General features: G+C 51.6%; 175 protein-coding genes, 1 pseudogene and 3 riboswitches (1 of these 179 only partly in view). Of the genes and pseudogenes, 52 read left to right on the top strand and 124 right to left on the bottom strand.

Annotated features, from left to right (window positions below; genetic code table 11):
* From AV656_RS08610 to AV656_RS08675, 14 genes are all read right to left on the bottom strand, one after another.
* Positions 1–1,097, bottom strand: partial view of a polysialyltransferase family glycosyltransferase gene (locus tag AV656_RS08610; protein ID WP_063180868.1) — the 5' portion only. Its footprint begins 61 nt before the window's first position; 1,097 of the gene's 1,158 nt are visible here — the first part of the coding sequence; it begins with the start codon at positions 1,095–1,097; its stop codon lies beyond the left edge, outside the window.
* A 64-nt stretch (positions 1,098–1,161) separates the two neighbouring features.
* On the bottom strand, positions 1,162–2,214 hold the full coding sequence (locus tag AV656_RS08615; protein WP_063180870.1) for a glycosyltransferase: 1,053 nt from the start codon (positions 2,212–2,214) through the stop codon (positions 1,162–1,164).
* A 27-nt stretch (positions 2,215–2,241) separates the two neighbouring features.
* Positions 2,242–3,288, bottom strand: a complete 1,047-nt coding sequence (locus AV656_RS08620) for a polysialyltransferase family glycosyltransferase (protein ID WP_063180872.1) — start codon at positions 3,286–3,288, stop codon at positions 2,242–2,244.
* Between the two features lie 3 nt (positions 3,289–3,291).
* Positions 3,292–4,527, bottom strand: coding sequence for a glycosyltransferase family 4 protein (locus AV656_RS08625; RefSeq protein ID WP_063180874.1), 1,236 nt, complete (start codon positions 4,525–4,527; stop codon positions 3,292–3,294).
* Between the two features lie 29 nt (positions 4,528–4,556).
* Entirely contained in the window at positions 4,557–5,279 is a 723-nt protein-coding gene (locus AV656_RS08630) for a GNAT family N-acetyltransferase (protein WP_063180876.1), read from the bottom strand.
* Positions 5,272–5,898: a sugar transferase gene (locus tag AV656_RS08635; protein WP_063180878.1), complete on the bottom strand. Its 627-nt coding sequence runs from the start codon at positions 5,896–5,898 to the stop codon at positions 5,272–5,274. Before AV656_RS08635 ends, AV656_RS08630 begins: the two co-directional genes overlap by 8 nt.
* Positions 5,891–7,129, bottom strand: a complete 1,239-nt coding sequence (locus AV656_RS08640) for a DegT/DnrJ/EryC1/StrS family aminotransferase (protein WP_063180880.1) — start codon at positions 7,127–7,129, stop codon at positions 5,891–5,893. Before AV656_RS08640 ends, AV656_RS08635 begins: the two co-directional genes overlap by 8 nt.
* 571 nt (positions 7,130–7,700) lie before the next feature.
* Positions 7,701–8,582: a UTP--glucose-1-phosphate uridylyltransferase GalU gene (galU, locus tag AV656_RS08645; RefSeq protein WP_063180882.1), complete on the bottom strand. Its 882-nt coding sequence runs from the start codon at positions 8,580–8,582 to the stop codon at positions 7,701–7,703.
* A gap of 12 nt (positions 8,583–8,594) precedes the next feature.
* On the bottom strand, positions 8,595–10,316 hold the full coding sequence (locus AV656_RS08650) for a phospho-sugar mutase (RefSeq protein ID WP_063180884.1): 1,722 nt from the start codon (positions 10,314–10,316) through the stop codon (positions 8,595–8,597).
* Between the two features lie 39 nt (positions 10,317–10,355).
* Positions 10,356–11,702, bottom strand: a complete 1,347-nt coding sequence (locus AV656_RS08655; protein WP_063180886.1) for a glucose-6-phosphate isomerase — start codon at positions 11,700–11,702, stop codon at positions 10,356–10,358.
* A 28-nt stretch (positions 11,703–11,730) separates the two neighbouring features.
* Positions 11,731–13,563, bottom strand: coding sequence for a polysaccharide biosynthesis protein (locus AV656_RS08660; protein WP_063180888.1), 1,833 nt, complete (start codon positions 13,561–13,563; stop codon positions 11,731–11,733).
* A gap of 103 nt (positions 13,564–13,666) precedes the next feature.
* Positions 13,667–14,434 carry a tyrosine-protein phosphatase gene (locus tag AV656_RS08665; RefSeq protein ID WP_063180890.1) on the bottom strand — a complete coding sequence of 256 codons (768 nt, stop codon included), beginning with the start codon at positions 14,432–14,434 and terminating at the stop codon, positions 13,667–13,669.
* A gap of 50 nt (positions 14,435–14,484) precedes the next feature.
* Positions 14,485–15,201, bottom strand: coding sequence for a CpsD/CapB family tyrosine-protein kinase (locus AV656_RS08670; RefSeq protein ID WP_063180892.1), 717 nt, complete (start codon positions 15,199–15,201; stop codon positions 14,485–14,487).
* Positions 15,202–15,204: 3 nt separating this feature from the next.
* The gene (locus AV656_RS08675; protein WP_063180894.1) at positions 15,205–15,930 is read right to left on the bottom strand and encodes a YveK family protein; all 726 of its coding nucleotides are present in this window, start codon (positions 15,928–15,930) and stop codon (positions 15,205–15,207) included.
* Between the two features lie 174 nt (positions 15,931–16,104).
* On the opposite strand from AV656_RS08675, the gene AV656_RS08680 reads away from it, so the two are divergent.
* Positions 16,105–16,920: a hypothetical protein gene (locus AV656_RS08680; RefSeq protein ID WP_063180896.1), complete on the top strand. Its 816-nt coding sequence runs from the start codon at positions 16,105–16,107 to the stop codon at positions 16,918–16,920.
* A 43-nt stretch (positions 16,921–16,963) separates the two neighbouring features.
* Here the strand turns inward: AV656_RS08680 and AV656_RS08685 are convergent, their stop codons facing one another.
* From AV656_RS08685 to AV656_RS08695, 3 genes are all read right to left on the bottom strand, one after another.
* On the bottom strand, positions 16,964–18,358 hold the full coding sequence (locus AV656_RS08685; protein ID WP_063180898.1) for an O-antigen ligase family protein: 1,395 nt from the start codon (positions 18,356–18,358) through the stop codon (positions 16,964–16,966).
* Positions 18,359–18,396: 38 nt separating this feature from the next.
* Positions 18,397–19,338 (bottom strand): LCP family protein, encoded by a 942-nt coding sequence (locus AV656_RS08690; RefSeq protein ID WP_063180900.1) that lies wholly within the window; start codon positions 19,336–19,338, stop codon positions 18,397–18,399.
* A 197-nt stretch (positions 19,339–19,535) separates the two neighbouring features.
* Complete coding sequence (locus AV656_RS08695; protein WP_063180902.1) at positions 19,536–19,766, bottom strand: hypothetical protein; 231 nt, start codon at positions 19,764–19,766, stop codon at positions 19,536–19,538.
* Between the two features lie 143 nt (positions 19,767–19,909).
* On the opposite strand from AV656_RS08695, the gene AV656_RS08700 reads away from it, so the two are divergent.
* Entirely contained in the window at positions 19,910–20,137 is a 228-nt protein-coding gene (locus AV656_RS08700) for a hypothetical protein (RefSeq protein WP_063180904.1), read from the top strand.
* Positions 20,138–20,175: 38 nt separating this feature from the next.
* Here AV656_RS08700 and AV656_RS08705 read toward each other — a convergent pair whose 3' ends face one another.
* The 4 genes and pseudogenes from AV656_RS08705 to AV656_RS08720 form a co-directional block, all read right to left on the bottom strand.
* Positions 20,176–20,397 (bottom strand): DUF2188 domain-containing protein, encoded by a 222-nt coding sequence (locus AV656_RS08705; protein ID WP_063180907.1) that lies wholly within the window; start codon positions 20,395–20,397, stop codon positions 20,176–20,178.
* A 210-nt stretch (positions 20,398–20,607) separates the two neighbouring features.
* Positions 20,608–20,796, bottom strand: a pseudogene (locus tag AV656_RS16125) (sortase); the annotation flags it as partial.
* A 426-nt stretch (positions 20,797–21,222) separates the two neighbouring features.
* Entirely contained in the window at positions 21,223–21,627 is a 405-nt protein-coding gene (locus tag AV656_RS08715; RefSeq protein WP_063180911.1) for a hypothetical protein, read from the bottom strand.
* 2 nt (positions 21,628–21,629) lie between these two features.
* Positions 21,630–21,899, bottom strand: coding sequence for an NERD domain-containing protein (locus AV656_RS08720; RefSeq protein WP_063180913.1), 270 nt, complete (start codon positions 21,897–21,899; stop codon positions 21,630–21,632).
* A 435-nt stretch (positions 21,900–22,334) separates the two neighbouring features.
* Between AV656_RS08720 and AV656_RS08725 the strand changes: the two genes are divergently transcribed.
* The gene (locus AV656_RS08725; protein ID WP_063180915.1) at positions 22,335–22,961 is read left to right on the top strand and encodes a DUF3990 domain-containing protein; all 627 of its coding nucleotides are present in this window, start codon (positions 22,335–22,337) and stop codon (positions 22,959–22,961) included.
* Complete coding sequence (locus AV656_RS08730; protein WP_063180917.1) at positions 22,958–23,323, top strand: hypothetical protein; 366 nt, start codon at positions 22,958–22,960, stop codon at positions 23,321–23,323. Before AV656_RS08725 ends, AV656_RS08730 begins: the two co-directional genes overlap by 4 nt.
* A 352-nt stretch (positions 23,324–23,675) precedes the next feature.
* On the opposite strand, the gene AV656_RS08735 is transcribed toward AV656_RS08730, so the two are convergent.
* The 14 genes from AV656_RS08735 to AV656_RS08805 form a co-directional block, all read right to left on the bottom strand.
* The gene (locus tag AV656_RS08735) at positions 23,676–24,032 is read right to left on the bottom strand and encodes an aldolase/citrate lyase family protein (protein WP_331711553.1); all 357 of its coding nucleotides are present in this window, start codon (positions 24,030–24,032) and stop codon (positions 23,676–23,678) included.
* A gap of 543 nt (positions 24,033–24,575) precedes the next feature.
* Positions 24,576–25,259, bottom strand: a complete 684-nt coding sequence (locus AV656_RS08745) for a class C sortase (RefSeq protein ID WP_063180923.1) — start codon at positions 25,257–25,259, stop codon at positions 24,576–24,578.
* A complete protein-coding gene (locus AV656_RS08750) occupies positions 25,246–26,082 on the bottom strand; it encodes a class C sortase (RefSeq protein ID WP_063180925.1) in 837 nt (278 codons plus the stop codon). Before AV656_RS08750 ends, AV656_RS08745 begins: the two co-directional genes overlap by 14 nt.
* A 116-nt stretch (positions 26,083–26,198) precedes the next feature.
* Complete coding sequence (locus AV656_RS08755; RefSeq protein ID WP_063180927.1) at positions 26,199–27,959, bottom strand: SpaH/EbpB family LPXTG-anchored major pilin; 1,761 nt, start codon at positions 27,957–27,959, stop codon at positions 26,199–26,201.
* A gap of 13 nt (positions 27,960–27,972) precedes the next feature.
* Complete coding sequence (locus tag AV656_RS08760) at positions 27,973–30,735, bottom strand: Cna B-type domain-containing protein (RefSeq protein WP_063180929.1); 2,763 nt, start codon at positions 30,733–30,735, stop codon at positions 27,973–27,975.
* A gap of 295 nt (positions 30,736–31,030) precedes the next feature.
* Entirely contained in the window at positions 31,031–31,252 is a 222-nt protein-coding gene (locus tag AV656_RS08765; protein ID WP_063180931.1) for a DUF2188 domain-containing protein, read from the bottom strand.
* 87 nt (positions 31,253–31,339) lie between these two features.
* Positions 31,340–31,744, bottom strand: coding sequence for a hypothetical protein (locus AV656_RS08770; RefSeq protein ID WP_063180933.1), 405 nt, complete (start codon positions 31,742–31,744; stop codon positions 31,340–31,342).
* On the bottom strand, positions 31,741–33,480 hold the full coding sequence (locus tag AV656_RS08775) for a DUF2357 domain-containing protein (RefSeq protein ID WP_063180935.1): 1,740 nt from the start codon (positions 33,478–33,480) through the stop codon (positions 31,741–31,743). Before AV656_RS08775 ends, AV656_RS08770 begins: the two co-directional genes overlap by 4 nt.
* Positions 33,464–35,482 carry an McrB family protein gene (locus tag AV656_RS08780; RefSeq protein ID WP_063180936.1) on the bottom strand — a complete coding sequence of 673 codons (2,019 nt, stop codon included), beginning with the start codon at positions 35,480–35,482 and terminating at the stop codon, positions 33,464–33,466. The genes AV656_RS08775 and AV656_RS08780 overlap by 17 nt, the downstream gene beginning before the upstream one ends.
* Positions 35,479–36,531 carry a hypothetical protein gene (locus tag AV656_RS08785; RefSeq protein WP_063180938.1) on the bottom strand — a complete coding sequence of 351 codons (1,053 nt, stop codon included), beginning with the start codon at positions 36,529–36,531 and terminating at the stop codon, positions 35,479–35,481. The genes AV656_RS08780 and AV656_RS08785 overlap by 4 nt, the downstream gene beginning before the upstream one ends.
* A gap of 234 nt (positions 36,532–36,765) precedes the next feature.
* Positions 36,766–37,800 carry a nuclease-related domain-containing protein gene (locus AV656_RS08790; RefSeq protein ID WP_063180940.1) on the bottom strand — a complete coding sequence of 345 codons (1,035 nt, stop codon included), beginning with the start codon at positions 37,798–37,800 and terminating at the stop codon, positions 36,766–36,768.
* Positions 37,801–38,393: 593 nt separating this feature from the next.
* The gene (locus AV656_RS08795; protein ID WP_063180942.1) at positions 38,394–39,644 is read right to left on the bottom strand and encodes an Nramp family divalent metal transporter; all 1,251 of its coding nucleotides are present in this window, start codon (positions 39,642–39,644) and stop codon (positions 38,394–38,396) included.
* A gap of 74 nt (positions 39,645–39,718) precedes the next feature.
* Positions 39,719–40,369, bottom strand: a complete 651-nt coding sequence (locus tag AV656_RS08800; RefSeq protein WP_063180944.1) for a helix-turn-helix transcriptional regulator — start codon at positions 40,367–40,369, stop codon at positions 39,719–39,721.
* Positions 40,370–40,403: 34 nt separating this feature from the next.
* Entirely contained in the window at positions 40,404–41,378 is a 975-nt protein-coding gene (locus AV656_RS08805) for an agmatinase family protein (RefSeq protein ID WP_063180946.1), read from the bottom strand.
* A 249-nt stretch (positions 41,379–41,627) separates the two neighbouring features.
* Here AV656_RS08805 and AV656_RS08810 point away from each other — a divergent pair, with 249 nt between their 5' ends.
* Complete coding sequence (locus AV656_RS08810) at positions 41,628–42,350, top strand: CPBP family intramembrane glutamic endopeptidase (protein ID WP_063180948.1); 723 nt, start codon at positions 41,628–41,630, stop codon at positions 42,348–42,350.
* A gap of 39 nt (positions 42,351–42,389) precedes the next feature.
* Here the strand turns inward: AV656_RS08810 and AV656_RS08815 are convergent, their stop codons facing one another.
* Entirely contained in the window at positions 42,390–43,025 is a 636-nt protein-coding gene (locus AV656_RS08815) for a DapH/DapD/GlmU-related protein (protein ID WP_063180950.1), read from the bottom strand.
* A 231-nt stretch (positions 43,026–43,256) separates the two neighbouring features.
* Here AV656_RS08815 and AV656_RS08820 point away from each other — a divergent pair, with 231 nt between their 5' ends.
* The 15 genes from AV656_RS08820 (at position 43,257) to AV656_RS08890 (ending at position 56,024) form a co-directional block, all read left to right on the top strand.
* Positions 43,257–43,634 (top strand): hypothetical protein, encoded by a 378-nt coding sequence (locus AV656_RS08820; RefSeq protein WP_063180952.1) that lies wholly within the window; start codon positions 43,257–43,259, stop codon positions 43,632–43,634.
* On the top strand, positions 43,625–44,332 hold the full coding sequence (locus AV656_RS08825) for a PoNi-like cognate immunity protein (protein WP_231877252.1): 708 nt from the start codon (positions 43,625–43,627) through the stop codon (positions 44,330–44,332). The genes AV656_RS08820 and AV656_RS08825 overlap by 10 nt, the downstream gene beginning before the upstream one ends.
* Positions 44,329–45,087: a PoNe immunity protein domain-containing protein gene (locus AV656_RS08830; RefSeq protein WP_063180953.1), complete on the top strand. Its 759-nt coding sequence runs from the start codon at positions 44,329–44,331 to the stop codon at positions 45,085–45,087. The genes AV656_RS08825 and AV656_RS08830 overlap by 4 nt, the downstream gene beginning before the upstream one ends.
* Positions 45,088–45,165: 78 nt before the next feature.
* The gene (locus AV656_RS08835; protein ID WP_231877253.1) at positions 45,166–45,915 is read left to right on the top strand and encodes a PoNi-like cognate immunity protein; all 750 of its coding nucleotides are present in this window, start codon (positions 45,166–45,168) and stop codon (positions 45,913–45,915) included.
* A 66-nt stretch (positions 45,916–45,981) separates the two neighbouring features.
* Positions 45,982–46,695 (top strand): PoNe immunity protein domain-containing protein, encoded by a 714-nt coding sequence (locus AV656_RS08840; RefSeq protein ID WP_063180955.1) that lies wholly within the window; start codon positions 45,982–45,984, stop codon positions 46,693–46,695.
* Between the two features lie 200 nt (positions 46,696–46,895).
* A complete protein-coding gene (locus AV656_RS08845) occupies positions 46,896–48,458 on the top strand; it encodes a T7SS effector LXG polymorphic toxin (protein WP_231877272.1) in 1,563 nt (520 codons plus the stop codon).
* A gap of 16 nt (positions 48,459–48,474) precedes the next feature.
* Positions 48,475–49,209 carry a PoNe immunity protein domain-containing protein gene (locus AV656_RS08850; RefSeq protein WP_063180959.1) on the top strand — a complete coding sequence of 245 codons (735 nt, stop codon included), beginning with the start codon at positions 48,475–48,477 and terminating at the stop codon, positions 49,207–49,209.
* Between the two features lie 152 nt (positions 49,210–49,361).
* Entirely contained in the window at positions 49,362–50,090 is a 729-nt protein-coding gene (locus tag AV656_RS08855) for a PoNe immunity protein domain-containing protein (RefSeq protein ID WP_063180961.1), read from the top strand.
* Between the two features lie 119 nt (positions 50,091–50,209).
* Complete coding sequence (locus AV656_RS08860; RefSeq protein WP_063180963.1) at positions 50,210–50,938, top strand: PoNe immunity protein domain-containing protein; 729 nt, start codon at positions 50,210–50,212, stop codon at positions 50,936–50,938.
* Between the two features lie 172 nt (positions 50,939–51,110).
* Entirely contained in the window at positions 51,111–51,827 is a 717-nt protein-coding gene (locus AV656_RS08865; RefSeq protein ID WP_063180965.1) for a PoNe immunity protein domain-containing protein, read from the top strand.
* A 14-nt stretch (positions 51,828–51,841) separates the two neighbouring features.
* Positions 51,842–52,555 carry a PoNi-like cognate immunity protein gene (locus AV656_RS08870; protein WP_063180967.1) on the top strand — a complete coding sequence of 238 codons (714 nt, stop codon included), beginning with the start codon at positions 51,842–51,844 and terminating at the stop codon, positions 52,553–52,555.
* A gap of 15 nt (positions 52,556–52,570) precedes the next feature.
* Positions 52,571–53,281 (top strand): PoNi-like cognate immunity protein, encoded by a 711-nt coding sequence (locus AV656_RS08875; RefSeq protein ID WP_063180969.1) that lies wholly within the window; start codon positions 52,571–52,573, stop codon positions 53,279–53,281.
* A 5-nt stretch (positions 53,282–53,286) separates the two neighbouring features.
* Positions 53,287–53,976 (top strand): PoNe immunity protein domain-containing protein, encoded by a 690-nt coding sequence (locus AV656_RS08880; RefSeq protein WP_063180971.1) that lies wholly within the window; start codon positions 53,287–53,289, stop codon positions 53,974–53,976.
* A 253-nt stretch (positions 53,977–54,229) separates the two neighbouring features.
* Positions 54,230–54,829 carry a hypothetical protein gene (locus tag AV656_RS08885; protein ID WP_063180973.1) on the top strand — a complete coding sequence of 200 codons (600 nt, stop codon included), beginning with the start codon at positions 54,230–54,232 and terminating at the stop codon, positions 54,827–54,829.
* A 301-nt stretch (positions 54,830–55,130) separates the two neighbouring features.
* On the top strand, positions 55,131–56,024 hold the full coding sequence (locus AV656_RS08890) for a sulfurtransferase (protein ID WP_063180975.1): 894 nt from the start codon (positions 55,131–55,133) through the stop codon (positions 56,022–56,024).
* A gap of 35 nt (positions 56,025–56,059) precedes the next feature.
* Here the strand turns inward: AV656_RS08890 and AV656_RS08895 are convergent, their stop codons facing one another.
* Both AV656_RS08895 and AV656_RS08900 read right to left on the bottom strand, forming a co-directional pair.
* Entirely contained in the window at positions 56,060–56,872 is an 813-nt protein-coding gene (locus AV656_RS08895; RefSeq protein WP_063180977.1) for an endonuclease I family protein, read from the bottom strand.
* Entirely contained in the window at positions 56,869–57,834 is a 966-nt protein-coding gene (locus AV656_RS08900) for a S8 family peptidase (RefSeq protein ID WP_063180978.1), read from the bottom strand. Before AV656_RS08900 ends, AV656_RS08895 begins: the two co-directional genes overlap by 4 nt.
* Positions 57,835–58,340: 506 nt before the next feature.
* Between AV656_RS08900 and nhaC the strand changes: the two genes are divergently transcribed.
* Both nhaC and AV656_RS08910 read left to right on the top strand, forming a co-directional pair.
* Positions 58,341–59,714, top strand: coding sequence for a Na+/H+ antiporter NhaC (gene nhaC / locus AV656_RS08905; protein WP_063180980.1), 1,374 nt, complete (start codon positions 58,341–58,343; stop codon positions 59,712–59,714).
* A 774-nt stretch (positions 59,715–60,488) separates the two neighbouring features.
* Entirely contained in the window at positions 60,489–60,929 is a 441-nt protein-coding gene (locus AV656_RS08910; protein ID WP_063180982.1) for an SMI1/KNR4 family protein, read from the top strand.
* 90 nt (positions 60,930–61,019) lie between these two features.
* Here AV656_RS08910 and AV656_RS08915 read toward each other — a convergent pair whose 3' ends face one another.
* Positions 61,020–62,147: a 2-methylaconitate cis-trans isomerase PrpF family protein gene (locus AV656_RS08915; RefSeq protein ID WP_063180984.1), complete on the bottom strand. Its 1,128-nt coding sequence runs from the start codon at positions 62,145–62,147 to the stop codon at positions 61,020–61,022.
* A gap of 150 nt (positions 62,148–62,297) precedes the next feature.
* On the opposite strand from AV656_RS08915, the gene AV656_RS08920 reads away from it, so the two are divergent.
* Positions 62,298–63,161 (top strand): LysR family transcriptional regulator, encoded by an 864-nt coding sequence (locus tag AV656_RS08920; RefSeq protein ID WP_063180986.1) that lies wholly within the window; start codon positions 62,298–62,300, stop codon positions 63,159–63,161.
* Positions 63,162–63,332: 171 nt separating this feature from the next.
* Positions 63,333–64,646 carry a CitMHS family transporter gene (locus AV656_RS08925; protein ID WP_063180988.1) on the top strand — a complete coding sequence of 438 codons (1,314 nt, stop codon included), beginning with the start codon at positions 63,333–63,335 and terminating at the stop codon, positions 64,644–64,646.
* 59 nt (positions 64,647–64,705) lie between these two features.
* Here the strand turns inward: AV656_RS08925 and yyaC (AV656_RS08930) are convergent, their stop codons facing one another.
* Positions 64,706–65,305 carry a spore protease YyaC gene (gene yyaC / locus AV656_RS08930; protein ID WP_231877255.1) on the bottom strand — a complete coding sequence of 200 codons (600 nt, stop codon included), beginning with the start codon at positions 65,303–65,305 and terminating at the stop codon, positions 64,706–64,708.
* Between the two features lie 112 nt (positions 65,306–65,417).
* On the opposite strand from yyaC (AV656_RS08930), the gene AV656_RS08935 reads away from it, so the two are divergent.
* Positions 65,418–66,296, top strand: a complete 879-nt coding sequence (locus AV656_RS08935; protein ID WP_063180990.1) for a LysR family transcriptional regulator — start codon at positions 65,418–65,420, stop codon at positions 66,294–66,296.
* Between the two features lie 57 nt (positions 66,297–66,353).
* On the opposite strand, the gene tcuA is transcribed toward AV656_RS08935, so the two are convergent.
* Positions 66,354–67,844, bottom strand: a complete 1,491-nt coding sequence (gene tcuA / locus AV656_RS08940; protein ID WP_063180992.1) for an FAD-dependent tricarballylate dehydrogenase TcuA — start codon at positions 67,842–67,844, stop codon at positions 66,354–66,356.
* A gap of 159 nt (positions 67,845–68,003) precedes the next feature.
* Entirely contained in the window at positions 68,004–69,140 is a 1,137-nt protein-coding gene (locus AV656_RS08945; RefSeq protein ID WP_063180994.1) for a glycerate kinase, read from the bottom strand.
* Between the two features lie 243 nt (positions 69,141–69,383).
* Here AV656_RS08945 and AV656_RS08950 point away from each other — a divergent pair, with 243 nt between their 5' ends.
* The 5 genes from AV656_RS08950 (at position 69,384) to AV656_RS08965 (ending at position 73,146) form a co-directional block, all read left to right on the top strand.
* The gene (locus AV656_RS08950; protein ID WP_063180996.1) at positions 69,384–69,914 is read left to right on the top strand and encodes a Panacea domain-containing protein; all 531 of its coding nucleotides are present in this window, start codon (positions 69,384–69,386) and stop codon (positions 69,912–69,914) included.
* A 68-nt stretch (positions 69,915–69,982) separates the two neighbouring features.
* Positions 69,983–70,876 carry a hypothetical protein gene (locus tag AV656_RS08955; RefSeq protein ID WP_197462225.1) on the top strand — a complete coding sequence of 298 codons (894 nt, stop codon included), beginning with the start codon at positions 69,983–69,985 and terminating at the stop codon, positions 70,874–70,876.
* Positions 70,877–71,246: 370 nt separating this feature from the next.
* Positions 71,247–71,939 (top strand): GDSL-type esterase/lipase family protein, encoded by a 693-nt coding sequence (locus AV656_RS08960; protein WP_063181000.1) that lies wholly within the window; start codon positions 71,247–71,249, stop codon positions 71,937–71,939.
* A 404-nt stretch (positions 71,940–72,343) separates the two neighbouring features.
* Entirely contained in the window at positions 72,344–72,598 is a 255-nt protein-coding gene (locus AV656_RS16355) for a hypothetical protein (RefSeq protein ID WP_156484829.1), read from the top strand.
* A 152-nt stretch (positions 72,599–72,750) separates the two neighbouring features.
* Positions 72,751–73,146: a GDSL-type esterase/lipase family protein gene (locus AV656_RS08965; protein WP_269447385.1), complete on the top strand. Its 396-nt coding sequence runs from the start codon at positions 72,751–72,753 to the stop codon at positions 73,144–73,146.
* A gap of 125 nt (positions 73,147–73,271) precedes the next feature.
* Here AV656_RS08965 and AV656_RS16360 read toward each other — a convergent pair whose 3' ends face one another.
* Both AV656_RS16360 and AV656_RS16365 read right to left on the bottom strand, forming a co-directional pair.
* A complete protein-coding gene (locus AV656_RS16360; RefSeq protein WP_156484830.1) occupies positions 73,272–73,586 on the bottom strand; it encodes a hypothetical protein in 315 nt (104 codons plus the stop codon).
* A gap of 219 nt (positions 73,587–73,805) precedes the next feature.
* Positions 73,806–73,964, bottom strand: a complete 159-nt coding sequence (locus AV656_RS16365) for a hypothetical protein (protein WP_156484831.1) — start codon at positions 73,962–73,964, stop codon at positions 73,806–73,808.
* A 207-nt stretch (positions 73,965–74,171) separates the two neighbouring features.
* On the opposite strand from AV656_RS16365, the gene AV656_RS08975 reads away from it, so the two are divergent.
* A complete protein-coding gene (locus AV656_RS08975; RefSeq protein ID WP_063181003.1) occupies positions 74,172–74,435 on the top strand; it encodes a hypothetical protein in 264 nt (87 codons plus the stop codon).
* A gap of 57 nt (positions 74,436–74,492) precedes the next feature.
* On the opposite strand, the gene AV656_RS08980 is transcribed toward AV656_RS08975, so the two are convergent.
* The 4 genes from AV656_RS08980 to AV656_RS08995 all read right to left on the bottom strand — a co-directional run bounded on the left by AV656_RS08980 (position 74,493) and on the right by AV656_RS08995 (position 76,670).
* The gene (locus tag AV656_RS08980; RefSeq protein WP_063181004.1) at positions 74,493–75,011 is read right to left on the bottom strand and encodes a YfiT family bacillithiol transferase; all 519 of its coding nucleotides are present in this window, start codon (positions 75,009–75,011) and stop codon (positions 74,493–74,495) included.
* A gap of 114 nt (positions 75,012–75,125) precedes the next feature.
* Positions 75,126–75,332, bottom strand: coding sequence for a hypothetical protein (locus AV656_RS08985; RefSeq protein WP_063181006.1), 207 nt, complete (start codon positions 75,330–75,332; stop codon positions 75,126–75,128).
* On the bottom strand, positions 75,329–76,231 hold the full coding sequence (locus tag AV656_RS08990; protein WP_063181008.1) for a hypothetical protein: 903 nt from the start codon (positions 76,229–76,231) through the stop codon (positions 75,329–75,331). Before AV656_RS08990 ends, AV656_RS08985 begins: the two co-directional genes overlap by 4 nt.
* A gap of 169 nt (positions 76,232–76,400) precedes the next feature.
* Complete coding sequence (locus AV656_RS08995; RefSeq protein WP_197462234.1) at positions 76,401–76,670, bottom strand: hypothetical protein; 270 nt, start codon at positions 76,668–76,670, stop codon at positions 76,401–76,403.
* A gap of 638 nt (positions 76,671–77,308) precedes the next feature.
* Between AV656_RS08995 and AV656_RS09000 the strand changes: the two genes are divergently transcribed.
* Positions 77,309–78,169: a glycerophosphodiester phosphodiesterase gene (locus tag AV656_RS09000; protein ID WP_063181012.1), complete on the top strand. Its 861-nt coding sequence runs from the start codon at positions 77,309–77,311 to the stop codon at positions 78,167–78,169.
* Between the two features lie 320 nt (positions 78,170–78,489).
* On the opposite strand, the gene AV656_RS09005 is transcribed toward AV656_RS09000, so the two are convergent.
* The 20 genes from AV656_RS09005 to AV656_RS09100 form a co-directional block, all read right to left on the bottom strand.
* Positions 78,490–79,242 (bottom strand): SDR family NAD(P)-dependent oxidoreductase, encoded by a 753-nt coding sequence (locus AV656_RS09005; protein ID WP_063181014.1) that lies wholly within the window; start codon positions 79,240–79,242, stop codon positions 78,490–78,492.
* An 18-nt stretch (positions 79,243–79,260) separates the two neighbouring features.
* Positions 79,261–80,133, bottom strand: coding sequence for a 3-hydroxyacyl-CoA dehydrogenase family protein (locus AV656_RS09010; protein ID WP_063181016.1), 873 nt, complete (start codon positions 80,131–80,133; stop codon positions 79,261–79,263).
* A 4-nt stretch (positions 80,134–80,137) separates the two neighbouring features.
* The gene (locus AV656_RS09015) at positions 80,138–80,905 is read right to left on the bottom strand and encodes an enoyl-CoA hydratase/isomerase family protein (RefSeq protein WP_063181018.1); all 768 of its coding nucleotides are present in this window, start codon (positions 80,903–80,905) and stop codon (positions 80,138–80,140) included.
* Positions 80,902–81,732, bottom strand: a complete 831-nt coding sequence (locus AV656_RS09020) for an enoyl-CoA hydratase-related protein (RefSeq protein ID WP_063181020.1) — start codon at positions 81,730–81,732, stop codon at positions 80,902–80,904. Before AV656_RS09020 ends, AV656_RS09015 begins: the two co-directional genes overlap by 4 nt.
* Positions 81,725–82,624: an NAD(P)H-dependent flavin oxidoreductase gene (locus AV656_RS09025; RefSeq protein ID WP_063181022.1), complete on the bottom strand. Its 900-nt coding sequence runs from the start codon at positions 82,622–82,624 to the stop codon at positions 81,725–81,727. The genes AV656_RS09020 and AV656_RS09025 overlap by 8 nt, the downstream gene beginning before the upstream one ends.
* A complete protein-coding gene (locus AV656_RS09030; RefSeq protein ID WP_063181024.1) occupies positions 82,621–82,986 on the bottom strand; it encodes a MaoC family dehydratase in 366 nt (121 codons plus the stop codon). Before AV656_RS09030 ends, AV656_RS09025 begins: the two co-directional genes overlap by 4 nt.
* Positions 82,983–83,375, bottom strand: a complete 393-nt coding sequence (locus tag AV656_RS09035; protein WP_063181026.1) for an FAS1-like dehydratase domain-containing protein — start codon at positions 83,373–83,375, stop codon at positions 82,983–82,985. The genes AV656_RS09030 and AV656_RS09035 overlap by 4 nt, the downstream gene beginning before the upstream one ends.
* Positions 83,372–84,403: a phosphotransferase family protein gene (locus tag AV656_RS09040; RefSeq protein ID WP_063181028.1), complete on the bottom strand. Its 1,032-nt coding sequence runs from the start codon at positions 84,401–84,403 to the stop codon at positions 83,372–83,374. The genes AV656_RS09035 and AV656_RS09040 overlap by 4 nt, the downstream gene beginning before the upstream one ends.
* A complete protein-coding gene (locus AV656_RS09045; protein WP_197462226.1) occupies positions 84,400–85,143 on the bottom strand; it encodes a 2-phosphosulfolactate phosphatase in 744 nt (247 codons plus the stop codon). Before AV656_RS09045 ends, AV656_RS09040 begins: the two co-directional genes overlap by 4 nt.
* 8 nt (positions 85,144–85,151) lie before the next feature.
* On the bottom strand, positions 85,152–85,715 hold the full coding sequence (locus AV656_RS09050) for a TRAP transporter small permease (RefSeq protein ID WP_063181032.1): 564 nt from the start codon (positions 85,713–85,715) through the stop codon (positions 85,152–85,154).
* Positions 85,716–85,720: 5 nt separating this feature from the next.
* Positions 85,721–87,073 (bottom strand): TRAP transporter large permease, encoded by a 1,353-nt coding sequence (locus AV656_RS09055; RefSeq protein ID WP_063181034.1) that lies wholly within the window; start codon positions 87,071–87,073, stop codon positions 85,721–85,723.
* 68 nt (positions 87,074–87,141) lie between these two features.
* Positions 87,142–88,263 (bottom strand): TRAP transporter substrate-binding protein DctP, encoded by a 1,122-nt coding sequence (gene dctP / locus AV656_RS09060; RefSeq protein WP_063181036.1) that lies wholly within the window; start codon positions 88,261–88,263, stop codon positions 87,142–87,144.
* Positions 88,264–88,284: 21 nt separating this feature from the next.
* A complete protein-coding gene (locus AV656_RS09065) occupies positions 88,285–89,277 on the bottom strand; it encodes an NADPH:quinone oxidoreductase family protein (RefSeq protein WP_063181039.1) in 993 nt (330 codons plus the stop codon).
* Entirely contained in the window at positions 89,274–90,515 is a 1,242-nt protein-coding gene (locus tag AV656_RS09070; protein ID WP_063181041.1) for an acyl-CoA dehydrogenase family protein, read from the bottom strand. The genes AV656_RS09065 and AV656_RS09070 overlap by 4 nt, the downstream gene beginning before the upstream one ends.
* The gene (locus AV656_RS09075) at positions 90,509–92,077 is read right to left on the bottom strand and encodes a class I adenylate-forming enzyme family protein (RefSeq protein ID WP_063181043.1); all 1,569 of its coding nucleotides are present in this window, start codon (positions 92,075–92,077) and stop codon (positions 90,509–90,511) included. Before AV656_RS09075 ends, AV656_RS09070 begins: the two co-directional genes overlap by 7 nt.
* Before the next feature lie 18 nt (positions 92,078–92,095).
* Positions 92,096–93,277, bottom strand: a complete 1,182-nt coding sequence (locus AV656_RS09080) for an acetyl-CoA C-acetyltransferase (RefSeq protein ID WP_063181045.1) — start codon at positions 93,275–93,277, stop codon at positions 92,096–92,098.
* Between the two features lie 41 nt (positions 93,278–93,318).
* Positions 93,319–93,903, bottom strand: coding sequence for a TetR/AcrR family transcriptional regulator (locus AV656_RS09085; RefSeq protein ID WP_063181047.1), 585 nt, complete (start codon positions 93,901–93,903; stop codon positions 93,319–93,321).
* A 463-nt stretch (positions 93,904–94,366) separates the two neighbouring features.
* Positions 94,367–95,071 (bottom strand): response regulator transcription factor, encoded by a 705-nt coding sequence (locus AV656_RS09090; RefSeq protein WP_063181050.1) that lies wholly within the window; start codon positions 95,069–95,071, stop codon positions 94,367–94,369.
* A gap of 195 nt (positions 95,072–95,266) precedes the next feature.
* Complete coding sequence (locus AV656_RS09095; RefSeq protein WP_197462227.1) at positions 95,267–96,232, bottom strand: alpha/beta hydrolase; 966 nt, start codon at positions 96,230–96,232, stop codon at positions 95,267–95,269.
* A 41-nt stretch (positions 96,233–96,273) separates the two neighbouring features.
* Positions 96,274–97,902, bottom strand: coding sequence for a flavin-containing monooxygenase (locus AV656_RS09100; RefSeq protein ID WP_063181331.1), 1,629 nt, complete (start codon positions 97,900–97,902; stop codon positions 96,274–96,276).
* A gap of 377 nt (positions 97,903–98,279) precedes the next feature.
* On the opposite strand from AV656_RS09100, the gene AV656_RS09105 reads away from it, so the two are divergent.
* From AV656_RS09105 to AV656_RS09140, 8 genes are all read left to right on the top strand, one after another.
* Positions 98,280–99,143, top strand: coding sequence for a glycerophosphodiester phosphodiesterase (locus AV656_RS09105; RefSeq protein WP_063181054.1), 864 nt, complete (start codon positions 98,280–98,282; stop codon positions 99,141–99,143).
* Between the two features lie 210 nt (positions 99,144–99,353).
* Positions 99,354–100,418 carry a LytTR family transcriptional regulator DNA-binding domain-containing protein gene (locus tag AV656_RS09110; protein WP_063181056.1) on the top strand — a complete coding sequence of 355 codons (1,065 nt, stop codon included), beginning with the start codon at positions 99,354–99,356 and terminating at the stop codon, positions 100,416–100,418.
* Between the two features lie 155 nt (positions 100,419–100,573).
* Positions 100,574–101,419, top strand: a complete 846-nt coding sequence (locus AV656_RS09115) for an ABC transporter ATP-binding protein (RefSeq protein WP_063181058.1) — start codon at positions 100,574–100,576, stop codon at positions 101,417–101,419.
* Positions 101,419–102,120 carry an ABC transporter permease gene (locus tag AV656_RS09120; protein WP_331711551.1) on the top strand — a complete coding sequence of 234 codons (702 nt, stop codon included), beginning with the start codon at positions 101,419–101,421 and terminating at the stop codon, positions 102,118–102,120. The genes AV656_RS09115 and AV656_RS09120 overlap by 1 nt, the downstream gene beginning before the upstream one ends.
* Positions 102,121–102,394: 274 nt before the next feature.
* Positions 102,395–102,507, top strand: a riboswitch (SAM riboswitch).
* Positions 102,508–102,588: 81 nt separating this feature from the next.
* Entirely contained in the window at positions 102,589–103,614 is a 1,026-nt protein-coding gene (locus AV656_RS09125) for a methionine ABC transporter ATP-binding protein (protein WP_063181062.1), read from the top strand.
* On the top strand, positions 103,604–104,266 hold the full coding sequence (locus AV656_RS09130; RefSeq protein WP_063181064.1) for a methionine ABC transporter permease: 663 nt from the start codon (positions 103,604–103,606) through the stop codon (positions 104,264–104,266). The genes AV656_RS09125 and AV656_RS09130 overlap by 11 nt, the downstream gene beginning before the upstream one ends.
* 48 nt (positions 104,267–104,314) lie before the next feature.
* A complete protein-coding gene (locus tag AV656_RS09135) occupies positions 104,315–105,181 on the top strand; it encodes a MetQ/NlpA family ABC transporter substrate-binding protein (protein WP_063181066.1) in 867 nt (288 codons plus the stop codon).
* A 22-nt stretch (positions 105,182–105,203) separates the two neighbouring features.
* Positions 105,204–106,406: a M20 family metallopeptidase gene (locus tag AV656_RS09140; RefSeq protein WP_063181068.1), complete on the top strand. Its 1,203-nt coding sequence runs from the start codon at positions 105,204–105,206 to the stop codon at positions 106,404–106,406.
* Positions 106,407–106,636: 230 nt separating this feature from the next.
* Here AV656_RS09140 and AV656_RS09145 read toward each other — a convergent pair whose 3' ends face one another.
* The 23 genes from AV656_RS09145 to AV656_RS09255 form a co-directional block, all read right to left on the bottom strand.
* A complete protein-coding gene (locus tag AV656_RS09145; RefSeq protein ID WP_063181070.1) occupies positions 106,637–107,617 on the bottom strand; it encodes a nuclease-related domain-containing protein in 981 nt (326 codons plus the stop codon).
* Positions 107,618–107,977: 360 nt separating this feature from the next.
* Positions 107,978–109,285: an MFS transporter gene (locus AV656_RS09150; protein ID WP_063181072.1), complete on the bottom strand. Its 1,308-nt coding sequence runs from the start codon at positions 109,283–109,285 to the stop codon at positions 107,978–107,980.
* A gap of 73 nt (positions 109,286–109,358) precedes the next feature.
* The gene (locus tag AV656_RS09155) at positions 109,359–110,150 is read right to left on the bottom strand and encodes a 2-keto-4-pentenoate hydratase (protein WP_063181074.1); all 792 of its coding nucleotides are present in this window, start codon (positions 110,148–110,150) and stop codon (positions 109,359–109,361) included.
* An 85-nt stretch (positions 110,151–110,235) separates the two neighbouring features.
* Positions 110,236–111,093 (bottom strand): alpha/beta fold hydrolase, encoded by an 858-nt coding sequence (locus AV656_RS09160; RefSeq protein WP_063181076.1) that lies wholly within the window; start codon positions 111,091–111,093, stop codon positions 110,236–110,238.
* Positions 111,094–111,144: 51 nt separating this feature from the next.
* Positions 111,145–112,107 carry a 3,4-dihydroxyphenylacetate 2,3-dioxygenase gene (hpaD, locus tag AV656_RS09165; protein ID WP_063181078.1) on the bottom strand — a complete coding sequence of 321 codons (963 nt, stop codon included), beginning with the start codon at positions 112,105–112,107 and terminating at the stop codon, positions 111,145–111,147.
* 36 nt (positions 112,108–112,143) lie between these two features.
* Complete coding sequence (locus AV656_RS09170; RefSeq protein ID WP_063181080.1) at positions 112,144–112,980, bottom strand: FAD synthetase family protein; 837 nt, start codon at positions 112,978–112,980, stop codon at positions 112,144–112,146.
* Positions 112,981–112,999: 19 nt separating this feature from the next.
* Complete coding sequence (locus AV656_RS09175) at positions 113,000–113,476, bottom strand: flavin reductase family protein (protein WP_063181082.1); 477 nt, start codon at positions 113,474–113,476, stop codon at positions 113,000–113,002.
* A gap of 52 nt (positions 113,477–113,528) precedes the next feature.
* On the bottom strand, positions 113,529–114,707 hold the full coding sequence (locus tag AV656_RS09180; RefSeq protein WP_063181084.1) for an acyl-CoA dehydrogenase family protein: 1,179 nt from the start codon (positions 114,705–114,707) through the stop codon (positions 113,529–113,531).
* A 241-nt stretch (positions 114,708–114,948) separates the two neighbouring features.
* The gene (locus tag AV656_RS09185) at positions 114,949–116,829 is read right to left on the bottom strand and encodes a V4R domain-containing protein (RefSeq protein WP_063181086.1); all 1,881 of its coding nucleotides are present in this window, start codon (positions 116,827–116,829) and stop codon (positions 114,949–114,951) included.
* Between the two features lie 154 nt (positions 116,830–116,983).
* Positions 116,984–118,009, bottom strand: coding sequence for a 4-hydroxy-2-oxovalerate aldolase (dmpG, locus tag AV656_RS09190; RefSeq protein ID WP_063181088.1), 1,026 nt, complete (start codon positions 118,007–118,009; stop codon positions 116,984–116,986).
* Positions 118,010–118,022: 13 nt separating this feature from the next.
* Positions 118,023–118,907, bottom strand: a complete 885-nt coding sequence (locus tag AV656_RS09195) for an acetaldehyde dehydrogenase (acetylating) (RefSeq protein WP_063181090.1) — start codon at positions 118,905–118,907, stop codon at positions 118,023–118,025.
* Positions 118,908–118,935: 28 nt separating this feature from the next.
* Positions 118,936–119,718 carry an IclR family transcriptional regulator gene (locus tag AV656_RS09200; RefSeq protein WP_063181091.1) on the bottom strand — a complete coding sequence of 261 codons (783 nt, stop codon included), beginning with the start codon at positions 119,716–119,718 and terminating at the stop codon, positions 118,936–118,938.
* A 173-nt stretch (positions 119,719–119,891) separates the two neighbouring features.
* Positions 119,892–120,158 (bottom strand): iron-sulfur cluster biosynthesis family protein, encoded by a 267-nt coding sequence (locus AV656_RS09205; RefSeq protein WP_063181092.1) that lies wholly within the window; start codon positions 120,156–120,158, stop codon positions 119,892–119,894.
* The gene (locus AV656_RS09210) at positions 120,158–120,586 is read right to left on the bottom strand and encodes a VOC family protein (protein ID WP_063181093.1); all 429 of its coding nucleotides are present in this window, start codon (positions 120,584–120,586) and stop codon (positions 120,158–120,160) included. Before AV656_RS09210 ends, AV656_RS09205 begins: the two co-directional genes overlap by 1 nt.
* 144 nt (positions 120,587–120,730) lie before the next feature.
* Positions 120,731–120,931, bottom strand: coding sequence for a hypothetical protein (locus tag AV656_RS09215; RefSeq protein ID WP_063181094.1), 201 nt, complete (start codon positions 120,929–120,931; stop codon positions 120,731–120,733).
* Positions 120,932–121,081: 150 nt separating this feature from the next.
* A complete protein-coding gene (locus AV656_RS09220; protein ID WP_063181095.1) occupies positions 121,082–122,041 on the bottom strand; it encodes a 2-hydroxyacid dehydrogenase in 960 nt (319 codons plus the stop codon).
* A gap of 70 nt (positions 122,042–122,111) precedes the next feature.
* Positions 122,112–122,786, bottom strand: coding sequence for a transposase (locus tag AV656_RS09225; RefSeq protein ID WP_063181097.1), 675 nt, complete (start codon positions 122,784–122,786; stop codon positions 122,112–122,114).
* A gap of 160 nt (positions 122,787–122,946) precedes the next feature.
* Entirely contained in the window at positions 122,947–124,224 is a 1,278-nt protein-coding gene (locus tag AV656_RS09230; RefSeq protein WP_063181099.1) for a TRAP transporter large permease, read from the bottom strand.
* Positions 124,221–124,739 carry a TRAP transporter small permease gene (locus AV656_RS09235; protein ID WP_063181101.1) on the bottom strand — a complete coding sequence of 173 codons (519 nt, stop codon included), beginning with the start codon at positions 124,737–124,739 and terminating at the stop codon, positions 124,221–124,223. Before AV656_RS09235 ends, AV656_RS09230 begins: the two co-directional genes overlap by 4 nt.
* Positions 124,740–124,752: 13 nt before the next feature.
* Positions 124,753–125,772: a TRAP transporter substrate-binding protein gene (locus AV656_RS09240; protein ID WP_063181103.1), complete on the bottom strand. Its 1,020-nt coding sequence runs from the start codon at positions 125,770–125,772 to the stop codon at positions 124,753–124,755.
* A 73-nt stretch (positions 125,773–125,845) separates the two neighbouring features.
* Positions 125,846–126,607 carry an SDR family NAD(P)-dependent oxidoreductase gene (locus AV656_RS09245; RefSeq protein WP_082818675.1) on the bottom strand — a complete coding sequence of 254 codons (762 nt, stop codon included), beginning with the start codon at positions 126,605–126,607 and terminating at the stop codon, positions 125,846–125,848.
* A 77-nt stretch (positions 126,608–126,684) separates the two neighbouring features.
* A complete protein-coding gene (locus AV656_RS09250; protein ID WP_063181105.1) occupies positions 126,685–127,671 on the bottom strand; it encodes a transketolase family protein in 987 nt (328 codons plus the stop codon).
* A 1-nt stretch (position 127,672) separates the two neighbouring features.
* A complete protein-coding gene (locus tag AV656_RS09255) occupies positions 127,673–128,518 on the bottom strand; it encodes a transketolase (RefSeq protein ID WP_063181107.1) in 846 nt (281 codons plus the stop codon).
* Positions 128,519–128,726: 208 nt separating this feature from the next.
* On the opposite strand from AV656_RS09255, the gene AV656_RS09260 reads away from it, so the two are divergent.
* Entirely contained in the window at positions 128,727–129,725 is a 999-nt protein-coding gene (locus tag AV656_RS09260; RefSeq protein WP_063181109.1) for a LacI family DNA-binding transcriptional regulator, read from the top strand.
* A gap of 52 nt (positions 129,726–129,777) precedes the next feature.
* Here AV656_RS09260 and AV656_RS09265 read toward each other — a convergent pair whose 3' ends face one another.
* From AV656_RS09265 to AV656_RS09280, 4 genes are all read right to left on the bottom strand, one after another.
* A complete protein-coding gene (locus AV656_RS09265) occupies positions 129,778–130,830 on the bottom strand; it encodes a ribonucleotide-diphosphate reductase subunit beta (protein WP_063181111.1) in 1,053 nt (350 codons plus the stop codon).
* Between the two features lie 67 nt (positions 130,831–130,897).
* Positions 130,898–131,350 carry a flavodoxin gene (locus AV656_RS09270; RefSeq protein ID WP_063181113.1) on the bottom strand — a complete coding sequence of 151 codons (453 nt, stop codon included), beginning with the start codon at positions 131,348–131,350 and terminating at the stop codon, positions 130,898–130,900.
* A 96-nt stretch (positions 131,351–131,446) separates the two neighbouring features.
* Positions 131,447–133,648 carry a ribonucleoside-diphosphate reductase subunit alpha gene (locus AV656_RS09275; protein WP_063181115.1) on the bottom strand — a complete coding sequence of 734 codons (2,202 nt, stop codon included), beginning with the start codon at positions 133,646–133,648 and terminating at the stop codon, positions 131,447–131,449.
* 474 nt (positions 133,649–134,122) lie between these two features.
* Positions 134,123–134,302: riboswitch (cobalamin riboswitch) on the bottom strand.
* Between the two features lie 212 nt (positions 134,303–134,514).
* On the bottom strand, positions 134,515–135,138 hold the full coding sequence (locus AV656_RS09280) for a GntR family transcriptional regulator (protein WP_063181335.1): 624 nt from the start codon (positions 135,136–135,138) through the stop codon (positions 134,515–134,517).
* A 166-nt stretch (positions 135,139–135,304) separates the two neighbouring features.
* On the opposite strand from AV656_RS09280, the gene garR reads away from it, so the two are divergent.
* The 4 genes from garR to AV656_RS09300 all read left to right on the top strand — a co-directional run bounded on the left by garR (position 135,305) and on the right by AV656_RS09300 (position 139,616).
* A complete protein-coding gene (gene garR / locus AV656_RS09285; protein ID WP_063181117.1) occupies positions 135,305–136,198 on the top strand; it encodes a 2-hydroxy-3-oxopropionate reductase in 894 nt (297 codons plus the stop codon).
* A gap of 2 nt (positions 136,199–136,200) precedes the next feature.
* Complete coding sequence (locus tag AV656_RS09290) at positions 136,201–137,622, top strand: four-carbon acid sugar kinase family protein (RefSeq protein WP_063181119.1); 1,422 nt, start codon at positions 136,201–136,203, stop codon at positions 137,620–137,622.
* A gap of 18 nt (positions 137,623–137,640) precedes the next feature.
* The gene (locus AV656_RS09295) at positions 137,641–138,990 is read left to right on the top strand and encodes a GntP family permease (protein WP_063181121.1); all 1,350 of its coding nucleotides are present in this window, start codon (positions 137,641–137,643) and stop codon (positions 138,988–138,990) included.
* Between the two features lie 104 nt (positions 138,991–139,094).
* On the top strand, positions 139,095–139,616 hold the full coding sequence (locus AV656_RS09300) for a hypothetical protein (protein ID WP_063181123.1): 522 nt from the start codon (positions 139,095–139,097) through the stop codon (positions 139,614–139,616).
* Between the two features lie 87 nt (positions 139,617–139,703).
* Here the strand turns inward: AV656_RS09300 and AV656_RS09305 are convergent, their stop codons facing one another.
* The 5 genes from AV656_RS09305 to AV656_RS09325 form a co-directional block, all read right to left on the bottom strand.
* Positions 139,704–140,018, bottom strand: coding sequence for a DMT family transporter (locus tag AV656_RS09305; RefSeq protein ID WP_063181125.1), 315 nt, complete (start codon positions 140,016–140,018; stop codon positions 139,704–139,706).
* Complete coding sequence (locus AV656_RS09310) at positions 140,000–140,344, bottom strand: DMT family transporter (protein ID WP_063181127.1); 345 nt, start codon at positions 140,342–140,344, stop codon at positions 140,000–140,002. Before AV656_RS09310 ends, AV656_RS09305 begins: the two co-directional genes overlap by 19 nt.
* A gap of 88 nt (positions 140,345–140,432) precedes the next feature.
* Positions 140,433–140,536, bottom strand: a riboswitch (guanidine-I (ykkC/yxkD leader).
* Positions 140,537–140,644: 108 nt separating this feature from the next.
* On the bottom strand, positions 140,645–141,976 hold the full coding sequence (locus tag AV656_RS09315; RefSeq protein ID WP_063181129.1) for an LLM class flavin-dependent oxidoreductase: 1,332 nt from the start codon (positions 141,974–141,976) through the stop codon (positions 140,645–140,647).
* 143 nt (positions 141,977–142,119) lie between these two features.
* Positions 142,120–144,081 (bottom strand): ABC transporter permease, encoded by a 1,962-nt coding sequence (locus tag AV656_RS09320; protein ID WP_231877257.1) that lies wholly within the window; start codon positions 144,079–144,081, stop codon positions 142,120–142,122.
* On the bottom strand, positions 144,059–144,853 hold the full coding sequence (locus tag AV656_RS09325) for an ABC transporter ATP-binding protein (protein ID WP_063181133.1): 795 nt from the start codon (positions 144,851–144,853) through the stop codon (positions 144,059–144,061). The genes AV656_RS09320 and AV656_RS09325 overlap by 23 nt, the downstream gene beginning before the upstream one ends.
* A 235-nt stretch (positions 144,854–145,088) precedes the next feature.
* On the opposite strand from AV656_RS09325, the gene AV656_RS09330 reads away from it, so the two are divergent.
* Both AV656_RS09330 and AV656_RS09335 read left to right on the top strand, forming a co-directional pair.
* Positions 145,089–145,709, top strand: a complete 621-nt coding sequence (locus AV656_RS09330) for a YczE/YyaS/YitT family protein (protein ID WP_063181135.1) — start codon at positions 145,089–145,091, stop codon at positions 145,707–145,709.
* A gap of 16 nt (positions 145,710–145,725) precedes the next feature.
* A complete protein-coding gene (locus AV656_RS09335) occupies positions 145,726–146,124 on the top strand; it encodes a VOC family protein (RefSeq protein ID WP_063181137.1) in 399 nt (132 codons plus the stop codon).
* A 176-nt stretch (positions 146,125–146,300) separates the two neighbouring features.
* Here the strand turns inward: AV656_RS09335 and yedF are convergent, their stop codons facing one another.
* The 9 genes from yedF to AV656_RS09380 all read right to left on the bottom strand — a co-directional run bounded on the left by yedF (position 146,301) and on the right by AV656_RS09380 (position 158,561).
* Positions 146,301–146,528 (bottom strand): sulfurtransferase-like selenium metabolism protein YedF, encoded by a 228-nt coding sequence (gene yedF, locus AV656_RS09340; protein WP_063181139.1) that lies wholly within the window; start codon positions 146,526–146,528, stop codon positions 146,301–146,303.
* Positions 146,518–147,729, bottom strand: coding sequence for a selenium metabolism membrane protein YedE/FdhT (yedE, locus tag AV656_RS09345; RefSeq protein ID WP_063181141.1), 1,212 nt, complete (start codon positions 147,727–147,729; stop codon positions 146,518–146,520). Before yedE ends, yedF begins: the two co-directional genes overlap by 11 nt.
* A 139-nt stretch (positions 147,730–147,868) precedes the next feature.
* On the bottom strand, positions 147,869–149,272 hold the full coding sequence (gene argH, locus AV656_RS09350) for an argininosuccinate lyase (protein WP_063181143.1): 1,404 nt from the start codon (positions 149,270–149,272) through the stop codon (positions 147,869–147,871).
* A 26-nt stretch (positions 149,273–149,298) separates the two neighbouring features.
* The gene (locus tag AV656_RS09355) at positions 149,299–150,987 is read right to left on the bottom strand and encodes an ABC transporter permease (protein WP_063181145.1); all 1,689 of its coding nucleotides are present in this window, start codon (positions 150,985–150,987) and stop codon (positions 149,299–149,301) included.
* A gap of 49 nt (positions 150,988–151,036) precedes the next feature.
* The gene (locus tag AV656_RS09360) at positions 151,037–152,134 is read right to left on the bottom strand and encodes an ABC transporter ATP-binding protein (RefSeq protein WP_063181147.1); all 1,098 of its coding nucleotides are present in this window, start codon (positions 152,132–152,134) and stop codon (positions 151,037–151,039) included.
* Positions 152,135–152,242: 108 nt separating this feature from the next.
* A complete protein-coding gene (locus tag AV656_RS09365; RefSeq protein WP_063181149.1) occupies positions 152,243–153,367 on the bottom strand; it encodes an extracellular solute-binding protein in 1,125 nt (374 codons plus the stop codon).
* A 21-nt stretch (positions 153,368–153,388) separates the two neighbouring features.
* Positions 153,389–154,552, bottom strand: a complete 1,164-nt coding sequence (locus tag AV656_RS09370; protein ID WP_063181151.1) for an ROK family transcriptional regulator — start codon at positions 154,550–154,552, stop codon at positions 153,389–153,391.
* 172 nt (positions 154,553–154,724) lie between these two features.
* Positions 154,725–157,223 carry an NEW3 domain-containing protein gene (locus AV656_RS09375; protein WP_063181153.1) on the bottom strand — a complete coding sequence of 833 codons (2,499 nt, stop codon included), beginning with the start codon at positions 157,221–157,223 and terminating at the stop codon, positions 154,725–154,727.
* Between the two features lie 231 nt (positions 157,224–157,454).
* A complete protein-coding gene (locus tag AV656_RS09380; RefSeq protein ID WP_063181155.1) occupies positions 157,455–158,561 on the bottom strand; it encodes an AbrB family transcriptional regulator in 1,107 nt (368 codons plus the stop codon).
* Positions 158,562–158,759: 198 nt separating this feature from the next.
* On the opposite strand from AV656_RS09380, the gene yyaC (AV656_RS09385) reads away from it, so the two are divergent.
* A complete protein-coding gene (gene yyaC, locus AV656_RS09385; RefSeq protein WP_231877258.1) occupies positions 158,760–159,371 on the top strand; it encodes a spore protease YyaC in 612 nt (203 codons plus the stop codon).
* 18 nt (positions 159,372–159,389) lie between these two features.
* Here the strand turns inward: yyaC (AV656_RS09385) and AV656_RS09390 are convergent, their stop codons facing one another.
* Positions 159,390–160,415 carry a sensor histidine kinase gene (locus AV656_RS09390; protein ID WP_063181157.1) on the bottom strand — a complete coding sequence of 342 codons (1,026 nt, stop codon included), beginning with the start codon at positions 160,413–160,415 and terminating at the stop codon, positions 159,390–159,392.
* A gap of 235 nt (positions 160,416–160,650) precedes the next feature.
* Positions 160,651–161,334 (bottom strand): response regulator transcription factor, encoded by a 684-nt coding sequence (locus AV656_RS09395; protein WP_063181339.1) that lies wholly within the window; start codon positions 161,332–161,334, stop codon positions 160,651–160,653.
* Positions 161,335–161,641: 307 nt separating this feature from the next.
* Here AV656_RS09395 and AV656_RS09400 point away from each other — a divergent pair, with 307 nt between their 5' ends.
* Entirely contained in the window at positions 161,642–162,040 is a 399-nt protein-coding gene (locus AV656_RS09400; protein WP_063181159.1) for a DoxX family protein, read from the top strand.
* Between the two features lie 363 nt (positions 162,041–162,403).
* On the opposite strand, the gene AV656_RS09405 is transcribed toward AV656_RS09400, so the two are convergent.
* From AV656_RS09405 to AV656_RS09440, 8 genes are all read right to left on the bottom strand, one after another.
* Positions 162,404–162,976 (bottom strand): class D sortase, encoded by a 573-nt coding sequence (locus AV656_RS09405; RefSeq protein ID WP_063181161.1) that lies wholly within the window; start codon positions 162,974–162,976, stop codon positions 162,404–162,406.
* A 44-nt stretch (positions 162,977–163,020) separates the two neighbouring features.
* Positions 163,021–165,366 carry an Ig-like domain-containing protein gene (locus AV656_RS09410; protein WP_063181163.1) on the bottom strand — a complete coding sequence of 782 codons (2,346 nt, stop codon included), beginning with the start codon at positions 165,364–165,366 and terminating at the stop codon, positions 163,021–163,023.
* A gap of 232 nt (positions 165,367–165,598) precedes the next feature.
* Positions 165,599–166,171: a PepSY domain-containing protein gene (locus AV656_RS09415; protein WP_063181165.1), complete on the bottom strand. Its 573-nt coding sequence runs from the start codon at positions 166,169–166,171 to the stop codon at positions 165,599–165,601.
* Positions 166,172–166,262: 91 nt separating this feature from the next.
* The gene (locus AV656_RS09420; RefSeq protein WP_063181167.1) at positions 166,263–166,607 is read right to left on the bottom strand and encodes a DUF6176 family protein; all 345 of its coding nucleotides are present in this window, start codon (positions 166,605–166,607) and stop codon (positions 166,263–166,265) included.
* A gap of 65 nt (positions 166,608–166,672) precedes the next feature.
* Entirely contained in the window at positions 166,673–167,371 is a 699-nt protein-coding gene (locus tag AV656_RS09425) for a PepSY domain-containing protein (RefSeq protein WP_063181169.1), read from the bottom strand.
* A gap of 66 nt (positions 167,372–167,437) precedes the next feature.
* Entirely contained in the window at positions 167,438–167,860 is a 423-nt protein-coding gene (locus tag AV656_RS09430) for a VOC family protein (protein WP_063181170.1), read from the bottom strand.
* A gap of 21 nt (positions 167,861–167,881) precedes the next feature.
* A complete protein-coding gene (locus AV656_RS09435) occupies positions 167,882–169,228 on the bottom strand; it encodes a sensor histidine kinase (RefSeq protein WP_063181172.1) in 1,347 nt (448 codons plus the stop codon).
* Positions 169,225–169,917, bottom strand: a complete 693-nt coding sequence (locus tag AV656_RS09440) for a response regulator transcription factor (protein ID WP_063181174.1) — start codon at positions 169,915–169,917, stop codon at positions 169,225–169,227. The genes AV656_RS09435 and AV656_RS09440 overlap by 4 nt, the downstream gene beginning before the upstream one ends.
* Before the next feature lie 187 nt (positions 169,918–170,104).
* On the opposite strand from AV656_RS09440, the gene AV656_RS09445 reads away from it, so the two are divergent.
* A complete protein-coding gene (locus AV656_RS09445) occupies positions 170,105–170,839 on the top strand; it encodes an MBL fold metallo-hydrolase (protein WP_063181176.1) in 735 nt (244 codons plus the stop codon).
* 223 nt (positions 170,840–171,062) lie between these two features.
* A complete protein-coding gene (locus AV656_RS09450; protein ID WP_063181178.1) occupies positions 171,063–171,398 on the top strand; it encodes a zinc ribbon domain-containing protein YjdM in 336 nt (111 codons plus the stop codon).
* A 157-nt stretch (positions 171,399–171,555) separates the two neighbouring features.
* Here the strand turns inward: AV656_RS09450 and AV656_RS09455 are convergent, their stop codons facing one another.
* From AV656_RS09455 to AV656_RS09475, 5 genes are all read right to left on the bottom strand, one after another.
* A complete protein-coding gene (locus AV656_RS09455; RefSeq protein WP_063181180.1) occupies positions 171,556–172,509 on the bottom strand; it encodes a nuclease-related domain-containing protein in 954 nt (317 codons plus the stop codon).
* Positions 172,510–172,783: 274 nt separating this feature from the next.
* The gene (locus AV656_RS09460; protein ID WP_063181182.1) at positions 172,784–174,199 is read right to left on the bottom strand and encodes an amino acid permease; all 1,416 of its coding nucleotides are present in this window, start codon (positions 174,197–174,199) and stop codon (positions 172,784–172,786) included.
* A 163-nt stretch (positions 174,200–174,362) separates the two neighbouring features.
* The gene (locus AV656_RS09465) at positions 174,363–175,130 is read right to left on the bottom strand and encodes a dimethylarginine dimethylaminohydrolase family protein (RefSeq protein ID WP_063181184.1); all 768 of its coding nucleotides are present in this window, start codon (positions 175,128–175,130) and stop codon (positions 174,363–174,365) included.
* Positions 175,131–175,143: 13 nt separating this feature from the next.
* On the bottom strand, positions 175,144–176,784 hold the full coding sequence (locus AV656_RS09470; protein WP_063181185.1) for a M20/M25/M40 family metallo-hydrolase: 1,641 nt from the start codon (positions 176,782–176,784) through the stop codon (positions 175,144–175,146).
* Between the two features lie 44 nt (positions 176,785–176,828).
* Positions 176,829–177,704, bottom strand: coding sequence for a dimethylarginine dimethylaminohydrolase family protein (locus tag AV656_RS09475; protein WP_063181187.1), 876 nt, complete (start codon positions 177,702–177,704; stop codon positions 176,829–176,831).
* A gap of 199 nt (positions 177,705–177,903) precedes the next feature.
* On the opposite strand from AV656_RS09475, the gene AV656_RS09480 reads away from it, so the two are divergent.
* Positions 177,904–178,635, top strand: coding sequence for an IclR family transcriptional regulator (locus tag AV656_RS09480; RefSeq protein WP_063181189.1), 732 nt, complete (start codon positions 177,904–177,906; stop codon positions 178,633–178,635).
* Positions 178,636–178,830: the final 195 nt, after the last annotated feature.

Consider the following 178,830-nt stretch of genomic DNA (forward strand, 5'->3'; position numbering starts at 1 on the left):
ATAAATTTCCCATATCTCTCCCTAAATGTGTCAGCAGTTTTTAAATATCCTCGATCTAATTTTTCACTGTTCATATAAACAACAGATATGGCAGGAACCTCATTTAGAGCATTCGCAGTTATGAGGGAAGTGCTTACCGCACCAATTACTACCTCAGGCTTCTTTTTAAGCGATTCCATATATATTTCAAGAGGAAGTTTAGTTTCTAACACTTTGAATCCTCTTTGTTTATATTCATCAATAACATCTTTGCCCTCTCTAGGGTGCGGTTTAACGATAATTTCATAACCAAGTTGTTTAAAGAGTTTTAAAAGATGATCAAAAATATCATTAATCTCATTCTTACTTGATACATCCTGTTCAATTTCAAAAGGTTGTGTGAGAAGTAACGCATATTTTGGGGTCTCTATATTTATACTTGAAACAACTGATTGTCGGATACATTTTTTGTATTCCTTGGCAATATTCAAGTTAATCTCTAACAATCCCTTATTGTCTTTAAATAGCGTATAATATTCTGGTACCAATCGATTTCTTAGCAACAGAAACTTATAAAAACTACTCATCAGGAAATGTATTGATCCAGTTGTAATGCTTCCTCGTATCTTTTCCTTCAAAATCTCATAATCGGTTTTGTATGTACCTACCCCTTCGTCTAAACATACTAGCTTGCATTCTCTTCGTGTATTTTGTTGATAATCAACTGCGAACCTAATGTCTGGCCTAAATGGACGGAGTATATGTAACAGCCTTTCATTATCACGTGGGGGTTGAACCTTCTGCATTGATTTGATTAGTTTAAAAAAGTACTGCGCTTTGTTTGCTCTGCGGGAATCTTTACACTTGAATATTTTAACATCCACATCTAAGTCAAATAAAAAAACATCACTATCTATTAAATAATCTGTGCCTGGGTTATGAGAAATTAAAATTACGCCACGAAGGGAATTATTACGCTTTAGCATAGAATTTATATAAGCTCGGACACCTATGGCATGCCATGGAGTAATGCAATATGCATAAAAATCTATTTCACCAAATTCATTACGAATTATTGCATCTTCTATTTCATGCCGAGTAACATAGTCGTTATCCATATTTATGCATCTTCCTTAAATAACAGTTTAATGAAATAATTTGGTTAGTGAAACAATCTCGTTATTATGATGGTGAATTATATGAGCTCTTGATATACATATTATACGTATCAAGGAAATATTTTTCATAGTCATTAATTACATTATCCCAGCTATATTTAGCTGCAAGTTTATACGCCTCAGTTCGCATATTTTTAAACTGATCTTCGTTGGATAATAATTCATTTATTCTATTCATCATTTCATTTAAGTTTTGCACAGCAAACCCGTTTATGCCATCTTCAATATAATCAACTTTGTAATTTTTGCTGATATATATAGTTGGCATACCAACAGAAGCAGCTTCTAACACGACTTTTGGCAAGCCTTCTTTATCAGAAACAATTAGTAATAAATCACATGTCGTCAACTCTTTATATACTTCTGAGTTTTGTAGCCTTCCTAGTGTTTTAACATTCTTTAAATTATGTGATTTAATATACTGGTCAACTTCTCCGCTCAATGAACCTGAACCAATCATGATAAATTCAATATCAGGGAAGCTTTTTGCAACTTTTAAATAATCTAAGGGTTTCTTTCTCTCTTCGAAACTTCCCACAAAAGCAATTTTTTTTAGATTTCCATTGTTAATGAAATTCACGTCGTCTTTGGAATTATTGCTACCTAAGTATAGGACTTGACACTCTTTGTTCCAATGTTTCACATTTAACTTATTTAAAAAATTGCTAATACAGAAATAATCGAAAATATACTTATTAAAAAAATCATCATATTTTTTATTTTCATATACGTTTTGTATTTCCACCGAAGATACAATACACCTTTTCTTGCCAAATATCTTGGCAAATATAATATCTATTTTCTCTATTCTAGGTAAATAATAGATATCTGCATTTAATGTTGCCATTTTAAATAACTTGCTTAAATTCTTAATCAATCTATTATTACTAATTCTATGGAAATGTACATTATTCCCAAGATCAACTTTATTTTTCTGATGTAATACATGCACTTCAAATATATCACTATTAAGTCTCTTCGCTATTTCGTAACAATTAATATCTTGAGCGTTAACAGAACCTACATAACTACCCAATAATATTTTTACCTTACCCATTCATTTGTCTCTCCTTAAAAATGTTCATCAGTTTTCTTTTTTAATTGGTAATTCACTAAGACTCTTAATTACGTTTACTTGGGACGATTTTAACATTGGTTCGGGTAGTTTAGGATCTATAGCAAACAAATCATACAACAAGAAATTATCTAATTTCAGGTATTTTGCTATATTGTAAAAAGCCGATGAATAAACAGTATAAACAAATGAACTATCTTGATTTGATAAAAATATTTCAATAGGTATGTCTTTATCTTCAACTATTTTCACACCATACTTTTTCTCAAAGTAAGTATATTTATTTTTACTCTCTCTCGGATGCGGTTTAATATAAAAGTTATGGTTTTTTCTTATTACCTTCTTAAAAATAGAATCTAATTTTTTTATATATAAATTCTCTGGTAAAACTCCATCTTCAACTAAAGGTTGACTAATAAAAATATCAAATTTCTCTTTAGGAATCGTTTTATTCAAACTACTTAAAAAGTTTTTATCTATTGAGCAAAACTCATTTATTAAGAATATTTCTTTTTCTAACTGAATATCACTTAGACATTCAGGTAAATTACATACTATTATTGAAGTATTTTTATGCCCTCCTATTCTTCTAGTGTTTTGAAAACTTAGACCGAATATACTTTTACCTATTACATCATACAAGAAATGATGCCTTTTTTTTACGTCTCTATATAAACCTATTCCCTCTTCGATTAAAATCACATCTCTACTATTTCTTAAGTTGGAAATAAATATTTGATTGAACGGATTACCATCATTAAACAAAAATAAATTGCCATCAAAATTTGCATTTATATTCTTTGCTCTTTTTTTTATTTCTCTTATATATCTAAATAGGTTAAGTGGTTTGCCTCTAAAGCTTCTTAATCCCTTTATGATTATTATTTTGTTCTCTTTCATTTTCTTTTCAATCAAATCACTACAAAAAGTACTTTTTTCAACATTAAAATCATCGATTATAATCACTAAATCATTCTTTGTATGTAATGTTGTTGTGATTAGAAGATGATAAGGAGTATTTACTATAAATATATTCAAAAGAGCACCCCTTAGCATTAGTTAAACTTCTAATACTTTATTAATTACTTCTAATAGTTTTCTATTCTGCTTATTTTCATCAAATTCTATTGCCATCTGATATGAATTCTTCTTCAATAAAGCTAACTTTTCTTTTTCTGACACATGCTGTATTGAATTATAAAAACTTTCTATATTTCCTGCTGCATAATTAATGCCTGCATTTTTTCTCTCAATGTGTTCTCTTACTTCTCCTTGAAGAGAGTTAACTACAGCAAGCCCCGCAGCTGTATAATCGTAAAATTTATCTGGCATATCTACATTAGAATTAGCACTATATGTAGACAATCCAATATCGCATTTACCATATACGGGGATTAAATCTTCTGGTAATAATTTTCCGATATAACAGAAGTTATCCAGTTTCTTGCTTGCTTCTTTAACCTTTCCCTCTAAAGGTCCGCTACCCGCGACTATAAATCTGATATTATTATTTTCATTCTGATTGAAGATCTTTGCACACTCGATAATTGTCTCCACGTCATAAGATGGACCAAGTGTTCCTGCAAAAACACACCAAACTTCATTTTCTTCCTTATGTAGGGGTAAGTTTTTTATATCAATTTGATTATTCAACTTTTCTCGGAATTTATTTACATCAATCCCGTTATATATTAATGCTTGAGGTTTTTTAATTAATGTCGGTTCTATTTCTATAGCTTTTTTTAGATAATTACTTCCTAAAGCTACGACACCAGCTAACTGTTGATAATTCTTTTTACGTTGTCTATAGACAGGTCTAAATAAGATTTTCAATACCTTTCGTGTATTTTTTCCAGCAACTTTTTCAATGAATTCGGGCCATAAATCCATTTGGTCATATACGACAGGAATATTATGATCTGCAGCATACTTAAATGTAGGATAATTCATAGTTAGAGGGTTATCGGCACTTACTATAATGTCAGGACGTTCACTCTCTTTAAATTTTTTGTATGAATTTTTCGCGAAAACAATATCCTTTTTGAATCTTCCTATACTAATGTTTTTTTTATATGAGGAAGTTGGTACTAGTCTAATTATAAAATTTTCATTTACTTGAATGTCCTTCCATCCATTAGACCTGTAATTTTTAAAATGGTGTGCAAAATTCGCAGTCCACCAGATAACTTTAAAGTTCCGATTAGACAAATATCTGCCGAACTGATTAAAACTATATGTTCTCCAATCCTCGCCTTCAATCGGACCATATGGGTTAACTAACCAAACTGTTTTCATACTACTTCCTCCAATTAAGCTTCTAAAAATTATAACCAGTAATGAAAAACTTGGTGCGAACCCACCTGTTTACAACCAACTTTCTGATAAAAATTAATCGCATTAGAGTTTCGCACTTGTGTACCAACTATTATCTTGTCACAATCTTTTTGGTACGCTTCATATTCCACAGCTTTAAAGAGACTAGTACCAGTACCACCCTTTGTTGATTCTTTGGAAACTGCAATAAGTTCTATAACACAATCATTACCTTTGTAAGAAAATAATAAAAAACCATTTATTTTTCCTGTAGTATCCTTCGAGATGGCGAAATATTTATCTAATTTCCCAAATGAATTTTTTATCCACTCACGATAAATTTCACGACCACCTCGTATAGCTAGCTCTGGATCCTCTATAAATCTTGAGAACTGAAAATCTGCCAGCTCAATAATTTCATCATTTCTTTTTAGAGCCTGCTGGATAGATATGTGTTCAGGCATTGGTACCTGACTCACTATCTCTTTCATAAATTGAATATTCACATCTGCTAAAAATGCTGAGGTTTCTTTTCCAATCAATTTTGCATTAGTCGGTTCAGAGTTTTTGTTCATTATTGATATAAACTGATAGTCTATGAATTTCGTTTTTAGTTTTTTCCACTCACTTAATGTAAGTGGTCTATGCAGTGTGGCTTTAGCACAATTTACTCCAAAAAAGTCTGTGTCCCAATTTAGATTAATAAAAGTAAATGCATCTTTAAAATTATCCATGAGCAATGCTCCTACTAAGAACTAGTTTTTTTTCTGTAATAAAAATATCTTCACGCTTTAATACTGATTTTACTGTCTTAATAATTATCTTCAAATCTAACCACCAAGAGAGATGATCAATATAGTAAATATCATTTTTAATTCTTTCTTTCCAAGTTACAGTGTTTCTAAAGTATGCTTGATTATATCCAGTTACACCTGGTCTAATTTCAAGCTTTCTTTCCTCGTTACCCTCATATAATTTACGATGTTCTGGCAAATCAGGCCTAGGACCAATAATACTCATATCGCCTTTAATAATGTTTAAGAGTTGTGGTGTTTCATCAAGACTTGTTTTACGAATAAACTTTCCAATTTTTGTTAATCTTGGATCATCTTCTGCATTAAAAGTTGATCCATCAGCATTTCTTAGATCTGGAGCATTTACTTTCATTGAACGGAATTTATACATTTTGAATACTTCCCCATCCTTCCCCAGTCGAGGAGCATTATAAAAAATCGATCCTCTATCTTGAAAGTAAATGATTGGGCCTATAATTAAAAGAATAATTAACCAGAATGGGAGTACTACAAAAGCTATAATAAAATCAAAAATCCTTTTAAATAATCTTTTATACACCTACTAACCCACCTTGAATGTCTTTTAATATTTCTTTCAGATTGTTTGTAATATAATCCACATCTTCATCTCTTAATAAAGTATGAAGGGGGAGTGTAATTTCATTGGCATACTGCTTATAAGCATTTGAATAATTCTCAATATCAAACCCTAAGTTCTTATAAGCCGTAAACATAGGCAATGGCTTGTAGTGAACGTTACATGCAATACCCGCGTCAGCCATTTTAATAATAATTTCATTTCTTTGTTCTTTACTAATTCCAGGAACCCTTAATAAGTATAGATGGCCTGACGAGGAAAAACCTTCACCGTAATGTTCCAATCCTTGAAGACCTATGGGTAAAAGTGCTCTATCATACATCATAATAATTTCTTTACGTCTTTCTAACAAACCTTTATATCTATCTAACTGTACCAAACCAATGCTTGCCATAATATCTGTCATATTACATTTATAGGCAGGATAGACAATATCATATTCCCATGCCCCTTTTTGTGCCTTGGCAAGAGCATCTTTTGATTGACCATGAAGACTATAAAGCATGAATTGGTTATAGAGCCATTCTTGATCTAATCCTCTGTCATTACGCCATACAACAGCTCCACCTTCAGCAGTTGTAAAGTTCTTTACCGCATGAAAAGAGAAGCAAGTAAAATCAGCAACTTGCCCACATCTAAAACCTTTTCTCTCAGCACCAAAAGCATGTGCAGCATCAGTTAAAACAATTATTCTATTAAATAACGACTGTAATTCACTATTGGGCTTGAAAAGATCTCTTTTACTTTCAACTACCTCAAAAATCGTATCATAATCACACATCTTACCTGCTATATCCACAGGGATTATTGCCTTGGTCTTCTCAGTTATTGCCTCTGCTAATTTAGAGTAGTCCATTTCAAAGGAGTCAGGAGCTGTATCAATTAGTACTATTTTCGCCCCAACATGCTCTATAACTGATGCAGATGCAGTATAGGTATATGCTGAAGTAATTACTTCATCGCCCGGTCCAATACCTAAAATTCGAAGGGTGAGTTCCATAGCTGCAGTGGCTGAATTTAAGCAAGCTGCTTTATCTACGCCAATGTAATCAGAAATCCTCTTTTCTAACTCTTTTGTTCTCGGTCCTGTAGTAATCCAACCTGACTTCATTGCTTTTACTACTTCCTCAATCTCAGCATCACTAATATCTGGTGGAGAAAACGGTATGTTTCTTACTTCAGCATCATCCAATTAAAATAGCCTCGCTTTATTCAAGTTTTTATTTGGAACATCTATTATTATTTAGTTTGTTAGGACTTATTTAGAACTTGATTCCAACCAACTACTAACCTACCAAATAATTCACTTTACCAAATAACTCTTTGTTTCATATCTTGATTTTCTTTTCCTCTTTCTTATAAGAACAATATTTTACCGTCTTTATATAAAAAGATACCCCATCTTAGACATCCAATTGAGATAGTTGTGTAGGTTGTTTAAATCCATTTCGGCTTGTGTTCGATAGATGTTCAACATTTTATAATTCGTTTAGATTGAGTCCATATCTTGGTTCAAATCTCTCAACTCTCCTTAATTAATAGGAAAGGCGATTACAAATGGAACTAAAAGGGTTATTAGTACTGCTAGCACTAATGTAAATCCTCTTTCGTTCCATTCTATTTAAACCGCCTACTTGATTATTGGCTTTATTAAGGCAATAACCCCCTCCTCACACCATTCCGCTGATAAATTAGCGTCTAAGGTGACACGGCTCCCAACAGTATGGTCGAAGTTTCCGTTGGTTAGGGTTATATTCATTGCCTTACCTTCCGGCCTTACCTTCCACTACTTTACTCGTCATATAGTCTAACAGTTGTTGCCGAACCTCTTCATTTTGCAATGCGAACTCAATAGTGGTCGTAATAAATCCCAGCTTTTCTCCAACGTCATACCGCTTGCCTTCAAAATCATAAGCAAACACTTGCTGAATATGATTCAGTTGTTGAATAGCATCAGTTAATTGGATTTCTCCACCTGCTCCAGTTTCTTGTTTATCAAGGAAGTGGAAGATTTCTGGTGTCAGTATATATCTGCCCATGATTGCAAGGTTGGATGGTGCGGTCCCTGGCAAAGGCTTTTCCACAAAGTTCTCTACTGCATAGCGCCGTCCTGCTTGGTAAGATGGTTCTATGATTCCGTAACGGGACGTCTCTTCGTCAGGTACTGTTTGCACACCTATTACAGACGCATGCGTTTCATTGTATTGATCAATCAGTTGCTTAAGACCCGGTGTTTCACTTTGGACGATGTCGTCCCCAAGAAGTACGGCAAATGGTTCATCGCCGACGAACTTTCGTGCGCACCATACAGCATGACCAAGGCCTTTAGCTTCCTTTTGACGGATATAGTGAATGTCAACATTTGAAGATTGTTGCACTTTTTCTAAGAGCTCCAGCTTCCCTTTTTCTCTTAGGTTAGTTTCCAGTTCAAGGTTATTGTCAAAGTGATCTTCAATTGAGCGCTTGCCTTTTCCGGTAACAATAATAATATCTTCAATGCCAGAAGCGACAGCCTCTTCTACAATATACTGAATAGTCGGTTTATCAACAATTGGGAGCATTTCTTTCGGCATTGCCTTTGTTGCCGGCAGGAAGCGCGTTCCAAGTCCTGCAGCTGGAATAATAGCTTTTTTGACCTTCGCCATAATAATCTCTCCTTAGATGGTGACCCGGTTCAGAAGGTCTTCCTCCAGACGGGTAAGCTTTTCTTCAGTTCCTTTTATTGTTTCAGCCTTTACGCCGATATAAAACTTGATCTTTGGTTCCGTGCCTGATGGACGTATACAGATCCAAGATTCATCTTCAAGTATGTATTTCAATACATTGGATTTTGGTAGGGTAAGAGAACATATTTCACTAGTGAAAAAATCAAACATGTCTCCGCTTTGATAGTCTTCTGACCGCCTGATCTTTAGTGACCCGAGTGCTGAAGGTGTATTTTGTCGGAATTCATCCATAATACGGCTGATCTTTTCAGCACCATCTTTTCCTTCCAGTTTGATCGACCTGGTAACTTCCTTATGGTAACCGTGTTGATTGAACAGACTATTGAGTATATCTAATAGGGACCGTCGTTGTTGGCGGTAATAAGTAGCTGCTTCAGCCACCAGTACCGCAGCCTGGATCGCATCTTTGTCTCTTACAAAATCACTCACTAGGAAGCCATAGCTCTCTTCATAACCAAACAAGAATTGCCTTTCGTTTGTCGTATTAATAGCCTCTATATTTTCTGCAATAAACTTAAATCCTGTTAAGGTATCTACGGTTTCTATGCCGTATTTCTCTGCGATAGCTTTCGCGAGCTCTGTGGTAACAATAGTCTTTAGAATAACGCCATTTCCTGGTAGTTTACCTGACTTCTGTCTCCGTTCTAAAATGTATTGGATCAGGATGGCACCAATCTGGTTGCCTGTGAGCAATTGATACTTCCCATCCTTTTTTTTCACAGCAATACCAAGCCGATCCGCATCCGGATCAGTTGCCAATAACAACTCCGCACCATTTCTATAGCCATACTGAATAGCAAGGTTAAATGCTTCTGTTTCTTCAGGGTTTGGCGTTGGAGCTGTAGTAAACTGTGGATCGGGAACCGCCTGTTCCTCTACATAAATCACATTTTGGTAGCACAGTGCATCAAATGCTTTTTTAGCAATTGGTGTGCCAGTGCCGTGGAGACCAGTAAAAATAATCGAGAGATTGCTTTTTTCCTCTACTGAACTTAACTGAATTTCTTTTAATTGATTAAGATAAGCCTTGTCAACTTCGTCCCCGATCCAAACAAGAAGCTCTTTAGCCTCCAGCTCTTCTAATGATCGGGATTCAATATTTATTTCATTATCCACTTGATCCATGTAACTAACAATCACATCCGCTGCATTCGGAGTAAGCTGAGCACCGTCTTCGCCATACACTTTCAAACCATTGTACTCTGGTGGATTGTGGCTTGCAGTAATCATGATACCTGCAAACGCGCCTAGATGACGGACAGCAAAGGATAGGAGTGGTGTTGGATGTAGCGAATCAAACACGTAACTTTTTACGTTTCGGAACCCTATAGTCTTGGCCACTTCCTCAGCAAATTCTCTTGAGAATTTGCGAGAGTCGTAGGAAATCACTACACCACGCTTCTTCGCATCTTCGCCTTGAATTTCGATATAACTTGCTAGGCCGGCTGCCAGCTTACGAACCGTGTATAAATTCATTCGGTTCGTACCAGGTCCAATGATTCCACGCATGCCACCTGTTCCAAATTCAAGATATTTGTAGAAGCAATCTTCAAGTTGACGCTTGTCCCGTTGAACCTCAGACAGCTGTACTCTAAGAGGATCGTTTATAGGTAGTTGTTGAAGCCACTCTTCGTATCTCGCTTTCCATTGCATTGCAATCTGATCCTTTCCGGTCCATCCGTTGTTTCTTTATCATTTATGGATTGCTGTTCTTGCCTCTTCGCTCACGCCATAACCTGGCTTGCCAAGCAAGTTAAACATATTAGTCTTGTATTGCTCGACACCAGGCTGGTCGAATGGGTTTACACCAAATAAGTAGGCGCTCATCGCACATGCTTTCTCAAAGAAATAGACGAGATAGCCGAATGTATAAGCATCCAATCTCGGAATCCTGAATACCAGTCCAGGGACATCGCCTTCTGTATGGGCCTGTAAGGCCCCCTCGAATGCCTTATCATTTACGTGGTCAACTGTCTTACCCGCGAGATAGTTTAAGCCATCCATGTCGTCTACTTCGTAGTCGATACGGATATCTATTTCCGGCTCTTCCACTTTCAAAATCGTTTCGAACAAGTTCCGTTGGCCTTCCTGGATGTACTGACCAAATGAATGGAGGTCAGTCGAGAAATTGGCTGATGCCGGAAAGATTCCGCGGCGAGCCTTCCCTTCGCTTTCTCCGAACAGTTGCTTCCACCATTCTGCGAACGAGTGAAGGTTTGGCTCGTAGGTGACGAACATCTCAATCGCCATTCCCTTCTGGAAGAGAATGTTGCGTGTAACAGCATACTGGTAAGCCGCATTCTCTTCAACGTATGGATTGTCCAGTTCATTCATGGCTTTTTTGGCACCCTGTAGGATGGCTTCTATGTTAATACCACTAGACGCGATCGGTAGGAGACCGACAGCCGTGAGCACTGAGTAACGCCCTCCTATGTCGTTCGGAACTGTGAACGTTTCGTATCCTTCCTTGTCTGCAAGCTGCTTGAGTGCGCCTTTTTCTTTATCCGTTGTTGCATAGATTCGCTTCCGTGCTTCCGTCTTGCCGTATTTCTCCTCAAGTAACTTACGGAAAATACGAAATGCTATTGCCGGTTCGGTAGTTGTACCAGACTTTGAAATGACATTGATTGAGAAATCCTTGTCTTCCAGTAGATCCATCAGATGAGCCATGTATGTAGAACTCAGATTATGACCTACAAAGAGCACTTGTGGAGCTTTTCTCTTTTCATTTGGAAGCAGATTGTGGAAGTGATGGTTCAGCATCTCAATCGCTGCACGAGCACCAAGATAGGAGCCCCCAACCCCGATAACAAGCAGAACATCACTTGTCTCGCCAATTCTTTTGGCAGCTTGCTGGATCCGCTCGAACTCTTCTCCGTCGTATGTCTCAGGAAGGTCCAGCCACCCCAGATATTCGGCGTGATTGGCTTTGGCGTGCATCTCTTCATGAATGGATGCCACCGTCTGATGCAGGAATGAGATTTTATAGTTTCCGAAGAATGGACTGAGGTGAGAATAATCAAATTGAAGATGTGCCAACTCTTCGCCTCCGGTTTTATTTCATAGTTTAAGCGGTTGTGAGTGATTTTTCCGGTGATTCCGGAACTTTCCGGTTTGCCAGGGAAACCAATGTGTTTCTTAGTTCGTCCTCTTTCATATCGAGGAGCTTGTCCAGGATATATTGTTGTTCCGAACTGCCAATCGGAGTAGCGCATCCGATATGGATTTTCGGAAAGACCTGTTCTTGCTGTATTTCGGATGGATCGAGAAGTTCCTCATAGAGCTTCTCTCCCGGCCGCATACCCGAGTAGGTGATTCCGATTTCTTCGACCTCATAGCCCGAAAGCTTTATGAGGTTTTTCGCAAGATCGACAATCTTTACAGGGTCCCCCATATCAAGTACAAATACTTCTCCTCCGTTGGCAAGTGTACCCGCTTGAATGACGAGACGGGATGCTTCCGGAATTGTCATGAAGTACCGGGTCATGCGCTCATCAGTGACGGTCACAGGGCCGCCTGCAGCGATCTGCTTTTTGAAGAGTGGAACTACAGATCCTCTTGATCCAAGTACGTTTCCAAATCGGACTGCTGCGAATTTCGTCTCGCTTGTCTTTGCAAGATTCTGAACGACCATTTCCGCAAAGCGCTTGGTTGCACCCATGACGTTCGGTGGGTTGACTGCCTTATCAGTTGAGACAAGGACGAAGTGGCCCACTCCGAATGTATCTGCTGCTTCTGCCACATTCTTCGTTCCGAAGATGTTGTTCTTAACCGCTTCAAATGGGTTTGCTTCCATAAGTGGAACATGCTTGTGCGCAGCAGCGTGATAGATAACGTCCGGTGCGTGTTCAGCTACCGTGTCAAAGATTCTTTCCCGGTCTTGCACATCTGCGATAATCGGAACAATTTCCGTTTCGGATTGTTTTAATCCGCGCAGTTCACGGTCAATCAGATAGATCGAGTTCTCACCATGGCCAAGAAGCAGCAATTTTTTCGGCTTGAACTTCATCACCTGACGACAGATTTCTGAGCCGATGGATCCGCCCGCACCTGTTACAAGAATTGTTTTGTTCTCGAGCTTGTCCGCAATGGCTTTCATATCCAGAGCCACTTCTTCACGGCCGAGCAGGTCTTCAATTTTCACGTCACGGATATCGTTGACAGATACTTTACCAGTCATCACGTCTTCAATTCGCGGAATCGTTTGAGTGCGGGCTCCAGCGTCTACACAGGACTTGGTGAGTTCTGCCATTTCCGCTTTGGACATGGATGGGATGGCGATCACGATATTTTCGATGTTGTGGGCTTTGACAAGGTTCGGGATATCTTTCGACCCTCCGGCTACATTCACCCCATAGATATCTAGATGCTGCTTGGTCTTGTCGTCATCGACAAACAGAACAGGCATCAGGCCGTTCTGAGGATTCTGCTTCATCTGCCGGACCACCATCGTGCCGGCTTGCCCTGCTCCTATCACCATCGTACGTCTTCCGCCGAGCTTTAGCCGCTTGGTGACCGAGTCGCGGTACACTCTCCACATAAACCGGGAGCCGCCAATCAGCAGCATATGTAGCATCCAGGTGATGGCAAGAGCACGCACATATACCTGACCAAGTCCTACAAACTGGACAACCGCGATGGCGGCAATGGAGATGGTTACCGCTTTGAAGATCGCTTTCAGTTCACCGACAGAAGCATATGCCCATGCCTTCTTGTATAGGCCGTAAAAAGCGGCGGTCAGATGATGGGCGATGAAGATTGTCAGGGCACTGATTAGCAGCGTCTTGGACTGAATCACATTCATATCGGGATTCAGGATGAGGAAGCTGATATAAATTGAGAAAAAGACAATGCAGGAGTCGATGAATCCCAACAGCATCAGACGTTTTGGATGAGTCACACACCTAACTCCTTTCTGACTAGTTGCTGAACTATTCTACCAGTGACTATTATACTATCACTTACATATAATTGGAACCTTTAATCTGCCAAACATTGACACATCACCCGAAGATAAACCATTTTTTCTTGCCTTTTGGGTCTTCCGGCTCCAATAATACCGGGTCCCGCTTCTCCAAAATTCGCGCATTGTTCTCCAGCATGATGTCGACCATGTCGGCACGGCCCTTTTTCTCCAGGTAGGAAAGTCCCTCATCAAAATGGAAACCCCGCTTGTCGGTGTTATGTGCGTCCGAACCGTAGAAATGGACGAGGTGGGAATCGATCAGTGTCAGTGCGGCATCCTTGATGCGTGAGCCGAATGTGCCGCAAACCGCCCCGGCAGTGACCTGAGCAAGGGCTCCATGATTCACGAGCCGGTAAAGTCGCTGGGGCTTTTCGACGATGGCTTTGTTTCGCTCAGGATGTGCGATGATCGGAATCAGTCCACGGTTCATCAGTTGCTGGATGACGCCGACCGTATAATCCGGAACACCTTGGCTCGGAAGCTCCAGCATGACGTATTTCGAACCTGCAAGTGTCAGTATGTCACCTGCATCCAGGCGCTCGGGGAGGTTTCCGCACAGCCGGATTTCGTGGCCGGTATGGAGCTGGATGTTCAGGCCTTCTGCCCTGGCTGCTTCTCGCAGCTGATCAACACCGTCATAGACACTGTTGGCGTCAACATGGAACTGTGGATGGCAGGCATGGGAGGTTGCAATGATTTCGGTAATGCCTTCTTTTTCCGCCTGGCGCAGCATCTCCAGAGATCCGGACAGCTTATCCGGACCGTCGTCGACACCGAACAGGACATGGGTATGCATATCGATCATACGGCTGACTTCCTTTCCTGAACGACCAAAAGAGCAAGGGTGCAGGCCCCTCACTCTTCTGTTCCGTAATACTGATAATAGTAATGATCCTTATCCATCTCAAAGTTGTTCATCACCGCGCCGAGGATGCGGGCCTGTGCATTCCCGAGCTGCTCTTTTGCCTTTTCAATGTTTTCTTTTTCCGTTACACCCGTATTGACCACCAGTAGCGTTCCATCCACTTTGTTTGCAAGGAGCTGCGCATCTGTCACGGAGAGGACAGGGGGAGCATCAAAGACGATGAGGTCGTATTGCTGGGCCATCTCGTTCATAAGGACAGCCATCGATCTGGAACCGAGCAGTTCAGCCGGATTAGGAGGAATCGGTCCACTTGTCATGATATGAAGGTTTGGTGAGATCTCCGATTCCCTGATTACTTCACCCGCCAGCCTTTGCTGGGTAAGGACAGTGGAGAGTCCTGCGGCATTTGTAAGACTAAATGTATACTGTACAGTCGGCTTTCTCATGTCCGCATCAATAAAGAGGACCCGCTTGCCATCCTGTGCAAACAGGGTTGCGAGGTTGGCGGATATCGTCGACTTACCATCTCCAGGAAGTGCAGACGTTACAAGAATGGTTTTCATCTCTTTGTCCACTGCTGAGAACGTGATATTAGAACGGAGCGTGCGGAACTGTTCTGAAACGACTGACCGGGGGTTCGCCGCAACGACCAGTTTTCGCGCTCGTTGTTCCAGCTGCTTTTTGGATGATTTCTTTCTTCTCGCCATCGGTTAAACCCTCCTTCTCCTCGTTTGAACGACGTTCGATAAATTAACCTCGGAATCAGGAATCGGACTGATCATGCCAATCACCGGAAGACCTGTCAGGTCCTCAATGTCGTCCTCCGTCTTCACTGTCGTATCCAAGTACTCGAGAAGGAACGCAATACCGACACCAAGCATGAGTCCAATTACCGCTCCGATCGCTATGTTCAGCATTGGATCCGGCTTTACAGGAGACGGATTGGCAGGCATGACCGCAGGTGACAGGATATTGACATTATCCACGTTCATCAGCGTCGGGATTTCCTTCTCAAATACAGTTGCGATGGTGTTCGCGATGTCGACCGCCTGTTTCTGATTTGGGTCCTGTACGGATACAGTCACCACCTGGGAATTCTGCTCACTGTTCACGGTGACCTTCTGATTCAGTGAGCCGGCAGTTTCGTTGAGCTCAAGTTCCTCGATCACCTTGTTCAGGATCGCCGGGCTTTTGATGACGACATTGTATGTATTAATTAATTGGAGGTTGGTCTGGATATCCTGCGACGTGAACGCCTCGGACTGCCGCTCCGTCTGGTTGACCAGGATTTGCGTGGACGCCTGATAGATTGGAGTCATCACCAGGAAACTGATGACTCCGGCGATTGTGGCTGCAATGACCGTGCTCATAATAATCAGCCAAAGCCGCTTCCGCAGCGTCTTAAACAAGTCTTGTAGACTGATAGTTTCTTCCATTCTCACTTGTGCCCCTTTATCATTCTTTCGACTGTAAATTGTCTATAACTTCCTCAGTATATCATGCTATTCTCACAAATTGTGACAATAATTTCATCTATCTGCTAAAATGAGAGAGAAATCATGCTTTTTTACATTCAGTTAACAAATTGGTGAAAGGAGGATCCATTTTTTATGAAGAAAGGACTTGTAACGGTGCTGGTCCTGATTGCCTGTATCGGTGTATTACTCCTTAGCTACCTTTCTTGGAACGAGAAAGTCAAAGAAGCAGGCGCAGAGCCGGTGAATCGCCCCATTAAGCAGGAAGCACCCGCTGAGGGAGCGAATGATCAGGCTGAGGATCCTGAAGAAGAATTAGAAAAAGCAGCGGCCCCATCCGGTGAGGAACTCTCCAATCTGACAGCTAACCTTCCGGAAAGCACAGTCGAGATGCTGATGAGCCGTCTTGACTCTGAAGAGCCAGTCCAGCTGCTCGCCGTCGGAAGCAGTTCCTTCGAAGAACCGGCCAATCAACTGGCTGACGCATTGGATGATGCTTATGGAGGCTGGATTGAAACGGACGTCCAGACATTCAGCGGAACATCCGAATCGTTCATGCAGGATGGCATCGGGGAAATCGACTGGAAAAAAGGCTATGACCTTGTCGTCTACGAGCCATTCACCCTCAATAACAATGGACTGGTCGTCATTGAAGACGAACAGGAGGATGCCCTTGAGGTACGGGACCGTGTCCGGGAAGAAGTTGAAGATGCCGCGTTTTTCATCACACCACCCCAGCCGATCCATGAGCCGAACTATTACTTGACCCAGATTAACGCCCTACATAAGTTCGTCGATAACCGGGATATCCCATTCATCGATCACTGGAAACAATGGCCTGACGCAGACTCTGATGACATTCTGGATTATGTGAATGAGGAGTACCAGCCAACAGACAAAGGTGTCGAGGTCTGGGCCGAGAGCTTAAAAGAGTACTTTATTGCATCCTGATACTGAAAGAAGCTGCCGCCCGATTGCCGGGTGGCAGCTTCTTTTAGGTAATCTCTCGTACTGAACTGGTAACCACTCGTTCACCTGATTTTGCGTTGAATCCTCGAATGAGGAGTGCCGACAGGAACACAAACAGGTAGTGTAACGGGTGGACGCGGAACAGCTGATCCTCGACAATCTGATGCGTCAATAGGGCGACGAGGAACGCCGCAATAAACAGAACTACCAACGGGTCCTCCCGATTCTGGAGGCGCCACACGATCAGCACGGCAAGCATGCCGAGAAACAGGAAAAAGAGATGCAGGCCGACAAATCCGGTTTCCGCAAGCAGCTTCAGATAAAAGCTGTGTGGCCCGATTCCGATATCCGCTTCTCTCAGGACTGCGTTCGACATGCCAAAACCGGTCCCGATTACGGGATGCTCCTGCGCAATTTGCAGGATGTACGACCAAGCCGACTCCCGCCCATTGAGACCGCTCCCGATTCTCGCCGATACCCGCTCCGCCGCCGACCAGCCGACAAGCAGCAGGGCCCCAAGCGGGATGATGGAAATCAGCAGGCGTTTTTTAGATACCCTCGGTCGCTGGGCCGCACCTGTGGTGACAGCAAGATAAAATATGGCGGATGCTGCTAGCGCGACCATCGATCCCCTCGACTCCGTGAGGAGTAGCACACCGGTATTCAGAAACACAGCCGGAATGAACAGCCAGGTGTTGATGATCTTCTCCCGCTTCAGATAAAGGAGCGCCAGCAGAGCAAAAAACACCCAGATGCCGAGCGTATTCGGATTGTGCGTCAGACCACTGAGCCGCCGGCCCATATGAAGCTGATCCATTACATATGGCCCTATCTCTATAGCCAGCCACCTCCCCGCTTCAATCGCCCGGTCACCGAACACCCAACCAATCAGCGTGTACAGTGCATGCACCGTGCCGGAAACGGCAAGAATGGCCATGACCGCGTTCAGCAAGAGTTTCGGACGGCGGACGTAAAGAACTCCTAGCAGAAGTGCTACCGTAGGGAATAGAATTTTTAGATAGTAGTGCAACGAGTAAACAGGATCCTCGGTGATCAGCGTACTGATGTACCCCCAGGCAAAAAGCAGAATCAGCGGCACTTCCGCCCGAGCAACAAGCGGCCGTTCCGGTGCCGCCTCTGCCATCGGCTTCAGCAAAAACAGCAGCCCGCCAATCGTTACAGCACTGATCAGGAATGAGGCGCTGAACATGCCGAACGTCTGGAGCATGATCAGGGCGAACAGCAACATGATGAACGGATCAATGGCCAGTTTCCGTTTCGGCCGTTCCGGTGATGAACCGGTTATCGGCGTTTCATTTTGATTTTCTGGTGTCACGCTGTCTTCAATGTTTTCTTCGGGACTTTCGCCCGCAGTCGGGGTGTTGGACATGTTCGTTCCCTCCCTGATCGTTAACAACAACCGGACCGGCCTCCTGAAGCGGGGGCCGGTCCGTCGGTTTATTCGATTTCCAGGTGCTGCTTGAGTTCAGACGAGACGGCATTCAGTTCTTCTTCATTCATCATGTAGTACCAGATGCCGTCGATCCTCTGTCCCTGCCCTTTTTCAAAATAAAGCTGATCAACCTGCCCTATGGCCCCCCGGTAGTCCTGCAGCCCGAGCATCTCATCCAGCGTCATGTTCGTTCGGATGTTCTTGCCGATTGCCCCGAAAATGCTCTGGTAGTTCAGGATACTGTTGGCGGAAGCCCCTTCCCTGAGAACGCCCATGATGACGTCTTTCTGGCGATCCTGACGGCCAAAGTCTCCGTTCGGATCCTGCTTCCTCATCTGCACGTAGGCGAGCGCCTCTTCCCCGTTCAGTTCAACCGGCCCTTCCGGGAAGGTGTACTGGCCGGATTTGAAGGACATGTTGTTTTGCACGGTGACACCGCCGACCGCATCAACAATATCCTGGAAGCTTTCCATATTCACTTGGACCACATAATCGATCGGGATATCCAGCAGGTTTTCCGTACTGTCCATCGCCATCTCGATGCCGCCGAAGGCATACGCATGGTTCAGTTTGTCCTGGGTGCCCCTGCCGACGATCTCCGTATATGTATCCCGCGGGATGCTGACCATCTTCGTTGTTTGTTCTTTCGGATTGACAGTGAGCACAATCATCGTATCCGAGCGGCCGCGGTCCCCTTCCCGCTCATCGACCCCCAGAACCAGTGTGGAGAACGGCTCCTGGTCATTTAAGCTAACCGGCTTTTCACGCTTCTCGGAAGCCTCACGCTCGATCGGCTCGTGCACGGTATCGAGCGTATCCGTTAAATCTTTATATACCATCGCCACATACACACCGACCGCAACCAGAATCAGAACGATCGGCCCGACAATCCACGGCCAGATCCGGCGTTTCCGCTTTTTGCGGCGCCGCTTGCGATTCTCTTCCATTTCTCATTCCCCTGTCTTTCTTCTATTAGTAAAGTCTAAACATTGTAAACCATTATAAGCGATATCAAGGAAAAAGGCTCTATTAAATGTGAAAAAATTGGTAGAGTGGAGGCTATTATTGATTGGACGGCAAAGAGTGGTGTGAGGTTCCATGATGAATGGATGGCACAAAAAAGACTTCCGGGAAGGCCGGAAGCCTATTTGGAAAGTTGGATTTTTCTTTGACTGAGCTCTTCGCGGACGGCTGTCTTCACCAATTCAGGCCCTGCACTCGCATACAGATTGATTAAATCGGATGTGGTCATACTCTGCATACGCTCACGGATGGTCCCTTCCCGGTCATCCGGTTTGGACCGGTACGTCTCCATCCACTCCACCGCCAGAAAGTAAAACTGCGCCTCCGTGATCTCCAACAAATTCTGTCCCATCGTGACCCCTCCCCTATACTTGTATATAGAGAGCTTGGTCAATAGAGTGACATCCTATACCTGCAGAGAGATAGTCAGTGAGTGATTAGCCCGGAAAAATGGTGTTTAATAAACCTATACTTATCTGAAAGCAGGTGCGGCAGATGATCAAAGAAACATTCAGGGAAGCACTGATCGCAGCGGCAGCCATCATGGTCTTAAAAAGCATTGTGAAGGTGCTGAACAATCCTTCCTATTTCTCAGAGATGTTCGCTGACGGCATTGGCTATGGAATCGGTGTGCTCCTCGCCTCCTACGTCGCCATTTTCGTCTTCTTTTTCCTCCTCATGCTTGCAGTAAAAAAGTTTTCCCGGCCAAGGAAAGCTGCATGAACATCAAACAGGGCTGTCGCCTGACAGCCCTGTTTCTTTTATCCTTTCAGCAAAAGCGGATCCTTACCATAATCCACCCGCTTTTCGACCTCACCGTCTTCATCATGGATCAGCAGCTCCGCTTCCTCACGCATGGCGATATCCTGCGCGATTTTGACGGCTTCTTCCTGTGTCTGGACAAAACAGAAAGGTTCCGGCTCACCCGCCGCTTGAATCGCCCATTTGCCGTCCATCGGAATTACATGCTGGTCCTGACCCATCAGACTCACTCCTTTGATTGATCTTCCTAACTGTTTTCCCGCTAGTTAGCATCATAAATCTGTGTACTAATCGGCTTTCTTAGCTATGTGCATGATAGTTAGGATCCGCGATTATGTCAAACCTACTAATCTCTTATGGCCACCAATAACCTGAGGAGAATCAGAGGTAATTCTAGCCACAATAAAAGGCGCCCGCAAGTGGACGCCTTCTTATTGTTCCCGCTCTGCATGCACCAGCAGCCGCTGGTAGTTTTGCGGGTACGGATGGCAGGTGAGGAGGGTGGCGAGGTCTTTGCCTTCCTGGATTTCGAGCGAGTCCGTCTCGTCGGGATAGATGATTTGCTGGGAGGTGACCCGGTAGGTGAGCTTGCCGTCCATCGTATGAATGTAGAAGACGTCGCTGGGGCGGAGGAATCCTTATGAGCTACTACCTCGACCGACTCGAGCTGCCACCTTCATCCCCTTCTGTCGCGACCAATCATACGCGGGCTCCCACCTACGATTCTTTAACACCCGTTCCCTTCCGCCGGAGCCGGACCCCATCCAATCCACTCATTAAGTCCAATCGGTACACCCTCTTCACAGACTTACCGTCCTTCTTCAAATCAAACATCCGTAATATGCGGCTCGCCGCATGCTTATCCTTAATCCCCAGAAACTTTCTCAGCTGTAGATTACTGATCGTGGGGCGGATGAGAAGCAGCCAATCGAGGATCACCTCGCCGTAATCCGACTTCATCGCAGTCTTGCACGGCCCACAAGACACCTTCCGTTCTGAATCCCGCTTCATCTTCATTCCGCATCGGCCGCACACCCATCCCCGGATCAGCCATTCGGATTCACATCGAATTTCGTGCATAAGGGGAACCGGTCGAAGCGATAGCGCTCGAGCGCATGCATACCAGCAACGTGGTCGAACGTCTTTTCATCGATGTATAGCTCCGTTAATGCGCATTCACGCGCCAGATAAAACGGCACCTCCCTCGCCGGGAGAATGGGCGTGCCGTCCGGCAAGCCTTCCCATGTGTTCTGGTAAGTGAATGCAATCCGCCCGTCCACTGGAAGAGCGATTTCCCGTCGGCCCAGCCACTCCCTAACAGCTGCAACTTGCGACTCCAACTGTAGTATCGGGCACTTCATCGTCAGAATCGTCCCATCCTCATTTTGGCGCTCCAGGCGACGCGGATTCTCCCGGTAGATGAGCGTCCCCCAGATCCGCTTCGCCTTCAAGATCAGATTCCATGCGTCGTCAGTACAAGTGTATCGATTTGGATGATTTGTTCCTCATCCATCTGTACCTCTAGAGCCTTCAGCACCTTTACCTGTCCTTCCAGCTTCGTCCGGCGGAGAAGCCGGTCCACCTCCAGCTCACCCTGATACCCTGCTTTCGCAACAGCCAGCTCATCCGCGAACGACTGCCGCTTCGGGTGGTTTTCCGGTAGCCTAATCTGCATCCGCTCCAGTGCGTACAGGTAGATTGGATAGCCCCGTTTGACCTCCATGATGACCCTACCTTGGGGGCAGGATAGCAGTTGGGCCGCGCGCTGGCGAATGGGCATATTCTGAATTTGATCATGTATTTTTTAGGGAAATTGGATTTTGCCGGAGAGTGATACCAAGTGCAAAAGTGCATACTCCGTGTCTTGACTGCGTTTGAGGCAATAGTATTCACTTTCCAAATTTCAAAAATGAGACCTTTGAGGGAAGGTTTTCGGCTGCACCGAAAACCAAATGACGATTAGTGTCATCCTCGTCACCCCAAACTATTGTCCAATCCCCACCAAACGCTCCCTAATTACAACGAACCACCTCCCAACCCTGAATTATCACCATGCTCAGCCGAATTACAACTTCTCACTATTAATACAAGCCTTGCTCAATCTGCCAGAACAAAGTACGATTAACAGTAAGAATGTTTCGTGATTAGGAGGGGTAGAATGGGGGAAATTATAAATACACTCAATAAATTTCATGACCCTCAGCGATTGGAGTATTTGTACCACGGTACGAGCTCTCATTTCTTCCCATCACTGCTTAAAGGAATTGATAGCAGTAGGTCTCAAGCAACCAAAGACTTTGGGCAAGGCTTCTATGTAAGCAGCAGTTATTCAGTTGCAGCCAGCAATGCGCAGAAAGCAGCCAATCGGAATACTGGCTCATTGCCAATCGTATTTACTTACAAGCTTAATCCCGCATATATGAATAACCGATATTCTATATTGGTGTTTAAAGAACCTGATGAAGATTGGCTCGGCTTCATTCTCAGTAATAAGTGTCCTACAAAAGAGAAGTCCAGATTGCACTATCCAAATAGATTTCCCGGATATCATGATATTATTTATGGACCGTTGGCTGACGGTTTCCCAGCTTTCATGGCCACAGTTAAAAAATTCGAAAAGACCAATCCCATAACGGAAACGGATCAAGTCTTATTGCTTGAACGTGTGAGTGCTGGATTTGATTTCCCTTCTAACGATCAATTTGTCTTCAAAAATCAATATGATGTGAATTCCATGCTGACCAGAACCAAAATCACGGTCCTAAAAGGAGGGCATCTGAAATGAAACCTGACTTTACACCTGAGGAACTCTATCAAGCTTATGCCCCAGAGGTTTACTCATATATGGTCAAAACACTTGGTCGCAGTCCCGAGGAAGCACGCAGAATACTAAGAGTTACTCGCTTCCAACAGAAGTTCACCTCAAACACCAGCGACTACGATTTTGCTACCCCCGGGGAAGTCGCCGAAGAGCTGATCCGTTCACTCAAACCAAAAACTACGGGCAAACACAATTTCCGCTCAGTCACTGGCAATCATCAAAATCGGCGAGTCATTATCGGTCCCAAAGGCACTGCAATTAAGATTGCGCGTGCGAGTCATCCAAATGCTCACAGAGCAGAATCCTCTTCACACTACAGCAAGTAACCGCAGCTTCTCTTGTACTTAAAGAGAGCTGCTTTTTTTAGTTCCATCCCACTAACCACTCTCGAAAGAAACGAACCACCTCCTACCCCCTGAATGACCACCTTCCCCAAGCGAATGACTACCTCCCATCCTCCACCGTTCACTGAACCTCCAACAAAATAAGGTTTCCAGCTTAGCCGGAAACCTTATTCACATCCCTACACTCAACAGAATGGACAATGTAATAATACTCAATAACGTGGTTACCAGTTTATTGCTCGACACCAGTCCGGGCTCCGCGTCGTATACCACTGCCAGCAACGTTGTGGTTGCCGCACTCGGGTGGAAGCGATGACAATAAACAGCATGCTGATCATCGGGTCCAGCTCGAGCACCTGGATCCGTTTTCCGACTGCCCTGCACCAATATCAAGAGCAAAATCGATGGAGCCGAATGCCATGCGCTTGACTCTGCTGCTTGCCGCAGCGATTCTGCTGACATTTTGGATTCCTGCTGCTGTTTCCAGGAGAGGGATCACTTCAAAGTCTTTTCCGATCCCCTTTGAATCCAGCAAACGGTCGACGAGAATCAGGTCATGCTCGTCATTGGTTTTCGGAAGCATGATTTCTTTCAGGCAGGAAGACTGGTGATTCCAGACCAGGCTCAGCTTATCCAGAAAATAAAGCGTTTCACCCTCAAATAAGCGGACTTGCTTCCCATCTTCAGGAATTCAGATGCACATCGCGGGCCCCTTCTTTATCTTCCGGAGCCACAGCATATTCCAGGTCAATGATCAGAGCATCCGCGTCTACCCTGCCCGCCTCTTCTTCAGATGCTTTTCACTGTTTCCCGCTACGAACATCAACGATTTCAACTTCATCACTTCCCACCCGCCACTTTCTCTCGTCCGTACTGTGCAATCTCCAATTCTGAAAATCCGAGTTCGGCTAGAATTTTCTCGTTGTGTTCTCCCACATACGCGGGATCGGGTCCATCCTGGCTTCAAACGTTTCGAATGTCGCCGGCCGCAGCAGAGCCTGGATCTGGCCTACCGGGGTTTCTACATCCCGCCAGCGGTTTTCTCGCTTCCAAACCACGGAGGACGGCCAGGCAGGAAATATAAATGGGACTGCCAATCGGCAGTCCCTTCCCTTTTCACTTGGGCATTAGAGTGTTAGTTCCCACTAAGAGGTGGATGAGTTCTTACCTCATCCTCATGGATGCCCACGAAGTCGGTTTAAGTTCCCACCCATAAACAATCAGGTACGCCTTCTTATCGCTCCCGCTCCGCATGCACCAACAGCCTCTGGTAGTTTTGCGGGTACGGGTGGCAGGTGAGGAGGGTGGCGAGGTCTTTACCCTCCTGGATTTCGAGGGAGTCGGTCTCGTCGGGATAGATGATTTGCTGGGAGGTGACCCGGTAGGTGAGCATGCCGTCCATCGTATGGATATAAAAGACGTCGCCGGGCCGGAGTTTGTCTAAGTGGCGGAACATGGTTTTCGTCCACATGCCGCGGTGGCCGGCGAGTACCGTATGGGTACCGGTTCCGCCGAGCGGAAGCGAGGATCCTTCCACCTGGCCGACCCCTTTGTTGAGCACGGCGTCGGAAGAGCCCAGGTAGATCGGGGTATGAAGGTTAAGCTTCGGGATTTCAAGCGCACCGAAAGCATCCTCGTCGCCAAATCCCATCGTTTCACTATACGAGACCATGAGTGCCTGCTGGTCCCCCCACGGATCATGCAACCCATCAAGGTCGTTGTGAATCTCGTCATTGTACCGGCGGGCCCGCTCCATTAGTTCGGTGATATCTGAATCGGACATGCCGTCCAGTGCCGTCCTGAAATCCTCCGCCTGCCGCTCTTGCAGTTCGCGGTTGACCAGCTGGGCAATGTGAGGATAAGCCATGATCAGAAGCCCGGCGGCGAACAGCAGGATGATTCCCTTATACTTCTTCACGTTTCGCCACCTTCTTTCTGATCAGGTAGAAGATGTATCCGACAATGAGCAGGGCGAGCGCGGCAAGTGCATAGACATGCCACTGCAGCTCCTCTTCCAGTGCGGCGATCTGTTCCTCGTCTTCCGGTTCAAACGGGACACGCTTGCCGGTAACGAGCAGGCGATGGGTATTGATCATGTACGGGTCGCATGTAAGCAGTGTGACGAGCTCTTCGCCTTCCTTCATCTGAAGCCAGCCGGTTTCATCGGGAAGGACCGCCTCGATATGCTGCACCTCGTACGCCATCGTTTCATCGAGTACCTTTACGTAAAACTTGTCTCCGATTTCCATCCGATTCAGGTGGCGGAACATCTTCGCTGTCGGAAGCCCGCGGTGGGCCGTCAGGACGCTGTGTGTGCCGGGTTTGCCGGTCGGAAGCGATGATTGCTCGAGGTGGCCGACCCCCTGTGACAGCACCTCCTCGCTCGTACCGTGGTAGATGGGCAGATCGGCACCGATCTTTGGAATCTCTAAAGAACCGATCGCTGGCCCGATGTTCAGGGCATCATAATAACTGCGGCTTTCTTCATCTTCTCCAGAACCTGCCGTTTCCAAAAATGGATCGACGAATTCGTGATCCATCCCGGCAAGTTCCTCATTGTGACGATCCGCTTTCTCCTTTTCCAGCTGGAGCTCCTCGGCGGTCATGCCTTTGACCGTCTTGTCATACTCACTGACGACGGACTGGTGGACCTGAGTGGAAAAGAGGTTGGAGACAATCGGATAGGCAAACACCCCAAGCCCGATCAGGAATATCACTGCCAGCACGATTTTTTTCTTCATGTGTCCCCCACCCCATCCTCAAACTCGTCGCTCATTTTTATTGAACACCCGTCCACCCGTGGACCGGTCTTCAATAAAAACAAAACGGGGGAGAAAAGGTTTCTCCCCCTTTTACATCAGTCTTCTTCCGTTTCTGTTTGGCGGCGGCGCATGAAGAGCACGGATGCACTCATCATGAGCATGAGGCCGATTCCCGTGAAGAGTGTGGTTCCGAGACCACCGGTTGTTGGGAGGACCCAGGCGGACTTGGAGTTTTTGACCTTGGTTTCTGTCAGATTTTTGTTCACAATTTCAACTTTGATTGCCTTGGTCAGGATACGATAGGACTTCAGCTTGCCCTCGCCGTCCGTGTACGTCGGCGCCTTTGTCTCGTGGAGATAGTACGTGCCCGGTGTGAGGCCGGTAATGTTAAATGTACCTTTACCGTCTGTCGTCAGGTTCTGAAGGAGGCCATTGTAAGTCGTTTCGTTCAACTTAACGACATCACCCATTGCCGATGTGTCGATGATGTTGTTGCCGGCTTCATCAGAGGTGAGCTTGAACTCCGCTCCGGATAGCGCCTTATCGTCCGCAGCATCTATCTTGAGAACGTTAAGATCGCCTTGTGTTGGTGTGACGATCGGTGGGTTTTTAGGATATTCAGGTGTTGTCGTCGGTTTGTTTATTGTTCTCCAGCCAAAATTGTTGTCGAAGTCGAGCTGGGCTGTGTTTTCAATGCCGGTTTCCGCTATGGCATCCGGCTTGATTTTTGCGTTGAAGGTAATTTTAATTTTGCCTCCTTTGAGCTGGGAAGGTTTCGCAGTCCACTTGAGCGTCTGGCCGTCCTGAGTGAATGTGAAGTCTTCATTGGAGGCACCGCTCACTACAGACCAGTCCCCCATAAACTCTAGCCGGTTGTCGAGAACATCGGTTATGATGAGGTCTTTGTATCGGTCGATGTCCTTAGGAGCGTCAATCGTGATGTTATAGTTGAAAACTTTATCGCGATCCATATCAAGCTCTTCGTGCCCGTTGGCGTCCTTGTCAATCGTCGGAACTTCATGGTTGGTTACGGTTCCTTCACTATCCACAAACCGATCAAACCCATCCCAAACTACTTCGGGTTTTTGGCTGTCCTTATTTTCTTTCTGAATCGTAAACCAGATTTTTGTCTCGTTCAGCGCGTAGCCCGTTGGTACATCGGTTTCCTGGAAGTAGTACTTGCCGGCTGCAAGTCCTGTGATATGGATCATGCCGTTGGCATCTGTGTCTCGCGCCGGAATCGGATCGCCATTGTTGTCAAGGGCTCCCGAGCCGTCTTTATTGAAGAGCTGGAACGTGACGCCTGCAAGCGGCGTACCTTTTCCATCAACTTTTTTCAGTTTCACGTCCGATCGGATTGTTTCGTTTTTCGGATAGATGTGGACGTTGTAGTTGAGCGCATCGCCTTTCTTGTTCGTCATAGGGATATCAACGAAGAAGGTATCTGGGTTCAGGAGAATGTGATCGGGACCGTTGGTTTCTTTCACTTTATATCGGCCAAGCTTAAGGCCGTCCGCCTTGGTAAAAGTGATTTTTCCGTCAGAACCTGTCATGCCTTTAATCTCAGTACCGTTTACCTCAGTCCATGTGTCGTTTTCTGGATTATAACTGTGCGTCTGGGTCAGGGTGAACTCGACACCTTCGACAGGTTCGCCCTCTGCCTCCTGACCGGCGTCGCCGGTTCCTTCTTTGCCAGTCCTCTCATCCGGCTCCTGCTCGAATTTATGGATGGTGAGGCTCGGGTTTGCCGGGTCACCAGATACCGTGTAGGCAAATGCCAGCTGAGGGATCATCAGTGCCATGAACAGCAGCAACGCAGACCAGAGGCGGAGCGATTTTTTCCGGTGTTTCGTCATTTCCATTCTCCTCTCACTCATACAATCTCTTTTTCTTCAACATCAGCAACATCGCCACTGCCATGACCAGTAACCCCACCATATAGAACGGGATCGTGCCGATTCCGCCGGTAGCCGGGAGTTCCCAGTCGGTCGGGGTGTTTTCGACCGTCCGTTCGGGGTTCAGCTGGTCTGCACCAATTTCGATCTCGAGCGGTTTCGTCAGGAGGCGGTAACCTTCCGGCGCCTTCGTCTCGACGAGCAGGTAACTGCCCCAGTCCAGGTTTTCAAAGAGAATCTTTCCGTCTGCACCGCTTGTTCCGGCAATGACTTTTCCGTCCTGGTCCCGGAGCTCGAACTCGGCCCCCGCGAGCGGATCACCCGCTTCGTCAACTTTCGTGACGGTAAGCGAACCGGTAATTGCTGTGTTCGTGACGACGAACTCGCCATTTGAACCGGTGCTGTAGGAAACTTTGTACCGCTCCGGCACTTCCGGTTCCGTCACGCTGTAGCTGATTGTCTTGCCGGTTTTGGCATCGTACTTTCGGAGGTCGGCGAAGGTGCTTGACCAGTTGTTTTCTCCGCTCAGGATGACGGTTTTCCCGGTCTCCTCGCCGTCTGCAAGAAGCTCGATCGTGACCGGTCCTGCTTCAGAACCGACCCATTCTTTGCGGACGTCGACGCTTGTTGTCGCGTCGTTTGTATTGGTGATGGTGAAGCCCGTATCTGCAGTTCCTCTGATGTCCGATGAATAGCCAGGCACCGGGACTTCTTTTACGGTGTAGACAATCTCCGCTCCGGTTTTTGCGTCATACTTCCGGAGTCCTTCGAAAGTGCTTCCCCAGCCGTTCTTTTCAGTGAGAACGAGGCTCTTCCCCGTCGGAGTGCCGTCTGCCAGGAGATTGACCGTCACCGACTCCGCTGCCGGGCCGATCCATACTTTGTCTACCTTGATGTCGATCGTGCCGTTGTGCGTATTCGTGAACGTGAACCCGTTTGTTACAGATCCGCTCAGTTGGGTAGTGTATCCCGGCACCGGCACTTCTTTGACCGTGTAGGCGATGGGTTCTCCGGTCTTGTCGTGGAACTTGTTCACGGTGAACGACCCGGTCCAGTTGTTCTTTGGATCAAGGGTGAGTGTCTTGCCGGAATCCGTTCCGTTGGCGAAGAGCCTGATCGTGACCGACTCTCCCTTTGGCCCGATCCAGACTTTGTTGACGTTGATCGTCAGCTGTTCGGGGGCATACGTGTTCGTGACGGTCAGCTTATCTAGTGTTTTCTTGTAGTTAGGTGGGACGGATGCTTCGTCGACGGTGAAAGTGTATGGACTGCCGAACGGATTGTACTTGGGAATATCGGTCCATGTGTGCGTCCAGGCCGGCGTTTCCGTCCCATTGACGACCTTCGTTCCGAGAGTCCGTTTGGCCTCGCCTGGTGCCTGGGCAATTAGCTGTAGCGTGATGGCAGGCCGCTCGGTTCCTCCGACCCAGACTTTATTGCCGGTTACGGATTGCATTGGAACGGTGACGATGAGATTGCCGCCAACGTCATGCCCGCCACCGATCCCTTTGATGAAGAACGGGATGCTCTGGTTATCCAGCAAGAAAAGATCAGACGAATTAAACTTGAACACGGTCCAGTGAGAGTCTTTTGTGTTGCCGTTCAGCCCGTCCGGCGGATACACTGTTCCGCCCACTTTAATGTCGACCCAAGCATTGTATTCATCGAATGTGTTGCTTTGGGCGACATTTGTTTTTCCCGGATAAAATTGCATATATTGCAGTGCATGCGTTGATTTCACCGCTACATGAACCTTGCCGTTACTGATCCACATCAGATGCGGAATCGTGTGGGCGTTCGTTGAGATGCCTTCCAGTTTGGTCGGGACCACAATTGCGTTGGGATCCGGCGTATAGGTACCGGGTGTCGCAATCGCCATCGGGGTCATCATGTCCGCCTCTACCGCAACTGGCGCTGTCGTGCCCACGATGATTTCCTTTTTGACTGCAACTTCCTTGGTCTTGCCTGCTTCAGGAGCGGGATCATCTTTTGATGGCGTTTCTTCAGCCGGTGCTGATTCTTGTTTCTCTGCCGTTGAATCCGCCGATTTCTCCGGTGCGCTTTCTTTTCCGGATGGTTCTTTCACTGGCTGTTCTGCAGGCTTTTCCGCTGGAGCGGCTTCCTCTGCAGAAGGCTTCTTCTCTTCAGCCGGTTGTGCAGCTTCTTTTGCCGGTTGATCGGCCTGTTCTGCGGTTTCCTTCTTCACCGGCTCCTCTGTTTTGGCATCCTGCTTTTCGGCCGTCTTTTCAGCCGGTTCCACAGCCGGTTTGTCCTCTTCCTTGACCTCCGGCTTGATCGCCTCGGTGCGGTCGGATGCCTGGTAGGTTCCGTCCGGATAGGCGACGACGGCTTTGATCTCAAGGATGGCCTGGTCCGGGCTGGTGACGGTCGCCTTCACGGTGAATGCCAACGTTCCGGTGCCTGGCGGGGACTGGACCGCATAACCGTCCCCGGTCTTGGAAACCTGGGCGTCCCCGGTGCCTGTAATGTCGGCCGGCGACAGACCCGCTCCGAGGCTGATGTTCGTCTGGATGCCCTCATGCTCAGCACCGGAGGCGTTAACGGTCACCCGCCACTGTACACTTTCTTCGGTCTGTGCTGTTTTCTCAACCTTGATCCGCCCGGCATCATCCGACTGTGCGGATGCCGATCCGCCAAGATTTCCGAAAACCGGAACCATCAGCTGCAGGACCAATAGAACAGCCAGTGCAGCGGATAGCCCCTTTAATCTCGACATGATCCCTCCTCCTTTCATACCTGAGTCACAGGTAGTCTCTTAAACTGTTTCTCTGATAGAGCAAAACAAGCCCTACATACCCATATTTATGAAACTTAAGAGGGATTTATGCCTAAAATAGAATAAAAGTTTTTAAAGTTGAACTTTAACGAAAGGTCTTTTGCACCACCATCAGGTGACGGTAAAGCAAAAAAGCCGCGCTGTCCTCCAATCGGAGGCAGCGACGGCTCATTTACGATGATGCGAGTGTGTGTTTTACCTTTGGCCGGTGAGTGATCACCTGTCTGTCCCTTCATTAACCTTCCGGCGGGTACGGGTCTTTTCCGTATGTGTTCCGCTCCCGGATTTTCCCGTCTTCGCCATGGATCAGCAGCTCGGAGCGTTCCTTTTTGGCGATGTCGCGTCCGATCTCGAAGGCTTCCTGCTGGGTGCCGACAGTATGGGACGGCTCCGATGCCCCTTCCGCTTTCACGGCCCATCCGCCGTCCACCGGGATGACATGCTGATTTTTGCCCATGCGTCTCAGTCCTTTCGCTATCGTTTACCCGTCTATACCCTGATTTCAGGTTTCCAAGGTAAAAGCCACCGGCGTCTGCCGGTGGCTTTATTCGTCTTCTTCCTCGAGGTATTCCTGCAGGAATTCCTGCAGCTCCAGCCGGATTTCCTCTTCCGATTCATCAAGGAGTTCACCGGTGATCCGGCTTCCCGGCAGCGGGAGGTTCACCCACAGGCCGAGGAACACTCGGCGGCAGGCCCAGATGGAGATGAAGTGCAGTTCTTCCAGTTCGCCGTCCCGGTCAAGTACCGCCAATGAAAGTGAGGATTCATAACCCGGTTCGAACAGCTCATCTTTTGTCCTATCCAGTTCGGCGTCAAGTTCCATCCCCTTTTGTTCAAATTGGGGCCGGTACTTCTCCATGGTTGCCTTCAGCAGCATTTCCAGTGTTTCTTCCTTTTGCCTGATCGTCCGCTCCAGCTGCGGGGTGAAGTCGAGCTCTACGTATTTCACTCTCCGATTCCTCCATGTGGTGAGGCTTCGCGCTCCAGAATCTTGCCGATCGCAGTCATAAGTTTTTCTCCAAAATACCCGTGATCCGAGCCAGGACTCAGTTCTACAAGGTGGATATCATAGTCTTCGACTTTCTTCGTCTTTCCGGGATGCTCTCCCTTTACCGGGTAGACCGCCCACACCTCGGTGACTGGCCGGGCGTTGATGAGGGTGTCAGCATGGCCGTTCAGCTGTTCTGTGTCAGTCTGCATGGATTGGGCGTAAGCCTCCAGCTGGGTCATGACAGCAAGCGGTGTACCTTTTTCAAGGCGGGCCTCGCTCCAAAGATAGTCTTTCCTTCGGTATTTAAAGTCCAAGATGAGGGTGCCCAGAAACTTGCCGGTTTTCCAGACATCCAGTCGGCAGTCGGGCCGGTTTTTCGTCATTGTCTGGAGCGTCTTGAGCGGATTCAGGTCCCGCTTTCTTCTCGGCAGTTGGTCGTCATAGAACACCCGGATGAGCGTGTCGTCTTTGACGAGTTCCACGTAATCCGAGGCCTCCCGGTCATGGACGATCGTGTCATCCAAGGTGGAGCCGTCCGTCCGGAACCAGTTTTTCACGACGCCGTAGCCTTCGTCCCGGAGGAAGCCGACCACTTTCATGTACCCCCAGATTTCATACAGCAGGTCCGACCGCTTGTGGTGGAACTGGAGTCTTGGCCGTGACACGTCGGGGCGGCCGCCTTTCTTCAGATGATGATAGATCTGAAGAAACACGCGGAAGGGCCCGATCTGGAAAAGGGCCATCGGGATCTGCCCGGAAGTGGTCGCCTGGACGTCTGCCATCCAACGGTCATGCAGGAAGTCGGTCAGGTGGCCCTCGATCACCGCAAGCTCTTGGCGGAGTTCTTTTGCCCGGACCCGGTCGTAGTTCGGGTTGTAGGGCGTGAGGAAGCAGGCTGCCATCTCATTGACGTATCGGAGCAACAGCTGGGCGATTCCTTTGACCCAGCGGTTTTCCGGCACATCGTAAGTCAGGTGGGAGACGGGTGCCTGGATGGTGCTCTGCTGTTCCGGGTGCATCATCAGGTATTTGACTGATTTGGCATCAATCTTTTTCGCCTTGGCTCTTGGAATGACCGGATGGCGCTTCACGACCGAGTAGCGCCGGGTCTTTCGGATGAACGACAGGCCGGAGATGATCTTCTCCTTGTTGGACAGGATCACCGAATACTCATCGATCCGTCCCGGCCCGAAAATATCAAGCGCAGCCACGCTGTAGATACTCCGCTTCCTCAGCGCGTGCCGTGACAATCCGCGGACGGCGTCCTCGATCTCGTCAATCATCAGGCCGTGCTGGTCTTCCGTCACCCGCTTCGTCGTCACCCTTGTCCTCGCTTCAAATTCTTCATTTTCCGGCGTGACGACCTTCAGGAAGTACGTGCCGGGAATGAACGGATAAGGGCTGTTATTCCGGATGTTCGGATTGTACAGGACGTATGGGGTATCCCTCGGCCGCAAATACAGCCCGTCGCCGTCCTCTTCAACGTAGGCACGCTCCATCTGGTCCAGTCCGTCAAAGTAAAGCTTTGTCCCGGGCGATGCCTGGAATTCAATCTCCAACACGGTATTTTCCGTAAGCAGCCGCTCCTCCGTCAGATACCCTTCTTCCCCGCTTTTGCGGAAATGATCGCATTCCACGATATGTTCGGCCGTTCCGTACCGTTCGACGAACCTGACGTTAAAATGCGTAGCCATTGCGCATCAGCTCTTTCGCTTTCTCGGCAGCCATCCGGCGTGATCGGGTAAAGTCCGATACCTCACCGTATTTGTCGAATAGTTCGGTCAGCACGGATTGTCCGGCTGCTTTTCGTTCATGGTCGTACCGCCCGATCAGCTGCGAAAGCAGGTCTTCGGATCCGCGGAGCTTCGGCATGACCCGCTGAGTGAACTGCAGGTCAAATGCGGTTCCCCGGTCGATCGGGCAATCCGGAAGATTTCCGATGTTCTTGAGGTACGAATCGATCTGTTTGACGATCCGCGGCCCGATGCCCTGGTTGTCCGACAGCTCCCGGAGCGCTTCGTGCACATCCCAAAGGAAGTCCAGCTCTTCACCGGTCAGCCCCATCTTCCGGTCCTGGACGACAAATTCATGGACGGCGAACGATGTCTTCAGCTTCGGCTCCGCCTTTTCCCCGGCTGGCTCTTCTTCAAGAAGACGACGGAACGGCATAACGTCCAGTTTGATGAGGTTTGCCCGGTCCAGCACTTTGTCGCTGAACTGGTGGGTGCTTTCGTCAAGGTTGACTGTACCGGTGAAGATGACATTCTCCCCGATCTGCACTTCGGGCGGATAATAGTCGCCATTGTAGAATTTGTTCTGGAGGTCCCGGTTGTAAAGCTTCAGCTTCCGCCGGCCTCTTTCCATCTCGAGCACAGACAGGAATTGCGAGAAGTAATGCTCGACTTTCGCAAGGTTCATCTCGTCAAAGCAGACGATGAATGTCTCGGACCGGTTTTTATCAGCCTCGATCAGCAGATTCACGAGGCCGCTCTCCGCCGGGCGGTAGACGTTGTTCATCATGTCCGGATAGCCGATCAGGTCGGTGTCATCGGTCCATGTCGGGCTCACCGGAATCATGAGGAATTTCCCGGAGTCGATGTGGAGGCCCCGCTGGTAAGCATTGATCAGCTGTGACTTCCCGGTTCCACTCATGCCCGCAAGGATCGTCAGACTGCCCGACTTCACACATGTGTGGAAGTTGTACAGATCCTCCAGGTTGTAGACGAGGTTCATCCGCTTCGTTTCGGCGATGAACTGGTTCATGAACAGTTCTTCCGGAGTTTTCTCTTCCGGGTCAGGCGCGGGCGTGGACTGGGCGGCCGGTTTTTCGGTTGCCGGCAAAGTAGCTGTGAGCACTTGTCCGGCTTCCTTTTCCTGCAGGATCGTTGCCGCTGCTTCCACCGCGGCATTTTCGCGGACTGCAGGCTGGGGCGAACTGATGATGTCCGTGATCGGCCGGCCGGACTGGATTTCGGAAAGGATACGTTGTTCCTCGTCGAGTCCGACAAACGCCACGTCCTGGAAAAAGTAGATTTCATCCGTGATGTCGCGGCTGATCACCGCATGGCGGATCGCCTCTTCCTCACTTGTAAAACTGAATCCCCCGTGTGCGTGATGATGGCCGTCAAACTCCCCGGCAGCGTAGTATTCGGATTGGGCTGTCCGGTAAAGCAGGAAGCCCGGGGTGTCGTCCAGTTCTTTGGAAATGTGGTCATTTCGTCCGACATAGGTGCCTTCGGCCAAGTTTTTGACGAACGGCTCCCATGGCGTATCCTGTCCGGATGTCCGCTGCTTCTTTTCCGTGAACACCGGTATCGGGGTGAAGCTCATGTCTTCCTGGAAAGAAGACTTTTTCGGTATCAGTTGGATGTTGCGGGCGTTATAGAAATCCCCGCGTGGCGTGGATTTGCGATCCACCTGGAACACCAGCAGCATATCGCTGAGGAACTCCTTCAGGCTGTTGACTCTGTAGGTCCGGTCGAAGTGCTCATCCTCGAATCCATGTTCTTCGAATTCCGTCCCATACACCGTCACCGTCCGCTGGTTGCTCGGAAAGCTATTGGGCATGCCCGAGATGATGCGGATTGAACATTGCAGGTCATTTGCATTATTGACGAATATTGATGAGTAGTAGTTCGTGGCATACCCGTCTTCAGCCAATACTCCGAGTGCATACGGTTCCCAGTTCCAGTTCATATCGTTAGTTCTCCCATCTTGTCTTTAAGTTGTTTGAAGTTCTCCACCGTGATAATCGTTTCCCGGTACTCCGCGGGCACGTTCATCTCAAATTCGACCTCGTCGATCTTATAGGAAAGGTAATAGCATTTCTCATAGGAAGACGCCTTTTCCAGATACCGGTCAATGGTTTCCAGAGTGTACACGTCCACTTCAAGGCCTGGCTGTGAGACGAGTCTCCTGTTCCGGGGATCGCCGATAAATGCAAGGCGGATTTCGTCTGCTTCGGAAGTAGCCGCGCTCTCCTGAGGTGCCGCCGCCGAGAGTTCCCTTGCATGAAGTTCAGACTTGAGCGCATTCATTTCTTCCGAATGGGCTTCAGCAGTCTTTTCCGCTTTTTCGCGGGCAGCCTTTTCCGTCTCAAGCGCTTCTTCAGCCTGGATCCGCTGCTTCTTTTCTTCTGCCGCTTCCTGCTTCAGCCTGTTTTCCGTCAGAATCCATTCGGCCGTCCGGTCTTTCATCTCTTCCTTTAGCTTCCGCACTTCGGCTTGGAGAGCATCATTTTCTTGCTTGAGGTTATCAATCTTTTTCTGGAGCTTTTTTTCTACTTTTTTGTCATTGTTTTTCTCTCCGGCTGGCTCCTGGGCCGTTTTATGTAGGTCTGGTGCATCTGGTTCAGGCTGCGGCTGCCCGGATTCCTCGTCCCGCTGCTCATAAAGGAGATAGGCTTCCTCATGAAAATTTTTGCTGAACAGGGCTGCGGCTTTTGCGGATACCGGCACCCCATGCTCATCCGCCGCTTCGGCCAACTCCTCCGCCGTCCACTGCCTCTGCGGTTCATCCACCAGAAAGGACAGCGGCAGCAAGAATTTCTTATCCCTCAGATATTTCCTGGACTTTGCTTTAAGCAATTGATTTTTAAGAAACCCCACCGGCAATTTTTCATATTGTTTCATCGTTTTTTTTGAGTCGACCAGAACGGCCAGTCCCGCCAACTGTACATTTCCTAAGTCAGACAGCAGCCATTCTATGTATGCTTTTTCCATATACTTTTCTTCTTCAACACTCAATTCCGAACTCCCCCTTTTTGATTCCATTATACTATAAAGAGGGTCCGTTTTTCGGAACTTTCGGACCACTCAAGAACTGGAACTGCATCCTTTTCCGCACAAAAAAACGCCTCCCGATATGGGAAGCGACTGGGGCAAGAATCTCCTGCTATTATCGAATCTCCACGTAACGCTCCCCAGTTACCACCTCCTCCCCCACGAGTCCCTACCTCCACCCCCTCAAATCGCTACCCATCATCCGCGAGCTCCTACCTTTGCATTCTGAACCGCCCCTCCTCCACTTTCCTTTCGCCTGAGTCGGGTCTCATCCAATCCCCTCATAAAGTTCAACCGATACACCCTCTTCACAGACACACCGACCTTCTCCAACTCAAACATTCTCAGTACTCGGCCCGCCGCATGTTTATCCTTGATCCCCAGGAACTTTCTCAATTGCTGATTGCTGATTGTGGGATGGATCAGCAGGAGCCAGTCCAGGATCACCTCGCCGTAGTCCGGCTTCACCGCCACCTTGCAAGGCCCACAAGACACCTTCCGCTCCGTATCCCGCTTCATCTTCCTGCCGCATGCCAGACACACCCATCCTCGAATCAGCTCATTCGGATTCACATCGAACTTTGTGCACAGCGGGTATGGATGGAAGCGGAAACGTTCGAGTTCCAGCATCTCTGCCACCCAATTAAACGTCTCCTCATCCATTTTAGGCTCCGACAGGGCGTATTCGCGTGCCAAAAAGAAGGGCACCTCCCTCGCCGGCAAAATAGGTGCCCTCTCCGGCAAGCCCTCCCACGTGTTTTGATACGTGAATGCGACACGACCGTCTACAGGTAGGGGGATATCCCGCTGCGCCAGCCACTCCCGCACCGCCGCAATCTGGATCTCCAACTGCAGCATCGGGCACTTCATCGTCAGGATCGTCCCGTCATCATTCCGACGCTCCAGCCGTCGTGGATTCTCCCGGTACACAAGTGTCCCCCAGATTCGCTTTGCCTCTAGAATCCAGATTCCACGTAGAGTGAGTACCAGCGTATCAATCTGGACCGTGTGTTCCTCATCCACTCGTACTTCTAGATCCGTCAGCACTCTAGCCGGACCGTCCATCTTCGTCCGGCGGATATGCCGATCCACCTCCAACTCCCCCTGATACCCCGCCCTCGTCACAGCAAGCTCATTTTGCACCGCTTGACGCTTTGCATGATCTGCTGACAACCGGATCAGCATCCGCTCCAGTGCGTGCAGATAAATTGGATAATCTCGTTTGACCTCCATGATGACCCCTCCTTGGGGGCAGGATAGCAATTGGGCGACGTGCTTGGCGAATTGGCATATTTTGAATTTGAGCGTGTTTTTTGCAGGGAAATTGGATTTTGTTGAAGAGTGACATCAGGTGCAAATATGCATACTTCGTGTAGTGACTACATTCATCGCACTTACAAACAATTTCCAAAATTCAAATTCAAGACTCTTTGAGGGAAGGTTTTCGGCTGCGGCGAAAACCAGCAGCCCATTCAGTTACACTAGCTTCTCCTCCAGTAGTGCCGAACCCCCACCAACCGCTCCCGAATCACAACGAACCCCCACCCCAGTTACCACCTATCGCCTACTGAATCACCACCATCCATCATCTAATCACCACCTCCACATCGGAGCAAATGAGTGTTTACCTGGGCGTCTTCCAATTACCAACAAATTGGCGTTTAATATCCTCTTATGGTGAGTTCCTACCTCAGAGGTTACGAGTTCCCACCTAGGGGTGCTTGAGTTCCGACCTCCTCCCGCTGAACTCCTACCAACCTTGCCTGAATCACCACCAACCTCAATAAAGCCCGGACGAAAACCGTCCGGGCTCACCTTTTTTGCTATTATCCAAGAAACGCCCCGATCGCATCGATCAGGCTGTAAATCCCCAGTCCTGCGCAAATGATCACAACAATCCCGCCAATGATGTTCTGTGTAAGGTTGTTGGCGTATCCGCCGAGGCGCTTTTTGTTGTTGACGATGACGAGCAGAAGGACCGCAATGAATGGCAGCAGGATTCCGTTGATCGCCTGGGCGAAGATGATGACAGAGACGACTTCGAAACCTGTGAGTGTCGAGAAGATGCCGAAGACCGTGATGCCGGCGAAGACGGCTTTGAACCGTTTGTCCTTCATGCCGTTTTTCCAGCCGAGGAGGCCGGAGATGGTGTAGGCGGCGCCGAGCGGCCCGGCAAGTGCGGAGGACAATCCTGCCGCAAAGAAGCCGATGCCGATGAAGGCGGAGGACCAGTTGCCGAGCACGGGCTCGAGCTGCAGTGACAGATCGGCGACACTCTCAACGCTCATGCCCTTGATCACAGTAGCGGAGGTGATCAGGATGGCCGCGGTGATCAGGCCGCCGATCAGGATTGAAATCATGCTGTCCCTGCGTGAAGCTTTCAGATCGTCCGGACTTTTCCACCGTTCATTAACTGTGGCGGCGTGCAGGAACAGGTTGTACGGCACGACCGTCGTCCCGATCAGCGCGATAATCGTGATGATCGAGCCTACCGGAATCGACGGCATGATGGCGCCTTTGAACACTTCCCCGATGTCGGGCCTGACCACGATCATCGTCGTGATGAAGGTGATGCCCATGACGAGCACGAGCCCGATCATGAACTTCTCGACGATCTTGTAGGATCCTTTCAAGGCCAGGAACAGAATGATGATGCCGAGCACCGGGCCGATCACTTTCTGCGGCAGCCCGGTGAGGATCGACAGCCCGGTGGAACCGCCCATCAGATCACCCGTGATGTAGGCGGTGCTCCCGACTGTGATGGCGACGATGACGAGCGTCATCGTCGCGTATTTGATGATCGGATTGGAAAACTGCTCGGCGATGGCCTCCCCCAGGCCCTTTTGCGTGATGATGCCGAGCCTTGCGCTCATTTCCTGCAGGATGATCGTCGCTAGAATCGAGAACAGGACCGCCCAGAGTAGGGCGTATCCGAACGACGCCCCCGCCCGGGTCGCCGTCGTGACGGTCCCGGGTCCGATAAAGCTTGCCACGATGACCATTCCCGGACCGATGGATTTGAGCCGCTCCACCAGTCCCCTTCTGGGCGCCTCCGACTTGGTGACTGTTGTTTCCATCCTTCCACCCCTTTTGATGGTTTCCCCCTAAAGCGCTTTCAACTCCGGCAATGACGGTGCGGCCTGAAGGGCCGTCACCGGTTTTCATCCAAATAGTTATAGACCGACTGTTTCGTGACGCCGAGCACCGCGCTGATGCGTTCGGCGGCCCCCTGGATCAGGAAGACCCCGTTTTCCTCGAGCTTCTTCACGAACCGCACCTTGTCGTCTTTTTTCATCTTCCCGATCGGGACGCCGACTTCGCGCAGGGCGTCGTCGATCAGTTTCTCGAACACCTCACCGACCGTCTGGGCGTAGGATTCTTTCGGAGGGGCGAATTCATGTTTCATCCCGGCGGTGAACTCGCTGATGACGGACTCCATCTCCGTAAACGCCGAGATGTCGAAGTTGATGCCCATGAAGCCGATGACCTTCCCCCGGCTGTCGCGGATAAACGACGTGGACGTCCGGATGAACTTGCCGTCCTCCGTCCGGGTGACCTGCCCGAGCATGTCTTCGATGCAATCCCCTTGGTTCTTCAGTTCCTTCAGGATGACCTCGGTCGTCGGCGCGCCGATCTTCCGGCCCGTGACATTTCCCCTGATGTACAAGAGGGATGATTCGAGGTTCCGCAGGTCATGGATCACTACCTCGCAGCGGCTTCCGAACGTCGCCGCGATCATGTCCGCGATCGGAATGTATCTTTTTAGTATCGTTTGGTGATCACTGGCTGTCGGATCATTCATGCTGATTCACCTGTTCTGTGGTTGATGGGTTGTATTAGCTTCTGGAGCTGACGGTCTCCTGGCTGCTGCTTGCCTGCTGGCTTTGTTGGTGCAGCACATGACCGGCCAGTGCATACAGCACGACTGTCGATACGAAGTGTGCGGAGTTCTGGTTGGCATCCTGCTGCGGGTACACTTCGACGAAGTCCATGCCGATAATGCCTTTTTTCGTGAACTCGTGGACGAGCGTGACGAGTTCATAGGAAGTGATTCCGTTGCCGTCGACCGGTCCGCCCGGGTTGAACGCGAAGTCGAGCACGTCACTGCAGATGCTCAGGTAGACGCAGTCAACGTCCTTGCTTGCCATTTCATAAATTTCATCCGCAAGCTCCTTGAGGTCGCGGCCCCGGATGTCATTGATCGTCAGCGTGACCGCACCCGCATCACGCGCAAGCTTTCCGCTGTCCGGCTTGTTCCGCGGCCCGTGGATACCGGTGTGGATCAGGCTCTCATTGCGCACGCCGTCCAGCTCATACAGCCGCGCAAACGGCGTGGAGCGTGCGTACTTGTCGCCGTTGTAATGCGGCATGTTGTCATAGTGCGCATCGAGGTGGATGATCCCGACCTTCTTGTCCGTCGTCTCGGTGAGCGACTTGATGATCGGATACGTAATCCCGTGGTCGCCGCCGAGCCCGATCAGGAACTTGCCGCTTTTCCAGAGGTCTGAGGTGAATCCGGAAATCCGGTCCATCGTCTCCTCCACATCCGCCGGCACGACATCGATGTCCCCGGCGTCCCCCAAACGGATATGCTCGAACACATCAATGTGATCCAGCTCAGGAAGATAGCCGCTGTAGCGCCCCGACGCCAGGCGAATTACCTTCGGCCCCAGCTCGCAGCCCGTGTAATCCCCCCACGTCACCGCACCTTCCCAGGGCACCCCGTAGACCACCGCGTCGATATCCGTGGTGTCCTTGGACTTGGAGATGTTCTTCGCATCGAGGAAACATGGTGTATTGCCGTATAGCATGAAATCATCCCTTTCTTGAGAGATTGGAAGTTAAAGTAATGGTACGTAGGTTTTTATGATTAGTCAAATATTCTTTTACTTTTTGTAAAAGTTATGTGATCGAGACTTTCGGCATGTATTTGCTAGGATTCGTGATGACCCATCCCCTCCGATTGCAACCTAAAGGCGTTCGAATCATAACGTATATAGGGTGAATCCCCACGTCTCTTTATAATGCTTTCGGTTACACTTGAGAAAAGGGGTGGAATCATGGTCGAAGCCGTCATTTTGGGGTTGCTGATGTTCTTGCTTTTGTATGAACCGATTTTTGGCTACCGGGATTTCCAAGTGTTTAAGGCCGATGTGCAGGTCAATGACCAGGCGAGAATGACGTACTACAATCACTCGATTGTCGCCCTCTGGGTCCCCACCCTTTTCATTCTCTTGCTGGTTGCCTTTTCCGGCATCACGCTGGGCGATATTGGGCTTGCCTTGCCGACATTCAACTTCGGACCGCTGGGAACCATTCCGTCGATCACCGCTCTCGGCATCGGCCTCTTGTATTTTGTGATCGCTGCCTATTTCATTCTCGGATCCCACCTCAGCAGCAAAGTCAGAGAAGAATTGACGAAGAAGAAAAAAGAAGAATATGACCGGTCGATGATTGCTCCCATCCTTCCGATAACCGCAGAGGAAAAAAAGCGGTGGAATGTTGTCTCGATGACGGCAGGATTGACGGAAGAAGTGATTTATCGGGGATTCCTAATCTTTGCCCTGATGCACCTGTTTCCTGCCCTGTCCATCTGGATCGTGATTGCACTGGCGGCAATCATCTTCGGGCTTGCCCACACCTATCAGGGCTTCCTGACAGGTGTCGTCAGAACCTCTGTAGTTGGTGTGTTGTTCTGCGCCATCTTCGTCTCTTTGGATTCACTGCTGCCCCTGATGGTTCTTCATTTCATGGTCGACTACATTGCGAAGTTGGGAGATTAAAAAACGGGTCCGGAAATTGGCTTCCGGACCCGGCTCATTTTAATGACCATACTTCTCTATAAACCGCTCCAAGTCATTCAGCTCCCCGAAGCGCTCTTCGATCACGTTCCTCGGCCAGTCCCACCAGGCGATCTGCCGGAGCTTCTCGGCAATCTCCCTCGGAAAACGGTCTTTGATCTTCTTCGCCGGAACACCGCCGACGATCGTATACGGCTCCACATCCTTCGTCACGACCGCTCCCGAAGCAATCACCGCTCCGTCCCCGATCGTGACGTCCTTCATGATGATCGCACCGTGGCCGATCCAGACATCATGGCCGATCTTCACCCGATGGGAGCGCCGCCAGTCAAAAACCTCCTCGTCGTCTGTTTCAGCAAAACCAAACGAGCGGCGTCGGTAGGTCATATGATGCTGGGTGACCCGCTCCATCGGGTGGTTCACCGGATTGATGCAAACCTGCGCCGCCACTGAGCAGAACTTGCCGACCTCCGTGTAATTCATCGTGACGTTTTCCATTGTATATGTGTAATCGCCGATCTCGGACTCCACGATTTTATTGAACGCCCCGATCGACGTATACACGCCCGCCAGACTGTTGGCCACCTGAGCCGTCCCGTGGACGGTTGGCTCTTCAGATAGGATAGCACCGCTATTCACCTGATGGATTTCCCTCACTTCTCCCCGCCTCTTTCTATCCTTAATGGTTTCCAGTGTAGCTTGGCAGGATTGAAACCGTATCAACGCTCTATTAAGTGTTTGTAAAATACGAATTCCCACCTCCCCCCCGCTGAGTTACTACCTTCCGGGGGCTGAATCACTACCTCCCCCCTCTGAATGACCACGTATTTCATTGTGGGAAAGAATGGTATAATTAGGACAACATGATTGGTTCGGGGGGGGGGCGATATGGAAATGAAAAAGATTAAAGTGCGACTCGGGAAAGGCATGAAAATCATCGGATTTTTCTTAGCCTTCGTCCTCCCGGCCTTTGCGATCGAGGAGGATTATTACGAATACGCCCTCCCCTATTTTTTGATCGGCGGTGGCGTCTTCCTGATGATTGGCGAATGGCTGGCCGGAGAAAAAGCTCGCTGGATGCTTCCTATGATAGCGGCTCTATTAGGCGTATTCTTTCTACTTGTTCACGAACAAATTCCCCTCGCCACCCTCTTTATGATTTTATCCCTGATCCTCACAGTGGTCCTTTATCTGATCGAGCGGAAAGAAAAGCGTGAATCTCCCGTTCAGGATTTGGATGAAAAGAGGGATAAAAAATGGTGGTGAGGGATTCATTGCGCAGCGAAGAGTACTACAACACCTATATCGAAAAGAAAAACGCCAGAATCCAGCAGATGGAAGAAGTCTTGCATACAGTCGTCGCACAGCGCGGGGCACACGACAAAGGAGCGAGGAATGGTTACCTTTTCCTCGCCAATCATTACCTCGACCGGATCATCGCCATGTATTCAGCCGGGCGCCCCTTGGACGAAATCAACAGCCTTTTCCCCGGTGTCATCGAGATGATGGAGAAATCCTGGAACGGGGAGAACTACGAGCAAATGCTGCAGGTACTCTCCATCGGGGTCATGCTCGACGTCGAGGAGGAGCAGTTCAGCCGACTGACGGATCTGGTCTGGAAGTACGAACTCCGTGATGGTCTGATCGAGTCTCTGATTGATGGGCATCCAGAAGGACCCCTTCTATTTGCTGAGCCTTATGCCAAGCTGATGGAAGTCATCCAAAGTGACGGACATCAGCAAGTAGAACGGTTGCGGAGTTACCTGGGAGACCATTGGTACGACGGCCATGCAGACTCCAGCTGGCATGACATGCACAAGCATCACGATCCGATTTATAGTGGATATTGGAGCTTTGAAAGCGGAGCCGTGGCGAAAATTTTAGGACTCGATGACAGCAGCTTGAAGAATGTCCCCTACTACCCGTATGACATGATTCATGATCAGGAGGGAGTCAAAAGATGATAAGAGATCCATCCACAGACGAAACTCGAGATCAATGTAAGGATAAAAACTACTTTGAAGGTTTTTTGAACTATCACGATGCGCGTATAGAGAAGTTTGAAAATCTGGCAGCCTCTCTAATCGAAGAAAGGGGCTCCGATGATGAGGGGGTTCACAAATTATTTATTGCATTGAATGTATTTTATTTTAACAAGCTAATCGCCATGTATTCAGCTGGCCGGCCCCTGGATGAAGTCAAGGGCTTTCTCCCAGACGTGGTGAGCAGCATGGAACGTTCCTACGACCCTTTGGTTCACAAGTCTAATGATTACTATATCGAATCGATTTGGCTTTCATCTATTGGAGTTATGTTGGGCGTAAGCCAAGATCTGCATGCCAGAATAGAAAAGCTGATCAGGATCTATCATGATCAGGACACATTGACTGATTTCCTTCTGAATGCCTGTGAAATCGAAACTTGGCAGCCGCACAGTTCACAATTCTTCATTAAACGGCCATATTCAAAATTAAACAGTGTAATCACTTGTTCCGAACAAGACGAGGCTGTACGGAAACTCGTTACCTACCTGAAAAAAGATTGGTACCCTTCACACGATGAAGCCGGTTGGCATGATACCCATTCAATTGATGACTACGTTTACCGGGGTTACTGGAGCTTTGAAAGCGGGGCTATTGTAAAGCTATTGGGATTGGATGACAGCGGCCTGAAGAATGTCCCCTATTACCCGTATGACATGGTCCACTATAACGATTAAACAGAAGGCGTCCGTTTGGGGCGTCTTCTGTTGTTATGCCTTCTCTATGAGTTCTTGTCTACCCCGGGTGGGAAACTATTGGTAAAGTTAGCTTTAAGGAAATGGAGTGATTCCGTGGTGAGAGATCCCTTAAGAGATGAGACCTATTTCAAAACGTATTTGGAGTCCGAAAATGATAGCATTGACGAATTTAAAGATCTATTAAAAGTCATTATCGCGGAACGTGGAATAGAAGATGATGGGGTTCAAAGTGGGTTTATTTCATTAAACACTTACCACTTCAATAAATTGAATGCCATGTATTCAGGCGGAGTCCCATTAGAAAATATACGAGATTTTATATCAGAAGTTATTGATTCAATGGAGAATGCATGGAACGGCGTTCACTATCTCCAAATGCTTTGGCTCCTATCTATTGGAATCATGCTCGAAATAGATGACTCTGATTTTGTCCGGCTAGAAAAGCTGATCAGGACATATGAATTGAAAGATGCCCTGATTGATTTCCTATTATCCTCGAGAGGTTTGTCTTCAAATGAAAGCAATTGCCCGTTGCTGCACAAAGATCCTTACCAACATCTTTTTAACCTGATCTACCTGGATGATCAAAAACAGCAGATCCAAAAGTTGCAGGAATATCTTGAGTTTCACTGGTATGACGGCCACGAAGATACTGGATGGCATGACAGCCATCATCATTGGGATGCCATCTATACGGGTTATTGGAGCTATGAAAGTGGAGCAGTTGCGAAGATCTTCGGGCTGGACGACAGCAGCCTGAAAGATCTCCCCTACTACCCGTATGAGATGGTCCACTATAAGGAGTAAAAATAAGGCGTCGGATGGAAAATTACATAAGAAAGTGATCGATTAGGAATATAAGGAGAGAATACAATGGCAAGGGACTTGTTAAAAGATGACCTTTATTTCGAGAAATTCCTTCTTGATGAAACTGCCAGGATTGAAAAGTATTCTAAAGCAATAAAGACGGTCATACAGGAACGAGGCGAACATGATGATGGAGTGCGGGTCGGATACATCATATTGACCGGTTACCACTTCTCAAAGTTAGAGGCACTTTATTCCGCAGGTCACCCTATAAATGAGGTCCGAGACTTTTTCCTTGATGTCATTGAAGTATTGGAGAAGTCTTGGAATGGAGAAAACTATGAACGGATGCTCTGCATGTTATCTATTGGAGTCATGCTAGATGTAGAAAACGGCCAGTTTGATCGACTGGTTTCGCTTGTGAGGAAATACAATGTACAAGACGGTCTTTTGGAGTTTTTGATTAAAGGGAAAGAGCGAAGAGACAAAACTTTTAGGGGTGAACTTCTCTACGAACGCCCTGTCGCCAAATTGGCTGAAGTAATAGGCAACCAGGACAAAGAGGAGCAGTTAAAAAAATTGAAGCTCTATCTTGAAAAGTACTGGTACACCGGGCATAGCGATTCCGGGTGGTATGACTCCCATAAACATCGAGATCCAATCTACAGTGGATACTGGAGTTTTGAAAGCGAAGCCGTTGCCAAAATCCTCGAGCTGGACGACAGCAACCTGAAAGATGTCCCCTACTACCCGTATGAGATGGTCCACTATAAGAAGTAAACAGAAGGCGTCCGTTTGGGGCGTCTTCTGTTGTTATGCCTTCTCCATGAGTTACTGCCTATTAGCAGTGACCTTCCTCCTCCCAATCCTCAAACAAAAACGGGCTAAACGTCACAGCCCCTTGCCCAACTCACAATGGTAAACTATTGGTAATTAATCTTTGCTGTGCATTCCGCAGAAGAAGGTGATGGATATTGAAGGTGTTGGATGCCGCCGCGTTTGAGGAGGGGCTGGCGCGTAATAAGGAAACATTGAACCGGCTTGAGAGCGAAATGACGCTCATTATGGACTCCGTCAGAGAACTGGTCCAACTCAACGAAGCACTGAAAGGCCAGGGCGGAGACGCCATCAGGAGATTTTATCAGGAGTGCCACCTGCCGTTTCTCGAGTACTTCCTCATGTTCAAAGAGAACTTCTACAGCACATTATCCGGCATCGAATCTGCAACAGATGCACTGGAGCCCTCAACTGACGGTTACATAGACGAAGGTTTCATTGAAAGTGAAGTGGAGAATGGGCTGAATCAGATGAACAGAATCTCCAGAAACCTGACGGATGAGACCAATGCCATCATGGACCAGGTTGCCGATATCGTCAGCCTCCCCCACCTGGATGACAGTCAGGTACAGGAGGGCGTGCTGGATGCAAGTCGCCAAAAGAATCAGACCGTCAGTGATCTAAATGAATTCGACGCCGCTCAGACAAACAGGCTGATGCCCGTATCAGACCAACTGCGGGCAATGGAACAGTGGATTTCTCAAATAGAATCCTTGTTCCAAAGCGGAATGACTGCCGTTAATTTCCCTGCACAGCAATGGGCTGCAGTGACAGCCAGGTCCCCACTCCAGCTCGGACTTGCACGCCAATCCACCACAATAGATAGCGTCAGCGGCCTGAACAGCATGGAGAACCCTCAGAATGTTTTGTACAATGGAAGGAACCTCGGCTTCTCCACTCTGAAAGGTCTTCCTCCTGAATCACCGATGACTGATCCTAATGCTGCGATCGGAAACAGTACTGAAAAACCGGAAGCAGACAGCGAAAACAAATTCCTCAAGGCTGCAAAAGACTTTGCTGACACTATGCTGTTCGACGACTTAAAAACTATCACTGACAAGGACTCCTCCCTTCTGCAAAAAGGGTTTGCCATCTTCGGCATGACGCCGATGGGCAAAGGCGTGAAAGCCGGAAAACTTGGGTTTAAACTGGTGAAGGAAACCCCAATAGGCAAGTGGTTCAAAACTGACGCAAAAAATGCGGCGCTCAAAGGAAAACGCCACTACACCGCCACTGAAGTTGCACAAATCCAGCAGCGAAATGTCATCCATTCTGTAGAATCCGGAAAAACAAAACTGAAAGATAATAGACAAAGAGGTAACTACGGCGAGATGAAGATGGATGTGCATTATGAGAGTCAGGGGTATTCAAGGATTAGTAGAGGTCGAGTAACAAAATTGGATCAACAAATTGTACAAGGTATAGACGGAGTATATGAGAACGCCACGCCACCTCCAAAGTTTATTATTGCTGAAGCGAAATTCAACAAATCTCAATTGAGTAATTTAAAATCGGATATTAGACAGATGGACAATCGTTGGATTTCACAACGGTTAATGAAAGCAGTAAATATTAATAAATATAAGGAAATTATTTTGGAACGTACTATCAATTCTAGTAACATTGAGAGCAGACTGGTACGTGTAAAAAAAGATGGTCAGATAGTTGAAAGAACTTTAGACAAAGCCGGATATATAAAGAGATAAAAGGGGTTGCTACGATTTGATTCGAGATAAAATTAAGGATGAAAGTTACTTTACTGGTTTTTTACAATATTACGATGAAAGTATCGAAGAGTTTGAAAATGTAGCAACCTCTCTTATTGAAGAGAGAGGCATCGGCGATGAAGGTGTTCACTCGCTATTCACCGCATTGGAGGTGTTTTATTTTAGTAAGCTGATCGCAATGTACTCAGTTGGCCGGCCCTTGGATGAAATCAGAGACTTCCTCCCAGATGTAGTCGATATCATGGAGCGTTCATATGACCCATTAGCTCATGAGTCCTATGATTATTATATTGAATCAGTTTGGCTTTCATCAATCGGAATCCTGTTGAATGTGGACCATGATCTGCACTCCAGAATAGAAAAGATAATCAAGATTTATCATGATAAAGATACATTGGCTGATTTCCTTCTTCATGCACGTGAAATTGAATCCTGGCATACGCACGAGCCAAAATTCTTTATTGAACGCCCCTACTCAAAATTATACAATGTGATCACTTCTCCCAAACAACATGAGGCTGTACAGAAACTTGCCAAATACCTAAAAAAAGATTGGTACCCTGCACATGACGTTGCCGGTTGGCATGATACTCACACAATTGATGACTATGTTTACCGAGGTTACTGGAGCTTTGAAAGCGGAGCAATTGTAAAGATCCTCGGACTTGATGACAGCATCCTAAAAGACGTCCCCTACTACCCGTACGACATGGTTCACTATAAGGGCTAAAAGAAAAGCGTCCGCGATGGGCGCTTTTCTTTTTCAAGTCCTTCCCCTTTTAAAGACCCTGCCACCGCTCCCTTTCATACAGAACACTGATGCCCTCATCTCTAAATGGTAAACTGTTGGTATTGAAAGCTTATTGAAGGGGATCGATGCTAATGAGAGACCACCTGAAAGACGAGGATTATTTCAAGGATTATATCGAACAACATCATTCCGCAATCGTTGAGTTTGAAGACTTGGCGGAGCAGCTGACCAATGAGCGTGGCGCTGACGATAGAGGTGTCTACAGTGCATACATTTCGTTGAGTGGATACTATTTCAACAAAGCGATTTCTTTGTATTCCGCTGGGCATTCGATGGATGAAATTAAAGACATTCTCCCACCGCTCATCGATTCCATGGAGAAAACCTGGGATCCCGGCGTCATTAAGGATTATGACTATTACCTGGAAACGGTCTGGCTGCTGGCCATCGGAATCATGTTAGAAATTGAGGATTCACTGTTCACTCGGCTGGAGAAGTTAGCCAATGTTTATGAGGAGCAGGATGCCTTGGTTGATTTCCTTCTGAATTCCCGTCGTTCCGGATGGGAGCCTCATCACTCCACATTCTTATTTGGGTTGCCTTACAAAAAACTTCTGCCGGTCATTCATGGCGATGATTCGGAGCAACAAACCCAGAAGCTAGAATCCTACTTGAAAAAAGATTGGTATAAGGGGCATAAAAAAGCGTGGTGGTACGAGACAAACCATGATGATGACATCATCTACCCCGGCTACTGGAGCTTTGAAAGCGGAGCAATTGCAAAGATTCTCGGGCTGGATGACAGCAGCCTGAAAGACGTCCCCTACTACCCTTATGACATGGTTCACTATAAAGACTGAAAAGAATGCGTCCGCAACGGACGCTTTTCTTTTTTATTTCTTCTCCACTATACCTACCGACCAAAACTCCAAATGGTAAACTGTTGGTAATAGATGTCTGGCTAAGGAGACTCGATACGATGAGAGACCGTCTGAAGGATGAAGGCTATTTCAAGGATTACATCGAAAACTATCATTCCGCAATCGGTGAGTTAGAGGATCTAGTGGAACCGTTAATTCACGAGCGCGGAATAGGCGATGAAGGTGTCGATAACACCTATGACTCCCTGAGTGTTTACTCTTACAGCAAGTTGATTGCCATGTATTCTGCCGGACACCCGCTTCATGAAATCAAGGACGCCCTTCCAAAGCTGATCGATCTGATGGAAAGAAGCCGGCCTACAAATGCAATTGGAAATTATGACGATTACCTTGAAGTGGTCTGGCTGTTATCCATCGGAATCATGCTTGAAATCGACGAGACGTTGCTCTCTCGTGTTCAAAAAATGGCCAAGACCTATGAGGAACGCGATGCCTTGGTTGAATTTCTTCTGAATTCCAATCGTTCCGGATGGGAGCCTCATCACTCCACATTCATATTTGGGTTGCCTTACAAAAAACTTCTGCCGATCATTCATGGCGATGATTCGGAGCAACAAACCCAGAAGCTAGAATCCTACTTGAAAAATGAGTGGTATAAGGGGCATAAAAAAGCGTGGTGGTACGAGACGCACCATGATGATGACATCATCTACCCCGGCTACTGGAGCTTCGAAAGCGGAGCGATCGTAAAGATCCTTGGCCTTGATGACAACATCCTGAAAGGTGTCCCCTACTACCCGTATGACATGGTTCACTATAAAGACTGAAAGGAAAGCGTCCGCAATGGGCGCTTTTCTTTATTTCTCCTACACTATACCTACCTGCCAAAAAGCCCCTACGGCGTTCTCCTCCAAAACAGGTTAAACGTCACACTGTAGCCTCCAACCCCAAATGGTAAACTGTTGGTAATGAACGTTTATTCAAGGAGACTCGATGCTGATGAGAGACCGCCTAAAAGATGAAGCCTACTTCAAGAATGACACCTATCATTCCACGATTCTGAAATTCGAAGGTTTGGTGGAGCGGTTGATCCGCGAGCGCGGGGCTGACGATGAAGGCGTCGAAAACGGCTATGACTCATTGTGCGGATATCATTACAACAAGCTGATTGCCATGTATTCAGCCGGACGTTCGCTACATGAAATCAGGAGGGCCTTGCCGCCGCTTATCGGTCTGATGGAAAAGATCCGTGGTTCCGATGAGGAAGCGGTTATGGATTACGACTATTATCTTGAAGTGGTGTGGCTGCTCTCAATAGGGATCATGTTGGAGATCGACAAGACATCGCTCTCCCGTGTGAAACAGCTGGCATTGATCTATGAGGAGGATGCTTTGGTTAATTTTCTGCTGAACCCTCGGGATTCAGGCCCCAAGTCCACCTTTTTGTTTGGCCTTCCCTACAAAAACCTCCTGCCGGTCATCAGCGGCATCGACCCTGCTCAGCAGGTCCTCAGTCTAAAATCGTACTTGGAGAATGATTGGTATAAGGGCCATCGTCAAGCATGGTGGTACGAGACCCACCATGATGACGACATTATTTACCCTGGCTACTGGAGCTTCGATAGCGGCGCAATCGTGAAGATACTGGATCTGGACGACAACAGCCTGAAGGACGTCCCCTATTACCCATACGACATGGTTCACTTTAAGAAATAAGGGGCTGAATAAGAATGATCAGAGATCCGTTAAAGGACAAAGCCTATTTCGGTCAATACATAAAAGATGAAAATGAAACCATTGAAGCATTTAAGGAACTGCTTGATATCGTCATCAGCCAGCGCGGACTTGACGACGAAGGCGTGAGAGATGGATTTAAATCCCTCAACTTTTTTCATTTCAATAAACTGAATGCCATGTACTCAGGCGGCACGGACCTGCGCGAAATTCGGGATTTCATTCCGGTTGTGATTGATTGGATGGAGAAAGGATGGACGGGCGGTCATTACATCCAAATGCTATGGATTCTCTCCATCAGTTTCATGCTGGAAATCGACGACGACCAGTTCGAGCGCATCGTGAAACTGGTCAGGAGATACCGCATGGAAGATGTTCTAATTGATTTTCTACTGACCTCGAGAAATTCCGCCCCGCAGAAAAGTGACAGCCCCTTATTGCATGAAGATCCCTATCGAAAATTGATCGATCTTATTCATTTGAACGACCCGGAGCAGCAATCCCAAAAACTTAAGGAATACCTCGAACTTCATTGGTACGACGGGCACAAAGATACTGGTTGGTATGATAGCCACACGAACCCGGATGCCATCTATTCGGGGTATTGGAGCTTCGAGAGTGGAGCGATCGTAAAGATCTTGGGGCTGGACGACAGCAGCCTGAAGAACGTCCCCTATTACCCATACGATATGGTTCACTTTAAGAAATAAGGGGCTGAATGAAAGATGATTCGAGATCCGCTTAAAGACGAAACCTATTTCGATCAATATATAAAAGATGAAAATAAATCCATTGAAGAATTTAAGGAACTGATCGATCAAGTTATCAGCGAACGAGGAATCAACGATAAAGGCTCACGAAACGGTTTCAGGGCGATTAACTACTTTCATTTCAATAAACTTAACGCCATGTATTCTGCCGGTTATGATCTCGAAGATATCCGGGATTTCGTGCCTGAGGTTATTTGTTCGATGGAGAACGCCTGGAAAGGCCACTACCTGGATATGCTCTGGCTTCTGTCCATCGGCATCATGCTGGAGTTCGACGATACCCAGTTTAACCGGCTGGAGCAGCTTATCAGGAAGCGGGGCATGAGAGATGTCCTGCTCGATTTTCTCCTATCCTCGAGAAGTCCCGCTCCACAGGAAAGTGACAGTCCGTTGTTACAGGAGGTTCCCTACCGAAAATTGATTGATCTTATTCATTTGGACGACACACAGCAGCAAACCCAAATACTCAAGGAATACCTCGAGCTTCACTGGTACGATGGGCACCAAGACACCGGCTGGCATGACAGCCACACTCACCAGGATGCCATCTATTCGGGCTATTGGAGCTATGAAAGCGGTGCGGTGGCAAAGATTTTGAAACTGGATGACAGCGAGTTGAAGGGTGTCCCCTACTACCCGTATGACATGGTTCACTTCAAAGGATGAATGAGATGAGAGACCACCTGAAAAACGAAGTTTACTTCAGCGAATATCTCGAGTTTCAGAACAACACTATAGCGGAGTTCGAGGAACTGCTGGAGATGGTGATCCGCGAGTGCGGCGCCGATGATGAGGGCGTACGGAATGGCTACATCGCCCTGAGCGGCTATCATTTTAACCGGCTGGTTGCCATGTATTCAGCGGACCGTCCGCTGGATGAGATCAGGGACGCTCTCCCGTCGCTGATTAGCCTGATGGAGAAGACATGGGAACCTGACGACCTTGACTCCCCTGATGATTATATCGAGCTGCTCTGGCTGCTTTCCATCGGGATCATGCTGGAGATTGATGATTCGCTTATGGCCCGGCTGGACCGGTTGGCGCAGCCTTACGCGCCCCATGATACGCTCATCAATTTTCTACTGAATGCCCGGCATGCTGTTTCCTGGAGACCTCGACAGACCTCTTTTATATTCGGGTATCCTTACAGGCTGCTGCTCCCGGTAATCGAAGGCGAGCAACACATCCAGCATTTAAAGTCCTACCTGGAAAACGACTGGTACAGGGGGCATAACGGCATGGGGTGGCACGATTCCCATCTGCATCAGAATCCCATTTACCGGGGCTACTGGAGTTTTGAAAGCGGAGCGATCGTCAAGATTCTTGGGATGGATGACCAGTTCCTCAAGGACGTTCCCTAATATCCGTATACCATGGCAAGATATGAACATCATTATTAGCATCCAGATGGGTGCTTTTTTTATAACTACGTTGAGGAAATGCATATAACAACGAGCTTGGAAGGGCAACTGTGTATTGTCAGAACGAGTGTAATTGCAATATAATGGAAAAATAACAATATGAGATTTCAAACAGATGACAAAATTAGAGGAAAACACTTCCTCGAAGCATCCGAAATAGGACAGTTCAAAAACAAAATTCAGGAGTGTAGATGTGCCTAATATTGAAGATGTAATTAAAGTACAGGAAGAAGTATCCGCTCTTTCTAATGCACCACTTGCTATAATCGCAGGAGCGATCTGGATTTTCATAACCGTTGCATTTATTGTTTTTTTATTTAGAGAGAAAAAAGCTTTTTCTCTAAAAGGTTGGATTTATAGTTTTTCTTTCTTAGTTATTTTATTTGCTGTTACCGGTTATTTAACTTACACAATAAAAGAATATAATTTCTCTATGAATGAAGAGAAATGGGAAGAAAATTACTTGAAGCGTTACCTCGAGTCGTTACCGGAAAAAAGAGAAAACATAGAGGACTTTTCTCAGGTTTTAAATGATGAAAATACTATCAAATCTATCTATATGAACAAGGATACACAACCGATAGTAGTCGAAATCTCGAAGAGTCAGGACATAGACAGTATCCAAAAAAAGATACGTCTCCAAGCAATCGTACAAAAGGAACAGATAGACAAACCATATATAACGTATAAAACAATAGAGAAAGATATCTCAGACAAATACACCAAAGATCAATATTACGAAACAGTTTTACATATACCTAGCGATTATAAAGTTATAGTTCCATCCAAGTAATGTAGATGGTCCAGCGGGAAGGTATTGATTCCCCGGTATGGGTTTTGGGTTTTCCAGTTGATGCACCGCCGCCGCCCCACGGTTGCTACCACGGAACGCCCTCCTGGTAGAACACTGAAAGTTGTCCCCTACTACCCATATGACCTGGTCCACTATAAAGACTGAAAGGAAAGCGTCCGCAATGGGCGCTTTCCTTTTTCCTCAGTGTCAATACGATGCAATTAGTTTGAAACCAGGATAATCGCATGATAGGCTATCTTTAATCCCTATTAAATAAATCTGTTTTGAAGGAGCTGTCCAAATGGTGAACGTACCAAAGTTCGTAACGACTGAATGGCTTGCTGAAAGATTGGATGATCCTAATCTGAGGTTATTGGATGCCACGACCTTCCTGAAACACCCCGAAGAGGGCGGGTATTATGATGTCTGGTCTGGAGAGGAAGCTTACAAAAAGGGGCATATCCCTGGTGCCGTGTTTGCTGACTTGCACAAGGAGCTTTCAGACCCGGATTCTGAACTTCCCTTTACCCATCCTTCCCGTGAGAGATTTGTAGAGAAAATCAGTGAACTGGGTGTTGGCGAGGGCACTTATGTCGTCGTCTATGATCAGGGGGCGATCGTCAATATCCCTGAAGTCATTGCATCGGATTGGGCATCGCGCCTTGCTTGGCAACTGCAATATGAAGGTTTTGACAACGTGGCAATTCTCGATGGAGGTTTTCCGAAGTGGAAGGAAGAAGGCCGTCCGGTGACGACAGAGCCCGGTTCCTATCCAAAGGGGAACTTTACAGGGGAAAGAAAGCCTGAATTGTTCGTAACAAAAGAGGACGTCCTAAAAGCAATCGACGATGAAAATGTCGTCATCTTGGACAGCCTGTCCAAGGAAAGTTATAACGGTGATGAGAGTACGTACGACAGACCCGGCCACATCCCGGGAAGCGTCAATGTATTCTTCGGTGCGCTTTCCGACCAGGAGACAAAGGAACTTTATGATGATGAAAAGTTGCGCGAGATCTTCGGAAGCGTCGGCGCGCTTGACCCGGACAAGAAAGTCATCACGTATTGCGGCAGTGCCATTGCAGCCACTTGGACCGGATCGATTCTAAATAAACTGGGACAGAAAAATGTTGCTGTATATGACGGGTCACTGACTGAATGGGCCAACGATCCCTCCCTGCCAATGGAAACCAAATAAAAGAGAAGGCGTCCCGCAACGGGCGCCTTCTCTTTTTATATGCGAAGCATTTCCCCCGCCCGCTCCGGATGATCAATAAACGGATTGCGGTTTCCCTGAAGCTCCTGGATGGCGGCATTTCTGTGCTTTTCATAGAGATCCACAGGATGCTCCTGATGCCACCTCAGCAGAAGGTCCAGATCCATCCTCGTTTCCATTCTGATCACTTCTTTGTATCTGACCGCAAAGTAGAACACTGCCCGCGCGGCGATCCCTTTCCCGTACTCAGGCTCAAACTTCCTGTCTTCCGCCATTCCACAGCCGCTCCGGATCTTGTCCGCCTGGAATTCAGGGACATACGACTCGAAATCATGGTACGGATAATTGCTTCTCATGCTGTTGCATGCCGGTTCGCAGGCAAACAGATGATGGAGGTCCCCCCTCATCGGCTCTTTCTCATCAAACCAGGACTGAGGCACGACATGCTCCGTATTGAATATGATTTTCTCGTTGGCGGTGACCCCTTCTTCCCTGATCATTTGCAGGAGCTGCAGATCCTCTTCTATGGTTTTGAGCGGATCAAGGCTGGCGCCTGAGTACAAACTTTTCAGCTTGCCGTTTTCCTGCAGATCCATCCAGGGATAGACGTATTCATGCGGTGAATACGTTAACTGGCGGGAGTGAGTGCTGACCAGCATCGAGTGGATCTGTTCTGCGAGATTTCCTTTCGCGAAATCCACCTGGCCGTAGTAGTTCTCCCGCGCTTTTAAATCCTTCTCGGAATCATAATACGGTTCATTCAGAACACGGTCGATATAGGTGGTCTGAGCAGTGATCCGTGCTTCCGAAATGCTGTTTGCCTTCATCATGTTGCACTCAGCACAGCGGCTTTCACATTCTCGGCAAAGATGCCCGCCAAATGCTCAGGGACGGTCAAATAGACAAGCCCGTTTCCTTCCAGCTTGGGCGAGTTGCCCAGCGGAACCGTCCGCCTGATCAGTTGGGCATACAGCTCAGGTTCCGAAAGCTTCCTTCCAAACTGCTGGTTGGCGTAAACCTTAATCAATGCAAGTGCACCGGAGACGTGAGGAGCGGCCATGGAAGTGCCGCTGAGGGTCGCATATTTCCCATTTAAATAAGTTGAGAGGATCCCCTCACCGGGTGCCACACAATCCACTTCGTTGTGGGAATTTGTAAATCGGGATGAATTTCGTTCAAGGTTAATCGCTCCGATGCTTACGACCTCGTTGTAGCATCCGGGATAGGCGAATTCATCCGTCGAGTCATCGCCATCGCCTTCGTTGCCGGCAGCGCAAACCACAAGGATATTCTTCCGGATCGCCGTTTTAATCGCAGCGTGGAGTTCAGGAACGTCAACCGGTCCTCCAAGGGACATGGAGATGATATCCGCGTTTTGTTCAATGGCATAGTGGATGCCCTTGATGATCCACGCATACTGTCCGGACCCGTTTCTGTTCAGCACCTTTACAATCAGAAGATCGGCTTCCGGAGCGACCCCGATCACGCCTGCATCGTTTTCCTGCGCGGCAATCGTACCGGCAACGTGCGTGCCGTGTCCGTTGTAGTCTGTATAAATCTCAGGGTTGCTGCGATCATCATCTGTGAAATTGCGTCCGCCGATAATCCGATCCTTTAGATCCGGATGGTTCACATCACAGCCCGTATCCAGGACAGCCACTTTCATGCCTTTTCCTTTGGTTTCGCTCCAAATCTTTGGTGCCTGAATCAATTCAACACCCTTCGGCACTTCCTTGACTGACTCTTCCTGCTGAATCACCGTGTGAGGAATCACGTGAACTTTGTGCTCCATTTCTTCCCCTCCCCTTTAGAGATTCAATAGAAGCCGATTCTTGGTGATACCTCTATTTTAATAATTCAGAACAATTATCGAAAGTGCCATTGGTAGGGTAATTTCTGTCTGTCCATACCTATATCGACAATCTCCACCGGGGCTATTGGAGCATTTATAAGATAGGGGTGCCTCCATGCCCCCAAAAGACCCCTGTTGACAAATGGGTGTTTCCTCCGTAAATTAGACATACACTTTTGCACGGCAAAATCGAGTAGTGAACATAAAAATCTGCTAGCAGACACAGTAGCTTTGAATTCCTGCAGAACAAAGAGATCGGATGGTTGGTGCAAATCCGGGCGGAACCAAAGTGAATTACACCTGCATGTTTCAGGCAGATTGAATGGAGTGGGCAAGCTTTTCTTGTCAATTAGGGTGGTACCGCGAAGCCTCTTCGTCCCTATTTGGAGAAGGGCTTTTTTTGTGCTCTTTTTCTGAGGATGATCATGTTATGGGGAGAGAAAAGTATGTTGCAGTCGTCAAAATTAAAGTTACCGGTCTGGGAAGCGATTCTGGTTTTGCTGGTGATTTTTGCATCCATCAGCATTTGTATTATCATGCTTGGCATGCCCCCGCATCTGCCGATCATTTTTGCGATCATTTTCCTGATGGTCTATGGCAGGTTAAAGGGCCTTCGCATTCCTGAAATTGAAAAAGGATTGATTCAGGGCGCATCCTCGGGACTTGGTGCCGTCTATATCTTTTTCTTTATCGGGATGCTGATCAGCAGTTGGATGGCGAGCGGAACGATTCCCAGTCTGATGTATTACGGTTTTCATTTATTTTCGGATCTGCCGCTGTATTTCGCCGTATTTGTTGTCACTTCCATTGTCGGTGTAGGAATCGGCAGTGCATTCACTACAGCGGCGACCATCGGAGTGGCGTTTATCGGAATGGCCACAGCGCTGGATGCCTCTCTGGCTGTAACGGCAGGCGCCATTGTTTCCGGGGCCTTTTTGGGAGACAAAATGTCCCCCCTCTCGGAAACCACCAACCTTGCTTCTGAAACTGTAGGCGTGCCCCTCTTTGAACATATAAAAAACATGCTATGGACAACGGTTCCGGCATTCATCATCGCAGCGGTTGTATTTGTGATCCTTTCTCCTGAAAAAGGTCAGAACACAGAAGATATCGAGACCTTTTTACAGGCACTGAAAGAATATAGCCATATTGGCTGGGTTGCCTTTATTCCATTTATCATTGTGGCTGCTCTCGCGATGATGCGAGTATCCGCCATTCCTACATTATCGGCCGGGATCGTCAGCAGTGTCGTCATTGCATTTATACAAGATCGTTCCATCGCCTTCTCGGAGATGGCCGGCATTTTGTTTTCCGGTTATGTCATGGAAAGCAATGTGGAACAATTGAATTCAGTGCTTTCCGGTGGCGGAATTGAAAGCATGATGTTCTCTATTTCCCTGGTTTTATTGGCGCTTGGCATGGGAGGGCTCTTGTTCTTGTTGGGGATTATTCCATCGATTCTGCAGGCAGTCGAAGGGCTGTTAACAAACGCTTTCCGCCTCGTTTCCACTACTGCCTTTACGGCGATCGGCCTGAATTTCTTTGTTGGCGAGCAGTATTTATCCATCCTGATCACAGGCAAAGCATATGAAGGACAATACACAAAGCTCGGCTACAATAAAAAGACATTATCAAGGGCTTTGGAGGATGCGGGAACCGTCATTAACCCGCTTGTGCCCTGGGGAGTGGCGGGAGTATTTATCGCGGGCGTCCTGGGTGTGCCGACAGTGGAATACGTGCCATTCGCGATATTCTGTCTGCTGTGCCCATTCCTGACGATTTTAAGTGGCCTGACCAAAGTCGGGTTGTCGAAAGAATAATCCATAGTGGATTGCGAGGAAGTCATGGATTTGGGATAAGGATGTATGAAGATGACAAGGAATTACCTTTCTTATTATCCTTATGACATGGTTCACTATAATAATTGAAAAGAAGGCGTCCGCACCGGGCGCCTTCTTTTTGGATTCTTTTCCATTCCGCCGATTGAGTCCCAGCCTACCCCGAACAGGCTCCCTTCTAGGGCAATCAGCATCTCAACGAGCAAAAACAGGTCCAACGAATATACAAAAATGCTACTTTATTCCTTTATATAGAATAGTATTCCCTACTCTTAGCCTAGTAAGTTTTTGATCGACAAATGGTATAATTATAGGACAGCGGTGCGGCCTGCAACGGATCTGCCCACTCCCACACGAAAGGGGGTGAGGCTTGTGTCTATTCACGAGGCACTGATGTTTGCTGTCGCTTTTGCGGCTCTGGTCGCTACCATTATGGAATCAGCACAGAAAAAATGACCCCCCGTTTGAGAATAGCCGCTCGATGGTGAGGTCATTTTTTGCTTGATCCATATGTTTCGGGCAGGTCTTCCCTGCGCCGTATCCGCTGGGCCATCCGGTTGCCCCCGGGTGGCTTTTTGGCGGGTTCGACTGTTATCGACATTAGTATACCACCAAAAGCATGGTTCTCAAACGATTCTGCATCTAAAAAGGGAGCCTTTGACCGGTGGATGCCTCACTCCCCTTTAGGTTATATGATGACCAATGCCTTTTGATTCATGGGCATTTTAACCATAATCAGATGACAGGAGCACTCTAATGGATCCCCTTAAGCAACGGTACATCAATCTTTATCCTGATGAAGGTACAAGTGACCGTGAATTAGAAGAAATCGAGAAAACGCTGAACATCCGGCTTCCGATAACATTCCGGGAAATCTCCGCGTACTACAACGGTGGCCTTCTCGGCGGCATCAGCCATTTTTCAATCCCGGATGACCGGAAACCAAACGTTAAAGATGAAACCTTAAGGCTAAGAAAAACCGTTGGCCTCCCCTCTCGTTTCGTCGTGCTGGCCGAGCCCCCGGAAAGCCTGATTGTCATGGACACTTCCGGTACTCCGGAAGTCATCTGGCTTGATGCGATGGATGTGACCAACCTGGCCGGCCGGACGTTCACTTCGCCGCCGGATGTCTGGGAAACGTATGGGGAATTTTTTGAAACGCTCTTGGCGGAGGAGGAAGAGGAACGGGAATATTAAATAAATGAACCGGCTTCCCAGGAGCGGAAGCCGATTCAATGTTATGTATAGGCGTCCCAACCAGGGGCGCCTTTTTGTGCGGTAGACCAATCATGCAAGGCTATAAGCATACTCATAGTTTTTCTTGGTGTAGACGGTTCCTTCCAGGATGGTGCGGGCCGTGCGCACGACTTTGATTGAGCTGATGTTGCCGGCGATCAGGTCCACTTTCGTTTCCATGATGCCTGCCGGGTGCCCCAGCCGGATGACTTCCTGCTTGGGCTCGACCAGGTCATACAGGAGCGTGTCTTTCAGGAAGATGGCTGTCGTCGAGCAAATGGCCCCTGTGATGGCCAGTGCCTGATGAGGTTTTTGCATCGACATCATCCGGATCGTGCAGTCCATGTTTTCGGCTTTCCTGAGGACACCGGTGACATCCGTGTAGTCCTGCGGAGGGGCGATGAGGGTCATTTTGGGAACTGCCGGGGACTTCACCGTCGCCTCTTCCCTGGACGCAAATCCGCACAGATCTGCTGCGATGGAACGGATTTCCTCCAGTTCATCGAGTTTTTCCTGTGTCAGCTCATGAGGCAGTTCGGCGCCCGTCAGGCCGACTTCTTCCGCCCTGACGAACACCAGCGGGTTGGCGGCATCCACGATCGAGATGGACACCGTGCCTCTGGACGTCGTGATCTGATCGACCGGTTTCCCTGTCGGCAGCACCTTTCCCGTGACGGCCCCTTCGGCATCTTTGAACGCCAAGTAAATTGGCGAGCCTGTTCCCGGGACGCCCGGGATTGAGCACAGTCCCTCCGTTTTCACCTGTCCGTCCTCGACTTCCACTTCCGCACCGATCATTTTGTTCGTGTTCGTATTGAAAATCCTCACTTTGGTGACCGGCTCAACAGCTGCTACCATCCCCTGCTGGATGGCATACGGGCCGACCGCGGACGAAATGTTTCCACAGTTCCCCTTGAAATCGACCATTTGGTGCTCGATGCTGACCTGGGCAAACGTGTACTCCACATCCACTCCGGCAAGTTTCGACTGCTTGATGATCGCCACTTTGCTGGTCAGTGAGTTGGCTCCGCCAAGCCCGTCAATCTGCCTGCGGTCCGGGCTCCCCATAATATCCAGAAGGAACTCCTCCCAGAGGGACCGGTCTGCCGGCATATCGTCGAAATTGATGAATACGCCCTTGCTGGTTCCGCCCCTCATCACCACTACAGGAACTTTCATGTCACCAACCACCTTTTTTGCTAAATTTTTTAAAACATTTAACACCCTACTTGTAAAATTAGAGTATGATAGTTAATGTCATAAGTAAAATAGATATTTTATTTATTAAACTTATAAAAAATCTTATAACCATGAAGGGAGAATACAAGAATGGATGAAAAGGATTGGACTGCAATCAGGGTCCTTTATGAAGAAAAAAATATAAGCAGAGCCGCTGAGCGCTTGTATATCTCCCAGCCGGCACTCAGTTACAGGCTTAAAAACCTGGAAGCCGAGTTTGGGACAAAGATTTTCTTCAAGATCAAGGGTGGGATCGAGTTCACGCCGGAAGGCACCCATCTGGCCGAATACGCGGATGACATGATCAAAAAACTGCAGCACACGAAAGACTATATGATGAATATGCAGGGTGAAGTAAAAGGAACCTTGCGGCTGGGCGTTTCCAGCAACTTTGCCCAATATAAGCTCCCGAAGATCCTAAAGGAGTTCTCGACCGAATACCCGCAAGTTCAATTCAGCGTGAACACAGGATGGAGCACCGAAGTGATGGACCTTCTTAACTCCTCTACGGTTCAGTTGGGGATATTCCGCGGGGATTATGAATGGTACGGAGAAAGAAAACTATTGCATACCGAGAACCTTTGCTTGATTTCAGCCCAGGAAATTACCATCGAAAACTCCGCTGACCTCCCCTTTATCAATTACAAAACCGATAATTCACTGAAGGCACTCATTATGGGATGGTGGCAGGATCAGTTTTCGGAACCGCCGCGTGTCGTGATGGAAACTGACCGTCTGGAAACGTGCAAAGAGATGGTGAAGAATGATTTGGGAATCGCCGTCGTTCCGCAGATTTGCCTCCAACCTTCAGACAATCTACATGTCTATGAGCTCTCGTACAAAGATGGAAACCCTGTCAGCAGGCATACATGGCTGATGTATGACCAGGACTTGCTCAAACTGCCCACGGTACGAAGTTTTGTGAAGTTTCTTGAGGACCGCCCTTCCGTATGAATAAGCAACAATTCTACTTTAGATTATAAATAAATTTTTAGAAAACCATAAAAATATATATATTTCACTTATCCCCCTCCTTATAATATTCTAAAAACAACACTTTTTTTCGATGCTATTTTTGTTATCATCGATGAAAGCGATTACTTACTTTGGGGGAGGGATTCATCCATGCTTACGTTCTTGGGCATAGCGATGGTCATTACATTTACTTACCTGATTATGGCCAAAAAATTATCACCGGTCACTGCGCTTGTCGCAATCCCGATTATTTTCGCAGTGATTGCCGGCTTTAGGTTAGAGCTCGGGGACATGATGATGGACGGTCTGAAAGAAGTCGCTCCTTCAGCTGCCCTGTTGCTGTTTGCCATCCTGTTCTTCGGAATCCTGATTGATGCTGGATTATTTGATCCCATGATTAATACGATTACAAAATTGGTTCAGGGGGACCCTGCGAAAATCGCAATAGGCACAGCCGTCATCGCCATGACTGTAGCACTGGACGGTGACGGAACCACGACCCATATGATCACCATTTCTGCGATGTTTGCCCTGTATCTCCGGATCGGCATGAATCCTCTTATACTCGCAACCATCTCGTTGCTCTCTGTCAGTGTCGTGAGCGGGCTGACGCCATGGGGCGGGCCGGCTACAAGAGCCATCGCTTCATTGGGACTGGACGCCGATGAATTCTTCCTCCCGATTATTCCGACGATGCTTGGAGGTATGGCTTCCATCCTGTTCATCGCTTATGTCCTCGGCCTGAAAGAGCGGGCCAGGCTCGGAGTCGTTGAAGTAAAGAACAATTCCAGTGTCTCCCTGGGAATGACTGAAATGGCTGTATCCGCCACCGCCGCAGCAGAAAATAGCCTGAAGCGTCCCAAACTCAGAATCGTCAACCTGATTCTCGTTGTCACTGTCATGTCACTGTTGGTCATGGGTGTCATGCCGGTAGCTGTGCTGTTCCTGATCGGATTCGTTCTCGCCTGTGTCATCAACTACCCGAACATCGATCTGCAAAAGGAACGGATTCAGGCACACGCAGGAAATGCACTGACGGTTGTTGTACTTGTATTCGCAGCAGGGATTTTCTCGGGGATCTTCTCCGGAACGGGAATGGTCGACGCCATCTCCAATGCATTGATCGCCGTCATTCCGGAATCCGCCGGCGGCTTCTTCCCTCTGATTGTCGCGATCACGAGCATGCCATTCACGTTTGTCTTGTCCAATGACGCTTACTACTTCGGTGTCCTGCCGATCTTGGCAGAAGCGGGCACGGCGTATGGCGCGAGTGCCTTGGAAATCGCCAGGGCTTCCGTACTGGGACAGCCGGTACACTTCCTCAGCCCGTTGGTGGCTTCCACGCTCCTGCTGACCGGTATGATCAAGCGTGATCTCGGGGAAATCCAGAAGTTCGCCTTTAAATGGGCCTTCCTCTGCTCCGTGTTCATGATCATCGTTGCTGTTCTGACCGGCGTGATCTGAACAAACCAAAAACCATCCGGACCGGGAATGACCTGGTTCGGATGGTTTTTTGATGTGGTTTAGAGTTGTTCTTTGTGCGGCAGAGCTCCTGTGATGACTTTCACAATTGCCCGCGCCAGCGTCATGACGGTATACAGTCTCGTATCGTTCAGGAACTGAGAAGTCGGGAGCGGGTCGATGTAATTCACGACGCCCGCGAAATGATAATCACCGACTGAAGGGAGCACTTTTTCGATTCCCTTGCCCGGCTTCAGGGGGCCATCCCTAAAGATGACGGAACCCGCTTCTTCTTTTGTGCCGAGGGAAGCATCAATGCTGAAAATGACCGGTTTCGTAAACTGGCGGTTGATCTCCTTGATGGTTCCTTTCAGGTTAAAAGCGTGGACCGGGTCTTTTAACGTTCCGTACACCTTGAATGGGACCCGGCCGTCTTCGAGCATCGATCCTACCAGGGGGCCGAGGGAATCCCCGACGTACCTGTCCGATCCGATGCACAAAAAGACCACTTCCCGGTCCTCGCCGGAAGCCTGCCCGATGATGTCCCTGATGGCCAGGGACAAGGCCGCAATTTCGTTTTCTTCTGTTTTCCCCCCGGGTTTCAGATAAAATGGGGTGGAGTCTTGCAAATGATTTTCAGGATCCCGGAATAACGAACACACGATCATCATCCTCACGTTTTGGCATAGCCTATCTGTTGTTTCTATCATATCCTAACCGGGAGTTGAACACGAAATACATTGTTCAAAAGTCTATGGAAAGGAGGGGAAAAGAATGGATGAACGGGACTGGATCCTGATCCAGACGCTGCATCAGGAAAAGAACATCACCAAGGCGGCCCAGATGCTCTATATCTCACAACCCGCCCTGACGAACCGCCTTCACCAGCTGGAACGGAAACTGAATGTGAAGATCGTCAACAGAGGACGGCGCGGTGTCCAGTTTACGCCACAGGGAGAATACCTGGCGAAGGCGGCATCGGAAATGCTGATGTCGATTCAGAGGATTAAAGAAAACGTGCTGAATTTCGAGGACCGGCTCACCGGCACCCTAAGGCTGGCCGTCTCCAACTTCTCGACTGACTACCTCATGCCCGGTCTGCTGAAGGCGTTCAAGGAGCAATACCCGGGCATTGAATTCAAGGTCACTACCGGATTCAGCAGTGATATCGCCGATCTGATCTACAGCCAGGAGGTCCACATTGCCATCGTTCGGGGCGACTATGCCTGGAACGGTCAAAAACATTTATTGTTTGAAGACACTCTTAGCATTGCTGCCAACCGCGAAATTGACATCCGGAAACTGCCCGAGCTGCCGCGCATCGACTATCATACCGATCCGATCCTGAAGCATTCCATCGATCATTGGTGGCACGAAAACTTCTCCGAGCCGCCGCTCGTCAGCATCGAGGTGGACAAGGCCGGCACGTGCAAGAAGCTCGTTGCGAACGGGCTGGGCTATGGGATTCTGCCGTCGATGGTCTTGAGAGGCAACGATGAAATCCGGTCACACGTCATCCAGACCGCCGACGGCCATCCGATTGTCCGCAAAACCTGGATGCTTTACCACGAAGAGTCGCTGGAGCTTAATATCGTAAAGGCGTTCGTCAACTTTGTGAAGGAATCGGATGCCATGGAATGGCTGACGGATTGAATGAAGGCATTAAAAAGAGCATCTGCCTGTTTGGGCAGATGCTCTTATTTGTATTGATCAGACTGTGACTTTCGCCTTCGAGTAACTTGCGGCGGAGGTGCCGGCCTGTTTTCCGAAGACCGCTCCGGACATGAGTCCCGAGCCGCCCGGGTAGTTGTGGTAGAAGATGCCGCCGACCATTTCCCCTGCCGCGTAGAGTCCGGCAATCGGGTTTTCCTGCTCGTCCAGGACTTCGCCTTCAGGGCTGACATGCACGCCGCCGAATGCGAATGTGATGCCGCATGTGAGCGGGTAGGCGTAAAACGGTGCCTGGTCGAGGGTCAGTGCCCAGTTGGTCTTTGGCGGGGTGATGCCCACTGTGCCTTTGCCGTCCTTCACGGTCGGGTTGTACTCCCCTTCCTGGACAGCCGCGTTGTACGCGTTGATCGTTTCGAGGAATTGCTCTTTGTCGACTTTCATCAGGTCCGCCAGTTCCTCGAGGGAGTTTGCCTCCAGGACTGTGGCTTCTTCAAGATTGTATTCCTTGCGCAGCATCGGACGGACCTGTGCGTCAAACAGCTGGAATGCTGTCTGGCCAGGCTGTTTCAGCACTTCGCGGCCGTATTTGGCATACGTATAGTTCCGGAAGTCGGCGCCTTCGTCCACGAACCGCTTGCCTTCCTTGTTGACCAGGAGTCCGAGCGGGAAGGAGGACTTTTTGTAGATGTCGCCCGGCTTGTTGAAGTCTCCGACCTTCGGCGCGTTGTAGTCCGTTCCGATCGAGTGGCAGCCGTCCCATTGTCCGTGTTTCTGTGCACCCACCGCGAGTGCCATCTTGATGCCGTCGCCTGTGTTGAATTCGGTTCCGCGGACGATCGCCGCTTCCCACTCCTTGCCCATTTCCTTGCTTCTCATTTCCTTATTGGCTTCAAAGCTGCCGGATGCCAGGACAACACTCGCGGCGCTGACCGCAATCTGCTTTCCTTCCTGTTCAAGCACCAGGCCGGTGATACGGCCCTGGTCCATGACCAGATCGGTCGCTCGCGAGTTGTACCAGATGTCGATGCCCAATTCTTCGGCCCGCTTGTTCAGATCGTCGATCAGCCCGATCCCTTTGTTCTTCGTGCGGATCGGAAGACCGCCCCAGAAATGGCGCTTCCCGTCTTTTTCGAACGACTGGTTCTCGAAGTTCAGTTCAAACTGGACGCCCTGCTCCGCCATCCAGGCGATCGTCTCATAGGACTTGGAGATCAGCTGATTGGCCAGCTTCGGATCACTCTTGCCTTCCGTGACGCGCATCAGGTCCGCATGAAAGTCCTCCTGCGTGTACTCGGGCATTTCGATTTTCTCTGCCTCTTCATCCGAGATCGGGATCACTTTTCGGATGGCATCGAGGTTTTCATAGGCAACCCGGATTGCCCCGTCCGTAAAGAAGGAGTTCCCGCCCCGCTTTTCTTTCGGGCCGCGCTCAAGAACCAGAACCTCCGCCCCGTTTTCCTTTGCCGCAATGGCCGAACACAATGCCGCATTCCCCGCTCCTACAACGATTACGTCGTAATTCTTTGTCATCACTATTCCTCCTGCGATTTCTTTGATAAATCCATCGTAAGATGAAAGGAAGAATAAATAAAATACCGTTATTGTATGAATATCCATACAAAAAGTTTATGGCTGACAACTAAAAAGAAGGCGCGGAATTTTTCCCGGAGCCTTCCTTGAACTAGGGTTTTATGAATTCTGGATAAGCCGGAAGATCTGTTCTGCGGTGGTGCGAAGATTCCGTCTGGCGGTGTCGGGCTTCATCGCCTCTTCCAGCGAAACGACTTCCTGCATGATGGAGAAATAGGCGGTGACGCCCATCCGGTTTAGTTCGGCGGCTTCCTTCGAGACGCTGCCGGCGAGGGCGATGACGGGTTTGCCGTGCTTTTGGGCGAGACCCGCAACACCCATGGCGGCTTTGCCCATGGAAGACTGGGCATCCATGCGGCCTTCGCCAGTGATGACAAAATCCGCTTCCCGAATCTTTTCCTCCAGTCCGATGGTGTTCAGAATGAGTCCAATTCCGCTCCGGAGTTCGGCGTTGAGGAACCCGACAAATGCAGCACCAAGTCCGCCCGCCGCTCCGGCACCGGGAATCTCCTGAATGTCCCTTCCAAGCTCCTTATTCACCACTTCCGCAAAGTTTCGGAGCCCCCCATCCAGCTCCCTCACCATTTCTGGGGTTGCCCCTTTCTGCGGGCCGTAAATATAGGCAGCGCCCTGGTCCCCTTGCAAAGGATTGTTCACGTCGCAGGCGACTTGAATGTCCAACTCTTTTACAGACGGGTGCAGCGAGGAGATATCGACCGACCGGATGGCGCTCAGCGCCTCCCCGCCCCGCGGCACCTCTTCCCCCGTATCGTCCAAAAAGCTGCAGCCAAGTGCCTGCAGCATGCCGACACCTGCGTCGTTTGTCGCGCTGCCGCCAAGACCGACAATGAGTGAACGGGCGCCGCGGGAAGCGGCATTCAAGATCAGCTCACCGATACCGTAACTGGTGGCCTTCAGCGGGTTACGATCCGCTTCCGGAATGAGCGGGAGCCCGCACGCCTCGGCGATTTCGATGACGGCGGTCGTGCCGTCACCGATCAGGCCGTATGTAGCGTAGACCGGATTGCCGAGCGGGCCGGTCACCCGGGCGCGGACAAGTTCGCCGCCCGTCGCCTGTACGAGCGCCTCCACTGTTCCTTCTCCACCGTCCGCGAGCGGAACGACCTCGATTTCTGCATTCGGATATGTCGCGCGGATACCGGCTGCAACTGCTACTCCCGCTTCTGCTGAAGTGAGGCTGCCTTTGAATGAATCGATGGCGATGAGGATGTTCAAGAAAAAGACCTACTTTCATCTGAATAGAACTACAAGTCAGCAATCCTTCGGTTATTGACCCTTTTTCTTGGTGAAAAAGTTCATGTACTGACACCCTTCTCTCAAGAACGAACGTTCGCACTTAAGTGCTGGATGTGTTATAATTAGGATACAGAGTATTAAGATAAGTGTCATTCTCTACAGCAATACTGTATATTGTCGGTAATAGCTTTTTGTCTTTCTGAAGGAAGGAGGAATAACAATATGGCTTATCCTGTCAATGACATCGCGGACTTTGTTATCGAATATGCAAACTCAAAAGGAAACCCGGTGAACAACCTTAAGTTGCAAAAAATTTTATACTACCTGGAAGCAAGGTTCTTGTTTGAAGGTAAGGGTGTCTTATTTGACGAGCCAATTGAAAAATGGCGATATGGTCCGGTTATTCCTGAAGTATATCATCGATTTAAGCATTACGGCGCAGAGGATATTAATCGGGTCCCTGTACAGTTTAACTTCATGTCTCTCCTAGATGAAAGTGATGAGAGCCCCAACACCGATTTATCCGTTGGTGAAGGAATTTCACCGGACGATAAGAAGTTAGTTGAAGAAACAGTAAATCAGTTGCTAAGTTACAACCCTTTTAAATTAGTCAATGAAACGCACAAACATCCAGCTTGGAGGAATTTTGAATCTCATATTCTTTCAGGGGGACGAAACCTTCAATATACTGATGATGAAATTCTTGAAGATTTTTCTCACAACCCCTCTTTTAGACTTTGGGAAACACCATGACAGACAAAAGAATGTCTACCCAGGAAACATTCTATGAACTCCTCCTTAAACTTGCTATGCAAGAGGATGTGACTGAAGAACTCCTTGTTAGAGTAGCACATAGATTCAAACAATCATTTCTAGTAGATGAGGAAATCGATTATCCGGCTATTTTCCGTAGTATATTTAGACATGAAATTGATAGGGAACAATTAGATTTACTACTTCAATTCCTGGCCGAGCTTGAGAAAATACTTTCTGATGAGGGACATAAGAGATTGATTAGAAAGATGAGGAGGCACTTTTTGCTTTCCTACGAGCAGAAGGTTGCTTTTTTAGCATCTGAAAAAAACCTTCAAAAAATCGTTGAAAAGTTTGATGAGGAAGTGGATAAAAGAGTACAAAGCCTGGAAATAGAAGTGGGGAGGGTACAATTTGAATTATCGAATCAATTAGCAGTTATTGATTCTCAAAGGGAAGCTCAAGTCAGATTAACAGAACAGTTGAAGGATTTTGAATCTCACCTTTCCAGAATATATACCCAGTTCGTCACCATTCTCGGGATTTTCACCGCAATTGTTCTAAGTATATTTGGCGGGTTACAGCTTATAACCTCTACTTTTGATGAGTTACACGAACTACCTGTGTGGAAGGCAACGTTAATGGCTAGCCTAGTAGCAATAGCTGTTCTTTGTATGCTGGGTCTGCTTACTCGCTGGATATCTTCCCTTATTGAGGCCCGAACTAATAAGGTACCTGCCTCGTTATTTTTCGCTAACAATGGTCCTTTCTCTGTTGGTATTTTTATATTCTCCTATATGGCTATCGCATCCATTATCTTTAGTTCCTCAAGTACCAGAATTACATTCGAACAACTTGTAAATACCGGGAATTCACTTCCTGTTTTAACCTTACTTATCTTACCAGTTGCTTTAGGGGCCGCAGTCTTAATAAAGACGATTGACTACCGTAAATTCAAATAATATCCATCAATTCAGCTTTGGTACTTCATAAATTGAAATGAAACAGTCTATAAAGGTTGAAAACTTCCGTTAACTCGGAAGTTTTTTTGTTCTATAAGATTACTAGGGGACCACTAAATAACCCGGATATTATGCGCCTAAATCGATTTCTATGCAATATATTTATGTGAGGAATACATTGATTTGAGTTGAAGCAACGAGAATATTCAGGGAGTTTTCCCCATTTTGTTAGTCGAGTGGTTATCTTCAGGTCTTTAGTGGTGACCCACTAGTTTCGTGTTCTATGACTTAAATTCTTGCAATCGGACACTATCATTACGGCAAAACGGGTAGACATCTTTTATTCATATTAAAACTTGGAGTGGACACCATGAAGAAATGGCTTGTGGTTTCGGTATTATTGAATATGCTGTTGATCGGGGCAGCGGGATGGATTATCTATATGAACGGCGGGGAGCGTTTCATCAAGGCCCAGTGGCGGGCGATGACTTCCGACAAGTCGTTCAGTGAATATTATCTGACCAAAACGTCCGTCTTTGAGGAGTCGCCGGCCGCTCCGGTTGACAAGGCCTTCGTCGGCGACAGCCTGACCGATTACGGATCGTTCGGCGAGTATTTCCCGGATGAACGAGTGATCAATCGGGGCGTCTATGACGACACTTCCAAGCTCGTGCTGAACCGCATCGATGAAGTCGCCGAGCGGGAGCCAAAGGAGGCGTATGTGATGGTCGGGATTAACGACATTATGGAAGGCGTCAAACTCGATACATACGAGAAGAACTTACGGAGGATTGTCGAAGCCTTTGACCCGTCCGTGACGCAGGTGACCCTATTTTCCATCCTGCCGGTGAACCATGACCTGGTCGGAAACGCGGTCAGGGATGAAGAGATTTCTGAGTTTAATGAGATCATCCGGCAGGTCGCAGAGGAAAGCGGAGCGGAATTTATTGACCTCCATTCGCATTTCTTGGACGGCAAGGGGCAGCTGGACAGGCAGTACACGGTGGACGGCTTGCATCTGAACGGGAAAGGGTATGATGTTTGGCTGGAGCAGATGAAGTGATGATGGATTCATTCAAAAGAGCATGCGCTGTATCGGCGCATGCTCTTCGTTTATTTCTGGGTATCCAAACAATTTATGCTCCCATTGACAATAGAGCGATAATCCTCCTGTTCTTGGGGACGCCGTACACATTCTTGGTTACGACCTGTTGTGAACCAGAGGTACGCCATATGGGCCGTAAAGATCATAGAACTTCTAAACAACAATCTTATAAGTATTAAAAAATATAAATTACAACAGGTATATAGCCCCAATCCTTTGAATATTAAATAATATTAATTAAAAGGGAGGGGAATAGCCTGTCAAGTGAAATTGAAAATAAGCAAGAGCCACTTGAGTTTACATTTAGTAATGTTATCGGTCTCCTAATGATTTTAGCTTTTGTTGGATCTGTAATCTACAGTATGTTTACTCCAGATTTAGAGACGGAATCAAAAGCTTATGCTCAATGGTTTGTCGAACAGCATTTAAAAGCACCTAGTACGGCAGAATTTAATTGGGATAATGAGGCCGTAGAAATTGATGATGACGTATGGCAAGTAACCGGATCAGTTGATTCAGAGAATAGCTTTGGTGGAATGATAAGGTCAAATTACACTGTAGAGGTCAGATATAAAGGTGATAATGATTGGGAATTACTCAATATATACTTTGATTAAATAAATATAGATATTTGAGCCGTACGACTTTTTTCTCAAGCTTCCGGGTGGTCGGGTTGCCGAACCGCCCGTATTTTTTCAGCCTTAAAATGACTTAGACCACGGATTCCACAATGTCAAAGAAGTCGGCGACAGCCTGACCGATTACGCTCGTGCTGAACCGCATTGATGAAGTCGCCGAGCGGGAGCCGCAGGAGGCGTATGTGATGGTTGGGATCAACGACATCATGGAAGGCGTCAAACCCGATACATACGAAAAGAACATACGAGGGATTGTCGAAGCCTTTGATCCGTCCGTGACTGAGGTGACCCTATTTTCCATCCTGCCGGTGAACCATGACCTGGTCGGAAACGCGGTCAGGGATGAAGAGATTTCCGAGTTTAATGAGATCATCCGGCAGGTCGCGGAGGAAAGCGGAGCGGAATTTATTGACCTCCATTCTCATTTCCTGGACGGCCAGGGGCAGCTCGACAGGCAGTACACGGTAGACGGCTTGCATCTGAACGGGAAAGGGTATGACGTTTGGCTGGAGCAGATCATGGAATGAATTCGATAAAAGAGGCATGTGATCTCCGTTAAACCAATTGACGGGATTGCATCATTCTCTCACCAGCTCAAAATATAAAAGGAGAGTTTCGGCATTGACCGAACCTCTCCCTCATATTAATACCGTTAAAACTGACTTCCAGCTACATGAAACAATCCATGCAGCGTGATGGAATCATGTTGCGGAAACATGTGAGGTATGTCCGAATTCCTTGGGGGTATGATGGCGTTGATGCTCATACCCCTTGGAATTCCCCTGATTTCAAAAACGGTTGTATCCTCCAAATTGCCCCATATGTTCGAATTGCCCCATATGGTGCATTGGATGGCCGTGATGGTGATGGTGATAATGATGGTGATGGTGCTCATGGCGATGCTCATGCCGTCGCTCATGCCGTCGCTCATGCCGCCGCTCATGGCGGTGCTCTTGGCGATGCTCATGGCCCCCATAGAACTCTCCTGGGTTTCTCATACTTATCCCCCCTTTTTAACAGGTCCTTCTATTTTATGTAGGGTAAATAAAGCAGTTTAGGCTATAGCGCATCTGAACCGGGTTATGATGTTTGTCTGGAGCAGATGAAGTGATGTTGGATCCATTTAAAAGAGCATGCGCTGTTTTGGCGCATGCTCTTTTAAATTCGTCGTTTAGTTTCATAATCCTTAAGCTACAGTTTCTTTTAGGGCCTGTCTCAGCAGTCTGATATCATCCATAATTCTAGTCTGAATTTCTTTATCCTGGCAGCGGACTCGGTCGCTGTATAGACGCAGCAGTTCATAGGAGAACATCAGCACTTCCTGAGTTCGTTTTGCCTGTTCCATGGTCCCTCCCTCCTTAAATGGAACGATGTATGTCTTTCTTTTACCCGATTTTGGAAATAAAAATCCAAAAAGATAAATTAATTAATTTTTAAAACACTTGATTTATTAACATCTTTCTCTAAGCACTCCAAATCTTTTATGGATAAGTTTGCCGGAGTAGTCAGAAAGGGAATGGAAGTTTGAATTCAAAGTAAAGGGGGGGATGAATTGGAGCCGGTCGTCTTTAGGGAGTTATCACATGATCAATGGGAACATACAGCCTCGGGATTGATTGCCTATTCCCCCAAGGGTATCGATATCCGGACGGCGGACCGGCCGATTCATGAGCATTTCCGAACCCTTCAGGCAAATCGGATCATCATCACAAACCTTACAGCCCTTAACGGCACCAATGTCGCAATTGGCGGCAGATATGAAGTCGACCTGGTGGAAGACGGTCGGATCTTCCTCAAGCCCCATCGATCTCTGTGAACAGGAAAAGGCCCACCGGGTATACGGTCGGCCTTTTTTTGAATGAATTAATCGGTCCTACCTGGAAGGGTTTTCCAATGCGATCTTGATATGCGCCAGATGGTGTTCCTCATGCCAAGACAGTTTTGCAAGCTTCGTTGCGACTTTGATTTCACCGTTCGTCTCATGGATGAAAGACCGGTCCAACTGGTCTTCTGCGATGCTTTTGCCCAGGGCATAGATGCGTTCATTGATTCCTTCCAGCATTTTAATGGACGGTTCCACGGGGAGCTCGGTATCCGGCAGGACCGCCCACTTGTCCTGGTCAAAACCGGGTACGGTGGGGCTGTCGTCTGTCAGTGCGAGCCGCAGGCGCTGGTACATGTTCAGCTGGGAGTCGGCAATGTGGTGGACGAGCTGACGGATGTTCCAGCTGCCCTCACGGTATGTTCTGCTGAGCTCTTCTTCGCTCAGGGAGTCAACCGACTCTCTCAGACGGGTCGTATACGAGTTGATCTGCTCAAGCCATTCCTGTACGTCGTTTAGCGTGACCTTCTCTGGAACGTCCAATTGACCGATCGGGAATCTGACATCCATGCTAAAACCCCTTTTCCGATATGATTTCTAAATATTTCGCCATTGACTCTCAATATACCGAACAGGGGTGGCTCTTGCAAACTAAAAAGCATGCACTTTTTCAGCGCATGCCTGTCAGTCGATTTTCCTGATTCTCTTTTTAATGTCCAAGACCGCTCCGTCATTGTCCGGCAACAGGGTTTTCTCGGCCACCCTCGGGTCAATCCGGCAGGTACGGGCGTTCCCCTGTTCCATCAGGCGGTCCATATGGGACTTCATCTGCTGTTGCGCTCTTTGGGAGGCTGCTTCCATAAAGGCTTTGTTGATCCGTCGATTTTTCATTCTGATTCTCCTTCCTCCAAATAGAATATCGATTCAGAAAGGGTGATGACATGGAGGGCGCGGTCAATGTTGCTGATGAGGATGTTGTGGAGCACGGAGAACAGGAAATCGTCACTCGTGCGGAACGCATAGGCATAGCTCGTGAGTATCGTAAAGTACTCCTCTTCTTCGAATACATGCCGGAGGACGAAGATGTTCTCCTTCGGCCAGATGTCTGCCTCCCGGTTCACAAAGGCCGATTCTGCCGAATGGCGGGCCTTGTTCACCAGGAGCTTTTTCGGCTCGGGAAGCACTTCCGCCTCCTGCCCGCTGATAATTTCATAGTTAAAGCTGTGTCCGTAGTGTTTCAGATACTGATCGGCCGTCTGTTCCAGATATCCGGAGAGGAGCGATTCATAGACTTCACCAATCGGTCGCATCCGGCCGGCCGGCTGAAAGCTTTCCTCGAGCAATACCTCGAACACCAAGTTGTACACCTCCTGCCCCGAAAAGAACTTCATCAGCTTCGCGGGGTGGATCGACCCTTCCACTTCCTCCTTCAGCACTTCGATTTTCTTCTCCGGACTTTCCGCTTCCAGCTCGAAGTTCATGACCTTCAGGCGCTGCAGGTTCTTCATGCCGAGTCGGGCGACTACAAAAAACAGGATCCAGAGTAAGATCAGACAAATGCTGACCGTGATTTTCTGAAGCTCAGGGGAATCCCCGATCGACACCAGCGCCAGTTTGAATAAGCTGAGTCTTTCCAGTTCCGCCTCCGTGAACTCCCTGACCCCGTCAAACGCCAGCACATTGCGGAAGATGACCCCCAGCAAAAACAGCAGCCCGGCAAAATAAATCCCGAATGGCAAGTAACGGGTCACAAAGGGCCGCAGCCTGGACGTCCAGAAGGCATTCCACATCGCTTCCTCACCCCTTAGTGCCAGTGTATGCAGAGAGTTACCCGTTCTTCTCGGCGTCTGTTGAATTTTATCGGGGATACATGACATTGGCTGTTCACATTTTATGTATGGCCCGAAAACAGCAAAAGGAGCCGAAACGGCTCCTTTAACTAAAAATGATTCCGCATCATTAGCCCTGATAACCCTGATAGCCCTGATGGTCCTGATAGCCCTGATAATGCTCATCCCAGGAATAGGACTCTTCTTGCTGGCCATGACCATGTCCATGTCCATGTCCATGACTATGACTGTGGCCATACAGTGACCAATACATCTGGACCAGCTGCAATTCATACTGTACGTGTTTCTTGTAGAAATAAATATGTTTCTCCGGGTCGCTGTGTTCGTAAAACTTCGCCAATGTCCCATAAAGACTTGTCATCTGAAGTAGCTGAGCCAATCTCGGATCCACAAGATCTCTCCTTTTTATAGGGAATCAAGTGCATCCTATGCGTTTGTCAGGGGCGGCGGTTGGGCGGATGTCTCCGTGACACACATCACCCGGCCTCCTTTAGGATCCCGGAAAATGACCTAAGGAGAGAAAAATGATTTTCTTAAAATGCGGGAAGTAAAGAGCATAAAGCCTTACGTGAAAAACACTTTTAAAATTTTACGTATACAACGGCTGTCTCCTGCATATCCTGTATCCATCACAGGGCCGCGGCACCGCCCTGTCCTGCGCGCACGGGCACTCTTGACGGAGGGTGGAAAACAAACACGCGCCGCTCCGGCCGGGGTGAGAGCCCGGTAGTGCCGCCCATACATAGCAATTGGATACAAGCTTTCAGCATGGCCTGAAGGCTTTTTTATTTTGAATCGAACAATTGAAGTTACCCGCCATGTGAATGAATCGTCAAAGGCAAATGCGGTCATCCTAAGCATAGGGAAAAAGCCCCCAACCCGATGGTTCCGGGGACTCATTATTGATTTTCTATTAAAATATCTCCTGATACCTCAATCACTTATTAATATTCTATTCATGTCTGCTTCATATTCGATTCTTATACTTGAGTCGACAAACGAACAAGGAGTGGTTGGATGAAGCGGATCGTAACTGTATTGGCAGGAGTGGGGATTGCGATGAGTTCCTTTGCGGGAACTGCAGCAGCAGAACAGGTTGAACTTAGCAGCATCGTCTCCAAGCAGGAACAGCAAAAGATGATCAATGTGGCGCACCGCGGGGCTTCCGGTCATGCACCTGAGAACACAATGGCCGCGTTCCATAAAGGGTTCGAGATGAAGGCGGACTATATCGAGATCGACGTCCAGATGACGAAGGACGGCGAGCTCGTTGCCATCCATGACACAACGGTCGACCGCACCACAAACGGTACGGGTGCAGTAGGCAGCCTGACATTCGAAGAAATCCGGAAGCTGGATGCCGGAAGCTGGTTCGGCACGGAATTTGCAGGTGAACAGGTCCCGACATTCGAAGAGATCCTCGATGCGTTCCGCGGAAAAATCGGCATCCTGATCGAACTGAAGGCTCCTGAACTCTACCCGGGAATCGAGGAAAAAGTAGCGGAGGCACTGATAGAGCGCAATCTGCACCATCCGAACAACGAAAAGATCATTATCCAGTCGTTCAATCATGAATCGATGAAGACGTCGAAGGAGCTTCTCCCGAATGTCCCTCATGGCGTACTTGCCGGTGCAAGCTGGGCGGATGTGACTGATGAACAGCTGGACGAATTCGCTGCATACGCCGACTACTTCAACCCGAACATGAACATCGTGACACATGATCTCGTGAGTGACGTCCATGATTCGGGCATGAGGATCTACCCGTACACCTCCCGCTCGCAGGAGCAGGCACTCCGCCTTTTCGACCTCGGCGTGGACGGCATCATCACCGATTACACGGAGCATGTGTACAAGCATCCGGTTAAAAACAGCTGAATTAGGTTGGAAAACAGGGCCGCCTTTAGGGCGGCCCTGTTTTTATTGTGCGGAGGGATTATGCTTCAGGAGGTTTCGTCATTAAGGGGCTTAGTTTCGTCACTCGCCTGCCCGGTTTCGTCATTCGTCCGATTCCCGGGGGCGAATGACGAAACTTTCCGGCTCAGTGACGAGATTGTAAGAACGAATGACGAAATTCGGTTGAACGACGAAATCACAAGACACTGCACCAGATGAACGATCTAATATTAACCTTAAAAGAAGCTAATCTTAGCGCAGTCAAAAGCCCCTAGCCGCACCCAGGGGCTCTATTACCCTTATTACCTCGCAGACCATCCGCCATCAACGCTGATAATCTGGCCGGTGATATAATCCGATGCGTCCGATGCCAGAAGCACGACAGGACCGGCAAGGTCATCCAGATCGCCAAGGCGCCCGAGCATCGTGTGGCCGACGAGTTTCCGGGTGCGTTCCTTGTCTTCAAGGAACGCTGCGGTCATCGGTGTCTGGATGTAGCCGGGAGCGATGGCATTGACGTGGATGCCGTGTTCGGCGAGTTCTTCCGCCCATACGCGCGTCAGCTGGTTGATGCCTCCCTTGCTGGCGGCGTAGCTGGTCTGGTTGGGCCCGCCGATCAGGCCGTACACCGAGGAGATATTGATGATCTTGCCCCGCTTTTGCCGGATCATCTGCCGGGCAGCGGCCTGGCCGGCGAGGAAGATGCCCTTGAGGTTGGTGTCGACCACCCGGTCCCAGTCTTCCTCTTCCACTTCCACAAGTGGTTTCCGGATATTCATGCCCGCATTGTTGACGAGGATATCCAGGGAGCCGAACTGCTCCACTGCCTGCCCGACTGCTGATTCGATGCTGGCGCGGTCCGTGACGTCTGATTGGACGGCTTCTGCCCGGATGCCCGCAAACCCGAGCTGTTCCTTCGCGGCAAATAGGGCTTCTTTTCCCCGTCCCGTGATCACGATGTTGGCGCCCTGTTTGCCTAGCGCTTCGGCCATGGCGAGACCGATCCCCTTGCTGCCGCCGGTGATCAGGGCGGTTTTTCCGGTCAGGTCGAACATTCTTTTCACCTCCCGATGTTACGTGAGTGATGCCTGCTTTTCTTTGACCGGCTCGTATTCATAGAAGCCGCGACCGCTTTTCCTGCCGAGGTGGCCGGCGCGGACTTTCTTGCGCAGAACCTGCGGAACGCGGTATTTGGAGTCGCCCGTTTCTTCCAGCAGCGTCTCACAGACGAGCAGGAGTGTGTCCAGGCCGATCAGGTCGGCGAGTGCGAGCGGGCCGATCGGCTGGCTCGTGCCGAGCTTCATGCCCTTGTCGATGTCTTCTTTTGTCGCAAGTCCCTCCTGATAGACGAACATCGCTTCATTTAGCATCGGGATCAGGATCCGGTTGACGATGAACAGCGGGGAGTCGACGGTCTGGATCGTCTCTTTCCCGACTGATCCGCAGATTTCACGGATCGCCTTCACCGTTTCTTCGGACGTTTCCTCGCCCGTCACGACTTCGACCAGTTTCATGATCGGCGGCGGGTTAAAGAAGTGGGTGCCGATCACTTTGTCGGGCCGCCCTGTTGAGGCGGCGATCTCGGTCACGCTCAGTCCCGAAGTGTTGGTGGCCAGCAAGGTTTCTTCCGGACAGATGGCGTCAAGCTTCCGGAACACCTCCAGCTTCACATCCATCTTTTCAGCGACCGCCTCGACGACGAGTTCCCGGTCACGGAGCGTTTCGATATCGAGCGTGAACGAAATCCGTGCAAGTGTGTCCGCGATGTCCTGTTCGGTCTTGCCCTGTTTGCCATAGATCCGTTTCAGGCTGTTCTCCATCGTCTGCTTCGCCCGCTCCAGCGCCTCCCCGGACCGATCGCATAAAATGACCTCATGATCATACTGCGCAAACACCTGTGCAATGCCATTTCCCATTGTGCCTGCTCCAATTACCCCTACTTTCATCCCATTACCTCCCCGTAAATTGTGGCTGCCGTTTCTCCAGAAATGCCGTGGCCCCTTCCCGCATGTCCCCCGAACCGAAGAGGGGGCTGCAGATGTCGGTTTCAAGCCGGAGCGCGTCATCCAGCGGAAGCGCCGCACCTTCATCGATCGCCCGCTTGGCCGCGGATACCGCGAGCGGCCCGTTTTTCGTGATGGCTTCAGCGATATCCTGGGCTTTGTCCAGGACTTCCCCGTCCGAAATCACTTCGATGATGCCGCGCCGCTGTGCTTCGTCCGCATCCATCATGCGGCCGGTGAAGATGAGTTCCTTTGCCGTACCGGGTCCGGCAATCCGGGTAAGCCGCTGCGTGCCGCCGTAGCCGGGAACGATGCCGAGCTTTGCTTCCGGCAGGCCGACTTTCGCTTTGGCTGCCGCCACGCGGATGTCGCAGGCAAGCGCAAGCTCCAGTCCGCCGCCGAGGGCATAGCCGTTGATGGCCGCGATGACCGGAATCTCCAGCTGTTCAATCCTGCGGAATATCCCGCTGCCCTTCCCTAGCAGTGCCGGCGCGGTTTCTTCGTCGAGACCGAGAAATTCGCTGATCTCCGCGCCTGCGACAAATGCCCGCTCTCCGTCTCCCGTGATGATCAGTGCCCGGACCGTTTTGTCCTCCGCGATTTTGGTGATGGCTTCGTCCAATTCCTTGAGCACGTCCGCGTTCAGGGTGTTCATCGGGGGATTGCTGATGGTGAGGATAAGAATGCTGCCGTCCTGCTCAATTTGTACCGTCATACGCCTGCTCCTTTCTTTTCCGTGAAGAAGTCCGGTAGCTCACCTGCCCTCATCGGGAACTCTGCCGGCCGCTTTTCTTTGAATGATGCAATCCCTTCTTTTACATCCTGGGAGTCCGAGATCCAATGAAGGAATTTCGATTCGGCCAAATGGGATTCTTCCGGGTGATCGCTTCCGAGCATGGAATAAAACAGTTGCCTCGAAAATGCTCTCGATACCGGCGAAGTGTTTCCGATCATCTCCTCCGCCAACTGCACGGCTCTCGCATATGGATCGTCGTCAATGTACTGGAATAGCCCGCTGTCTTTTTCCGCATCCGCCCGGAAAATCCGGCCGGTGTAGACCCATTCAAGCGCCTTTGCATGGCCGACGATCCGCGGAAGGAAATAGCCGCTGGCCGCTTCCGGCCCGATGCCGCGCTGGCCGAAGATGAATCCGACTTTGGCGGCGGGTGCCGCGATCCGGATGTCCATCGGCAGCGTCATCGTGATGCCGATCCCGACAGCGGCACCGTTGATTGCGGCGATGACCGGCTTGTTGAGCCGGTAAACTGCCAGGCTGACACGGCCGCCGGTGTCCCGGAAATCGTCGAAGGACTCGGTCGATGTGAACACGTCATCCCCTTGCGAAAGGTCCATCCCCGCGCAAAAGGCGCGCCCCTTGCCGGTCACGATGATCACCTGGACATCGTCATCCTCGCCCGCTTTCGTGTAGGCATCGATCAGTTCTTCCATCATCGTCTCGGAGAATGTGTTCATTGCTTCAGGACGGTCGAGGAAAATCGTTTGGATGCCGCCGTTCGTCTCTACGGAAATCGTTTCATACAAGCTGGGTCACTCCCTTAAGCGCTTCTTCGTATTCCTGTTTAAGCTGTCCGATTACATCCGCCATCGTCTGGATTTCCTTGACGGCTGTTACGCCGTGGCCGGCCGACCAGATGTCCCGCCATGCTTTGGCGTCGGTCATATGGGAAAGATCCACATCTTCCCTCGGTTTCAGCGAAGCCGGGTCGATGTTGTTTTTCAGCAGACTCGGTATCAGGTAATTTGCGTGGACGCCGCTGAAGGAATCGGTATAGATGATGTCCTCGGGCCCTGAGCCGACAAGCATTTCCTTGTATTCCCGGGGGGCGCTGCTTTCTGCGGTCGCGATGAATCTCGTGCCCATGTAGGCATAGTCGGCGCCCATCGTCTGCGCAGCAAGGACGTCCCGGCCGCTTGAAATGGCACCGGCCAGAATGATCGTGCCGTCCCAGAATTCCCGGACCGCCTGTGTGAAAGCGAACGGGTTCAGCTGCCCGGCGTGTCCTCCCGCTCCGGCGCAGACGAGGATCAGTCCGTCCACGGCGGCTTCCGCGGATTTGCGTGCATGCTTCAGTGTCGCGACATCCGCGAACACTTTACCGCCATAGGTTTTCACGGTTTCGACAACCCGGCCCGGGTGTCCGAGCGAAGCAATCACGATCGGCGGCTCGTATTCCCTGATCAGTTCCAGGTCCTCTTCAAACCGCTTGTTGGTCTTATGGGAAATGTAATTCACCGCCCACGGCTCGCCGTGTATCAGTTCAGAGCTGATTTCCTTCAGCCATTCCTCGCACGTTTCCCGGGTGCGCGCATTCAGCAACGGCACGGAACCGATCAGCCCGTTCCGGGAGGCCTCTACGACCATCGCGGGAGTCGAGACGAGAAACATCGGCGATACGATCACCGGCAGATTCATGGGTTGCCTCCTTTGTGTCCGAATTCAAGTGCCACTTTCACCGTGCCGTCCGGGCCGGTCAGACTGCCGGTCCCTTCCCCGTCCGATGAAACCTCCAGTTCCAGCAGAAGTTGCTCATCCGGGTAGACAATATCCTTGAACTTGGCGGACAGCCGCTCCGGCTTCTGTCCGAGCGTTTCCGTAATCCGTGACCAGCAGATGCCCATCATGAGCAGGCCATGGACGATTTGGTCGCGGTAGCCCTCTTTTTTCGCTGCTTCAGGGTCCATATGTAACGGATTGAGATCACCGCTTGCATGGCCATATTCCTCAATCTGCCGGGAAGTGACGGTGACCGGGATCATCAGCTGCTGCATGGTCATTCCAAATCGCCCCCTTCCCTGCAAAAGTACGTCATATTGGCGCGGGCAATCTCATCTTTGTCCGAATAAATCCGCGTTTCCACCTTTAAAATCCGCCACTTCTTTTTCTGCTCGTCCCCAGCCACCCGGGAGGTCATGCGAAGGGTCTCTCCTTCTTCCGGCTCCCGGAGCGTTTCAAACTGCTGTTCCACATGGAGAACATGCGCTTCCCCCAGCCCCAGTTCTTCCAGGAAGGTATACAGATTCCGCTCTCCCCTGTAGAAGGCGGCTGAGTAGATGGTCGGCGGCAGACCGGGACCACTGTATCCGACGCTTTCGGAAAAGGTCCGGACCAACTCCGGCTCCAGGACAATCGGTGTGTAGTTGAATTCAATTCCGATTGCGGTCATAGCAGTTTCCCTACCCTGGCATCATGGCCCATCTCGATCAGATTCCGGACAGCCCCGTTCAGTGTGCCGAACCGCTCGTCTTCCACCGTGCCGTCCGCCCATCGCTTGTAGATCTGCTGGAGGATGACCGCAAGCTTGTAGAAGCCGAACGACAGGTAGAAGTCGATGTGGGTCATGTCCCGGCCGCTCACCCGCGCGTATTCTTCCGTGAATTCCCTTCTGGAATAGAATCCCGGCAGGCTCGAGACGGCGTTGATGCCCATGTCCCGGTCCCGTGCACTTCCCCAGTACGCAAGCGCCGAACCGACGTCGCTGAGCGGATCGCCTATCGTGGCTAGCTCCCAGTCGAGGACGCCCGTCGTCTTCGACGGATCATCCGTATCGATGACGATGTTGTTCAGCTTAAAGTCGTTGTGGACGATCGTCGTCTCCGGATTGAGCGGGACGGACTGTTTGAGCCATTCCTCCAGTTCCCCGATGCCGCGGATGTCTTCGGTCTTTGCGGCGTCATACCGCCGGATCCAGCCGTTCACCTGCCGCTCCATGAACCCATCCGGCTTGCCCATCTTCTCGAGGCCTGCCTTTTTGTAGTCCACGTTCTGCAGCTCGATCAGTGTGCCGATCAGGTTGCGCGACAGCTTGGGGCCTACCGTTTCGGAGCTGCCCCAACGCTCCGGGAAGGTTTCGTCGACGACGACGCCTTCCTTTTTCTCCATCACGTAAAAATGTTTGTCCATGATCGCTTCGTCTTCATGGAGCAGGTAAGGCCTTGGCGCATAATGGAACAACGGATTGATCTTCTCGAGCAGCGTAAATTCCCGCTCCATGTCATGGGCGCGAGGCGGCAGCGGCCCGCCCGGCGGACGGCGCAAGACGCCTTCCCAGTTTCCCACTTTCAGGAGATAGGTCATGTTGGAATAGCCCTCGGAGAACTTCTCGTAGCGGAGCGGCTCGGGAGGGAGGTCAATCTTGTCCCGCAACAGCTGCTCCAGCGGTTCCCAGTTGATGTAGAATGTTTGAACGGTCATGGAAACACCCCTTTTCGTAATTTCACGATCCCTCTTTCCTCTGCCGAATACCGAGCGACAACCGGCACTTGGTCTTTGTGTTGGATCACGTATTCTGCGGCATCGGGAAACCCTTTTGCCTCAAGGAGATGGAAAGTCTCAACATCCAGGAGATCCCGGTGATCTGCGTTCGCCGACTCCGCGTAAAGGCGATGGGCGATCACGGCCGCATCCGACAGCTGGAACTCATCCAGCTTCAGCAGCTCATCGACCAGATGCCCCCCGCCGACCATGTCTTCTACAGAAAGCCGGCCGGCATTGCCCGCGGCGACGATGACGATCGAGTCGCTTTCCGTCTCTTCGGTGATATAGGCGGCGAGCGAGCGCCCGTTCAGCAGCGACCCGATCAGCAGTTCTCTTGCCCCTTTCGCCTTCTCGAGTGCCCTCGTGCCGTTTGTCGAACAGAACACCGCCCGTTCGCCGCGATCGGCAGGATCGATCTGCTGAGGATCCGGATAAAGAAAGTCCTCGATCGGATCTCCTTCAGACTCTCCGATCATGACGGCAGGCGTTTGGGCGGAAGCACGGAATGCCCGTGCCGCCGCCTCATTTTCCACCGCCGTGACCGGCCCATAATTCTTTTCGAGCAAAAACAGGATCGTGGAAGTGGCCAGGAAAACGTCATAGACCACCGCCACACAATCCTTGAGTTTCTCCGGATCAATGGATTCCTTTAGCGGAACCACGTGGATTTTTCTCATGGAATTCCTCATTTCACGGCCTGATTGATGATCTGCTCTTCTTCGGACGGATTGTACTCCACGACGAAGGTCGGATCTTTCTCGACCAGGTTTTTAATAAACAGGAAGATGTTTTCGACAACGATCAGTGCAAATGCAACCGGTATCGTGAAGAACACCGGCCAGAGCTGGTACAGCGTGCCGGCTGCCGGGAAGGACGTGTTCCGCTCCATCCCATCCATCGCGTAGCCCCAGCTGAACTGGACGACCAGGATAAGGATAAAAATTTCAATCGCGACGAGCAGCAGGATCAGGATCCGCTTTACCGGGGGAGAAAACTTCGCAAACAGCAGCTCCATCTTCGGGAGCACGCCGGACGCATACACGTAGGCCAGCCCCGGGAACACGACAAGCGGCATCATATAGTTCTGGATGATCTCGAACCCGCCCCTTATCGAGCTGGAGAACACGTTCCGCATCACGACGTCGTAGGTAATGAAGAACATCATGATCAGCGCGACAACCGCACTGATGACGAGACCGATTTTCTTCAGGACACCGAAGTAACCGTAAAGTTTATAGAATGTCGTCATTCCGTTCACCCCTTTCCGCTGCTGACCGAAGGCAGCCATGTCGCCAGTTCAGGGAATGCGATCATCAGACCGCAGACGACGATCATCGAAAATACCGCAAACCCCATACCGATTTTGAAGATCGAACCCGAACTGATACCTGTCACGCCCGACACCGCATACACGCTCAGCCCTACAGGCGGCGTGATGAGGCCGATTGTGCAGATGACCGAGATGAAAACCCCGAACCAGAGCACGTCGACCTGGAGCGCCGTGATGATCGGCAGGAACACCGGGATGGTCATGAGGATGACCGCCGCCCCTTCAATAAACATGAACATGATGAAGAGGATTGCGGAAATCAGAAGCAGGACAAGTGCCGGCGAATCCATGACCGGCTCCAGCAGGTTGATCAGCTTTCTCGGAAGCAGCGAGAGCGACACAAACCGGCCGAAAATCTGGGCACCGATCATGATGAGCATAACCATTCCCGTCAACTTGATGGTCTCCGTGAGTGAGGCCTTGAAGAAGCTCAGGTTGACCTTGCCTAGGAGAAGTGCGGTAAGCAGGCCGACGACCGACCCGACTGCTCCGGCTTCCGTCGGCGTGAAGATTCCGGAGTAGATGCCTCCGAAAATGGTGGCGACGATGACAACGCCCATGAGGACGGAGACGGCCAGCCTTGAGACCGGAACTTTTTCCTCCTGTGCTTCAGCTTCGGCGGCGGCTGCGATTTCAGCCTGAACTTCTGCAGCAGCCGGGGACCGCTTCGCCTCTCTCCGGTAATAGAACAGCATCGCAATGATGAATGTCACCATGACGAGTACGCCCGGGATGAAAGCACCGATGAACAGCGCGCCGACCGGAGTTTCCGTCGCCACTCCGTAAAGGATCAGGATGATGCTCGGCGGAATGATGCCGGACAGCGAGCCGCCTGCGGATGCGATGGCGCCTGCAAGCGGTCCGCTGTAACCGTGCTTCCTCAGTTCAGGAACCGCGACCTGTCCCAGCGATGCGGCCGTCGCCGTTCCGGAACCGGATACCGCCCCGAGCATCCCCCCGATGATCAGCGTGAGTGTGCCAAGAAGGCTGCGCCGCCCGCGGGATAATTTATGGACAATGTAGAAAATGTCCTGTACTAACCCTGAGTGCAGGATAAACTGCGCCATCAGGACAAACAGCGGGATGGTCGTGAGCGTATAGCTCGCCACCCGGTTGAACGGTTCATTCCCAAGCAGGCCCGGCAGGATCGAGAAGCCTTCGAGCAAAATCAGGCCGATGATGCCGCTTGCCAGCAGCACGGCATGGATATACATCCCCATCAGAAGGAACACGATCATCATGAAGATGATGATTCCGACTACCAAATAGCTGTCCATCTTGTTTCACCCCCATTTAAGTTGAGAAAAGGCGATAATGCAGGATTATCGCCTTTTCATTTTTTCTATTACATCTCTTTGACTTTCTGAGGCACTTCGCCGCCCTGTTCGATCATGAGGTCCCTCCACAGCTTGACGAGCTCGGTACCCGGAAGTCCGTTGTCCTCAAGAAGCTTGGCGTAGTCGCCCCAAGTGTTCTCGATTCCTTCATTAAAGTGGTCCTGGACATCCTGAGGGAGCGTGGCGAAGTCTACGAACTCGCCGCCCTGCTCTTCGTTCGTCTTCATGACCTCTTCGGAGCGGTCCATCCAGATCTGGGCAGAGTCTTCAAAGTACTCTTCCGTCGCCTGCTCCATCGCTTCCTGGACATTTTCAGGCAGGGATTCGAACTTGTCTTCATCCATTCCGATAAACGAGTTAAAGTGGCCGAAGTTGATGCCCGTTACCGTGTACTTGAACAGGTCCTGGAAGCCGTATCCGGTCCAGTCCGCGATGCTGTAGAAGCTGCCGTCGAAGGCGCCGCGGCTCAGTGCGTCATACATTTCGACCGCCGGCATCGTAATGCTGTTCAGTTCAGTTTGCTTGGCGTACATCTCGTGAATCCGGGACGGTGTCCGGAGCGATGTGCCTTTCACATCACCGGCAGATGCGAACTCTTTGCCGGTCGTCGAAATCGAGTATTCCTGCGTGGTCGAGATCGGGAAGACCTTGAACTGATCGAACTGGAGCTCAGTGAACGTCTTGCCGTCCTGCAGCTCCACATCGCTCTCCAGCAGCGCTTTCCATGCTTTCGATGCAATCATCGTGTCGGAGTGACTGAGCGGAAGCATCGTCACTTCCGCCATCGGGAACTGGTCCGGCTGATAGATCGGCAGGATCAGGGCAATGTCGACCGTGCCGTTTTCAACCGCCTCCGCCTCGTCCGGCACGGCGACCAGTTCGCCCGAGACGAATGTCTCAAACTCCACCTGGCCATCCGTCAGCTCCGTGACCCGCTCCATCCAAGGCTCCATGCCGCCTGCCCACCAGGCATGCTGCGGGCTGAGTCCCGTTGCCGCGCGGAGCGTAATTTTTTCGCCTTCCGCAGAAGCGGCATCTTCAGAGGAGGTCTCTCCCCCGCATGCAGCGAGCATCATCGAGGCACCCAGAAGAATAGCCCCCATCAGCTTCGATTTCTTCGTCCATCTCATCTCGTTCAACTCCTTTTACTTTTATTGGTTTTGGCCGATCTTCAGCAGCAGCTTTCCGTACGTCTCCCGATTGGACAGTTTCCCGAGAGCGTCCGGCAATTGTTCGAACGGATACGCCCCGTAGACGAGCGGGTCGATTTTTTCTTCCTTATATAAGTCCATGAGCGCGTCGTGGTAGCGTGTGACTTCTTCCGGGTAAAGCTTCCGGAAGTAGCCCCAGTGCACGCCGACGACCGAATAGTTCTTGATCAGCACATGGTTAGTCGGGGCATCCGCGATTTCTCCGCCCGCAAAGCCGATGACGAGGATCTTGCCCTCGAAGGCGATGCACTTTCTCGACTTGTCGAACACCTCACCGCCGACCGGGTCAAAGATCAGATCAGCCCCGCGGCCTTCCGTGATCGCTTTGACTTCCTTCACGAAGTCTTCGGAGCGGTAGTTGATGGCATAATCCGCTCCGATTCTGCGGCAGATGTCCGTTTTTTCATCTGATCCGGCGGTCGCGATGACCGTGGCACCGGCTGCTTTGCCGAGCTGGATGGCCGCAGAGCCGACACCGCCGGAACCGGCGTGGACGAGGAGCACCTGGTCTTCCCGGATTCCGGCCATCCGATGGAGGGCATAGTACGCCGTCTGGTAGGTGATGAACATGGACGCCGCTTTTTCATGGCTCAGTTCATCGGGAATCGGGAACACGAGCGACTCGTCGATCACCAGATCTTCCGCGAATCCGCCATTCGGCAGGAGCGGTGTCGCGATGACCCGGTCGCCTGCCTTCAGGATGGAGCCGGCGGCTGCTTCCTTGATGACGCCGCTCACTTCTGCTCCCGGTGTGAACGGGAGGTCATGGGTTTCCTGATACTTCCCCTGGCACTGAAGGATGTCAAAGAAGTTCATCGCTGCCGCCCGGACGCCGATGCGGACCTGGCCGGGTTTGAGCTCGGACGGTGTGACTTTATTCAATTCAAGCGCCTCCTGCGGGTCGTCCAGTTTTGTAATCTGCCAGGCCCTCATCGCACAGGCTCCTTTTCTTTGGACGCCCTTTCGTTCAGCTGCTCGCGGATCTCCAGCTTGGCAATATCGCGGAGATGGACCTGGTCAGGGCCGTCGACGATCCGGAGCGTGCGGGCATTTGCCCAGTGCGCCGCGAGGACCGTATCATCTGAGACGCCTGCGCCGCCGAACAGTTGGATTGCACGGTCAATGACATTCAGGCACATCCGCGGTGCCGCGATTTTCGTCATCGAGATCTCCTTGCGGGCCGCCTTATTGCCTTCGGTGTCCATCTTGTGGGCCGCGGACAACGTGAGGAGACGCGCGGAATCGATTTCGATCCGGCTTTCCGCGATCTGTTCGCGGATGACCGCTTTGTCGATGTTCCGGGAACCGAATGTTTCGCGGCCGTCCGCGCGCTCGATCATCATTTCCAGTGCGCGTTCCGCGGCACCGATCGCCCGCATGCAATGGTGGATCCTGCCCGGTCCGAGGCGTCCCTGCGCAATTTCGAATCCGCGGCCTTCGCCGAGAAGGATGTTCGAAGCCGGTACACGGACATTGTTGTAGTGCACTTCCGCATGGCCGTGCGGGGCATGGTCATAGCCGAACACCGGCAGGTACCGCTGGACTTCAACTCCCGGAGCGTCGAACGGGACGATGATCATCGACTGCTGGCGGTACGTTTCCGCTTCCGGATCGGACTTGCCCATGACGATCGCGACTTTGCAGCGCGGGTCCATCGCGCCCGACGACCACCATTTCTTGCCGTTGATGACGTATTCGTCGCCGTCACGCGTGATCGATGCCTGGATGTTTGTCGCGTCCGAGGAGGCAACTTCAATCTCGGTCATCGAGAAGACGGAACGGATCTCCCCTTCCATGAGAGGCTTCAGCCATTTTTCTTTCTGCTCTTCCGTACCGTACTTCATGAACACTTCCATATTTCCGGTGTCCGGCGCGTTGCAGTTGAAAACTTCCGGAGCGATCAGGGAACGGCCCATGATCTCGCACAGGTGGGCGTATTCATAGTTGGTCAGCCCCGGTCCATATTCCTCGTTGTCGATAAACAGGTTCCATAGGCCTTCCGCCTTGGCTTTCGCTTTGAGTTCTTCGATGATCGGCGGGACGACCCAGCGGTGTTCCGCGTCGTTCAGCTGCTGTTCGTACAGCGCCTCGTTTTTGTAGACATGGTCGTCCATGAATCGGATCAGCTGGTCCTTGATTTTTTGAGCTTTCGGGGATAAGTCTTTTAGCATGATGATCCTCCTTTATTTTTCAGTGCGGTCTTCAGGATTTTCCCTGCCGCATTCCGCGGCAGTTCATCCAGGAACACGATCGATTCAGGTACTTTAAATTTGGCCAGACGTTCGAGGCAGTAGCTCCGGATCGCTTCGATGCTCGTTTCGTTTAGTGTCGGGGAGACGATGAACGCTTTGACCCGTTCGCCGAATACGCTGTCGGGCTCGCCGACCACTGCCGCTTCATTAATCTCCGGATGGGCTTTGAGGACGTCTTCCACCTCAATGGAGAAGATCTTCTCGCCTCCGCGGTTGATCATGTCTTTTTTGCGGTCGAGGATGTAGACAAATCCTTCTTCGTCGATCTGGCCAAGATCGCCGGAGTGCCAATAGCCGTCGGTGAAGTTTTTCAGGTTGGCTTCTTCGTTGTCCCAGTAGCCTTCCACGACCATCGGACCACGGATGTAAAGCTCACCGGTGTGGCCTGCCGGCAGTTCCTCACCGTTTTCGTTCATGATTTTAATGTCTGCGACCGGAACCGGGCGGCCGCAGGAGCGGACCTTGCTTTCGTCGTAGGCGGACGGCATGAGCGTCGCCGGGGAAGTCGTCTCGGTGGATCCGTAGGCATTGTGCAGCTCGGCGTTCGGGAAGGCCTGTTTCATCGTGTCGTACGTCTGCCGGTAGATCGGCGCCCCTCCGTAGGCCACTTTGCGGACAAAGCCGAAGTCGTTTTCAAGGAACTTCCGATTCGTCGACATCATGATGAAGATGGTCGGCACATTGAACAGGAAGTTGATTTTGTTTCGGAGAACGAGGTCAATGTAGGCTTCATTCTGGTAGCGCTCCATCGAGTAAACCGTCCCGCCGTTGTAGAACTGGTGGAGCAGCTGCCCGACCAAGCCAGTGACATGAAACATCGGGACGGCGATGACGGTCGACAGGCTCTCGTCTGAATCAAAGATGTTTTTGAAGTTCATGACACTGTGGATGACATTGATGTGGGAGATCACCGCGCCCTTTGGCCGTCCGGTCGTGCCGGACGTGTACAGGATATAGGCGGGATCGGTTTCTTCAACGGTGGTCTCCCGGAGATTGACCAGGTTGGCCCGGGCAACTTTTCTGATGAGTCCGGTGATTTCATGATGTGATTCCAGGTGAGGTGTGTCGGTGATTTTTTGTTTGAGCGGTTCTTGGTGAAGGATGGTCCGGGCTCCCGAGTGATTGAGGATATAGGCAATTTCTTCTTTGGACAGTTTCGTATTGACCGGAACCATGGTGGCCCCGATCATGGCGCAGGCGTAGCAGACAATCGGGAACTCGAGACTGTTGCCGATCAGGCTTGCGACCCGGTCGCCTTTTCGGATATGCAGCTCGTTCTGGAGATAGGCGGCCAGATTTTTCGAACACCGCTCGAATTCCCGGTAAGTGAGGTCGCCCTGCTCGCTCGATACGGCGGTTTTATCCGGGTAGGTTTCCACCGAGTGATGGATGAATTCCGCGATGGACGACGGGCGTTCCCCGTAAACCCGGATGTTGTCCCGCCCGAAGAGTGTCATCTTTGAAATCGTCAACGTGGTCATGAGCGTTCAACTCCTTCATCAGATTGATTCGATGACTATCGCAATCCCCTGGCCGCCTCCGATGCAGAGGCTCGCCACGCCGTAGCGGCCGTTGCGCTTTTTCAGCTCGTAGGCAAGCGACAGAACGATCCGGGTGCCGCTGACGCCGACCGGGTGGCCGAGTGCGATCGCGCCGCCGTTCACATTCGTCCGCTCCCGCTCAAGCCCCAGTTCCTTCTCGACTGCGAGATACTGCGCGGCGAACGCTTCGTTGACTTCGACCAGGTCCATCTGGTCGAGCGTCAGGCCGGCGCGGCGGAGTGCCTCGCGGATGGCCGGCACCGGACCAATTCCCATGATTGTCGGGTCGACGCCCGTGACGGCGTAGCTGACAATCCGGGCTGCCGGCTGCAGGTTGTGCTTGTTGACCGCATCTTCTCCCGCGATGACGACACTGGCCGCTCCGTCGTTAATCCCGCTCGCGTTCCCTGCAGTCACCGTCCCGTCTTTTTTGAAAGAAGGACGGAGCTTTGAAAGGGTCTCTGTGCTCGCTTCCGGCTTGATGTGTTCATCCTGATTGATGGTGTTGATGCCCTTTCTCGTCTTCACTTCCACGCCGACGATCTCTTCGGCGAACCGGCCGGACTCACGGGCGGCTGCCGCTCGGCTGTTGCTGAGCACGGCGAACTCGTCCTGTTCCTCCCGGCTGATACCGTGGATCTCGGACAGCTTTTCCGCCGTCATCCCCATCCCGCTTCCGGTATATTCATCGGTCAGCGTGGACAGCAACATATCGTCGAACTGCATGCCGCCCATTTTCGGCTGGCTGAACCGTGCCTTAAAGCTTGCGTATGGGGACATCGACATGTTCTCCGCCCCGCCGGCAAGCACGATTCCCGCGTCGCCGAGCTTGATCATCTGCGTGCCGGATACGATCGACTGCGTACCGGAACCGCAGAGACGGTTCACATTCAGCGCCGGCACTTCCTGCGGGATGCCCGCTTTGAGTCCGATGTGCCGGGACAGGTACGAGGCATTCGTCGAAGTGTGGATGACATTTCCGTAAATGACATGATCGATGTCTTCAGGAATGACATTGGACCGCTTCATCGCCTCGATTGCTGTCGTCTTGCCGAGCTCATCGGCAGGCGTGTTCGCAAATGATCCTCCGAATGCACCGAAAGCCGTCCGTGCACCGTCAATCAGATAAACTTCAGTCATTTCTCCATCTCCTCCAGCTATGTTGATCCTTGTGAAATTCCTTACTTCAGGAGCTTCAACAGGTATTCCGAATACATGGTTTTCAGTTCATCCAGGCCGATCAGCCCGTCTGTCCGGTACCAGGTCTGGACCCAGTTCATCGCCCCAAGAAGAATCATCCGGATGATCTTCACCTCGGTGTTCTGAAATTCTCCTGCACCGATCCCCTCCCAGACGACCCGATCAAACAGGCGGGCGTAATCGTCTCGCTTCTCGACGATCGATGGTAGCTGTCCCTTCTCGAAGGCTTGCTCAGGCTGGATGATCATGTTGAACGTCTCTTTCCGGTTGACCGCATAGTCGATATGGCAATAGATCATCCTGCGGAGCTTTTCCTCGTAGGTCCCCTCTGCCTCGAATGCCTCATGCTGGTCCTCGATCGCCTGATCCAGCACCAGTTCATGGCACTGGAACATCAGATCCTGCTTGTTCCGGAAATAGTAATAGAGGGACCCCTTCGTCATCTGCATCTCTGAAGCGACCTGCTCCATCGTTGTGTACTTGAATCCCTCCCGGTTCATAATCGCGATTGCCGACATGATGATTTGTTCTCTCTTCTCCTGTTGCTTGCGGCTCGCATTTCTCATGGCAATCACCTCGGTTTGTCCCGGCACCTTTTGTAAGGGCTTACATAAATGTGCCGGAATCTAGGTTTCTCTCTCTTCAATAGAGCAAACGTTTTTGAACTCGATTAAATTATCAGACTATTGATTGATTGCCCCCTATTATACGCCTTGCTAGTGTGTTGTAAAGAGTTTTTTGAACATTGTTCAAAATATTTATATGGAAAAGGCCCTTGCTTGATAACAAGGGCCGAGGAATATTTGAACTTGGTTTAAACAGGTAAATTTCGTTCAAAGTACAACCAATAGTCTATAAAGCAGAATTCACAGTAACGACACCCGGCATCTGATCAAGACAAGATGATTCCTGTCACCCCACAATTACAGCATCCATTTCACTCCATCGTAATCGTGAAGCCTGTTTGGTCATTCGGGGCTTCGGTTTCGGCATTCCGCGTCTCAGTTTCATCATTCACTAAATCACCCGTTACAGGATTCCTTTTCTCAGCAGGTCGGCGACCGCCTGCGTTCGGTTGCGGACGCCCAGCTTTTTCAGGGATGACTTGATATAGTCCTGGACGGTAAATTCGCTCAGGTGGATTTTCTTCGCAATGGATTTTGTGCTTTCTCCGAGCGAAAGCAGGTACATGATCTCCAGTTCCCTAGAGTTCAGCAACCCAGAGTCGCCGCTTTTCAGATAGGGCCGTTCAAAAATCCTGCCGATTTCAACACCATAACGGGTGATGGCAGGAAGCAGGTTCTCGATTTCCTTCTCGCCGGCCGAAAACTGGGTGCTGGACAGTACGCCGATCACCGTGTTCCGGAAGCAGATCGGGACGAACAGCAAAAACTTCGTGTTTTGGGAGAATCGGTACCTGAAGTTATACTTGATGAAATTCTCGCCTTTCACCAGGACGGCCTTTCTTTCTCGAACAGCTTCCTTTACGGGTGGCACGGTCCGGATATCATCCCGGATATCGCGGATATGGCTCAATTCTGTCAGTCCGTTATTTTCCGGAACAATCGCCATGACGCCTTCCGTCAGGTAACCGATTGGGGAATATCTGAACAGCCCCACATCCAAAATGGGAAACACCTCAAGAAAACCTTCGAGCATCTCTATGATCTGATCTTCATGACCCGGGACATGCTGCAGCCTTGAAATCATTTGTTCCATTTCCAGTGTGGCCACCGATTCTCCCCCTTATCTGGGACCATTGTTATGCTATGAATAAGATTATAGTGACCGGAATAGAAACGTCAAATGATTTTGAATGTTCCGATGAATTTTGAGCACTTGCGACAAAGTCTTCGTCATATTTCATTTTTTACCCGGAGGAACACAAAAAGAGACGCTTTGCCTGAGCAAAGCGTCTCCCCATGATGGTTATTTTGCTGCTCCGGCTTTTGCCGGCTGCAGTTTTTCAAACTGGGCTTTCAGGTTATTGCACGCGTCCTCGATGGCTTCCATGCCTTTGTCCAGACCGTCGATCGTGAAGAATCCGTGGATCATTCCCGGATACTCCCTGTAGTCGACATCTATGCCGGAAGCAATGAGTTTCTGCGCGTAGAGCTTGCTATCGTCGAGGGACGGATCATACTGGGCCGCGATGATTGTCGCCGGAGCTGCCCCGCTTACGTCTTCACGTGAGTAGACGCTGAAGTCCGGGTGCTTCTCGTCGCTCGGGTCCCTCCAGTAGTGGTTCCAGAAGTAGGAGATGACCTCGGTCGGGATGATCGGACAAGTTGCTCCATATTTTTGGTAGGATTCGGATTTGCCGCCGGTGCCGGTCGTCGGATATACCAGCAGCTGATGGGCGACTTTCAGTTCATCGGAATCCTTCAAGTTTGCAGCCACGACTGCCGACAGGTTTCCGCCGGCGCTGTCTCCGCCGACCGCCACCCGATCCGGATCACCGCCGATTTCTGCTGCATGTTTCTTCACCCATTCAAAGGCAGCCTGGCAATCGATGACCGCCGCAGGGAATTTGTGCTCCGGCGCAAGACGGTAATCGACGGAGACAACGATGCACTCTGCGCGGTTCACAAGCTTGCGGCAGACCGGATCATAGGATTCAATGCTGCCGACCACCCAGCCGCCCCCGTGATAATAGACGAGAACCGGCACACCGGATGCCGGTGCATTCTGTGGCTTATAGATCCGGATCGGAATCTCACATTCCGGCCCCGGGATCTTCCGGTCTTCCACGCTTCCGACTTCCTCCACTTGCTCCACCGCATTCATGGCTGCCATGACTTCTCTTGCCTGCTCGGGCGCCAGGGTGTGTACCGGCGGACCGCCGGCCTGCTTCATCAGTTCAATCAATGCCGTTATTTGCGGATCATAATTCATCATGGGTTCCTCCCTTTTGGTGGTTGGTTTACCTGTTCGGATCAGATGGTTTCGACTTTTTGGAGCGGCTTCACCGCGAGGGCCTTATAGTCCTTCGCCTTCTCGAAACGGTCCTGATAGGTCTGGAAATCTCCCGTGTAGCCATAGAAGGCACGCGGTTTCCCTTCGATGTTCGCACCGGTGTACCAGCTGTCGGTTCGCGCATAGATCGACTGCTCGCCAACTTCATTCACATGGCTTGTCCAATCCTCTTCCCCTTCAGGCGTCGCTTCCACTTCGGCCAGGCCCTGCTTTTCGGCATACTCGATGCAGTCGATGACCCACTCTGCAATCACTTCGTTTACCGCGAGCGCATTGGCGGTCAGCGGGAAGTGCGGGCCCGTAATGGTAAACATATTCGGGAAGCCGACATGGCAGACCCCGAGATACGTTTTCAGATTTCGGCCATCATCCCATTTCTCTTTAAGGGTAATCCCTTCCCTGCCGCGGATCTTCGTTCCTGCAAGCGGTCCGATCATCGCATCGAATCCACTCGCGAAGACGATGATATCCAACTCGTGTTCGGTTCCGTCCGCAGTGACGAGGCCCTTCTCGGTACATTCCGTGATCGGCGTCTTTTTGAGATTCACCAGATCGACGTTTTCCCGGTTATACGTTTCATAGTATTTGGTCGCGACGACCGGCCGCTTGCCTCCGAGGAGGTACGTTGGCATCAACTTCTCCGCTTTTTCCGGATCCTTCACAATTTCGCCGATCTTCCCGCGGACGAATTCCGCAATCGTCGCATTCGCATCGTCATTGATTGTCAGATCAGTGTACGCATAGAGAATCTGGAAGCCCCTTGCCTCCTCCCAGAGCGCTTCGTAATGCCTGTTCCGTTCTTCCCCTGTATCCTCGAGTGCCGAATAAGGTTTCCTCACATCAAAGCACGGCATGCCGACGATATGTTCGCGGACCCGCTTGCGCAGCGTTGGGAATTCCGCCCTTCTTCTCTCAAGGTCTTCCTCGCCCACCTTCGGATTTTTCACCGGCATGACGTATTGGGGCGTCCGCTGGAAGACGGTCAGATGGTCTGCCTCTTTGGCAATGGACGTGATCGCCTGTACGCCGCTTGACCCCGTGCCGATTACCGCGACCCGCTTGCCTTTGAAGTCAACCGGCTCATGGGGCCACTGGCTCGTGTGGTATGTCTGGCCATGGAACTTGTCGAGCCCCGGAATGGCCGGTGCATGCGGAACCGAAACGTTCCCGATTGCAGGAATAAAGTACTTGGCCGTCACAGTCTGGCCACCGCCGACATTGACCGTCCACGTGAACGCTTCCGAATCATATTTGGCATCCGTAATGCGCGTATTAAACTGAATGTCTTTCCGGAGATCGAGTTTGTCAGCGACATACATGGTATACGCAAAGATCTCATCCTGCTCCGGATAAATGGCGGACCACTTCCAATCCCGGTGGATCTCCTCGGAAAACGTATAGCTATAAAACTCGGCCGGAACATCGCAGCGGGCACCCGGATACTGATTCCAGTACCACGTTCCGCCGACTTCGCTTCCCGCCTCATAAAGCCGGACCGAATAACCCGCTTCCCTCAGCAAATGAAGCATGTACATCCCTGAAAACCCGGCACCTACCACAACCGCATCGAAATCCGTCTGCTGATTCATGACATGTCCCATCCCTTCCAATGAGTTTGGCAACCTGATCTTGAAGCTCGTTGTATACGCTTACAAAATTCCGCTTTTCTCAGCATCGAACCGTGTTCAGGTATGTGAAAGCCCCCTTTTGAAACGTATTCCGAATAGCCGCATAGCCTTCGTGTTTTTGATGATAAGGGACGAACGCACCACAAAAACAGTCCCCGATTTTGGTGACTCATCCCCCGATTGGGGGGTAATGAACAAAAGACCTTGCCTTTACATGTGCTTAATTGAATGTGATGGCTCCAATTGCCATTCCTAACAGTATGTTAATCATCCATTAATCCCCACTTTATATTCGACCCTTACACTGGGCATTGATCATACATAAGGGAGTGGATGAGATGAAGCACGTGATTACAGTTTTGGCAGGGGTCGGTATTGCGATGAGTTCGTTTGCGGGGACAACGGCTGCAGCTCCGGCGAATGATCTGGGGGGCGTGGTTTCGGTTCAGGAACAGCAGAAAATCATCAATGTGGCACACCGCGGGGCTTCCGGCCATGCACCGGAAAACACGATGGCCGCCTATCAAAAAGCTTTTGAAATGAAAGCTGATTACATTGAAATCGATGTCCAGATGTCGAAAGACGGCGAACTCGTGATCATTCATGACAACACGGTCGACCGCACGACAAACGGGACAGGCACCGTCGGTGAAATGACGTTCGAAGAGCTTCGTCAGCTTGATGCCGGAAGCTGGTTCGGCGAGGAATACACCGGTGAAAAGATCCTGACCTTCGGGGAAGTCCTGGATGCGTTTCGCGGAAAGATCGGAATCCTGATCGAGCTGAAATCGCCTGAACTATATCCGGGGGTCGAAGAGAAAGTAGCCGAAGAGCTGGTTAAGAGAAACCTTCATAAACCGAACAACGAAAAGGTCGTCATCCAGTCGTTCAACCACGAATCGATGCAGAAATCCAAAGAACTTCTGCCCAGCCTCCCTCACGGCGTGATTGCCGGGCCAAGCTGGGCAAATGTTACGGAAGAACAACTGGCTGAATTTGCAACGTACGCAGATTACTTCAACCCGAACATGAACATCGTGACGCATGAAATGGTGGGCGACGTCCATGAAGCAGGGATGAAAATCTACCCGTACACCTCCCGCTCCCAGGAGCAGGCACTCCGGCTGTTCGACCTGAACGTGGATGGCATCGTGACAGACTACACGGAGCATGTCTACTATCACCCGGTGAAAAACCACTGATGATTAACCCTTAATATTAACCTTCAGAAGGAACATGAAATAAGGCTTCCGGCGTGCCGGAAGCCTTATTTATAACTTGCTGTGACTATGAATCACTGCAAGCTTTCCATGATCCATCGGCGGTACCGTTCACCATCACCCTATTGCTCCGCTTCCATCCTTTCATTAAACTGTAATTAATATGAAGTGTCAGACAACAGGGGGATCATCATGGGGATCTTGGAATTTCAACAAGTGGAGAAAATGGCGGGGAATCAGGTGATGTTTCCCCGCTTTGATTTGAGTGTGAAGCCTGGCGCAGTGACGGCTGTTCAGTGTGAGCATGAGACAGGTCTGCAACTGATCGGAATGGTGACGGGGATGGTCCCTGTTTCACATGGGGAAGTGAAGTTCGCCGGGGAGCCGGTCGGACGGCAGTTCCGGAATCTGGCCTCGCGTGTCGGGGTTGTGCTGCTGGATGATGCCTTATATGAGAGGCTGACGCCGACCGAACAGCTCCGGCTGTTCCGCAATTTGCATGACGCCGGGGCTCCGGTTGAAGAATTGCTCCGGAGAGTCGGGATGGAGGAACTCGGTCGGACCCGGATTTTGAAGCTCACGTATTCCGAAAAACGCCGCGTCTTGCTTGCACAGGCGCTTGTCCATCACCCGGAACTGCTGATTTTACAAGAGCCGGAACAGAATCTGGATGTGGAAAGCAGGATCATCCTCCAGCGGGTGCTTGAGCAGTTCACGGCGGGTGGCGGTGCGGTGCTGATGACGACAAGCAACCTGGAGAACGCGGTCACGATGGGCGATACTGTCTACCGCCTCAATGCGGAGGGGCTGAAATTATTTGAGGTGGCGAAGGAGGAAGATGAGGAAGAGATTTTTGACGATCCTGTTCCTGTCGAGGAAAAGGAGCCCGTAGATGTTGATGATCTCTCCGTCCCCCAGCTGCAGTTCAACAAAATCCCTGCGAAGGTGAACGAAAAGCTGATTTTGTTTGATCCGACTGAGATTGTGTTCGTTGAAAGTGTGGAAGGCGTTTCTCAGCTGCATGTCCGTGGCGAGACATTCCCCTGTGCGATCAAGATGGCGGATCTGGAGGTTCGGCTGCAGCCGTTTGGATTTTTCCGCTGTCACCGGTCTTATATTGTGAACCTCCAGCGTGTCCGTGAAGTCATCACATGGACGCGCAACAGCTACAGTCTGGTTCTGGAGGATCCCAATAAAAGCACCGTTCCCCTCTCCAAGGGCAAGTACGCGGAACTGAAGACATTCCTCGGCATCTGACCGTTCTGTCAGCACTAATATTAGCGCTCCATTCATCCGTGATTTGCTCCATTCACCATGCCTGAGGCTCCTTTGGCCCTGATTTTACTGCGTTCTTATCTGTGGCGCGATAAGGTGGAGCCAAGAAAACGAACGGCAGAAAAGGAGCGATGATGATGGAGCACATCATTGAGGTTAATAGCCTCGTCAAATCATTCGGAGACAAACAAGCGCTGAAAGATGTGGATTTCAGCGTCCGCAAGGGAGAGACGATTGGCTTCCTCGGTCCGAGCGGATCCGGCAAGACGACGACGATCAAAATCCTGACCGCACAGCTCGCGGCAACCGCAGGCGACGTTCGGGTATTCGGAGAGCCCGTCCACCTATTAAAAGATCCGGCACGCATGAAGAAGATCGGCATTTTGACCGACAACAGCGGCCTGTATGAACGATTGACCGTTCAGGACAACCTTGCGCTTTATGCCGATCTGTACGGCGTAAGAAAAAAACGCATCCGGGAAGTGCTCGAGATGGTGAGCCTAATCGGGGAAGAGCGAACGCCGGTCAAAAAGCTTTCAAAAGGAATGAAGCAGCGCGTCACACTTGCCCGGGCCATCATGCACAAACCAGCCCTCCTTTTCCTTGATGAGCCGACTTCAGCACTTGACCCCACGACGTCCAAGCACATCCATGAAGGGCTCCGGGAACTGAACCGGGAGGGCACGACAATCTTCCTCACCACGCATGACATGAATGAGGCGGAAGAGTTGTGTGACCGTGTCGCCTTTCTCCATGACGGGGAGATCAAGCTGTTCGACACGCCGCAAAACCTGAGAACGATGTCCGGCAGTCCGACCATCTCTCTTTTATTGAAAGACAGGACGACGGTAACCGTCGAGCCTGATGAAACCGGCGCCTCCGCCATCGCCGGCTACATGGCAAGCGGCAACCTGCTGACCATTCACTCAAATGAGCCGACACTAGGAGACCTGTTCGTACAACTGACCGGGAGGAATCTATGATGACCACTTTTTCGTTGAAACGCGTCAACGCAATCTTTGTGAAAGACTGGAAAGACCTGCAGCGCAATTCTTACGTCCTGTTTACCTTGGTCTTGCCCCTCTTCTACGCCGCCTGGATCGGCCGCATCGGTTCGGATAGTGCGGAGATGATGGCTTTCCCAATCATATTCGCACTGGTCATCGCCGGCGCCTTTGTTCAGGCCGCGATGGTCGCAGAAGAAAAGGAAAAGAACACGTTGCGCGGACTGCTTCTTTCCCCGGCAAGCGTAACAGAAGTGTTTGTCGGCAAAAGCTTGCTGAGTGCCGTGACGACATTGGTTGTCGTGATTGCCTGTATCTGGCTTGCAGAGTTTGATGTCCCTTCCCTTCCGCTGTTTGCATTGAGCATCCTGATTGCGCTTGTCTTCTTCCTCGCAATCGGCACGCTTCTCGGACTCCTGTCCCGTACCGTCATGGAAACGAGCATCATCGGCATGCCCGTCATCCTGATTTTCGGGATGTCGTCGATGTTCAAGTCAATGATTTCGAATGAAGTCATTTTGACAGTGCTGGATTATCTGCCGTATGAACTGCTTACTAAAATATGGGTAGGGCTTGAGAGCGGAGCGGCAGTTGGAGAGCACTTTCTCATTCTCACCGCATGGGCAGTGGCGTGCTTGGTCGCGACTGTCATGGTGTACCGTAAACGACGGATGGACTGATAAAATTTGAACCCGGCATGTGAGTGCCGGGCTTTTTTATGGCGAGGAATTCGACTGCGATCGCCCATCTTTTAACACACTTAAATTTCATCCCTCTATTTTCCATACGCTGCGTCTGTGAAATCCCAATCTATATGCCACAAAGAACCGCAAACGCTTCCATGAAATTCACAATTAATCAGAATAAAAATACTTTTTTGCGAGTCGTTGACTTCCCTTCTTCACCCCAGTAAAGTTAGTAACAATTCTTGCACTAATCAAATATGCACATCTTTTCTTATCAAGAGAGACCGAGGGACAGGCCCTAAGACGTCTCGGCAGCGGACCCCATCAAATGGCGGCACCGTGCTAATTCCTGCAGATGCCTGCGCATCTGGAAGATGAGAAAAAGGTGGCCGTGATACGGTCCTCTTTTTCTCGCATGAGATCAAGAGGATTTTTATTTATGACCAACAGGAGGTACGCCGGATGATTGAATTTAAACAAGTCTCCAAGACATTCCGGCTTGGAAAGCGTGAGGTTCACGCAGTAAAGGATGTGTCACTGAAAGTCGAACAGGGCGACATCTACGGAATTATCGGCTTCAGCGGCGCCGGAAAAAGTACGCTGCTTCGGCTGGTGAACCTGCTCGAGCGCCCGAGTGAGGGTTCAATCGAAATCCAGGGCGTCGATGTCACCTCCCTCTCCGCCAAGGAGCTGAGAAAGCAGCGCCGGAACATCGGGATGATCTTCCAGAACTTTAACCTGTTCAATTCGAGGACAGTGGCCGGAAACATTGCCTATCCGCTGAAGCTTGCCGGAACACCGAAGCACGAGATCAACACCCGTGTGGAGGAACTTCTCCGATTCGTCGGCCTTGCGGACAAAGCGAAGGATTATCCGGATCAGCTGTCGGGCGGGCAAAAGCAGCGCGTCGGCATCGCCAGGGCGCTCGCGACCAATCCGGACATCCTGATCTGCGATGAGGCGACATCCGCGCTTGATCCGGATACGACGGCCGACGTGCTGCGGCTCCTGAAACAGGTTAACCGGGAGTTCGGTATCACCATCCTCCTGATCACACACGAGATGGAAGTGATCCAGTCGGTCTGCACCAAAGTCGCGGTCATGGAGAACGGTGAAGTGATTGAGTCCGGCGGCGTGTTCGAAGTGTTCACGGACCCACAGCACACAACGACCAAGCGGTTCATCCACTCCGTCCAGCAGGACCTCCCTTCCCCGAATGTCCTCGCCGAATGGCGGGAATCCGGCGGCGGCAGGCTATACAGGCTCAAGTTCAAAGGACCGGTTGCAAACGAACCGGTGCTGTCAACTGTGACGGCAAAACACGGGATTACGTTCAACATTGTGTACGGCTCCGTCCGGGAGCTTGAGGAGCGGCTGTTCGGCAATCTGATTGTCTCGTTCCTCGGCGATCCCGCAGCCGTCGAAACCGCCATCCAGGAAATCGCAACGCTGACTGACATCGAGGAGGTGCAGGAAATTGAACGTTGATTGGACAACCTTCTGGCCGCGTATTGTCGAGGCGACCGGCCAGACGATCACGATGGTCATCGCCACACTCATTTTCGGATCGATCCTCGGTATCATCATGGGGCTACTCCTGTTTGTGACCCGCCAGAACAATATTCTGGAGAATAAATTCCTCTTTAACCTATTGAATATTGTGATCAACATCATCCGGCCGGTGCCGTTCATCATCTTCCTCGTCGCCATCTCGCAGCTGACACGGCTCGTCGTCGGCACGACGATCGGTACGGCGGCCGCCATCTTCCCGATGACGATCGTCGCGAGCTTCACGATCGCCCGCGTCGTCGAGAACAACCTCGTCAGCATCGACCCTGGTGTCATAGAAGCCGCCCAGGCGATGGGTGCGAGCCCGCTCCGGATCATCTTTACGGTCCTGATACCGGAAGCACTCGGACCGCTCGTCCTCGGCCTGACATTCGTTACGGTCACCCTGATCGACTTCTCGGCTGTTGCCGGAACGGTCGGCGGCGGAGGCCTCGGCCACATCGCCATGACCTACGGCTACCAGCGCTTTGACGCGAGCGTCATGATCGTCACCGTGCTGATCCTGATCGTCCTCGTTCAACTGGCGCAGTGGCTCGGAAACACGCTCTCGAGGAAAATCATGCGCCGGTGATTGTGTATCAACCAAACCCATAATTAAAAACAAAAGGAGAACATCATCATGAAAAAAATCTGGATTCTCGCAATTGCCCTGATTGCATCCCTCGCCCTCGCAGCATGCGGCGGCGGAAATGCTGAAGAAACAGACGGCGATACCGTCAAAGTGAAGATCGGTGTGAATGGCGCGGACGGCGCACAATGGCCGATCCTGCAGGAAAAAGCAGCAAAAGAAGGCATCGAAATTGAACTGATAGAGTTCGCCGACTACACGCTTCCGAACAACGCCCTTGCCCAGGGGGACATCGACCTGAACGCCTTCCAGCACATTGCGTTCCTCGGCCAGTATGTCACTGAAAGCGGCAACGACATCGTCCCGATCGGCTCCACAATGTTCGCGCCGATGGGCCTGTATTCCGAGAAAGTCTCCGACGTCTCCGAATTGAAGGAAGGCGATAAGATCGCCATTCCGGACGACCCGTCCAACCAGGCACGCGCGCTCCTTCTTCTTGAAAGTGCCGGCCTCATCACCCTTGCAGACGACTTCGGCATGTTCGGCGACCCGTCCAAGATTGCAGAAAACAAGCTGAACCTTGAAATCCTTCCGATGACCGCCCAGCAGACACCGCGCGTCCTGCCTGATGTCGCAGCTTCGGTCATCAACAATGGCGTGGCCGGACAAGCCGGGTTCTCCCCTAAGGAAGACGCAATCTTCGTAGAAGATGAAACCGACGAAAACGTCCACCCGTACGTCAACATCATTGCGGCACGCGGCGAGGACAAGGATAATGAAACGTACAAGCGCATTGCCGAGCTTTACCAAGAGGAAGACATCGCCGAGGCCGTCAAGGAAGACACGAATGACGGATCCATCCTTGTCGAACTCAGCCAGGAAGAGCTGGACAAGGCATTTGAAGAACTGAAGAAGTAATTTTGTTGTGGAGGGATCCGGAATGACCGTTGCACAGGATGCGAGAGGGAAGATCTGGGAAACAATTGAGGATAACCGCGAGCGCTATATCGGTGTGAGCCATGACATCCATGCCCGTCCCGAGATTGGAAATGAAGAAGTGTACGCAAGCGGACGCCTGTCCGCGCTGCTTGAGGAAGCCGGATTCACGGTTACGCGGAATGTCGCAGGCCATGAAACAGCATTCCATGCCGTAAAGGACAGCGGACAAGAAGGCCCGACCGTCGCCTACCTGGCGGAATATGATGCGCTTCCGGGACTCGGCCATGCCTGCGGACACAACATCATCGGAACGATGAGTGTCGCCGCGGCGATTGCTCTCGGTGAGCAATTGGATGAAGCCGGGGGTCGGGTGGTCGTTTTGGGCACGCCGGCCGAAGAAGGGGGCCCGAACGGCAGCGCGAAAGGAAGCTTTGTCCGCCACGGCTTCCTGGAGGATGTCGATGTCGCCATGATGATCCACCCGGGTGCCAAGACAGCTCCGACCAGCGAGACGCTTGCCGTCGATCCCCTGGACTTCCACTTCTACGGCCGCTCCGCGCATGCCTCCGGCTCCCCGGAAAAAGGCATCAATGCGCTGGACGCCGTCATCGGCCTGTTCAACGGCATCAATGCACTTCGCCAGCATCTGCCGAAAGATGTCCGGATCCACGGCATCATCACGCACGGCGGCGATGCACCAAATATCATTCCGGATTATGCCTCTGCCCGCTTCTTCATCCGTGCAGAGACCTGGGCCCGCACCGAAGAAGTTTCTGCGAAAGTCCGTGCCGTCGCGGAAGGCGCAGCCCTCGCGACCGGCGCCACGGTCAAGATTGAACGGTTCCAGAACGAAGTCCGTGACTTTGTCCTGAACCGCGTTCTCGATGAAACCATCGGCCAGGAACTGTCGGCGGTCGGTGAGCACGTCGTCGATGAAAAACGGTCCGGAAAAGGCTCTACAGATGCCGGCAATATCAGCTACGCCGTTCCGACCGCCCACCCGCACATCAAGATCGGGCCGGACGACCTGATCGGACACACCAATGAATTCCGAGAAGCTGCTGCCTCCCCGGTTGGCGACGAAGCCCTCATCCGCGGCGCCAAGGCAATGGCCGCGGCGGGATACCGGCTGCTTACGGAAGAGCTGCTGCTCCGGAACATTCAGGATGAATTTTCACGGGCGCTTGCGGCTAAAGGTGAATAACGTTGATTTGATCTCCCCCCGTTGCGGCTTTGGCCGTGGCGGGGTTTTTTGATATGTGGAGAGGAAGCGGCGGTGGTTTCGTCATTCGTTGCTTCGGTTTCGTCATTCGGCGCTTTAGTTTCGTCATTCGTTTACTTCACGGATACGAATGACGAAACTATCCATTCGAATGACGAGATTGGACAGGCCAATGACGAAATTGCCGGAGCGAATGACGAAATCAACATTGGCTATCGTTTCAGAATCAGTGACTTTCCTGCCAGGTGTTTCAGGGGATCGAATCGGAATGCCCGTTTATTGGTGCTCCCGAGTACGTCCAACTTAAAGCGGCTCAAGTATCGGTGGCCGGTCGATATTGAAGGGATTCCTGTAAACCAACAGAATTCTCGGGTGGTGACAAATCGGTTAATGAGCAAAAAGTAGTCCAGCAGGGCTTGTTCAACCGGATGGCCCACTTGCGGCCCACAGTTCGGACATTCCAGCGTTCTTCTTGTCCTCCATTTCAATTTGTCATTGCACTTTTCGCATAATAGACCTCTCTTGAACTCGTGCGGAGTGATGCCATAGCGTTGATCGACCTCTAAACACTCCGGTCCCAACTGTTCCTCAAGTATTCGGCTGACAATCATATTGGCAGGTGTGTCACCGGGAGTTGCTGAACCGAAGTCCCGACGCATGATATACGGCAATTCCTTTACCGATACGATCGGAGCACTTTCCGGCAGACCGATCCAAGTATTGCGTGAGGCGAATGCCACAACCCCGCTAACACTCGTCATCAGGTTTCTTTGACGAAGCCAATCGATGAGGCCCTCCTTCTGATTCTCAAGCTGAATTATCGGGCAGTCGAATGTGAGAATCGAACCGTCTTCTTCGTTGCGCTCCATCCTCCGGGGATTCTGAAGATAGTGAAGTGTCCCCTTGATCAACTTTGCTTCAATGATTCCGATTCCGTGGTCTGTCACCAGCAATGTATCAAATTGAGCCACGTGAGATTCATGGATTCTGAGCCGGATATCCCGAAGTATCCACCATTCCCCCGGCAGTCGCAAGCCTTCCAGATATTGATCGACCTTCTGCTCTCCGCTAAATCCTGCTTCAATCCTTTTATACTGATCGGCAATCCGCTCCCGTTCCAGGTGACCCTGATGCAGTCGCCGAAGCATGCTCTCCAGCTGCAACAACTCCAATGGATATGGCCGCTCCCCCAAGGCACTCCCTCCTCTATGAGACCATAGCATGCAGGGATGCGCCCCGATACACAGTTTGGAGAGATTGCAAATTGAGGGATTTTCCCATGCTGTTTTTAAAAGATGTACCAAGGTAGTGAGTCAAAATTGGATTTCCTCGAGTTATGAAAGCTACACTTTGCGCTCCAATTGATGGTTTCGTCATTCGCATCTTTGATTTCGTCATTTCCGCTTTCACTCTCGTCATTCACTGCAATAATTTCGTCATTCACATCCGCAATTTCGTCATTCACCCTTGGTCATGCGCATACCCAAAACCCCGCCTCCCACCAAGGGAGACGGGGCATTCAGCACTGTAACCACAAATAGTTCAAAAAACAATCAAGCTTCCTCGGTGACCAGTACGTTGACTTCCTGTTTCTCTGTTTTCTTCGGGCGCACTGCCAGCCAGACGAGTCCTCCGAAGATGAGGAGCATGAGGCCGCAGAGTTGGAAGGAGAGATGGAACCCAGCCGCCTGTGTGGCGCTGTTTCCTACCAGGATGCCGGTGACGTACGGGCCGACGATGCCGCCGAGGGAGGTGAAGGCCATGAACCAGCCCTGGATTTTCCCCTGGTGCTTTTTGTCGACGAGGTCCACGAGGATGGCCGGTCCGAGTACGAGGGTGATGCATCCGAATGTCAGGCCGAGTGAAAGGAGGACAATGGCGGCGATGTCTGATCCGGCCAGGGATCCGATTACGTAGCTGACTGCGCCTGCGACCATGACAGGACCCAGGATGAACACCCGTCCTTTGACCATGTTTTTCGTCTTGTGGTAGATGCGGTCAGAGAGGCTGGAGAAGGTCAGCTGAGAGAGCGTGATCATGACCCATGGCAGCGCAACAACCAGTGCGAGTGTCTCGGCGTTAAGCTGGCGGACGTTTTCCAGGTAGTTCGGCAGCCAGTTGAGTCCGATCGTGAACGACCAGTAGGTGGCAAATCCGCAGAAGGCGATTAGGATAAAGTTCCGGGACAGCAGGGCAGATTTGAAGCTGGTTTCGGGAACCGATGCGGCTTCAGATGCCGGCTGTTCTGATGATTCCGGACTGCTTGTTTCGGCTTTCTTTTCCTTGACTAGCATCATCCAGAAGACAATCCAGATGACTCCGACGATAGCGGTCGTGAGGAATGCGGATCGCCAGCCGTAGTTGTGGATGAGCGACATCAGAATCGGAGCGGATATCGCGACTCCGAGCGGCCCGCCTACTGAGACGAGCGTCAGGCCGACGCCGAGCTTTTCCTTCGGCAGGTACCGGGATGCGGCCGCCATCGCGAGAGAATAAGAAGGTCCTTCCCCTGCGCCGAGAATGATCCGGGTAATCAGCAGGTAGCCGTAGCTTGTGACAAAAATGGTTGAAAACTGGACAATTGCCCAGACGGCCGCCATTCCGGCAATGACCTTCTTCATGCCGATCTTGTCGGCGAGTGCTCCGACCAGGATGGCCGAGAGCGAATACAGGAAGAAGAAGGCACTGCCCACCGTGCCCCATTGCTGGGAGTTCAGCCCCAGTTCATCAATGATCGGGACTGATGCAAATCCAATGACGGCTTTGTCGGCGTTGCTGATGACGGTCAGCAAAAACAGCAGGATAATTACGGCCCAGGTGGCCTTTGGAATCTTCACTTTTTTGTTTGCCTGGCTATTCAAAGAATAACCTCCCTTTTGTTTGTAATCGGTTACAAAATTCCCCCGGCATCCCCCAAGATGCCGTCTTTCCGGTTTACTTGAATGAAACGGAGACGTTCCCCAGTTCCGTAAACTCGGCCGTGAAGCGGTCCCCTTCCCTTACTTCCACTGCCGCTGATAAAGCGCCTGACAAAACGATTTCCCCGGCTTTTAGGGTCACGTCATACTCGGACAGTTTGTTGGCCAGCCAGGCTACGCAGTTGGCGGGATGGCCCAGTACATCCGCTCCGCTGCCGCTGTTCATGAGCTCCCCGTTTTTATAAAGGGTCATCTCGATTTTGGCGAGATCCAGCCCATCCAGCGGAAACTTTTCCTTACCCAGTACATAGAGGCCGCAGGATGCATTGTCCGCAATCGTGTCCGGCAGCTTGATCTTCCAGTCTCTGATCCGGCTGTCGACGATTTCGAGGGACGGGACGACATATTCTGTTGCGTCGAGGACATCTTCCACGGTCACGTCAGGGCCCTTAAGGTCCTTTTTCAGGACAAAGGCGATCTCCCCTTCCACTTTCGGCTGGAACAGCTGCTCAAGCGGGATTTCCCCGTTTGGTTCAACCTCCATCGAGTCGAGCAGATGACCATAATCCGGTTGGTCTACACCAAGGAGCTCCTGCATGGCAAAGGAAGTCAGGCCGATTTTCTTCCCGGTGATGGTCCGGCCGCCTTCCACTTTTTCATTGATGGCCTTTAACTGGATACGGTACGCGTCCTCCACTGTCATTCCGGGATGAAGCTCCGTCAGCGGGGAGACCGACTGCTTTTCTGCTTCCGCCCGCTTCAGGAGCAGCCAGGCTTCCTGGATGATTTCCTTGCTATGTATACTCATGGGAATCCCTCTTTTCATCAAAATAGAACAATTGATAGCACAAGCCGCATGGGCTTGCACTATCAATCCATTCACCTTGTTCCGATCAGACCTTTGCGTGTTCTTTTGTGAAGAAGTCGATGATGACTTGATTGAACGCGTCGATCTGCTCCCATTGAGGCCAGTGGCCCGCGTCTTTGATCACTGTTAATTCGCTGCCCGGAATCATGTCCTGGATCGGCTTTGCTTCCTCGACAGTGGATGTCGGGTCATGATCCGTCCATGCCAGCATTGTCGGCACGTCGATCTTGCCGCACCAGGAAGGCTCCCAGCTGTACTTCAGGCGGGTTTCCATCTCCTGAAGGACGACGATGTTGTGGACCGCCTTCTGGTAGGATGGCTGGGTATAGATGCGGTAGCGGCTCTCGATGAGTTCGTCGGTCACCTGGCTCTTGTCGTACATGAGCCACTCCAGGCGGGTCTTGACGTTTTCGTAGTTCGCTTCGAGTACGGCCTTGACCGTGGATTCTTTCAGCTTTTTCATCGTTTCCGGGTTGTTGTTGACGTTCCCCGGTGTGTTGAGGACAAGTGCTTTCGCAATTCCAGGGTTGTGTGCCGCGAACCAGGCTGCCACCCAGCCGCCGAGCGATTCGCCCGACAGGTAGACTTCGTCGAGACCGAGTGCACGGATGACGGCACCGAGGTGATCGCTGTAGGAGTCGATGCCGTATGGATAATCCGGCTTGTCGGTGTAGCCGTGGCCGAGCATGTCGACGACGATGACCCGGAAGTGCTTCGCAAGCCCTTCGATATTGCGTGCATAGGCCTCAATGTGGCCGCCGGTTCCGTGGAGAAGGATGAGTGGTTCCCCTTCGCCGGATTCCAGCACCCGTGTTTTGATTCCGTCCGCGTCCAGATAGTAAAGTTTGAATTCCAAGTGCTGCAAGTCATTCCAGATAGTCATGGTTGGCTTTCTCTCCTTTAGAATTTTCCTTTGTCACACATTCGGTCCGCCTTACTTCGTCACCGTTTCCTTCATCCAGTCAGGGTTGAGCGGAGTCGTTTCGAAGAAGCTGTCCGGAACGGATGGTCCCCACCAGAGACGGCCGTTGCGCTCGTAATCTTCCTGGGTCCAGCCGATCGGCGCCAGGTCGGTGTCCCGGTTGTAGTCGCCGGAGTAGATTTCGATCCGGTGTCCGTCCGGGTCTTTGATGTACAGGAAGAATGCGTTGGAGACGCCGTGGCGGCCAGGGCCGTAGTCGATTGCATCGCGGTATCCGGCATCCGCAAGCAGGTCGGCCGTCCTGACGACACCTGCAATCCCGTCAACGGTGTAGGCGATGTGGTGCAGCGCCGCTTCCTTGTGCTTGACGAGTGCGACGTCATGCGTGGACGTTTTCGCGCGTGTCCAGGCTGCAAACTTTCCGCCGTCCTTGCCTTCGACGTATTCGGAGATGCTGAAGCCTAGGACGCCGTTCCAATATTCGAGTGCCTTGTCAACATCCGGCACACGGAGGTTCATATGGTCGATGCGGATCGGCGGGATCCCTTTCTGGAGGTGCGTATAGCGCATCGGGAGGGCTTTGACGCCGCCTTGGCCGTTGCTGACATCAATCTGTTCCATCGAATGGTAGAACTCGACCGGATGGCCGTTCGGCTCTTCCACACGGAGGACAGGGCCCTTGCCGTAGTGCCCGGAATCCTCGACGTACTCGGCGCGGATTCCCGCTTCCTCATGCTTTTTCTTGAGTTCCTGGAGGTATTCCGGAGTGGAGACCCTCAGTCCGAAGCTGCCGAGTGCGGCAACCGGCTTTTCGGTCAGCACAAGCGTATACTGATCAAATTCATCAGTGGCACGGAGGTACAGGCTCTTTTCGGTGCGTTCCACTTTGATAAAGCCCAGCACATCCACATAGAAGTCCTTGGATCGGTTCAAGTCGGTAACAAACAGTTCAATTTGGCCCAGTCTCAAAATCATTTTTCTTCACCCCTAAAAATTAGTCGGACAGACCGGTTAATAACCGTACTGTACAGATCGATAAGTTGATTGGATTTGTCTTTCTTCCGGTAATGCACGGTGCCAGATGACCGAGCAGCTGCCTTCTATTAATGAAGGAAGCTTGCTTCTGCAAGATAGCTGCCCGCGCTCGCACACCGTCAATTCTGTCCGGATGCAGGTTTTTCCCGTCTTGAGGGAGACTTCGTATGTGCCCGGAGCCGGTATGGTGAAATGCGGATGGGGGATAAACGTCTCCCCTGCGGAAGAGCAAGTCAGTTCATACGGCCGCCCGAGCAACATCGGTATGTCTTCCACTTTTCCATGCAGCAGCGTTTCCCTGATCAGGGTGGAGCTGATCTTCTGATCACCGATACCCACCTTCTCCACCTTCGTCACCCCGATCCGGTAGCCGGAATCTGCCGTAAGGCGGTCCATATTGCCGGCACCGCGGCTGCCGTATGAGAAATCAAATCCGGCTACCGCATGGACCACTCCAAGACCCAGCAGATAGTCGGAGACAAACTGCTCTGGGTGCAAAGAAGCGAACTTCTTGTCGAACTCCACGACGTAAAGGGTATCCACGCCCATCTCGCGGAGCCGCGCTTCTTTTTCTTGCTGCGGCATCAGGTAGTGGAATTCTCTCTTCCTTCCCGGCAGCACCGTCCGGGGATGCGGAAAAAAGGTCATGACCGACGTCTTCAGATTCTTCTCCCTTGCCTTTCTGAGCGCTGTTTGAATGACTCGTTCATGTCCATGATGGAGACCGTCAAAACATCCCAGCGCCATGACAGTCGGCTCTTCCTGCTGCTGCCATCCGGAAAGATTTCTGTGGTTCAGGCTGATTGTTTTCATACAGTCTCCTTTCATGCACTTAAACCAGGCTCAGGTTTTCCTCGAGTGAACGGTACTTGCCGCTATAGAACACGAGCGGTTCTTTGTCTTCGAGCCGGATGTCGGTGACTTTCCCGATGAACAGGGTATGGTCGCCCTCCACATGCTCTGCAGACACCTCACAGGCCACTTGTACGACGGCGCCTTCCAGAACAGGCTTTCCGTCCAGACGGTCAAACTCCACCTGACGGGGTTCCTTGATCTGTCCAGAGAAGATCATGGACAGTTCTTTCTGGTCTTCTGCCAGGATATTGACTGTGAAGATCCGGCTGTCCTTGATCTTCTGCAGCAACTTGGCCTGCTCCCCAATCGATATCACGACGAGTTTCGGGTCAAGCGAGACGGACATGAAGGCGTTTGCGGTCATGCCATGCACGTCCCCGTCCTGCTCCGTTGCGATGACAGTCACGCCGGTCGCGAATTTCCCCATGGCCGTACGAAATTGACGATCGTCCATTTTTCATCCCTCCTGCTGATTTTTAAACAGTTAGTCGTATGTCGGTTACAGATCAGCCGCGTACGCCTCCGTCAAAGCCGAACAGCTCTTTGCCGTATGCCGCAACTGCATCTTCATACAGGGACGTCTTGTGCGTCGCGACCGAGAGAATGTCGCGGAGGAACAGTTCCATCGGACCGCCTTTATACAATGCGCTTCCGCCAAGAGTCAGCAGTGCACGGACCGAGATGTCCACGCAGATCTTGATGGCTTTCGTGCGGAGTGCGAAGAATTCCGCGTTCGGTGTCACGGAACCGTTCTTTTCAAAGTCGATGAGAAGGTCCATGTATTTCTCCATCAACCCTTCAGCCTGGTGGAATTCGGTCATCAATTCTGCGATGACGCGCTGGCTCCGCGGTGATTCGCTTTCACGTACGCCGTCCATCAGACGGACACGCTTTTCGGTCGCTTCCTTGAATTCCTTGAGAATCCGCTCAGCTCCGCCAAGTGCCATGTATGGGAAGCCGAGGTAGAATGCCGGGAAGAATGGAACGCCGTAGAACGGATAGTCCTTGTCGTAGTTTTCTTCGGGCGGCCTTCTTGTCGTTTCCGCCGGTTCGACGCGCAGAATGCGCTCTTTCGGTACGTACACATTGTCGGCGACAACCATGTTGCTGCCTGTTCCTCTCAGGCCGAACGTATCCCAGTTTTCAATGATTTCGATTTCCGAAGTCTTCAGGACAGGCAGGCAGAACTCCGGTTTGTCCTTGTCTGGGAACTGGATCATGACGCCGACGCCCGTCCAGTCACTGTGCAGCACGCCGCTGACGAAGCCCCACTTGCCGCTGATGCGGAAGCCATCGCCTTCGGGTTCTGCGGTTCCGATCGCAGCAAAGATATCTGCGATCAGGCCGCCCTGGTTGGCAATTTCGTCGCGTCCTTCTTTCGGAAGGAAAGAAGGGATCATATTGTGAAGCGGGTACAGATAGGTGAGCCATGCTGCGGAAATATTGTAGTTCGCCACTTTGCGTACAATTTTGGCAAACGTTTTCAGGTCAACTTGCGGTCCGCCATATTCCTTAGGAAGCATCATCCTGGAAATGCCGGTCTCTTTCATCAGATTCACGACGTTTTCGGAAACCGTTGCCCGTTCTTCAGCGAGTCTCGCTTCCTGTTCAGCCAGTTGTCCGACTTTCTCTGCGCCTTCCATCAGCTGATCGATAACGGATTGTTCACTTACATGTAATGCCATGGTGTCCACTCCTTTATATGTGGGTCTGCGTCTCATGAAGATGTGCGGAAAGGATTTGTTATCGCTTTCAATACTCGAAGAATAATGAGTAATTGTTCTTTCAAAATAAGCTTATTGATTTTACAGATTTCACTCAAGAGCATGAATTGTCTATGTTTTTCGTTTTCGCCAAACCTTTTTGTTCATCAAAAAAGTAAATAACGCCAAAAAAGACCATCCAGGCAAGGATGATCTTGGGAAATTATTCAGTTTCGAGTTCGCCCAGCGCGATCAGTGACTGAAGGATCACGAGAAGCTGATGGGCTTCGTTCGGATTCCTCAGGTCTTTCTCAAGCAGGCTTTCGATTCTCTGGATCCGGTGCCTCAGACCGCTCATGGACAGTGCCAGGTCGGTCATCGTCTTCTCCAGTTTTCCGCCGTTGGACAAAAAGGCATGCAATGTCCTGAGCAGCTCCAGCATTTTTGGATCTTCCAGGTTATACAAAGGACCCAGCTCCTGCGCCGCGATGATTTTCACGTCGTCCAGCTTTTCAGGGCTCACCAGCATGCCGACGACCCCGAGAGACCGGAAGGGTACAATCTGCTTTTTGATGGCCAGCCGCTCCGCCATCCGTGCTTCACGGTACGCCTTGGATGCAAGCCGGATGTTCTCGCCACGGTTGCTGATGCCAAACCTGAACTCGCTCTGCGGGTATTCTTTGGAGATAAATTCCCAGTACTCCCTGATCGTTTCATCAATGGTCGGCTTGCAGGCATTCGCCGATTTTAAGAGAACCATATGACCATCCAGATGACCGATCAGGAGATTCTGCTTTTTCTCGCTAAAATAGCGGAATGTCTTTTCAAGCATCTGTTCCTGTTGATAAAACTCCTCTTCGATGGTCGTACGCTGCCCGGTTTTATGCGACATCACGGTGATGTAATAGGGCTGTTCCAGGTCGATTCCCGTGTACTTTCCCCGCTTGATGATGTCTTCGGCGGACAGTTTATTTTCAAGGATCTGCTCAAGGAAACTCCCTTTCATCCGCTCAAACGATTCGAATTTGGTTTTCTCATTCAAGAGCAGGAGTGACGCAGCATTGGCAAAGCGGTCGAGAAACAGATAATCCTCATCCTTATTGTGCTTGGAAGAAGGATCATAAACGAAGGAACAGTAGCCGATCACTTCCTTTTGTACGAGAATCGGCGTGACGAGGCGTTCCTGAAGTTCAGTCCGGATGATTTTCTTTCGAAAAAACACCGGATAACCCTCTGTGGCCGGAAGCATGCCGGGCTGGTTTTCTGCCAAGTACCGAAGCATATCTTCTTTCAGCTCCCGGTCCTCTTCTTCAGACAGTCCGGCAACGGCCAGTGTGCGGTGGCTCCGGTCCTCCACGACAATCGGGATCTCTTCATTCCTATACGTGATTTCAGCGATACTCAGAAGATCGCTTCCATTCGCAATTTCTTCTGTCAGCCGCTTTTGGAAATCCGACAGCTTGGTGACGACCTTCTGCTGCTCCAGCAGCTGTTCATAGGTGAATTCAAGTTCTTCGACGATGGTCGTCTCTTCCTGAAGGTGATTGTGTTCGGCCTGGTTTTCCTCGGCCCACTGCCTTTCGGTTTTGACCTCCCAGCGGCAGACCTGATCCCCCTTGCCCACGCATTCGAGTTCCTTGGCATACAGGCTCTCTCCGAAAACCGTGGACATGAATCCGCTGGCGTAACCGATCAGTGTATGGCAGACCGGCTCATCCGATAAGCCAAGCCGTTTGATATGTTCATATGCTTCGTAGGAATTGACCCATTTCCCTCTCCCGTAGACAGAGTGCAGTTGTCCGTCTTCTCCATATTTAATCGTACATTTATGATCCATCCCGGTTATGTGTCCGTTCCCGATATGAAGCAAAGGTCCTTCCTTGACGAGATTCTCCACGGAGCTTTCGGTCTTCATGGCTTCTTCCGCATCCATCGCACCCATCTCCCAGCCGTAACGGAACAAGAACCCCCTGATCCGTCCCACGCCGATGTTCTCGGCAAGTTGCTTCCGGATAATCCCGAAGGCTGAAGAAGACGTGATCAGCCTGCGTCCGCTGACTTCGGGATTTTCGGTATAACGTTCTTCTGAGATTTGAATCGTCATGTTCTCCCCCCTGTTTCCCCATTCTCGATGACCTTTATGACGATTGTCTGCAGACGAAATAAAAGAACGGATGATCAGCCCGTCCCCGGGTTGAAGACGAGGCGATGCCTTCTTCCCGGAGAACGGCTGATCATCCGAACCATTATAAATCCGTTCAGCTAAGGACTTTCTCTTTTCTCGCCGCAATCTCTGCTGCCACGTCGACAATCATGTCTTCCTGGCCGCCGACGACTTTGCGCTTTCCAAGTTCGATCAGGATGTCCCGGGAATCAATGTCAAACTTCTTGGCGGCCCGCTTGGCGTGGAGCGCGAAGCTGGAGTAGACGCCGGCATAGCCGAGTGTCAGGCTGTCTTTTGTGATTTCCTGAGGGCTCTGGAGAATTGGTGCGACGATGTTTTCGGCGAGGTCCATCATCTTGTACAGGTCGACGCCGGTTTCGATGCCCATCCGTTCCAGAACGGCGACAAGCACTTCCGTCTGGGTATTGCCTGCGCCGGCTCCGAGGCAGCGGACGCTGCCGTCGATGCGGGTTGCCCCTTCTTCGATGGCGGCCAGTGTGTTGGCCATGGCGAGCGACAGGTTATTGTGGGCGTGGAAGCCGACGTTTACGCCGACAGACTGCTTAAGCGCACGAATCCGCTCGCGGACCTGGTCCGGAAGCAGGTAGCCGGCAGAGTCGACGACGTAGACCGTGTCCGCTCCGTAGCTTTCCATGAGCTTGGCCTGCTCGACAAGCTTTTCGACAGGTGCCATATGCGCCATCATGAGGAAGCCGACCGTTTCCATGCCGAGTTCCTTCGCGTAGGCGATATGCTGCCGGGACACGTCCGCTTCGGTGACGTGCGTGGCGACCCGGGCCATTTTTGCGCCGAGGCTGGCCGCTTCTTTGAGTTCATGGAGCGTGCCGATACCAGGCAGGATCAGCACTGCAATTTTCGACTTGTCTGCGACGGACGCCGCTGCTTCGATCAGTTCCATTTCATTGGTTTTGGATAGGCCGTACTGCACGGACGAACCGGCGAGTCCGTCTCCGTGCGCTACTTCGATATATGGAACGTTTGCGTCATTCAATCCTTTTGTTACGTTAAGGACCTGGTCGACCGTGAACTGGTGGGCGATGGCGTGGCTGCCGTCCCGCAGGGCGACTTCGGTCAATAGAATGTCTCTTTGTTTCGTCATGGTCCGTTCCCCCTTAAACCGTTTGTTTCGCCAGTACGTTCTTGGCGAATTCTTCTGCGACTTTGACACCTGCGGCTGTCATGATATCGAGGTTCCCCGCGTACTTCGGCAGGTAATCCCCGGCGCCTTCCACTTCAACGAAGACCGTGACCAGGTTGCCGTCAAAGAACGGTTCAGTGCGGAGACGGTAGCCCGGCACATACGACTGGACGACATCGGTCATTTCCTGAATCGACTTCCGGATGGATTCTTCGTCCATTTTTCCTTCCTCGACGAGCGTGTAGATCGTATCCCGCATGAGGATCGGCGGTTCAGCCGGGTTCAGGATGATGATCGCCTTGCCTTTTTTGGCGCCGCCGACTTTTTCGATCGCACGGGAAGTCGTTTCCGTGAATTCGTCGATGTTCGCGCGAGTCCCCGGGCCTGCACTCCGGCTCGAGATCGTTGCGACGATTTCGGCGTATTCGACCGGTGCAACCCGGTTGACCGCATGGACCATCGGGATGGTCGCCTGGCCGCCGCATGTGATCAGGTTGATGTTGTCCTTGTCCAGGTGCTCGTCCATGTTGACTGCCGCGCACACATAAGGACCGATGGCGGCCGGCGTCATGTCGATCACTTTCTTGCCCGCTTCCTGAAGCACCTTTGCATTGTAAAGATGCGCTTTTGCGGATGTGGCATCGAATACGATGTCCGCCAGTTCCGGCTGCTGCAGGAACCCGTCGACGCCGCTGTCGATCGCCGTATATCCGAGTTCGCGTGCCCGGCGCAGGCCGTCGGAATCCGGATCGATGCCGATCACTGCCGTCAGTTCCAATACTTCAGAGCGCCCCAGTTTGATCATCAGGTCGGTCCCGATGTTCCCCGAACCGAGAATTGCCACTTTTACTTTTGACACATGAATCTCCCCCTACCCATTCGTATTTTCATAGATTGACAACCAGTGGACTGCGGTAGCCCAGTGCGGCTGATATTTCGGATGCCGCCGCCATGATTTTTCCGACCATCTCTGCAAAGCTCACCTCGTCCGCCCTCACCTTCGGGGCGGAGCAGCTGATTGAAGCGGTTACATTCCCCTGATGATCAAAGATCGGCGCGGCGACGCATTTAAGGCCGAGCTCAATTTCTTCATCATCGACGGCATAGCCGTTTTCTCTGATAGTCCTCAAATGTTCGCGGATCACAGATATGTCCGTCATGGTATGTTGCGTATGGGCGACAAGATCTCCGGACGTCAGCATCCTTTCGATCTGCTCTTCACTCTGGTAAGCGAGGATCGCCTTGCCCACCCCCGTACAGTGGACAGGTGCCCGCTTGCCCACATGCGAATAAATGGTCAGTGTCCTCGGGCCTTCCAGCTTTTCCACGTAGACCACTTCTTCCCTTTCCATGACCGCGAGGTGGACGGTTTCACTGAGTTCTTCCACCAGGCCCCGGATCAGGGGTGAGGCGATTTTCCGGATGTCCATGCTGTTGCCGACGACATTCCCCAGTTCGAACAGTTTGATCCCCAGCCGGTATTTCAGGCTTTCCGGGTCCTGCTGGAGGTACCCGCGATATTCCAATGTCTTGATGATCCCGTGGACGGTGCTTTTTGATAATTCCAGCTTCCCGCTGATTTCCTTGATGCTGAGCTCCGGCTTGGAAGCCATGAACAGTTCAAGGATATCGATCGCCCTATCCACCGATTGAATAACTTTGACGGTCACTACCAGCCTTCCTTTCGTTCGGCATTGTCGAACGCCGTTCGTAAATAAGCGATGATGTGTTTATCCTAAACTGTTAGATCGTCTGATGTCAATGAAAATTTAGAATATTTAATTTGAAAATCAAAAGGCCCTGCTTTCCGGTGCTGAATTCAGCAGGAAGGCGGGGCCTTGTTCTAAACCATCTCAAATTGCCTGAAGCCCGTTTGGTCCGGGATGTAGTCGAGAGTCTTCCCCCTTAAATAATGAAGCTCTCCCTCGTTAAGCAGAAAAGAGAAGCCGTCGATCGGAATCTCCCTGTCACCGGGTTGCGGGGACTCATCAAGAGTCAGTTTGAGGCTCAACAAGCAGCTATCCCGCATCCGGAGACGGACGAACCGGGGACCGGCGGACTGCAGTCTGTTTGCCAGCTCCGCTTTTGCCGCGTCAGAAACAGTAAACATCACTCAAATGCCTGTTCAGGGTCATTTGAATAGTTCAGGTCCCACGTGAATCCGAACCGGTCCTCCACCTTGGCGTATCTTGCGCCCCAGAATGTATCCTGGAGCTCCATGATCCGGCGGCCTTCCACAAGCAGACTATCATAAAGCCGACGGATCTCCTCTTCGGATTCGCAATCGATCATGAGTGAGAGGCCGCGGCGCGGGACTTCGGGTGCCGGCTCGGTCGAATCGGCCAGCATCAGCTGGAAGTTGCCCCGCTTCAGATGGCAGTGAATCACATAGTCCTCGGCACCTTCAGGCGTGGGGAATTCCGATTCCCCGTATGTCTGGATGCCGAGATTCTCCATGCCGAACAGATCCGCATAAAACACTGCCGCTTCCTTTGCACGGCCGTAGAACGTGAGGTAAGGTGTGATGCAATCTTTCATCTCAAAACCGCCCCGCTTTCTGATTTGTCTTCCTTCATCATACCCGATTTCGGAAAGGCTGAGCCTTTATCCGTCATTGGAGTATCAAAATCGCCCGCTTCTCCATCAGGGAAAGCGGGCAATTTTTCGTATGTACTCTTTCAATCAGCGTGTGCAGCTGAATTCATAAGAGTTGGTGAGCGTGTTGTGGATGGTGAGTTCCACGGTGCCCCCGTTGTCCAGGCAACCGCCGGTCAGGGAGCTGATTTCCTGCCTGTTAAAGTAATGTTGGGCGGCCAATAAAATCGCGACCACCACCAATAGGGTGACTGCGATGAGGCCGATCCTATGTCTGGTCTGAAGCATGGGGTCCCTCCTCTTCATTCCTTTTACGGTGCCAGTACAGGAGAAGTTTCGACGGATTTCAGCGTCCGTTCTTTTCCGATCGTACCTTCCGCGGTTTCAACAGAACTCCAGCAAGTGTAACCAGCCCGGCCACCAGAAGTTTTTTCATCCTCACACCACCCGATTTTCAGGAGCACGCCCCGAAAAGACCGCTTCAATGTCTTCCGCGTTCAACTGCATCATGGCAAGGCGCGTTTTGACGCTGGCACTGCCGATATGAGGAAGTGCCGTCACGTTCGGCAGGGTAAGGAGCTGATGGTCGGATCCGATTGGTTCGCCTTCGAAGACATCAAGCCCGGCAGCCCAAATATCGCCGTTTTTCAGGGCTTCATACAGAGCTTCTTCATCGACGATACCGCCCCGTGCGGCATTGACGAGGATAGCGGTTTTCTTCATAAGGCCGAGTTCGCGTTCACCGATCATGCCCCGGGTTTCTTCGGTGAGCGGCGTGAGGATGACCACGAAGTCGGACTGCTCAAGCAGGTCATCCAGCTCAGCATACCGGAAGCCGAACATCGACTCGGCCTCAGGCTTGCGTGTGCGGTTATGGTAGAGCACGTCCATATCGAAGCCGGCAGCGCGGCGGGCGACGCCCTCGCCGATCCTGCCCATCCCGACGATGCCGAGCGTGGCACCAAAAATGTCCATACCCGTGAAGCCCATCGGCGACCAGGAGGTCCATTTGCCTTCGCGCAGAAAACGCTCAGCCTGGCCCGTCTGTCTCGCCGCGGCGAGCATGAGGGTGAATGCCAGATCGGCCGTGGTTTCCGTCAGGACGCCCGGCGTATTCGTGACCATGATTCCCCGTTGCTTGGCCGCTTCGATGTCAATATTGTTATATCCGACGGCGAGATTTGCAATCACTTCCAGGTTCTCTCCCGCTTTGATCACGTCCCGGTCGACGGTGTCGGCCACATTCGTCCAGAGCGCATGTGCCGTCTGCGCCTTCTCGATCAGCACCTCTTTCGGCGGGACCTCGTCCTCGCTCGGCCACATGTCCACTTCAAACATTTCCCGGAGCCCTGAGACAGCTTCCTCCGGCAGTTTCCTTGTGATAAAGATCGTTTTCATTCCCCTCATCCCCTTTCGTGTCCACTGTAAAAACCGCCGGAAACTGCATTCCGGCGGTTTGGATAAACAATTATTTGGCCCCGACGGCTTCCTTTTCTTCGGAGTACTCGTCTTCTTCGATTTCCAGTACCTCGACTTCATCGATCTGGTCGAGAAGGCGGAGCAGTCGGCGGCGGTTGATCGTGCGGCCGGCCTTTCGCAGCTCGAGCAGAATCCAGTCCGGATCAAGCACATCTTCCTGTTCCATCAGGTGGCGGATCAGGGAGATGTCCTCGCGGTCGCGCTCGGACAGCTTGTTTTCCGGCCGGTTCACGTAGTTGTAATAACCGCTTTCCGACACGTCGAGCGTCATGCAGAGCCGGCGCACTTTGTGCTCGTCCTTCATTTCATGGATCGCATCGAAACGCTCGGTCTTTTTGATGTCGACCATCGACGTGAATTTCTTCAGGATATCGTTTTCTTCACGAAGCCGGCGCACTTCACGCTCCAGCTCGCGGAGTCTGCGGTTCGGGTCAATGCCCGGGGACTTTGGCTGGCGGCCGCGCTTTTTCGGGATGAGGCCCTCCTCGCCGGATTCCTCATAGGCGTCAAGCCAGTTTTTGAGCGTGTTCGGGTGGACGCCGAATTCGCGGGCGACCGCTCCCTTTTTCCGCTTCTTTTCAAGGACTTCATTCACCGCCCGGAGCCTTTCCTCAAATGTTTTTTGTGGTTTGGCTTCTTTGTCTTCAATCACGTTAGCCGCCATGCAGTTCTCCCCCTTGAACAAATTATCATTGACGCAATTATAACAAATCCGCCACGTTAATTGTCCATGTTTATGAAAGGGAATACATATTTTTTGGGATTTTGGAACGATTTTTATCTCGGTATTATTTCAACTGCTTTTTTCAAGCATAAGCACTCGTTCATTGTACAAGAACCAACGATAGCGCTGGGACAAATGTGATAAAAATCAGCGCAATCAACAGCACAATGAAAAACGGTACAACCGCTCGTACAATTGTGGAAACAGACAACCCGGATATTCCGGAACCCACAAACAGGTTAACCCCAAGCGGCGGAGTCAGGAATCCGAGTGCAAGTGCAGAAATCATGAGAACGCCGAAATGGATTGGGTCTACGCCAATTCCCAGTGCAACCGGAAGTAAAATCGGCGTAAAAATAATCACCGCAGCAGACGTATCCAAGAAACAGCCCACAATTAAGAGCAACAAAAGAAGAAGCAATACAATCGTAAATTTATTGTCTGAGAGTGACAGTAATGCATCGGCGAACGCCTTTGGCATCTGTTCCATGGAGAGAATTGTGCCGAATGTATTGGCGGTTCCGATAATCAGGAGGATAACAACGGAATTCAATGCAGCATCTGCAAGTATTGGTTTAAAATCAGCGATTTTTAACTCACGATGAAGAACGAATCCGACCACTGCTGAATAAACCACAGCAACTACCGCTGCTTCCGTAGGCGTGAATATACCTCCATAAATTCCTCCAAGTATCAGGACGGGGACGAGGAGAGACCATTTTGCCCGATAAAGCGCGCTCCACATCTCCTTAATGGAGAAGGGTTGATTGTTGCCTTTATAGTTCTTCTTCTTTGAATAGAAATAAATCCAGACCATGATCGTAAAGCCCATCAGAATTCCCGGAAGAATCCCACCCATAAACAGGTCCCCGATCGACTGATTCCCGGAAACCCCGAAAAGCACCATAGGAATACTTGGAGGGATGATAATACCGAGTGAACCCGCTGATACGACGACTGCAGTTGCGAATTTCTTGTCGTAACCTTGTGAGACCATCGCGGGGATCATGATCCCGCCCACTGCTGCAACGGTGGCCGGACCGGAACCTGAAATAGCCGCAAAGAACATTGCAGTGATTACCGCAGCCATGGCAAATCCTCCCGTGAATCTGCCGACAAATACATTCGCAAGGTCGAACAAGCGGCCTGAGATGCCACCTTTCCCCATTATCTCACCCGCAAGAATGAAAAACGGGACTGCCATAAGTGCAAAATTATCAGTTGAAGTCACCAAACCTTGTGTCAGGAACGTTATGGAAATGTTTGTGGAATAGAGCGCGGTGACTATTCCGGCCAGGCCTAGTGAAATCCCGATTGGAACAGACAGAAGCATGAACAAGAAAAAGCTCCCGAATAGGACGAATGCCGTTGCTGTCATGCAGCCTCACCCTTCCAGCCGAGGATTTTCTTCAGCTTTATCGCTTTGCCTTCCCTCAGCACTTTATAGTGGAGCACGAACCGCTGCAGAAGCCGAATAATCGTGAGACCCATCCCCGCAACAGGTGCCGCGTAAACATAACTCATCGGAATTTCAAGCGCAGCTGACTCCCTTGTAATCTTAGAAATTATATCCAACCCATATATAGTGACAATGATTGTGAATACGAGGAAGAAGAAATCTGCAATGATCGCAAATATCAATTTCCCCTTTTCCTTAAACATAATCGGAAGGATATCGACTGCAAGATGGGCGTTTCGCTTTACCCCATAGCTGACACCGATATATATCATCCAAATAAACGCATATCGAGCAATCTCTTCAGACCATGTAAGGGAATTGTTGAATAAATAACGCATCACAACCTGTGAGAAGATGACGATAACCGTGAAAACGCTAAGAAACATTAACAGATATTCTTCCAGGTTTTTATCGACCCATTTGAGTACGTTCATTATTCTCTCCCCCTTATTCACCGGATCTTTCTTCTGCAACAGCATCAAGTACGCGATTGACCAAGTCCTCTCCAAACCGTCTCTTGAATGAATCGTAAACTGGTTCTGCCATTTTCCTAAATGGTTCTGTGTCTGGTGTAAGGACAATGGTTCCAGCCTCTTCCAGCTCTTTAATCATCGTTTGTTCATTCTCCAAAACTAGGTCACGGTGGTATTGGGCAACTTCCTTTGCTGTTGTTTGCAAAAGGTTCTGTGTTTCTGGTGACAGGGATTGCCAGAATTCCTCGTTCACAGCAACCGGCACCGAGCTGTACTGATGACCGGACATAATGAGGTAATCTTGGACCTCATAGAGCTTGTTGGCATAGATATTGGGCACCGGGTTCTCTTGGGCGTCTACCGTTTTTTGTTGCAGGGCCATGTACAACTCACCAAACGCCATTGGTGTAGGACTTGCCCCGAGGGCCCGGAAGGTGGTTAGAGATATTGGGAATTCCGGTGTCCTAATCTTTAAGCCTGCCAGATCCTCGGGACTTTCAACCGGTTTATTGGCAGTGATGTGGCGGAATCCATTTTCGAAATAACCGAGGATTCTTAAATGATGATTCAGCAGGTAGCTGCCGACTTCATCCCCCAACTCTCCGTCAAGCGTGTTCCATGCCTCTTCGTGTGAGTCAAAAAGGTATGGAAGCTCGAATACACTGATCCGCTGGTCATACTGGCTGAATGCACTGGCAGCGACCATTTGAAGGTCATTGAGTGTAACGCTTTCAATCATCTCCCCCTCCGAACCAAGCAACTCGTTTGGGTACACGAGAACTTCAATTTTGCCGTCTGACCGTTCCTCAACCAGCTCCTTGAATCTCATTACAGCATAATGCCGCTCATTCGTCTCGGCTGCTCCGTGCCCGAACCGGATCGTAATCTTGTCATCACTCGAATGAGCCACTTCACCGGAAGCGAACATGACATACAGCAGGCTTCCCGCAAGTAATAACACAGCTGTGAGTGTAATGAACCGGATAATCTTCATTCTTTACCTCCTCTTTTCATGGCTCGCCCTAAATGGCAGCGCTTACAAAATAGAGTAAGGGCAAATAGCCCTTTTAGTCGATATGTGATCCGCCATTGATGTCCAGTTCTTCCCCGGTAATGTATCCTGCTCCTTCAGATGCGAGGAACGTTATAGCATACGATACGTCTTCCACTTGTCCAAGACGGCCCAACGGAATGTCACGCTTAATCTCCTGTTCCTTCTCTTCGGTCATCAGCCCTCCCGTAATATCCGTTCCGCCAATTAAGCCCGGCGCCACCGTGTTGCATGTAATCCCATAACTTGCGACTTCCCGAGCAACTGCTTTCGTGAAACCAGTGAGGCCGGCCTTGGCGGCGGAATAATGAGATCCCCCGAATACACCGCCTCCGCGCTTACCGGATACCGAACTTAAGTTAACGATTCTTCCATATCGGTTTTCCTTCATATAGGGAAGAACGGCCTGTGTCAGGAAGAATGGGCCTTTCAAGTTGACGTTAAGTACAAAATCCCATTCACTTTCGGTAATCTCTTGGACTCGCGAAGGCCGTGAAACCCCTGCATTGTTAACTACAATATCGATTTTGCCAACCTTCTTGACCATCTCTTCGACAACACTTTGCATCTGCTTTTGATCAGTCACATCTAATTGGACTGCGTAAGCTTTCCCTCCTTTACCTTCAATCTCATTGGCACCTGCTTCAACACCGTTCTTATTGATATCAGCCAGTACCACAGTTGCCCCCCGTTTGCTGAGCTGGCGAGCGATGCTCATGCCGATTCCTTCCAAGGAACCCGCCCCTGTAATTAATGCGACTCTATTCTCGAAATCCATGACTACACTCCTCATATACAGATGAACAATCAGAGAAGTTTCCGGACTGCCGGTCTCTTCTCTGATTGTCATGCTTATTAGTTGTTCAGCAGATCCTCCGCGACCATGGCAATTCCTTTGCCGTCCAGCTTGTAATGCTGATACAGGTAAAAAGGCTTGCCGATCAGCGAATATTCGTCGTAGAAGCCGTGTCGCTTGAACTTGCAGTTCACACCGGATTCCATCAGCACTTCCGCCACCGCGCTGCCGAGGCCGCCCATGACATTATGCTCCTCGACGGTCAGGATCGCTCCCGTCTCACGTGCTGAATTCAGCACCGCTTCCCTGTCCAATGGTTTAATAGTATGCATATCAATCACCCTGACTGAAATACCCTTGTCCTGAAGCTGTTCAGCCGCCTGAAGTGCTTCATGAACTTCGATGCCACAGGCGATTATGGTCAAGTCGGAACCCTTACGCAGAATGTTTGCCTTGCCGATTCTATTTTGGACTTTGGCAGCGTCTTTTGTGTAAACCTGTTCTTCACGTCCACGGCTGACACGGAAGTAGATCGGCCCTTCATAGGCCTTTACTGATTCCTCCACCATTTCCGCTATAGCAACACCGTCTGCTGGGGAGATGACCGTCATATTTGCCATTGACCGAGTAATGGCGATGTCCTCCGTTGCGTGGTGGGAAGAACCATAAAAGCCCATGGCAATTCCGGTATGTGTCCCGATTAGACGGACATTCAAATTCGGATAAGCAACCGCTGTCCTGATATTTTCGGCGGCCAGAATGCCCAGGAACGATGCATACGTCGCGACAAACGGGATCTTCCCTGTGCTTGCCAACCCGGCGGCAGCCGTGACCATGTTTTTCTCAGCAATTCCGAAATTGAAGAAGCGGTCCGGATACTTTGCCCCAAAATCCCAGAGCCGTGTCGGTTTTCCGAGGTCCGCACAGAGTGCAACGATTTCGGGATGGTCGTCGCCGAGCTTGGCCAAGGTCTCCCCCGCGGTCAACTGCTTTGCCATTTCAGTACTTTTATATAGCTCCCATGTGTCTTTATGGAAAGTCGTCATCTCAGTTCATCTCCTTGATTTCATTAATGGCTCTGATCTTATCGTCTTCTCCTAGATTGGCAACGTGCCACTCATAACCGTTTTCCATGAATGAGACGCCTTTTCCGGCAACGGTATCAGCGATGATCACTGTCGGCACATCCGTATCGGGTGAAGGCAAGTTCTCGAATGTCCTTATCAGCGCCTCGATATCATGGCCGTCCACATCGATAACGTTCCAGCCGAAGCTTTCCCATTTGTCGCGGATCGGTTCGATGCTCATATTCTCAGCTGTTACCCCATCCACGGTGACTTTGTTGTTATCGACGATAGCCACCAAGTTCCCCAACTTAAAGTTAGGCGCGCTCATTGCCGCTTCCCATACTTGCCCCTCTTGAAGCTCGCCGTCTCCCATGAGGATATATGTCCGATAATCAAGATTGTCGAGACGAGCGGCAAGTGCCATTCCCACTCCGACTGACAAACCGTGCCCAATAGAACCGGAGCTAAAGTCGATTCCCTTTATTTTGTTCATGTCCGGGTGGTCGCCGAACGCACTGCCAACTTCGGTGTACGTGTCCAGCTCTTCCTTGGGGAAGAAACCGACATCTGCCAGAAGCGGGTATACCCCGACAGCTGAATGTCCTTTCCCCATGACAAACCGGTCCCTATTCTTCCACTTCGGATTGTTTGGATCATAGCGGAGCACGTGATAGTAAAGAGTTGCAAATATTTCTGAGCACGAGAACGACGATCCATAGTGCCCGCTCTTTGCGAGTGAGATTAGACGGATTGTTTCCAGTCGAGACAGTTTTGCTTTTTCTTTGATCAAGTTGACCTTTACTTGGCTGGCAGTAAGATTGACCATTTGAATCCTCCCTTTGAGGTTATTAGGTTAAACGTTTAACCTCTTTTCTTAGTTCCAATATTATCTTGTAAGCGTTTTACAGTCAATAGTTTTTAGAAAATTTATTCTTTATTCACGGTTTTCATAGATTTTCATGCTTAATTGAATATCCATGTTGGAAGGGATAGAATATTATCAAGTTAACGGTTTAACCAAGGGGGGATCAATCGTGAAGATAACCATGAAGGAGATTGCGAAAGAAGCTAATGTATCAGTGGCGACCGTTTCCCACGTGATCAATGGCACTAAACAGATATCAAAAGAAACCCATTCCAGGGTAATGGGGGTGGTAAGGAAATATAATTACATGCCGAATCAGGCTGCAAAAACATTGAAACGGCAAAAAACAATGACCGCTGCGCTTGTCGTCTCAAGTTTACCGGATACATTTGTTTCCGAATTAACTTACGGAGTGGAAGAACGAGCCAGGGAGATGGGTTATCATCTGATGCTCGTGAACACAAATGAGAATGTCCCATATGAAAAAGAGACCATTAATGTACTCCATTCGAATATGGTGGATGGGATCATCCTTTCCCCAACTTCAAGCGACCTTGAGTACCTAAATGAATTTACGGAGGCAGGCTTTCCAATTGTCCTAGTCAACCGATACCATCCTGTCGTTAAGAACACTCCTAGAGTGACGGGAGATAACTATCAAACCGGCTATGATGCAACTCTTCACCTTCTGGAACATGGCCATCGGGACATCGGGATCATTTATGGTGTTCCTGATGTTTCCACAACTAACGATCGGATTCGCGGTTACCGAGACGCATTGGAAGCTTATGGGATACCGTTCAATGAGGATTACTTAGAGTTGGGAGCAGCTACGAAAAAAGGCGCTGCGACTGCAGCCGAAAAACTATTAACCAGAAGCCGGAAAATTTCCGCCTTGTTTATCTTGAATGACTTGATGACTATCGGGACAATTTCCAAATTGAAAGAAATGAACCTCCTTATACCAGATGACGTGGCCATTATCGGCTTTGGTGACTTCCCCTCTGCAGAAATCATCGACCCGCCAGTCACAAATATCATCCAGCCACCCGAGCAGATTGGCAGGATTGCGTTTGACATCCTGCTCGATAAGATTGAAAATCCGGAAAGCGTCAAGCATGTAGAATTACCTGCTAATCTGGTCATCCGAAAATCATGTGGATGTTAAATGAAATTAAAAAGCTGCAGGAAAGCATGAAGCTTTCTTGCAGCTTTTTGATTTATAAGTCATCGAAGCCGTTCAGGTCACTTGTCTTCGTATACTGCCTGGAAGTCTGCTCGAAAAAGTCCGTTTTTGTATCATCAAAACTGTCGACATAGGCACGGATCCATTTCATCGGATTGTCCGAGTGTTCCGGATAAATCTCAGACAGACCGAGCATCCGCAGCATTTTATTCGCCCGGTATTTAATATAGCCTTCCATCTCCACCAGGTCGATGCCGTCCACGCCGTCCAGCACGTAGCGGCTCCATAGTGTTTCCTGCTCGACCGAATGACGGTATGCGTCGTAAATCCATTCTGTGAACTCCGGCGTGTTCAGCTCCGGGTTCTCCCCCATCGCCGCACGGAATACATCGCTCATCGCTTTTCCGTGTTCGAGCTCGTCGCGGTTGATGTAGCTGATCATCGTCGACGTTCCGACCATCTTCCCGTTGCGCGCGAGATTATAGAAGAACGCGAAGCCGGAATAAAAGAACAGGCCTTCCAGAAGTGTTGTGTACACCATCGCCTTGAGCGCATTTTCAGTGGTCGGATTGGTTGCGAAATCATTGTAGACTTCGGCGATCCGCTCGTTTCGCTTCAGAAGGACCGGATCTTGCCGCCCGGTTTCAAAGGATTTAACCTGGTTATCGAACGTCGTGACCGAGCTTAGGACGTATGCGTAGCTGTGGTTGTGCTCGCTTTCCTGATCGGCGATTGTCGCGAAAAGGGATTTGACGGAAGGGTCCGTCACGTAGTGGGCAAGCTTTGCCGCAACGTCCGTCTGAGGACCGTCCAGCGTCGCAAGCAGACCGATGATTTTCAGGAACGCATCCCGTTCGGCCTGAGGGAGGTTGGGAAATTGCTTCACGTCCTGTGTCAGGTCGACCTCGTTGGCGGTCCAGAACAAGGATCGGATCCGCTGGCGGAGCTTATAGAAATGAGGATATTTCAGATCGTTCCAGTTTAAAATGCCGCTTGCCTCCCCGCCGAAGATAGCAGTCGCCCGGTTCGGATTGACCGGGTCCAGCACCTTTACGCGGGTGAGCAGCTCTGTGGTTTGAGTTGTCATGGATAGTGGCCCCTTTCTTATATTAGGGTGATAAAAGATGGTGACAGACCTCAGGTCGAGCGAGCGTTCAATAGGGTACCCGGTCATAAGCTTTGGCACCCAGCCGCTCCGCGACATGATCAGTCCATTCCCGAACGGCCGCTTCCTGCCCGCCACGGGGACTCTGTTCGATCTTGAGCGCAGGCATCGAGGATTCGTAAAAGCGGGCCAGTTTAACTGCGGCCCTGCAGAAAAGCGCATCGCCCCCGAACTGGGTGTCGCCGGTACCAAAGATGAACGTATTCTCAGGCTTGTAGCCGACGTCCAAGATGAAATTCTTCACTTCCTCGGGAACGCTTCCCTCTGCCCAGGTGAATGAACCTAATATTAGCGCGTCATATTCAGAAACATCAGGTACAGGCTCACCGCCGATCCAGTGGAAGCCGACGGCATGGCCTGCCTCCTCAAGGAAATCTGCGATGAGCTCCGCCGCTTCTTTCGTGTTGCCGCTATAGGTGGCGTAGGTGATCAGGATGTTCATCGGCTGCCCCTCCTCTGACTAAGCGATGGTTTGCTTTACTTTCACGGGTACTTGCTTAACATTCGCGGGCGTTCGCTTAACATTCGCCTCCAGCCCTTATGACTGGCACCATTCACACTCCTCCACGTCGCTTGCGGTCGAGCGTGTGTAGTAGGTCGTCTTCAGGCCTGATTTCCAAGCTTGAAGATGGAGGTCCAACAGTACACTTGCCCGGATCGTGTTGGGAACGTAGAGATTAAATGAGATCGACTGGTCGATGTGACGCTGGCGGGCGGCGTTTTGCCGAACGCTCCAGCGCTGGTCGACGATATAGGCGGAACGGCGGTAGACGTCGTAGGTCCGGTGATCGAGGTCTGGCGCCACGACCGGGAGTTTATAGTCTTTTTTCTCCTCATGGTAAAACGGTTTAAAGACGGGGTCGATCGATGCGGTGGAGCCCGCAATGACGGATGTCGAGGAGTTCGGGGCGACGGCCATCATATAACCGTTTCGGACGCCATTCCGTCCGACTTCCTCCCGGAGCGACTCCCATCGGTCCCCTTTATATCCGCGGCGTTCGAAGTACGTTCCGGTCTGCCAGTCCGACCCGGAGCAAAGCGGATACGCGCCCTTCTCCCCGGCCAGCTTCGCGGATGCACGGATTGTGTGGTAGGCGATGTCTTCATATAATTTGTCGGCGAATTCAACAGCCTCCTCCGACTCCCACTGGATGTTGTTCTGTGCGAGCAGGTGGTGCCAGCCAAACGTGCCGAGGCCGATGCCGCGGTAACGCCGGTTCGTCTCCTGTGCCTGGAGGACAGGGATCTGATTCAGGTCAATGACGTTATCGAGCATGCGGACCTGAATGTCGATCAGCCTTCCGAGCACGCCCGCCGGCACCGCCTTCCCCAGATTGATCGACGACAGATTGCATACCACAAAGTCGCCCGGCGTGCGCCGGCTGACGATGACGCCGTCTTCCAGCACCTCCTGTGACGCGGTCGTTGCGCTCATGTTCTGCGCGATTTCCGAGCACAGATTGGACGAGTAGATGAGGCCCTCATGCTTGTTCGGGTTCATCCGGTTCACCTCGTCCCGGTAAAACATGAACGGCACGCCCGTCTCGAGCTGGCTGCGCATGATTCGCTTCATGATGTCAATCGCAGGCACCGTTTCGGAATGGATCTCCGGATGCGCGACGCATTCGGCATACCGCTCGCGGAATGAGCCGGAACCGAACGATTCATCATAAAAGTCCTCGAGTGACCAGCCCATCACGGTGCGCACTTCATGCGGGTCGAACAGGTGCCAGTCGCCCCGTGCCTCGACCTGTTCCATGAAGAGATCCGGCAGGCAGACACCGGTGAAGATGTCGTGTGCGCGAAGGCGCTCGTCCCCGTTGTTCAGTTTGAGGTCAAGGAACGTGAGGATGTCCTTGTGCCAGACATCCAGGTAGACGGCTACCGCTCCCTGGCGCTGGCCAAGCTGGTCGACAGAGACGGCGGTATTGTTCAGCTGCTTAATCCACGGAAGAACACCGCTGGACGCGCCCTTGAAGCCGCGGATTGCGGCACCGCGGGAGCGGACCTTCCCCATGTAGACGCCGATGCCGCCGCCGTATTTGGACAGATTTGCGATGTCGGTGTTCGAGTCGTAGATGCCCTGAAGCGAATCATCAACGGTGTCGATAAAGCAGGACGACAGCTGGCCGTGCGGTTTCCCGGCATTCGCAAGCGTCGGCGTCGCTACGGTCATGTACAGGTTCGAAAGCGCCCAGTACGCTTCCTTGATTTTCACAAGGCGGTCTTCTGTTTCATTTCTCATCAGGGTCATGGCAATCACGAGCCAGCGCTCCTGTGGCAGCTCGACCGGCTTTTTATTGAAATCGGTCGCCACGTATCGGTCCGTGAGCGTCTTCAGGCCGGTGTATGTAAACAGCAGGTCGCGTGACGGATCGAGGAATGTTCCGATTTCCTGGAGTTCATTCGCAGTGTAGTGCTCGGTAAGCGCGGTTGTATAGAAGCCGGCTTCGACCTGAGTGCGTACGTGGCGGGCAAAGTCACCATAGACGTCAGCAGTATCGCGGCGCTCCTGTTGATCGCGGTACAGCTCGCCCAGCAAAATGCGCGCTGCGACATCCGTCCAATATGTTTCCGTCTCATCCACCCGGCCAAGCGCCTCTCGGATGAGGTGCTGAGGGAGGGACGGCCCGCTGAAGTCTTCGGCAGTGCGGCGGAGCGGGGCGATTTTTTCCGGCGTGAATTCCTGTTCAAGTGCGGAGATGATGGAGAACTGATCTGTCGGTTTGGTGGTGACCATGGATATTCCTCCTTAATAGTTGTCGCGATGCGATATGTTGAGTTGCGGACGCGAACTTGTGACTTGCCGTCGCGGAATGCTGTGCTGCAGGCGTGAATTTGCGAACTGCCGGCGCGAAAGCCGGTGCTGCGGACGCGAATTTGTGGGTTGCCGGCGCGAAATGCTGAGGTGCGGACGCAAAATCCAGTGCTGCGGGCGTGAATTTGTGACTTGCCGACGCGAAAGCCGGGGATGCGGACGCGAATTTGCGAACTGCCGGCGCGAAATAAGGACCTGCGGGCGCGAATCCGCCCCGTGCCACGCGAAAGCTGCCTTCAGACGCGCAAAAGCCCCGCCCGAAGAAGATTCTTCGGCGGGGCTTCCGCTGTTCGCGTGTGGGTAATGGAGGATCGGGGCCGGGGATAAATGAAGAGATGAATCAAAGATATGAATGGCCGGCGCCCGTTCGCTTCCACCTCTCAACCCCCGAAGAAAGTGTCGCTTGCGATGGGCGGCAGGTCTACTGGCTCGCGCTTCTTCCTCCCGCCGTCCTTCCCGCAGCAGGCTGCAGTGGATTCTTCGGCGGTCGTCGGCGCTCACAGTTGCGGGGACAGCTCCGGCTTTTTCCGGATTCCCTATTAAACCGCGATCGGTACCAACCCATCGTTAATACTATATATAGTGTTGTTAACGCTCATATAGCCTAACATATTGTGTTTCAAACCTAAATAGGACGAAAGGCTATGAAAATTCGCGAAACGCGTCAACCACACACGGCTTCTACTATAACAGACATATAGCGCTCCGCAAGACTGTCCGTTTATTCCACAAGCTTCAGCATCCAAGATCATTAAATTGAAACAGATGGACCCGTTTCAATTCTTTTTTCACTCTTCCAACTCGACAATCGCCAGAGTAAATTCCAGATCTGCCTCCAGGTGCTCCTCCATCAGACGGCCTGCTTTTTCTGGGTCTCGTTCAGTGATGGCCTCGCAGATTGCGGCGTGTTCGTCGAGGAGGCCCGGACGTTTATTGATGACGACCGCACGGCTGAACAGATAGATAATCGACTGCATGCGGCTGACGGTGTCAATCATCACCGGGTTCCGCGTTTCCCGGACGATCAGGTCATGGAATCGCTTGTTCTCCCTGACAATCTCGGCGGAATCGTCACGGACTGCCTGTGCTTTCCGGACGGCTTCTTTCAGTTCTTCAAGATGGTCGTCAATCATGTAGGTTGCTGCCATCTGCGCTGCATGGACTTCAATGAGGATGCGCATCTTAAAATGGTCACGCAATTCTTTGGTGCCGGGTTTGAAGACTTTTTTCCGCCGGACAAGGCCTTCCTGTTCAAGACGCCTGATGGCTTCCCTGACTGGCGTACGGCTCACGCCTATTTCTTCGGCCAGGCGCTCTTCGATCAGTTTCATTCCGCCCGGATAATTTCCGGTGACAATTTGTTCACGTATTTTTTCATAGGCAATCGCCTGTGCTGTACCTCCAGTTCTCATCAGCATTTGCCCTCCCTTTTTTCTGTTTCTTCTCTTTACCTATCATACATTATTTTCATGTATACGCTTTCTTAAATTTTGTATACAATGCAGACAATTTATAGTACACTACAATTGAAATTGTGACTCATAGTTCACCTGAATTCCTCCAGGAGGTTATACTCATATGAAAATCGGATTTATCGGGCTCGGAATTATGGGCCGTCCCATGGCGTTGAATCTTGTTAAAGCAGGCTTTCAGGTAAAAGCCTTTGATCTGAACGAAGCTGCACGGAAGATGCTTGCGGAAGCAGGTGCCGAGGAAGCCGTTTCTCCCCGCGAGGCGGCAGACGGGACAGACATCATCATCACGATGCTGCCGAACGCGGCAATTGTGAAAAATGTCCTGTTCGGTGAAAACGGTGCGGCGCAAAAAGTGAGTGAAGGCGCAATTGTCGTCGACATGAGCTCTGTCTCTCCGGTGGATTCCGTGGAATGCGCGGAACGCTTGAAGGAGCGGGGCGTCCGCTTTATCGATGCCCCTGTTTCCGGCGGTGAGCCGAAGGCGATCGATGGCACACTTGCCATTATGGCAGGCGGAGATGAGGCAGCCTTTGAAGCAGTCCTTCCGGCATTCAAAGCGATGGGCTCAGAAGTGACCCATGTCGGCGGCATCGGCAGCGGTTCCACGACCAAGCTTGCCAACCAGATTCTCGTCAACGTGACGATTGCCGCAATGTCTGAAGCGGTCGTCCTTGCTTCCAAGGCCGGCGTCGACATCGGCAAAATGTATGAGGCGATCAAAGGCGGGCTCGCCGGAAGTGCCGTGCTCGATGCGAAGATTCCGATGGTGCTGGAACGCAACTTTGAGCCGGGCGGCCGGATCGACATCAACATGAAGGATTTGACGAACGTCTATAACGCAGCGCGCGAGCTCGGCACACCGATGCCTCTCACCTCGCAGGTACTGGAAATGTTCCATTCGCTGAAGGCGAACGGGCATGCGACGGATGATCACTCCGGGCTGATCCAGTATTACGAAAGGCTTGCAAACTACGAAGTGCCGAAAGGCGGGAAATAAAAATGGCAACACCAAATGAAATCGCAGAACAGCTGCCGGCATACGGGCCGGAACTGGAACAACTCTGGAAACAGGAGCGGGAATCGTTTGACCAAAAGATTATCGTCTTGGACGATGACCCGACCGGTGTCCAGACCGTGCACAATATCCCCGTCTTCACCGACTGGTCGGAGAAGACGATCCGTGCGGTATTCAGTGAGGAGCGCCAGATGGTGTTTATCCTGACGAACTCCCGTGCGTTTTCGGAGGACCAAACCAGGCAGGTACACCAGGACATCGCGGAGCGTGTTGCCCTCATCTCGAAGGAGACAGGCAAACCGTTCCTGATCATCAGCCGAGGCGACTCCACGCTTCGCGGGCATTATCCCCTGGAGACCGAAACGCTACGGGACACGCTGGAGCAAAACCTGCCGGAAGCTATCGACGGGGAGATCCTGCTTCCCTTCTTCAAGGAGGGCGGCCGCGAGACAATTGGCGACGTTCACTATGTAAAGTCCGGAGACACCTATGTCCCTGCGGGGGAAACGGAGTTCGCGAAGGACCGCATGTTCGGCTACAAGAGCAGTGACCTGAAAGATTACGTGGAAGAAAAAACGTCTGGGGCATTCAAGGCTGAAGACGTCCTGTCCGTCACCCTTGATGAACTCCGGTCGCTTGATCTGGATTCGGTTACGGATAAGCTCATGTCCCTGAAAGGCTTCGGCAAGATAGTCGTGAATGCAGTGGACGAAGAAGACGTCCGTGCATTCTCGATCGCCCTGCTCCGCGCGATGAAACAGGGCAAGCGGTTCATCTTCCGGACGGCTGCCGCATTCACGAAAGTGATCGGCGATGTGCCGTCCAAGCCGGTGCTCACAAAAGAAGAGCTCGTGTCGGAAGAGTCCGGTGGCCATGGCGGCCTCATCATCGTCGGCTCCCATGTGAAAAAGACGACCGAGCAGCTGGAGCAGTTAAAGACGCTGGACAACATCCGGTTTATCGAATTCCAAGTGAAGCTGGTTGCGGACCCGGAACAATTCAAAGAAGAAATTGCACGTATCCAGGACGCAGTCAATACCAGCATTGCGGAAGGAACGTCCGTCTGTGTCTACACCTCACGCGAGCGGCTTGACCTCGGAGATGGCCGGGAGGAAGAGGAGCTTGCCCAGTCCGTGAAAATCTCGGAGGCAGTGACGACTTTCGTGCGGAACTGCGACCCTCAGCCGGCCTATGTCATCGCAAAAGGCGGGATCACTTCGAGCGACGTCGGTACGAAGGGGCTGGGCGTCAAAAAAGCCGAAGTCCTGGGCCAGGCTGCGCCGGGCGTCCCTGTCTGGAAAACCGGAAAAGAAAGCGTATTTCCCGAAATCCCTTACATCATCTTCCCGGGTAACGTCGGAAATGCCGATACACTAAAAACAGTCGTTGCACGGCTGGAGTCCTAAAAGAAAGAAGGTACCCATATGGTCACGGGCAATCTGTTAATTGTCATCTTCCTCTTGTCGCTTGCTGCCCTGTTCTTCATGATCCTGAAACTGAAAGTCGATCCGTTTATCTCGCTGATCGCTGTTGCATTCGCAACGGCACTTGCACTCGGCTTCCCGCTCGCGGACATACCGGGCGTTGTGGCCGGAGGGTTCGGGAACACGCTCGTCGGCGTCGGAATCCTGATCGGCCTGGGTGTCATCTTTGGCCAGTTCCTTGGTGCGTCCGGTGCCATCGAGAAAATTGCCGGTGCCGTGCTGAAACTATTCGGGGTCAAGCGCTCCGCGGCCGGACTGTCGCTGACTGGCGTCGCCGTTTCAATTCCCGTGTTCTTTGATGCAGCTTTCGTCATCTTGAGCGGGCTTGTGCGGAGCCTGTCACGACGCACCGGCATCTCAATCGTCACCTTTGTTACCGCATTGGGCATCGGGCTGATCGTCTCCCACAGCATGATCGCCCCGACGCCAGGTCCGATGGTCGTTGCGGAAAACACAGGCTCCGATCTCGGCCTGTTCATCGTGTACGGGCTGATTTGTGCGATACCGGCAGCACTGGTCGGAGGATACCTGTATGGGACGTTCATCGGCAAGCGGATTCCTGGCACAATCGTCACGGAAGAAGACGTGGTTCAGGAAGAAGCAGCCGCCTACAAGAAAGAAATTTCCACAGGCCTGTCGTTCTTTATGCTCGCCCTGCCGATTGTCCTGATTCTCCTGAACACGATTACCCAGATCTGGCTCGAAGAAGGATCCACGCTGTCGAACATTCTTGGCTTTATCGGGGATAAGAACGTCGCGCTCTTTATCAGTGTCATCGTCGCGATCATCATCCTGAAGCCATACATAAATGTTCCCTACAAGAGCCTTTACGATGAAGCGATCGAATCAGCCGGTATGATTATCCTCGTTACAGGTGCCGGCGGTGCATTCGGTGCGGTCATCAACCAGAGCGGTATCGGCGATCACCTGATTGCAACGATGCAGGGCTGGAGCATTCCGGTTCTCGTTCTGGCATTTATATTTGCGCAGATTCTCCGGGCTTCTCTCGGTTCTGCGACAGTTGCCCTCGTCACGACCTCATCGATCATGGGTCCAATGGCTGTGGAACTCGGTGCATCGCCGATTCTCCTTGGTCTGGCCATCTGTGCAGGTGCAGTCGGTCTCTCTCTTCCAAACGACTCCGGCTTCTGGGTCGTCAACAAATTCGGCGGACTCACCATTCCGCAGACCATCCAGGCCTGGTCGCTCGGCGGCTTCATCGCCGGACTCACAGCACTTGCCATGGTCTATATCCTAAGCCTCTTCAGCGGCATCCTGCCGGGGCTCTGAAAAAAGCGTCCGCGTTATGCGGGCGTTTTTGTTTTTGTAAAGATCCTCATGGACATGCCGCCCCTCCCCCGTTCATACACTCATAGCAGAGGGGAGGACTGGCCATGAAGCGAAAGATTCGCCTTTCAGAGCGGGGGCTGCTTTTGGGGCTTTACGCGATTCTTCTATTCATGCTCGTACAGGACTGGGTTCCGCTGGGTACGCTGAATGATGTCGATGCGGTCTCCCAGGTGCATTCATTCAATGATCTGCTGACGGCGACGCTGATCAACGCCGGACAGATTGTGCTGCTGGTCTTTATTGTGCGGTTGTTCATCGGCAGGCGTTACCCGGTCTGGGCCAGACTCTGGCTCATCATCCACCAGGGATTCATTTTTGCGGGTGCGCTGATGGCATGGTGGATTCCGTATTTATTCGGGGTTGGTGCCGAGGAAAAGGCGGAGCCTTACTCCATCATGTTCGGAAGCACCCATGCCTTCCTTCCCGAAATGAACGGCATCGTCCCAAATTCCCTGCATACCGGTTTTCATGCCGTCCTGCTCATCTGCATCCTGCTCTCCCTCTATATTTCTTTTACCGGATCCACGAAAAAGAAGAAGAGAAAGAAAAGCCGGCGAACACACTGATCGGGTGTGCTCGCCGGCTTTTCTCATGTCGGGCGATGATTCGGCTCTTAATATTAAGGTTGATTGACCCTAATGTTAGGACGCATGCTATTCCACCAGCTTTAAACCGACCGCTGCACCGAGAATGATGAGGATGCACAGCACCCTGCGCCAGTCTCTCGATTCCCCGTAGAAGAACATGCCGGCGAGTGCGCCGCCGGATGCGCCGATGCCGGTCCAGATGGCGTAGGCGGTGGACATCGGGATGAATTCCATGGCATAGGCAAGCAGGATGAAACTTGAACCGAATGTGCCCAGCAGCAGAAGGAGCGATTGGGCGTTCCGTTCCTTGTTCAGCCGGCTGATGCTCATGACACCGGCCGTTTCAAACAAGCCGGCGGCAATCAGTGAGAGCCATGCCATTCTTCATCCCCTCCTTCATCCGTCACAAGCTTCAGACCGATGACGCCCGCAAGCAGGACAGCGATCAACGCGAGTTTGGCAGGGTTCACCTGTGCGCCGAACAGAATGATTTCAGCGATGACCGTACCTGCCGCACCGAGCCCGACGAACACCGCGTAGGCGGTCCCGACCGGAAGCGTTCGACCGGCGACAATAAGCAGGTAGAAGCTTACATAGATGGCTGCAGCGGTGCCCAGCCATTCGAGTACGCCATCCGCGTGCTTGAGCCCGATCACCCAGCCGACTTCAAAGATGGCTGCGACAATAATTTTCCACCAGTCTTTCATGCGGTTGTCCTCCTCTTGTCGTTTCCTCATCCTGCCTGATCAGCTGCTGCCCAAACAAAAAGCCCGGGAGCATGCTGATCCGACAGCATTCTCCCAGGCTTTTGTCCTTCCGTGGCACGGCAACAAAGCCGTGAGCCCCCTCTCGGACCAGTCCGGCGCGCTTGGCACCGCGGAACCCTAGGGGACATTTCGTATGAGGTTGGTTTCATTATAGCAAATGGATGGCATGCGGCAACTCATGGGCTTGGAGGACGGGAACGAACGTACAGCATCAGTCCTCGAAAGTACGCCCATGCCCCCTCAGACGCTTGCCTCCGCGACACGCGCATACCGGTTTTTCCTGAACGGCAATCCCATGTGCTCGCGCAAAGTCATGCCTTCATAATCTTCACGGAACAGGCCGCGCTCCCTGAGAATCGGGACGACTCCGTCCACAAAGTTCTCCAGAAGGCCGGGAAGGTTGGCGATCAGCATGAAACCGTCCGCTGCACCGCTCCGGTACCATTCTTGAATCCGGTCCGCCACCTGTTCCGGGGTGCCGATAAACGGGGTTTTCGGCGCGGCTTCGCGCATGGCGGTTTCCCTCAGGGTCAGTCTGTCGCGGCGGGCACCCCGGATGATGCGCTCGGTGTCACTCTGGAATCCGTTCGCCCCCATACCGCCCAGATCCGGAAATGGCGCATCCGGGTCGTATTGTGTGAAGTCATGGTGATCAAAGTGGCGGCCAAGATCGGCGAGCGCTTCCTCCAGTGAAACGGTGGCGGTGAGTTCTTTACGGATACGGAATGCTTCTTCCTCCGTCTCTGCTACGATCGGGCTGATGCCCTGGATGACAAGCAGTGCGTCCGGGTTCCGGCCGTTCCGCGCTGCCCGCCTCTTCATGTCCGCATAATACTCTCGTGCCGCCCCAAGTTCCCCGTCGATCGCGAATACGACATCCGCCGTGTCCGCGGCAAATCGGCGGCCGTCCTCCGACTTGCCGGCCTGGAAGATGACGGGCTGGCCCTGCGGCGAGCGGGCGATATTAAGTGCTCCCTTAACCGAAAAGAACTCACCGTCGTGCTCCGCTTCGTGCATCTTTTCCGGGTCAAAGAAGACACCGTTCTCCTTATCCCGGATGAACGCATCATCTTCCCACGAATCCCACAGTTTCTGCATGACCTCGGTGAATTCTGCGGCCATCCGGTAGCGGATGCCATGCTCCGGGTGCATGTCCCGCCTGTGGCCAAAGTTGAATGCTGTACCTCCGAGCCCGGTCGTGACGGCGTTCCATCCGGCTCTTCCCCCGCTCAGCATGTCCAGGGAAGCCAACTGCCGTGCGGCGGGATAAGGTTCGCTGTAAGTAGACGATAGCGTAGCGACGAGCCCGATTCTTGAAGTAACTGACGCAAGCGCGGAGAGGATGGTGAGCGGCTCAAAGCGGTTCAGATAGTGAGGAGTGGACTGCGGAGTGATGTACATTGCATCTGCAACAAAGACAAAATCGAACTTCCCGCGTTCCGAAACAAGTGCCTGCTCCTTGTAGAAATTAAAGCTGACACTCGCATCGGAAGGAATCCCCGGGTGCCTCCAATCGGTCCGGCGCTCCCCCGCTCCGTGAATCATCGTCCCCAGAACCATTCCTTTTCCCATGATGCATGCCTCCCGGATGATAGTGGCTTCATCATACCGCCTTTCTTTACAGGTGTAAAGACACCGGAAACAGGACAATTTCCGACACTATTTCCCGGGAAATGTCGAAAACGCCCTTTCCGCTTCAGGAAAAGGCGTTTCATTTAGAGTGCAGCGTTCACTGTCTTCCGGTAATAGCCAATGGTGAGGACGGCGAACATCAGGTAGATTAGGGCGTACGCGGTCATGGCAATGGTTACCGGCAGTGTAATGTCGGTCGACATAAAGATGAACGACACGGATTTGATGGCGAACACCGAGTGGAGAAGGCCCATCAGGAGAGGAATTCCAAAGACAAAAGCCTGCTTGCGGCGGATGCCCTTCATGATCTCACCTGTCTTGAATCCGAGCTGGCGGAGCGTCGTATAGCTCCGCTTTTCCTGTTCAGCTTCACTCATCTGCTTAAAGTACAGGATGCTTCCCGTCGAGGCGAGGAACGCCAGTCCGAGGAAACCGGTAATAAAGATCATAATGCCATAGTAGGCGATGGAATCCTTAAAGGTGGCATAGTAATCGAGCCGCATATTGCCGTGGCTGAACGGCTCGAACAGTGCGGAGGCTTCCTCGAGGTCCGCTTCATCATCCAGTTTGAAGGCGACAACGGTTTGTACCTTTTCCTCAGGTGCCGCCGCTTTCAGCCGGTCGTACGTAACGGCGGTCACCGTGAGCTGTGAGGAGATGCCGGCTTCTCCATTGGCGACTTCCTGTTCGCCGAGTGACCGGATGACGAGGCTTTCTTCGGCTTCCCCCATCGTGAGCTTGGCGTCAAACGGAAACACCTCATCGGTCATGAGCCATGCAATTCCGGCATCATGGATAATCGCCTCCCCTTCAGCCGGCTCCTCGATCTGGAGGCCTGATGCCTCGAGCTGGCGCGGGTCGAACACATTGACATTGACCGTCCTGCCTTCCAAGCCCAAAAGTTCGGGAAGACTTTCCCCGCTAAAGGCACTGTCCGTCAGGATGTAGTCGAGTGGCTGATCGGTATAGCCGATTCCCGCCTGGTCCAACTGCTCGGCAAAGAGTGCTGCAGATTCTTCAACCGTCCGCTCCGCACCTTCTCCAGATTCTTCGATCATGAAGTCGTGTGGAACGGTCACGCGCGTCTCCTGCTCGGCCGAATAGTACAGTGAGTAGGCGAATCCTGCCATGGCGAGCGTCATCGCAGATAGTGTCGTGATGACCGTGAGTGACTTGGCATTGGCCTTCATCCGGTGCATGAGCGGCGCGGTGGAGAGTGCTCCGGCAAGGCCGATATGACCGTTCTTCTGCTTCCTGACCAGGGTCATGAGCCATCCGATCGTAACGCGGAACACAAGATACGTGCCGGCAATGACAAGGGCAAGGACGAGCAGCATGTTAAGGAAGAGGAACATACTCAGCATGTATTCGGAGTTGGCAAACCAGTAGCCGAAGCAGACCATGGCGACACCGAGAAGACCGAGCAGTGCCGATCGGAACGGCTTCGGCTGCTTTGGATGTTCATCCTTCTTGTCATCATTGAACAGGTCAATCAGCTGAGAGCGCCGGACTTTCCAGAACATCCGGAACGATGTGATCACAATCAGGACGGCGAACACGCCTGCTGTCTGGAGAAACGCCGCTCCGCTGAACGACAGGTTGACGAAGCCTTCATATCCGACAAGCTTCATCAGCAGAAGCAGGAAAAGCCGTGAGACAAGCAGCCCCGCTCCGACACCGACAATGAATGCGCCGGCACCGAGAAGGATATTTTCGATGATCAGGAGGCGTGACACCGCTCCCTTGGTCAGTCCGACCAGCTGATAAAGCCCGATCTCGCGGCTCCGGCGCTTCAGGAACAGGTCATTGGCGTAGGTCACGAAGATGATGAGAATCCCGAACAGCAGGACGGTCGCTGCCTGGAAACCGGACGACATCTTGGCAGACAGATCGGTCTGTTCGACGACCGCCGAATCATGCTGGAGCGTCGAAAAGATGAAAAACAGCGTGACGCCGAAAATCAGCGCAAAAAAGTACAGATAATAATGCTTCACGTTCTTCCGCATGCTGCGGAGGACGAGATCAACGAGCGTCAACGCGGTCACCCCCGAGCACGGCCTGCATGTTCAGGATGTCCTGGAAAAACGCCTGGCGCGGCTTGTCGCCCCGGTAAAGCTCGGAGTACATCGCCCCGTCCTTCAGGAAGATGACGCGGCTGCAATAGCTGGATGCGACCGCATCATGCGTGACCATCATGATTGTGACACCGCGTGACTGATTCACATCTTCAAGCGTGCCGAGAAGTGCCGACGCTGACTTGGAATCAAGCGCCCCCGTCGGCTCATCGGCAAACACCATTGACGGATGGTTGACCAGAGCTCGTGCGGCGGACGTACGCTGTTTCTGTCCGCCGGAGATTTCATGCGGGTATTTGTGGCCATGCTCGCGGATGCCGAGAATACCCGCAATATCATTGAACTGCTCCTCGGCGGCTTTTTTCGAGAGCCCGCCGAGCGATGCAGGCAGCAGGATATTTTCCTTGACCGTGAGCGTATCCAGCAGGTTGTAGTCCTGGAAGATAAAACCGAGCTTATCTCGCCGGAATGTCGACAGCTGCGCATCCTTCATTTTCGACGTCTCGTTTCCGTCAATCGTGATCGTTCCCGAAGTCGGCCGGTCAATCGTCGCGAGCACATTCAGAAGCGTCGTCTTGCCTGCTCCCGACGGCCCCATGATGCCGACAAACTCTCCTTCGCGCACCTGCAGGTTGATTCCCTTCAGCACCTCGGTTGAGTTCAGTTTCGAACCGAACGATTTGCGGATCTGATTTGCCTGCAGCACCGCGCGGCCCGGCTTGGTGTTGGTCGTTGTCACCATGATGATTCCTCCTGATGGCGGGATTCACGGCCCCGCCCGATTTGTTGAGTTTATCATATCGCGCGGAGAAGACTGCGGTCGTTCGAAATGGGTGACAATCAGAGGTGTGTAAGTGACGATTTTGTAACGTTGGGGCGGCTCGAGGTTGCTTATCATTCATTCGGCATCGCAACTCTTTCATATGCCGGGTCATGCTATAATTGAAGAACTATTTAACTCGGAAGGGGCAGCTGGGATGGCGAAACGGATCACCATTTATCTGGCGGGGCTGTTCGTCGCGGCATTCGGCATCGCCCTCGTGATCATGTCCGCCGTCGGAGCGGGACCTTGGGATGCGGTTGCGGTCGGACTGAACCTGCACTTTGGGCTGACGGTCGGCCTCTGGTCAATCCTTTCCCTGCTTCTCTTCACCCTCCTCACCTTTCTGATTGAGAAAACACGGTTCCGTCTTGAGTCGATGGTGCCCATCATCATCCGTGGTGCCTTCCTCGACTTCTGGCTTTATGGCGTGCTCCGGGGGGCGGACTTCGCTTCGTCTCCCGCCCTCCAGTGGACAAGCTTCGCCGCCGGTCTTCTCCTGATCGGTGCGGGACTCGGCGCCTACATGGAAGCGGGCTTCCCGAAAACACCGGTCGACGGCCTGATGGTGGCCGTCAGCGGCCGCACCGGCTGGAGCTTCAGTTCGGCCAGAATGCTGATTGAGGGGACCGGAGCGGCGACCGCCTTCCTCCTCGGCGGGCCGGTGGCGCTTGGGACTCTGCTCACCGCCCTTTTCCTCGGAAAAATCATCCAGACTGTCAACGCGAAAACGAAAACCATACTACAGGCACAGCGACTGCACGAGCAGCGCACCTAAAAGGAGAGAGTCAAACATGACCAACATTACCCCGTTCCTCATGTTCCAGGACAAAAACGCGGAAGAAGCAATGAACTTCTACACATCGCTCTTCAAAAACTCCGAGATCACCAACATCGTCCGCTACGGCCCGGATGTTCCGGGCGGGGATGAAGGCACTGTCATGCTTGCGACGTTTACGCTGAATGGCCGGGAGTTCAAATGCATTGACAGCAGCATCCGCCACCAGTTCGACTTCACCCCGTCGTTCTCGATCTACGTGGACGTCGACACCGAAGAGGAAATCGACCACTTGTACAGCAAGCTCGCAGAGGGCGGCATGGAACTCATGGCGCTAGGCAACCACGGATTCAGCCGGAAATTCGGTTGGGTGAACGACAAGTACGGTGTGTCCTGGCAGATCAATTTGCCTTGATTGAATCGGCAGGGCCTGGATCGTCACTTTCAAAGCTGGATTCGTCACTTTCAGGGACCGATTCGTCACTTTCAGAGCCCCTTTCGTCACTTTCGCATCAAAACAGGCCGCCTGAAAAGAACCACAATCCGCTTTTCTCCCATACAAAAAAGGGACGCCATTGCGCGTCCCTTTTTTCATGCTTCGATATAAAACAGGTATTCCTGGCCAGCTTTCTCGGGTTCTTTAGCCAGTTTGTAGCCTGCGCTGACGGCTTCTTCAGGGACATTCCGGAAGGAACCCGGGCAGTCGGTGACCACGTGGAGGACCTGGCCTTTCTGCATATCCTTGAGGGCGTCGAGTGTGTAAATGACCGGATACGGGCAGGATTCGCCCCGGAGGTCGAGTGTGAAATCAGCTTGCAATTTTTTTCTCCCCTTTCGGTAGGATGAGTGTACCGCGTTTGTACTTCGAGTAGAGGTCGATGAACAGATAGCACGCGGCGAGCATCGTGAGCGTGGCAATAATGGCCCAGCCCGGCCCCATTGCCGGAATGAGGTTCAGCTTCTCGCCGCCTGCAACAAGCAGGTTGTAGACGCCGAGGTGGTCCCAGGAATAAGCGAGCAACGTGACGCCGATGAGGTTGCCGGCAAAGACGAACAGATACAGGACCTGTCCTTCCATGAGCCGGTACATCATGCCGGTCTCACAGCTGCTTGCAAGAACGATGCCGAGACCGAACAGGAAGCCGCCGACGAATGTACCGATGGAAGCAACCTGTGTGATCGGCGTCATTCCATAGTTGGCGATGACAAAGATCGTCAGCACCGAGCTGACGGCCATGGCGATGACAATCGCCTTCGCCATGAGCGTGCGGCCTGTGAGCCACAGATCGCGGAACGCAGACGTGAAGCAGATCTGTCCGCGCTCGATCAGGATACCGAAGATCGCTCCGAAGATGGCCGCGATGCCGAGGACCGGTTTTCCGGTGGCGAAGAACCAGACGATGAGTCCGGTATAGAGCAGAGCGACCAGGCCGCCTACATACGGCTGGATGACCCGCTTCTCCCGCTTTGTAACTGGTGCGGGGCCGCCTTTCATCAGTTTCGGCTTGCCTTTCCACCATTTGGTCTTGGCGACCTTCACCCCGGCAAAAGTCCCGACGCCGGTCGCGACAATAAAGATCCACGAGTGGAACGAGAACTGAGGTACGCCGGTGAAAAATGCGGCGAGGTTGCAGCCCATCGCAAGGCGGGCGCCGAATCCGGCGATTGTGCCGCCGATCAGGCCCTGCGCATAGCGCCGTTTCTGCTTGGGTGTGCGGATCTTGAAGTTGTTGGCGAGCAGGACCGTGATGAGCGCGCCGATCAGCATGCCCCAGACAATCCAGCCGTCGGAACGGGCGAATGTCGAACCTTCCAGATGAACGAGATCAAAATAGGCCCAGCCGGAGACATCACCACCGAAAAATTCGACGACATGCCCGCCGAGCCTTGTAAACTCACCTGTCACCGCCCATACCGTACCGGTGAGGGCGAAATAGGCAGCACTGAAAACCCCGGCCAGAACAAGGGCCATCATCGGGTTCCAATACTGTTCGAATACCCGGTTATATAGGGTTTTCATATGTTCAGGACTCCTTTTATTTCATAGAAAAAGACGGACCGGAATCCGTCATGAATAGCTGTTTCCAATATAAATTATAGACTTCACACTTTGGCCAGTCAATGTAATTTCCGGAATATGGATTTCTACTAGACTGATCCTATTCCTGTTTCCTCTTCGCAATCATCCCCCGGACCACGTCCGGAGCCGGTCCGCCGGTGATGCGGCGGCGTTCGACGAAGGCGACCGGATCGGCGATGGCGTTCCAGTCCTCTGCGGTGAGTTTGACGTCGCCGAGCCAGCCGTTGACCGTTTCGAGCGGAATTTCATAGAGTTCTTTTTCCTGCCGGTCGGCTTCGCGGGCGATGAGGCTTGCCTTGTGGTGGGCCCGGCGGAACGAGACACCGTAGTCCCTGGCGAGCACGTCCGCGAGCTCGGTGATGGTGATCATGTTCTCCCTCGCCTGCCGGAGGGCGCGGTCTTTGTTGAAGGTGAGCGTGGTCACGACGGCATGCATCAGCCGGAGCACGCGGTTCGCCTTCTCAAAGCCGGTATACAGATGCGGCTGGAGGTCGTCTTCCGTGTCGTTGATGTCGCCGTATGGCGTGTTGTGGATCATGTGGATGACCGCGAGGCCTTCCGCCGCGGCGCTCGATGCGAGTGCGCGGGAGTGCTCCATCGAGACCGGGTTCCGCTTTTGCGGCATGATGCTCGAGATCTGCACGTAGGCATCGGATACCCGAAGCAGGCCGACCTCCTTGGACGCCATCCGGAGAAATTCCTGGATCCATCGGCCCATATTCGTCATGAGACTGACGAGGCTCTGTGCGGCTTCGATCAGGTAATCCCCCGTCCCGATTGCGTCATACGAGTTCTCGATCATCCCCTCGAACCCGAGCAATTCCACCATCCGCTCCCTGCTGATCGGGAAGCCGGTCGTCGTGATCGCGGCCGCGCCCATCGGCGACTGGTTCACGGTGTGGCGGGCGCGCTTCAGCCGCTCGATGTCCCGTACCAGGTTGTCGTAGATCGCGACAAGGTAATGCCCGAACGTCGTCGGCTGGGCGGGCTGTGTGTGCGTGTGCGCCGGCATGACCGACTCCACATGCTCCTCCGCCTGGGCGAGCAGGGCTTCCGCCAATGCCTCCGCCTGTTCCACCGTCTCGGCCAGGTACTTCCGCAAGACGATCCGGTACATCGCCTCGCCCATGTCGTTCCGGCTCTTCGCGATATGCATCTTCCCCGCCAGCTCCTCGCCGATCAGCTGGCCGATCTTCGACTCCACGAGGAAAAACAGGTCTTCATGCTCCGCTGAATACTTGAGTTCCGCCCGGTCCATCTTCCAGACTTCCCGGATGGCGTTCAGAATCTTGCCCGCCTCCGATTCGGCCAGGATCTTTTGCTCGGCGAGCATCTGGGTATGGGCGGCGTGCACCTCAAACATTGCATCAAAAAGATAGTCACGCTGGTCATTGAACACAGGGCGGAGAAGAACGTCCACGTACGTTTTTCCCGGGAAGACGTCCCCGTCCGCCACAACAAATTCTTTTTTCCAAGCACTCATATTGCTGGCACCTCAAATTCATTTTATTAACCCAGGGACTTCTCTGCTTTGACCCCGAGGAACCTGCTGGAGATGAACATCACGACGGCGATCAGGGCGACCTGGATCATGCCGTATGCTGCAGCCTGCCCGATGTTGAACATCCGTAGCTGGTTCATAATTTCAATCGAGATCGGACGGTTTCCGATTGTGTAAAGAAGGACGGATGTCGGAAACTCCCCGACCGCCTGGACGAAAGCAAGCAGCGTACCGCTCAAAACGCCGGGCATGATAATTGGAATCACGACTTTCCGGAATGTATAGAACCATTTGGCTCCCAGATTCTGTGCCGCTTCTTCAATGGAGTCATCCAGCTGCTCGAGCACCGCATTGGTCGAACGGACAACGAGCGGCAGGAATCGGACAAAGTAAGCAAGAGGCAAAATCCAGAACGTCCCGACAAGGATCTGTCCGAACGAGAACGGGTTCGGTGAGTTAAATGCCAGGATCAGGTTCATCCCGACAACCGTTGCAGGAAGCGCCCAAGGAATCATGACGAGAATGTCGAGAAGGTTTTTCCCGATGAACTTCCGTTTAACGAGCGCGTAAGACGTGAAAATCCCGAAGACAAACACGCCAAGACAGGCGATGAATGCCATGATCAGACTGTTGCGGACCGGTTCCCAGATATACGGCGTGTCAAACAGCATCGTATAGTTTTCCAGGTTGAACACGGTCGGGTATGTCTGCCAGGTCCATGTACCCTCCGGTACGAGCGACAGGATGAGCAGCGTCGCATGCGGGAGAAGCAGGATGACCACTGCGAACACTCCGAGTGTGACCATCGTCCACTTAAGCAGCGGATTGCTTACCTCACTGCGGTGGGCTCCGATTCCCTTGGATGCCATCCGGTAGTCCTTCCTGCCCTGATACCAGCGCATGAACAGGAGAAACACAATGGACACGATCGACAAAATGACGGACTGGGTGGCGGCCATCTCCAGGTCTCCATTGATTTTGGAGAAATAGATCTGCAGGCTCAGCACCCGGAAGCCCCCTGCCAGAAGGAACGGCGCACTGAAGCTGGCCATCGATACCATGAAAACTAGGAGCGATGCGGCTACAAGTCCCGGTGTCAGCAGCGGGAATGTCACCTGCCAGAACACCTTGAAACGATTCGCCCCCAGGTTGGAGGCCGCTTCCTCTAGTGATGGATCCAGGTTTGAGAGGGCAGATGCCGTCGTCATATAGAAATAGGGGTACATCGTATAGGCGTGGACGATGAGGATGCCTGAAATCCCGCCGATCTTGAACGGCACTTCGGATAGATTCAGCAAGTCTTTGATCGCATTGGGAATGAGACCGGCCTCACCGTACAGGAACATAAACGCCATGACGCCGACAAGCGACGGCAGCACAATCGGCATGATGGCAATGTTGGAGAAAAACCGGCGGCCGGGGAACTCATAACGGTTGAAGATGTATGCAAGCGGCACACCGATCAGCGCGCTGAACAGGACCGACAGCAGGGAAATCCAGACCGAATTCCAAAGCGCCTGCAGGTTCGCCTTTGCCTTCGTGCCGAAGAAGTCTTCATAGTTCTGAAGGGACAGGACGCCGTTGTGGAAAAAGCTCTCATAAGCTGTCCTCAAAGTCGGGTAGAGCACATAGCCGATCAGGACAAGAATGACCGGAATGAGAAGCAGCAGGGTTTTTCTCTTTTCAGCGTTCAGCATGACGGCGTCCTCCTTCCGCAAGGGCGTGCGGATTCCGATATCTCATGAATCACACCCCCGCTTTCGGCACAATCCGGATCTGGTCTTCGGGAAGACGGACATAGACTTCGGCGCCTTCTTTCAGATAGGTGCTCGGCCCCTGGTTCAGAGCAGTTCCGACTAATGTCAGCCGGTCATTCATCTCTACATAGGTATGTACGGCCGCCCCGGTGAACTGGACCATTTTCACCTTACCGGGAAAAACATTTGTCCCGGTGATCGGCTGGTCGGAAACCTCTACCGCTTCCGGTCGGACCGACATCCTCAGTTCATCATTTTCGGTATACTCGGCAACATTCAGGGAAGTATTGTTCACCGTCACGTCATTGTCCAGCATATCCACATGGTATGAGCGTTGGCTCTCTCCCGAGCCTGCCTCCACGACAGCCAGCAAGTTGGTTTCTCCGATGAATTCCGCGACAAAGTCGTTGACCGGTTCATTGTAGATCTCCGTCGGCGTACCGACCTGCTGGCATTTGCCGAAGTTGAACACCGCAATCCGATCGCTCATCGTCAGGGCCTCGACCTGGTCATGGGTCACATAAATGGTCGTGATCTGATATTCCTTCTGCAGCCGGAGAATTTCCGCCCGCATTTCATCCCGCAGGCGGGCATCCAGGTTACTGAGCGGTTCATCCAGCAACAGGATATCCGGCTCGATGACGAGGGCACGCGCCAAAGCCACACGCTGCTGCTGGCCTCCGGAAAGCTGGCTGACCTGGCGTTCTGCGTACTGGTCGAGCCGGACTTTACGCAACACATCTTCCACCCGTTTTTTCGTGTCTGCCTTATTCATCTTCCGTACTTTCAGGCCGAACGCGACATTCTCGAAAACGGTCATATGCGGAAAAAGCGCATAGTTCTGGAACACCATTCCGGTATTCCGCTTTTCCGGCGGGACGGTCGTCATGTCCCGGTCGTTGAACTTGACGACTCCTTTTGTCGGGTAATAGAATCCGGCGACCATCCTGAGTGTTGTCGTCTTCCCGCATCCGCTCGGACCGAGAAATGTGAAGAATTCCCCTTCTCTGATCAGGAGGTCAAGATCCTCCACTGCCGTGACTTTGCCAAACTGTTTGGTAATCGCTGATAAATGAACGGTTGACACAGCAACCACTCCCTTCCCTGTAAAAACACTGGACTACCGCAGGCATTGCTGCCCGCGATAGTCCAACGTCAAGAGTAAACGCTATACGGAGCCCATGCAGCCTGCAGGTTACTCGCCTGTTTCTTTTTCCGCGTTTTTGATTTGGTTATCCCAGTGGTCCATCCACTCATCGGATTTTTCCTGGAACAGAGCCCAGTCAATGTCCATCGGCTTAATCTCGTCTTCGGCTTCAGTGATCCACTCCGGAAGGTCGGTCACATCTTCGCGTGTCGGAATACGGTAGTATTTTTCTGCGAGGAGTTTTGCCGCTTCCGGCGTGTTGACGAACTCATAGAATGCTTCAGCCGCTTTCGGGTGAGGTGCATCCTTGACGATTGCGATCCCTTCGGTCAGAACCGGTGTGCCGCTTTCCGGGAGGACATAGCCGAACGGATAACCCTTTTCTTCTGCGAGCATGACGGCATCCGGCATATTCCAGACCGTCAGGGAACCGACGCCTTTCGCCAGCTGGTTGTACATCAGCTCAGGGTTGGCCGAGTATTCTTTCGTGTTGTTATCCAATTTCTCAAGCCATTCGTAGCCTTCCTGCGGATCTTCCGTGTCCTTATATGTCCGGTAAATCATTGCCGAATAAATCGTCCGCATCGTACCGGATGCAAGCGGATAGCGGATGATCAGCTCATCCTGCCACTTCGGATCGATCAGGTCGTCCCAGTCTTTCGGTGCCTCTTCTTCAGAGATTTCCTTGTTGTTGTACATGATGACTTCCGGCGTCATCGAAGTGCCGCTCCACATCCAGTCTTCGTCGTGATACATCTCATCCAGCGCATCCGCGTAGGACGGCTTGTATTCGGCAAGCAGCTCTTCATCCTTTGCCTGGTCAAAGTTCACCTGAGGCGCTCCCCACCACACATCAGCCTGCGTATTGTTTTTCTCTGAGCGGATCCGGTCCAGAATTTCCTGTGAGCCCATGTCCAGGAACTCCATCTTGATGCCATACTCTTCTTCAAAGCGCTGCTTGAAGTCCCCCAAAATATCACTGCCGTGCGGAGAATAAACGACCACTTTTTCCTCCAGGTCTTCTGAAGCGGCAGTTTCGCCACCCGCATCTCCGGATGTTCCGGAAGCATCCTCTTCCTCTCCTCCTCCGGAATCGGCCATGCAGCCTGCCAAAGCAAGCGCAAACAATGCCGTCAGAACAAGCAACCAGCTTTTCTTAACCCATTTTCCCATCCAAACTGCCCCCTTCTGGTTTTAAATGTTGTACAACCCCTCATGCTCCTTCAGCAACAGTGCAACAGCGCCGATTACGCCGGCTTCCTTTCCGAACGCCGTCCTGACGATCTCACATTCTTTCGGTGCGTACCGCTTCACGTTGTCTGAGACAATCGGCTGGATCACATCGAATGACTGTGAAAGACCACCTCCTAAAATGATCAGCTCCGGGTTCAGCAGGGACACATAGTTCGCCACTCCAATTCCGAGATGTTCCAGCACATTTCCGAGTGTTTCAACGACAGCTCTGTCTCCTGACCGGTACAGCCCAAACGCTTCCTCGGCTGTCACGTCCCTTCCAAGACGCTCCGATAGTGCTCTGCCGACAGATGTTCCGCCCGCGACACTTTCAAGAAATCCATAACCTTCGTAGGATGGCCGGTACGTTTTGGCAAGCTTTCGATCCGTCACCATGTAACCGAGTTCCCCCGCACTGTACTGGCTTCCCCGGAACAATTGACCGTTCAGGATGATTCCGCTGCCGATTCCCGTTCCGATGGCAATGTAGAGGAGGTTCTGCTTCCCCTTGCCGCGACCCGTCCAGTGCTCCCCAAGCGCACCGATATTGACGTCGTTGTCTACGTATACGGGATACGGAAACACTTCCCCCAGCTTTTCCCGGACCGGATAGTCTCTCCATTTCAAAGCCGGTGCTTCTTCCACGATTCCGGTCTTTACGTTGGTCACTCCCGGGACACCGGCGCCGACACCCAGGATTTCCTCTTTTTCAAGGGACAGCTCTTCCATCATTTCTTCGGCCATCTTCCGGATCGTCGGGAAGAAATCACGGTCCAAGTATTCTTGGGTCGGGAATGTCCTGTAGCTCTCCAGCTCCCCTTTCAGATCGGTGATGCCGACCGCCACCTTGGTTCCCCCGATGTCAATCCCGATGCAGTGTGCCTTTTTCGGATTGAACTTCAGGTTCACCGGCTTCCGCCCGCCACTTGCGGATGCCTCCCCGCTGCCCGTCTCGGTGACCCATCCTTCATTGATAAGCCGGGAGATCGCCGCTGAGACGGTCGGCTTGCTGAGAGACAGCTTCTTTGCAATAGCCGTCCGGGTTGTCGGCTCTGTTTCCAGCACACACCTGAGCACCTGCCGTGCGTTGCGGTTAATATTCGATTCGTCATTCACATATTGCATGGCATTGCCCCTAAAAGGTTAGTTTGTTAACTTAACTTACTAACTTGTTTGAAAACATTGTAATCAACGAAGTTTGAAATGTAAACCGCTTTCATAAACTTTTCTTCCTTTTCTTCCTAAAAATATAGACTGCAGACTTGATCTCTGCAGTCTATGCTTGTGGCATTCCGTTTTATTGATCGGCTCCGTAGCTGATCAGGTTGGCAAAGATCCGGTAACCGCCAGGCACCTGGGCGCCGATCTGACGGTAGAATACAAGGTTCGTATACAGATAAGTCCCCTCTCCGTATTCTGCCATGAGAATTCCGCTCGTGAACGGGGCTTCTCCCGGGTCTGCCATCGATACGAATGTTTCGTACCGTTCATCCCATTCCATCGGGAAGTACAGGCCCCGTTCCTGAACCCAGTTGTCCCAGTCACTGTCTGTAATGTTGTTTGGATAGTTGAATAGCGGGTGATCCGGCTGGGTCACCGTCACTTCTGCATTCTCATCGGTTACGCGCCAACGGATGGAAGGGGTTCCGATTTTCAGGCGATAAGGGGCCGTCAGCTCGGTATCCCACGGATCGGAAGCGGTGACATACTGCATGACAAAGTGCCCGCCGTTGTGCACGTACTCCTTGATGCGTTCATTGTTCGCGACAAGATCCTCCCTGCCAAGGGTCGCACGGATGCCCGTGACGATCGTATCGTACTGCGACAGGTCTGCTGATGCGAGATCTTCCGGTGTCAGCTTGGTGATGTCGAAGCCGGCATTGATGAACGAATCGGCAATCGTATCAAAACCGCTGTCAATATATCCAACCTTCAGGTTCTCCGGCTTCAGGAGTTCAAATGCGACGCCGTTGATGGAGGAAGGATACAGATAATAAGAGTCTTTGATATGCTCGTATTTGATTTCTTGGACGGTCGTGCTATGCGTTTTGCCATTCGCTTTTGCAATGGCCTCGATTGTGAACTCTCCTTCTTCCACTTCGGAAGGCGGAATCAGATTAAAGGAAATGCTCTTTTCCTCAAAACGCTCTTCCAGATTCACCTCAGCCACTGCAGGCTCACTGCTCCAGCCTTCAGGAAGGTTCAGAGAAACCTCCGCCTCCTGGAGGGCGTCAGCATAGTTCTTCACTTTCACGCTGACCGGAATGTTTTCCTGCACTTCAGCCGTGTTCACCGTGATATTGACCGGATCAGGTGTTACTCCCAGCTCGGGCAGCACACTGACCGTGTTGTCGAGGTCACTGATAAATGCAGTGTCCACTCCATTCTCCTTGAATGACAGTTGTGCCCGGATTGAAGCTTCAGCATAGGGTTCGAAGTATCCGGCATCCTCCGGAACGTTTACCGTGAAGCTGGCAGTCTTGGATTCACCGGGTTTCAGATGCTTAAGTTTAACGGCTTTTTCATGTTTCCAGTCTTCAGGGGTCAGAAGTGCTGCTTCAATATGATGAAGCTTTCGGTTTCCTTCATTGGTGACCGTCACTTCCACTTCCGCCTGCTCACCCTGAGTCAGCACATAAGAACCGATGGAAATGTCCACAGACAGCTCGGAAGCCACCTGGCTTACTTCAATGAGTTGTTCCTCTTTGAGTACCAGTTTGTGGAGAAGGTTATTCCGGATACCTTTGCCCAGCTCGGCAGAAGCCACCTGGCCGGCCAACTTTCTTACATCACGCAGCGCCTTCTGGGATTCAGGGAGGATGGCTCCGCGTTCTGGATAAAGTTCAACGATTTGATCCAATTTCTGCTGAAGAGAACGGAGAGATTCGCTGATTTTTTTGTCAGAGACTTCAGCCGCCCATGCTTCAAAATCATAGGGAATCCCGTCGAACAGTTCACCCGAATTCTCCTGCACCGCAGATTCCTCAAGCTTTAGGTGAACCTGGCGCGGCTCAACCGGAATGTCACGTCCCATGCCCTGGCTCTTATGAAGATAGCGCGATGCTTCACCCAGCTGAGGGTAGCTCATCCCGTAGATCGGGTCGTAGTCACCGATTTCGATGGATACGGTCGCTTCATTCTGGGAAACCGGCAGGTAGAGCTTTTTGATCTGCCAAGGTTCCAGCCCGTTCTCGATCTGTTCCGGGAAGACCGTCGGATCCGCCGCATCCTCGAAAGCCTTCAGCGACAGGACATTGATCGCCCGGTGATGTCCATGCTGGCTGTCCACATTAAGGAAGGAAGGCATCACCACGTCCGGCTGATACGTGCGGATGAATTCGATGAGACGGGAATAGGTGACTTTCTCTCCCCATTTCTCCAGAGTTTCTTCCGGAGATTTTGAGAAGCCGAAGTCGTAGATGGCGTCCGAGGTGGTGTCGCTCAGGTGATAGGCTTTAACGCCATTGACTTTGGCCGCTTCGATCATCTCGTTGGAACGGATGATGCCTAGACCGTTCCCCAGTTCATTTCCGATCGCATTCTGCCCGCCTTCTCCCCGGTTGGCGATCAGGCTTGCCGTTTTCACACCCAGCCCCCTCGACAAATAAGCGAGGAAGTCACTGCGCTCATCGTCCGGGTGAGCACCCGTGTTGAGGAACGTGACCGTCGTATCCAACGGCTTCACGGCATTCCACAGTTCCACGTCGGGCTCTTGCGGGGTATCTCCCAGGACGGCCTGCGGCAACACGGACAGCACCAGCAAGATGGAAAGTACACCGTACCAAAACCTCTTCACACTTCTGACCCCTTTCCTGAATCGTTTTAAAAGAAAGCGGACACAAGTTGGTTAGTAAATTTCACTAACCAACTTGTGAAATGCACCTTCCTTTATTAATTTCAGTATACATATAGTCAGAATATTTTTAATCTAACCATGTAACTATTTAGCATTCTAATAACAGGTACTACGGAGGGGGCAAAAAGTATGGCAAAGAAAAACACCCGGGAAGCCCGGGTGTCTAATTTGCTACATGGATTCCACTGCTTTCCCTGCGGTATCCTGCCTGCCGAACGCGAATCTGAGGAACAACGGGACCAGGAACAGGATAAAGAATACGCGGAACAGCTGGTAGGCCGCTACCATTGAGACATCCGCCCCGACTTCGTGGGCGGTCACCCCCATCTCCGGCAGCCCGCCCGGCGCGATGCACAGGAAGGCGGTCGCCATGGACATCGGGTGGATCAGGTGCAGGATATAGGCGAGCAGAAGGGCAAATCCGACCATGAGCGCACCTGAAACGAGGGAAAACGGCAACAGCTTTCTCCAGTCTTTCAGCATGTCCAGCCTGATGCCGAGACCGAGGTAAACCCCCAACAGCAGCTGCGCGGCCACCATCAGCAGAGGGGGTAGATGGGGTGCCGGAAAACCGCTCACCGTCAGGATCGCCGCCGTGATCAGCGGCCCGAGAATCCAGGGTGTCGGAAACCTAAGGCGCAGTGCCAGTGTCGTGCCGGCAAAAACAGCAATCACGGCCATCAGTAAGTACATCAGGCCGCCGCCGGATACCGTCTGCTCCGCATCAGCTGCAGATGCAGTGATCCCGCTGCCCGCTCCACCCGCAAAAGCAAACGTGGTCAACATCGGTACCATGAACGTGACGGCAAGCATCCGGATCGTCTGCATAAAAGTGACGATCGTCGGGTCGGCTCCCCTGATCTCTTCACTCAGCATAGTCATCTGGGACAAGCCGCCGGGCGTCGTTCCCATGACAGCGCTTGGCGTATTTACGCCGGTCATTCTGGAGGCGAGAAAGGCGATTCCAAGACCAAAAACCACCATGAGCACGGTGCTCACTGTCATGGAAGGCAGCTGGCCCGCGATCTGCGCTGCGCTATCTGCAGTGAATGACAGGCCCATGCTGTAACCGAGCAGCATCTGGCCTCCGTTTTTAAAAGATTTCGGCCAATATAACGTTCGTTTGGTCAGCAGATTCCAAAGGATCACGGCCGTCAGCGGGCCAAGCATCCAGGCGAGCGGCAGGCCGATCCAAGAAAATACGGTCCCGCCTGCCAGTCCGCACAGCAATGCTTCAAGAAGCTGCTTCCCTTTTGTCTGATTCTCCGGTGTCTTCATCCTGGTGCACCTCTGCCTTATCAATAAAAGTCTTATGTTCTATCTTAGCACTTTTACAGAAGCTGTTAAGAGGAGGCACGGGAAGGCGGTTCTGAAAAGAGGGTTCCATTTCAGCACTATCGAACTAATTGGTTATCGATATCATTGTGCATTTTTGCAAGAAGACACCGTTTTCTCTGACCGGAAGGAGGCTGTGCCATGTTTCCTTTTATCCAAAGAAGAAAAACGATTCAAACCGCCGAAAGCAAGTTTTCGTATCGCTATGCCATGCGTTCCCCCGAAGCTGGTCTTCTGAATGAGATGGCCTTGGAGCTGGCCCGTCTGCACCGATCGCATGGCGGTGACATGGTCTTCCTATGTATCGGATCGGACCGCTCAACAGGGGATTCGTATGGCCCCTTTGTCGGGAAGATGCTGAAAGAACAGCAGTTTCCGCATCCCGTCTTTGGGACCATCGAGGAACCTGTCCATGCGCTGAACATGAAAAAGGTGCTCGGTGAGATCCGCTGCCGATTCACGGATCCGCTGATTGTCAGTATCGACGCCTGTCTGGGGGATACCCATCGGATCGGGTCCATCCTGTTTAACGATGGCCCGCTTATTCCGGGATATGCCATCCGGAATCCGCTGCCCGGCGTAGGCGACTGTCACTTCAAAGGCGTCGTGAACCACCTGGATCCGTACTTTCCCGCCGATTCACTGAACAACACGCGGCTGGATACCGTCCTCCGGCTCGCTGAAATTACGTCTGGGATCATTTTGGATTCGACAAGGCTGTCCATCCCGGAAATACGTGAGGAGTCCGTGTGAGTCGGATGCAGGATCCTATCAGCCTCCCATGACCCTGTCGAATTCATTATCCATCGGGAAAGTCAGCGTCAGGACAGTGCCCTTCCCTTCTTCGGAAACAGCGGACAGACGGATTCCGAGCCGTGCGGCAACCGTATCGGCCAGGTACAGGCCGAGTCCCGTAGCAGCGTTGTGGATGCGGCCGGTGCCCCCGGTGAAGCCCTTCTCAAAGATGCGCGGTAGTTCATGAGCCGGGATGCCCGGACCTTCGTCTTGAATCCAAACGCGGACATTGCCTTCAGGAGAATAATCAGTTGTGATGGCAATTGTCCCCCCGGCCGGGCTGTATTTCACAGCGTTCGTGAGAATCTGGCGGATAATAAAGCGCACCCATTTCTCGTCTGTCCGGACGGATAAATCCTCCCCTTCCAGTTCGACGGCCACGTCCTTCTCCATGCACCAGGCGGCGAGTTCGCGGATTTCGGGGGCGGTGAGCGAGCGCACGCTCACCGTCTCCGGGAGAAAATCTGCAGCGAGCGACGGCATGCGCGAGATGTACAGCTGTCGGTCGATCAGGAGATGAAGGCGGAGCCACTCGGCGGAAAAATGCCGCATGGCCGGGTCCCCCCGGTGCTCTTCCATGATGAGCTTCATTGCCGTCAGGGGCGTCTTCGCCTCATGCACCCACGCTGCCAGGTAATCCGCCTCCAGATACTGATCATCGGCGAGCTTCGCCAGCTCCTCCCGGTGCACCCGGGATGCCGTTGTGAGCAAATCCGCAGTCCGCTGGTCAAGGCCTGCCGGCCGCTCCGGCAACAGCTCCTCCCACTCCCTGAGCGATTCATCGGACAGTCGTGAGGCTTCCCGGAGAAACGACGTCTCCTCCCGCCAGCGCCAGAGGATGAATAAGGCGAACACTGCGACCAGAAGAAAGTTCATATACACGACGGATGCCGCTTCGATCTCAATTCCGTCATCCAGGAGGATAATCAGGTCCGCCAGAAGAAGTGCGGCGAGGAAAAACAGGATCCACGGGAGACGGGATTTCAGATAGGGAGTGAACATGATGGGCTTGCCTCCTTCCAATGTTTGTATATAAACGCAACTCTGCAGTGATTTCGTCATTCGGCCGTTCAATCTCGTCATTGGGCGGACAAGTTTCGTCATTCGTTTCCCGGAAAGTGACGAATGACGAAATCAAGTCCGCGAATGAGGAAACTAAGGTCATGAATGCCGAAACCGGAACACCGAATGACGAAACCGGAGCGATGCCACCCGCCCGCTTGCCCCGAATCTCCTTTTATTCCTCCACCGCCACATACCCCATGCCCTTCTTCGTCATGATCTTATCCCCCAGCCCGATGTCCTCCAATTTGTTCCGCAGGCGGTTGACGTTCACCGTGAGGGTGTTGTCGTTCACAAACCGCTCGTCGTCCCAGAGCTTCCGGATCAGCTCATCGCGCGTCACGATTTCGTTGCGCGACTCGACGAGGACGGCGAGGATGAAGAATTCATTTTTCGTCAGTTCTACATCCACGCCGCCGGTGCGGATAATGCCCCGTTTCAGGTCAAGCACCGCTCCGTTCCATTCCACAATGTCCGGCTTTTCTTCGGTATAGGCATACGTGCGCCGGAGGATCGCCTGGAGCTTCGCCAGAAGAACATCCGAATTAAACGGCTTCTGGATAAAGTCGTCCGCACCCATCGACATCGCCATCACCTGGTCCATCGGATGGTCCCGTGACGACAAAAAGACGATGGGCACATTCGACTCTGCGCGAATCTCACGGCACCAGTGGTATCCGTCAAATGCAGGGAGGCCGATGTCCAGGATCACCAGATGCGGACCGGCCGTCCGGAACGCCTCCATCACTCCGTGGAAATTGTCCGGCCCCGTTACGGTCAGCCCCCACTGACCCAGCTTTTCGGATAGCGACCGGAAAATCGCTTCATCGTCCTCCACCAAAAACACCGTAAATTCCACCGGACAGACCCCCTTTTTCACCAGTTTACCGGAAAACTCCGGAAAATTTCGGATAAACATGAATAACTCTCTGTAAACCGGGTACCATATGAGCAACCCCACTTCTCTATTTCCCCCTTTTAGAGAATGCAGGTCCTGGCCCGCCGGCGATGTCGGCGGGCATTTTTTGCGTTAATTGCTATCAGATAAGGGGGAACTATAACACTCTTCTTTCTTTTTGATAGGGGCTTGCCAAATCAAGAAATACACATTACACTTCATTACATAGTTATATTAAGTAACTTAAAAACAAAAGGAGAGTTATTACATGAATAAGAACGATATCGCAAAACTCATTTTGAGGGTCGTCCTGGGTCTGACCTTCTTCATTCACGGGCTGGTAAAATTCCAGGGCGGTATTGCCAATACAGCCGGATACTTTGACAGCCTCGGCATTCCGGGATTCATGGCATATGTCGTTGCAACCATTGAGCTGCTTGGCGGTTTGGCCATGATCATCGGCATCGGGACAAAAATCGTCGGTATCCTTTTCGCCATCATCATGCTCGGTGCCATCTTTATTGCAAAGCTTTCGCTTGGCTTCCTCGGCAACGGACAGATGGCGGGGTATGAACTGGATGTGATCCTGCTTGCAGCTTCGGTTTACTTTGTGCTTGCAGACCGTTCGGTCCTGTCGGCTGATTACAAACTTGCCAATAAAGGATAATTGAACGATTACCCGGAAAATGATTACTTTCCTCATGACCGGGTACCCTATAACCAACCCCTTCTCTATTTCCCCCTTTTAGAGAATGCAGGTCCTGGCCCGCCGGCGATGTCGGCGGGCATTTTTTTGGGGAAAGACGAGCCGTGCCCCTTCTCTCCAGGATGGAACGGAAATAATAAAGATAATTCGTTTCTTTATGATTAAAATCCGACGGACCGGGTAACCTATGACCAGCCCCACTTCTCTATTTCCCCCTTTTAGAGAATATGGTCTTTGATCCGCCCGGTTGTCGGCGGATCCTTTTTTATGCCAAGAGAAACCCTCCATCTCAAAATCAGATGGAGGGTTTGCTGCATGGACTTTTCAGTTTGTCGGGTAGGCGTAAAAGACGAATCGTTCCGGAGCGGCACTCAGTGCGTCAAACGGGTAGCATGTTGAAACAACGAGGACTTCCTCGCCCATGCTCCGGATGACGGTTGTGTCATCCGCATCGACGATTTCAGTGTGGCGGATCTCATATTCATGCTCACCGTAAGGCATTTGGACAATGAATGTGTCACCGACCTCGAGCTCTGCAAATCGCTTGAATACGGTGTCCCGGTGTCCTGCCAGCAGAATCTGCTCGTTCTGCCCCGGGAAAACCGAATCCGCCAAGTGGCCCACGCCCTTCTTGAGGGCATCCGGGTCAGTCCCTTCCACAATCGGCAGCTCCTTGTCCAGTTTCGGCACTTCAAGAAGGCCGATCGCCTCCCCGGATGCTGCCGTGAAATCCTGTGCGTTCATGCTCGCTTCTGTTGAAGAACCATTCTGTTGCAAGCGTTCTCTGGCCTCCACGAGCGATTGCTCCTGTGCCTTTGAGTGGCTGAAATAGGACCAGCATGCAAACAAGAGCGCTGCCGCGCCGATGATGATCAGGATGTTGCTGATCCATTTCATATGCTCACTCCTCCCTTCTTAATAGCGGGTTTTCCCCGGTTGCATCACTGGACGTTTCTTCCCTTGCGTGCAAAGCGCCTTATCAGCAGACCCGCCAGGAGAACGCCGCCTCCTGCCAGTCCCAATGCACCGGTCGCTGTCGCTGTCTTTGGAAGCTTTTGTCCGGAACTGCTGCCACTCGTACCGCTCGTACCCTTCGTACCAGATTCTGTCTTATAGTCCGAGCCTGAGCCGGATTCTGCTGCTTTTTCAACGGTCACTTGAACCGGTTCGCTCAACTTGCCGTCCGGGTCGGACTGACGGAATTCTAGCACAGTTCCCGCTGGGTACGGATTATCCAGCTGAATGCTGAACTTGCCGTCTTCACTGACTTCGGCTTTTCCGATTTCCTCATTATCCAAATAACCGATAACGGTATGGTCAGGCAAGCCTTTACCGGTCACTGTCCGGTCTTTATCGGTAACCCGTTGGACCGTAGGCTTCTGCACGACCGCATCTCCAGCTTTCTGAACCGTTACCGATACCGTGTCACTGTACTGGCCGTCTTCGGAAAGCTGGTACAGTTCCACGACCGTTCCTGCCTGAAGAGGTTCGGCAAGTTCAATGACAAAACGGCCATCGGCAGCCACATCACCAACACCGATGAGTTCCTCCCCGACTCCTGCAAGTACAACATGCCCGGCGCCGGCTGCACCGGTAATGCTGAGATCGTCGTCATCGATCGGGTCAACAGTCGGCGGCTCCAGTGACATTTCTGACTTCAATACGGTTTTGAAGGTAAAGTCACTGTACTCGTCTGCTTCATTCACCTGGATAAAGCCGACTTCTGTTCCTGCCTTCAGTGGCTCTTCCAACTCCATCAGGAAAGAGCCATCTTCCATTACTTCAGCAATACCGACCAGATCTTCTTCGGTAACCGCTAAAACCAAGTTCCCAGGTCCGGCCGTCCCCGTGACAACATAGTCGATATCGTAGATATCATCGACCACAGGCAGCTCGAGTGTCGGTTCAAAATCCCCGCCATCCGGAGCCGGAAGGACTTTTACAAACGCGGACTCACTTGTCTGCCCGTCTTCTGTTCTCTGGTAAAACTCAATGACTTCCCCTTCAACCAGAGGCCGTTGGAGCTCCATTCCAAAGAAGCCGTTGTTTTCAATTACGATCTCCTCTGCAAAATAGAAAAATGGAGGCTCGACAATTGCATGGCCGATATGGTCGCCTTCTTTTGATCTGGCAAAGACGGTCGCCCCGACCAGCCCCTCACCAAAAGCAAACTGCTCCCCAGCGAACAAGTAGATGCTTGATGGTCCTTTAGGGATTTTCACCGGATCAGCTTTTTCTTTAAAGTCCGCTTCGGCCTTTACATCCAAATGCGCCAATTCATCTTGACTTGGCGAAGCACTCGTCAGTCCGGCCTGGATGGGCACCGAATTGTCGGCTCCGACAGGCTTTTCAACCCACATGGTGGCCTCGGCCGCAATTGAGTCCACTTTGCGCAGGTCGTGAAGGTTGGCTGTCCATTCGGACGCTTCCCCTTCAAAGGCCGCACGGAATTCTTCAATCAGTGTGTTCAATTCAGTATTGCCTGGCTCAATGATATCGGTGTTGATTTCATCAATCAGAAGGTCAACTTCCAATTGAGAAGCAACAGCCTCTTCCGTCTGGTCTTTCACAATCGGGACGAGACCTTCCACACTCACCCGAACTCCTGCAGCGGAATCCAAAACAGTCCTCTCAATTTCTGTTTCCAAGTGTTTATCCAAACCTTCCCAGAAATCGGCAATGACCACTGCCCCGTCTGCAGAAACTGGTGTACCTTCCTGAAACACCGGAAGGGACGCGAGTTCTTCGCTTGGATCTGCAAGATGTCCGACAGCTGCTTCAAGCTCCGGAATTCCTTCGACTGCGATTACATCGGAAATTTTCACGGTTTCTGTTTCACCGGTTTCCGGGTTTTCCAACTGCACTTCCGATGAAAGCTTCGTATTGAGCTGATCGGTGACGTCTAGTGCCCGCTCAATAATTGGCTCCAGATCCCCTGCAAGTTCAGGTAACTGGGACATTGCGACTGCAGACGGCTGGATCGTTGTGGTCACCGCTCCGGTTGGACTCCATGCATCCGAGAGAAAAGGTGCATAAAAAACAGCCGCTTGTGCAAATCCTTCATTGTCATTTGCTTCGCCTGCAAGGCTCAAATCAAGTTTGTAATGATCTCCCTCGTCGCGTACATTTGCCGTCAGCTGCAGTGCGCTTTCAGGTTGCTCCGCAAATGTCCGGGCCGGAGCTGCTCCAAATGGGATGGTGCTGAATACAAGTGCCGCTGCAATACCTGCAGTGGCGAAAGACTTTCTGATCCGATTGCCTTTTCTTTTAAGGTTGAGCGGGTTCATGCGTACGCTTCCTTTCCATCCGGTATTTGGTTGATAGTGACCGGCGATGCGCACGTCCGCTGTTTAAGTCGGTAGGGCATTCTTCCCGGTTTGTGCTATATGAATTCGCCCTATCCTAATAGAATCCCTTCAAGGATTTTCCTTATAAAAAGGAAATTTCCGATTACCTCTGAAAATCTTAAAACCAAAATAAGACCGCTGCCCCATCCGGGCAGCGGTCTTTCATATCTAATCAGTCTTCGTCTTTTTCAAAGTCGATGATGTTACCGTTTTCTGCGTCAATTTCGACTTCGTATTCGATTTTGCCATCCCGAAGTTCCACTTCATAGTTCCAGCGTCCGTCGTCTTCATCGAGCTCGGATTCAATCACTTCGGCTGCGGAGCCGGCCTTGGCTTTCGCGATCTTGATTGCTTCCTCTTCCTTAATCAGGTTGTCCGGAGCAGTCTTGCTGTCGTCTTGGTCGTCGTCTCGGTCATCATCCTGGTCATCCTGTTCGGTCTTCAAGACCTTGCCGGAATTCGCATCAATCTTGACCTCTACTTCGCCGGACTCGCCGAGGATTTCGAACTCATACTCCTGGTCATCACGGTCCAGTTCCATCTCGCGGACTTCCCCGCCGCCTGCCGCTTCAATTGCGATTGACTTCGCCTCATCCGCCGAAATCCAGCCCGATGCCGCCTGCTTCACTTTCGCTTCAGCCGTATCGACCGGCGCGAGTTTCCCTGTGTCTTCAGCAAAAGCTGCCATGCCTCCGATTGCCAGAACCCCTGCTGCGACCGGTGCAATAAACCAACGTTTTTTCATTTTGTTTTCCTCCTCGTTTGTTGTTGTCCTTATCATATCCGCGCGGGATTAAGGGACGCTGAGGGGAAGATTAGAGATTGATGAGAAAGCATTAATTCATTGCCCTTCGGATCGTTTCGGGGATCATCACGACTTCCGTCTTGAGGTCGACCGGCCGGAAATCCGGATCGATGCACGCATCCCAGAACTCGAGGTGCTTTTTGTCAATCCAGTGGTCCGACTCCTCGACCGCCTGGCCGTTCTCGCCCTGGACGGAGTACCAGTACAAATACTCTTCTCCGCCGAGTGTCTCACGGAAAATCGTTTCCACATGCATCTTCTCGCCTTCAAGTGTGACGAGCACATCTTCCATATGCTCATTCAGGAATGCCATCCATTCATCCACCTTTTCCGACATGCCTTGCTTCACCCGGAATCGTGTCAGTTCAACGTTCATTTTACTTCCCCCTCTTTCTATGTAAGAAGGGCCGGGGATCGCCCGGCCCTGATGATTCGTCTTTTTTAATCGTCCCAGGATATGGTCAGGATCTCCCCGGTGATGGCGTGAATCTGGATATCGGCTTCCCGGTCATCTGCCGTTTCGACCTGGACCATGTAGTAACCGCCGTCTTCGGTATCCTCGAAGTCGATGTCATCATCCACTTTGCCCGGGATCTCCTTGACGGCGATGTCTCCGGCTTCACTTGGCGTGAGCCGGACGGACTGCTTGGGTGTTTCTTCCTGTGCAGGCGGCCCGGCCGGTTCTTTTTCGGTCACGGATTCCTTGATTTGCTCGCCGGTCACCGCGTCGTACTCGGCTTCAGTCGTTTGGGTTTCATCTTCGACGGTTGCGCTGTAGATGTTATCTCTAAGCTCGAGCGCTATTGGTTCTGAGCCGTATTGCTCCGCTATTTTCGCTTTCATGTCCGCTTCAGGGATCGGGTCGACGCTTTCCGTTCTTTCCATCGAGATGATCGCCCCGCCGTCACTGTCGACGACCGCTTCGAATACGCCGTCATTGCGCTTGAGCGTGGCACGATAGACGTCCCCGTCCTGCTCGATATTCAGGATTTCGCCGCCGTACATACCCGTCAGCTTCATCTCGACGTCAACCGCCGCCATTGCCTCACCGCTGCCGCGAAGCGCCATAATGGCTACGATGACCACAGTTAAAGCCGCCGCGCCGATTGCCGCGAGCCATAGCCATTTTCGGTTGTCCATGCACGACCCCCTCCTTATCTCCCATTATACGGAGCGAACATTAAAAAACGCTGAGAGGCCAGACGTTTATTCCGTTACGGTGTTAACCTGCCAGAGGATGCCGAAGCGGTCCTTGACCTGGCCGTATGCAGGGCTCCAGAACGTTTCCTGGACGTCCATGACCACCTCGCCGCCTTCCGCAAGTTGGGCGAAAATGTCGCGGGTCAGATCCGGATCGGTCAAGGATAGGGCGATCGAGAGGTGATCGCCTACCGTATGAGGCTGGCCGGGATTCGTATCGGAGATCATGAAGTCGGTGTTTCCGACTTTCAGATGGGCGTTCAGCACCCGGTCCTTCATTTCATCCGGCATCTCTTCGCCCGGCTGTGAGGGCATGTCGCCGAAAGTCTTTACTTCAAGCACATCTGCCTGGAGCGCCTTTTCATAGAAGCGGACCGCTTCCTGTCCGTTGCCGTTCGTGACGAGGTACGGATACATCGATTTGATCATGTTCATCTCTCCTTTTAGGGTTCATGATTGCCGATTTGACGGGAAGACGATTCTGAATACCGTCCCGACTCCAACGACGCTTTCAACACTTAGTTCTGCTCCAAGTCCTTCGGCGATTTCCTTGGCAAGTGCCAGACCGAGCCCGGTGCCTCCGGTTTTGCGGTTCCGGTCGCTGTCGACCCGGTAAAAGCGGTCGAACAGGTGCGGAAGGTCTGCTTCCGGAATTCCTGGTCCGTGGTCGGCGACGGAGAGCTCTACGCGGTCTTCTTTTTCTTCCATGGTGAGCCGGACCGCACCATCGCTGTATTTCCTTGCGTTGTCCAAAAGAATGAAAAGCAATTGCCGGAGCTTGTCCGGGTCAGTATCCGCAATCAGCTTGTCCGGCCCCTCGATTCCAAAATCCCGGCCGTAAGCCTGACGCATCGGGCTGACTGTTTCTTCGGCGATGCCCCGGATGTCCGCCTGTTTGAAGTGATAGGCAGCCGACTGATCGGATCGCGCGAGGTCCAGGAGCTGGGCCGTCAGGTCTTTCATGCGGATGGCCTGCGACAAAATGGCATCGACGGCTTCATTCGCGATGTTCCGGTCATCGAATCCGCGCCGCTTCAGCAATCTGGAGTAGCTTTCGATGACGGTGATCGGCGTCTTCAGTTCATGGGAGGCGTCGGAGACAAAGCGCTCCTGCTTTTCGTAGTTCCGGCCCAATTGGTCCATCATGTCGTTGTAGGCAAGCGCCATCTCGTGCAGCTCGTCTTTTCCGCGGCCTTCATCAATCTTCTCATAAGCCCCTTTTTCCCGGTTCTCCCGCATCGTGCCGGTAAGCACGTTGATCGGCCGTGTGACGATGCGGCCGAGCGCGACACTCGAGACGATGACCGGAATCATCGCTGCGGCAGTGAGGCCGATAAGAATCAGCCGGAGGGTGGCAAGCTGACCGGCGATGTCGTCCGCCAACTGGGTGATGCGGAGCTCTGCGACTTCTCCTCCCGCGCTGATAAATGGCATAGCGACCGTCACGGCGGGCATGCCGTCGACATCGGAGACCGTGTAAGGGCCGCTGCCGTCCGGTTCAGCCGGGAACCCGCGCAGCCGCTTGTCGCTCTCCACTTCACGGATCACCCGTCCGTCTGCCCCTACAATCAGCAACGCCCCGTCTGGCGGCATATAGGCACGGATGACCATGTTCGCGTTTGTGGGAGCGATGTGATTCAGCTCAGCGGTAAGGTCCTCCCCCCTGGCCAGAAGCTGATCCGCCTGCCGCTCGTACATCATTTTCTCGAACAGGAAGTAGATGCCGATGCTGAGCCCGGCAAGGATCAGGAACATAAGGAGCGTCGTGAACACGTGGATCCTCGTTCTCAGCTTCATTTCGGAGATTCCTTCAGCACGTAACCGACGCCGCGCACGGTATGGATGAGCCCGTCTCCGATCTTCTTGCGGACATACCGGACGTAGACATCCACGACATTTGTATCGCCGTAATAATCAAAGCCCCACACCGCATCCAGCAGCTGCTCTCGCTCGAACACGCGGTTCGGATGCTTCAGGAAATACAGCAGCAGGTCGTATTCGCGCGGGGTCAGGTCGATGGAACGCCCGTCCCGGGTCACGTCGCGCGTCTCTTCATTCATGGTGAGCCCTGCGAACGAATGGATATGTTCCGGCGTCGCCACCTTTGCTCCTGATAGTGCCTTCGCCAGCCGCAGCGTCGCACGGATGCGCGCGAGAAGCTCATCGATTTCGAACGGCTTCGTGACATAGTCATTCGCTCCGAGGTCGAGACCGGCCACCTTGTCCTCCACTTCGTTTTTTGCAGTCAGCAGGATGACCGGTACCGCCGTGTCACTTGCCCGGATGCGGCGCAGCACATCAAGCCCGGACAATCCCGGAAGCATCAGATCGAGCAGCACGAGGTCCCATCCGCCCTCGCGGAACTTGATCAGCCCCTCGTCGCCCGCATGCGCCACCCCGGCCTCGTAGCCCTCAAACTCCAGCTCGAGCTGCAGCACCCGCGCGATGTTCTCCTCGTCCTCCACAATCAGGATCCGTTCTGCCATGCCGTCCGCCTCCTTCTCTTTCTACCTACAACTATGATTGGGAAGGATTTCTGCGTCAAGCGCGGAAAGACTCGAATCCTGCAGGCCGCAACGGGCGTGCGGCGCACGGCTTTTCTTCCCCAAAAGGGTTCACCGTCCGCTCCGGTGGTACACTGTTGGTAACGAGTTTTCAGAGGAGGGAATTAGGATGAAAGTGATTCCTGTCGGGATCTGGGGCGGTTATCCGAAGGCGGAGTCGGCGACGTCGTCGTTTCTGATCGAGCATGAGGGGTTCCGGGTGCTGTTCGACTGCGGGAGCGGGGTGCTGGCGCAGGTGCAGCGCTACATCACGCTCGATGAGATCGATGCGGTCGTGATCAGCCATTACCATGCGGATCACGTGGCGGATGTCGGGAGCCTGCAGTATCATCACCTGATTGCGTATTACACGGGGCGGCCGCTCCGGAAGCTGACGTTTTACGCGCATGACCGGGACGCGGACGGGTTCTCAAAGCTGACGTATAAGGAAGTTGCTGAGGGGCATGCGGTAGCACCGGGTGAGACGTATGAGATCGGGCCGTTCTCAGTGACGTTCGCCGAGACGGTTCATCCGGTGTATTGCTTGGCGGCGCGCTTCGAGGCGGACGGCAAGGCGGTCGTGTTCACGGCCGATACCGAATTCCACGAGCCGCTCGCGGAGTTTGCGTCGGGAGCAGATCTGCTCGTGAGCGAGGCGAATCTGTATGAGGAATACAAGGGCAAGTCGCCGGGGCATATGGCCGGAAGCGAGGCCGGAGAGCTTGCGCGTCTCGCGGGTGCGAAGCGGCTGCTTCTGACGCACCTACCGCAGGACGGCGATGTGCAGCTAATCTTGTCGGCCGCACAGGAAGCGTTCGGCGGCAGTGCGCGGTTAGCGGAAGCCGGGGATGTCATAGAAGTGTGAGAAAAGGGTTTCGCCGGGGATGGCGGAACCCTTCTCTTGTGTCGGGCAGCTCTGGATTTGGAAAGTTTTTCTCTGGGACGAGTAGGGTTAGTATAAGGGTTTTTTTAACTTCTGGCTTTAAGGGGGGCTAATTTGCTATTTCTGGCTAATCATTTAGAATGTTGAATTGGTGCTGCAGACATTTATCTTAATTTTTTACAAAGGTTAAGGAGGATAAACGATTATGGCTGTTTTGCCTAATTGTCCCAAATGCCAATCGGAGTACACTTACGAGGACCGTAATGTATTCGTATGTCCTGAATGTGCAAATGAGTGGACACATGAAGATGTAGAAAAAAGTGAGGAAAACGTTGTAAAAGACGTCCACGGAAATGTTTTGAAAGATGGAGATACGGTGACCGTCATTAAAGATTTAAAAGTGAAGGGCAGTTCATCAGTCCTCAAAATCGGTACGAAAGTAAAAGGGATTCGTATCGTTGATGGTGACCACAATATTGATTGCAGGATCGAAGGATTTGGTGCCATGCAACTAAAATCTGAATTTGTAAAAAAGGCCTAATCATAGTCTCGTTTTCCGTTACGGAATGTGTAAGGAGCGGGTTTACTTCAAACTCGGAGCCCTAATCTTCAAACTCGGGCGCATAATCTTCAAACTCAACCCGCTTTATTTCAAGCTCACTAAAAAAGGGGTTCGCTGCGGCGAATCCCTTTCTTAATTATTCCGATTGGCGCATCAGGGGCGTGTTGTAGTCCCAGACATAATGGGTCGCTCGACCGCTTCCTTCTCTCTCCAGGGGATAGAACTGGAGCAGGCGGGAAGCCGCACCCGGGCTTTTGATGCTGAACAGCTCCCGGACCTGCCTGTTCACAAGTGTTTGGCTTCTTAAGGTGAACCAGTCTTCCAATGTGCGGGTGAAGGGGTCGGCAGTCTTCCAGTTGCAGGCCGGGCATAGCCAAGTCCGTTCGCTTTTGCGTGCAAGTCTACCACCACATGCTTCACAGAGCGGTCCCCACTCAACCTCTTCAGCAAGAATGCCAAACCGTCCGATCAGCGGGAAAGCGATATAAGGTTTGTTATGGCGGCGAATGTAGCCGGCAAGTTGCCAGAGCTCCTGCTCGCTCATTCCCCTGTCCTTTCCTTTTGTGGCGAGGTGTCTGCGGATTTCTCGGAGGCTGAAGAGCCGCCCGCTGGCAGGAGGCTTCTCGATGATTGCACTTCCCGTCATAATTACGGCCCCTTCCACTTCGAAAGGGATACCGTGCAGATGAAACCAGACCTGCAGGTTGGCGATTTCGTCCTGCAGCTGCAACATGGGGCAGTCGTAACGATCAGTGATGCTTCCATGTTCGTTCACCTTATCCAACCGTGCGGGATGTTCCTCAAAACGGAGTCTTCCTGCCATGTTCTTGGCCTCATAAATCACCGCTCCTGAGGGCAGGAGAATCAAAACATCGAGTTGGACGAAATGTCCCGGCATGACTTCCAGACTGACGTCCCACAGAATGGGCCACGGGAATTCCAATCGTCGGATGTAATTCAGGACCTTCTCTTCTCCCGCAATTCCTGCCCGGAGGAATTTCAACTTTCCTGCAATTTCCGAGTAAGACCGGTGACGGCTGCCCACTCGGGCGAGCAGCCGTTCATGCGCCTTTCCTTTAAGGACTGCCATCGACTCGCTCTCCACCGGACCCGCCCCTTCCTTTTTCCGAACCATACCACAACCAGGGACATGCCGGAAGACAACTTGGCATCTTTGGATTTTAAAGCATTTTTGCATGTCAAAATTGAAAAATGCCCCGGCTGGCGGGGCATTCATACGAGCGTTTCAGACGAGTTTGAAGATAAGTGTCCTGAGTTTGAAGATTACGGCTCTGAGTTTGAAGAATAACACCCTGAGTTTGAAGAATAACACCCTGAGTTTGAAGATTAGCACACCCGCGCCATCACTCCACCGTCGCCGGCGGTTCCGGCACGACTTTCTTCGCACGCATTTCCTTCACTTTGTAGAACACCATGCAGGCGATGAAGAAGCCGACTCCGTAGATCAGGCCGATGCGCTGTGTCGGATCGACGAACAGGAAACCGAGGATGAGCAGGCAGAAGGCGATGCAGAACAGCGGCAGGAACGGATAAAGCGGTGCCTTGAATTTCAGGTCCTCGATGCGGCCGCCGTCCCGCACATACTTTCTGCGGAACATGAACTGGCTGGCGGCGATGCCCATCCAGGAGATCGTGACGGAGATGCCGGCGATCGACATCAGGAGGATAAAGACGGCGTCTGCCTCCATGAAGCTTGTCAGGAGCGACAGGAGCGAGAAGACCATCGTGAAGAGCAGCGCGTTCAGCGGGACTTTGCGCTTGGTCAGCTTCCGGAATACACCCGGCGCCATGCCTTCGCCTGACATCGACCAGAGCAGGCGTGTTGACGCGTAGAGGCACGAGTTGCCGACGGACAGGATCGCCGTCAGGATGATGAAGTTCATGATGTCTGCCGCAAACGGCACGCCGGCGATTGTCATGAGCGTGACGAACGGGCTTTCCAGGAGTCCGAGTTCAGACGCCGGGAAGATGGAAGACAAAATGACGATGGACGCAATGTAGAACAGGATGATCCGGACGAGGATCGTGCGGATTGCGCGCGGGATGTTCTTTTCCGGGTTTTCCGTCTCCCCCGCAGCCACTCCGACCAGCTCGGAGCCCTGATAGGAGAAGATGACGTTCATCATCGTCACAAAGACAATGGCGATCCCCGCCGGGAACAGGCCGGTCGGTGCAAGATTGGACAGTCCCGGTGTCGGCCGGTCGGCAAGCGGGACTGCTCCGAAGATGGCGAGAATCCCGATGATGATAAACGCGATGACCGCAAGCACCTTGATGCCGGCAAACCAGAACTCCGCTTCCGCGAAGCCGCGTGTCGACAGGGCATTCAGCCCGAACAGAAGCAGCATGAAGACCGCGCACCAGATCCAGACCGGCACATCCGGATACCAGTGCTGCATGAGAATCCCGGCTGCGGTAAACTCCACGCCCGCGGTCGCGGCTGATCCGACAAAGTACATCCAGCCAAGCGAGAACCCGGCGGAAGGACTGATAAATTTCGTGGCGTACGTCTGAAAGGATCCGGTGACCGGCATATGGGTCGCCAGTTCTCCGAGGCAGGTCATGACCATGTACAGGATGAGCCCTCCGACGAGATAGCCGAGAATGGCGCCTCCCGGACCGGCCTGGTTGATCGTATAACCGGCGTTCAGAAACAGCCCCGTCCCGATGACACCGCCCAGGCTGAGCATCAGCAAGTGCCGGCTCTTCATGGAGCGGTTCAGTTCCTGTGGAGGCAGCAGCGTATGTGGATCGTTCATCATTTCCCCCTGTCCGGCGGTTCCGTACCCCTTCAGCCGGGAACCGCCTGTTTTGTTGTGAAGCCGCTTACAGCAATGGCTAATGGTGGCAATTTTCAGTCACTATCGGAAATGGGAGGACCCGGACGCGCGACGGCGTTCGGTTCCTCCCCATTTCTCTTAATCAGAACCTCAGCGACAGACAGCTGAGTCCCCCGTCCTGCTTTTGGACCTCGCTCATGTCGAGCTCGAGGGTCCGGTAACCGGCTTTTTCGATCTTGCGCTTCGTTTCCGGGTAGCCGGACGGGATGATGACGGTGTCGTTGACCTTGATGCAGTTGGCGGAGTATTCGTCTTCCTTGCCGATGACGATCCGGTTGTATTCCGCAAAAGCCGGATGGTCGATAAACTCGCCCGCGACGACCATGTTGTTGTCGCCGAGGTAGGCAATCCCCGTCTTCAGGTGGAAGAATTCCTGGAGCGGCAGGATATCCGCCTTGTAGCCTTCCTTTTCAAGAATCTCTTTGAGCTGTCGGGCGCCTTCTTCATTGGTCCGCTCGGACAGGCCGATATAAAAGTGGTCGTCTGCCTGAAGCACATCGCCGCCGTCCAGATAACCCGGTGCTTCGATATGGTAGAACTTGTCGTAGAATTTCTTCAGCGCTTCTTCGATTGCCGCTGTCTCCCCATTTCGGGATTCCGCTCCCGGGTTGGCGATGACGGCGAACTCCGGCGTCAGGACGGCCGGGTCCTCTACGAATACGGAGTCCGGGTACTGCTCGTCTGCCGGAAGTTCGGTTGCTTCGACATCGCAGCTTTTCAGCGCTTCGACGTAGGCTTTGTGCTGTTCGACGACCTTCTCATAATCCGGCTTGCCGAGGTCGGAGGTGGTCAGCCCGTCCACATAGCTTCTGGCAGGCGCTTTGACGATGACGTTCTGGAATCGGGACATGGAGATCTTCCTTTCAGGATGAATAATGATATTTGGTTGCGGCCTGTTCATTGCGTTCAATAAACAGCTTGCGGATCAGCGTCTCCAGCATGATCGGCAGCCGGCGGAAGGCGCTGTCGATGTGGAGGCGCTCCGTGCGCTGATGGGCGTCGCGGCCCAGCGGCCCGACGTTCAAGACGGGAGCGTTCAGTTTCCGCATGTCTTCAAACGGGATGCTGTACGTGTCCCCCCAGACCGGGGTGTTGCGTTCGTAGGCGGTCCAGCCATCGCTTCCGCCGCGGTAGTTGACGTAGCTCAGGTCGCAGATGCCATTGAAGTAATGGACCTGCTCCAGTTCGGTGCCGAGCGTTTGTGCGGTGTCCTTCATAAGCGAGACCGCGTCCCGGATCAGCGCCTCCTCAGTGGAGTTGACCGCCGGGTAGTATGGCGGCGCGTACATAAGGACAATTGCCGGGGACAGTTCCTGGCATTCGATCATGAGCCGGTCGGCGACAGCGAAGCTCTGCGCCCGCTCGTCCGGACCGGCCAGGGCAATTGCTTTTTCCTTCATCTTGCGGACCTCTTCCGTGCCAAGCTTGTCTTCCGCATGAGTCAGGATCTGCTCGTAGCGGTACACTTTCACGTCACCGACACCGCTTACGCCGTGGCGGCGGCACAGTTCCCTGTAGGCCGAGTTGCACGCGGACGCCGCTTCCCCGGCAACTTTTTCGAATGTTTCCATGACGTCCGCCGCCGTGCGCTTGAACAGGAAGACATTATAGAGCGCGGCGGCGCGGTACGGTGTCTGGGTGGAGTACTGGTCCTTCAGGTCACGCTGGTACAGCGAAACCGGGAGCGGTGTCTTCTCGCCGTACTCGCTCTCTTCGAACAGGTCGCTGAACTCCATCTGTTGCGTCATATAGGAAGCGATGTAGTTTGCAGTCAGGCCCTGGAGCGGTTCCCCGACGTGGGTTTCCTTTCCATAGAACAGGGCTGCCGGCATGATTTTGCCGATTGTTCCGGAGTAGATATACTCCTTTGTGTCGCCCGGCTCTTGCGTGAAGGACGGCTCCCCGTTCAGGAACAGGCTGAATGTGAGCCCTTCCTTCTCGGCGATCTTAAGCAGGGCGCCAACCGCGACCCTCATTCCCGCGGAGTTCACTTCCTCGTCCGGTACGGTCAGGAGGAGAAGGTTGACCGGCCAATCCTCGTCGATTGCCTGCTCGAGCAACGAAAGATGGGCGGTGAGGCCCGCCTTCATGTCCATCGTGCCTCTGCCGAACAGGTACTCACCCGACTCTAGGTCGGCACGAGCTTCCGCGTGGAGCGTGTCCTTGACGTCATGAAGCTTGGCCGTCAGTTCCTCAGGCAACGTCGAAAGCGCCTGAAGGGCCCCATATTCCTCGGTCTGGACCGTATCAAAATGGCTGATGAGCACGATCGTATCCGTTGCATCCGGATGCTTGTACAGTGCCGTCACCGTCTGGCGGCCAAGGCCTGCATCGTGAAGGGCGACGCGTTCCGGATGCTGCTGGAAGTGAGGCATTTCACGAAGCTTCGTCTCGAGCCGCTGCGCAAATAGCCGCTCTCCTTCCGTCAGCGTCCGGCTGTCCCAGCTGACCAATTCACAGAGTAGTGCTCGGCGTGCTTCAGGTGTGTCCCAACGGCGTCCCATCGGTTGTTCCCCCTTGTTCATCTGTTTTTGTTCGTGTGCCAGAGTCATTTTGTTCTAACCACTGGGCAGGTCAGGCAAGTTGGCCCGCCGGTTCCTTTATAAGAGATTTCATCGCCTTTGTACTCATACACGGTGGCTCCGGCTTCCTCAAGGCCCGCTTTCGTCACGGGATTGCCCGCCGGAATGACCACTTTACGCGGAGCCAGTGCCAGCACGTTGCAACCAAGATTGTCGTACTCGTCCTGCGGCACTTCTACCAGCCGGACCCCGTTTTCAATGAGGCGCTGTCGAAGGAATACCGGCATGAGCGGGGAATGGACGACGGCCAGATCCTTGTCGACGATGCTCAGGAACGACATCAGATGGAGGCACTCTGCCTCCCCGCGGTCATGCGGAAGCTGCACTTCGATGAATTCGTCCACGAAAGGTGCCGTCATTTCCCGCAGTTGCCTGATAGCTTCATCATTTGTCCGGTAGCCCCTGCCGACCGCAATCGTCCGGTCATCCAGCCAGACGATGTCCCCGCCGTCGGAAACCGCGTCTCCCTCCAGTTCTCCGATTACGGGGATGCCTTTTTCTTCGAGGAACTTCTTATAGACTTGCGCTTCCGGCTGGCGGAGGGCCTTGCCCGATTTCAGGATGATCGCGCCGGCCGGCGTGAACTTCACCGGGTCGTGCGCATAAAGCGAGTCGAGTCCCGTCTCCTCTGCCTCCGGAAGAAAGTCGATCTCTTCGACATGCTCTTTGAGGATATCGAGGAACGCCTCATATTCCCGGAGCGCTTCCCCGTAATCAGGTACCTCGGCATAGTTAAAGCGCTTCCAGTTTTCATCAAGATGCTTCTGGCTTTTGAATGCTTCCTGTGGCCGCTTGACGATCACGCGTCGGAGCGGCTCATGCATGGATGAAAGAAACGTCATATGTAATCAAGCTCCTTTTTCCGTTAGACGGAAAGTATTTTCACTAAACGGAAAGTTGTTACGATTAATATAGTCAATCCATGCTATACTGTCAATATATTTTGAACCTTCATTGAGGAATAAGTTTCTTCTAAACAAAGAGAAGTCAATCAGCATACATAGCGCTTAAAATCGGTTCACAATCAAAGGAGAAGTTGCGATGCAGGCACTGGAACGGGCGATGAGCATTACGGGACTATTATCGGAGGCGGAAAACGGAGGAATGTCGATCTCGGACCTTTCCAAGAAAAGCGGACTCGCACTCGGCACGATGCACCGGATCCTGAAAGGAATGGAAAAGCAGCGGATGGTCGAGCAGGACCCGCAGACCAAGCTGTACCGGCTCGGCCCGATCTGGCTGGAATACGGGCTGCGCCTGTATGACTCGATGGATTACATCACTAAGATTCGGCCGGAACTCGAGCGCCTCTCCAGAGAGGTAAAGGAAAGCGTGTATCTGAGCCGGCCATCGGGCCATGAGGCGATTGTCATGGAGCGCATTGACAGTGACGACAATCCGATCCGGATCAATGACCCGCTCGGCATCCGAATTCCTCTCCATATCGGGGCGGCCAACAAGGCAATGCTCGCGGATATGCCGCCTGGTGAAGCTGCGGAAATCGTCGGCCAACTCGTCCCCCGCGACAAGCAGCAGGCTTTCCATGACGAGCTTGCGGTCATCCGGCAGGCCGGATATGCCGAAAGCCACGGCGAACGCACACCCGGCACCTCTTCGGTTGCCGCCGCGGTCAGGGACGGGCTCGGCACCCTCGTCGGCGCCGTTTCCATCGGCTTCATCAGCTATGACCTGACCGATGAGCGCCTCGCCTACCTGTCGGAGAAAGTAAAAGAAGCCGGCGCCCGGATTTCAAGGAATCTGGGTGCCGGCTGAGGATTGAGAAAGCGGGAACGGCAGACGCCGTCCCCGCTTTTTGCTGGAGAGAGTTTATTTTCAAACTCGGGTACTTAATCTTCAAACTCGGACGACTAATCTTCAATCTCGGGCCGCTAATCTTCAAACTCAGACGACTCATTTTCAAACCCGATCTTCCCCATACAAAAAACCCCGCCATAGGCGGGGGTTTTT

It is taken from the genome of Bhargavaea cecembensis (assembly GCF_001619585.1).
GTDB lineage: Bacteria > Bacillota > Bacilli > Bacillales_A > Planococcaceae > Bhargavaea > Bhargavaea cecembensis_A.

Coding starts and splice junctions, on each gene's coding strand:
- AV656_RS08950 (WP_063180996.1), top strand. CDS start 69,384: ATGGCTTATCCTGTCAATGACATCGCGGACTTTGTTATCGAATATGCA.
- AV656_RS09170 (WP_063181080.1), bottom strand. CDS start 112,980: ATGAAAACAATCAGCCTGAACCACAGAAATCTTTCCGGATGGCAGCAG.
- hpaD (WP_063181078.1), bottom strand. CDS start 112,107: ATGATTTTGAGACTGGGCCAAATTGAACTGTTTGTTACCGACTTGAAC.
- AV656_RS08895 (WP_063180977.1), bottom strand. CDS start 56,872: ATGATGAAGGCAAACAGCATTTCGGAAGCACGGATCACTGCTCAGACC.
- AV656_RS09160 (WP_063181076.1), bottom strand. CDS start 111,093: ATGACTATCTGGAATGACTTGCAGCACTTGGAATTCAAACTTTACTAT.
- AV656_RS09400 (WP_063181159.1), top strand. CDS start 161,642: ATGAATAAGAACGATATCGCAAAACTCATTTTGAGGGTCGTCCTGGGT.
- AV656_RS09300 (WP_063181123.1), top strand. CDS start 139,095: ATGAAGCGAAAGATTCGCCTTTCAGAGCGGGGGCTGCTTTTGGGGCTT.
- AV656_RS08790 (WP_063180940.1), bottom strand. CDS start 37,800: ATGGAGGTCAAACGAGATTATCCAATTTATCTGCACGCACTGGAGCGG.
- AV656_RS09465 (WP_063181184.1), bottom strand. CDS start 175,130: ATGTCCCGATTCCAGAACGTCATCGTCAAAGCGCCTGCCAGAAGCTAT.
- AV656_RS09240 (WP_063181103.1), bottom strand. CDS start 125,772: ATGAAGATTATCCGGTTCATTACACTCACAGCTGTGTTATTACTTGCG.
- AV656_RS09075 (WP_063181043.1), bottom strand. CDS start 92,077: ATGACCACGTTGACGATTTCAAAGATGACACTCTTCGGGCGGGACAAC.
- AV656_RS09390 (WP_063181157.1), bottom strand. CDS start 160,415: ATGTTCACTCCCTATCTGAAATCCCGTCTCCCGTGGATCCTGTTTTTC.
- AV656_RS09425 (WP_063181169.1), bottom strand. CDS start 167,371: ATGGACAACCGAAAATGGCTATGGCTCGCGGCAATCGGCGCGGCGGCT.
- AV656_RS09430 (WP_063181170.1), bottom strand. CDS start 167,860: ATGATCAAATCGATGTATCCGTACCTCGTCACGAACGGCAACGGACAG.
- AV656_RS09245 (WP_082818675.1), bottom strand. CDS start 126,607: ATGGATTTCGAGAATAGAGTCGCATTAATTACAGGGGCGGGTTCCTTG.
- AV656_RS08900 (WP_063180978.1), bottom strand. CDS start 57,834: ATGGAGCACAAAGTTCACGTGATTCCTCACACGGTGATTCAGCAGGAA.
- AV656_RS09355 (WP_063181145.1), bottom strand. CDS start 150,987: ATGCTGAACGCTGAAAAGAGAAAAACCCTGCTGCTTCTCATTCCGGTC.
- AV656_RS09470 (WP_063181185.1), bottom strand. CDS start 176,784: ATGGGACGCCGTTGGGACACACCTGAAGCACGCCGAGCACTACTCTGT.
- AV656_RS09175 (WP_063181082.1), bottom strand. CDS start 113,476: ATGGACGATCGTCAATTTCGTACGGCCATGGGGAAATTCGCGACCGGC.
- AV656_RS09290 (WP_063181119.1), top strand. CDS start 136,201: ATGGCAACACCAAATGAAATCGCAGAACAGCTGCCGGCATACGGGCCG.
- AV656_RS09420 (WP_063181167.1), bottom strand. CDS start 166,607: ATGAACGTTGAACTGACACGATTCCGGGTGAAGCAAGGCATGTCGGAA.
- AV656_RS09230 (WP_063181099.1), bottom strand. CDS start 124,224: ATGACAGCAACGGCATTCGTCCTATTCGGGAGCTTTTTCTTGTTCATG.
- AV656_RS09380 (WP_063181155.1), bottom strand. CDS start 158,561: ATGAAGACACCGGAGAATCAGACAAAAGGGAAGCAGCTTCTTGAAGCA.
- AV656_RS08730 (WP_063180917.1), top strand. CDS start 22,958: ATGAAACCTGACTTTACACCTGAGGAACTCTATCAAGCTTATGCCCCA.
- AV656_RS09215 (WP_063181094.1), bottom strand. CDS start 120,931: ATGCTTCAGACCAGACATAGGATCGGCCTCATCGCAGTCACCCTATTG.
- AV656_RS09105 (WP_063181054.1), top strand. CDS start 98,280: ATGAAGCACGTGATTACAGTTTTGGCAGGGGTCGGTATTGCGATGAGT.
- AV656_RS09050 (WP_063181032.1), bottom strand. CDS start 85,715: ATGACGACATTCTATAAACTTTACGGTTACTTCGGTGTCCTGAAGAAA.
- AV656_RS09370 (WP_063181151.1), bottom strand. CDS start 154,552: ATGCAATATGTGAATGACGAATCGAATATTAACCGCAACGCACGGCAG.
- nhaC (WP_063180980.1), top strand. CDS start 58,341: ATGTTGCAGTCGTCAAAATTAAAGTTACCGGTCTGGGAAGCGATTCTG.
- AV656_RS09265 (WP_063181111.1), bottom strand. CDS start 130,830: ATGACAACTCAAACCACAGAGCTGCTCACCCGCGTAAAGGTGCTGGAC.
- AV656_RS08805 (WP_063180946.1), bottom strand. CDS start 41,378: ATGCTATACGGCAATACACCATGTTTCCTCGATGCGAAGAACATCTCC.
- AV656_RS08630 (WP_063180876.1), bottom strand. CDS start 5,279: ATGGATAATTTTAAAGATGCATTTACTTTTATTAATCTAAATTGGGAC.
- AV656_RS08650 (WP_063180884.1), bottom strand. CDS start 10,316: ATGCAATGGAAAGCGAGATACGAAGAGTGGCTTCAACAACTACCTATA.
- AV656_RS09045 (WP_197462226.1), bottom strand. CDS start 85,143: ATGAGAAAAATCCACGTGGTTCCGCTAAAGGAATCCATTGATCCGGAG.
- AV656_RS09445 (WP_063181176.1), top strand. CDS start 170,105: ATGAAAGTGATTCCTGTCGGGATCTGGGGCGGTTATCCGAAGGCGGAG.
- AV656_RS09220 (WP_063181095.1), bottom strand. CDS start 122,041: ATGAAAACGATCTTTATCACAAGGAAACTGCCGGAGGAAGCTGTCTCA.
- AV656_RS08795 (WP_063180942.1), bottom strand. CDS start 39,644: ATGGAAACAACAGTCACCAAGTCGGAGGCGCCCAGAAGGGGACTGGTG.
- AV656_RS09250 (WP_063181105.1), bottom strand. CDS start 127,671: ATGACGACTTTCCATAAAGACACATGGGAGCTATATAAAAGTACTGAA.
- AV656_RS16365 (WP_156484831.1), bottom strand. CDS start 73,964: ATGGAACAGGCAAAACGAACTCAGGAAGTGCTGATGTTCTCCTATGAA.
- dmpG (WP_063181088.1), bottom strand. CDS start 118,009: ATGACGAAACAAAGAGACATTCTATTGACCGAAGTCGCCCTGCGGGAC.
- AV656_RS09120 (WP_331711551.1), top strand. CDS start 101,419: ATGACCACTTTTTCGTTGAAACGCGTCAACGCAATCTTTGTGAAAGAC.
- AV656_RS09015 (WP_063181018.1), bottom strand. CDS start 80,905: ATGACGGTACAAATTGAGCAGGACGGCAGCATTCTTATCCTCACCATC.
- yedE (WP_063181141.1), bottom strand. CDS start 147,729: ATGAAAACCCTATATAACCGGGTATTCGAACAGTATTGGAACCCGATG.
- AV656_RS08670 (WP_063180892.1), bottom strand. CDS start 15,201: ATGGCGAGAAGAAAGAAATCATCCAAAAAGCAGCTGGAACAACGAGCG.
- AV656_RS09280 (WP_063181335.1), bottom strand. CDS start 135,138: ATGAGAACTGGAGGTACAGCACAGGCGATTGCCTATGAAAAAATACGT.
- AV656_RS08705 (WP_063180907.1), bottom strand. CDS start 20,397: ATGGGTCAGGACCAGCATGTAATTCCGATGGACGGCAAATGGGCGATT.
- AV656_RS09110 (WP_063181056.1), top strand. CDS start 99,354: ATGGGGATCTTGGAATTTCAACAAGTGGAGAAAATGGCGGGGAATCAG.
- AV656_RS09030 (WP_063181024.1), bottom strand. CDS start 82,986: ATGACCATGCAGCAGCTGATGATCCCGGTCACCGTCACTTCCCGGCAG.
- AV656_RS09035 (WP_063181026.1), bottom strand. CDS start 83,375: ATGACCGCAATCGGAATTGAATTCAACTACACACCGATTGTCCTGGAG.
- AV656_RS08620 (WP_063180872.1), bottom strand. CDS start 3,288: ATGCTAAGGGGTGCTCTTTTGAATATATTTATAGTAAATACTCCTTAT.
- AV656_RS09225 (WP_063181097.1), bottom strand. CDS start 122,786: ATGGCGGCTAACGTGATTGAAGACAAAGAAGCCAAACCACAAAAAACA.
- AV656_RS09025 (WP_063181022.1), bottom strand. CDS start 82,624: ATGAATCTGCCGGTGATCGTATCGCCGATGTTTCTCGTCTCGACTCCC.
- AV656_RS09460 (WP_063181182.1), bottom strand. CDS start 174,199: ATGAACGATCCACATACGCTGCTGCCTCCACAGGAACTGAACCGCTCC.
- AV656_RS08880 (WP_063180971.1), top strand. CDS start 53,287: ATGAGAGACCACCTGAAAAACGAAGTTTACTTCAGCGAATATCTCGAG.
- AV656_RS08910 (WP_063180982.1), top strand. CDS start 60,489: ATGGATCCCCTTAAGCAACGGTACATCAATCTTTATCCTGATGAAGGT.
- AV656_RS08690 (WP_063180900.1), bottom strand. CDS start 19,338: ATGGAAGAGAATCGCAAGCGGCGCCGCAAAAAGCGGAAACGCCGGATC.
- AV656_RS08985 (WP_063181006.1), bottom strand. CDS start 75,332: ATGAAAAATCGACGGATCAACAAAGCCTTTATGGAAGCAGCCTCCCAA.
- AV656_RS09295 (WP_063181121.1), top strand. CDS start 137,641: ATGGTCACGGGCAATCTGTTAATTGTCATCTTCCTCTTGTCGCTTGCT.
- AV656_RS08725 (WP_063180915.1), top strand. CDS start 22,335: ATGGGGGAAATTATAAATACACTCAATAAATTTCATGACCCTCAGCGA.
- AV656_RS09135 (WP_063181066.1), top strand. CDS start 104,315: ATGAAAAAAATCTGGATTCTCGCAATTGCCCTGATTGCATCCCTCGCC.
- AV656_RS09310 (WP_063181127.1), bottom strand. CDS start 140,344: ATGAAAGACTGGTGGAAAATTATTGTCGCAGCCATCTTTGAAGTCGGC.
- AV656_RS08665 (WP_063180890.1), bottom strand. CDS start 14,434: ATGATCGATATGCATACCCATGTCCTGTTCGGTGTCGACGACGGTCCG.
- AV656_RS09065 (WP_063181039.1), bottom strand. CDS start 89,277: ATGAGGGCCTGGCAGATTACAAAACTGGACGACCCGCAGGAGGCGCTT.
- argH (WP_063181143.1), bottom strand. CDS start 149,272: ATGAGTGCTTGGAAAAAAGAATTTGTTGTGGCGGACGGGGACGTCTTC.
- AV656_RS08775 (WP_063180935.1), bottom strand. CDS start 33,480: ATGGCTACGCATTTTAACGTCAGGTTCGTCGAACGGTACGGAACGGCC.
- garR (WP_063181117.1), top strand. CDS start 135,305: ATGAAAATCGGATTTATCGGGCTCGGAATTATGGGCCGTCCCATGGCG.
- dctP (WP_063181036.1), bottom strand. CDS start 88,263: ATGAGATGGACGAAGAAATCGAAGCTGATGGGGGCTATTCTTCTGGGT.
- AV656_RS09140 (WP_063181068.1), top strand. CDS start 105,204: ATGACCGTTGCACAGGATGCGAGAGGGAAGATCTGGGAAACAATTGAG.
- AV656_RS09070 (WP_063181041.1), bottom strand. CDS start 90,515: ATGCTAAAAGACTTATCCCCGAAAGCTCAAAAAATCAAGGACCAGCTG.
- AV656_RS09100 (WP_063181331.1), bottom strand. CDS start 97,902: ATGAATCAGCAGACGGATTTCGATGCGGTTGTGGTAGGTGCCGGGTTT.
- AV656_RS08990 (WP_063181008.1), bottom strand. CDS start 76,231: ATGTGGAATGCCTTCTGGACGTCCAGGCTGCGGCCCTTTGTGACCCGT.
- AV656_RS09415 (WP_063181165.1), bottom strand. CDS start 166,171: ATGAAAAAACGTTGGTTTATTGCACCGGTCGCAGCAGGGGTTCTGGCA.
- AV656_RS08935 (WP_063180990.1), top strand. CDS start 65,418: ATGGATGAACGGGACTGGATCCTGATCCAGACGCTGCATCAGGAAAAG.
- AV656_RS09435 (WP_063181172.1), bottom strand. CDS start 169,228: ATGAAGCTGAGAACGAGGATCCACGTGTTCACGACGCTCCTTATGTTC.
- AV656_RS08830 (WP_063180953.1), top strand. CDS start 44,329: ATGATAAGAGATCCATCCACAGACGAAACTCGAGATCAATGTAAGGAT.
- AV656_RS09085 (WP_063181047.1), bottom strand. CDS start 93,903: ATGAGAAATGCGAGCCGCAAGCAACAGGAGAAGAGAGAACAAATCATC.
- AV656_RS09005 (WP_063181014.1), bottom strand. CDS start 79,242: ATGTTCGACCTGACCGGAAAAACCGCCCTGATCACCGGCGGCAGCAAG.
- AV656_RS08625 (WP_063180874.1), bottom strand. CDS start 4,527: ATGAAAACAGTTTGGTTAGTTAACCCATATGGTCCGATTGAAGGCGAG.
- AV656_RS09305 (WP_063181125.1), bottom strand. CDS start 140,018: ATGGCATGGCTCTCACTGATTGCCGCCGGCTTGTTTGAAACGGCCGGT.
- AV656_RS08810 (WP_063180948.1), top strand. CDS start 41,628: ATGGTCGAAGCCGTCATTTTGGGGTTGCTGATGTTCTTGCTTTTGTAT.
- AV656_RS09325 (WP_063181133.1), bottom strand. CDS start 144,853: ATGGTGACAACGACCAACACCAAGCCGGGCCGCGCGGTGCTGCAGGCA.
- AV656_RS09455 (WP_063181180.1), bottom strand. CDS start 172,509: ATGGCAGTCCTTAAAGGAAAGGCGCATGAACGGCTGCTCGCCCGAGTG.
- AV656_RS08780 (WP_063180936.1), bottom strand. CDS start 35,482: ATGAACTGGAACTGGGAACCGTATGCACTCGGAGTATTGGCTGAAGAC.
- AV656_RS08980 (WP_063181004.1), bottom strand. CDS start 75,011: ATGGATGTCAGATTCCCGATCGGTCAATTGGACGTTCCAGAGAAGGTC.
- AV656_RS08800 (WP_063180944.1), bottom strand. CDS start 40,369: ATGAATGATCCGACAGCCAGTGATCACCAAACGATACTAAAAAGATAC.
- AV656_RS08765 (WP_063180931.1), bottom strand. CDS start 31,252: ATGGGCAAAAATCAGCATGTCATCCCGGTGGACGGCGGATGGGCCGTG.
- AV656_RS08855 (WP_063180961.1), top strand. CDS start 49,362: ATGAGAGACCACCTGAAAGACGAGGATTATTTCAAGGATTATATCGAA.
- AV656_RS08615 (WP_063180870.1), bottom strand. CDS start 2,214: ATGGGTAAGGTAAAAATATTATTGGGTAGTTATGTAGGTTCTGTTAAC.
- AV656_RS08760 (WP_063180929.1), bottom strand. CDS start 30,735: ATGTCGAGATTAAAGGGGCTATCCGCTGCACTGGCTGTTCTATTGGTC.
- AV656_RS09255 (WP_063181107.1), bottom strand. CDS start 128,518: ATGGTCAATCTTACTGCCAGCCAAGTAAAGGTCAACTTGATCAAAGAA.
- AV656_RS08825 (WP_231877252.1), top strand. CDS start 43,625: ATGGTGGTGAGGGATTCATTGCGCAGCGAAGAGTACTACAACACCTAT.
- AV656_RS08870 (WP_063180967.1), top strand. CDS start 51,842: ATGATCAGAGATCCGTTAAAGGACAAAGCCTATTTCGGTCAATACATA.
- AV656_RS09205 (WP_063181092.1), bottom strand. CDS start 120,158: ATGTTTACTGTTTCTGACGCGGCAAAAGCGGAGCTGGCAAACAGACTG.
- AV656_RS08915 (WP_063180984.1), bottom strand. CDS start 62,147: ATGAAAGTTCCTGTAGTGGTGATGAGGGGCGGAACCAGCAAGGGCGTA.
- AV656_RS09080 (WP_063181045.1), bottom strand. CDS start 93,277: ATGACTGAAGTTTATCTGATTGACGGTGCACGGACGGCTTTCGGTGCA.
- AV656_RS09235 (WP_063181101.1), bottom strand. CDS start 124,739: ATGAACGTACTCAAATGGGTCGATAAAAACCTGGAAGAATATCTGTTA.
- AV656_RS09270 (WP_063181113.1), bottom strand. CDS start 131,350: ATGAACATCCTGATCACCTACGCCACCTATAGCGGCAACACGAAAGAA.
- AV656_RS09405 (WP_063181161.1), bottom strand. CDS start 162,976: ATGAAATGGATCAGCAACATCCTGATCATCATCGGCGCGGCAGCGCTC.
- AV656_RS08755 (WP_063180927.1), bottom strand. CDS start 27,959: ATGACGAAACACCGGAAAAAATCGCTCCGCCTCTGGTCTGCGTTGCTG.
- AV656_RS09275 (WP_063181115.1), bottom strand. CDS start 133,648: ATGGTCACCACCAAACCGACAGATCAGTTCTCCATCATCTCCGCACTT.
- AV656_RS09450 (WP_063181178.1), top strand. CDS start 171,063: ATGGCTGTTTTGCCTAATTGTCCCAAATGCCAATCGGAGTACACTTAC.
- AV656_RS09480 (WP_063181189.1), top strand. CDS start 177,904: ATGCAGGCACTGGAACGGGCGATGAGCATTACGGGACTATTATCGGAG.
- AV656_RS09010 (WP_063181016.1), bottom strand. CDS start 80,133: ATGAAAGTAGGGGTAATTGGAGCAGGCACAATGGGAAATGGCATTGCA.
- AV656_RS08720 (WP_063180913.1), bottom strand. CDS start 21,899: ATGGAGGTCAAACGGGGCTATCCAATCTACCTGTACGCACTGGAGCGG.
- AV656_RS09000 (WP_063181012.1), top strand. CDS start 77,309: ATGAAGCGGATCGTAACTGTATTGGCAGGAGTGGGGATTGCGATGAGT.
- AV656_RS09095 (WP_197462227.1), bottom strand. CDS start 96,232: ATGAATTATGATCCGCAAATAACGGCATTGATTGAACTGATGAAGCAG.
- AV656_RS08700 (WP_063180904.1), top strand. CDS start 19,910: ATGATCAAAGAAACATTCAGGGAAGCACTGATCGCAGCGGCAGCCATC.
- AV656_RS08675 (WP_063180894.1), bottom strand. CDS start 15,930: ATGGAAGAAACTATCAGTCTACAAGACTTGTTTAAGACGCTGCGGAAG.
- AV656_RS08750 (WP_063180925.1), bottom strand. CDS start 26,082: ATGAAGAAAAAAATCGTGCTGGCAGTGATATTCCTGATCGGGCTTGGG.
- AV656_RS09115 (WP_063181058.1), top strand. CDS start 100,574: ATGGAGCACATCATTGAGGTTAATAGCCTCGTCAAATCATTCGGAGAC.
- AV656_RS09185 (WP_063181086.1), bottom strand. CDS start 116,829: ATGACGATTCAAATCTCAGAAGAACGTTATACCGAAAATCCCGAAGTC.
- AV656_RS09055 (WP_063181034.1), bottom strand. CDS start 87,073: ATGGACAGCTATTTGGTAGTCGGAATCATCATCTTCATGATGATCGTG.
- AV656_RS08865 (WP_063180965.1), top strand. CDS start 51,111: ATGAGAGACCGCCTAAAAGATGAAGCCTACTTCAAGAATGACACCTAT.
- AV656_RS09365 (WP_063181149.1), bottom strand. CDS start 153,367: ATGGGAAAATGGGTTAAGAAAAGCTGGTTGCTTGTTCTGACGGCATTG.
- tcuA (WP_063180992.1), bottom strand. CDS start 67,844: ATGACAAAGAATTACGACGTAATCGTTGTAGGAGCGGGGAATGCGGCA.
- AV656_RS08925 (WP_063180988.1), top strand. CDS start 63,333: ATGCTTACGTTCTTGGGCATAGCGATGGTCATTACATTTACTTACCTG.
- AV656_RS16360 (WP_156484830.1), bottom strand. CDS start 73,586: ATGAGCATCGCCAAGAGCACCGCCATGAGCGGCGGCATGAGCGACGGC.
- AV656_RS09335 (WP_063181137.1), top strand. CDS start 145,726: ATGACCAACATTACCCCGTTCCTCATGTTCCAGGACAAAAACGCGGAA.
- AV656_RS08820 (WP_063180952.1), top strand. CDS start 43,257: ATGGAAATGAAAAAGATTAAAGTGCGACTCGGGAAAGGCATGAAAATC.
- AV656_RS09155 (WP_063181074.1), bottom strand. CDS start 110,150: ATGAGTATACATAGCAAGGAAATCATCCAGGAAGCCTGGCTGCTCCTG.
- AV656_RS09330 (WP_063181135.1), top strand. CDS start 145,089: ATGGCGAAACGGATCACCATTTATCTGGCGGGGCTGTTCGTCGCGGCA.
- AV656_RS09475 (WP_063181187.1), bottom strand. CDS start 177,704: ATGACGTTTCTTTCATCCATGCATGAGCCGCTCCGACGCGTGATCGTC.
- AV656_RS16355 (WP_156484829.1), top strand. CDS start 72,344: ATGTTTACTCCAGATTTAGAGACGGAATCAAAAGCTTATGCTCAATGG.
- AV656_RS09440 (WP_063181174.1), bottom strand. CDS start 169,917: ATGGCAGAACGGATCCTGATTGTGGAGGACGAGGAGAACATCGCGCGG.
- AV656_RS08890 (WP_063180975.1), top strand. CDS start 55,131: ATGGTGAACGTACCAAAGTTCGTAACGACTGAATGGCTTGCTGAAAGA.
- AV656_RS08860 (WP_063180963.1), top strand. CDS start 50,210: ATGAGAGACCGTCTGAAGGATGAAGGCTATTTCAAGGATTACATCGAA.
- AV656_RS09410 (WP_063181163.1), bottom strand. CDS start 165,366: ATGAACCCGCTCAACCTTAAAAGAAAAGGCAATCGGATCAGAAAGTCT.
- AV656_RS08920 (WP_063180986.1), top strand. CDS start 62,298: ATGGATGAAAAGGATTGGACTGCAATCAGGGTCCTTTATGAAGAAAAA.
- AV656_RS09315 (WP_063181129.1), bottom strand. CDS start 141,976: ATGGGAAAAGGAATGGTTCTGGGGACGATGATTCACGGAGCGGGGGAG.
- yyaC (WP_231877258.1), top strand. CDS start 158,760: ATGTTTCCTTTTATCCAAAGAAGAAAAACGATTCAAACCGCCGAAAGC.
- AV656_RS08875 (WP_063180969.1), top strand. CDS start 52,571: ATGATTCGAGATCCGCTTAAAGACGAAACCTATTTCGATCAATATATA.
- AV656_RS08695 (WP_063180902.1), bottom strand. CDS start 19,766: ATGGGACAGAATTTGTTGGAGATCACGGAGGCGCAGTTTTACTTTCTG.
- AV656_RS08840 (WP_063180955.1), top strand. CDS start 45,982: ATGGCAAGGGACTTGTTAAAAGATGACCTTTATTTCGAGAAATTCCTT.
- AV656_RS09040 (WP_063181028.1), bottom strand. CDS start 84,403: ATGACCGTTCAAACATTCTACATCAACTGGGAACCGCTGGAGCAGCTG.
- galU (WP_063180882.1), bottom strand. CDS start 8,582: ATGGCGAAGGTCAAAAAAGCTATTATTCCAGCTGCAGGACTTGGAACG.
- AV656_RS09180 (WP_063181084.1), bottom strand. CDS start 114,707: ATGGCATTACATGTAAGTGAACAATCCGTTATCGATCAGCTGATGGAA.
- AV656_RS09210 (WP_063181093.1), bottom strand. CDS start 120,586: ATGAAAGATTGCATCACACCTTACCTCACGTTCTACGGCCGTGCAAAG.
- AV656_RS09125 (WP_063181062.1), top strand. CDS start 102,589: ATGATTGAATTTAAACAAGTCTCCAAGACATTCCGGCTTGGAAAGCGT.
- AV656_RS08680 (WP_063180896.1), top strand. CDS start 16,105: ATGAAGAAAGGACTTGTAACGGTGCTGGTCCTGATTGCCTGTATCGGT.
- AV656_RS08960 (WP_063181000.1), top strand. CDS start 71,247: ATGAAGAAATGGCTTGTGGTTTCGGTATTATTGAATATGCTGTTGATC.